At 39.3% G+C, this 230,686-nt stretch carries 218 protein-coding genes, 4 tRNA genes and 5 rRNA genes (2 of these 227 only partly in view); 141 read left to right on the top strand and 86 right to left on the bottom strand.

The genetic code is table 11. The features are described 5' to 3' along the window. The 3 genes from NGC85_RS16690 to NGC85_RS16680 form a co-directional block, all read left to right on the top strand. Positions 1 to 957 (top strand): 23S ribosomal RNA (locus NGC85_RS16690) (it extends 1,937 nt beyond the left edge of the window). A 173-nt stretch (positions 958 to 1,130) separates the two neighbouring features. Then, a 5S ribosomal RNA gene (gene rrf / locus NGC85_RS16685) occupies positions 1,131 to 1,245 on the top strand. A 214-nt stretch (positions 1,246 to 1,459) separates the two neighbouring features. Further along, positions 1,460 to 2,293, top strand: coding sequence for a hypothetical protein (locus NGC85_RS16680; RefSeq protein ID WP_254804413.1), 834 nt, complete (start codon positions 1,460 to 1,462; stop codon positions 2,291 to 2,293). A 318-nt stretch (positions 2,294 to 2,611) separates the two neighbouring features. Here NGC85_RS16680 and NGC85_RS16675 read toward each other — a convergent pair whose 3' ends face one another. The 5 genes from NGC85_RS16675 to ribF form a co-directional block, all read right to left on the bottom strand. After that, positions 2,612 to 3,154 (bottom strand): NADPH-dependent FMN reductase, encoded by a 543-nt coding sequence (locus tag NGC85_RS16675; RefSeq protein WP_254804412.1) that lies wholly within the window; start codon positions 3,152 to 3,154, stop codon positions 2,612 to 2,614. A gap of 108 nt (positions 3,155 to 3,262) precedes the next feature. Then, complete coding sequence (locus tag NGC85_RS16670; RefSeq protein WP_005060524.1) at positions 3,263 to 3,745, bottom strand: peptidylprolyl isomerase; 483 nt, start codon at positions 3,743 to 3,745, stop codon at positions 3,263 to 3,265. Between the two features lies 1 nt (position 3,746). After that, complete coding sequence (lspA, locus tag NGC85_RS16665; protein WP_005060527.1) at positions 3,747 to 4,277, bottom strand: signal peptidase II; 531 nt, start codon at positions 4,275 to 4,277, stop codon at positions 3,747 to 3,749. Then, on the bottom strand, positions 4,270 to 7,107 hold the full coding sequence (gene ileS / locus NGC85_RS16660) for an isoleucine--tRNA ligase (RefSeq protein ID WP_254804411.1): 2,838 nt from the start codon (positions 7,105 to 7,107) through the stop codon (positions 4,270 to 4,272). The genes lspA and ileS overlap by 8 nt, the downstream gene beginning before the upstream one ends. 60 nt (positions 7,108 to 7,167) lie before the next feature. Then, the gene (ribF, locus tag NGC85_RS16655; protein WP_254804410.1) at positions 7,168 to 8,169 is read right to left on the bottom strand and encodes a riboflavin biosynthesis protein RibF; all 1,002 of its coding nucleotides are present in this window, start codon (positions 8,167 to 8,169) and stop codon (positions 7,168 to 7,170) included. Between the two features lie 207 nt (positions 8,170 to 8,376). On the opposite strand from ribF, the gene NGC85_RS16650 reads away from it, so the two are divergent. The 3 genes from NGC85_RS16650 to NGC85_RS16640 all read left to right on the top strand — a co-directional run bounded on the left by NGC85_RS16650 (position 8,377) and on the right by NGC85_RS16640 (position 11,254). Further along, positions 8,377 to 9,510, top strand: coding sequence for a TDT family transporter (locus NGC85_RS16650; RefSeq protein ID WP_254804409.1), 1,134 nt, complete (start codon positions 8,377 to 8,379; stop codon positions 9,508 to 9,510). 63 nt (positions 9,511 to 9,573) lie between these two features. Beyond that, positions 9,574 to 10,140, top strand: coding sequence for a 5'-nucleosidase (locus tag NGC85_RS16645; protein WP_254804408.1), 567 nt, complete (start codon positions 9,574 to 9,576; stop codon positions 10,138 to 10,140). 172 nt (positions 10,141 to 10,312) lie between these two features. Next, the gene (locus NGC85_RS16640) at positions 10,313 to 11,254 is read left to right on the top strand and encodes an ankyrin repeat domain-containing protein (RefSeq protein ID WP_254804407.1); all 942 of its coding nucleotides are present in this window, start codon (positions 10,313 to 10,315) and stop codon (positions 11,252 to 11,254) included. A gap of 169 nt (positions 11,255 to 11,423) precedes the next feature. Here the strand turns inward: NGC85_RS16640 and NGC85_RS16635 are convergent, their stop codons facing one another. The 11 genes from NGC85_RS16635 to ubiG form a co-directional block, all read right to left on the bottom strand. Further along, entirely contained in the window at positions 11,424 to 12,035 is a 612-nt protein-coding gene (locus tag NGC85_RS16635; protein WP_005055432.1) for a TetR/AcrR family transcriptional regulator, read from the bottom strand. Positions 12,036 to 12,275: 240 nt separating this feature from the next. Next, on the bottom strand, positions 12,276 to 13,076 hold the full coding sequence (locus NGC85_RS16630; protein WP_254804406.1) for an ABC transporter ATP-binding protein: 801 nt from the start codon (positions 13,074 to 13,076) through the stop codon (positions 12,276 to 12,278). Between the two features lie 15 nt (positions 13,077 to 13,091). Then, complete coding sequence (ssuC, locus tag NGC85_RS16625; RefSeq protein WP_254804405.1) at positions 13,092 to 13,895, bottom strand: aliphatic sulfonate ABC transporter permease SsuC; 804 nt, start codon at positions 13,893 to 13,895, stop codon at positions 13,092 to 13,094. Beyond that, positions 13,892 to 15,067, bottom strand: coding sequence for an FMNH2-dependent alkanesulfonate monooxygenase (ssuD, locus tag NGC85_RS16620; protein ID WP_254804404.1), 1,176 nt, complete (start codon positions 15,065 to 15,067; stop codon positions 13,892 to 13,894). The genes ssuC and ssuD overlap by 4 nt, the downstream gene beginning before the upstream one ends. Before the next feature lie 17 nt (positions 15,068 to 15,084). Then, positions 15,085 to 16,065 carry a sulfonate ABC transporter substrate-binding protein gene (locus NGC85_RS16615; RefSeq protein ID WP_254804403.1) on the bottom strand — a complete coding sequence of 327 codons (981 nt, stop codon included), beginning with the start codon at positions 16,063 to 16,065 and terminating at the stop codon, positions 15,085 to 15,087. Between the two features lie 66 nt (positions 16,066 to 16,131). After that, complete coding sequence (locus NGC85_RS16610) at positions 16,132 to 17,130, bottom strand: sulfonate ABC transporter substrate-binding protein (protein WP_254804402.1); 999 nt, start codon at positions 17,128 to 17,130, stop codon at positions 16,132 to 16,134. A gap of 313 nt (positions 17,131 to 17,443) precedes the next feature. Further along, the gene (gene argA, locus NGC85_RS16605; protein ID WP_254804401.1) at positions 17,444 to 18,799 is read right to left on the bottom strand and encodes an amino-acid N-acetyltransferase; all 1,356 of its coding nucleotides are present in this window, start codon (positions 18,797 to 18,799) and stop codon (positions 17,444 to 17,446) included. 109 nt (positions 18,800 to 18,908) lie between these two features. After that, on the bottom strand, positions 18,909 to 19,289 hold the full coding sequence (locus NGC85_RS16600; RefSeq protein WP_254804400.1) for an RcnB family protein: 381 nt from the start codon (positions 19,287 to 19,289) through the stop codon (positions 18,909 to 18,911). 180 nt (positions 19,290 to 19,469) lie between these two features. Then, a complete protein-coding gene (locus NGC85_RS16595) occupies positions 19,470 to 20,216 on the bottom strand; it encodes a YciK family oxidoreductase (protein ID WP_005055446.1) in 747 nt (248 codons plus the stop codon). A gap of 30 nt (positions 20,217 to 20,246) precedes the next feature. Beyond that, positions 20,247 to 20,945 carry an HAD family hydrolase gene (locus NGC85_RS16590; RefSeq protein WP_254804399.1) on the bottom strand — a complete coding sequence of 233 codons (699 nt, stop codon included), beginning with the start codon at positions 20,943 to 20,945 and terminating at the stop codon, positions 20,247 to 20,249. After that, positions 20,945 to 21,658 (bottom strand): bifunctional 2-polyprenyl-6-hydroxyphenol methylase/3-demethylubiquinol 3-O-methyltransferase UbiG, encoded by a 714-nt coding sequence (gene ubiG, locus NGC85_RS16585; protein WP_254804398.1) that lies wholly within the window; start codon positions 21,656 to 21,658, stop codon positions 20,945 to 20,947. The genes NGC85_RS16590 and ubiG overlap by 1 nt, the downstream gene beginning before the upstream one ends. Before the next feature lie 177 nt (positions 21,659 to 21,835). Between ubiG and NGC85_RS16580 the strand changes: the two genes are divergently transcribed. Further along, complete coding sequence (locus NGC85_RS16580; protein WP_005060563.1) at positions 21,836 to 22,456, top strand: thiol:disulfide interchange protein DsbA/DsbL; 621 nt, start codon at positions 21,836 to 21,838, stop codon at positions 22,454 to 22,456. A gap of 50 nt (positions 22,457 to 22,506) precedes the next feature. Here NGC85_RS16580 and NGC85_RS16575 read toward each other — a convergent pair whose 3' ends face one another. Further along, positions 22,507 to 23,142 (bottom strand): TetR/AcrR family transcriptional regulator, encoded by a 636-nt coding sequence (locus tag NGC85_RS16575; protein WP_169108792.1) that lies wholly within the window; start codon positions 23,140 to 23,142, stop codon positions 22,507 to 22,509. 107 nt (positions 23,143 to 23,249) lie between these two features. Further along, on the bottom strand, positions 23,250 to 23,900 hold the full coding sequence (locus tag NGC85_RS16570) for a TetR family transcriptional regulator (protein ID WP_005060567.1): 651 nt from the start codon (positions 23,898 to 23,900) through the stop codon (positions 23,250 to 23,252). A gap of 312 nt (positions 23,901 to 24,212) precedes the next feature. Between NGC85_RS16570 and NGC85_RS16565 the strand changes: the two genes are divergently transcribed. The 5 genes from NGC85_RS16565 (at position 24,213) to NGC85_RS16545 (ending at position 30,467) form a co-directional block, all read left to right on the top strand. Then, entirely contained in the window at positions 24,213 to 25,253 is a 1,041-nt protein-coding gene (locus tag NGC85_RS16565) for a ferredoxin reductase (protein ID WP_005060569.1), read from the top strand. Positions 25,254 to 25,282: 29 nt separating this feature from the next. Continuing rightward, positions 25,283 to 26,473 (top strand): acyl-CoA desaturase, encoded by a 1,191-nt coding sequence (locus NGC85_RS16560; RefSeq protein WP_254804397.1) that lies wholly within the window; start codon positions 25,283 to 25,285, stop codon positions 26,471 to 26,473. A gap of 124 nt (positions 26,474 to 26,597) precedes the next feature. After that, complete coding sequence (rph, locus tag NGC85_RS16555; RefSeq protein WP_005060574.1) at positions 26,598 to 27,314, top strand: ribonuclease PH; 717 nt, start codon at positions 26,598 to 26,600, stop codon at positions 27,312 to 27,314. A 315-nt stretch (positions 27,315 to 27,629) separates the two neighbouring features. Continuing rightward, the gene (locus NGC85_RS16550; protein WP_254804396.1) at positions 27,630 to 29,813 is read left to right on the top strand and encodes a phosphocholine-specific phospholipase C; all 2,184 of its coding nucleotides are present in this window, start codon (positions 27,630 to 27,632) and stop codon (positions 29,811 to 29,813) included. 486 nt (positions 29,814 to 30,299) lie between these two features. Then, entirely contained in the window at positions 30,300 to 30,467 is a 168-nt protein-coding gene (locus NGC85_RS16545; RefSeq protein WP_005060578.1) for a hypothetical protein, read from the top strand. Here the strand turns inward: NGC85_RS16545 and nadC are convergent. Then, positions 30,464 to 31,309 carry a carboxylating nicotinate-nucleotide diphosphorylase gene (nadC, locus tag NGC85_RS16540; protein ID WP_254804395.1) on the bottom strand — a complete coding sequence of 282 codons (846 nt, stop codon included), beginning with the start codon at positions 31,307 to 31,309 and terminating at the stop codon, positions 30,464 to 30,466. The two genes, NGC85_RS16545 and nadC, sit on opposite strands and share 4 nt — an antisense overlap. A gap of 145 nt (positions 31,310 to 31,454) precedes the next feature. On the opposite strand from nadC, the gene ampD reads away from it, so the two are divergent. Continuing rightward, the gene (gene ampD, locus NGC85_RS16535; RefSeq protein WP_254804394.1) at positions 31,455 to 32,033 is read left to right on the top strand and encodes a 1,6-anhydro-N-acetylmuramyl-L-alanine amidase AmpD; all 579 of its coding nucleotides are present in this window, start codon (positions 31,455 to 31,457) and stop codon (positions 32,031 to 32,033) included. Positions 32,034 to 32,094: 61 nt separating this feature from the next. Further along, complete coding sequence (murJ, locus tag NGC85_RS16530) at positions 32,095 to 33,645, top strand: murein biosynthesis integral membrane protein MurJ (RefSeq protein WP_254804393.1); 1,551 nt, start codon at positions 32,095 to 32,097, stop codon at positions 33,643 to 33,645. Between the two features lie 34 nt (positions 33,646 to 33,679). Here the strand turns inward: murJ and NGC85_RS16525 are convergent, their stop codons facing one another. The 5 genes from NGC85_RS16525 to NGC85_RS16505 form a co-directional block, all read right to left on the bottom strand. Beyond that, complete coding sequence (locus tag NGC85_RS16525) at positions 33,680 to 34,363, bottom strand: FKBP-type peptidyl-prolyl cis-trans isomerase (RefSeq protein WP_254804392.1); 684 nt, start codon at positions 34,361 to 34,363, stop codon at positions 33,680 to 33,682. Between the two features lie 50 nt (positions 34,364 to 34,413). Continuing rightward, positions 34,414 to 35,121, bottom strand: coding sequence for an FKBP-type peptidyl-prolyl cis-trans isomerase (locus tag NGC85_RS16520; protein WP_254804391.1), 708 nt, complete (start codon positions 35,119 to 35,121; stop codon positions 34,414 to 34,416). 174 nt (positions 35,122 to 35,295) lie between these two features. Continuing rightward, positions 35,296 to 37,479 (bottom strand): polysaccharide biosynthesis tyrosine autokinase, encoded by a 2,184-nt coding sequence (locus tag NGC85_RS16515; protein ID WP_254804390.1) that lies wholly within the window; start codon positions 37,477 to 37,479, stop codon positions 35,296 to 35,298. Positions 37,480 to 37,497: 18 nt separating this feature from the next. Then, a complete protein-coding gene (locus NGC85_RS16510) occupies positions 37,498 to 37,926 on the bottom strand; it encodes a low molecular weight protein-tyrosine-phosphatase (RefSeq protein ID WP_169108781.1) in 429 nt (142 codons plus the stop codon). A 5-nt stretch (positions 37,927 to 37,931) separates the two neighbouring features. Further along, positions 37,932 to 39,032, bottom strand: a complete 1,101-nt coding sequence (locus NGC85_RS16505; protein ID WP_254804389.1) for a polysaccharide biosynthesis/export family protein — start codon at positions 39,030 to 39,032, stop codon at positions 37,932 to 37,934. 464 nt (positions 39,033 to 39,496) lie between these two features. Between NGC85_RS16505 and NGC85_RS16500 the strand changes: the two genes are divergently transcribed. The 20 genes from NGC85_RS16500 to galE all read left to right on the top strand — a co-directional run bounded on the left by NGC85_RS16500 (position 39,497) and on the right by galE (position 60,637). Beyond that, on the top strand, positions 39,497 to 40,696 hold the full coding sequence (locus NGC85_RS16500) for a UDP-N-acetylglucosamine 4,6-dehydratase (RefSeq protein WP_254804388.1): 1,200 nt from the start codon (positions 39,497 to 39,499) through the stop codon (positions 40,694 to 40,696). Then, positions 40,696 to 41,844 carry a LegC family aminotransferase gene (locus NGC85_RS16495; RefSeq protein WP_254804387.1) on the top strand — a complete coding sequence of 383 codons (1,149 nt, stop codon included), beginning with the start codon at positions 40,696 to 40,698 and terminating at the stop codon, positions 41,842 to 41,844. The genes NGC85_RS16500 and NGC85_RS16495 overlap by 1 nt, the downstream gene beginning before the upstream one ends. A gap of 5 nt (positions 41,845 to 41,849) precedes the next feature. Beyond that, positions 41,850 to 42,986, top strand: coding sequence for a UDP-N-acetylglucosamine 2-epimerase (gene neuC / locus NGC85_RS16490; protein WP_254804386.1), 1,137 nt, complete (start codon positions 41,850 to 41,852; stop codon positions 42,984 to 42,986). Further along, positions 42,976 to 44,070 (top strand): N-acetylneuraminate synthase family protein, encoded by a 1,095-nt coding sequence (locus tag NGC85_RS16485; protein WP_254804385.1) that lies wholly within the window; start codon positions 42,976 to 42,978, stop codon positions 44,068 to 44,070. Before neuC ends, NGC85_RS16485 begins: the two co-directional genes overlap by 11 nt. Beyond that, positions 44,071 to 44,712 carry a sugar O-acyltransferase gene (locus tag NGC85_RS16480; RefSeq protein WP_254804384.1) on the top strand — a complete coding sequence of 214 codons (642 nt, stop codon included), beginning with the start codon at positions 44,071 to 44,073 and terminating at the stop codon, positions 44,710 to 44,712. Further along, positions 44,705 to 45,766, top strand: coding sequence for a nucleotidyltransferase family protein (locus NGC85_RS16475; protein ID WP_254804383.1), 1,062 nt, complete (start codon positions 44,705 to 44,707; stop codon positions 45,764 to 45,766). The genes NGC85_RS16480 and NGC85_RS16475 overlap by 8 nt, the downstream gene beginning before the upstream one ends. After that, entirely contained in the window at positions 45,766 to 46,473 is a 708-nt protein-coding gene (locus NGC85_RS16470; RefSeq protein ID WP_254732426.1) for an acylneuraminate cytidylyltransferase family protein, read from the top strand. Before NGC85_RS16475 ends, NGC85_RS16470 begins: the two co-directional genes overlap by 1 nt. Then, a complete protein-coding gene (locus NGC85_RS16465; protein ID WP_254732424.1) occupies positions 46,470 to 47,669 on the top strand; it encodes an oligosaccharide flippase family protein in 1,200 nt (399 codons plus the stop codon). The genes NGC85_RS16470 and NGC85_RS16465 overlap by 4 nt, the downstream gene beginning before the upstream one ends. Beyond that, positions 47,659 to 48,648: a glycosyltransferase family 52 gene (locus NGC85_RS16460; RefSeq protein ID WP_254732422.1), complete on the top strand. Its 990-nt coding sequence runs from the start codon at positions 47,659 to 47,661 to the stop codon at positions 48,646 to 48,648. Before NGC85_RS16465 ends, NGC85_RS16460 begins: the two co-directional genes overlap by 11 nt. Positions 48,649 to 48,658: 10 nt before the next feature. Continuing rightward, positions 48,659 to 49,738 carry a hypothetical protein gene (locus NGC85_RS16455; protein WP_254732420.1) on the top strand — a complete coding sequence of 360 codons (1,080 nt, stop codon included), beginning with the start codon at positions 48,659 to 48,661 and terminating at the stop codon, positions 49,736 to 49,738. Positions 49,739 to 49,745: 7 nt separating this feature from the next. After that, entirely contained in the window at positions 49,746 to 50,516 is a 771-nt protein-coding gene (locus tag NGC85_RS16450) for a glycosyltransferase family 25 protein (protein ID WP_254732418.1), read from the top strand. A 5-nt stretch (positions 50,517 to 50,521) separates the two neighbouring features. After that, on the top strand, positions 50,522 to 51,280 hold the full coding sequence (locus NGC85_RS16445; protein ID WP_254732416.1) for a glycosyltransferase family 2 protein: 759 nt from the start codon (positions 50,522 to 50,524) through the stop codon (positions 51,278 to 51,280). Between the two features lie 3 nt (positions 51,281 to 51,283). Continuing rightward, positions 51,284 to 52,240, top strand: a complete 957-nt coding sequence (locus NGC85_RS16440) for an NAD-dependent epimerase/dehydratase family protein (RefSeq protein WP_254732414.1) — start codon at positions 51,284 to 51,286, stop codon at positions 52,238 to 52,240. Positions 52,241 to 52,243: 3 nt separating this feature from the next. Further along, positions 52,244 to 53,257: a glycosyltransferase family 4 protein gene (locus tag NGC85_RS16435; protein ID WP_254732412.1), complete on the top strand. Its 1,014-nt coding sequence runs from the start codon at positions 52,244 to 52,246 to the stop codon at positions 53,255 to 53,257. Beyond that, on the top strand, positions 53,250 to 53,777 hold the full coding sequence (locus NGC85_RS16430) for an acetyltransferase (protein WP_254732411.1): 528 nt from the start codon (positions 53,250 to 53,252) through the stop codon (positions 53,775 to 53,777). The genes NGC85_RS16435 and NGC85_RS16430 overlap by 8 nt, the downstream gene beginning before the upstream one ends. 135 nt (positions 53,778 to 53,912) lie before the next feature. Further along, the gene (locus NGC85_RS16425; RefSeq protein ID WP_254732409.1) at positions 53,913 to 55,787 is read left to right on the top strand and encodes a nucleoside-diphosphate sugar epimerase/dehydratase; all 1,875 of its coding nucleotides are present in this window, start codon (positions 53,913 to 53,915) and stop codon (positions 55,785 to 55,787) included. 13 nt (positions 55,788 to 55,800) lie between these two features. Continuing rightward, positions 55,801 to 56,676 carry a UTP--glucose-1-phosphate uridylyltransferase GalU gene (galU, locus tag NGC85_RS16420; protein ID WP_254732407.1) on the top strand — a complete coding sequence of 292 codons (876 nt, stop codon included), beginning with the start codon at positions 55,801 to 55,803 and terminating at the stop codon, positions 56,674 to 56,676. A 16-nt stretch (positions 56,677 to 56,692) separates the two neighbouring features. Next, the gene (locus tag NGC85_RS16415; RefSeq protein WP_254732405.1) at positions 56,693 to 57,952 is read left to right on the top strand and encodes a nucleotide sugar dehydrogenase; all 1,260 of its coding nucleotides are present in this window, start codon (positions 56,693 to 56,695) and stop codon (positions 57,950 to 57,952) included. Positions 57,953 to 57,954: 2 nt separating this feature from the next. Continuing rightward, positions 57,955 to 59,628 (top strand): glucose-6-phosphate isomerase, encoded by a 1,674-nt coding sequence (pgi, locus tag NGC85_RS16410; RefSeq protein ID WP_254732403.1) that lies wholly within the window; start codon positions 57,955 to 57,957, stop codon positions 59,626 to 59,628. After that, positions 59,621 to 60,637, top strand: a complete 1,017-nt coding sequence (galE, locus tag NGC85_RS16405; protein WP_254732401.1) for a UDP-glucose 4-epimerase GalE — start codon at positions 59,621 to 59,623, stop codon at positions 60,635 to 60,637. The genes pgi and galE overlap by 8 nt, the downstream gene beginning before the upstream one ends. Positions 60,638 to 60,691: 54 nt before the next feature. Here the strand turns inward: galE and NGC85_RS16400 are convergent, their stop codons facing one another. Together NGC85_RS16400 and NGC85_RS16395 are read right to left on the bottom strand one after the other, a co-directional pair. Next, complete coding sequence (locus NGC85_RS16400; protein WP_254732399.1) at positions 60,692 to 62,062, bottom strand: phosphomannomutase CpsG; 1,371 nt, start codon at positions 62,060 to 62,062, stop codon at positions 60,692 to 60,694. A 228-nt stretch (positions 62,063 to 62,290) separates the two neighbouring features. Next, positions 62,291 to 63,496, bottom strand: a complete 1,206-nt coding sequence (locus NGC85_RS16395; RefSeq protein WP_254732397.1) for an amino acid aminotransferase — start codon at positions 63,494 to 63,496, stop codon at positions 62,291 to 62,293. Positions 63,497 to 63,939: 443 nt separating this feature from the next. On the opposite strand from NGC85_RS16395, the gene NGC85_RS16390 reads away from it, so the two are divergent. From NGC85_RS16390 to NGC85_RS16355, 8 genes are all read left to right on the top strand, one after another. After that, a complete protein-coding gene (locus tag NGC85_RS16390; protein WP_254732395.1) occupies positions 63,940 to 64,650 on the top strand; it encodes a GntR family transcriptional regulator in 711 nt (236 codons plus the stop codon). Then, a complete protein-coding gene (prpB, locus tag NGC85_RS16385; RefSeq protein WP_254732393.1) occupies positions 64,643 to 65,524 on the top strand; it encodes a methylisocitrate lyase in 882 nt (293 codons plus the stop codon). Before NGC85_RS16390 ends, prpB begins: the two co-directional genes overlap by 8 nt. A gap of 172 nt (positions 65,525 to 65,696) precedes the next feature. Continuing rightward, complete coding sequence (gene prpC, locus NGC85_RS16380; RefSeq protein ID WP_254732391.1) at positions 65,697 to 66,854, top strand: 2-methylcitrate synthase; 1,158 nt, start codon at positions 65,697 to 65,699, stop codon at positions 66,852 to 66,854. Continuing rightward, entirely contained in the window at positions 66,854 to 69,472 is a 2,619-nt protein-coding gene (gene acnD / locus NGC85_RS16375; protein WP_254732389.1) for a Fe/S-dependent 2-methylisocitrate dehydratase AcnD, read from the top strand. Before prpC ends, acnD begins: the two co-directional genes overlap by 1 nt. Before the next feature lie 98 nt (positions 69,473 to 69,570). Next, complete coding sequence (locus NGC85_RS16370; protein ID WP_254732387.1) at positions 69,571 to 70,206, top strand: hypothetical protein; 636 nt, start codon at positions 69,571 to 69,573, stop codon at positions 70,204 to 70,206. 15 nt (positions 70,207 to 70,221) lie between these two features. Next, on the top strand, positions 70,222 to 71,313 hold the full coding sequence (locus tag NGC85_RS16365) for a DUF262 domain-containing protein (RefSeq protein ID WP_254732384.1): 1,092 nt from the start codon (positions 70,222 to 70,224) through the stop codon (positions 71,311 to 71,313). Between the two features lie 132 nt (positions 71,314 to 71,445). Then, complete coding sequence (locus NGC85_RS16360; RefSeq protein ID WP_004637424.1) at positions 71,446 to 71,589, top strand: zinc ribbon-containing protein; 144 nt, start codon at positions 71,446 to 71,448, stop codon at positions 71,587 to 71,589. 125 nt (positions 71,590 to 71,714) lie between these two features. Continuing rightward, positions 71,715 to 72,293, top strand: coding sequence for a DUF4126 domain-containing protein (locus NGC85_RS16355; protein ID WP_254732381.1), 579 nt, complete (start codon positions 71,715 to 71,717; stop codon positions 72,291 to 72,293). A gap of 65 nt (positions 72,294 to 72,358) precedes the next feature. On the opposite strand, the gene NGC85_RS16350 is transcribed toward NGC85_RS16355, so the two are convergent. Further along, positions 72,359 to 72,718, bottom strand: a complete 360-nt coding sequence (locus NGC85_RS16350) for a DUF962 domain-containing protein (RefSeq protein WP_126132519.1) — start codon at positions 72,716 to 72,718, stop codon at positions 72,359 to 72,361. A 68-nt stretch (positions 72,719 to 72,786) separates the two neighbouring features. Here NGC85_RS16350 and NGC85_RS16345 point away from each other — a divergent pair, with 68 nt between their 5' ends. From NGC85_RS16345 to NGC85_RS16330, 4 genes are all read left to right on the top strand, one after another. After that, positions 72,787 to 73,602, top strand: coding sequence for a helix-turn-helix domain-containing protein (locus NGC85_RS16345; RefSeq protein ID WP_254732379.1), 816 nt, complete (start codon positions 72,787 to 72,789; stop codon positions 73,600 to 73,602). An 82-nt stretch (positions 73,603 to 73,684) separates the two neighbouring features. Beyond that, on the top strand, positions 73,685 to 74,650 hold the full coding sequence (locus NGC85_RS16340) for a carbon-nitrogen hydrolase family protein (protein ID WP_254732377.1): 966 nt from the start codon (positions 73,685 to 73,687) through the stop codon (positions 74,648 to 74,650). 155 nt (positions 74,651 to 74,805) lie between these two features. Beyond that, a complete protein-coding gene (locus tag NGC85_RS16335) occupies positions 74,806 to 75,693 on the top strand; it encodes a DMT family transporter (RefSeq protein ID WP_254805630.1) in 888 nt (295 codons plus the stop codon). A gap of 496 nt (positions 75,694 to 76,189) precedes the next feature. Then, on the top strand, positions 76,190 to 76,936 hold the full coding sequence (locus NGC85_RS16330; RefSeq protein ID WP_254730381.1) for an IS5 family transposase: 747 nt from the start codon (positions 76,190 to 76,192) through the stop codon (positions 76,934 to 76,936). A gap of 183 nt (positions 76,937 to 77,119) precedes the next feature. Here the strand turns inward: NGC85_RS16330 and NGC85_RS16325 are convergent, their stop codons facing one another. After that, on the bottom strand, positions 77,120 to 78,052 hold the full coding sequence (locus NGC85_RS16325) for an IS5 family transposase (RefSeq protein ID WP_254732375.1): 933 nt from the start codon (positions 78,050 to 78,052) through the stop codon (positions 77,120 to 77,122). A 106-nt stretch (positions 78,053 to 78,158) separates the two neighbouring features. On the opposite strand from NGC85_RS16325, the gene NGC85_RS16320 reads away from it, so the two are divergent. The 4 genes from NGC85_RS16320 (at position 78,159) to NGC85_RS16305 (ending at position 80,681) form a co-directional block, all read left to right on the top strand. Beyond that, positions 78,159 to 78,611, top strand: a complete 453-nt coding sequence (locus NGC85_RS16320) for a hypothetical protein (protein WP_254732373.1) — start codon at positions 78,159 to 78,161, stop codon at positions 78,609 to 78,611. Positions 78,612 to 78,730: 119 nt separating this feature from the next. Then, positions 78,731 to 79,396, top strand: a complete 666-nt coding sequence (locus NGC85_RS16315) for an RluA family pseudouridine synthase (RefSeq protein WP_254732371.1) — start codon at positions 78,731 to 78,733, stop codon at positions 79,394 to 79,396. A gap of 79 nt (positions 79,397 to 79,475) precedes the next feature. After that, a complete protein-coding gene (locus NGC85_RS16310) occupies positions 79,476 to 80,225 on the top strand; it encodes a hypothetical protein (protein WP_254732369.1) in 750 nt (249 codons plus the stop codon). A gap of 87 nt (positions 80,226 to 80,312) precedes the next feature. Then, a complete protein-coding gene (locus NGC85_RS16305; RefSeq protein ID WP_005060671.1) occupies positions 80,313 to 80,681 on the top strand; it encodes a ribonuclease E inhibitor RraB in 369 nt (122 codons plus the stop codon). Positions 80,682 to 80,722: 41 nt separating this feature from the next. Here the strand turns inward: NGC85_RS16305 and NGC85_RS16300 are convergent, their stop codons facing one another. Continuing rightward, the gene (locus NGC85_RS16300) at positions 80,723 to 82,813 is read right to left on the bottom strand and encodes a TonB-dependent siderophore receptor (RefSeq protein WP_254732367.1); all 2,091 of its coding nucleotides are present in this window, start codon (positions 82,811 to 82,813) and stop codon (positions 80,723 to 80,725) included. Between the two features lie 76 nt (positions 82,814 to 82,889). Here NGC85_RS16300 and NGC85_RS16295 point away from each other — a divergent pair, with 76 nt between their 5' ends. Continuing rightward, positions 82,890 to 84,038 (top strand): DUF1624 domain-containing protein, encoded by a 1,149-nt coding sequence (locus tag NGC85_RS16295; RefSeq protein ID WP_254732365.1) that lies wholly within the window; start codon positions 82,890 to 82,892, stop codon positions 84,036 to 84,038. A gap of 49 nt (positions 84,039 to 84,087) precedes the next feature. Here NGC85_RS16295 and NGC85_RS16290 read toward each other — a convergent pair whose 3' ends face one another. Continuing rightward, positions 84,088 to 84,555 (bottom strand): Lrp/AsnC ligand binding domain-containing protein, encoded by a 468-nt coding sequence (locus NGC85_RS16290; protein ID WP_005055512.1) that lies wholly within the window; start codon positions 84,553 to 84,555, stop codon positions 84,088 to 84,090. A gap of 137 nt (positions 84,556 to 84,692) precedes the next feature. Between NGC85_RS16290 and NGC85_RS16285 the strand changes: the two genes are divergently transcribed. The 4 genes from NGC85_RS16285 to NGC85_RS16270 all read left to right on the top strand — a co-directional run bounded on the left by NGC85_RS16285 (position 84,693) and on the right by NGC85_RS16270 (position 89,072). Beyond that, positions 84,693 to 85,949, top strand: coding sequence for a D-amino acid dehydrogenase (locus NGC85_RS16285; protein ID WP_254732363.1), 1,257 nt, complete (start codon positions 84,693 to 84,695; stop codon positions 85,947 to 85,949). Between the two features lie 24 nt (positions 85,950 to 85,973). After that, positions 85,974 to 87,077: an alanine racemase gene (gene alr / locus NGC85_RS16280; protein WP_254732361.1), complete on the top strand. Its 1,104-nt coding sequence runs from the start codon at positions 85,974 to 85,976 to the stop codon at positions 87,075 to 87,077. 10 nt (positions 87,078 to 87,087) lie between these two features. Next, positions 87,088 to 87,447 carry a RidA family protein gene (locus tag NGC85_RS16275; RefSeq protein WP_254732359.1) on the top strand — a complete coding sequence of 120 codons (360 nt, stop codon included), beginning with the start codon at positions 87,088 to 87,090 and terminating at the stop codon, positions 87,445 to 87,447. Between the two features lie 191 nt (positions 87,448 to 87,638). Continuing rightward, on the top strand, positions 87,639 to 89,072 hold the full coding sequence (locus tag NGC85_RS16270) for an amino acid permease (protein ID WP_254732357.1): 1,434 nt from the start codon (positions 87,639 to 87,641) through the stop codon (positions 89,070 to 89,072). 75 nt (positions 89,073 to 89,147) lie between these two features. Here NGC85_RS16270 and NGC85_RS16265 read toward each other — a convergent pair whose 3' ends face one another. Continuing rightward, positions 89,148 to 90,029: a LysR family transcriptional regulator gene (locus NGC85_RS16265; protein WP_168154725.1), complete on the bottom strand. Its 882-nt coding sequence runs from the start codon at positions 90,027 to 90,029 to the stop codon at positions 89,148 to 89,150. Positions 90,030 to 90,194: 165 nt separating this feature from the next. Here NGC85_RS16265 and NGC85_RS16260 point away from each other — a divergent pair, with 165 nt between their 5' ends. The 7 genes from NGC85_RS16260 (at position 90,195) to NGC85_RS16230 (ending at position 98,802) form a co-directional block, all read left to right on the top strand. Further along, positions 90,195 to 91,712: a CoA-acylating methylmalonate-semialdehyde dehydrogenase gene (locus NGC85_RS16260; RefSeq protein ID WP_254732355.1), complete on the top strand. Its 1,518-nt coding sequence runs from the start codon at positions 90,195 to 90,197 to the stop codon at positions 91,710 to 91,712. A gap of 13 nt (positions 91,713 to 91,725) precedes the next feature. Next, on the top strand, positions 91,726 to 92,616 hold the full coding sequence (gene mmsB, locus NGC85_RS16255) for a 3-hydroxyisobutyrate dehydrogenase (RefSeq protein ID WP_254732353.1): 891 nt from the start codon (positions 91,726 to 91,728) through the stop codon (positions 92,614 to 92,616). Positions 92,617 to 92,706: 90 nt separating this feature from the next. Next, a complete protein-coding gene (locus NGC85_RS16250; RefSeq protein ID WP_254732351.1) occupies positions 92,707 to 94,356 on the top strand; it encodes an AMP-binding protein in 1,650 nt (549 codons plus the stop codon). 11 nt (positions 94,357 to 94,367) lie between these two features. Beyond that, positions 94,368 to 95,495: an acyl-CoA dehydrogenase family protein gene (locus tag NGC85_RS16245; protein WP_254732349.1), complete on the top strand. Its 1,128-nt coding sequence runs from the start codon at positions 94,368 to 94,370 to the stop codon at positions 95,493 to 95,495. A 21-nt stretch (positions 95,496 to 95,516) separates the two neighbouring features. Continuing rightward, positions 95,517 to 96,290 (top strand): enoyl-CoA hydratase, encoded by a 774-nt coding sequence (locus NGC85_RS16240; RefSeq protein WP_254732347.1) that lies wholly within the window; start codon positions 95,517 to 95,519, stop codon positions 96,288 to 96,290. Positions 96,291 to 96,302: 12 nt separating this feature from the next. Further along, on the top strand, positions 96,303 to 97,328 hold the full coding sequence (locus tag NGC85_RS16235; protein WP_254732345.1) for an enoyl-CoA hydratase/isomerase family protein: 1,026 nt from the start codon (positions 96,303 to 96,305) through the stop codon (positions 97,326 to 97,328). 121 nt (positions 97,329 to 97,449) lie between these two features. Continuing rightward, on the top strand, positions 97,450 to 98,802 hold the full coding sequence (locus NGC85_RS16230; RefSeq protein WP_254732343.1) for an MFS transporter: 1,353 nt from the start codon (positions 97,450 to 97,452) through the stop codon (positions 98,800 to 98,802). Positions 98,803 to 98,862: 60 nt separating this feature from the next. Here the strand turns inward: NGC85_RS16230 and NGC85_RS16225 are convergent. Continuing rightward, a tRNA-Gly gene (locus tag NGC85_RS16225) sits at positions 98,863 to 98,938 on the bottom strand. Positions 98,939 to 98,979: 41 nt separating this feature from the next. After that, positions 98,980 to 99,052 (bottom strand) — tRNA-Gly (locus tag NGC85_RS16220). 188 nt (positions 99,053 to 99,240) lie between these two features. Between NGC85_RS16220 and NGC85_RS16215 the strand changes: the two genes are divergently transcribed. The 5 genes from NGC85_RS16215 (at position 99,241) to NGC85_RS16195 (ending at position 102,073) form a co-directional block, all read left to right on the top strand. Next, on the top strand, positions 99,241 to 99,549 hold the full coding sequence (locus NGC85_RS16215) for a BolA family transcriptional regulator (RefSeq protein ID WP_254732341.1): 309 nt from the start codon (positions 99,241 to 99,243) through the stop codon (positions 99,547 to 99,549). Positions 99,550 to 99,558: 9 nt separating this feature from the next. Beyond that, positions 99,559 to 99,951 (top strand): SirB2 family protein, encoded by a 393-nt coding sequence (locus NGC85_RS16210; RefSeq protein WP_169108737.1) that lies wholly within the window; start codon positions 99,559 to 99,561, stop codon positions 99,949 to 99,951. A gap of 81 nt (positions 99,952 to 100,032) precedes the next feature. Next, positions 100,033 to 100,875 carry a ParA family protein gene (locus NGC85_RS16205; RefSeq protein WP_254732339.1) on the top strand — a complete coding sequence of 281 codons (843 nt, stop codon included), beginning with the start codon at positions 100,033 to 100,035 and terminating at the stop codon, positions 100,873 to 100,875. Positions 100,876 to 100,884: 9 nt separating this feature from the next. Then, positions 100,885 to 101,274, top strand: a complete 390-nt coding sequence (locus NGC85_RS16200; RefSeq protein ID WP_169108735.1) for a hypothetical protein — start codon at positions 100,885 to 100,887, stop codon at positions 101,272 to 101,274. Between the two features lie 208 nt (positions 101,275 to 101,482). Beyond that, a complete protein-coding gene (locus NGC85_RS16195; RefSeq protein WP_039909556.1) occupies positions 101,483 to 102,073 on the top strand; it encodes a LysE family translocator in 591 nt (196 codons plus the stop codon). A 19-nt stretch (positions 102,074 to 102,092) separates the two neighbouring features. Here the strand turns inward: NGC85_RS16195 and NGC85_RS16190 are convergent, their stop codons facing one another. Then, on the bottom strand, positions 102,093 to 102,728 hold the full coding sequence (locus tag NGC85_RS16190) for a DedA family protein (protein WP_005055536.1): 636 nt from the start codon (positions 102,726 to 102,728) through the stop codon (positions 102,093 to 102,095). 235 nt (positions 102,729 to 102,963) lie between these two features. Between NGC85_RS16190 and NGC85_RS16185 the strand changes: the two genes are divergently transcribed. After that, the gene (locus NGC85_RS16185) at positions 102,964 to 103,386 is read left to right on the top strand and encodes a DoxX family protein (RefSeq protein ID WP_005060717.1); all 423 of its coding nucleotides are present in this window, start codon (positions 102,964 to 102,966) and stop codon (positions 103,384 to 103,386) included. A gap of 144 nt (positions 103,387 to 103,530) precedes the next feature. Continuing rightward, a complete protein-coding gene (locus NGC85_RS16180; RefSeq protein WP_254732337.1) occupies positions 103,531 to 103,899 on the top strand; it encodes a NirD/YgiW/YdeI family stress tolerance protein in 369 nt (122 codons plus the stop codon). 47 nt (positions 103,900 to 103,946) lie between these two features. On the opposite strand, the gene NGC85_RS16175 is transcribed toward NGC85_RS16180, so the two are convergent. Further along, entirely contained in the window at positions 103,947 to 105,173 is a 1,227-nt protein-coding gene (locus NGC85_RS16175; RefSeq protein WP_188003215.1) for a DUF445 family protein, read from the bottom strand. A gap of 443 nt (positions 105,174 to 105,616) precedes the next feature. On the opposite strand from NGC85_RS16175, the gene guaA reads away from it, so the two are divergent. Continuing rightward, positions 105,617 to 107,185 carry a glutamine-hydrolyzing GMP synthase gene (gene guaA / locus NGC85_RS16170; RefSeq protein ID WP_005055541.1) on the top strand — a complete coding sequence of 523 codons (1,569 nt, stop codon included), beginning with the start codon at positions 105,617 to 105,619 and terminating at the stop codon, positions 107,183 to 107,185. 524 nt (positions 107,186 to 107,709) lie between these two features. On the opposite strand, the gene NGC85_RS16165 is transcribed toward guaA, so the two are convergent. Both NGC85_RS16165 and NGC85_RS16160 read right to left on the bottom strand, forming a co-directional pair. Next, the gene (locus NGC85_RS16165) at positions 107,710 to 108,423 is read right to left on the bottom strand and encodes a DUF4882 family protein (protein WP_254732335.1); all 714 of its coding nucleotides are present in this window, start codon (positions 108,421 to 108,423) and stop codon (positions 107,710 to 107,712) included. Between the two features lie 119 nt (positions 108,424 to 108,542). Then, the gene (locus NGC85_RS16160; RefSeq protein WP_254732333.1) at positions 108,543 to 109,211 is read right to left on the bottom strand and encodes an IS1595 family transposase; all 669 of its coding nucleotides are present in this window, start codon (positions 109,209 to 109,211) and stop codon (positions 108,543 to 108,545) included. Positions 109,212 to 110,011: 800 nt separating this feature from the next. On the opposite strand from NGC85_RS16160, the gene NGC85_RS16155 reads away from it, so the two are divergent. From NGC85_RS16155 to NGC85_RS16110, 10 genes are all read left to right on the top strand, one after another. After that, the gene (locus NGC85_RS16155; RefSeq protein WP_254732331.1) at positions 110,012 to 111,013 is read left to right on the top strand and encodes a DUF1852 domain-containing protein; all 1,002 of its coding nucleotides are present in this window, start codon (positions 110,012 to 110,014) and stop codon (positions 111,011 to 111,013) included. A gap of 27 nt (positions 111,014 to 111,040) precedes the next feature. After that, on the top strand, positions 111,041 to 112,069 hold the full coding sequence (locus NGC85_RS16150; RefSeq protein ID WP_169108731.1) for a methionine synthase: 1,029 nt from the start codon (positions 111,041 to 111,043) through the stop codon (positions 112,067 to 112,069). Positions 112,070 to 112,249: 180 nt separating this feature from the next. Next, entirely contained in the window at positions 112,250 to 112,741 is a 492-nt protein-coding gene (locus NGC85_RS16145; RefSeq protein ID WP_254805629.1) for a flavin reductase, read from the top strand. 300 nt (positions 112,742 to 113,041) lie between these two features. After that, on the top strand, positions 113,042 to 113,557 hold the full coding sequence (locus tag NGC85_RS16140; RefSeq protein ID WP_254732330.1) for a PadR family transcriptional regulator: 516 nt from the start codon (positions 113,042 to 113,044) through the stop codon (positions 113,555 to 113,557). Positions 113,558 to 113,570: 13 nt separating this feature from the next. After that, on the top strand, positions 113,571 to 113,960 hold the full coding sequence (locus NGC85_RS16135; protein ID WP_254732329.1) for a Fur family transcriptional regulator: 390 nt from the start codon (positions 113,571 to 113,573) through the stop codon (positions 113,958 to 113,960). Positions 113,961 to 113,980: 20 nt separating this feature from the next. Then, positions 113,981 to 114,277: a DUF3861 domain-containing protein gene (locus NGC85_RS16130; RefSeq protein WP_005055551.1), complete on the top strand. Its 297-nt coding sequence runs from the start codon at positions 113,981 to 113,983 to the stop codon at positions 114,275 to 114,277. 17 nt (positions 114,278 to 114,294) lie between these two features. Next, positions 114,295 to 114,564, top strand: coding sequence for a DUF2798 domain-containing protein (locus tag NGC85_RS16125; RefSeq protein WP_254805628.1), 270 nt, complete (start codon positions 114,295 to 114,297; stop codon positions 114,562 to 114,564). A gap of 168 nt (positions 114,565 to 114,732) precedes the next feature. Further along, positions 114,733 to 115,680, top strand: a complete 948-nt coding sequence (locus NGC85_RS16120; RefSeq protein WP_254732328.1) for a pirin family protein — start codon at positions 114,733 to 114,735, stop codon at positions 115,678 to 115,680. After that, entirely contained in the window at positions 115,677 to 116,075 is a 399-nt protein-coding gene (locus tag NGC85_RS16115) for an OsmC family protein (RefSeq protein ID WP_254732327.1), read from the top strand. Before NGC85_RS16120 ends, NGC85_RS16115 begins: the two co-directional genes overlap by 4 nt. A gap of 96 nt (positions 116,076 to 116,171) precedes the next feature. Next, positions 116,172 to 116,825 (top strand): glutathione S-transferase family protein, encoded by a 654-nt coding sequence (locus NGC85_RS16110; RefSeq protein ID WP_034710699.1) that lies wholly within the window; start codon positions 116,172 to 116,174, stop codon positions 116,823 to 116,825. 61 nt (positions 116,826 to 116,886) lie between these two features. Here the strand turns inward: NGC85_RS16110 and NGC85_RS16105 are convergent, their stop codons facing one another. Together NGC85_RS16105 and argS are read right to left on the bottom strand one after the other, a co-directional pair. Next, positions 116,887 to 117,492 carry an SPOR domain-containing protein gene (locus NGC85_RS16105; protein WP_005055557.1) on the bottom strand — a complete coding sequence of 202 codons (606 nt, stop codon included), beginning with the start codon at positions 117,490 to 117,492 and terminating at the stop codon, positions 116,887 to 116,889. A 182-nt stretch (positions 117,493 to 117,674) separates the two neighbouring features. Then, entirely contained in the window at positions 117,675 to 119,474 is a 1,800-nt protein-coding gene (argS, locus tag NGC85_RS16100; RefSeq protein ID WP_254732326.1) for an arginine--tRNA ligase, read from the bottom strand. A 515-nt stretch (positions 119,475 to 119,989) separates the two neighbouring features. On the opposite strand from argS, the gene NGC85_RS16095 reads away from it, so the two are divergent. Next, positions 119,990 to 121,687 carry an NAD-dependent malic enzyme gene (locus NGC85_RS16095; protein ID WP_254732325.1) on the top strand — a complete coding sequence of 566 codons (1,698 nt, stop codon included), beginning with the start codon at positions 119,990 to 119,992 and terminating at the stop codon, positions 121,685 to 121,687. 32 nt (positions 121,688 to 121,719) lie between these two features. Here the strand turns inward: NGC85_RS16095 and NGC85_RS16090 are convergent, their stop codons facing one another. Further along, positions 121,720 to 122,640: a Dyp-type peroxidase gene (locus tag NGC85_RS16090; RefSeq protein WP_254732324.1), complete on the bottom strand. Its 921-nt coding sequence runs from the start codon at positions 122,638 to 122,640 to the stop codon at positions 121,720 to 121,722. Positions 122,641 to 122,798: 158 nt separating this feature from the next. Here NGC85_RS16090 and NGC85_RS16085 point away from each other — a divergent pair, with 158 nt between their 5' ends. Continuing rightward, complete coding sequence (locus NGC85_RS16085; protein WP_254732323.1) at positions 122,799 to 123,425, top strand: LysE family transporter; 627 nt, start codon at positions 122,799 to 122,801, stop codon at positions 123,423 to 123,425. Here NGC85_RS16085 and znuB read toward each other — a convergent pair. The 3 genes from znuB to NGC85_RS16070 are packed head-to-tail and all read right to left on the bottom strand — an operon-like array spanning position 123,422 to position 125,493. After that, positions 123,422 to 124,231: a zinc ABC transporter permease subunit ZnuB gene (gene znuB / locus NGC85_RS16080; RefSeq protein ID WP_254732322.1), complete on the bottom strand. Its 810-nt coding sequence runs from the start codon at positions 124,229 to 124,231 to the stop codon at positions 123,422 to 123,424. The genes NGC85_RS16085 and znuB overlap by 4 nt on opposite strands. A 3-nt stretch (positions 124,232 to 124,234) precedes the next feature. Then, positions 124,235 to 125,023, bottom strand: a complete 789-nt coding sequence (gene znuC, locus NGC85_RS16075) for a zinc ABC transporter ATP-binding protein ZnuC (protein WP_254732321.1) — start codon at positions 125,021 to 125,023, stop codon at positions 124,235 to 124,237. Further along, the gene (locus NGC85_RS16070) at positions 124,996 to 125,493 is read right to left on the bottom strand and encodes a transcriptional repressor (protein ID WP_005055565.1); all 498 of its coding nucleotides are present in this window, start codon (positions 125,491 to 125,493) and stop codon (positions 124,996 to 124,998) included. The genes znuC and NGC85_RS16070 overlap by 28 nt, the downstream gene beginning before the upstream one ends. 311 nt (positions 125,494 to 125,804) lie before the next feature. Here NGC85_RS16070 and NGC85_RS16065 point away from each other — a divergent pair, with 311 nt between their 5' ends. The 11 genes from NGC85_RS16065 to NGC85_RS16015 all read left to right on the top strand — a co-directional run bounded on the left by NGC85_RS16065 (position 125,805) and on the right by NGC85_RS16015 (position 134,581). Continuing rightward, on the top strand, positions 125,805 to 126,644 hold the full coding sequence (locus tag NGC85_RS16065) for a metal ABC transporter substrate-binding protein (RefSeq protein WP_254732320.1): 840 nt from the start codon (positions 125,805 to 125,807) through the stop codon (positions 126,642 to 126,644). Positions 126,645 to 126,814: 170 nt separating this feature from the next. Beyond that, on the top strand, positions 126,815 to 127,213 hold the full coding sequence (locus NGC85_RS16060; protein ID WP_005060761.1) for an ATP synthase subunit I: 399 nt from the start codon (positions 126,815 to 126,817) through the stop codon (positions 127,211 to 127,213). Positions 127,214 to 127,312: 99 nt separating this feature from the next. After that, complete coding sequence (gene atpB / locus NGC85_RS16055) at positions 127,313 to 128,188, top strand: F0F1 ATP synthase subunit A (RefSeq protein WP_005055569.1); 876 nt, start codon at positions 127,313 to 127,315, stop codon at positions 128,186 to 128,188. A gap of 82 nt (positions 128,189 to 128,270) precedes the next feature. Further along, positions 128,271 to 128,516, top strand: a complete 246-nt coding sequence (atpE, locus tag NGC85_RS16050; protein ID WP_000424060.1) for a F0F1 ATP synthase subunit C — start codon at positions 128,271 to 128,273, stop codon at positions 128,514 to 128,516. A 39-nt stretch (positions 128,517 to 128,555) separates the two neighbouring features. Next, positions 128,556 to 129,026 carry a F0F1 ATP synthase subunit B gene (locus tag NGC85_RS16045; RefSeq protein WP_005055570.1) on the top strand — a complete coding sequence of 157 codons (471 nt, stop codon included), beginning with the start codon at positions 128,556 to 128,558 and terminating at the stop codon, positions 129,024 to 129,026. An 11-nt stretch (positions 129,027 to 129,037) separates the two neighbouring features. After that, positions 129,038 to 129,574 carry a F0F1 ATP synthase subunit delta gene (locus NGC85_RS16040; RefSeq protein ID WP_005055571.1) on the top strand — a complete coding sequence of 179 codons (537 nt, stop codon included), beginning with the start codon at positions 129,038 to 129,040 and terminating at the stop codon, positions 129,572 to 129,574. Positions 129,575 to 129,616: 42 nt separating this feature from the next. Then, the gene (gene atpA / locus NGC85_RS16035; RefSeq protein WP_004656522.1) at positions 129,617 to 131,161 is read left to right on the top strand and encodes a F0F1 ATP synthase subunit alpha; all 1,545 of its coding nucleotides are present in this window, start codon (positions 129,617 to 129,619) and stop codon (positions 131,159 to 131,161) included. A 77-nt stretch (positions 131,162 to 131,238) separates the two neighbouring features. Further along, positions 131,239 to 132,108 (top strand): F0F1 ATP synthase subunit gamma, encoded by an 870-nt coding sequence (atpG, locus tag NGC85_RS16030; RefSeq protein WP_005055572.1) that lies wholly within the window; start codon positions 131,239 to 131,241, stop codon positions 132,106 to 132,108. Between the two features lie 27 nt (positions 132,109 to 132,135). After that, complete coding sequence (gene atpD, locus NGC85_RS16025) at positions 132,136 to 133,530, top strand: F0F1 ATP synthase subunit beta (protein ID WP_004801985.1); 1,395 nt, start codon at positions 132,136 to 132,138, stop codon at positions 133,528 to 133,530. A 17-nt stretch (positions 133,531 to 133,547) separates the two neighbouring features. Further along, positions 133,548 to 133,967 (top strand): F0F1 ATP synthase subunit epsilon, encoded by a 420-nt coding sequence (locus tag NGC85_RS16020; RefSeq protein ID WP_005055573.1) that lies wholly within the window; start codon positions 133,548 to 133,550, stop codon positions 133,965 to 133,967. A 128-nt stretch (positions 133,968 to 134,095) separates the two neighbouring features. Further along, positions 134,096 to 134,581 (top strand): DUF2846 domain-containing protein, encoded by a 486-nt coding sequence (locus tag NGC85_RS16015; protein WP_005060766.1) that lies wholly within the window; start codon positions 134,096 to 134,098, stop codon positions 134,579 to 134,581. A gap of 74 nt (positions 134,582 to 134,655) precedes the next feature. On the opposite strand, the gene NGC85_RS16010 is transcribed toward NGC85_RS16015, so the two are convergent. The 5 genes from NGC85_RS16010 to NGC85_RS15990 all read right to left on the bottom strand — a co-directional run bounded on the left by NGC85_RS16010 (position 134,656) and on the right by NGC85_RS15990 (position 138,870). After that, complete coding sequence (locus NGC85_RS16010) at positions 134,656 to 135,243, bottom strand: hypothetical protein (RefSeq protein ID WP_254732319.1); 588 nt, start codon at positions 135,241 to 135,243, stop codon at positions 134,656 to 134,658. Between the two features lie 158 nt (positions 135,244 to 135,401). Further along, positions 135,402 to 136,097 (bottom strand): phospholipase D family protein, encoded by a 696-nt coding sequence (locus NGC85_RS16005; protein ID WP_254732318.1) that lies wholly within the window; start codon positions 136,095 to 136,097, stop codon positions 135,402 to 135,404. A gap of 101 nt (positions 136,098 to 136,198) precedes the next feature. Next, positions 136,199 to 136,744: a glutathione peroxidase gene (locus NGC85_RS16000; protein ID WP_254732317.1), complete on the bottom strand. Its 546-nt coding sequence runs from the start codon at positions 136,742 to 136,744 to the stop codon at positions 136,199 to 136,201. 118 nt (positions 136,745 to 136,862) lie between these two features. Further along, entirely contained in the window at positions 136,863 to 137,636 is a 774-nt protein-coding gene (locus NGC85_RS15995; RefSeq protein WP_254732316.1) for a helix-turn-helix transcriptional regulator, read from the bottom strand. Positions 137,637 to 137,649: 13 nt separating this feature from the next. After that, positions 137,650 to 138,870, bottom strand: a complete 1,221-nt coding sequence (locus tag NGC85_RS15990) for an MFS transporter (RefSeq protein ID WP_254732315.1) — start codon at positions 138,868 to 138,870, stop codon at positions 137,650 to 137,652. Between the two features lie 147 nt (positions 138,871 to 139,017). On the opposite strand from NGC85_RS15990, the gene NGC85_RS15985 reads away from it, so the two are divergent. Further along, on the top strand, positions 139,018 to 139,686 hold the full coding sequence (locus NGC85_RS15985; protein WP_254732314.1) for a TetR/AcrR family transcriptional regulator: 669 nt from the start codon (positions 139,018 to 139,020) through the stop codon (positions 139,684 to 139,686). Positions 139,687 to 139,764: 78 nt separating this feature from the next. Then, positions 139,765 to 140,685, top strand: coding sequence for a DMT family transporter (locus tag NGC85_RS15980; RefSeq protein ID WP_254732313.1), 921 nt, complete (start codon positions 139,765 to 139,767; stop codon positions 140,683 to 140,685). 394 nt (positions 140,686 to 141,079) lie between these two features. On the opposite strand, the gene NGC85_RS15975 is transcribed toward NGC85_RS15980, so the two are convergent. From NGC85_RS15975 to NGC85_RS15960, 4 genes are all read right to left on the bottom strand, one after another. After that, a complete protein-coding gene (locus NGC85_RS15975; RefSeq protein WP_254732312.1) occupies positions 141,080 to 141,649 on the bottom strand; it encodes an L-threonylcarbamoyladenylate synthase in 570 nt (189 codons plus the stop codon). A 106-nt stretch (positions 141,650 to 141,755) separates the two neighbouring features. Continuing rightward, positions 141,756 to 142,118, bottom strand: coding sequence for a hypothetical protein (locus tag NGC85_RS15970; RefSeq protein ID WP_254732311.1), 363 nt, complete (start codon positions 142,116 to 142,118; stop codon positions 141,756 to 141,758). Between the two features lie 71 nt (positions 142,119 to 142,189). After that, on the bottom strand, positions 142,190 to 143,320 hold the full coding sequence (dprA, locus tag NGC85_RS15965; RefSeq protein WP_254732310.1) for a DNA-processing protein DprA: 1,131 nt from the start codon (positions 143,318 to 143,320) through the stop codon (positions 142,190 to 142,192). A gap of 11 nt (positions 143,321 to 143,331) precedes the next feature. After that, complete coding sequence (locus NGC85_RS15960; protein ID WP_254732309.1) at positions 143,332 to 144,486, bottom strand: LysM peptidoglycan-binding domain-containing protein; 1,155 nt, start codon at positions 144,484 to 144,486, stop codon at positions 143,332 to 143,334. Positions 144,487 to 144,606: 120 nt separating this feature from the next. Between NGC85_RS15960 and def the strand changes: the two genes are divergently transcribed. From def to NGC85_RS15945, 3 genes are all read left to right on the top strand, one after another. Beyond that, the gene (def, locus tag NGC85_RS15955; RefSeq protein WP_005055584.1) at positions 144,607 to 145,137 is read left to right on the top strand and encodes a peptide deformylase; all 531 of its coding nucleotides are present in this window, start codon (positions 144,607 to 144,609) and stop codon (positions 145,135 to 145,137) included. Between the two features lie 20 nt (positions 145,138 to 145,157). Then, the gene (locus NGC85_RS15950) at positions 145,158 to 145,595 is read left to right on the top strand and encodes a DUF2946 family protein (protein ID WP_005060787.1); all 438 of its coding nucleotides are present in this window, start codon (positions 145,158 to 145,160) and stop codon (positions 145,593 to 145,595) included. Positions 145,596 to 145,667: 72 nt separating this feature from the next. Further along, positions 145,668 to 147,779, top strand: a complete 2,112-nt coding sequence (locus NGC85_RS15945; protein ID WP_254732308.1) for a TonB-dependent copper receptor — start codon at positions 145,668 to 145,670, stop codon at positions 147,777 to 147,779. A gap of 46 nt (positions 147,780 to 147,825) precedes the next feature. Here NGC85_RS15945 and NGC85_RS15940 read toward each other — a convergent pair whose 3' ends face one another. Together NGC85_RS15940 and NGC85_RS15935 are read right to left on the bottom strand one after the other, a co-directional pair. After that, positions 147,826 to 148,587 (bottom strand): hypothetical protein, encoded by a 762-nt coding sequence (locus NGC85_RS15940; protein ID WP_254732307.1) that lies wholly within the window; start codon positions 148,585 to 148,587, stop codon positions 147,826 to 147,828. 323 nt (positions 148,588 to 148,910) lie between these two features. Further along, on the bottom strand, positions 148,911 to 152,405 hold the full coding sequence (locus NGC85_RS15935) for a PAS domain-containing hybrid sensor histidine kinase/response regulator (protein WP_254805627.1): 3,495 nt from the start codon (positions 152,403 to 152,405) through the stop codon (positions 148,911 to 148,913). 183 nt (positions 152,406 to 152,588) lie between these two features. Here NGC85_RS15935 and NGC85_RS15930 point away from each other — a divergent pair, with 183 nt between their 5' ends. Then, positions 152,589 to 152,921, top strand: a complete 333-nt coding sequence (locus tag NGC85_RS15930) for a DUF485 domain-containing protein (RefSeq protein WP_004680029.1) — start codon at positions 152,589 to 152,591, stop codon at positions 152,919 to 152,921. A 1-nt stretch (position 152,922) separates the two neighbouring features. After that, positions 152,923 to 154,638, top strand: coding sequence for a cation acetate symporter (locus NGC85_RS15925; RefSeq protein WP_039909572.1), 1,716 nt, complete (start codon positions 152,923 to 152,925; stop codon positions 154,636 to 154,638). Positions 154,639 to 154,697: 59 nt separating this feature from the next. Here the strand turns inward: NGC85_RS15925 and NGC85_RS15920 are convergent, their stop codons facing one another. Then, positions 154,698 to 155,906: an oxygenase MpaB family protein gene (locus NGC85_RS15920; protein WP_254732306.1), complete on the bottom strand. Its 1,209-nt coding sequence runs from the start codon at positions 155,904 to 155,906 to the stop codon at positions 154,698 to 154,700. An 85-nt stretch (positions 155,907 to 155,991) separates the two neighbouring features. Between NGC85_RS15920 and NGC85_RS15915 the strand changes: the two genes are divergently transcribed. From NGC85_RS15915 to cysK, 10 genes are all read left to right on the top strand, one after another. Beyond that, positions 155,992 to 156,588 carry a TetR/AcrR family transcriptional regulator gene (locus NGC85_RS15915; protein ID WP_254732305.1) on the top strand — a complete coding sequence of 199 codons (597 nt, stop codon included), beginning with the start codon at positions 155,992 to 155,994 and terminating at the stop codon, positions 156,586 to 156,588. Between the two features lie 45 nt (positions 156,589 to 156,633). Continuing rightward, positions 156,634 to 157,329 carry an ion channel gene (locus NGC85_RS15910; RefSeq protein WP_254732304.1) on the top strand — a complete coding sequence of 232 codons (696 nt, stop codon included), beginning with the start codon at positions 156,634 to 156,636 and terminating at the stop codon, positions 157,327 to 157,329. A 150-nt stretch (positions 157,330 to 157,479) separates the two neighbouring features. Further along, positions 157,480 to 159,456: a choline BCCT transporter BetT gene (locus tag NGC85_RS15905; protein WP_254732303.1), complete on the top strand. Its 1,977-nt coding sequence runs from the start codon at positions 157,480 to 157,482 to the stop codon at positions 159,454 to 159,456. 706 nt (positions 159,457 to 160,162) lie between these two features. Further along, positions 160,163 to 161,700: ribosomal RNA gene (locus tag NGC85_RS15900) — 16S ribosomal RNA — on the top strand. A gap of 59 nt (positions 161,701 to 161,759) precedes the next feature. Then, positions 161,760 to 161,836: transfer RNA gene (locus tag NGC85_RS15895), tRNA-Ile, on the top strand. 70 nt (positions 161,837 to 161,906) lie between these two features. Next, positions 161,907 to 161,982 (top strand) — tRNA-Ala (locus tag NGC85_RS15890). A gap of 414 nt (positions 161,983 to 162,396) precedes the next feature. After that, positions 162,397 to 165,290: ribosomal RNA gene (locus tag NGC85_RS15885) — 23S ribosomal RNA — on the top strand. Between the two features lie 173 nt (positions 165,291 to 165,463). Continuing rightward, a 5S ribosomal RNA gene (gene rrf, locus NGC85_RS15880) occupies positions 165,464 to 165,578 on the top strand. Together the 16S, 23S and 5S rRNA genes with 2 tRNA genes alongside form the textbook arrangement of a ribosomal RNA operon. 94 nt (positions 165,579 to 165,672) lie before the next feature. After that, complete coding sequence (locus NGC85_RS15875) at positions 165,673 to 166,257, top strand: hypothetical protein (RefSeq protein ID WP_254732302.1); 585 nt, start codon at positions 165,673 to 165,675, stop codon at positions 166,255 to 166,257. 121 nt (positions 166,258 to 166,378) lie between these two features. Further along, positions 166,379 to 167,380 (top strand): cysteine synthase A, encoded by a 1,002-nt coding sequence (gene cysK / locus NGC85_RS15870; RefSeq protein ID WP_254732301.1) that lies wholly within the window; start codon positions 166,379 to 166,381, stop codon positions 167,378 to 167,380. A gap of 59 nt (positions 167,381 to 167,439) precedes the next feature. Here the strand turns inward: cysK and NGC85_RS15865 are convergent, their stop codons facing one another. The 6 genes from NGC85_RS15865 to NGC85_RS15840 all read right to left on the bottom strand — a co-directional run bounded on the left by NGC85_RS15865 (position 167,440) and on the right by NGC85_RS15840 (position 170,511). Next, positions 167,440 to 167,958 carry a lytic transglycosylase domain-containing protein gene (locus NGC85_RS15865; RefSeq protein ID WP_254805626.1) on the bottom strand — a complete coding sequence of 173 codons (519 nt, stop codon included), beginning with the start codon at positions 167,956 to 167,958 and terminating at the stop codon, positions 167,440 to 167,442. Between the two features lie 221 nt (positions 167,959 to 168,179). Beyond that, complete coding sequence (locus NGC85_RS15860; RefSeq protein ID WP_155758105.1) at positions 168,180 to 168,323, bottom strand: hypothetical protein; 144 nt, start codon at positions 168,321 to 168,323, stop codon at positions 168,180 to 168,182. Further along, entirely contained in the window at positions 168,320 to 168,883 is a 564-nt protein-coding gene (locus tag NGC85_RS15855; protein WP_254732300.1) for a lytic transglycosylase domain-containing protein, read from the bottom strand. Before NGC85_RS15855 ends, NGC85_RS15860 begins: the two co-directional genes overlap by 4 nt. Before the next feature lie 326 nt (positions 168,884 to 169,209). After that, positions 169,210 to 169,440 carry a DUF2798 domain-containing protein gene (locus NGC85_RS15850; protein ID WP_254732299.1) on the bottom strand — a complete coding sequence of 77 codons (231 nt, stop codon included), beginning with the start codon at positions 169,438 to 169,440 and terminating at the stop codon, positions 169,210 to 169,212. A 4-nt stretch (positions 169,441 to 169,444) separates the two neighbouring features. Then, the gene (locus NGC85_RS15845; RefSeq protein ID WP_254732298.1) at positions 169,445 to 170,008 is read right to left on the bottom strand and encodes a flavodoxin family protein; all 564 of its coding nucleotides are present in this window, start codon (positions 170,006 to 170,008) and stop codon (positions 169,445 to 169,447) included. Positions 170,009 to 170,022: 14 nt separating this feature from the next. Continuing rightward, positions 170,023 to 170,511: a DUF2938 domain-containing protein gene (locus NGC85_RS15840; RefSeq protein WP_254805625.1), complete on the bottom strand. Its 489-nt coding sequence runs from the start codon at positions 170,509 to 170,511 to the stop codon at positions 170,023 to 170,025. Between the two features lie 81 nt (positions 170,512 to 170,592). On the opposite strand from NGC85_RS15840, the gene NGC85_RS15835 reads away from it, so the two are divergent. The 6 genes from NGC85_RS15835 to NGC85_RS15810 all read left to right on the top strand — a co-directional run bounded on the left by NGC85_RS15835 (position 170,593) and on the right by NGC85_RS15810 (position 177,668). Continuing rightward, positions 170,593 to 170,997 carry a helix-turn-helix domain-containing protein gene (locus NGC85_RS15835; RefSeq protein WP_254732297.1) on the top strand — a complete coding sequence of 135 codons (405 nt, stop codon included), beginning with the start codon at positions 170,593 to 170,595 and terminating at the stop codon, positions 170,995 to 170,997. Between the two features lie 120 nt (positions 170,998 to 171,117). Beyond that, positions 171,118 to 172,365 carry an esterase-like activity of phytase family protein gene (locus NGC85_RS15830; protein WP_254732296.1) on the top strand — a complete coding sequence of 416 codons (1,248 nt, stop codon included), beginning with the start codon at positions 171,118 to 171,120 and terminating at the stop codon, positions 172,363 to 172,365. A gap of 78 nt (positions 172,366 to 172,443) precedes the next feature. Then, on the top strand, positions 172,444 to 173,694 hold the full coding sequence (locus NGC85_RS15825) for an MFS transporter (protein WP_254732295.1): 1,251 nt from the start codon (positions 172,444 to 172,446) through the stop codon (positions 173,692 to 173,694). A 63-nt stretch (positions 173,695 to 173,757) separates the two neighbouring features. Next, positions 173,758 to 174,267: a hypothetical protein gene (locus NGC85_RS15820; protein ID WP_254732294.1), complete on the top strand. Its 510-nt coding sequence runs from the start codon at positions 173,758 to 173,760 to the stop codon at positions 174,265 to 174,267. A gap of 167 nt (positions 174,268 to 174,434) precedes the next feature. Further along, on the top strand, positions 174,435 to 176,816 hold the full coding sequence (locus NGC85_RS15815) for a YgiQ family radical SAM protein (RefSeq protein WP_254732293.1): 2,382 nt from the start codon (positions 174,435 to 174,437) through the stop codon (positions 176,814 to 176,816). Between the two features lie 315 nt (positions 176,817 to 177,131). Further along, the gene (locus NGC85_RS15810; RefSeq protein WP_254732292.1) at positions 177,132 to 177,668 is read left to right on the top strand and encodes a DUF2726 domain-containing protein; all 537 of its coding nucleotides are present in this window, start codon (positions 177,132 to 177,134) and stop codon (positions 177,666 to 177,668) included. Here the strand turns inward: NGC85_RS15810 and NGC85_RS15805 are convergent. The 4 genes from NGC85_RS15805 to creC form a co-directional block, all read right to left on the bottom strand. Next, positions 177,665 to 178,021, bottom strand: coding sequence for a RidA family protein (locus NGC85_RS15805; protein ID WP_254732291.1), 357 nt, complete (start codon positions 178,019 to 178,021; stop codon positions 177,665 to 177,667). The two genes, NGC85_RS15810 and NGC85_RS15805, sit on opposite strands and share 4 nt — an antisense overlap. A gap of 73 nt (positions 178,022 to 178,094) precedes the next feature. Then, positions 178,095 to 178,301, bottom strand: a complete 207-nt coding sequence (locus tag NGC85_RS15800) for a hypothetical protein (protein ID WP_254732290.1) — start codon at positions 178,299 to 178,301, stop codon at positions 178,095 to 178,097. A 59-nt stretch (positions 178,302 to 178,360) separates the two neighbouring features. Next, positions 178,361 to 179,764 carry a cell envelope integrity protein CreD gene (creD, locus tag NGC85_RS15795; RefSeq protein ID WP_254732289.1) on the bottom strand — a complete coding sequence of 468 codons (1,404 nt, stop codon included), beginning with the start codon at positions 179,762 to 179,764 and terminating at the stop codon, positions 178,361 to 178,363. A gap of 75 nt (positions 179,765 to 179,839) precedes the next feature. Beyond that, positions 179,840 to 181,306, bottom strand: coding sequence for a two-component system sensor histidine kinase CreC (gene creC / locus NGC85_RS15790; RefSeq protein WP_302885509.1), 1,467 nt, complete (start codon positions 181,304 to 181,306; stop codon positions 179,840 to 179,842). 139 nt (positions 181,307 to 181,445) lie between these two features. Between creC and NGC85_RS15785 the strand changes: the two genes are divergently transcribed. Further along, positions 181,446 to 182,243: a hypothetical protein gene (locus NGC85_RS15785; protein ID WP_199956231.1), complete on the top strand. Its 798-nt coding sequence runs from the start codon at positions 181,446 to 181,448 to the stop codon at positions 182,241 to 182,243. Here the strand turns inward: NGC85_RS15785 and creB are convergent, their stop codons facing one another. The 6 genes from creB to NGC85_RS15755 all read right to left on the bottom strand — a co-directional run bounded on the left by creB (position 182,244) and on the right by NGC85_RS15755 (position 187,715). Further along, positions 182,244 to 182,960 carry a two-component system response regulator CreB gene (creB, locus tag NGC85_RS15780; RefSeq protein WP_254732288.1) on the bottom strand — a complete coding sequence of 239 codons (717 nt, stop codon included), beginning with the start codon at positions 182,958 to 182,960 and terminating at the stop codon, positions 182,244 to 182,246. Positions 182,961 to 183,258: 298 nt separating this feature from the next. After that, positions 183,259 to 184,326 (bottom strand): DNA polymerase IV, encoded by a 1,068-nt coding sequence (gene dinB / locus NGC85_RS15775; protein ID WP_254732287.1) that lies wholly within the window; start codon positions 184,324 to 184,326, stop codon positions 183,259 to 183,261. Beyond that, complete coding sequence (locus NGC85_RS15770) at positions 184,316 to 185,077, bottom strand: glycoside hydrolase family 25 protein (RefSeq protein WP_254732286.1); 762 nt, start codon at positions 185,075 to 185,077, stop codon at positions 184,316 to 184,318. The genes dinB and NGC85_RS15770 overlap by 11 nt, the downstream gene beginning before the upstream one ends. 11 nt (positions 185,078 to 185,088) lie before the next feature. After that, positions 185,089 to 186,057 carry a hypothetical protein gene (locus tag NGC85_RS15765; RefSeq protein WP_254732285.1) on the bottom strand — a complete coding sequence of 323 codons (969 nt, stop codon included), beginning with the start codon at positions 186,055 to 186,057 and terminating at the stop codon, positions 185,089 to 185,091. Between the two features lie 39 nt (positions 186,058 to 186,096). After that, positions 186,097 to 187,485 carry a multidrug transporter subunit MdtD gene (gene mdtD / locus NGC85_RS15760; protein WP_254732284.1) on the bottom strand — a complete coding sequence of 463 codons (1,389 nt, stop codon included), beginning with the start codon at positions 187,483 to 187,485 and terminating at the stop codon, positions 186,097 to 186,099. Beyond that, complete coding sequence (locus NGC85_RS15755; RefSeq protein WP_254732283.1) at positions 187,482 to 187,715, bottom strand: hypothetical protein; 234 nt, start codon at positions 187,713 to 187,715, stop codon at positions 187,482 to 187,484. The genes mdtD and NGC85_RS15755 overlap by 4 nt, the downstream gene beginning before the upstream one ends. Positions 187,716 to 187,888: 173 nt before the next feature. Between NGC85_RS15755 and NGC85_RS15750 the strand changes: the two genes are divergently transcribed. Next, a complete protein-coding gene (locus NGC85_RS15750; RefSeq protein ID WP_254732282.1) occupies positions 187,889 to 189,670 on the top strand; it encodes a choice-of-anchor I family protein in 1,782 nt (593 codons plus the stop codon). A gap of 53 nt (positions 189,671 to 189,723) precedes the next feature. On the opposite strand, the gene NGC85_RS15745 is transcribed toward NGC85_RS15750, so the two are convergent. Beyond that, a complete protein-coding gene (locus NGC85_RS15745) occupies positions 189,724 to 190,344 on the bottom strand; it encodes a TIGR00730 family Rossman fold protein (RefSeq protein WP_254732281.1) in 621 nt (206 codons plus the stop codon). Between the two features lie 327 nt (positions 190,345 to 190,671). Here NGC85_RS15745 and NGC85_RS15740 point away from each other — a divergent pair, with 327 nt between their 5' ends. The 6 genes from NGC85_RS15740 to NGC85_RS15715 all read left to right on the top strand — a co-directional run bounded on the left by NGC85_RS15740 (position 190,672) and on the right by NGC85_RS15715 (position 198,297). After that, positions 190,672 to 192,261, top strand: coding sequence for a TerC family protein (locus NGC85_RS15740; RefSeq protein WP_005060861.1), 1,590 nt, complete (start codon positions 190,672 to 190,674; stop codon positions 192,259 to 192,261). A gap of 94 nt (positions 192,262 to 192,355) precedes the next feature. Further along, positions 192,356 to 192,838 (top strand): YchJ family protein, encoded by a 483-nt coding sequence (locus NGC85_RS15735; RefSeq protein WP_254732280.1) that lies wholly within the window; start codon positions 192,356 to 192,358, stop codon positions 192,836 to 192,838. A gap of 52 nt (positions 192,839 to 192,890) precedes the next feature. Further along, on the top strand, positions 192,891 to 193,535 hold the full coding sequence (locus tag NGC85_RS15730; RefSeq protein WP_005050789.1) for a trimeric intracellular cation channel family protein: 645 nt from the start codon (positions 192,891 to 192,893) through the stop codon (positions 193,533 to 193,535). A gap of 30 nt (positions 193,536 to 193,565) precedes the next feature. After that, positions 193,566 to 194,081, top strand: coding sequence for a hypothetical protein (locus tag NGC85_RS15725; RefSeq protein WP_254732279.1), 516 nt, complete (start codon positions 193,566 to 193,568; stop codon positions 194,079 to 194,081). A gap of 160 nt (positions 194,082 to 194,241) precedes the next feature. Further along, positions 194,242 to 196,461 (top strand): DNA topoisomerase IV subunit A, encoded by a 2,220-nt coding sequence (gene parC, locus NGC85_RS15720; RefSeq protein ID WP_254732278.1) that lies wholly within the window; start codon positions 194,242 to 194,244, stop codon positions 196,459 to 196,461. A gap of 156 nt (positions 196,462 to 196,617) precedes the next feature. Further along, entirely contained in the window at positions 196,618 to 198,297 is a 1,680-nt protein-coding gene (locus NGC85_RS15715) for a long-chain-fatty-acid--CoA ligase (protein WP_005060873.1), read from the top strand. A 70-nt stretch (positions 198,298 to 198,367) separates the two neighbouring features. Here NGC85_RS15715 and NGC85_RS15710 read toward each other — a convergent pair whose 3' ends face one another. Then, positions 198,368 to 198,760: a hypothetical protein gene (locus NGC85_RS15710; protein WP_254732277.1), complete on the bottom strand. Its 393-nt coding sequence runs from the start codon at positions 198,758 to 198,760 to the stop codon at positions 198,368 to 198,370. A gap of 148 nt (positions 198,761 to 198,908) precedes the next feature. Here NGC85_RS15710 and NGC85_RS15705 point away from each other — a divergent pair, with 148 nt between their 5' ends. Both NGC85_RS15705 and ppa read left to right on the top strand, forming a co-directional pair. Further along, positions 198,909 to 199,307, top strand: coding sequence for an MAPEG family protein (locus NGC85_RS15705; protein ID WP_005050796.1), 399 nt, complete (start codon positions 198,909 to 198,911; stop codon positions 199,305 to 199,307). 114 nt (positions 199,308 to 199,421) lie between these two features. After that, entirely contained in the window at positions 199,422 to 199,949 is a 528-nt protein-coding gene (ppa, locus tag NGC85_RS15700) for an inorganic diphosphatase (RefSeq protein WP_005060879.1), read from the top strand. A gap of 104 nt (positions 199,950 to 200,053) precedes the next feature. On the opposite strand, the gene NGC85_RS15695 is transcribed toward ppa, so the two are convergent. Then, positions 200,054 to 201,379 (bottom strand): OprD family outer membrane porin, encoded by a 1,326-nt coding sequence (locus NGC85_RS15695; RefSeq protein WP_254732276.1) that lies wholly within the window; start codon positions 201,377 to 201,379, stop codon positions 200,054 to 200,056. A gap of 741 nt (positions 201,380 to 202,120) precedes the next feature. On the opposite strand from NGC85_RS15695, the gene NGC85_RS15690 reads away from it, so the two are divergent. Together NGC85_RS15690 and NGC85_RS15685 are read left to right on the top strand one after the other, a co-directional pair. Continuing rightward, complete coding sequence (locus tag NGC85_RS15690) at positions 202,121 to 202,903, top strand: TorF family putative porin (protein ID WP_254732275.1); 783 nt, start codon at positions 202,121 to 202,123, stop codon at positions 202,901 to 202,903. Positions 202,904 to 203,232: 329 nt separating this feature from the next. Next, a complete protein-coding gene (locus NGC85_RS15685) occupies positions 203,233 to 204,021 on the top strand; it encodes a TorF family putative porin (RefSeq protein ID WP_254732274.1) in 789 nt (262 codons plus the stop codon). 41 nt (positions 204,022 to 204,062) lie between these two features. On the opposite strand, the gene NGC85_RS15680 is transcribed toward NGC85_RS15685, so the two are convergent. Next, the gene (locus tag NGC85_RS15680) at positions 204,063 to 205,550 is read right to left on the bottom strand and encodes a YifB family Mg chelatase-like AAA ATPase (protein WP_254732273.1); all 1,488 of its coding nucleotides are present in this window, start codon (positions 205,548 to 205,550) and stop codon (positions 204,063 to 204,065) included. Between the two features lie 69 nt (positions 205,551 to 205,619). Continuing rightward, positions 205,620 to 205,847 (bottom strand): accessory factor UbiK family protein, encoded by a 228-nt coding sequence (locus NGC85_RS15675; RefSeq protein WP_005050807.1) that lies wholly within the window; start codon positions 205,845 to 205,847, stop codon positions 205,620 to 205,622. Positions 205,848 to 206,122: 275 nt separating this feature from the next. Between NGC85_RS15675 and glnK the strand changes: the two genes are divergently transcribed. The 7 genes from glnK to NGC85_RS15640 all read left to right on the top strand — a co-directional run bounded on the left by glnK (position 206,123) and on the right by NGC85_RS15640 (position 212,940). Beyond that, on the top strand, positions 206,123 to 206,461 hold the full coding sequence (gene glnK, locus NGC85_RS15670; protein ID WP_000780326.1) for a P-II family nitrogen regulator: 339 nt from the start codon (positions 206,123 to 206,125) through the stop codon (positions 206,459 to 206,461). A 67-nt stretch (positions 206,462 to 206,528) separates the two neighbouring features. After that, the gene (locus tag NGC85_RS15665; RefSeq protein WP_005060905.1) at positions 206,529 to 207,941 is read left to right on the top strand and encodes an ammonium transporter; all 1,413 of its coding nucleotides are present in this window, start codon (positions 206,529 to 206,531) and stop codon (positions 207,939 to 207,941) included. 125 nt (positions 207,942 to 208,066) lie between these two features. Continuing rightward, on the top strand, positions 208,067 to 208,531 hold the full coding sequence (gene nrdR / locus NGC85_RS15660; protein WP_005050809.1) for a transcriptional regulator NrdR: 465 nt from the start codon (positions 208,067 to 208,069) through the stop codon (positions 208,529 to 208,531). A gap of 12 nt (positions 208,532 to 208,543) precedes the next feature. Next, entirely contained in the window at positions 208,544 to 209,644 is a 1,101-nt protein-coding gene (gene ribD / locus NGC85_RS15655; protein WP_254732272.1) for a bifunctional diaminohydroxyphosphoribosylaminopyrimidine deaminase/5-amino-6-(5-phosphoribosylamino)uracil reductase RibD, read from the top strand. Continuing rightward, positions 209,641 to 210,933: a DNA adenine methylase gene (locus tag NGC85_RS15650; protein ID WP_254732271.1), complete on the top strand. Its 1,293-nt coding sequence runs from the start codon at positions 209,641 to 209,643 to the stop codon at positions 210,931 to 210,933. The genes ribD and NGC85_RS15650 overlap by 4 nt, the downstream gene beginning before the upstream one ends. Before the next feature lie 357 nt (positions 210,934 to 211,290). Further along, positions 211,291 to 212,130, top strand: coding sequence for an MIP/aquaporin family protein (locus tag NGC85_RS15645; protein WP_254732270.1), 840 nt, complete (start codon positions 211,291 to 211,293; stop codon positions 212,128 to 212,130). Positions 212,131 to 212,280: 150 nt separating this feature from the next. After that, on the top strand, positions 212,281 to 212,940 hold the full coding sequence (locus tag NGC85_RS15640) for a riboflavin synthase (RefSeq protein ID WP_004656373.1): 660 nt from the start codon (positions 212,281 to 212,283) through the stop codon (positions 212,938 to 212,940). A 42-nt stretch (positions 212,941 to 212,982) separates the two neighbouring features. Here the strand turns inward: NGC85_RS15640 and NGC85_RS15635 are convergent, their stop codons facing one another. Genes NGC85_RS15635 through NGC85_RS15625 form a run of 3 tightly spaced genes read right to left on the bottom strand, consistent with a single transcriptional unit; the run spans position 212,983 to position 215,504 of the window. After that, a complete protein-coding gene (locus NGC85_RS15635) occupies positions 212,983 to 213,609 on the bottom strand; it encodes a hypothetical protein (RefSeq protein WP_254732269.1) in 627 nt (208 codons plus the stop codon). Between the two features lie 35 nt (positions 213,610 to 213,644). Then, positions 213,645 to 214,052 (bottom strand): DNA polymerase III subunit chi, encoded by a 408-nt coding sequence (locus tag NGC85_RS15630; protein ID WP_005050819.1) that lies wholly within the window; start codon positions 214,050 to 214,052, stop codon positions 213,645 to 213,647. Between the two features lie 15 nt (positions 214,053 to 214,067). Beyond that, positions 214,068 to 215,504 carry a leucyl aminopeptidase gene (locus NGC85_RS15625; protein WP_254732268.1) on the bottom strand — a complete coding sequence of 479 codons (1,437 nt, stop codon included), beginning with the start codon at positions 215,502 to 215,504 and terminating at the stop codon, positions 214,068 to 214,070. A 156-nt stretch (positions 215,505 to 215,660) separates the two neighbouring features. Here NGC85_RS15625 and lptF point away from each other — a divergent pair, with 156 nt between their 5' ends. The 4 genes from lptF to NGC85_RS15605 all read left to right on the top strand — a co-directional run bounded on the left by lptF (position 215,661) and on the right by NGC85_RS15605 (position 220,723). Then, positions 215,661 to 216,761: an LPS export ABC transporter permease LptF gene (lptF, locus tag NGC85_RS15620; protein WP_254732267.1), complete on the top strand. Its 1,101-nt coding sequence runs from the start codon at positions 215,661 to 215,663 to the stop codon at positions 216,759 to 216,761. Continuing rightward, a complete protein-coding gene (gene lptG / locus NGC85_RS15615; protein WP_254732266.1) occupies positions 216,761 to 217,831 on the top strand; it encodes an LPS export ABC transporter permease LptG in 1,071 nt (356 codons plus the stop codon). Before lptF ends, lptG begins: the two co-directional genes overlap by 1 nt. 117 nt (positions 217,832 to 217,948) lie before the next feature. Continuing rightward, on the top strand, positions 217,949 to 219,493 hold the full coding sequence (gene gpmI / locus NGC85_RS15610; protein ID WP_254732265.1) for a 2,3-bisphosphoglycerate-independent phosphoglycerate mutase: 1,545 nt from the start codon (positions 217,949 to 217,951) through the stop codon (positions 219,491 to 219,493). Positions 219,494 to 219,592: 99 nt separating this feature from the next. Next, positions 219,593 to 220,723, top strand: coding sequence for a S41 family peptidase (locus tag NGC85_RS15605; RefSeq protein WP_254805623.1), 1,131 nt, complete (start codon positions 219,593 to 219,595; stop codon positions 220,721 to 220,723). A gap of 39 nt (positions 220,724 to 220,762) precedes the next feature. Here NGC85_RS15605 and NGC85_RS15600 read toward each other — a convergent pair whose 3' ends face one another. From NGC85_RS15600 to NGC85_RS15590, 3 genes are read right to left on the bottom strand one after another with little or no spacing between them, the layout of a single operon-like run. Next, positions 220,763 to 222,196 (bottom strand): sigma-54 dependent transcriptional regulator, encoded by a 1,434-nt coding sequence (locus tag NGC85_RS15600; RefSeq protein WP_005050831.1) that lies wholly within the window; start codon positions 222,194 to 222,196, stop codon positions 220,763 to 220,765. Positions 222,197 to 222,217: 21 nt separating this feature from the next. Then, positions 222,218 to 223,783: a PAS domain-containing sensor histidine kinase gene (locus tag NGC85_RS15595; RefSeq protein ID WP_254732264.1), complete on the bottom strand. Its 1,566-nt coding sequence runs from the start codon at positions 223,781 to 223,783 to the stop codon at positions 222,218 to 222,220. A 17-nt stretch (positions 223,784 to 223,800) separates the two neighbouring features. Then, on the bottom strand, positions 223,801 to 224,436 hold the full coding sequence (locus NGC85_RS15590; protein ID WP_005050835.1) for a response regulator: 636 nt from the start codon (positions 224,434 to 224,436) through the stop codon (positions 223,801 to 223,803). A 211-nt stretch (positions 224,437 to 224,647) separates the two neighbouring features. Here NGC85_RS15590 and pbpG point away from each other — a divergent pair, with 211 nt between their 5' ends. Together pbpG and NGC85_RS15580 are read left to right on the top strand one after the other, a co-directional pair. Continuing rightward, positions 224,648 to 225,715: a D-alanyl-D-alanine endopeptidase PBP7/8 gene (gene pbpG / locus NGC85_RS15585; RefSeq protein ID WP_155757857.1), complete on the top strand. Its 1,068-nt coding sequence runs from the start codon at positions 224,648 to 224,650 to the stop codon at positions 225,713 to 225,715. Between the two features lie 177 nt (positions 225,716 to 225,892). Continuing rightward, positions 225,893 to 226,666, top strand: coding sequence for a hypothetical protein (locus tag NGC85_RS15580; RefSeq protein WP_254732263.1), 774 nt, complete (start codon positions 225,893 to 225,895; stop codon positions 226,664 to 226,666). Positions 226,667 to 226,743: 77 nt separating this feature from the next. On the opposite strand, the gene thrC is transcribed toward NGC85_RS15580, so the two are convergent. From thrC to xerD, 4 genes are all read right to left on the bottom strand, one after another. Next, entirely contained in the window at positions 226,744 to 227,883 is a 1,140-nt protein-coding gene (gene thrC, locus NGC85_RS15575; protein WP_254732262.1) for a threonine synthase, read from the bottom strand. A gap of 57 nt (positions 227,884 to 227,940) precedes the next feature. After that, a complete protein-coding gene (locus NGC85_RS15570) occupies positions 227,941 to 229,242 on the bottom strand; it encodes a homoserine dehydrogenase (protein ID WP_005050842.1) in 1,302 nt (433 codons plus the stop codon). Between the two features lie 128 nt (positions 229,243 to 229,370). Next, positions 229,371 to 230,186, bottom strand: a complete 816-nt coding sequence (locus NGC85_RS15565) for a DsbC family protein (RefSeq protein WP_254732261.1) — start codon at positions 230,184 to 230,186, stop codon at positions 229,371 to 229,373. A 130-nt stretch (positions 230,187 to 230,316) separates the two neighbouring features. After that, a protein-coding gene (gene xerD / locus NGC85_RS15560) for a site-specific tyrosine recombinase XerD (RefSeq protein WP_039909213.1) crosses the window boundary here: on the bottom strand, positions 230,317 to 230,686 show its final stretch. Its footprint extends 551 nt past the window's final position; 370 of the gene's 921 nt are visible here — the last part of the coding sequence; the start codon falls outside the window, past its right edge; its stop codon occupies positions 230,317 to 230,319.

Genomic DNA, 230,686 nt, shown 5'->3' with positions numbered 1-230,686 from the left:
GGGTAAGTTCCGACCTGCACGAATGGCATAATGATGGCGGCGCTGTCTCCAGCAGAGGCTCAGTGAAATCGAAATCGCTGTGAAGATGCAGTGTACCCGCGGCTAGACGGAAAGACCCCGTGAACCTTTACTGCAGCTTGACATTGAACTTTGACCTTACTTGTGTAGGATAGGTGGGAGGCTTTGAAGTTGGAACGCTAGTTCCAATGGAGCCGTCCTTGAAATACCACCCTGGTAATGTTGAGGTTCTAACTCTGCCCCGTAATCCGGGGCGAGGACCATGTCTGGTGGGTAGTTTGACTGGGGCGGTCTCCTCCTAAAGAGTAACGGAGGAGTACGAAGGTGCGCTCAGCGTGGTCGGAAATCACGCGTAGAGTATAAAGGCAAAAGCGCGCTTAACTGCGAGACCCACAAGTCGAGCAGGTACGAAAGTAGGTCTTAGTGATCCGGTGGTTCTGTATGGAAGGGCCATCGCTCAACGGATAAAAGGTACTCTGGGGATAACAGGCTGATACCGCCCAAGAGTTCATATCGACGGCGGTGTTTGGCACCTCGATGTCGGCTCATCTCATCCTGGGGCTGAAGCAGGTCCCAAGGGTATGGCTGTTCGCCATTTAAAGAGGTACGCGAGCTGGGTTTAGAACGTCGTGAGACAGTTCGGTCCCTATCTACCGTGGGCGCTGGAAATTTGAGAGGATCTGCTCCTAGTACGAGAGGACCAGAGTGGACGAACCTCTGGTGTACCGGTTGTCACGCCAGTGGCATCGCCGGGTAGCTATGTTCGGAAGGGATAACCGCTGAAAGCATCTAAGCGGGAAGCCTACCTCAAGATAAGATTTCCCTAGGACTTTATGTCCTCTAAAGAGCCGTTCGAGACTAGGACGTTGATAGGTTGGGTGTGGAAGCACGGTGACGTGTGAAGCTGACCAATACTAATTGCTCGTGAGGCTTGACTATACAACACCCAAACAGTTGTTGTATTCAAGATAAATTCAATACTTAACTTGATTTAGTGTACAAACTAGTTACAATACAGACCAATTATCTAATCCGTTAATAACTCTTTGGACCGTAAGTAAGGCATACGATGATTACATCGTGAATAAGACCCGAAAACACCACAACAGTTTGCTGGCGACAATAGCAAGAGTGAACCACCTGATCCCTTCCCGAACTCAGAAGTGAAACCTCTTCGCGCTGATGGTAGTGTGGCACTTGCCATGTGAGAGTAAGTCATCGCCAGCTTTTAAATCTAAAACACCCCCTGATCGAAAGATGAGGGGGTGTTTTTATTGTTTAATGAAAAGGTAAAGTAGTAATATTTAAACCTACCACCTTGAGTAATAATGAGTAAGAGATCATAAAAATGAATTGAACTTTATATAGTATGGCTTGATCTTGATGCATCTATTGTTCTTTATATGTTGAATATAGTCTAGTTGAAGATAGGATAATATTAATGACGCTTGTAGTAGCCTGGGTTAGGCATTATAAAAAAAGCAAAGAATTATATATTGCAAGTGACTCTCGATTGAATGGAGGACGAGCATGGGATATTGGTACTAAAGTACTAGATTTGGGCCGAGGTGATGCTGTTATTGCATTTGCAGGATCGACTGCTAATGCTTATCCTTTGATGCTACAACTTCAAACGGCTGTTCGAATGCATCCTAAAATTCGATCTAGAGCTTATGAATTAACAGAGTTAAAAGGACATGTATTACGAATTTTTAATGCTATGTGGAAAAGTATTACCAATTTACCAAGAGGGCAAATAATTCCTGATCCAGCAGAAGTCAGCTTTATTTTGGCTGGATACTCATGTAAAACTCAGTCATTTAAAATTTGGACAGTTTATTTTCATAGTCTATCTAATGAATTTCGATTTCGCAGTGCTTCAAAACATCGGAAAAAAGGTGGAGGCAATAAGTATTTTACATTTATAGGGGATGATGCAAATTTGGCACAAAATAAAGTCTATGAATTGTTAAATACTCGAAATAGAATAGAAATAGAAGGGCTGATAATGGAGCCATTTGAAGTATTGATTGAATTTATTAGAGATGTGAATCGACCTTATATTGGTGGATCTCCACAAATTTATAAAGTTTATTCACATCTAAATACAATGCCTTATAATGTTTATTGGCCAAGTCGCGAATCTAATCAATTAGCTTTTGGAGGGAGAGTTTTGTTATCTTATGAAAGGAATGAATATTTAGCTATTGATCCTGATACATTTGAAGTTGCACTTCCAGAATGGCCAATTATGAATACGGCGTTAGATGATTAAATATTTTCTTATATGTATTATAAAGCTGAGTATTACAGCACTTGAGCTTGTATAAATAGCTTAAAGCGTAGATATTACTGTCTATTAAAAAGTTTATAACTTGAAATGTTTTTTAGATATAAAAAAAGAAGCCCCATCATCCTGACGGTGCTTCTTCATATTCAGTTTATGTCGTTGATATCCTATTAACGACCACGTCCTGTGTGTTTTATTATTCTCAATGAGACTTCATGTCTTTCTATAATTGATATATTAGCGGTCAACTCGGAAATGGAACAGACGTCAATCTCCCTGATCAATGTACGCTTAGACCTACAATTAGGCGATATTATATTTCTGTAGTTTGCTAATCAGCGCTGTTAATCCTTTAACTTCAAATTCATTGGCATCAAAGTCCTCGTCTTTATTACGTTTAAAGATGTCGCGAATTTCAATAACGGCATTCGGATCAACAAGCCCTAAACTAGAGGTCACTTGGCGAATTTGACTGATTGAACGTGAGCCATTGGTTGAACCATAGCCGATAAAAGCTACAGGTTTGCCTTGCCATTCTTTACCTACATAATCCAATGCATTTTTGAGCGCTGGGCTATAGCCATGGTTGTATTCAGGGCTAATAAATATAAATCCTTGTGCTTGCGCAATTTTATCTGCCCATTGCTGTTGTTTCGGCTGATCATAGATGCCTGTCGCAGGTGGGTGAGAACCTGCAAATAGTGGTAAGTCCCATTCCTTAAGATCAACGATTTCTGTTTGAATATCTTTTAATGCGAGTTCAGTTGTCGCTTGCTGTACCCAATTGGCGACTTTGATCGCTGTGCGACCTTCCCGAACACTACCAACAATAATATAAATCAGCATGTTTGAATTCCTATGCGTTATTGCTTTGATTTTTAAAAATGAATGCTTTTAATTGATCTTATACTTTTCTTTAGCGTAAAAAAAAGCTCTCATTTGAGAGCTTTTATGTTACATCAATTTGATACCTTGCTGACCTGCAGGGGTGACTTTAAAGATTTCCACTTCAAAGGTAATATTTTTACCGGCCAATGGATGATTAAAGTCGATTTCAGTGATGTCTTCATTGACTGATTTTACGATGCCAAACAAGGTTGCTTTGGCTTTATCTTCGAATTCAATCATATGCCCAACAATCGGACGTTGTTCAAATTTTACAGTATCAAAAGTTTGGATATTTTCAGGATTCCAAGGACCAAATGCATCTTCAGGTGGCAAGTGAACGGTACGACGATCGCCAGCGCGTAAGCCAAAAAGTGCTTTTTCGAAGTGAGGAAGTAAATTACCATCACCGATCACTAAAGTGACAGGCTCATCACGCCCACGAGTATTGTCGATTTCAACACCATTTTCGATGGATACTGAAAAATGTAATGCGACTTTTGAGCCATCTTGAATGCGAATTTCTTCGTTTGGTTGAATAATTTCAGTCATCTTATGCATCCGCGTTTTGGCTGCGTTTCTTCTCAAGGAAGAAAGTATCGATTAGCAGCAAAATTGTACCCAATGTAATCGCACTATCTGCAAGGTTAAAAGCAGGGAAGTGACTATTTTGATAGTAAAAATGGATAAAATCGACCACATAGCCCAAGCTGACACGATCAATTAAATTCCCTATAGCACCACCTAAGATCAGCGCAATCGCCATTGGTAGAATAACCAGTGTCTTTGGCATCCGCATCAACCAAAATACGAAAATGATTGAAACGAAGCCAGCCAATGAGGTGAAAAAGTAACGTTGCCAACCACCAGCATCAGATAAAAAGCTAAATGCTGCACCATAATTATGAAGTAGAGTCCAATTTAAAAAAGGCAATACAGGTACAGGGTCTGCATAGTTTAAATGCGAGCTTGCAATCCATTTGGTCCATTGATCCAACACAATGGCAAGAACTGAAAGTCCAAGCCAAAGTAAGTTGTGCGGGTAAAATTGGAACAAGCCCTTTTTTGCTTGTGTATTAGGCATACTTTCTCACTTCGCCACTACCAGTGACATTGACGATACAACGAGCGCATAAACCAGCATGACCAACGTGTGTATTCACATCTGGCAATACATGCCAACAACGTACACATTTCTCACCATCTGCAGCTGAAATTTTCACACGTAATCCTGAAAGATCAGTGCTTTCACCTTGTTCAGCATATGGGTGAACGATGACTTGAGATGTGATTAACACGAAACGTAATTCATCAGCCAATTGGTTTAACAGTTTTTGTAATGCTTCATCTGCCCAAAGTTCGACTTTTGCAGATAAGTTACTGCCGATGAGTTTAGCGTTACGTGCGGCTTCAATCTGTTTATTTACTGCTGATTTTACGCTAATCAATGTTTGCCAATCTGCTTCAGACAGTAAGTTTGCTGTTGATGCAGTTGGAATATCATACCATTCAGCCGTGAACACATATTTACCTGTTTGCTCAGGAATCAGTGGCCAAGCTTCTTGTGCGGTGAAGCTCAAGATTGGTGACATCCAACGAACAAAAGCTTGCACGATATGATATAGCGCAGTTTGTGCAGAACGACGTGCTTGTGAATCTGCTTTAGTGGTGTACTGACGATCTTTGATGATGTCGAGATAGAAGCCACCTAAATCATTGATACAGAAATTGGTCAATGCGTTGGTCACAATGTGGAAATTCATCTCTTCATAGGCTTGCTGAATGGTTTTTTGTACATCAGCAGCACGTTGTAAGATGTATTGATCCAATGCAATCAACTCATTTACAGGTAGAGCATCAGTTGATGGTTTGAAGCCATTCAAGTTTGCCAACAAGAAACGTAAGGTATTACGAATACGACGATAACCATCTGATGCGCGGCTAAAGATTTCTTTACCTGCGGTCATTTCATAGCGATAGTCAGCAGATGCAATCCAGAAACGTAAACCATCAGCACCCATATCTTTGATAATGTCTTGTGGGGTGATGATGTTGCCTAATGACTTAGACATTTTACGACCTTTCTCATCCACCACGAAACCGTGAGTGAGTAAGCCTTTATATGGCGCACGTTGATTAATCGCAATTGAAGTTAACAATGACGATTGGAACCAACCACGATGCTGATCTGAACCTTCTAGATATAGATCAGCAGGATCTTGTAATTCTTTACGTTCACGCAATACTGCGTAATGTGTAGTACCAGAGTCAAACCAAACGTCTAGCGTATCGCGTACGGCATTGTATTGTTCAGCATCAGCACCAATAAATTCACTTGCTTCGCGATTGTACCAACCGTCAATCCCTTCCTGTTCGATCAGCTGAGCCACTTCTTCGATCAATTCAGGCGTACGCGGGTGTAAGGCATTAGTATCTTTGTGTACAAAGAATGGGATTGGTACGCCCCAAGTACGTTGACGTGAGATACACCAGTCAGGACGACCTTCGATCATCGATTGAATACGATTTTTACCCCAATCTGGCACAAATTCGATGTCATTTTCAATCGCATTTAGTGCAGTTTGACGCAAACCTTGGGCATCCATGCTGATGAACCACTGTGGTGTCGCACGGAAGATAATTGGGGTTTTATGACGCCAGCAATGTGGGTAGCTATGTTTAATCGGTTGATGTGCCCATAAACGACCCACAGCACCTAATGCTTCGATAATTTTTGGATTGGCTTTATAAATGTGCTCGCCCGCAAAAATCGGTGCAGTCGGTAAATACACACCATTGCCACCGACTGGATTATCGACTTTTAGATTGTACTGTAAGCCAACTTTATAGTCGTCCACACCGTGTCCAGGCGCAGTATGTACTGCACCCGTACCACTGGTTGCAATCACGTGCTCACCGACAATCACTGGGACTTGACGATCAGTAATTAAAGGATGTTGCAATAATAGGTTTTCAATCACAGCACCTTTAAAATCAGCCAGTATGACTGGATTTTCGAGCTTATAACGTTCGATTGCTGATTCAACTAAATCTTTGGCAAGAATAAAGTTTTGCAAGGAGTGGTCAGTTGTAACTTGAACAAGTTGATAATCAATGTCGGCATGTACAGCAACGGCTTGGTTCGCAGGAAGTGTCCAAGGCGTTGTTGTCCAAATCACGATGTCTGTTACATCTTGCACGTCGATATTTAAACGTGCACTTAAATCTTTAAGATCAACAACCGTAAAGCCAACATCAATCGCATCTGATTTTTTATCTTCGTATTCAACTTCTGCTTCTGCGAGCGCAGAACCACAATCCAAACACCAGTTCACAGGTTTTAAGCCCGGTTCGATATGACCGGCTTTGGCAATCGCACCAAGCGAACGAACAATATCCGCTTCTTGCTTGAAGTTCATGGTGAGGTATGGATTATCCCAGTCACCAAATACGCCCATACGCACAAAGTCTTTTTTCTGTAATTCGACTTGCGTCAATGCATATTCACGACACGCTTTACGGAAAGTTGATGCATCGACTTTGACACCCACTTTACCGACTTTTTCTTCAACTTTAAGTTCGATTGGTAGACCGTGGCAATCCCAACCTGGTACATAAGGCGCATCGAAGCCATCCATGATACGGCTTTTAATAATGATATCTTTTAAGACTTTATTGACTGCATGACCTAAATGGATTTGACCATTGGCATAAGGAGGGCCGTCATGAAGAACATATTTTTTCTTACCAATACGCGATGTGCGAATCTGCTGATAAATGTTGTCGGCATACCACTCTTCTAACCATTTGGCTTCACGCACAGCCAAATTTGCTTTCATGGCAAATTCAGTATCAGGCAAATTGAGTGTGGCTTTATAATCCACTGCATTTTCAGGAGTTTGCTTATCGCTCATGCAAGTTTTCTTCCAGTTTTATCAGTCTAAACTGACATGTATTACAAATGAAATTTAAATTTAAAAAGGAAATTCAGGTGTGCGTTCACGATAGTCTCGTAATTTTTGCACATCATCATCGATTCCAGCTTTGAGTGCTTCAAGCGAAGGGTAATTCAGTTCACCATGTAGATAGTGAAGGAAAGTTACCCGCATCAATAAGCCATACAGATTAGCAGAAACATCAGGAAAATGTACTTCTAATCGCCACTCTGGATGTTCTTGTTTGATGGCTGGACGTGTTCCGACATGACCTGCGCCAAATAAACTGTCGGCTTGATAGCCTGCAATCCCGTTTAAAGCAGGATCAGTGTGTTTTGCTTTTGCTGTGAGTGAGGCATTTTCACAGACGACATCCACTGCATAAATTCCGTTTAAACACGGTTTATGACGGTTTAAACGAACATTGATGGTTGGAAAATCTAGGGTACGTCCAATTTGATCGCCATATTGCACTCGCCCTGTAATGCTATAAGGGCGACCCAATAATTTTGCCGCTAATGCCAGATCACCTTCTTGTAGAACCTGACGAATACGGGTTGAACTGACGCGTTCATCATTTAAAGCCACGGTATTTAAATTAGTGACATCAAAGCCGTAATCACGCAAGAATTCACTATTGCCTTGGCGGTCTTTACCAAAATGGAAGTCATCACCCAGTACTAAACTTTGTGCATTGAGTTTTAATTTGAGTAAGTCAGCAAATTCGGTGGCATTTAAACTTCTAAAATATTGATCAAACCTTGCGACAGCAATGTAATCTACACCGAGCTCTGTTAAATATTCTACTTTTTCTCTAAGCGAGCTAATACGTGGTGGAGCATCATAACCTTTAAAAAATTCAAGCGGTTGTGGCTCGAAAATCATCACTAATGTTTTTAAGCCTTTGGCATCTGCCAATGTTTTGAGCTGGCTAATCATCGCTTGATGACCAAGATGGACACCATCAAAATTGCCAATCGTTACCGCAGTTGGTGGTAACTGAAAATCTGGCGATAATGCGTTGAGACGAAGCAACTTCATGGGCGTTAAATTCAGCGAATTTTGCAAAGGCTATATATTGCCATATTCTCAGCGTTTCGTCTTGTTGTTGTGTTTTTACACAGGGAAATTTCAATATTTAAAGTTTTATTATCAATAAAATTTATTCATTAAATAAAAATAAATCAATTTTTCTTATTTATGGATTGAATTAAAATAACTACATAGTCGCTTGATATTGAGAAAGAGATGAAAAAGCCGTTTTATCAGCTAGAACAGAGCACCGATGTGATTCGCCATTTTACCCCAAACTGGTTTACTGCAACTATGGGTACGGGTGTAGTGGCGATGATTTTAGCACAGCTACCTTTTGCTTCATCTCTGTTATTTATGCTTGCGACTAAATTATGGCAGTTGAATATTCTGTTATTTAGCACATTCACTATTCTTTATGGCTTACGCTGGATTCTATTTCCAACTGAAGCAAAACAGATTTTTAGCCATCCAAATATGAGTCTGTTTTTGGGCGCAATACCAATGGGCTTAGCCACGATTGCCAATGGTTTTCTCAGTTTCGGTACCCATTTATATGGTGATATAGCTGTTCAGATTGCGACTTATCTTTGGTATATCGATGTTGTTCTTGCAGTCCTGATTGCGTGGGTAGTGCCTTTTTGTATGTTTAGCTGCCAAGATCATCAATTAAAACGGATGACTGCGGTATGGTTACTCCCGATCGTAGCGTGTGAAGTCGCTGCTAGCTCTGCGGGGCTGCTATTACAGCATTTAGCAGCAGATCAGCATGCGTTAACCATTTTGATCACAGGCTATGTGTTGTGGGGTATTTCAGTATTACCTGCTTTTGCAATCTTAACCATTTTGATGCTACGCCTTGCCTTGCATCAATTACCAGAGAAAGAAGTCGCGATTTCAAGCTGGTTGTGTCTAGGCCCGATTGGTACAGGTGCGTTGGCGTTATTATTATTGGGTGAACAAGCCCCACGCATTATGCAGGCGATGGATTTCGAAGGCTTAGCGACATTACTTCCAGCCTTGGGTATTGTGGCAAGTTTGGTGCTATTAGGTTTTGGTTTATGGTGGTTTGGGATTGCGATTTTGACCACACTGCGGCATATGCGTACTGGCATTCCATTTAACTTAGGTTGGTGGGGACTGACTTTCCCCTTCGGTGTGTTTATCTTGGCGATCTTTAACTTGGCGCATCAATTACATATCGATTTCTTACAGTACGCGGCTGTGGTTTTAAGTCTGTTGTTGGTTGGCTTGTGGGCATTGGTAATGAAGAAAACACTGGCAGGAGCATATAGTGGTCAATTATTTTTCTCTCCCTGTTTGGTCGCCTTACAGCAGAAGATGCAATAATATCGTGGTGTGCTGAAGCACACCTTTTTTGTGTCTCTATTTTGATTTGAACGAGTCTTTTTTATGAATGCTGATGTTGCTCTGATTATGGCTTTGCCTAATGAATCCAAAGGGTTGTTTGAACAAGCAGGCATTGACGTTCATTACAGTGGCATCGGCAAAATTAATGCAGCATTCAAGGCATTTGAGGTGATTCAAAAGACAGGCTGTAAAACGCTGATCAATCTAGGCAGTGCAGGTAGTTCACATTTCGACGCGCACAGTCTGGTTGAGGTGGTCACTTTCGTACAACGCGATATGGATGTATCGCCACTCGGTTTCGCCGTAGGCGTGACACCGATGGATGATGAGATTCCTGCGGAGATTTATACCCAAGCCCATTTTGAGCTTTTGCCTAAAGGGATCTGTGGTACGGGTGATTCTTTTGAAACAGGTTTGCCAAAAGTGAGCTGTAATTTGGTGGATATGGAGGCCTATGCTTTGGCCAAAGTGTGCCAAAAGCTCGGAGTACGTTTGATTTCAGTCAAATATATTACTGATGGTGCCAATGATACGGCTCATTTAGATTGGGAAGAAAATCTGTTGCTCGGTGCACAAAAATTATTGGCGCTGTATCAGGCGCATTTTTAAATGTAAAGGTTTAATACAGTAGTATCTATGGGTAAATTTTTATCTTTTTAAGTTGTTGATAGTTAATAATTTTATTGGTTTATTGTCGTGGTACTTATAATGTTAAATGATCTCAATATTTGATAAATTTTCTTTTATACTAATTTAAAATTTATGATATTTAGTTCAGCCCATGAATCTAACAATAGATACAATTTTAAGAAAAGTAGATAGCCTAAAGATTAGCTCAGCTTTTTTCTTTGTGATGAATAAAACGGATCATTTAAGGTATGCGGTTGTTTATGAAATAGATAATAAAGAATTCAAACATCTAGAAAATTCTAATGATATTTTCCTAGAGATACATGATCTTATGAATAGTGCTGAGTTAGATAATGGAATTTATAGTTATTCTTCGATTGATAAAAAAATAATCCATCATACTGACTACAATCCTGAATTATTTTGGGACGATGCAATGGAATTGATCTTATATCAAACCTATGATGTGACTCCATCTAGTCAAGAAAGAAAAATTCAATTAGAAGAAAGCCTTCAACAAGAAAAAATAAAGAAAACACTTGTATATGCTTGCTATCTTGATTTAGTAGATGAAATAGATTTATTACTCTCCCAAAAAGTTAGTAAAAGTGAATTAAATAGGAATCTTAAAGGAGTAGGAACTCCGTTAGGATTAAGTATTCAGAAAAATAATACTGATTTAGCTAAGAAACTACTAGAACTCGGGGCAGACCCTAATAAAAAATCATTTGTATACACACCACTTGAATTGGCATTTAGATATTGTGATGAAATAGTATTTTATTTTTATAATCACTATAAAGACTATTTTATAAAGATAATAACGCAAAAAGGATTAGCGATTGCTGGACTTAATCAGAATTCTGAAATTTATAAATTATTGATAGACTTAGGTTGTGATCCATTAGGTAAAGATCCAGTTTTTCAAATGCCACATGTTTTTGTAGATTATAATAATTTATACGGATTACAGTTTTTAGCTGAATATGGAATAGATATGAAGCATAAAAATAAATATAAAGAAACAGCATTTGAGAGGGCACAAAAACAAGGGAAAGATGAGCTAATAAAATACTTAAAGGCTTTTAATTAGTTTTCCTACAATTAACATAATACACCTTACACGAAATACTTTAAGCCACTCTTGTATTTAGCGCACATAAGTATTTTTTCATTACGCCCTGAATAAAAAAAGCGACTCACAACGTCGCTTTTTAGTGTATTTCAATCGTTAAAATTAAGGCTTTTAATGAAAGAAAAATTTAACGTGGAATCACACCATATAGCATCAAGTGAACGGTGTGCTCGATAGTACGTTGGTACATACTACGGTTACGCAAAGTTTTACCTGTGACCATTTCCATTTGTGTTGAAAAATCAGCATAGTTTTGTGTAATCGCCCAAATATTAATAATGAGTAATTCAGGATCAATGTCTTGAGATAATTTTCCTTGTTCTTGCCACGTTTGAATGACTTTAGTTTTGCGTTTAAATAACTTCTTCAAAGGCCCTTTTAAGATCGGCAAAATATGCGGTGCGCCCTGAATAATTTCCAATGCAAACAAACGCGAAGCCTTTGGCTGATCACGCGAGCTTTCAAGCTTTTGAGTTAGATAATTGGTAATTGCTTCGGTAGGTTCAAGTTCAGATTCTAAATTTTGCAACGGTGCTAACCATTTCTGTAAAACGGTTGTAAGCACTTCAACATAAAGGGACTCTTTATTTTCATAATAATAGAAAATATTAGACTTATGCATATTAGCAAGCTGTGCAATCTCGTCCAAACTGGCACCGCTAAACCCATAGACGGAAAAAACATCTAGGGCAGCATTCAGCAGTTGATTGCGCTTTTGTGTACTTTTTTTCTGTTCCATCTGCGAGCTTGATTCAAAAAATGTCATTGACATTGTAAGATAATTTGTCGGATTTGTGCACAATGGCAACGTTTTTTTGTCGAAAAAAACACAGTTCCAAGATGAATTGTTGCGATGTGTTTGATAATTCTTGAAATCTAAAAATACATTTACATATTTTGTTAATAATTCGCTCTATTCTCGTAGATCAAAAAATCATTTTTGCTTTTTTATGGTGCGGATTGTGAGGGCAGATGCGGTTTAAGTTGCCAAAACCGCATCGAGAACTTGTTGTTCTAATTGTGAAAAAGCAATACTTTTCTTACGAGGTCGGGGTAAATTCACTTGAAAGCTCTGCGCAATATGCCCTTGGTCAAGCAAAATGATGCGATCAGCCAACTGTACGGCTTCACTCACATCATGCGTTACCAAGATTGCGGTAAAACCTTGTTCTTTCCAAAGACGTTCAATCAGCGTTTGCATTTCTAAGCGTGTTAGTGCATCCAAAGCCCCTAATGGTTCATCGAGCAATAAAATTCTTGGCGAATGTGATAAAGCACGCGCTAAAGCCGCTCTTTGACGCTGACCACCTGAAAGTTGAGTCGGCCACTGGTTTGCCTTTTCTTTTAATCCCACTTTTTCTAATAGTGTTTCTGCTAGTTGATATTTATCTTTTGATAAACCTAATTGTGCATTTTGTAATATATTTTTCCAAGGTAATAAACGTGGGTCTTGAAACATCACACGAATATCATCACTGGTAATGCCTTCACGGAAATGACGAACAGATTGGAATTTAATTTCGCCGTAACTGGCTTTTTCTAGTTGGGCAATTAATCGAAGTAAGGTACTTTTACCACAACCACTCTGTCCTACTATGGCAACAAATTCACCTGCCTGAATATTCAAGTCTAAATCTTCTAAGACTTTCACATCACCATAAAATTTATAGAGTTGTTCAATCAGAATCGTTGCACCATTCACTGGGGTTGCAGTTGTTTCTGCTTCTGTGACAGGTTGAAGCCGATGATCTTCATAAAAGTTTAAATTTAAGTTACTCATTTTGATTTCTCCCTTTTACTTTTGATAGCCTGCATGCCAGCGCAATAAATAACGCTCTAGGGCTTGAGCCAGTACATCCGCGAGTTTTCCAAGCAGGGCATAGAGCAAAATGCCAACCAAAACGATATCTGTCTGTAAAAACTCACGTGCGTTCATGGTCATATAGCCAATGCCTGCTTGAGCTGAAATGGTTTCGGCAACAATTAAAAGCACCCAAACTAAACCCAAAGAAAAACGTAAGCCCACCAAAATCGATGGCATCGCTCCCGGTAAAATGATTTCTTTATAGAGCTGCCATCGGTTAAGCCCATAACTTTTACCCATTTCGATCAATTGAGGGTCAACCGAACGGATGCCATGATAGGTATTGATATAAATAGGGAAAAATACACCGACGGCGACTAAAAAAAGTTTGGCGGTTTCATCAATACCAAACCATAGAATCACCAGGGGAATTAGTGCTAGTGCAGGGAGGTTGCGCACCATTTGTAAGGTGGTATCCAGTAGCGTGGATGCGATACGCGAAGAACCATTCAATAGCCCTAAAATCAGTCCTAAACCACCGCCAATCAACAAACCGAGTAAAGCACGGCCTGCGCTGACTTTGACATGATGCCAAAGTTCACCACTGATTAGTAAGTGCCAAAAAGCACTGACCACAGCGGTTGGTGCAGGTAAAATCCGACTTTGCAATAAACCACTACTCGATGCGATTTGCCAAATAAGCACCAGTAAAATTGGAAATAACCAAGGGAGTAGACCTTTACCAATACCTAATGTTCCACGTGAAACATGATCTAAAAGCAGCTTTGCACTCATGCTGTCTCCTTAGTCAAGGTTTTTGGCTCTTTCACATCTGGAACATAGTTATTGGCAATGATTTCACCAAAAGGTCCTGTTAAATGTGGTTGTGCCAATTTTTCTCTTGTTTTGAGTGGTAATAATGGAAATACCAATTCGGCAAAACGAATCGACTCTTCTAAATGCGGATAACCTGAGAAGATAAAAGTATCAATGCCTAAATCGGCATACTCTTGAATACGTGCCGCAACTGTTTCAGGATCACCGACTAAGGCTGTACCTGCGCCGCCACGGACTAAACCAATACCTGCCCATAAGTTGGGTGAGACTTCAAGTTGGTCTTTACGCCCGCCGTGTAGAGCTGCCATGCGTTGCTGACCGACAGAATCCATTTGTGCAAACTTTTTCTGAGCTGCGGCAATAGTGTCATCATCTAAATATTGAATCAGCTCATCTGCCGCTGCCCAAGCTTGTGCATCAGTTTCACGAACGATGACATGTAAACGAATTCCATAATTGAGGGTACGGCCTTTGGCTGCTGCTTTTGCTTTTAAGTGTTCGATTTTTTCTTTTACTGCAGCAGGAGGTTCGCCCCATGTTAAGTAAGTATCCACTTGTTCTGCTGCAAGTTCAGTTGCATCTGCTGAAGAGCCACCAAACCACAACGGAGGATAAGGTTGCTGTATGGGTGGATAAAGTAATTTAGCATCATCAACGCTCAAGCGCTCACCATGAAAAGTAAACGACTTGCCTGTATGTGATCGAGTGAGAATTTCACGCCATATTTTTACGTATTCTGATGCAGTTTTATAACGGGTACTGTGATCTTCATACAGACCATCACTTTTCAGTTCTTGTTCATCACCGCCAGTAACAAGGTTCAGTAAAATACGGCCATTAGAGAGACGATCGAACGTGGCTGCCATGCGAGCAGCGAGTGCAGGAGTGGTAATCCCAGGACGGAGCGCCACGAGAAATTTAAGATGCTTGGTGGCATCAATTAAACTCGCGGCGGTAATCCAAGGATCTTCACAAGAGCGTCCAGTTGGAATCAACACACCTGCATATCCAAGATTATCTACAGCCACAGCAATCTGTTTCATATAAGCATGATCGACCTGACGTGCACCCTTACTGGTGCCTAAATAGCGACTGTCACCGTGAGTGGGGATAAACCAAAAAATATTCATGTCGATGTTCCTATATATTATTGAGCGGGCCAAACTGCCTGTTTGATATTGATTGATTTGGGAATAAGACCTTGCTGGGTGAAAATGTCTGCCAATTGTTGTTGCTCGGCGATCACTTTACTGTTGAGTGGAGCCGCAGTAGAAGGGCGAGGGCGACGTTGAATAAAGAGTTCACTGGTGGAAGTATTTAAACCTGTACTCTGTCCAATGTTCTTTGCCGTTTCGATCTGATGTGATTGCACCCATTTATCTGCGAGATTGATTTGCTTAATTAAATCTAATGTTGCTTTTGGATGTTGTTGTAAGAAGCTCGGTGCAGCGAGGTAAAAAGTATAATTTGGGCTCAAACCCTTACCTGTTGTGAGTATCCGAGCTTGATCTTCCAATTGGGCTGAAGCATAGTAAGGATCCCAAATGGCCCAAGCATCTACTGCCCCTTTTTGAAAGGCAGCTCGTGCGTCAGCAGGTGTTAACCAAATTGGCGTAATATCGCTCCATTTCAATCCAGCCTTACGAACAGCCTGCACCAGTAAATAATGTGAGCTTGAGCCTTTTTGTAGAGCAATCCGTTTGCCTTTCAAATCTTTCAGTTGCTTGAGCGTTGAATTCTTCGGTACTAGAATCGCTGAGGAAAGTGGCTTCGCTGCCTCATAAGCAAAGTAATATAAAGGTTTGCCTGCTGCCTGTGCATAGACGGGTGGTGTATCACCTGTTACCCCAATATCCAAAGAGCCTATCGCTAGAGCCTCCAAAATTTGTGGTCCTGCTGGAAATTCATTCCAGCTAATTTTGGCGTTTGGAAATTCTTGCTCAAATAACTTTTGCTGCTTGGCGATTGCAAAGTTAATCGAACTTTTTTGAAAACCAATGCGTAGTTCTTTCACGCTAGGATCAATTGCCCAAACTGAGCTGCTAAATGCTGTACTCAAGCTCGTCATCACCAACAGATATTTTAAAGGTTTAAACCAGCTGTTCTTGTTCGATTGAGCATAGTGCATTATGGATTCCTTATATTTTTTTGATGAGCTATTCAATGCGGTTGTAGATGCATTGTCTAGCTGCTTTTATTTCACATGATTTTTAAGGACTGCATCTTGAATCACAAGTTGCTTCGGAATGAGTTTCTGAGCAAAGAAGGCATCGGCAACATATTGTTGTTCTTTAGCGACTTTTTCAGAGATCGGTTGAACACCAAAGCCCATACGTGAGATTGACGTTTTCAAAATATCGAATTCAAGTGCTGTTGGTTTTTCTAATAGTTTTGCAGCGTCATCAGGATGCGTTTTAACCCAATCTGTGGTTTGGTTTAGAGTATTAACCAAAGTATTCAGTACTTCAGGATGCGTTTCAGCAAACTTCCGATCAGCCAAATAGAATTGATGGTTACTCACCAAGTGCTCACCATTTGCAATCACACGTGCTTGGATTTGATGTTCTGCTGCGGCGAAAAACGGGTCCCAAATTACCCAAGCATCGACTGCTCCTTTTTCAAAAGCAGCACGGGCATCTGATGGGGGAAGATAAATCGGTTGAATATCATTTAAAGTAAGATTATTTGCTTCCAAAAGTTTGAGTAATAGATAGTGAACATTCGAGCCTTTATTCAGGGCGACACGTTTGCCTTTCAGGTCTTGAATGGATTGAATCGGAGAGTCTTTTTGCACAATCAAGGCTTCCGCGGTTGGTGCAGCGGGTTGATTGGCTACATAAACCAAATTAGGATTCGCTGCCTGCGCAAAAATGGGTGGTGCTTCACCTGCTTCACCAAAAACTACGCTTCCAACATTCAATCCCTCCAATAATTGTGGTCCTGCTGGAAACTCGACCCATTTTAGATTCACACCTTGAGCTGCTAGATTTTTTTCTAATTCACCTTTTGCTTTCACGATTGGCAAGATGCCGTACTTCTGGAAGCCAATATTTAAAGTTGTGGTTTCTTGTTTTGTGGATGAGGTCTGTTGTTGTTCAGGTTTTTTTGTACAACCTGCAACGCCCATTAAACTCGCCAGACTTGCTGCAATAATGGTGTATGTTGCCCATGAACGATTGATAGAAATAGCCATGTTGGTTGTGCTCCCCGACAAATCAAACGATTTAAATAAGATGAGCGACTAAGCTAAAACTTTTTTTTATTGCGGAAAAAATAAATAATCGGGCTTTGCTTATGAAGAAAACTGCAAAACAGAAAAATGCATAATCATATCTATGGGGGGAATAATGGGTGCTGGCTTAATAAATGTTAAGTTTATGATTTTATATGGTTTTCAAATAATAATAATTAAAACAGTGTTTTTTTTAAAAGTTATATAAGCAGAAAAGATGAGCTTACATAGATATCATTATCAGAAATAACGATATCTATGCATCGTAGTATTACTAAATTAAAGCCTTTTTAAATACCAAAGAATTGCGTTGATAGTTATACAAGGCTTGGCGTGCATTCGGTAAATCATCCACACTTGCAGGAACAAAGCCATGCTCTAAGAACCAATGCGCCGTTCGGGTGGTGAGTACGAATAACTGTTGAATGCCTTGTTGTTTAGCTTTGCTTTCTAAAAACTGTAAAATTTGGCTACCACGATTAGACTTCCGATAGCTTGCATCTACGGCCACACATGCAATTTCGGCTGAATGAATTTCACCTGATCCAACCGGAATTGGATAAAGTGCTGCGCAAGCTAAAATCATCCCATCTCGTTCAATCACCGCAAATTGTTCAATTTCACTTTCCAGCAATTCACGTGAGCGATAGACCAAAATACCTTCCTGCTCAAGTGGACGTAGTAGGTTTATTAGACCGCCGACATCATGAATATTGGCAATTCGTACTTCTTCATAATGCGCATCCGTGATCATGGTACCAATACCATCACGTGTGAATAGTTCTTCAATCAATGCACCATCATAGGCATAGGAAATCAGATGCACACGATGTACACCAGATAAAGACGCCTGTTGTGCTTGTTTGAGATGCAAAGCGAATTCTGGATACTGAGTTTGATATTGTTGAATATACGGCTCGAGTTGGTACGAGCTTAACTCTCGTAACAATTGTGTTTTTTCATTCAGTAAACCTTGCTTTTCGCCCAAGAAAATCAACTTATCAGCTTTTAACGCAGTCGCTGTTTTGGTTGCGACTTCTTCGGCAAGTAAATTAAAAACCTCGCCTGTGGTTGAATAGCCTGTGGGTCCCAGTAGCACAATATTATGATTATCTAAGTGGCGTTGGATCGCATCCGTATCTATAGAACGTACTTCACCTGTTAATTGAAAATCAACGCCGTCACGGATTCCATAAGGTTTGGCGGTGACAAAATTGCCTGAAACCACATCGATACGTGCACCATACATGGGTGAATTTGCTAATCCCATCGACAGTAAAGCTTCAATTTCTAGACGTATTGAACCGACAGCATTCATCACACCACGTAAAGACTCGCGTGTGGTAATGCGACGGCTTTGGTGAAATGGTGTCTCAATGCCTCGTTCAGATAAATTTTGATTAATTTGAGGACGTGCGCCATGAACCAAAATTAATCGGATGCCTAATGAATGCAGTAAGGCAATATCATGAATAATATGTTGGAAATTTTCATGCTGAACGGCTTCACCGCCAAACATCAATACAAAAGTTTTATGGCGGTGTGCGTTGATATACGGTGCAGAGTGGCGAAACCAATGTACATAATCTTGCGCTGTACTTTGTAAAGTTTCAGAAATTTGGTTCGCCATGTGGATCTCGAATTTACATCATTGGTTTGATTCTATCGAAAAAAATGAAAAGATAAATCAATTCCTAGAACAACAATTCAAGTATATGGCGTTATTGCTTCAAAATGGCTTAAAAACCCATAATTTTAACAATGCTATTATCATCAGAGTTCACCAAGATATAGTCATTATTAATTTTATACCATTGCTCGTTGCGTCCAGGTCGAGGTAGATTATTGTCTTTATAATCAACCTTATAGCCATTTCCGCGATAATGCTGCGGCATCACATAACCTGCTTGCCAACGATGTTGTTTTAGACGCTCTACACCACGTTCTTCACGCATGCGACGTTCACGCATACGATTTTCATCATTTGGACGATCAACGTTACGACCTTGCCAACCACCACGAGGATTTTCCTCATGGTCGAAGTGTGGACCTGCGAAACTACCCATACTCGTGAACAGGGTGGTTGAACCTAAAACCAAGATAATGAAAAAATTTTTCATGATGCACCTTAATGGACTTCGGATGTCTCTCATGTGAAAACTGTACCTTAAAAATGCAGAGAAACTGTGAAGATCAATTCATTCTTCCATTAAAAAGATGAAGATTTTCGAGCAATTTCTATGCATCAACAGATTTAAGGTTAGTGCTTAATATTGTTTAAAATTATTATAATCAATGAATTAACTTTGTGCATCAATACTTTGACCATTCATATCTAAGCTATCATCACCCATCAGGTACAGATAAGCGGGCATGATGCTATCGGCAGTAGGTAATGTTTTAGGGTCTTCATCAGGATAAGCTTTTGCGCGCATCGCTGTGCGAGTACCTCCTGGATTAATGCAATTGAAACGAATATTTGGGTAGCTATTTTCAGCAGCAAAAATCTTACTCATGGCTTCAGTTGCCACTTTAGATACCGAATATGCTCCCCAAAGCGCGCGTGCTTCACGACCGACACTTGAACTGGTAAACACCACAGAAGCATGTTCTGATTTTTCAAGTAAGGGTAGTAACGCTTGTGTTAATGCAAAGGGTGCGCGTAAATTCACTGCTAAAACATCATCCCAGACATCGACAGGATAATGCGCTAATTCAACACGATCACCGAGCATGCCAGCATTATGCAAAATACCATCTAAGCGACCAAATTGTTGCTCTAAAGTGCTGACCAAAAGCTCATAGTCATGGCTAGAAGCAGTTGAAAGCTGTAGTGGCAAAATGGCAGGTTGAGGCGCACCTAAGCCCTCAATCTCATCATAAATAACTTCCAGCTTATTCAGTGTACGACCATGTAAAACAACAGTTGCACCATGAAGAGCATAACTAAGAGCGGCAGCTCGACCAATTCCATCACCTGCGCCAGTGATGAGAATAATGCGATCTTTGAGTAGATCTGGGCGAGGTTGATATTCTGAGTATTTCATTGTTATGCCTCCTATAGTTATCTTCAATGTTTAATTCATCATACCCTGATTTTCTGACAATACAGTGATTTTCTGTTTAAGCAGTTGATGTAATTCAGGGATGGTATAAATAATCGAATCCGCTTGCCATGCATCAAGATCATTACGTGATTCAACAGGTAAATAGCCGTAAGCCGCTAAAATGGTATACATCGATGCATTTCGACCCGCATCAATATCACGCGGATGATCACCCACATAAATAATATCTTTAGCATCAATCCCGAGCTTTTGAGCTGCTAAATACATGGGTTCTGGATCAGGTTTGGTATGCGTGACATCTTCAGGGCATACCAAAACTGCACAGCGCTGAGTCAGATTTAATTCAGCCAATAATGATTCACTTAAACCACGTGGTTTATTGGTGACAATGCCCCACGGAATTTGTTTGGCCTCAAGCGCTTCGAGCAAAGGATACATGCCTAAAAATAGGTCGGTATCTACTACAATATTGTCACCGTATAGATCTAAAAAACGCTGACGATGGGCGAGAAAAATTGGATCAGTGACTTCTAGTTCAGGATAAACCAGCTTCACCATGGCGCGTGCGCCTTCAGATACTTGAGTACGAATGGTTTCAGCATCTACAACTGGACGTTGTTCATCGCGGCACATTTGTTGAATGATACGAATAAAATCCGCCGCAGTGTCAATCAACGTTCCATCAAGATCAAATAATACCGCTTTCATTAGGCACCCGTATTCATGGTATGAACCATATAATTCACATCAACATTTGGTGCTAACCAGTAATATTTAGTGATTGGGTTGTAATGTAATCCCGTCATTTCTTTTAGTGTCAGACCGGCATTACGAATGTCATGTGCCATTTCTGATGGGCGAATGAATTTATGATAATCGTGCGTACCTTTGGGTAATAATCGCAATACGTACTCAGCACCAATAATCGCAAATAAATAAGATTTTGGATTGCGGTTAATGGTTGAGAAGAACACATGACCACCTGGTTTAACCAAGCTTTGGCATGCTTTAACAATAGATGCAGGATCTGGTACGTGTTCCATCATTTCCATACAGGTCACGACATCGTATTGACCAGCTTGCTCTTGAGCGAGTTGTTCAACTGGAATCTGACGATATTCAATATTTTGTACATTGTCTTGTTGAGCATGCAAACGACCCACCGCAAGCGGTGCTTCACCCATATCAATACCCAAAACATCAGCACCTCGACGTGCCATGCTTTCCGCCAAAATACCGCCGCCACAGCCGACATCGAGCACTTTTTTTCCAGCCAAGCCACCGACACGTTCATCAATCCAATTTAGACGTAAGGGATTGATCTGATGTAGAGGTCGGAACTCAGAATGTTGATCCCACCATTTGGCAGCCAATGCTTCAAATTTTGCGATTTCTTGTGGGTCAACATTCAATTGCGACATGACTTACCTCTGTATTAGGATGATTATTTCGGTTTAATCTGTTGGTAGTGTAGCGCTTCTTGAAAAAAAAGCGATAAATCCAATAAAAAACTTCACACAAGCAAAACGAATTGCTCGTGTTTGTTTTATATTTAGCATATAAACTTACGAAAAATGCTTAGAGGAAAAGCAAAGTCAATGAAAAATTTAGTATTAAGTGGTTTAACAGCAGCTGTAATGGCATTTTCTGCAAATGCAATGGCTGCAGATTTTGTTGCTGGTAAAGACTATACGGTTGTTGCCAATCCAGGTAAAACAGCAGCACCAGCAGGAAAAATTGAAGTACGTGAATTTTTTTGGTACGGATGTCCACACTGCTTTAAACTTGAACCACACATGCAGACGTGGTTAAAGAAAGCACCGAGTGATGTATATTTCCTTCGTACCCCAGCAGCGATGAATAAAGTATGGGAACAAGGCGCTCGTGGCTACTATGTTTCTGAAGCACTTGGTGTACGTAAGAAAACCCATATTCCATTATTCCATGCCATTCATGAAGGTGGTCAGCAAATTTTTGACCAAGCATCACAAGCAAAATTCTTTGCGCGTTATGGTGTACCTGAGCAGAAATTTAACAGCATGTTTAACTCTTTCCCAATCACTGCAAAAGTGGCTGAGTCAAACAAATTGGCGCAACAGTATCAATTGACAGGTGTGCCAGCGGTTGTGGTAGCTGGTAAGTATGTGGTGCAAGGTGAAGATGGAAAAGTAACTCAAGTGGTAGATTACTTGTTGGAAAAAGAGCGTAAAGGAAAATAAACCTCACGCTTTTTGATATAAAAAAGGACTGTAAAAACAGTCCTTTTTATTTATGGTTGATCCATTTGAAAGTCTTTCAGATCAATTTGAACTTTTTGTGTTGGCAACGATAAGGCCTGATTCACATATAGATTAATCAATTTCTCACGTGAACCAATCGAACGTTGATAATAGCTTGAATTTAATAATAAAGCCGCGCCGTAAGTGAGTGACCAAATATAAGAAAGATAATCACGAATCGACATATCATAATTCTGTGATTTTAAATATTTCTCAGTCATTTCTTTCAGTGAAACAATACGTTGTTGACGAATAGCATATAACTCATCGAACAAATGTTTTAACTTCGATTCCGTCATCGTTAAATGTTCTTCTAACTGATGCAGCAGAATCGTGCGACTCGGTGAAGTTAAATGATAGAGCATATAACGCGGTGCATATTCTTTGACATCAGTGTTGTAGTTTTCTGAAATTTTTAAAATTTCTTTTTCGTTTTGAATGATCAGTTCTAGCAATAATTCATTTTTACTACGGAAATGTTTGTATAGCGTACCTTTAGCAATATCTAGCTCGGCAACCAGTTCATCTAAGGTCATTTCTTGGTTGTTTTCTAATAATAGCTTTTCCGCAACCTGCAAAATTTTTTCTTTACGGATTAAGAACTGAGTATGACGATCAGGATTCATGATGCTTGTAAGCTCCTCATAGTGTTCTAAACGGTATTTGCATTAGTGTTTAATGAATACTAACGCTAAGCAATGCTTTTATATATCAAACTTTCGCTTGGATAGGATCAGGCGTTTTGTGGTTCCCAATTTGAGATGCCACGGAATAACAAGCGCACTTGAGTCGCTGCATTATCAATAAACAAATTTTGCTGTTCTAACAGGTGATCAATGGTGAATTGTTTCGGTAAGTTGATCCATGTCATTGCCCAAGTAAAAGACATATTAATTAAGATCGTGGATAACACTTGCAAATCTTTGGCTTCTTGAATGTGTTTAAACGTATCCAATTTGCAAAGGTCGATAGCAAGATCTTCAATCAAAAATTCGATTTCGCGTGCAATCGCAATTCGTACGGTTTCAGAACCACCCCAACGTTCAGAAATCATAAATTGCCATTGTTGTGGGCTATGATTCACAGCTTGTACAAACAATTCAATACTGGTACGAGTTTTAGCAGATCCGCTGTGCTTTAAATAGCTTTGTCCTAACTGATGAATCAGACTTTTTAAATGCAAAGAAACTTGATCAACCAGTTCTTGACCTAAAGTGTCCATATCTTGGAAATGACGATAAAACGCCGTTGGTACTAAACCAACTTCTCGCGCAACTTCACGCAAACTAATACTACTAAATGAGCGCCCAGATGTACTGAGATGAAGTGCTGCATCAAGTAAAGCCTGTCGACTCTGTTGTTTTCGTTCATCTCTAATCGACATGAATAAGATCCATTAAAACCGTACGCTAGAGTCTAGCAAAAAAAACATGATTTTTTTAGCTTTTATCCATTGCTAAATCATATGCATTTGTGGTTTTAGCAAAATAAATCGTTTTTTTAAAAAATAATAAATGCTAGATCGTGATCAATTTTCAAGAAAATTGAAATGTTTATAGGAAAGAACAAAAAATATTCAAAAAAATAAGTGTACAAGTGTTGACTCAGTGAACACAAATAAATATAGTGTACACATGTTCACTACATGAACATTTGTTCACTCAAAATAAATAGCCAGATACAAAACGAGGAACGTATGAGCGCACAGTTAAGTTATCAGCCACATTGGATTCGAGAAGATTTTGTTGATTTTATCCTTGCAAAGGTTAACCCGATGTGGACTTTGCGTCGCATTATGGCAAAAATCGAAGCGATTGAGCCTATTGCCGATGAAATGATCAAGGTCACTTTAAGCAGTAACAATAAATTTACAACCTATCAGCCTGGTCAATTTGTGATGGTGACGGTTCGTATTGATGGTGTGCAGCATCAACGAGCGTATAGCTTGGTGAGTTCACCAAGTCACGACAAATTGGTATTAGGTATCAAAAAACAAGGTCGAGTATCTAATTATTTAGCCAACAGCGCACGTGCTGGTGATGTGATTGAAATTACTCAGGCGATGGGCGAATTTACGCTAAAAGACTTTGATACAGAAGAAGGTAAACAACCGATTCTTTTGGTATCTGCGGGTAGTGGTATTACGCCGATTATTCCGATTGCGAAACAGGCATTAGCACGTTCGAATCAACCTGTGACATTGATTTATTACTCACGTGATCCAGCGTTCCGTACTGAATTGGAAACACTGGCAGCAGAATATGCGCACTTTGACCTACACATTATTGTCGATAGTGCTGAAAAACCTGCTTATTTTGATGAAGAAACTTTGGACCGTTTGTGTGCCGATGCTGTTCAACGTCAAACCTATGTGTGTGCTGCTCCAGGATTGATGAAAGCGACACGTCAAATTTGGGCGAAACGTGGTTGGTTAGACCGTTTAACGCAAGAAAGCTTCTTGCCAGTGACGATGGATGTGGATGCTCAAATCCAACCGGTCAATTTCCGTCGCAGCATGCAAGAGTTTGAAGGCCGTGGCAACCTATTGGCCAGTGCTGAAGCTGCGGGTTTGAAACCATCTTTTGGTTGCCGTATGGGAATTTGTAATACCTGTGTTTGTACCAAGATCAGTGGTGCAGTGAAAAATCAACTTACAGGTGAAATCGATAACCAAAACAATGTGCAAATTAAGTTGTGTGTGAGTGAAGCAGTCAGTCCTGTTGAGATTGATCTTTAATTCATATTGACCAGATAGAGAATAATATTATGAACATGATGACAGCAAATCCGACAAAAACAATTCCTCCAATCAAATTTGGCGGTAACACAAGCCGTGCATTAACACCAGAAGAAGTACAAGAGTTTGGCCGTAAGATTGATGCCATCCGTACTGAAACCATGGCTAAAATTGGCAAAGAAGATTCTGATTATATTTATAAAGTACGTAACTTTGTACGCTACACCGAAATTGCATCACGTGGCATGTTGATGTTTGGTGGTTGGATTCCACCTGTATGGTTATTGGGTACCGTTATGCTAGGCGTATCTAAAATCGTTGAAAATATGGAACTCGGTCACAACGTGATGCACGGTCAGTTTGACTGGTTAAACGATCCAACCTTGAACGGTGCAACCTATGATTGGGATACCGTGTGTACTGGTGAGGACTGGAAATATACCCATAACTATAAGCACCATACCTATACCAATGTGGTTGGCATGGATCATGACATTAGCGGTTATGGTGTGATGCGTATGAGCCGTGAGCAAAAGTGGGAACCCCGCTTTTTATTTAACGTACCAACGGGTTTCGTATTATCTACGGGTTTTGAATGGCTACTTGCTTTACAACGTCTAGAGATGGAAAAAGTATTGTTTGATGGCACCAAGACTTGGAAAGAAGTGTATGTAGAATCAAAAAATCTACGTAAAAAGATGGTACGTCAGTTTGGTAAAGATTATGTATTGTTCCCATTGATCGCGGGCCCAATGTTCTTGCCAGTATTAGCAGGTAACTTTGTTGCCAATCTGATCCGTAACTATTGGGCATCGACCGTGATTTATTGTGGTCACTTTACAGAAGATTCTGAAATTATCACTGACAATATTGATAATGAAACCAAAGCAGAATGGTACTTACGTCAGATTCGTGGTTCAGCAAACTTTACTGGCGGTAAAATCATGCACTTCTTGAGTGGTAACTTGAGTCATCAAATCGAACATCACTTGTTCCCTGATGTACCTGCCAACCGCTATCAAGAGATGGCACCTAAAGTACGTGCAGTCTGTGCAGAGTTTGGTCAACAGTACAATACAGCGCCGTTTGGATCTCAAATTGTGAGTGTATATAAACGTTTGGCGATTCATTCTTTACCTGACAATATGGTTGACCGTTTAGTAGCGATCAAGCATAGCTTTGTCGACGCAGTGAAAAGTATGTTTAGTAAAGCTGCTTAATCAATTTAGAGCATTGTTTGAGTCATCAAGCGATGCTCTTTACCAACAAGTAAAAGGGAAAGTACGAGTAATTGAGATATACTATGGTGCAATTATATTTGTGCCATCGTTTTAAGGAATCATTATGCGTATTGACCAAAGAGAGTTAGACCAGTTACGTGAAGTAAAAATCACCCGTAACTATACCCGTTACGCAGAAGGTTCAGTTCTGGTTGAATTTGGTCATACCAAAGTATTGTGTACGGCAAGTATTGATAATTCGGTTCCACGATTTTTAAAAGGAAAAGGACAAGGCTGGGTCACTGCTGAATATGGCATGTTACCGCGCTCAACCCATACCCGTAGTGACCGTGAAGCGGCGCGTGGTAAACAGTCGGGTCGGACACAGGAAATCCAACGTTTGATTGGTCGTAGCTTACGTGCCATGGTGGATTTGAAAAAACTGGGTGAGAACACGATTACGATTGACTGTGATGTGATTCAAGCTGATGGCGGTACGCGTACTGCGGCGATTACTGGCGCAGCTGTGGCTTTAGTCGATGCAATGAATGTATTGCTGAGCAATAAAAAGATTAAACAAGACCCTTTAAAAGGTCTCGTGGCAGCCATCTCAGTCGGGATGTACCAAGATGAAGTGCTCCTCGATTTATGTTACGAAGAAGATTCAAATTGCCAAACGGATTTGAATGTGGTGATGACACAAGCGGGCGAATTTATTGAAATTCAAGGAACGGCCGAAGAGAAACCGTTTACTCGTCAGCAATCAAATGCCATGTTAGAGCTTGCAGAAAAAGGAATCGCAGAATTGATTCAGAAACAACAGCAGGCACTCGGTTGGTAATCTCCAGTTGATAGTGCGGGCGGTCTGGTATGTTTAGACCGCCTTTTTTTTTGTCTTATATTTTCTGTCATCAAATTGCGATCTAATCATCATCGAATTGTCATTTACATCGTATTGACTATCTGCACGAATATTTAACGGATAGTAAAATGCGCAATTTCCTTTTAATACTGCTTTGTAGTAGCTGCTTATTGTTAAGTGCCTGTAACGACAGTGATGGCGATAATAATAATTCTACGCCAACACCAAAACCGCCTACATCAAACTGTAAAATTCATTGTGCGCCATAAACTACAATAATAAGGAAATTAAAAAATGAATCGTCGCGACTTTTTATTAAATTCAACCAAAGCCCTGTTTGGTACTGCTGCACTCACTAGCTTTCCGATGAGCATTCAAAAAGCACTTGCGATTGACGCCAAAGTTGAGACGGGCACGATTAAAGACGTAAAACATGTGGTGATTTTGACCCAAGAAAATCGTTCTTTTGATAATTATTTTGGCACTTTGAAAGGTGTAAGAGGGTTTGGAGATCGTTTCACCATTCCATTAACTCAAGGACGCAAGGTCTGGGAACAATATGATGCCAATAAAAATAAAGTTTATCCTTATCATTTAGACAGTAAACGAGGTAATGCGCAGCGAGTCAGTGGAACAAATCATTCTTGGACAGATGGTCAGTATGCATGGAATCATGGTCGTATGGGAAACTGGGTGCAATATAAACAACCGCAATCAATGGGCTATTACAAACAACAAGAACTTGAGTTTCAATTTGCTTTAGCCAATGCATTTACCATTTGTGATGCCTATCACTGTGCCATGCATACAGGAACCAATTCAAATCGTATGTTTATTTGGACGGGCACCAATGGTCCAACGGCTGCTAATGTGGCTAGCGTCGTCAATGATTTAGATTCGATAGGTCCTTCAACGATCGGTTATGACTGGATCACCTATCCTGAACGTTTACAACAAGCTGGTGTGAGCTGGAAGGTTTATCAAAACATGCCAGATAACTTTACCGATAATCCTTTAGCAGGTTTTAAACAGTACCGCCGTGCCAATGAGCTTTCTGGAAAACCTGTGAATAATAATTCAGTTTGTCCTGCTTATGATGCTGCAATTGATGCGGCTCAACCGTTGTATAAAGGGATCGCCAATACCATGCCTGATGGTGGTTTTCTCGGTTCTTTTAAAGAGGATATTGCTCAAAATAAGCTTCCACAAGTCAGTTGGTTAGTTGCGCCTGCAATCTATAGTGAACATCCTGGACCATCTAGCCCAGTGCAAGGCGCATGGTATACCCAAGAAGTTTTAAATGCGCTTACTGAACGTCCAGAACTTTGGAGTCAGACGGTTTTCATCATTAATTTTGATGAAAATGATGGCTTCTTTGATCATGTCCCATCTCCAAGTGCACCTTCAATTGATGATGCATCAGGCGTAGTGTGCGGTAAATCAACCTTGACCAAAGAACAAATGTCTTATGAGTATGCGACACATACCAAAGCATCAACAGGTCAACCCAATTTTACTGATAAAGATGTAAGTAATGGTGTTGGGGTTTATGGACCTGGTGTTCGTGTCCCTTTTTATGTGATTTCTCCGTGGAGTCGAGGCGGTTGGGTTAACTCTCAAACCTTTGATCATTCTTCGGTGATTCGTTTCCTTGAACAATGCTTTGGCGTACAAGAACCGAATATTAGTCCATATCGTCGAGCAGTGTGCGGCGATTTAACCTCAGCATTTAATTTTAAAACCCCAAATCTTTTACCTTTACCCAATCTTTCAGGTCAAACCACCAAAGCCGAAGCAGATGCAATTCGTAAAGCGCAAGAAGGCATGCCACAAGTCAGCCGTCCACTCAATCAAGCCTATCCAGCTCAGGAAACTGGTATTCGACCATCTCGTGCATTGCCTTATATTTTGCATACCAGTGCCAAAGTAGATGCTACAAAGAAAACGGTAAAATTGATGTTCTCTAATACAGGAACACATGCTGCTGTCTTTCATGTTTATGATAAGTTGAATTTAGATGCTATCCCACGCCGTTATATGGTTGAAGCAGGGAAGCAACTGGATGATCTGTGGCAAACAAAAGAGAATCGATATGATTTATGGATTTTGGGGCCCAATGGCTTCCATCGTAGCTTTACGGGTAATGTTGCTCAAGTAAGTCAGTTTGAAGCATTGCCAGAAATCCGTGTGTGTATGGAAGAATGTGATCCGAAACTGTTCTTGAAAGTACGCAATGATGGAACACAAACAGCAAAATTGCTTGTAAAAGCGAATGCTTATTTACCGAATAAGACATGGGTGATTGAAACTTCTACGACTGAAAAAGAACTGAGTTGGGATATGTCTGAATTTGGGGGATGGTACGATTTCACGGTGACGATAGAAAATGAACCAAGTTATAGTCGTCGTTTTGCAGGTCGTATCGAGACCAAAGAGGATTCGATTTCTGATCCATATATGGGCTTTGTTGGATCATAAGTGACTTTTCTATAAGCGGAAAAGCAGTCTACATTTAATTTTAGGCTGCTTTTTCATTTTCAAATCAGCGAAAAAAAACCAATAAACGCTTAGAGCAATAATCACGGCCCATGTAATAAAGCCAGCGATAAAAACTTCTGTGCTCTCAATATCAATCCGATGGCTCACTCGATAAGTAGATACAACAGAATATCCAGTGCCACGAATCTAACTCTCGATAATGACTTCAAAAATGATGTGTAGAGAAAAGAGAATGATTTGAAAAAATCAAAGAAAACAAGGCTTCAAAAATAGATTCCATTTTTTATTCTTTAAGATCGGTTCTTGGACAATCTATCTCTACGCAGCAAAAAATAAACATGACAAATCAATATTTTTATCTACAGAGACGCATTACAAATTTTCAAACTGTAACAATGCTCGCTTATTCAGCCCATTTTAGTTTGATAGAGTGACTTAAATCGAAAATAACAAGGAGCGGAAATCATGGTTCAAGTATTTCTCGTATTTTTAACGGCAGTGACTTTTGTTTTAATGGCTGCTGATCCAAGACCAACAGATTTAACACAAGCTAAGTCAGCATGGAGTGAAAAAGCCGAAGCATCTATCGATACTTCGACTCAAAAGCATTCAACTGAGATGGATGATGTCTAAGCATTAAAACGCATAGATAAATCCACAGCTCTCACATCCTTAGTGAGTACACCCATTGAAATGTAATCTACGCCAGTTGTTGCAACTTCGCGTAAATTTTCAATGGTGATATTGCCTGAGGCTTCTAATTTGCAACGCCCTGCGACATGTTTAACCGCATCAATCATCTGTTGTTGGCTGAAATTATCCAACATCACAATATCAGCACCTGCTTCAAGCGCTTGATTCAGTTCGTCCCAAGTTTCAACTTCTACTTCAACGGGTTTACCTGGTGCAATGTCATGTGCTTTGCTAATCGCTTGGGCAATACCACCCGCAGCCATAATGTGATTTTCTTTAATTAAGAAAGCATCAAATAGACCTAGACGATGATTTTGACCACCACCGACTGCGACTGCATATTTTTGAGCGATGCGTAAGCCTGGTAAGGTTTTGCGTGTATCAAGTAGTTTGGTATGTAAGCCGTCTAGCTGTTTGACATAATTTGCCGTTTTGGTCGCCACAGCCGAAAGGGTTTGTACAAAATTCAAAGCAGGGCGCTCAACGGTCAGTAAACTACGCGCAGAACCTGCAAGCTTTAAAAACGCCTCATTTGCCGCTACAAGTTCACCCTCTTGCTTTAGCCATGTAATTTGAACATTACTATCATATGCTTGAATGAGTGCATTCACCCAAGGTTGACCCGCCAATACCATATCTTCACGGGTGATAATCGTTGCGGTAGCTTGCTCTTGTTCTGGAGTAAGTAAGGCAGTGATATCGCCGTCACCAATATCTTCCTGTAATGCTTGTTGAATATTGATTTGAATAGATTGTTCAAGCAAAGATTGAGGAATACTCATACCTGTTCCAGTATATTTTGACCAAAAAACTTGGCGCTTATATTAGCACCCTCAACATAAAAAATAAGTATTCCATCTCGATTATTCCTGATAAAGCATGTCAAAATGGAACGATATAAATATTAAATTGCCGATTCGAGTCTTCATGCCACAGTCTAGATTTACTCAGGTCCAAGATGGGAAATTGTTGGGTGCGACGCAAATTTCTTCACCAAATTTTAACGCACGTCCTAACAATACTGATATTCAACTTATTGTAATTCATAACATTAGTTTGCCTCCTTCTCAGTTTGGTGGCGGCTATATTCAGCAATTTTTTCAAAATAAACTAGATTGGTCTTTACATCCTTATTTCCAAACTATTGAAGGTATGCAAGTCTCCGCCCATCTTTTAATTTTACGTACGGGAGAGGTGATTCAATTTGTAAATTTCAATGACCGATCGTGGCATGCAGGACGTTCAAGTTATTTGGCACAACAAGAATGTAATGATTATTCAATAGGTATCGAGCTGGAAGGAAGTGATGATCTCCCTTTCGAGATTGAACAATATCAAGCATTGGTTGAAGTGGTTGTAACCTTACGTCAAAGCTATGAAAAAATTCAAAATCATATTGCAGGTCACTCAGATATTGCCCCTAAACGTAAAACTGACCCAGGTTTACATTTTGATTGGCAACTATTTCGTCAAATGCTAGCTAAAAAAACTTCATCGAATTTATGATTTCACAACGAAATCTGGTTTGAGTTTCATTACAATAACGCTTTTTAAAGATAAGCCGTAGGTGAATACGATGGCATTGTGGCGATCGACTATTATTGTCAGTGCAATGACGATGTTATCTCGAGTTTTGGGATTAGTACGCGATATCGTGCTATTGAATGTATTTGGTGCGGGTAAAGATTTCGATACTTTCGTCGTTGCCTTTCGTATTCCTAACTTTTTTCGGCGCTTATTTGCTGAAGGGGCATTTTCTCAAGCTTTTATTCCTGTTCTAACAGAATATAAGACCAGTCGAACTCATGCTGAAGTTCAAATTTTGATTAGTCGTGTTTTTGGCTGTTTGCTGACGGCGATGTCATTACTGACCTTTGTGGCGATGGTTGCTGCACCTGCGATTATTTATTTATACGCGCCTGGATTCCACAGCGATTCAGAAAAATTCCATTTAGCCGTGGATATGTTTCGTCTCACGATTCCATATTTGATGTTTATGTCATTAACTGCTTTTTCGAGCAGTATCTTAAATAGTTATGGCTCTTTTGCTTCACCTGCTTTTTCTCCAGTACTGCTGAATATTGCAATGATTGCAGGTGCGTTGTGGCTAACCCCGTATATGGCTGAACCTATTATGGCATTAGGTTGGGCTGTGGTTGTTGCGGGTATTTTACAGTTGGCGATTCAGATTCCTGAGTTATGGAAAAAGAATTTACTGATCCCACCAAAAGTTGATTTTAAACATGAAGGTGTAGATCGCATTTTAAAATTGATGTTACCTGCATTATTTGGTGTTTCTGTTACGCAAATTAATTTATTGCTGAATACGATTTGGGCATCATTCATGCAAGATGGTTCGGTGTCATGGTTATATAGTGCCGAACGTATGACTGAGTTGCCTTTAGGTCTGATTGGTGTCGCGATTGGAACGGTGATCTTACCTTCGCTCTCTGCGCGTCACGCAGAACAAGATCAAGAGAAATTTAAAAGCATGATTGATTGGGCAGCTAAGATTATTATGCTGGTCGGTATTCCTGCAAGTATTGCACTGTTTATGCTGTCGACACCGATTATTCAAGCCTTATTTCAACGTGGTGAATTTACCGTGGAAGATACGCGAATGACCGCGCTAGCACTACAATGTATGAGTGCTGGGGTGATTTCATTCATGCTGATTAAAGTATTTGCACCCGGTTTTTATGCACAACAAGATACCAAAACACCTGTCCGTGTTGGTTTGATGGCTGTCGCTGCAAATGCCATTTTAAATGTGATCTTTATCGGCTTCTTCAAATTGATTGACTGGCATGCTGAGCATATGGCTTTAGCCTTGGCATCATCAGGTTCAGCTTTGGTGAATGCGGGTATGCTTTATTTCTATTTACACAAACGTAATATTTACCGTTTTGGCTCGCATTGGAAGAAGTTAGCTTTCCAATACGCGATCGCGAATTTAACCATGATTGCGGCACTTTGGTATGGTTTAACTTGGTATCAAGGTGATATCTCGCAGTGGTTACGTATTGCTGAGGTTGCTGGTTTATGTGTGCTTGGGGTTTTCGCTTATGCGATTGCCTTATTTGCAACAGGTTTCCGCCCTCGACATTTAAAACATTAATAAATAAAAAACCCTCCGTTTTGGAGGGTTTCTACTATTTAACTTCAAGTAATTCAATATCGAAAATCAATGTACTATTAGGACCAATTGCATCACCAGCACCGACCTCACCATAAGCGAGTGTTGACGGAATAAAGAAACGACTTTTGCCGCCTTCTTTCATGGTTTGAACACCCTCTGTCCAACCTGCGATGACTTGATTGAGCTTAAAGTCAACAGGATGATTACGAGCAATTGAACTATCAAACACAGTTCCATCTAAAAGACGGCCTTCATAATTGACTTTGATTGTAGACGTTACTTTAGGTGATTTACCCGTACCTTGTTGTAAAACCTGATACTGTAAACCTGACTTCGTGGTTGTAATATCTGATTTTTTTGCATTTTCAGCTAGGAAGCTTTTACCTACTTGATCATTCTTTTGAGCCAGTTCTTGAAACTCAACCAATTGTTTTGCTTCTAAACGCTTTTTATATTGGTTTAGTACTTTTGCCATTTCCTCATCGGTTAAAGAGGGCGCTTTACCATTAACCGCTTCTTGTAAACCTTGTATAAAGGTTTCGATATTTAAATCTTTGAGTGTTTCGGCACTTCCTTTGCCCATTAAATAACCGTAACTATATCCCAATTGATCTTTTTGTGGGCTTTTTAAGCTAATCGGTGCAGCGTGTGCTGTACCTATGATTGATGCTATTGCTATTAAAGTGAGTTTTTTCATTATTTCATTTCTTCCAAAATAAAGGAGAGCCTATGCTCTCCTTATATCATTTATTTAACCGCGATTAATTCAACATCGAAAATCAATGTACTGTTTGGTGGAATAGATCCTGGTACACCTTGTTCACCATAACCAAGATTTGATGGAATATATAATACAGCTTTGCCGCCTTCCTTCATTAATTGTAGACCTTCAGTCCAGCCTGGAATTACTTGGTTAAGCGGGAACTCGATTGGTTCACCACGGTCATACGAACTGTCGAATACTTTACCATCGGCAAGTTGACCTTTGTAATGCACTTTGACGATTGAAGTTGAAGCAGGTTGTTTTCCTGTGCCTTCATTAATGATTTTATATTGTAAGCCTGAAGCCGTTGTTTTAACGCCTTCTTTTTTGGCATTTTCAGTTAAGAAAGTATTGTTTGTGGTTTCAGTTTTTTTAGTTTCATCAATCTGTTTTTGCTGTAATTCTTTTTGGAATTCCATATACGCAGCTTGTAATTCTTCTTCAGTATACGCGGCTGGTTTTTGGGCATGCCCATCACGGAAACCTGTGATAAACGCATTCGTCTCTAGCTCAGGCGGTGTTTGTTTTGCAACCTCATAGCCTAATGCATAACTGATTTTTGCAACAGGCGCTGCATTTTTATCAGCTTTCGCACCAAGTTCAGTAGTTGGATGCTTAGTAGCATAATAAACAGGAACAAGGGCAGCACTCGCTAAAACAGCTGCAACAATGACAGGTAAAGCTTTACTCATGAGACGTCCAAAAGTGAGATTTTGATAAAAAATATGGCAATGATCTTAGCATGTCTAAGCTTAAGCAATGAATAACTCATATAAAAAATACGTGTATTTTTTATATGGATTATGTTTTCAATACATAAAAGCCAGATACTGGGATCTGGCTTTTATCATACTGATCAATAAAGCTTAATCTTCTTTATTTGCTTTGTAAGCATAAGCATAGTTGTAACCATAGCCGTATCCTGCACTTGCACGCTGAATATCGTTGAGGATAAAGCCATTCACTTTTACACCAGCCTGATCAAAACGATTTAAACTCAGCTCAAGCTCTTTAATTTGTGATTTAGCATAACGAGCGACAAGTAAATTTACACCTGCATATTGGGAAATAATAATACCATCGGTCACAGCCAGTACAGGTGGTGTATCAATAATAATATGGTCGTATTGTTGATCTAAATTTTCCAATAAAAGCTTAAACTGTTGTGATGAAAGCATTTCAGAAGGATTGGTCGGATTCTTACCACGTGTAATTATGCTTAATCCAGCAACATCGGTTTGGTGAATCACTTGCGATAAATCAGCTTGATTACTCAGTAATTCAGATAAGCCAGGTTTCACATCGAGATTAAAGTATTTATGCATATAGCCGCGACGCATATCAGCATCAATTAGTAGAACTTTTTTATTACTTTGCGCAAAAATAGTCGCTAGATTGGTTGAAATAAATGATTTACCCACTTCAGGTGCTGGACCGGCAATCATAATGATGTTGTTCTTTGCGTTTGCTAAAGCAAAGTGAATTGCGGTACGAATACTTCTCAAACTTTCGACAGCAATATCATCATTATGTTTAACCGCAAGAATAGGAATATTTTTCTTTTTCTTCAAAATACTCATACGAGTTTCTTGAATTGGTGAGCGAGGTACAGTGGCATATACAGGAAGGTCGAACTCTCTTTCGATTTGAGTCGAGTCTTTGACACCTGTACGTAACATATTACGTAATAATGCAAGTAGAGTTCCTAAGAAACCACCCAAAAAAATAGCAATAATGAGGATTAATACTTTCTTTGGTTTGATTGGTTCTACAGGTTCAACCGCGGTATCTACAATTCGTACATTGCCAATTTCACCCGCCTTGGCAATGCGAAGTTGTTGGTATGAGTTTAATAGAGCGGTATACAGTTGAGTTTTAACTTCAACTTCACGATAAAGTTGTAAATATCGTCTTTGCAAATCAGGTAGCTGTTTAAGCGTGCCGTTCAACTCAGTAATTTGTTTATTCAAAGCAGTAATCTGAGCATTGATTTCACGCATTGCTGGATGTTCAGTTGTGTATTTAGCGGCCATATCAGCGAGTTGCTGTTCTAACTCAATTTTCTTGGTTTCTAAAGTCATACTTTGAGTCAGATATAACTCTGATTCTTTGGTCACATCGACCGTATTATAATTTTGACGGAATTTATTAAATTCCCTTTCTGCATCGTCGAGTTGTTTTTTTAGATCAGGAAGTTGTTCGTCTAAGAACTTGAGTGTTTGTGCTGTTTCAGCTGAGCGACGTTCCACATTTTGGGCACTGTAGGCTGCCAAAATCGCATTTAATACTTTAGTGATATGTTCTTTATCTTGACCTTGATAATTTAATCCTAAAATTCCTGTTAATTTACCGCGTTCAGCAACAGAATAGTTCGAGCTAATGGCTTCAACTGCGGCAGGTAAAGATTTTCTGACGATTGTATAGCTTGTTTCTAACTGATGCTTAGAGAATACGCCAATATTCCAGCTACCATATCGATTAGTCATTTGAGTGAGTTGATTTAAAGGTGCTGTTAAAATTAATTCATCAGTCTTACTATCTATAAGATTTATTTTATTACTGTCAAACTTTAATAAAATTGATTTATCTAAATAACTGCTAGGTACATCAAATTTTTGAATTTCAAATGACTGTTCATCATCGTTGAAAATCACTGCTTTCGGCGTATATTCGGTGCTGTAGTTTTGTTTGTTAATTAAACGATGACTCAACGTGTCTTCAGTGCTTGAGATATTAATATCAAGATGAAGTGCCTGAATCACCGAACCAAGAACCAAGCGCGACTTTAAAATTTCAATTTCAGATTGTGCTGGTGACTTTTGTTCGATCATCTGTGATAGATCACCTAAAAGAGCCGCCGAAGCTCCTTTACTATCTTCTACCTGAACTAGTGCATCTACTGAATAAGTGTCTGGAGTAACACGAAGGTAAAGTAGTGCACAGACCAAACTCAAAATAATACATAAAGCAATAAGCTTCCATTGTGCTATTAAAGCAAAGAATAGCTCTTTCAGGTCAATCGTATCTTCAGTATTGGTATTTTGGTTCATAATCTAAAATCTAAAAAGTTAAATATATTTTTTCCAGTCAGTAACACACTGTTGAATCAGCTGACAAGTTTCATCAAAAAAAGCTTGATCGTGTTGATAAGGATCTGGCACGTTTTTACTTTGCCAATGCCCTAAACGGAATATTTTCCCTTTAGCAAAAGGCCATGTTTGTTCAATATGTTTTTGTTGATTATTACTCATCACTAATACAAGGTCAGCTTTTTTAAGCTGCTCGGCATTCAGTTTTTTTGCAATGTGTCCAACCATATCTATAGATAGTCGTTGCATACATAATTGCGCTTTTGCGTCCGCTGGATGTCCAGTAAGACCTGAGATACCCGCAGATTCAATGTGCAAAAGCGGATGTTGTTGTTTTAAAAGATATTCAGCCATAGGGCTACGGCATATATTACCAACGCAAACAACCAAGATATTTTGTATATTCATTAAGACTATTGTCCTAAGCGATCAAAATTATAGAGCGCGCTTGAGAATGGTATAACCTGATTGATCACACGCTGCCAACGGGTTAGGCCAGTTGCATCAACATATACAATGTCATTGCTTCTGAGTTTAAATTGATTGGCAAGACCAAAATCACCTAAGCTCATCAGATTCATATGATAAAGTGCAGTACTACGATCATTAGGATTGGTTCGAAGTACATAAATACGGCTTGCACTTGCAGAAAGAGGATTTAAACCTAAGCTTTCTCCCAAAGCATCGCTCAATGTCATTCCTTGATCACGCATCGGTAAAGCTTGGTTTTTACCTGACTCACCCATGATATAGATTTTTTGATTTTCTTTAGTACTCACGTAAATCGTATCATTCGGTTGAACAAGGAGTTTGTGTAAAGAATAACCTGCTTTTTCAAGTTCAATCGTATTAAGGTCGTATGTGGTGCCGTTCCGAATCAATTGAATATATGTGCTATCACCTTTATCTGTTACGCCGCCAGCCATACCTAAAGCTGTATAGATACTAATAGGTTGATCACTGAGGAAGAATTGTCCACCCTTAAGCACACTGCCTTGCACTGAATAGCGCTGCCCTTGATAAGAAAGTACCCTAACAATCACATCAGGGTTTTTTAAGTATTGTGAAAATTGTCTGCGCAAATCTGTATTCAGTTCTGCTAAAGTTTTTCCTGAAGCTTTGTAACGCCCTACCAATGGAATCTGTACAAAACCGTTGTAATCAATAGGATATCCATTTGCTTGTATAGATTGATCGTTGGTTAAGTTGTTGACAGGTGGAGTGATTTCGGGATATGCCCATAATTGGATAGACAATACGTCACCGGCACTTAATCTATACGATTGCTGCTGTTTCTTAAAAAGAGAAAAATAGTTGTTTTGATAATTTATTTGAGCAGGTTGAAACGCAGGTAAACTTTCCTGTGTGATTTTTATAACATTTACATTTGATCCGAGATCAGTTGTATATACACCTTCATTCGGAATGTCATAGGTTTGAAAGCCAGAAGTAACAGCACAACTCGCAGCACTAATACTAATCGCAAGAATGGAAAAAAGTTGATAATGCTTCACACTTGACCCTTGAATATTTATATCTAATTAATATCAGTTGTCTCACAACAACATGTCTTTAGACTTAGAATTTCGCTAATTCTAGCTTAAAAAAATCAAAAAAGCATTGAAGAATCATTTCGGTTTGTATTTGAAGTTTATCTAAGCTGGATTGAAAAAATTTTGTAAAGGAAAAAGATGATGTAAGGTTAAACGGAGTAAACCGATTTTCAACCTCTAGTATTTACGCTTTTGGTATTGTATGTAGTCATACAATTTCAATATGGCGCTTAAAAAAAATCTGATATAGTGTGGACCAATTAAAATCTGTGATTTAGCCGGCTATTTTTAAAGCTAACTTTACAACTCATTTTATAGTTGATGTCATGAATGCAACTTTTCTTAGGTAAGGTTTTGATTTTTATAATTTTGGCTAAAATACTACTGATATTTGTGTGAAACAAGTTTTTTGAATAGGGTTGAAAATGTCTATAGATAACCATCAATTAGAATTAATCGGTCGGAAACAAGAGCTTTTTATAGATGATATTCTGTATTGGAATGATAAGCTAATTGAAATTGTTTCTGCATCGAAGTTCTTGGTTTTAGGTGGTGCAGGTTCAATTGGGCAGGCTGTCGTCAAAGAAATTTTCAAACGCAACCCTAAAAAACTACATGTTGTCGATATTTCTGAAAATAACCTAACAGAGGTAGTTCGTGATATTCGTAGCTCGTTTGGCTATATTGATGGTGATTTTCAAACATTTGCACTAGATATTGGTTCTGCTGAATATGATGCATATATTCAGAATGACGGTGATTTTGACTATGTTTTAAATCTTTCAGCTTTGAAGCATGTACGTAGTGAAAAAGATCCATTTACATTAATGCGAATGATTCATGTTAATATTTTAAATACTGAAAAAACGATTCAGCAGTCTATTGAAAAAGGCGTAAAAAAGTATTTCTGCGTTTCAACTGATAAAGCTGCAAACCCAGTAAATATGATGGGTGGCTCAAAACGTATTATGGAAATGTTCCTTATGCGTCAGAGTCAGTATATTAGTATCTCAACTGCTCGTTTTGCGAATGTTGCATTTTCTGATGGTTCTTTACTACATGGTTTTAATCAACGCATACAGAAAAATCAGCCAATTGCTGCGCCAAATGATATTCGCCGTTATTTCGTTACTCCAAAAGAGTCAGGTGAGCTGTGTCTCATGTCTTGTTTACTAGGTGAGAATAGAGATATTTTTTTCCCTAAACTTAGCGAGCACTTACACCTTATTACTTTTGCAGATATTGCAGTGAAATATCTTAATAACCTTGGATATGAGCCGTATTTGTGTGAGTCTGAGGATGAAGCGCGTAGCTTAATTCAGACTTTGCCAAAACAAGGAAAATGGCCTTGTTTATTTGCTGGAAGCACAACTACGGGTGAGAAAGATTTTGAAGAGTTCTTTACCGATAATGAAACTTTAGATATGCAACGTTTTCATAATTTAGGTGTTATTAAAAACGAACTAAATGTTGAAGAAGACAAGTTGCATGTATTTGAAGAAAAAATTCATGCAATGCTTTCAAATAAGCAGTGGAATAAAGAAGAAATTGTTGATCTATTTAACTATATGATGCCTAACTTTGGACACAAAGAAACAGGTTTATATTTAGATGGGAAAATGTAATGGATACTTCTAAATTTAATCAGTTTGTACGAGACATTTATCGTACCAATAATTTTATTCCATTACATGAACCTCGTTTTCTTGGTAATGAAAAAAAATATGTATTAGATACGATTGATAGTACTTTTGTCTCTAGTGTTGGTGCATATGTAAACGACTTTGAAGCCAAAGTTCAACAGTTTACGGGCTGTGCTAAAGCTATTGCGACTGTTAATGGAACAGCTGCATTACATATTGCTCTTTTACTAGCTGGTGTAAAGCGCGACGATATCGTAATTACGCAAGCTTTGACTTTTGTCGCAACTTGTAATGCCTTGTCTTATATTGGCGCGGAACCATTATTTATTGATGTTTCATTAAAGACACTCGGTTTGTGCCCAAAGGCATTAGACGCTTATTTGCAAGAAAATGCTTTTATTGATGACCAAGGTGTATGTAAACACAAAGCAACTAATAAACGTATTTCTGCAATCGTTCCAATGCATACATTTGGCCATCCAGTTGAAATTGATGAGCTTCAACAGGTCGTAACCAAGTGGAATATTGCATTAGTTGAAGACGCTGCTGAAAGTTTAGGTTCTTACTACAAAGGTAAACATACCGGAACTTTTGGTCTAGTTTCAGCACTTAGCTTTAACGGAAATAAAGTCATCACTACAGGCGGCGGTGGTATGATCTTGTGTCAAGGTGAAGAACTTGGAATAAGAGCGAAGCACATTACGACAACTGCAAAAATACCGCATCCTTATGAGTTTTATCATGATGAAAATGGTTTTAACTACCGTTTACCAAATTTGAATGCTGCTTTAGGTTGTGCACAAATGGAAGGCTTGGAAGGTTTCCTTGCTAAAAAGCGTGATTTAGCTCAGCAATATCAAGATTTCTTTAAAGATAGTGATATTTCATTTGTTGTGGAACCTGAAGACTGCCGATCTAACTATTGGTTAAATGCCATTGTTTGCAAAGATAAAGCACAACGAGATTTGATTTTGGATGAAACCAATTCAAATAAGGTGATGACTCGCCCAATCTGGACTTTAATGACCAGATTGCCAATGTACCAAACTGCATTACAAGGCGATTTAACTAACTCATTATGGTTGGAAGAAAGAGTTGTAAATATTCCAAGTTCAGTTCCTCTGGAGTAATAAAAATGAAAAAAATAGCCGTTTTTACAGGAACTCGAGCTGAATATGGTTTGCTGTATTGGTTAATGCGAGATATTCAGCAAGATCCAGAGCTAGAGTTACAAATTCTAGCTACGGCTATGCATTATTCACCTGAGCATGGCGAAACTTGGAAAACTATTGTTCAAGATGGTTTCGAAATTACCGAATCGGTAGAAATGCTATTGTCATCTGATACGTCGTCCGCTGTTGTGAAATCGATGGGTGTTGGCTTACTTGGATTTGCAGATGCATTGAAACGTATGCAACCTGATTTATTAGTTGTTTTGGGTGATCGTTTCGAGGCTTTGGCAGTGACTCAAGCTGCTTTAATCATGCATGTACCTGTTGCACATTTGCATGGTGGTGAAATCACTGAAGGTGCATATGACGAATCAATTCGTCATGCGATTACTAAAATGTCTAATATTCATTTTGCCGCGGCAGAGGAATATAAGAAACGAATTATTCAATTAGGCGAGCAACCAGATAAGGTATTTAATGTTGGCGCGCTAGGGTTAGATCATATCCAGCGTACAACATTTAAAAATATTACAGAATTAAGCGAATTATATGATTTTGATTTTTCAAAACCATATTTTCTCATTACTTATCATCCCGAAACTAATTTACTAGAAGAAAATGTTGCGCCTTTATTTGATGCACTTAAGCAAATAAAAGATGTCAATTTTGTCTTTAGTTATCCAAATGCCGACAATGGTAATACTAATATTGTGAAAGCAATGCTTGATTTAAAAGCACAGTTGCCAGATCGCGTATTGCTTGTAAAGAGTTTTGGTATTCAAAATTATTTAAGTGTTTTGAAAAATGCTTTAGCTATGGTGGGTAACTCATCGAGTGGCTTATCAGAAGCTCCAGCATTACAGGTACCAACAGTAAATATTGGTAATCGTCAAAAAGGACGCTTACGTTGTGAGTCTATACTTGATGTTAGATTAGACGAAAATGAAATTTTAGAAGCATTGCAAAAAGCAATTAATTTCCCAGATGATGAATTGAGTCAAGTTGTTCCACCTTTAGGGCTTGGCAACACTTCTCAGAAAATAATTGAACTTATTAAAACGACGGATTTTAAAAAGAAGGCGCCATTTTATGATCTTTAATCAAGACGAAATTTATGTTATTGCAGAAATTGGTGTAAATCATAATGGCTCTGTAGAGTTAGCAAAAGAGCTTATTTTAAAAGCCAAAGATTGTGGTGCGAACGCTGTTAAATTTCAAACCTTTAAAGCAGATAGTTTGTTATCTGATCAAACTGAAATGGCTGCATATCAAAAGGAAAATACAGGTTCTAGCCAAAGCCAATTAGAGCTTGTAAAAAGTTTAGAGCTCACTTATGAGCAGACAGAAGAAATACAGAAGTTTTGTGATGAACATCAAATTACTTTTATTTCAACACCGTTTGACTCTGACAGTTTGAAGTTCTTAGTAAATGATATCGATGTACCTTACTTAAAAGTATCATCTGCTGATATTTCGAATTTACCGTTTCTTTATGAAATTGCATGTTCAAAAAAACATGTCATTTTATCTACAGGAACAGCGAGTTTAGGTGATATTGAACAAGCCTTATCAGTATTTGCTTTTGTTATCGATAAGGGAACAGATGTTCGACCGTCTCAGCAGTTATTTAGAGAAGCTTATTCTAAAATTTCAGTACGTAAACAGTTGAAGGAACAGGTTTCTATTTTACACTGTGTAACTCAATATCCGGCACTATTTGAAGAAAGTAATCTTAATGCCATTTCAACTTTAAAAAACGTATTTGATTTGGCAACAGGATTTTCTGACCATACGCTTGATGAATATGCAGCGGTTATTGGTGTAAGTCTTGGTGCTCGCATTTTTGAGAAGCATATTACATTAGATAAAACGATGGCTGGCCCAGACCACGCAGCATCAATGGAGCCAGATGAATTTAAGCATTATGTCGAAATTTTGCATAAAACATATGCAGCTTTGGGCGATGGTATTAAATTTATGCTAGAGCAAGAGAGCGATAACTATTACCTAGTACGTCGTAGTATTGTGGCTAAAACAGATATTGCGGAAGGGGAGCTTTTAACCTCTGACAATGTCACAGCAAAACGAGCAGGTCGCGTTTGTTTAGAACCAAATAAGTATTGGGATGTTGTTGGTACAAAAGCAAAACGTAGCTTTAAAAAGAACGATTTTATTGAAATTTAAATGAAAAAACTGGCGATTTTTGGTTCAGGTGGCTTTGCAAAAGAGCTAGTAGATTTAGCAATAGATCAAGGCTACCGCCATATATTTTTTTTAGAAAGAAATGCCAAAGATGGTGACACCTTACTTGGTTTTTCCATTTTGCCTGAATCAGCAATATCGACATTAACGGATACGGTATATGCGATAGGTGTTGCTGATCCGAAGATTCGTAAAAGAATATATGAAGCTTATCCCGATTTACCTTATCCCAATTTGATTCATTCTCAATCATCACTTGGCTATGGCATTCGAGAATTGCTAGAACATAGTAAAGGTGTGGTAATTGCGGCTGGAGCGAGAATTACAAATTCATGTCGTTTTGGTCATTTTATTATAGTAAGTTTTAACAGCACAATTGGGCATGACTGTATTCTAGAAAACTACGTTTCTGTCATGCCAGGTGTTAATGTGTCTGGTTGTATTCATTTGAAGCAAGGCACTTACATTGGAACAAATGCTGCTATTTTGCCGGGCAAAAGCCCAGAGCAATTGAAATATTTAGGTGAAAACTCCGTTATAGGCGCGGGTGCTGTGGTTGTGAAACATACGGAACCGAATAAGGTCTATATTGGATCACCTGCTAAGGAATTAAGTCGTGACTAGAGATGTTAATAATATAATTTTGCATAAAAATGATTCAATTTTGAAAGCTTTAGAACTACTTGATTTATATGCTTTAAGAATTGTTCTGGTCGTTGATGATCACAATCAATTGATCGGAAGTATTACAGACGGTGATATTCGTAGAGGTCTCTTAAAAGGCCAAGATGTGCATGCGGCTGTTGAAACAATCATGCATACTAATCCTTATAGTATTGAAGAAGGTAGCTTAAATAACCACCAGATTTTTGAGATCATGCGTGAAAAAAGTTATCTCGCATTACCTGTAATTAAAAATAATAAGCTGGTTAATATTATTACGCTTGGTGACTTGATTCGTAAAAAACGTAAAGAAAACCCAGTTTTTATTATGGCCGGTGGCTTTGGTACGCGTTTGCGCCCACTCACAGATACATGCCCGAAACCGATGTTACCAGTTGGTGGAAAGCCTTTACTAGAAACCATTATTTCAAGCTTTAAAAATCAAGGCTTTTACAAATTTTATATTTCTACCCACTATTTACCAGAAGTGATTAATGAGCATTTTGGTAATGGTGAGAAGTTTGACGTACAGATTGAATATGTACATGAAACTGATCCGCTGGGGACTGGTGGTGCATTAAGTTTATTGCCAGTATTAGATATTACGTTGCCGTTCATTGTGATTAATGGTGATGTATTAACAAACATGAATTTTGAAAAATTATTGGACTTTCACGAAAAGCGTGAAGCTATTGCAACGATGTGCGTGCGAGAGTTTCAATATCAAATTCCTTATGGCGTAGTTAACTCAGAAGATAATGTAATACAAAGCATGACTGAAAAACCAAGTTATTTCTTTGATATTAATACAGGTATTTATGTCATTTCACCTGAATTGTTGACTCAAGTTAATGCGCAATTTATTGGTATGCCGACTATTTTAGAACAGCAAATGGAAAAGAGAAATAAAGTCTTAAGCTATCCTTTACATGAATATTGGCTCGACATCGGTCACATGGAAGACTATAACCGTGCTCAGAGAGATATTGTTAATTTAGATTTTGGTAAGTTCTAATGATTGGGCAATATCGAGTTACAGCTTTGATTCCTGCTCGTGGTGGCAGTAAACGATTACCGCGTAAAAATGTAAAATTATTAGGTGATAAACCCTTAATTGCATGGTCAATAAAGCCAGCAATTACGTCTAAGTATATAGATCGGGTAGTTGTATCAACTGATGATGAAGAGATTAAGCAAGTTTCTGAACAATATGGTGCAGAGGTTCCATTTTTGCGGCCAGAACATTTATCAAATGATCACGCTTCAAGCTTTGATGTTATAAAGCATGCTATTGGTTTCTTAAAGTTGGATCAACCAAATGAACTCATTGTTTTACTTCAGCCCACATCTCCTTTACGTCTAGTGTTGGAGCTAAATACGGCTTTAGAGTCTTTTATTGCGAAAAATGCTAAAGGAGTTGTTTCGGTTTCTGAAACTGAGCACAGTCCAATGTGGTCAAATACATTGCCCGAAAATGGTTGTATGTCTGATTTCATTCGTCCAGAAGTGCTGGGCAAACGAAGTCAGGATCTACCTAAGTTTTTCCGGTTAAATGGTTCAATATATATATACGAAACACTAGCTTTATTAGAGAAAGGAAGTGTCTTTTTTGATGAAAATGTTTACGGTTTTGAAACATCGTTAGAAACATCGGTTGATATAGATACAGCATTAGATTTTTTAACGGCTGAAATGCTTATTAAGCATAGGGCCATTGAATGAGGATTATAAAAGATAGCTTTATTTACTTGATTGGGGAGCTTTTTGCGAAAAGCCTCCCTTTTTTGATGCTACCATATTTAACACGAAAACTTGGTCCAGAAGGATTTGGTGAGTTATCTTATTATCTAACTATATTATCTTTATTAACTATTTTTATTAGCTTAAGTCAAGATGGTGCCGTTACTCGGTATTTCTATTTTTATGGTAAGAGAGCTCTAAATACAGTTGTTAAAGCAGGCTATTTATTTAATATATCTGTTTCTTTTATACTATTACTTATTTGCTGGTGGTTCAAAGCTGAAATTATGGCATACGTTGTGTTGGCAACAATGTTTCAGTCTTTTGTAAATGTTCAACTTTCTTTGCGACAGTGCCAAAAGCAACCACTTAAATATATTATAATTCAAATTATATTATCTTTTACCAATGTTCTATTTACGATATTTGCTCTTGAATATTTTAATCAGGAGTTGGTGGCTTATCGTATATTAGCAATAGTATTTGCAAATTTAATAACCTTTTTGATTGCAAGTTTAGTATTGGGAGATTTATTTAAAGATATTTATAGATTTACATGGTTACGATTACGGTTGTCTTTACTTTATATAATTTCATTTGGGGGGGGGCTTATCCTTCATCAGTCCAGCTTTTTTATTAAAGGTCAGTTGGATAGAATTATTATTTATCAAAAATATTCTAATGCAGATTTAGGTTTATACTCTGCAGGTGTGCAGATAGCAGCCATACTACCAATTATTCTTATGGCCTTAAATAAGGCAATTATTCCTTATTATTATCAAGGTTTGAAAGAAGGTAGTTTGAATATTGAGAAAATTAAGAAATATACCTTATATACTGTGCCTGTTTGTGTTGTTCCTGCAATAATTGGTTTTATGTTGCCTGAAAGCTTTTATCTTTGGTTTTTGGGTGAAGAATATAATGGTTCGAAGTATTATGCAGTCTTATATTTGATTGGGTATGGAGCTAATCTGCCCTATCTTATTTTAGTTAATTATTTCTTCTATAATGGTAAGAATCTAATAATTTCAAATATGAATTTTATTTCTGCAATTGTGTACCTGATGTTTCTATATATTTTTTCATTATGGGGGGTTGAATATATACCTTATTCACTTATATTGAGTAATATGGTTTTAATTTTTTTAATGTGGAGGGTGGTGAAAGATGGAAAGTAAAAATAATGACGTATTAATGATTTGTCAAACACCATTTCATTTGTGGCTGGTTAGTAAAATTATAAAAGTAAATGAATATAAGAATATTGATATTCTTGTTTTAGTGAATTCAAATAATGCTAAAATTAAATATTATATAGAGTTGATAGAGAGTGAGTACTCTGGAGTGGAGGTTAAATATTTTTTTATTAAAAACAATAGTAATCTTGATATATTATTTTCTCTTTTAAAACTTAATTTTTTTCTATCTAAATTAGGTTCATACACAAAGATATTTGCAGCAGGTATTAATAGCTTATATGTACACAAAATAATTTCAAAAATTAAATTCGATATTTTAGAGACTTATGATGATGGAGTTGCAAACGTTTTTTATGATGGGATTTTTTATGAAGATAACATTGATATAAAAAGAAGTTTTTTAAGGTTATTTTTTAATATTAGAGTCGATGTTGGGTGGATTCGAAATAATACCAATTTACATTATACTATATATAAGAAATTGAGAAATATTTCTAAGGCTATCAGATATGTAGGTAGTATAGGTAGTATAGGTAGTATAGGTAGTGTAGGTAGTGTAGGTAGTGTAGGTAGTGTTGGTAGTGTAAGAACTTTTCTTCTGGGCCAGCCTTATAAAGAATTTGGAGATCATCTAGAGCATAAAATTAAGAAAATATGTTCTAATTTTAAGGTAGACTTTTATTATCCACATCCAAGAGAGATAGTTTATAATGTTCCTTGTGAAATTATCAGTAGTCAAATGATCATAGAGGATTACATTGAAAATTTTTCTAAAGAAAATCCTGATATTAGTATCATAGTAATAGGGTTTATCAGTTCTGCTTTACTTAGTATAAATACCCCGAATTTAAAAAAAATAGCATTGTATGATGATTTCTTATATAGCAAATATAGTGGAATTTATAGTTTGTTTAAAGAATCAAAAATCGAAACAATGGATATTAATTCTTTTACATAGGAGTAGATAAATGATTATTTCAAAACAAAATTTGGGCGACTTTTTTTTTGTTGCAGCAAACTTGTTTTTATTCCTATATTTGGTTTTTGGTGGATTTCTATTTCTTGGTGTATATTATTTAACAATTATCTTTGGTGCAATTTTTTTTGGTCGACTTAATGTAGTTATTCTTTGTGGTATTTTAATTAACGTATGTTGTATGTTGTTTTTTGGGTTTCTTAGTGTAAATTTTGAGTTTGATAAACTGCTATTATACATATTGGGTTTCTTATCTTCTTTTTCTTATGCGCTATATCTTGTCTCCTTAAATAACAAGGTTTTTCTGTCCAAATTTGTTTATCTTTTATTCGCGAGTTATGTTTTATATTTTGTTGTCAGAAATGGTTTTTCAAATATAGAGCTATTTAATGAGATATTTTTTGGGTCTAGTAGAAATCTTGTAAGTGGTGTTTTAAACCTTCTCCTTGTTAATGTGATGGTTTCTTCTTATTTTGATAATAAAAAATTAAACTTAACTTATTATATTTTAAATATAATTTTGTGTTTTATTTTGTTTGGTCGCACGGGAATTTTTATTTCATTTTTTTTATTTGTTCTAGGGTTGTATTTTTCAGGGAGAAATAAATTTTTAATAGGCTTTATTTCAGTTGTATCTACTCTTATATATTCTTTTCAAGAAAAGTTATTTTTGTTTTTGGATGAAAATACTAATTTTTCTCAAGGTTTATCTAGTCCAAGAGAGATTATTAAAGATGAGTATATAAGTTCAGTTCAAACAAGTTCAGATTTTTTTTGGGGTAGTAATGTTTACAATTGCTGCTCCTATTTAGCAACTTTGGAGTATAATCTTCATAACAGCTTTATTTTTATGCATTCCAGATTTGGTTTTTATGTTTTCATATTTAATTTTATTATTTTTATTTTTTTGGCATTAAGAGCTAAGTGGTTTTTTATTTTTATTTATTTTGTGGTGGTTTTTAGATACTTTTATGATCAAGTTGGTTTGTTTAGTATCCTCGATCTCACATTATTTTACATTTTAATTGCTGCTTATTTTTATCAGGTTGATAAACGTAATTTTGTTTTGTAGGTGAGTTATGGGTTTTTCTAAAGTTTCAAAATTTGTGGTATCAATAGATAATCCAAATGGGTGTCGTATAACTTCATTTTTTTCAACTAATGGATTGAATAAATTGGAATTTACCAGAGTGGGAGTGGATGGGCGAGAATTAAATAGTATTGATTATTATAATTTAGGTGTTAAAAAATCATTTCCACCATTATCACCATCTGAGCTCGGATGTACTTTATCGCATTTAGAAATACTCGCTAGGTTTATGGAATCAGACGATGAGTATGCACTAATTCTAGAAGACGATGTTATTTTTAAAAATGATATAAATTTTGAAAATATGGATCTTACTATATTAAGCTCAAACTTTATTTTTTTGTTGGGAGGAATTAATTTAACTTTGTGTAAAAATTTAAGGGGTAATAATTTTTTACTAAATGGGATTAATGTTTTAAAAGTAAATAAAAATTTTAGAAGATTCTTGTATTATACAATGGGTTATATTGTTGATAGAAAAGCAGCCGAAAAAATATTGTCTTATCATAAAGGCAGTTGTAAAAAAGCAGACGATTGGGCAGGCCTTGCAGAAGAGTATCCAGAAATACAGTTTTACATAACAGATATGTTGGAACACCCGGATATCGACCAGATTACTAATGGTAATAGCAGCATTGGTAATGAAAGATTACATCATTTCTTTTATGTGAAATTAGGGCTTAAATTATTTGCGAAAATCATCACTCGTAGGTTGGATGGTTATGTGAATATGGTTTTTTTTAAAAAATTTAGGGGTTAGTTTATATGTCTAGCGATTTGGTTTCAATTATTATGCCTGCATATAATGCTTCTGCTACTATTTCTGATTCAATAGAAAGTGTTCTGTCTCAGTCATATAAACAATTTGAACTAATTGTTATTGATGATTGCTCTTTGGATAATACTAAGGAGATTGTCGAAAGATATGTTGCATTAGACCAAAGAATAAAACTTATTAGTAAAGATAAAAATGAAGGTGTTGCCTATGCTAGAAACAATGGAATAGATCATGCAACAGGTAATTATGTTGCTTTTTTAGATTCAGATGATATGTGGGATACAGTTAAACTTGAAAAACAAATTAATGTTTTTTTAGAAAATAAAGAAATTTCTGTGGTATTTAGCTCATATTATCGCTTTAATACTAATGGTATTAATAAGTTGGTTAATGCTCCTGTGTTTGTTAATTATAAAAAATTATTAAAGGGGAATTGTATTGGTAATTTAACAGGGATTTATAAACTAGATAAAGCTACATTGATTCGACAAAAAAAAATTGGGCATGAAGATTATTTATTTTGGTTGGAGGTGCTTTCTAACTGTCCGAATGCAGTTGGAATAGGATTGCAAGAGCCATTAGCATTTTATAGAGTCGTAGAGGATGGTCGTAATTTATCAGGTAATAAAGTTAGAGCAGCTTTCTGGACATGGAAAATTTACAGAAGATATTTAAAAATAGGTTTAGGTATGTCTATTTTTTACTTTTTTTGTTATATCATTAATGCTACGGCAAAGAGAGTGTGAGATATGAAAATTCTTCTCACAGGATCATCTGGCTTTGTCGGTAAGTCTTTAATCCGCTCACTCATTCAGAGTAATAAATATCAAAACATATATGCTTTAAACAGACGACATTTGCATACACTACCTGACATGGTTGAGCAGTTAGTAACGATTTCTGAAGAAAATGTTTTTTCGACGCCTATCCCTACTGACATTGATGTGATCATACATTTAGCAGGAAGAGCACACGTACTCAATGATAATCTACAAAACCCTCTAGAGCAGTTTAGAGCGATAAATGTTGAGGGTACATTACAACTTGCTCGACAAGCATTAGAAAATAAAGTTAAGCGGTTTATTTTTATCAGCTCTATTGGTGTGAATGGTGCTGTAACTGTGAGCACACCTTTTGACGAGTCAGATATACCTCAACCACATGCAGATTATGCGATTTCAAAACTTGAAGCTGAACAAGCTTTGAAAACATTATTTGCAAATACGGTCACAGAATTAGTAATTATCCGTCCTCCATTAGTTTATGCAGCTGACGCACCGGGTAATTTTGCTAGGTTACTCAAATTGTCCTCAACTAAACTACCATTGCCATTTGCTAACTTAAACAATAGGCGTTCTTTTGTTGCTTTAGAAAATTTAGTTTCATTTATTGAGACCTGTATAGATCATCCTCAAGCGAAAAACGAACTATTTTTAATCGCAGATAGTGAAGTATTTTCAACTGAGCAACTTGCTCAATTATTAAGAGAAGGTATGGGGAAGAGGCCAAATTTAGTTTATATTCCTCGATTGTTTATGAAAATTGGAGCTGTTTGTCTTGGCAAATCTAAACTGTTTGAGCAGTTGTTTTCATCTTTAGAGGTCAATACGACAAAAGCACAAAATTTACTGGCCTGGAAACCCGTCGTAAGAGGAAGTGATGCTTTGAAAAGAGCAGGAAAAATATATCTTGAGAAAAGTGAGTAATATATGTCAATAATTTGGATGTTATTAGCCAGTTTCTTAATATCATTCTTGCTAACCGGCTATATGCGTCATTATGCGCTAAAGAAAAATATTATCGATAATCCAAATGAGCGAAGCTCGCATACGATACCGACGCCTCGTGGTGGTGGTGTATCGATTGTGATTACTTTCTTATCCTTTATAGTTTTATTAATGTTTACTCAGCACCTTGCAATTTCTACAGGTTTGATTTTACTTTGTTCTGGGTTTGGGATTGCAGTTTTAGGATTTTTAGATGACCATGGTCATATCAATTCTATGCTGCGTCTTGCGATACATTTCATTATTGCAATAGCCGTTGTTTTTGCTCTAGGTGGTTTTTCGGAAGTAGCATTATTTAATGGAACCCTTCATTTAGGTTGGTTTGCAAATATCATTGCCGTACTTTTTCTTGTATGGTTATTGAATTTATACAACTTCATGGATGGTATTAATGGAATTGCAAGCGTCGAAGCGATTACTACAATAATCAGCCTTGCAACAATCTATCTGTTATTTTCCTCATCACTATCTATTGAACTATTACTTATTTTAGCTGCCAGTGTATTCGGCTTTCTGCTTTGGAATTTTCCGAAAGCTCGTATATTCATGGGGGATGCAGGGAGTGGTTTTTTAGGAATGACTTTAGGCGTTTTAGCTTTGATGGCACTTAAAGTTGATGCTGCATTATTTTGTTCATGGATTATTTGTTTAGGCGTGTTTGTTGTCGATGCAACATTTACTTTAATTCGTAGAGTTACGAATGGACATAAGATGTATGATGCGCACAGATCCCATGCTTATCAATATGCTTCACGTCTATATAGCCATACTACTGTGACGATCTCAGTATTACTTATTAACTTATGTTGGCTTGCACCAGTGGCTTATTTGGCTTCACAGCGTGTTTTAATTCCAGAAGTATTGTTGTTAATTGCCTATCTTCCACTTATCTTGCTTGCACTATTTTTTAGTGCTGGGAAAACTGAGAATGCCTAAACGGGATGCTCTATTAATCTTAGGTGCAGGTGGGCATGGCAAATCTGTTGCAGAAGCCGCACTTCTATCTGGAAAGTGGAAATCAATTGTATTTGTAGATGATTGTTGGCCTCATAAAAAAGAAATTGCAGGCTTTCCGATAATTGCAAATATGGAAACAATTTCAAATATTATTAATGAAGTATCAGCAGCAATTCCCGCTGTAGGCAACAATAAACTTAGACAAGTTTGGTTTCAGCAGCTAAAAGAATTATCAATTCCTATTGCTAGTGTAGTCCATCCTTCAGCAGTGGTTAGTTCAACCGCTTTAATCGGTGAGGGTGTGGCTATCATGGCTGGATGTGTGATAGGCGTGGATGTGAATATTGATGATGGTGTTATCGTGAATATGGGCTCTTCAGTTGATCATGATTGTCATATTGGGATGTTTGCACATCTTAGTGTAGGCGTTAAAATCACGGGAAATAAAACTGTGGATTCTTTAAATTTTTTAGAGGCTGGTTCAGTTATTACTCACTAAATCAGTTATTCTAATGTTTTTAATTCATGACATTTTGCTAAAAAGATTATGTAATGAAGATGTAAAAGTCATTTCTAGTTGATAAAGAAATGTTTATAAAGTCCAAACTGTAAATGAGCTGCTTAGAAGATTACTGTGAAAAAAATTATTCATCAATTTGCTTCAGCACCTAGATTGTTCAAACAATTTTTTCTTGTTGCTCTAGATGCCTTTGTTTTTCCTGTGATTTTATGGCTTTGTTATGTCATTCGCTTATTTGATTTAGGCGCTGATGTGATACCAGGTATTAAACATGGTATTTTTCTAGTCACATTGATTGCGGTAACTAGTCTGGCATTTACAGGTGTTTATCGATTCATTGTTCGAACGTTTAATGAGTTTTTTATCATAAAATTAGCATTAGCTGTTTTTATAACCATGGCTAGTTTATATGTTCTAAATTTTGCAACACATGCATATATTCCTATGTCTATCCCATTCATGTTTGGTTTTATGATGTTTGCATGGGTATGGATTAGTCGAGCGAGTATTCGGTTTATTGTAAAAGCGTCTTTCTATTCTGAGTTCGGTCGAAAAAGAATTGCAATTTATGGTGCAGGAGATGCAGGGCAGCAGATTGCAGAGGCCTTAAATCGTTCAGATGATCATTTTCCAATATTCTTTATTGATGATTTTGCTTCATTACAAGGACAAATTGTTGGTGGATTAAAGGTTTTTCCAGTTGAAAAAGCTTTACGGCGGTTTAAAAAAGATCGAATAGATGAAATTTTATTAGCACTTCCATCAGTTGGGCGTGTCAGAAAGACAGAGATAATTCAACAATTTGAATCTGCTCATTTGAAAATTACCGAGTTACCAGGTTTAACTCAACTTGTTGATGGTGAGATCCGCATTTCTGATATTCAAGAAGTTGATATTATTGACTTATTAGGACGAGATCCTGTCCCGCCCGTTGCTCATTTATTGGCTAAAAATATAAATAACAAGATTGTAATGGTGACAGGGGCTGGTGGTTCTATCGGTTCTGAATTGTGTAGGCAAATTATTAAGAATAAGCCAAAAATGTTAGTGCTTTATGAACTCACAGAGTTTGCTTTATATGATATTGATAAAGAGTTAAGACAAACAGCAAGTTGTGAAATTGTACCAATTTTAGGAACCGTGCAAGATCAACAAAAGCTTGAAAGAATTATTGAACAATATGAAATTCAAACGGTTTATCATGCCGCTGCTTATAAGCATGTGCCCTTGGTAGAATGCAACCCCATTGCTGGATTAAAAAATAATGCGATAGGCACAGCGAATAGTTTGAATGCAGCTGTAAAAAAAGGTGTAGAAACATTTGTTTTGATTTCTACTGATAAAGCAGTGAGACCCACTAATGTCATGGGCGCATCCAAACGTATGGCTGAACTTTATTGTCAGGCTGTAGCAGAAACTCAACCGAATACACAAATTAGTATTGTGCGGTTTGGTAATGTTTTAGGTTCTTCTGGTTCAGTTGTGCCTTTATTTAAGCAACAAATTGCATTAGGCGGTCCAATCACGGTTACTCATCCAGACGTTACTCGCTATTTTATGACGATTCCTGAAGCATCACAGTTGGTGATTCAAGCAGGAGCATTGGGTTCAGGTGGCGATGTATTCTTACTTGATATGGGAGAGCCTGTGCGTATCCAAGATCTTGCTCGTCAAATGATTAAGCTGAGTGGTTTGAAAGTTCGTGAAGCAGGTACTTTAAGTGGTGATATTGAAATTGCTTATAGTGGGTTAAGACCTGGTGAAAAGCTCTATGAAGAGTTGCTAATTGATCAAGACAATACTGAATATACAGAACATACGCGTATTCTACGGTCCTTTGAAAAGCATTATCCATTACAAGAAATACAAGCTGTATTTAGTAAAATTAATCAAATGACGGCTGTGGATCATGATGTAGACTGGGCATTAACTCAGTTGGAGCATTATGTTGATGGATATAAGCGTAGTGGCGAAGTGAGAGTCAATTAAATTGAGAGTAAATATGATTAAGAAAGCTATTTTACCTGTTGCAGGTTTAGGTACACGTTTTTTACCAGCAAGTAAGGCGATTCCTAAAGAAATGGTCACCGTCGTTGATCGTCCTGCGATTGAATATGTTGTACGTGAAGCTGTCGCTGCAGGGATTGAACAGATTATATTGGTCACACACTCTTCAAAAGCATCAATTGAGAATTATTTTGATCGTAATTTTGAACTTGAAACGACATTAGAGCAAAAAAGGAAATTTAATTTACTCCAAGAAATTACTGATATTTTGCCGAGTAATGTCAGTGTTGTAAGTGTGCGTCAGCCACAGCCACTCGGATTAGGTCATGCTGTTCTTTGTGCAAAAGATATTGTTGGTGATGAGGCGTTTGCAGTTTTATTACCAGATGTTTTGGTTAAAGATAATGAAACAGAAAATGATTTATCCTTAATGATTCAACGCTTTGAACAGTCGCAGGCAGCGCAAATTATGGTGGAAGCGGTGCCTGATCATTTGGTTGATCAGTATGGTATCGTAGATGTAGCAAACTCTCCGAATGAAGGTGAGAGTATTGTTATGCAAGGCATTGTTGAGAAACCAGCCGTGGGAACAGCCCCTTCGAATTTATCAGTTGTGGGTCGTTATATTCTCCCTGCCAAAATTATGGCAATGTTGGAAAATACACCTCGTGGTGCGGGTAATGAGATTCAATTAACAGACGCCATTGCAAGCCTACAAAAAACAGAATCTGTTGAAGCATATCGAATGAAAGGGCAAACCTTTGATTGTGGTAGTAAGATTGGTTATCTTAAAGCTGTATTACATTATGGTATTGAACATCCAAAACTGGGTGAAGATTTTAAGGGCTTAATTCGTGAGTTAGCCCTATAGTTTAGGGTGAGCAATTATGAAAATCGCAGTTTTTGGCAATACTTTATATGCTGGGGTGATGTCTGCCCTTCTATCTGAATCTGGGCACTTTGTTTATTGGTGTTCAGATATTCAGAAACAAGAAAATGATTTGCAATATGCATTTCACGATGAGAACGTGAGTCAATTATTAACAAAACAACTTCAAAGTGGATTTCTTAATTATTGTGATAATCAGGATATTCCTCTAGATACCGATACTTATTTCTTTAGTTTTAATCAAACTCAAGAGGCTCAAGTTTTTCAGTTATTAAATGATCTGAAACAACGCCCGATTATTCATCCTAAACTCATGATTAACGCTTCTACCTTTGGGTTACAAGCCACAGAGCGCTTTAAAAAAATTCTATCAGAAGATGACTGGGTTTATTTACCAGATACAATTCAGGAAGGGAATGCTCTACACAGCTTGACTCAATCGAAGCAGTTGTTTGTTGGCTGTACGCAAATTGAAGTTCAGATCAAAGTTAGAGAGTTGCTCAGACCTTTTTTCCCTCTAGAACAACAATATTTATTTATGCCGATTTTGGATGCTGAGTTTACCAAACTTAGTATCTCAGGCATGTTGGCGACACGGATTAGCTATATTAATGATTTGGCAGTCGTGGCAGAGAAGTTAGGCATAGATATAGCCTCAGTTCGTCAGGGAATGGCTGCTGATAATCGTATTGGGTCAGCTTATTTAGCACCTGGTGCTGGCTTTGGTGGTGAAAATTTTTCACATGATATTTTGACACTCTCAAATACAGTTACAAACACAGGGGTTAAAAGTCAATTGCTTGCCCAAGTTTGGGATATTAACGAACAACAAAAAGAAATTTTGTTCCGTAAATTATGGAATTATTATCATGGTGATTTACATGGTAAGTCAGTTGCGATTTGGGGGGCTTCTTTTAAAGAGAACACATCGAGTATTCAACAATCTCCGATTCATCAAATGTTGGCGGCTCTTTGGGCGCAAGGTGTTACCGTCTATTTACATGATCCTCAAGCCTTAGAGGAAATTCAGATGATGTATGGACAGCGCGAAGATTTGATCCTTTGTGATGATCAATATAATGCAGTTAAACATGTTGATGCCTTATGCGTTTTGACGGCATGGAAGCAATATTGGAGTCCTGACTTCAGACGTTTGCAGCGACTGATGCAACATCCTTTAATTTTGGATGGTCGCAATATTTATGATCCACACTATGTTAAATCTCAAGGTTTTGCGTATATGGGCGTGGGGCGTTAAGTATGACTAATCAGATTTATTCTGTTCCTGATAAAGATCAAACTTTAGCATTTGATAAACTGTCAATTTTAAAAAAGAAGATCAAAGATACCCATCTCAATGATTTATTTGCCAAAGCTCCGAGTCGGTTTAAAGATTTCTCTGTTGAATATGATCAAGTTGTCTTTGATTTTAGTAAACAGCGTATTGATTTAGATACATTTAAAAATTTGATTGACTTTGCGCACGAGCAAAATCTAAATCCGTGGATAAAAAAATTATTCTCTACTGAGCAGATTAATTATACTGAACATAGAGCTGCAATGCATTGGGCCTTACGGTTGCCTAAATCGAGTTCTGAGTTTTCTGAAATCAACCCATCTGTACAGACACAGTTAGAGCGAATGTACGCTTTAGTTGAGAAGATTCATGCTGGGCAATTCCGTGGTGCAACAGGTGAGGTCATACGAGATGTCGTTAACATTGGTGTTGGTGGCTCTGATTTAGGTCCACTGATGGTGACGCATGCACTCTCTGACTTTAAAGTGAAAACTGCAAAACCTTTGGACGTTCATTTTGTTTCGACCATGGATGGTAGCCAGTTGTCTGAATTATTACATCGGCTCAGACCTGAAACAACGTTGTTTATCATTTCATCGAAGTCGTTTGGCACCATCGATACACTTTCTAATGCGCAAACTGTGCGACAGTGGTTAGAGAAAGCATTAGGTCATAATGAGAAAATTTTACAGAACCATTTTATTGGTGTATCAACCAAACCTGAAAAAATGACGGAATGGGGTATTGCTGTAGATAAGCAGCTTTTACTTTGGGATTGGGTGGGTGGTCGTTACTCACTTTGGTCATGCATTGGATTACCAATTGCGCTAATGGTTGGCGTAGAAGGCTTTAAACAATTACTAGCTGGTGCTTATGCAGTAGACCAACATTTTCAATCTGCACCTTTTCATCAAAACATTCCTGTTCTAATGGGGCTGTTAGGTGCATGGAATAATAATTTTCTGGATATTCAGACCCATGCGGTATTGCCTTATGATGGTCGATTAAAATATTTCGCTGCTTATTTACAACAGTTGGAAATGGAATCGAATGGAAAATCGATTCAAAGAAACGGTGAAAAAGTAAGCTTTTCTACATGTCCAATTGTTTGGGGAGAGGTTGGACCCAATGCACAGCATGCTTTTTATCAGCTTTTGCATCAGGGTACGCATTCGGTGAGTTGTGATTTTATTGCACCTGTAAGACGTTATAACGCGAATCAATTTACCTATGTTGAAAGTGCGGATGCATTGGTTGAACAGCATCATTTGGCGTTATCTAACTGTTTAGCACAATCTCGTTTACTGGCTTTTGGTAATCAAGCATTGGCAGCAGATGAACTGGAAGACTTACCCGCTTATAAACAATATGAAGGTAATCAACCGAGCTCAACTATTTTACTTAAAGAGCTGAACCCCTACAGCTTAGGTATGCTGATTGCGATGTATGAGCACAAGGTTTTTGTGCAGTCGGTGTTGTGGAATATTAATCCTTTTGATCAGTGGGGCGTTGAAAAAGGCAAAGAGATTGCTAATCAACTTTTACCGATCCTAAATCGTGAGCAAGAGGATTTATCTGCATTTGATACATCGACGCAAGGTTTGTTGAAAATATTATTAGGAAAAACTGATGGCTAAAGTTTTAGTAACTGGCGGTGCGGGCTATATTGGCTCACACACTTGTTTAGAGTTATTGAACGCAGATCATGATGTCATTGTTTTTGACAATTTATCAAATAGCAGTGAAGAGTCTCTACATAGAATACAGCAACTCGCAAATAGAAGTTTAGTATTTGTGCAAGGAGACATCCGAAATCAGCATGAGTTGGATCAGGTCTTTCAGGATCATAAAATCGATGCGGTGATTCATTTTGCTGGTTTAAAAGCAGTGGGTGAAAGTCAGGAGAAGCCTTTAATCTATTTCGATAATAATATTTCGGGTAGTATCCAACTTGTGAAGGCGATGGAGAAAGCGGGTGTCTTTACTCTAGTCTTTAGTTCTTCGGCGACGGTGTATGGTGAATTAAATCCATCTCCTTATCAGGAAGATATGCCATTAAGTCTACCTAATAATAATTATGGTTATACAAAATTGGTCATTGAACAAATGCTTGAGAAACTAGCTTTAGCTGATAATAGATGGTCAATCGCTTTATTAAGATATTTTAATCCTGTTGGAGCGCATAAAAGCGGGCTAATTGGTGAAGATCCACAAGGGATTCCAAATAATTTAATGCCTTACGTTACTCAAGTTGCAGTAGGACGACGTGAAAAACTGTCTATTTTTGGTCAAGACTATTCAACTCAAGATGGTACTTGTGAAAGAGACTTTATTCATGTGGTTGATTTAGCTAAAGCACATGTTCTCGCGATTAATAATCGCCTCGCAAATCAAGGTTGCCGAGCTTGGAATATTGGTACAGGCAAGCCAATTTCAGTTTTACAAATTAAAGAGACATTTGAAGAAGTCAACGGTGTAACGATTGCAACAGAATTCGTCGAACGTAGAGCAGGCGATTTACCAGCTTTTTATGCAGATGCCTCTCGCGCTAAGAAAGAATTGGGTTGGAAACCTCAATTTACCTTGGAAGATATGCTTGCTGACAGTTGGAACTGGCAAAAACAAAATCCAAATGGATATCAATAATTATTGTTTCATATAAACAGGGAGTGACGGCTCCCTGTTTTTTTAATTCTTAGATTATCCTTGAATTAAAGCAGTTAACTCATCTACATAATGCTGCATCGGTTGAGGATTTTGGTCTGCACGGCTTTCGATGTTTAAGCGTAATAATGGTTCGGTATTCGAGGCACGAACATTTAAACGCCAATTACCAAAATCTAAACTCACACCATCAGTACGATCAACCTGTGGATTTTGGTCAGCATAATTATCAAAAATCTTTTGCACCGTTGCTTGTGTATCCGCCACTTTAAAATTGATTTCGCCACTACATGGGAATTTGGCAATCATGTTCTCAACGAGTGTCGAGAGTGATTGCCCTGTTTCAGAGAGTAGAGCTATGGTGAGTAACCAAGGAATCATACCGCTATCACAATAAGCGAAGTCACGGAAATAGTGATGCGCACTCATTTCACCACCGTAAACCGCATTGTGTTCACGCATCACATCTTTGATAAAAGCATGCCCAGACTTTGATTGCACCGCGATACCTTGATATTGCTCTACAATATCAAAGGTATTCCAAACTAGACGTGGGTCATGCACAATTTTCTCGCCTGATTGTTTGATCAAGAATGCTTGTGCCAATAAGCCAACAATGTAATAGCCTTCGATGAATTGACCTTTCTCATCAAATAGGAAGCAGCGGTCAAAGTCACCGTCCCATGCAATCCCCATATCAGCTTGGTGTTCAAGTACCGCATTACGTGTACTGTCACGGTTTTCAATGAGGATTGGGTTTGGGATACCATTTGGGAAAGTACCATCTGCTTCATGATGGATTTTGATAAATTCCACTGGAATATTGAGTTGCTGGAATTTCTGTTCAATGGCATCAATCACATGACCCGCTGCACCATTACCTGCATTCATCACCAGCTTGAGTGGTTTAATTTTTTGTGGGTCTATATATGTTAATAAATGATCGATAAACTCAGGCAAAATATTATAGTTTTCAGTTGTACCTTTTTGCTCAACTTCTATAAAAGCACCTGATTCAGCGAGAGCTTGGATGTCTTTTAAGCCTGTATCAGCACTGATTGGACGTGCATTTTCACGAACCAATTTCATGCCATTGTAGTCCATCGGGTTGTGGCTCGCCGTCACTTCAATGCCACCCTGAACATCAAGATGAAAAGCGCCGAAGTAGACTTCTTCTGTACCTGTCATGCCTAAATCTAGAACATTGACACCTGCATCATTAAGACCACGAATCGTTGCTTGTTTTAAAGCTTCACTACTCAGTCGGATGTCACAACCAATCACCACTTTTTTAGGTTGATAGATTTGTCCGTATGCACGACCAATTTTATAGGCGATTTCTTCGTTCAGTTCTGTACCTAATTTTCCGCGAATATCATACGCTTTGAAGCAAGTTAGTTGAGTCATTTAAAAGAGCTGTTTGTAGTTTATCAATATGTTGAAGTATACAAAGACTAAGTGGAATTGAACATTGAATGATACAGAATTAAGCAAAGAGAAAATTTAATTTTTAGGTGGTTGACTTTTTCTCATTTCAATCACTCTTAGCTTAGAAAGTAAAAAAGGTTGTTTCACGTGAAACAACCTTTTTTGATCCACAAAGTCTACCTTTTCAAAGGGAGATTTAGTGGGATTTTAAGCTGATTTTGCTAGAACTTCAGCCATCGCTTTTGCAACTTTATAAATATTATTCATATTTAAACCTGCAACGCAGATACGACCACTGCGAACAAGGTAAATTGCATATTCTTCACGTAAGGTGTCGACTTGTTCACCTGTCAAACCTGTGTAGCTGAACATACCTTTTTGGTTTACAAGGTAGCTAAAGTCTCGGTCAGGAAGTGCTTTCGTCAACTCATCTTTTAAGATGCTACGCATTTTGATAATACGCTCGCGCATCTCTTTAACTTCGTTTTGCCATTGTTGATTTAGATCAGCGTCATTTAACACTTGATCAACCAACCATGCACCAGTTGTTGGTGGGCTAGAGTAGATACGACGTACCGTTGCTTTTAACTGACCGAATGTGCATTTTGCTGCTTCAGCATCATCACACACGAAAGTTAAACCACCAACACGCTCACCATAAAGTGAGAAGATTTTAGAGAACGAATTGCTCACGATGAAGTTCAAACCAGCTTGGTCTAAAGCACGAATCGCATAAGCATCTTGTTCCATGCTATCGCCAAAGCCTTGATAAGCGATATCAAGGAATGGAATCAAGTTACGCTCTTTTAATACAGCAATAACTTGATCCCACTGTGCTGGATTTAGATCCGCACCTGTTGGGTTATGGCAGCAAGGATGTAACAACACAATGCTTTGCTCTGGCAAAGTTTTTAATGTCGACAACATGCCATCAAAATCAACGCCACGTGTTTCTGCATCGAAATATGGGTAGTAGTTGCTCTTGATACCAGCACCGTTGAAGATCGCAACATGGTTATCCCATGTTGGCTGGCTCACCCAAACCTCTGAATTTGGGAAATAAGTTTTTAAGAAATCTGCACCAACTTTTAATGCACCTGAACCACCCAGCGTTTGAATGGTTGCAACACGACCTTGTTGAATTGCAGGGCTGTTTGCACCAAACAATAAAGCTTGGATTGCGTCACGGTAAGGCTTAAAGCCTTCCATTGGAAGATAAAGTTTGGTCTTATTATTTTTAGGTGCAATACGTTTTTGCGCTTCGATAATGGTATCAAGCTGAGGAACGATACTGTCTTCGTTGTAGTACAAACCAATACTTAAATTAACCTTTTCAGCGCGTGGATCAGCGTTGAACTGTTCCATTAAAGAGAGAATTGGGTCGCCTGCATAAGGTGGGATATGTTGAAACATTAACAATGTCCTTTTATTCAACAAGGTGCATGGATGTGTCTTGTGGAGCGCTGCTCCAGATGCCCAATAATGTACCAATAAAGCGATGATGAAGCACGCTGTTATTTACATTTCTAGTGCAGTATTTACTTACAAAAATTTGTAGCAAAGTACTCGATTATAAAGATTGTCTACAATCAAGCTGTCATACCATAGTCGTAGCATAAGCAATATCAATGCGTCAGAAGATATACAAAATTCAGTGTAGACTAATTGCAATAAAATTATAAGCATATGTTTTATTTGTAATTATTATGATTTTGATGATGATTTGGAGTGGATCTAATCAAAATGGATAGTCAGTCTAACTGACTACACGGGTCTATTTTATTGTCGACAATCCTATTGCATTATTTCTGTTATGCCGTTATAAAATCATCAAAACTGTAGAGATTGTCGACAATATGCAAGATACCCTTGTTCCTCAAGCCATCAGCACGAGTCAGAGTATTACTCTGACGGAACACGTATTTAAGCAAATTCAATCGGCGATTGTATTAGGACAAATTCCTGCGGGCAGTAAAATTTCTGAGCCTGAGTTAGCGCGTATTTACGGGATTAGTCGTGGTCCATTGCGCGAGGCGATTCATCGTCTCGAAGGCCAAAAACTGGTTGAGCGTACAGCCCATGTCGGTGCGCGGGTGGTGTCACTGTCGCTACAACAGTTTAAAGAACTCTATCAGATTCGCGCTTCGCTTGAGGGTTTAGCCTGTAAATTAGCAGCTCATCATATTGATAAAAAACAAATTTTAGCATTGCGTGATGTGTTGCGGATGCATGCTGAAGATGAAAATTTTAAAGCAGGTAAGGGTTATTACCTACAAGAAGGTCAAGACGATTTCCATTACTGCATTATCAAAAGCAGTGGCAATAAAACCTTAGAAAAAATGTTATGTGATGAGCTGTATCACCTCATCCGTATGTACCGAATTCAGTTTTCAAACACCCCAAATCGACCGAGCAAAGCTTGGGACGAACATATCCGCATTTTAGATGCGATCGCAGAAGGTGACGGTGAACTTGCCGAAATGCTAATGCATCGTCACATCAATGCATCTTACAAAATTGTTGAGCAAACATTGCTGCAAACCCAAGGAGAACATCAACATGGCTAAATCTGCTGGTCAGCTATTCCGCGACGCGGTCGCAAATGAAAAACCATTACAAGTGGTCGGTGCGATTAACGCCAACCATGCATTGTTAGCAAAACGTGCAGGCTATAAAGCAATTTATTTGTCAGGTGGTGGTGTTGCCGCAGGTTCGTTAGGTTTACCTGATTTAGGGATTAGTAACCTTGATGATGTATTGACGGATGTACGCCGTATTACTGATGTCTGTGATCTACCATTATTGGTTGATGTGGATACAGGTTTTGGTGCTTCAGCGTTTAATATTGCACGTACCACCAAGTCGATGATCAAGTTCGGTGCAGCAGCAATGCACATCGAAGACCAAGTGGGTGCTAAGCGTTGTGGACACCGTCCTAACAAAGCGATTGTTACGCAACAAGAAATGGTGGATCGTATCAAAGCGGCAGTGGATGCGCGTACTGATGAAAACTTTGTGATCATGGCACGTACCGATGCTTTAGCGGTTGAAGGTTTACAAGCAGCAATTGATCGTGCAGGTGCGTATATTGAAGCTGGTGCGGATATGTTATTCCCTGAAGCAATCACTGAATTGGCGATGTACAAGCAATTTGCTGACCTGACTAAAGTTCCAGTATTAGCAAACATTACTGAATTTGGTTCTACACCTTTATTTACCACTGAAGAATTGGCTTCTGCCGATGTCAGCATTGCGTTGTACCCACTTTCAGCATTCCGTGCGATGAACAAAGCAGCGGAAAATGTTTATGAGACTCTGCGTAAAGAAGGTACACAAAAGAGCGTTGTTGACACTATGCAAACCCGTCAAGAATTGTATGAACGCATTAACTACCATGCGTTTGAACAATACCTAGATGGAACTTTTGCGAAGAATAAATAAGTTTAAAAATCTCCCCGCTTGCGAAACCATGTTCCTCATCTTTAAAAAAGAGGGGAATTGCCTAAATCTTGGATGATTTAGGATGAGTGGAAAGTCCCTCTTTAGAAAGAGGGATTTAAGGAGATTAAGAACTTGGTAAGTTTTAACCTAAGAATATAAAAAGGACAATCTTATGAGCAGTAATGAAACACCAGTCGGCTTCAAGCCAAAAAAATCAGTTGCTTTAAGTGGTCAAGTTGCAGGTAACACTGCACTTTGTACCGTAGGTCGTAGTGGTAATGACTTGCACTATCGTGGTTACGACATTCTTGATCTTGCTGTGGGGAGCCAATTTGAAGAAGTTGCTCACTTATTAGTACATGGCAAACTGCCAAACAAAGCTGAGTTGAAAGCCTATAAAGCAAAACTTAAAGCACTTCGAGGCTTACCAGCAGCATTGAAAACCGCACTTGAGCAGTTGCCGCCATCTGCACACCCAATGGATGTAATGCGTACAGGTGTGTCAGTTTTAGGTTGTTTAACGCCTGAACATGAAGACCACAATGAAGCAGGTGCAAAAGACATCGCTGACAAATTGATGGCAAGCTTGGGTTCAATGTTGTTGTATTGGTACCATTTCAGCAACAACGGTCGTCGTATCGAAGTTGAAACCAATGACGATTCAATTGCTGCGCATTTCCTCCATTTACTTCATGGCGAAGCGCCATCTGAAGAATGGATTCAAGCAATGCATACATCTTTGATTCTGTATGCAGAGCATGAATTCAACGCTTCTACGTTTACTTCACGTGTTGTTGCAGGTACAGGTTCAGACATGTACTCAGCAATTACTGGTGGTATCGGTGCGTTGCGTGGTCCAAAACACGGTGGTGCCAACGAAGTTGCTTTCGTGATTCAACAACGTTATGACAACGCTGACGAAGCAGAAGCAGACATCCGTAGCCGTGTAGAGAAAAAAGAAGTGATCATCGGCTTTGGTCATCCTGTTTATACCATCTCTGATCCACGTAACGAAGTGATCAAGCAAGTGGCGCGTGACCTTGCTGAAGCGCAAGAGAACAACAAGATGTACCTCATCGCTGAACGTTTAGAGTCAGTAATGAAAGAAGTGAAGAACATGTTCCCGAACCTCGATTGGTTCAGCGCGGTGAGCTATCACTTGATGGGTGTGCCTACAGCAATGTTCACCCCATTATTTGTGATCGCACGTACAGCGGGTTGGTCAGCACACGTGATTGAACAACGTCAAGACGGTAAGATCATTCGCCCAAGCGCGAACTACACTGGCCCTGAAAACTTAGAATTCAAACCATTGGCGGAGCGTGGTTAATGTCAAATCAATACCGTAAACCGCTGGCAGGTACCCAGCTCGAATACTATGACGTGCGTCAAGCCGTTGAAGACATTCAGCCAGGCGCATATGAAACTTTGCCATACACTTCGAAAGTGTTGGCAGAACAGCTTGTGCGTAAAGCTGATGCAGAAAATTTAACTGATTATTTAACGCAATTGATCGAACGCCGTCAGGACTTGGATTTCCCTTGGTATCCTGCGCGTGTGGTGTGTCATGACATCTTAGGTCAAACCGCGCTCGTTGACCTTGCGGGCTTGCGTGATGCGATTGCTGAAAAAGGTGGTGATCCATCTAAAGTCAATCCAGTGGTGCCAACTCAGTTGATCGTCGATCACTCTTTGGCGGTGGAATTCGGTGGCTTTGATCCTGACGCGTTTGAAAAAAACCGTGCGATTGAAGATCGTCGCAACGAAGACCGTTTCCATTTTATTGAATGGACGAAGACTGCATTTAAAAATGTTGACGTGATCCCTGCGGGCAACGGCATCATGCATCAAATCAACTTGGAGAAAATGTCTCCAGTGATTCAAAACCGTGATGGCTTAGCATTCCCTGATACCTGTGTTGGTACAGATTCTCACACACCACATACCGATGCGCTTGGCGTAATTTCAATTGGCGTGGGTGGATTGGAAGCTGAAAATGTCATGCTCGGTCGTGCATCATGGATGCGCCTACCAGACATTATCGGTGTTGAATTTGTCGGTCAGCGTCAAGCAGGTATTACCGCAACGGATATCGTACTCGCTTTAACTGAGTTCTTGCGTAAAGAGCGTGTTGTTGGTGCCTATTTAGAGTTCTTCGGTGAAGGTGCTGACAGCATGTCTGTGGGCGACCGTGCTACGATTTCGAACATGACACCTGAATACGGTGCAACTGCTGCGATGTTCTACATCGACCAAAATACCATTGATTATTTACGCCTGACGGGTCGTGAAGATGCGCAAGTGGCACTGGTTGAGCAATATGCAAAAGAAATCGGTCTTTGGGCATCTGATATGACCAAAGCGCAGTACCCACGTGTACTTCGTTTCGATCTTTCAACAGTAACTCGTAACATTGCAGGTCCATCAAACCCACATGCACGTGTGTCTACTGCTGACTTGAAAGCGAAAGGTATTGCAGGGAATTTGGATGTTACGAAAGCACAAGAAGCAGAAGGTTTAATTCCTGATGGTGCAGTGATTATTGCGGCAATTACCTCATGTACCAATACCTCTAACCCACGTAATACCGTGGCGGCGGGTCTATTGGCGCGTAAAGCCAATGAACTGGGCTTAGTGCGTAAACCTTGGGTGAAATCATCATTTGCACCAGGCTCTAAAGCAGCGGCTTTATACCTAGAAGAAGCAGGCGTATTGGGTGATTTAGAAAAACTTGGCTTTGGTATCGTAGCGTATGCATGTACTACTTGTAATGGTATGTCAGGCGCACTTGATCCAGTGATTCAACAAGAAATCATTGACCGTGATTTGTATGCGACAGCGGTACTTTCGGGGAACCGTAACTTCGATGGTCGTATCCATCCTTATGCAAAACAAGCGTTCTTGGCATCGCCTCCACTTGTGGTCGCGTATGCGATTGCAGGGACAATTCGTTTTGACATCGAAACCGATTCTCTTGGAAATGACAAAGATGGTAATCCAATTTACCTGAAAGACATTTGGCCATCGGATGCTGAAATTGATGCTTTAGTTAAAGAATCAGTAAAGCCTGAGCAGTTCCGTAAAATCTATATTCCAATGTTTGATTTGGGTGTGAATGAAGAAGCAGCAAGCCCATTGTATGACTGGCGTCCAATGAGTACTTATATTCGTCGTCCACCGTATTGGGAAGGCGCATTGGCTGCACCACGTACTTTAAGCAATATGCGTCCGCTTGCGATCTTAGGGGATAACATCACCACAGATCACTTGTCTCCATCGAATGCGATTGTGTTAGACAGTGCTTCAGGCGAATATTTGGCGAAAATGGGCGTGCCTGAGGAAGACTTTAACTCCTATGCAACTCACCGTGGTGACCATCTCACTACGCAACGTGCAACATTTGCCAACCCGAAATTGTTTAATGAAATGGTGGTTCGTTCAGATGGCACCATTAAGCAGGGTTCAAAAGCGCGTGTCGAGCCTGAAGGCGAAGTAATGCGTATGTGGGAAGCGATTGAAACTTACATGAACCGTAAGCAACCGTTGATCATTGTGGCGGGTGCGGATTATGGTCAAGGTTCAAGCCGTGACTGGGCAGCGAAAGGTGTTCGTCTTGCAGGTGTTGAAGCAATCGTGGCTGAAGGTTTTGAGCGTATTCACCGTACTAACTTAGTCGGTATGGGTGTTTTACCGCTTGAGTTTAAAGCTGGTGTAAACCGTAAAACGTTAAAGTTAGATGGTACTGAGCTGTATAGCGTGATTGGTAATATTGCACCGCGTTCGACTTTAACTTTAGTCATTGAGCGTGCCACAGCGGATGGTAAAGAAGAGATTGTTGAAGTGCCTGTAACTTGCCGTTTAGATACAGAAGAAGAAGTTTCTGTATATGAAGCAGGTGGTGTACTTCAGCGTTTTGCACAAGACTTTTTAGAAGGTCAAGTGGCTTAATACTTTAGCTAAAAGTAATTGATATTGTTTAAAAAAAGCCCTACATTTATGTGGGGTTTTTTATAGTGATCATCTTTAAATCTTAAGAGAGATTAATCTTGAGTAGAATTGAAGTTAAGGAATTAGTTGAGTTTAAACACGCATGTTTACAAAACTCTGAAGAAATAATAGCTCAAAAGTATTTAATAGAGGGTGGGAGTTATTTTTTCTCTTTATATCATACCGAGGATGAAGAGTATTTATTTAAGAAGAATCTTGCAAAAAGTCTTGATGTTCATCTAAGAGATATATGTATTGTTGGATCAGCTAAGCTTGGTTTCAGTATTAAGCCTGATGTGGCTCAACCTGGCTTTTATCCATTCAAGTATTTTGATGAGGACTTTGATAAAGGAATAAAAAATAAAAAATCAGATATTGATGTTGCCGTAATTTCTAACGAATTATTTGATAGGCAAATGCTTAATATATATAAGCATACAAGTTGCTATGAAAATTTTATAAATAGAAAAGAAATAAATAGCCTAGGGTTTTATATGCTGAAAGGCTGGGTGTATCCTAAAGTTTTACCTAAAAGTTATCAATTAGATGGTGAGTATTTGAAGATAAAAAGTGGTTATGAGTTCATATATGGTCGAGAAATAAATATTGGTATTTATAAGTCGTGGTATTATTTTGAAAATTATCATCAAAATAATATTAAAAATTTATGTTTAAATTTAATTGCAACTCTTTAGGTTAGGGGGATTTTTATGGAAAATGTTTTAGCGAGTATTCCGTCTACTAATGTGAAAATTATTGAACTTTATAATAAAATTACTTCTAATTCTTTGGATACATCTCCAACTGATTTTCAACGGAAGTTAGTTTGGAAAAAACAGCATAAATATTATTTTATAGAGACTATTTTAGCTAACTACCCTTTTCCAGAAGTATATATTGCAAGTAAAGAAATTGATGTTAGTAATATAACGGCTACAGAAGTTGTTGTTGATGGACAACAACGGTTGACTACTATTGTTGATTATATTAAAGGTGAAGGAGATTTCGTTGATCAAAATAAAATTCCTTCTTTTGATAGTTTGGATTTAGAAAAAAAGAAAAATTTTCTTAATTATTTGGTTTCAGTAAGAGACTTAAAAAATATAAAAGAAGATGTCATGAAAGAAATTTTTCAAAGAATTAACAATACAGAATATTCATTAAATGCGATTGAAAAAATAAATGCACAATATGGTGATAGCGAATTTATTGTTTTCTGTAAGCAATTAATTGATTCTGATTTTGTAGTAAGTCCTAAGTTTACAGATATTATTTTTGATAGTGGTAATAGGGAAAAGTTTATGATATTTATTCAAGATAATGAAATTTTCTCTGAAAATGATCGTAAGCGTATGGCTGATTTACAGTTTATGATGACATTGGTTGCTACTTTAATAGAAGGTAGTTATTTTTCAAGAAATACAAAAACGCAAAAGTATATTGAAGAATACAATAATGAGTTCATAAGTTTTAAAGATATGGAGAGGCTTATGATGAAAACTCTTGATTGCATAATGGGGTTAAGTTTAACTAAAGGAAGTTATTGGTATAATAAGTCCAACTTCTTTACACTTTTTGTTGAAATTTCAAAATGCGTTCAGACATCTCAGTTAAAAATTACGGAAATTTCTAATAATTTAAATAATATTGAAGAGAAAAGTAGGAATTATTTTAGAAGAGAAATTGAAGGTTTAACTAATGATGAAATCACTTATTTTGAATATGCGAAAGAAGCCGTAAATGAAAAAAATGTAAGAGAGTTTCGTGGTGATTTTTTAAGGAAAATATTAGATTATAATTGACATGAATGGTTAATATCTTTTATTGAGTAAATTAACCTTTCCGCCACCACTATTCGTCAGAAAGGTCAATAAATAATCAAAACTATCACGCTATAGTATATAAACCATTTCTAAAATCTATGGAGAACAAAGATGGTTACTGCTGGTGAAAAACCTGGAACAGGTTTCTATTTTTGTGTTCAATGCGGACACCGCACCTATTTAGAAATTGGTACTGATCGTTTACCTCCGTGTACCAAATGCCTTGGCAATCAATTCAACAGTAAGAATGCCTAAGCCGCAAACACCAAACAGTTACCCACTGTTTTGATGAAAGCCCTGTCACTCGATAGGGCTTTTTTGTTACTGTAAAATATGAAATAACAAGATATCGATATCTGACAAAAATAAGGAAAACCCAGATGGAAACAATTTTAGGACTTTGTATCGGCGTAGGATTAAGCGCAGCCTGTGGTTTTCGTGTCTTTGTTCCTTTATTGGTGATGAGCATTGCAACTTTGTTGGGTTGGTATGAACCTGCCAAAGGCTTTGAATGGTTAGCGATCCCTGCCGTGTCTGCTGCACTTGGATTTGCAACCATCTGTGAAATCGCAGCTTACTATGTGCCGTGGGTCGATAATCTCTTGGATACCATTGCCACGCCTGCTGCTGTAGTGGCAGGCACACTCAGTACCATGGCAGTCAGTAGTGGAGAAATGTCACAGTTTGCAACGTGGGCAGCCGCGCTGATCGTGGGTGGAGGAACGGCAGGTGTGGTGCAAATGAGTACGGTAGCTGCACGAGGTGTCTCAACAGCAACCACTGGTGGACTGGGTAATTTTGTGGTGGCAACAGGTGAGTTGCTTGGCTCAATTGTCTTGTCGATTTTGGCATTTGTGATGCCTATGGTGATTACGGTATTTGTGATTATTCTCGTGATTGTGGTTGCACGTTGGGTGAGCCAAAAAAAACAAGAAAAGATCAGTCATTCAACATCGTGAGTTTTTAAATTCAGTACAATCAGGAAACTTAGACCTAATTTTATAACCTAAGTTTCCTTTGTGTATTACCATTTCACACGTTTTAATAGGATGTCTTTATACATAATAAAATCGCAGGCGAGGCTAAAGAATGGCTGCTTAAAGGTTGCAGGTTTATTATGCTCATAAAAGAAATGACCCACCCAAGCAAAGCCATATCCCACTACAGGCAAAGCCCAAAGTAATTTGGCATTTCCAGTTGCAGCAGATGCAGCAGCGATACCAATCACACAGCTTGTCCCCACGAAATGCAGACGACGACAAGTCGCATTTTCATGTTGCGAAAGATAAAAAGGATAAAATTCAGCAAGGGTTTTATAACGAACTTCACTGGCTTCCATCTGCACAGTATTGTTTTTCATCAGTTCTTGAGTATTGTGAGACATACGACTATTCCTTTCGTTTAAAGTCGTCTTCATTTTGAACACTCCACCTGAAATGGTCTTGAACGAATATGCTATCTCCTCACACGGAATTAGACTCAACCACATCACAAAAAAGCTTGGTCTATGCGTGGGATGGCGTGATTGTTTATGTGACTCAAGATCATTTGAATAAAGCACACGCGCATTTTCCAGCACTATTACAAATCGGTTTGGGCACTGCTTTTGCATTGGCTGTTGAGGATCAACCTGCCCGTTATTATGAAATTGTAGTGATGGCACCCAATATTAGTCACAGTACCGATTCACAGAATCAACCTTATATTGCAATTTTGATCGATCCTGATCATGTGCTTTATGCTTATCTGCATCCTTTATTGAATGGACAGACATTTAATTCATTATCTGCTGATCGACTTCAATCTTTTCAAAAACAGTTTCAGCAATTGATGAGTGCTCGACTCAGTTTAGAACAAGTAAAGCAATTGCTGATGAATGTGTTATTGGCACTCAATCCTCAGCCATTGGAGGCTTTACCGTGGGATCAACGAATTCAACTGGCATGTGAATACATCAAACGCTGTGTACCCCATCAAATTCCAACTATCGCAGATGTTGCGCTACAGGTTGGGATATCAGAGTCATGTTTGATGCATCTGTTTAGTCAGCAACTCGGACTTTCCATGCGGCAATATATCTTGTGGTGGCGTATCCGCTATGCCATCAAGCTGTGGATGGAGGGCAAAACTTTGATTGAGATAGCAGTTGAATCAGGCTTTTCAGATCAAGCTCATTTCACCCGAACATTACGCCGTATGGTGGATTTTGCGCCGTCGATGCTGAAAGCCAATACGATTTTTATCATCGATGAAGCTACCGAAAAATAAACTAAGCATTGAAAGAGTTCGGTCAAAGTATTTTTAAGATTCGATGCTAAGATTTTCATGAGCACTCAAAAGAATGATAGATATGAAAATCGTCGCCATTCAGCCTGCATTGCAATTAGGACAGGTTGAAGCAAATTTAAAAAAACTCGAACAATTGATTTTAGCGGCATATCAAGAGCATTCGCCTGATGTGATCGTACTTCCTGAGTCGATGACTTCTCCGAATGTCTATTCACCACAAGCTTTGCTGACACCACAACCATTACAGGGTCAGCCCTTACAGCTTTTAATTCGCTTAGCCAAGCAATTGAATGTGGTGATCACAGGTGGCTTCGTAGCAATTCGTGACGGGCATACCTATGGCACTTATATCATGGTGGAGCGGAATGGCGATTATCATCTGCATGACAAAGATATTCCAACCGCATGGGAACAAAATTTCTATCGTGGTGGTTCGGATGATGGAATTGTGGATTCAAGTAGCTTGAACTGTAAGGTTGCATTACTCTCAGGTTGGGAGTGGGCAAGGTTCCGTACCGCCAAACGTGTTCGAGAACAACATGCACAGTTGATTTTAGGTGGAATGTGTTGGTATTCGATGCCGATCAATTGGTATGGATTGTTGGGTACATGGATGCGTCGTGAACATGAAATTTACAAACAACAAAGTGAAGCGCTACCTGCACAAATGGCCCGTTTAACGGGTATTCCAGTGGTACACGCTGCCCATGTCGGAGAAATTTTGAGTGATATGCCGTTGTTACCTTATGTCAAATGGTTAACGGAAATGGTGGGCGAAACGCAAATTTGTGATGCTGCTGGAAATGTATTGGCGCGGATGAGTTTAGCCGATGGTGAGGGCTATATCGCCGCAGAAATTGAATTGGCTGAACCTAAACCTGTCGAACCTTTAGCATCTAGTTATTGGATTCCTGACATGACGCTGACATCAAAATTAGCATGGCATGTCGGCAATCTTCATGGCGGACTGATGTATCGTGTGAGACATCGCCTAAAAAAGTTTCCTTGGCAAAAACAGTTGAAGTAAACCAAAGCTAGTTTCTCATTCAACAAATAGCGATGGCATGGTGATCTTAACCATCGCTTCTGAGTTGCAAACACAGTATTTTTCTCAATCAAAGCTCGAAAAATCATCTTCATGCGAGTAAATTACACCCACATTTTGAGTGTGCATGGTTGATGATGGCGTTTACTTGGATTTTATTTACCTTGATGGCTGCTTTTATGCAGGCGTGGCGCAATGCATTTCAAAAACAACTCAGCACCACAGTCGATGTCTATGGCACGACATTGGCACGCTTTCTATTTGCACCGATCTTTGCTTTTAGTTATATCGTCATTCTTTATGCTCAGCAGCCTGTCAGTGTTGAAGTCAGTTTTTCTAATAAATTTTGGTTTTATGTGGTGATCGCAGGGATTAGCCAAATCTATGCAACGGCTTTAATGGTCAAATTATTTCAACAAAAGAATTATGCCATCGGGGTCGGACTCGCCAAAAGTGAAGCTATTTTAGCGGCATTGGTCGGTGTGCTGTTTTTACAAGAGCATTTAACAGCATGGGGCTGGGTCGGTGTTTCGATTGGTGCAGTCGCGGTATTTTTACTAAGTAAAGGAAGACAACATACTGAACTTTCAATGAAAACATTGATGATTGGTTTAGGCAGTGGATTATGTTTTGCCATCACCTCATTGTTGGTACGTGAAGCAAGTTTAGAGTTGGGCATGTTGCCATTTCTACATCGTGCCGCATGGGTGCTGTGTAGCTTGATTAGCTTCCAGTGCATTATATTGTTGCTATATCTTGGTCTGTTTAGTCGTCAGACTTTATACAAAATGTGGCAACGTCTTGGACTGACTTTCAAAGTGAGTGTCTGTAGTTTTCTTGCTTCATTGGGTTGGTTTAGTGCGATGAGTATGCAAACCGTGGCAATCGTGAAAACACTGGGTCAAGTTGAGATTTTATTTAGTTTACTGATCTCTGCATTTTTCTTTAAGGAAAAATTGGCGAGAACTGATCATTTGGGTTTGTGGTTGGTGATTGTTGCTGCGATTATGGTGATTTGGGCTTAAATTTTATAGGCTCATGAAAAAATACACATGTAAATTTGAATTTATCGGAATTTAAATCAGTTATTTTTTATTGAAATGGGAAATAATTCTAATTTTAAAGTTTAGTATGCGAAATTATTTCATTCATGGCGAAAAATACCATTTTTTAGGAAAACAATCCCATCCCGATCTGCCTAAACTATGTCTCAAGGGTGTGAAAGGGATCGAAAAGAGTAGCATGCACCGAAGCTTATAAAGCAAGTGTGTACGAACCCAAAAGGTCTCGATTCGGCTTAGGACGCTATAGATCAAAAGTTTATAGGCAAAGGTTATGGCTTACAAAGTCATAAGTGTTGAAGTAAACAAACACAGTTTTCCCTGGACACCCTAAAAAATTCAAATATAAACAGAATATGACCAATCAGAATAAAATAATATTAGGGTCTGTTGACATTTGCTGTGCAAAAAAATAGCGAGAAGGTAAAATTCAATCGCCAAACCAAATTTACTCCTCGCTATGACTCGTACAATGCTGAATGATCAACACTGGTTAAAGCTGAAATCTATTGTCCACAATTTGGGGATCTACCTCAAACATAATCTTCGAAATTTTATTGAAGCCATTCTCTATAGAATTAGAACAGGTTGTCCTTGGCGAGATTTACCTGAATCTTTTGGTAAGTCCAACACCATATTTAAACGATTCACCAGGTGGTCTAAAGATAATAAGCTACTAAAAATATTTAAATTATTATCAAAACATGCTGATCTAGAATGGGTGTTTATTGATGCTAGCCATATTCGAGCACATCAACATGCTACAGGACTCAAGGATCAAGCTATTTCAAGAAGCATCGGTGGAAACAGTACTAAAATCCATTTAGCTGTGGATTCAAATGGGAACCCAATCCAATTTCTCATTCATGATGGCACCACCCATGATGTGAGTGTTGCACCTGCATTAGTCGATAGCATTGATTTAAAAGATACCGATGTGCTTTGTGCAGATAAAGGATATGACTCAGAATTATTGAGAGAGCAGATAGAAAAAACAGCGACTAAAGCAAATATTCCAAAGAAATCCAATACACGATCGAACAATGATTATATGGACTGGCACTTATATAAAATCAGGCACTTAGTGGAGAATACCTTTGCTAGACTCAAGCAATTTAGGGGAATTGCAACACGTTATGACAAGCTAAAGCGGAACTACGAAAATTCAGTTGCTTTAGCCTGTATATTTATTTGGCTACCGCTATGAAATGTCAACACACCCTAACTACCTCAATAAAATTAAAAATGAATGTGAGAGAAATCTTAAATTAGAGTGAATTTGAATATAAATCGACATTTTTATATTAAAAAACAAAATGATATAATTTAGAACAAAAGGGCTTTGTTGCACAAAGGTTTGAAAGACAATACTACCCTAATTGAGCTAAATTTAAGTGACAACTTGGGTATGAGGTCGACCTAATTCTGTGAATTTATTCAAAACTGCTACACGTGCATGAATCTCATTCACCTGACTAGGAAAACTCCTTGCTGTTAATTTATCGCCTAATAATTTGATGCAATGCATTTTGGTTTCCACTAAACTTCGACGATGATAACCAGACCATTTTTTCCAAAGTGACCTACCTAGCCGTTTGACTGTTTTTAATAATTCATTCCTCTCTAAAGATCTCAATTTCTTATCTTTCCAAAGCTTTGCATTCTTCCTAGGTGGAATGACTGCATGTGCATCTCGATCTAAAATGACTTGTCGGCAGTGCTTTGTGTCATAAGCACCATCTGTATAGACTGAATCAATTCGTTCATCCAACGGAATTTGATCAAGCAAATCACCAAGTACCTGTGAATCACTCACATTGTTTGTTGTGAGCTGAACTGCTCGTATTTGAAGGGTCTTAGCATCTATACTAATATGAAGTTTGCGCCATTGGCGACGATATTCAGGCTGATGTTTCTTACGCTTCCATTCGCCTTCACCTAAAAATTTTAACCCTGTAGAATCGACGAGTAGGTGTAACCCATCACGACTTTTCTGATAGCTTATCGCAATATCAATATGCTTTTGTCGTCTACAGAGGGTGGAATAATCTGGTGCTGTCCAATTCAAGCCACACAGTTTAATGAGACTTTGAACAAAGCCTGTGACCATACGTAAAGAAAGATGGAATAGAGATTTGATCATTAAACAGCATTGAATTGCTGTATCGGAATAAGTTTGATTTCGTCCATGCTTGCCTTGTGGCTGTGCATACCATTCGGTTTTGGGATCAAACCAGATTGAAATATTTCCTCGCTTGATTAAAGCTTGGTTATACGAGGACCAATTGGTTGTACGGTAGATTTTAGGGGCAGGCTTCTTCATCTGGAAATTATATTGCTGAAGAAACCTTCAAGAATAGCTTTGTGCAACAAAGCCGAACAAAAGTTAAAATCAAAAGATGATCATACTGGAATAGGTCAGAAAAATAATGAATGCATTCGATCTTAAAATCCGCTATCCGCATCAAATAAATCGAAATGATGCAGATCATATCGGTATATTTAATGCAGAACAGATTATGAATAAATTTGATGAAATCGGTTGGAGACAACTAATGGTTCGTCAGCTACAGCTAGACGGTGCAAGCACCTGCTTCATTGTGCGGGACGAATATACTGAGCAGACTTTAAGGATTAGTATTGATGCTTTTGCCGAAGCTAAACAACTTGAATTTAAAATCGACAGTGATATTCCTGTTCTCATACCGAAGAAAGATTTATTTGGATTGGTGACACGTAAAACAAAAGAAACCATTACATTTAAACAACTGGCTTTAAGTCGAGCGAAAGAATATTTAGTGCTATTCCTAAATCGTGATTCGATTGTTTTAGAAGAGTTATATAAGAAAAGCTTAAATAAAAGTATTCAAACTGCATCTTAATTCGTGGAATCATTATTTTAATTCGCAGTGCTTAGGCATCGATAAATGATGCCTGAGAAATTCGATTTTATGGATGAAATCGCTATAATCGAGGCGCAATTTTTACTGTTTTGATCTCCATGCCTTTAAATGACAATTTTATTTACGCTCCCCCACAGCAAGCTTTAGAAATTATCTATGAAGATGATGATTTAGTGGTGGTGAATAAACCTGCGGGATTGTTGTCAGTCATGGGACGTTTGCCAGAACATCAAGATAGTGCCTATTTACGGATATTAGACAAACATCCGAATGCCAAAGTAACGCATCGTCTAGATATGGCGACCTCAGGTTTACTGATGTTCGCAAAGCATCGTGATGCAGAAGTCGCAGTCAGTAAAATGTTTCAAGCACGTACAGTAAAAAAATATTATGTGGCATTGTTGCAAGGAAAAATTGAAGCTGAAGGTAGTGTAGAGGTTCCTTTAATTACAGATTGGGAAAATCGTCCACGTCAGATGGTGCATTTTGAGTTAGGTAAGCAAGCCAAAACCCTGTTTCAGTTAATGGAATATGATGCGGAAATGGATCAAAGTCGGGTGCGTTTAGAGCCTGTGACAGGACGTTCGCATCAATTGCGTGTCCACATGATGCATATTGGACACCCGATTATGGGAGATAAGCTTTATCATCCTGAGCCTAGCAAATTCCCTTTAAAAAGAATGGCATTACATGCAGCCTATCTTGCTTTCCAACATCCATTACAACACAAAGATTTAATATTACAGTCAGATATTCCTTTTTAAAATTTTAATCAGACTAAACTATTTTTTATTGCTTGAACTGCTTAAAATATCTGCTAAATGATGAAAATAAGAGATAAAGATGCGTCTGTTGCAAACAATATTGATTGGATTGTTGAGTAGTTTTTCTTTATCTGCATGGGCATGTTCAGATTTGCCCAATATTTGCGAAATGCATGCCCAGCATCATCAACAAATGCAAGACTATGGTCGCCAAGCGGCTGAAAATTATTATTGGCAACAACAAGAACAATATGAAGAACAAGAATCGCGCACCTACTATTCTAGCTACGATCCAATGCAATCCAGAATAGAAATTGCAACAGATTTACTGAATTCTGATTTACAAAAAAAATCACAAGAACAAAAGCTTAAACAAGATCCGCGCTATGAACGTTATATCAATGGGGGATGGGAGTTTTTTCAAGATAGCGCAAATCCGAAAAAGGGAGAATATTGCACTGCGTTCTTTTGGAAGAAACAAAGTTTAATTAAAGTGTCGGGACCGGGAGGTGATTACGCAGGGGCGATGCTAACCTTTTGGGGTGAAGACATCCCACAACCTAAGAAAACCGAAATGATTCAGGTCACGCTGAAACAGAGTACAGGTGATGCGCAAAGCGTTCGCGTGTTTAATTATAAATTACCAAACTACCCCTATGCCGCAATTAGTTTTGCAGTGCCAAGTGCTCAAGCATTATTTGATAATATGCTAGAAAATGAACATTTTATCATTGAGCAAAACGGTAAAAAAATTGTAGAAGCGGAATGGACTGATGGTTTAAAAGCGCGTGATCAATTAAAAAATTGTGTTACAGGAAATAAAATTTAATCTCAACACCAGGTCTAAAAACTGACATAAAAATAGGTTAATCTATAGCCAAATAATTAAATTGAAACCAAAACAAAGGATACTCAAATGACACGTGATTACGACCAATTTCCAGAAAACGATAATGGTAATGTGCTGTGGCAGATGGTTGAAGATGGTAATGATTTGACCGAGCCGCATGAGGTTGAATTTTCAATTGTTTTCGAGAAACAGGAGCAAGTTGAAAAGTGTGCCTTGCATCTGTTGCATCAAGAACAAAAAATTTCACTGTTTCAAGAAGAGCTACATTCTGATGGTTCAGATATGTGGGTGTTAAATATCCATATCAATATGATGCTGGAATACGAAGATATTGCAGATTTAGAAGAATGGATGACGCGAATTGCGCAAGAGTTCGATGGTGAATACGACGGATGGGGTTGTATGAGCTATATTTATGATGATGAAGACGAATAATGATACAGATTCAGCCTGCGTTTGCAGGCTGAATAGTATGATTAAAATTTAAATTGTGCTGACAGTGAGGCGTTGATTGGTTCGCCTGGCTGAATCCAAAGGTCGCTATAACTAGACAAGTAATAGGTTTTATCGAATAGATTGTTGAGATTGAACTGATAACGCAAGCGATCTGATGGAGAATAATAGGCATTCAGATTGACCAGTGTATAACTTGGTAAATTAAAACCATTATCTAAATTATGCCCACTACGTTCACCGACATAACTGATATTGCCTCCGATTCCTGCTTTTACCGCACCTTGTTGTAAAAACTCAAAATTGCTCGAAACGGCAGCCTGATGTTTAGGAATATTACTTAAACGTGAACCTTTGGCTATATCTTGGTCTTTTTCAATTTGTGCATTGGTATAACTATAATTTGCGTTGACTGACCAACGATCATTCAGTTGGCTATTTAAATCTAACTCGATTCCTTGGCTACTGACTTCACCCGCAGCCGTTTGAAAATTAGGATCGATTCGATCTGTAGTGAGCACATTTTGTTTCTGCATTTTAAACAAGGCGAGACTGAGCAGGCTACGATCATTAAGCTGATATTTGCTTCCAATTTCATAGCTTTGACCCTTTTCAGGCGCAAAGTTTTCACCAACACGATTCATACCACTGTTCATGGCAAATGAGCGACCATAGTTACTATAAAATGCCCAATGATCTGAAGCTTTGAAGTTCACACCTAAGCGTGGGCTGGCTTGATGAAGGGTTTGCTGATGTTGTTTGTGGGTCAGTTGGTTTTCAAATTTTTGTTCGACTTGATCAAAACGAGTACCGACTAAGACACTCCATTGATCATTCAAAAACATTTGATCTTGTAGATTGAGGGCGAAGTAACGTTGACGTTCATCAGTGTCAGTAAATGGCGCTAAACTTGGCGAATACTGGCCGTATTGTGGCTGATAAATGTTAATGATATTCGGATTGCTGGCACTATGATTACGACGTAGTTGGTACTGACGATAATCGAGTTGCCCTATTTCAGTTGAAACTAAAAGTTCATGTTTTGCCCATGATTGCTCAAATTTACCCAATAATTCTGCCTGAAATAACAGATCTTCACTTTGATAATCTCGATAGCGGCGTTGACGCTCTAAGGTTTGTCCATCGGGTTGCATACGGCGAGGTTCAGTGGATAAACCAGTAAGTTGAGCATCTTTATAGCTTAACGCGCTGTTGAGTTTCCATTCATCATTGAACGCATGGCTCAAACGCAATTGATAGAAGTGATCTTTGACTCGCATATCACCATCATTCGGTTCACCTGTGAAAGTTTTAGGATTCATCACAAACTTTTTTTGCACGGTGCTAATGCCACGATCAAATGTACCAAGTTGCTGGGTAAATTCACTATCAAAATCGAGCTGGGTTTGATCTGAGATTTTCCAAGTGAGTTGCGGTGAGAAGAACCAACGTTTGCTGCTGACATGATCTCGGAAACTTTGATTATCTTCATGAGCGACGGCAAAACGATAAGCAAGTTCATCACTTAGTGGTGCAGTATTTTCGATACTTATCCGATATTGTTCATAGCTGTTGGCTCTTAAGTTTATTTCACTCGCATTTTGCCATTCAGGTTTCTTACTATTCAAATTCAATAAACCACCTGTTTCTCCTCGACCGTACAAGGCTGCCATGGGACCTTTGAGGAAATCGAGAGATTCAATATTGACCATATCTTTGGGTGCGCTGATGCCTCGATTAACACTTAAACCATTGCGAATCATTGCCGCACCCCAGTTCGGATCCGTGCTAAAACCACGAATCGAATAGTTATCCCAAAAGCCACCGCCCAAAGTACTTTGATGAAAAACTCCACTGACCAGTGTCAATGCATCATCTATTCGTTGAACATCTTGTTGTTCAAGTTGTTGTTTCGAAATAAAGGCTCGATTAAAAGGCACATCCAATACATCATGTGAAAATTTTGTGCTTGCAGTGCTTTGAGTGTCACTTTCTAGCGTGCTATTTGCTTGAATCCGAATGGTCTCAAGAGTCGCAGTTGGATCGCCTGCCCATGAAAAAGTTGAGAAAAAACCAAGCCCCAAACAAGACCAAATCCCGAGTTTGTATTGCATAAATGAATCAGCCAAAGAAAGACAAAAGAAAGTAAATGTAATACTATAACATTACATTAATTAATCTAGCTTTACTATGACGTTAAAAGACAATATTCAACGTTTGCAATCGATCGATGCTCTACGTGGTTTAGTGATTTTGATCATGTTACTTGATCATGTCAGAGAAACATTTTATCTACACAAACAAGTCCCTGATCCTATGGATGTTGCAGTTACTGAACCTGCTTTGTTTGGTAGTCGTGTGTTGGCACATTTGTGCGCGCCAATTTTTGTATTCTTAACGGGTATTTCAGCATTTTTATTTTATTCCAAAACACAAAGTGTGCAGCAAACACGTGCATTTTTATTGAAACGTGGTTTATTCCTGATTGTACTTGAACTCACGTTGGTTAATTTTGCTTGGACTGCGACCTTTCCACCTGATGTGATTTATTTACAAGTGATTTGGGCCATTGGGATTAGCATGGTGGTGCTCGCCGCATGTATCAGTTTACCTTTGCCTGTGATTATACTCAGTGCATTTGCCATTATCTTTGGGCACAATCTTTTAGACTCCATTCATTTTACTGACGGATCTTTCATTCAAACCCTTTGGTTGATCTTACATGAGCGAGGTTGGATTGAGATCGCAGGAGTGAAGCTACGGACGTCTTATCCTGTGCTGCCGTGGATAGGGGTGATTTTATTGGGATATGCCTTAGGACATTTATTTAGTCAAAAATATACAACTCAGCAGAGGAATAACTATTTATTCGGTATCGGTTTGATCAGTATCGGCTTGTTTGTGTTGTTGCGCTTCGTCAATGCTTATGGTGATCAACCGTGGCTACATTTTGATTCCTTTAAACTGACGCTGATGAGTTTCTTTAATTTGACCAAATATCCGCCATCTTTACTGTTCATTTTATGGAATGTAGGTGTGGGCTTGATTTTGTTGGTGGCATTTGATCGCTGGCAACAGCAACGATGGTTTAAACCTTTAGTGGTATTTGGTTCAGTGCCGATGTTCTTTTATTTATTGCATTTATATGTATTGAAGTTGGTCTATGTGATTGCAGTCAGTATTTGGGGCGTAAATCAGGGAGACTATCTTTCAGTCAATCATGTGTGCATGCTATGGCTCATCACGATAGCAATGTCTTTTGCGCTTTATCCAGTGGTGCAATGGTTTTCACGCTTTAAGCATCAAAATAAACAGATTACGATTTTGAAATATTTCTAAGCAACGGATCGAATGACAAACTAAAAACCACCTTAATATTGGGTGGTTTTTATTTGCTCACATCTAAGTAAAGACTTTCTTTGACTTCTTCCATCACCACATAACTATGGGATGATGCCGAAGCAGGCAGTTTTTTCAGTAAATCACCCAATAAGCGTCGATAAGCACTCATTTCTTTGAGTCGAGCTTTGACTAAATAATCAAACTCACCTGAGATCAGATGACATTCCAAAACCTCAGGGATATCGACTAAATCGCGTGCCACTTGATCAAACACATCGCCTGATTTTGCAGATAGTTTGATTTCTAAAAACACCAACAGACTGCGATCTACATGTACAGGATTAAGCCGAGCGTAATAGCCCATAATAATACCTTCACGTTCCAATCGTTTGACGCGTTCTGAACAAGGCGTGGTAGATAAATTCACACGTGAAGCCAACTCACTAATCGCGATACGTCCTTCACGTTGCAGAATGTCTAAAATCAAGCGATCAATACGGTCTAATTTACGCATAAAACATTCCCTTTTATTTTAATTTTTTCATGATAAAAACATTAAATTACCTAGATTATAGCCATAAAAACAGTCAAAAAAACTATTGAAGCAAAAATATACTAGTTAAATAAACTAGTGGGCGAGAGGGACCTATTATGCGCGTCATCGTTTTAGGAAGTGGTGTTATTGGTGTAGCAAGTGCTTACTATCTTGCGCAACAAGGTGCCCAAGTGACTGTACTTGATCGTCAGTCTGGTCCAGCAAAAGAAACCAGTTTTGGTAATGCTGGGCAAATCTCGCCAGGATATTCAACACCGTGGGCTGCACCGGGGATCCCATTCAAAGCTGTGAAATGGATGTTTCAACATCATGCACCGCTTGCCATCAATGTCGATGGCAGTATGTGGCAGCTCCAGTGGATGGCTCAAATGCTGAAAAACTGTAATCCTCAAAGTTATGCAGTCAATAAAGAGCGCATGATGCGTGTGGCTGAATACAGTCGAGATTGTTTGCGTCAACTGAGAAGTGAAACAGGCATCCATTACGAAAATCGTTCTAAAGGTACCTTACAAGTGTTTCGTAATGAAGCACAACTCGAGGCAGTGCAACGAGACATCCAAGTACTGAAAGAGTGTGGTGTTGATTTTAATTTACTCAATGCTCAAGAACTGGGCAGTGTAGAACCAGCATTGGCACACACCGATAAATTAGTAGGTGGTTTACATTTGCCGAACGATGAGACAGGTGATTGTTATTTATTCACCAATGCCTTGGCGAAAGTGGCGCAAGACTTAGGTGTCGAATTTAAATTCGATCAAAACGTGGAGCATCTGATCGTTGAAGGTGACGAAATTAAAGGTGTGATGGTCAACGGTGCGATTTTAACGGCTGATCGTTTCGTACTTGCCTTTGGTAGTTATTCACGCGATTTCTTAAAGCCTTTGCAATTGAATCTGCCTGTTTATCCTGTGAAAGGCTATTCATTGACAATTCCAATTGTTGAACCAAAATTTGCTCCGCAATCAACTGTTTTAGATGAGACCTATAAAGTTGCGATCACACGTTTCGACCAACGTATCCGTGTGGGTGGTATGGCGGAATTAAGTGGCTTTAACTTAGGTTTGAATGATGATCGTCGTGCAACTTTGGAAATGGTCACCCAAGACTTATTCCCAGGTGGTGACTTACAACAAGCATCATTCTGGACAGGTTTACGTCCAATGACACCGGACAGTACACCGATTATTGGTGCAACCAAATATAAAAATTTGTTCTTAAATACGGGTCACGGCACTTTAGGTTGGACCATGGCATGTGGTTCAGGCAAATTGATTAGTGATTTGGTGATGAATCATCGTACCGAGATTAGTACGGATGGTTTATCAATCCAGCGTTATTCACACGCGGCATAATTTGATTATACAAGGACGTTGATTATGCCTCGCCCAATTACTGCGGTCATTCATACTCAGGCTTTGCGCCAAAATCTTGAGGTCGTGAGAACTTCTGTTCCAAACAGCAAGGTGTTTGCAGTGGTCAAAGCCAATGCCTATGGACATGGAATCGAACGAGTTTACGATGCTTTAAAAACTGCGGACGGTTTTGCCTTACTTGATATAGACGAGGCGAAACGTTTGCGTGCATTAGGTTGGACAGGTCCAATCCTATTGCTGGAAGGGATTTTTTCGCCACAGGATTTATTTGACTGTGCTCAATATCAGTTGAGTTTCACTGTACATAGTGAGCATCAAGTTGAATGGATACAGCAGCATATCTATCCAGCTCAGTTTGATATTTTCTTAAAAATGAACAGTGGCATGAACCGTCTAGGTTTCAAGCCTCTACAATACCGTAAAATTTGGCAGCATCTGCAACGCCTCAATAATGTTTCCAACATCACCCATATGACGCATTTCTCTGATGCCGATGGGGAGCGTTTCGGTCAAGCTGGCGTGGACTATCAACTCGCAGAATTTGAAAGCGCGATTCAGGATTTACCTGGCGAAAGATCAGTGAGTAATAGTGCTGCCATCCTCAGATATCCCTCTCAACTACACTCCGATTATGTCCGTGGCGGCATCATGCTGTACGGAAGTTCTCCTGATTTTCCTCAGCATAGTATCCAAGATTGGGGACTTACACCGACCATGAGTCTGCGTAGTGAACTGATCGCAATCCAACAGTTAAATGCCAATGAAAGTGTCGGTTATGGCTCGAATTTTGTTACTGCGCATGCAATGACCATTGGCATTGTTGCGTGTGGCTACGCTGATGGTTATCAGCGTATTTCTCCTACAGGCACGCCAGTGTTAGTCAATGGAATCCGTACCCGAACCATTGGGCGAGTCAGCATGGATATGTTGGCAGTCTATCTAACGCCAGTTCCGAATGCTGAAATTGGCAGTGAAGTTGTGCTTTGGGGGACATCCAAAACAGGTCAAATTCTATCCATTGATGATGTTGCCGCGGCTTCAGGCACAGTGGGCTATGAGCTTATGTGCGGCGTAACTGCACGCGTACCATTTATTATTCAAGATTAAGGAATTCATCATGTCACATTCAGATATCCAGAAAATAAACACGAGCGAAGTCATGAGTGCCGTCACCGTTTTTAATAAGGTGGTGTATCTCTCAGGACAAGTGCCTAAAAATCCAGACCTCGATATTGAAGGACAGACTCGAGATATTCTGGCGACGATTGAGCAGCTCTTGGCTTCGGCAAATAGCGATAAATCACGCTTATTGTCGGTTCAATTGTTTTTAAAAGATCTCTCAGATTTTCCGACAGTCAATGCGATCTATGTCGATTGGTTAAAAGACTGTGTAGCGCCATCACGCGCTACGATTCAAGCTGATTTGGTCAATCCAAATTGGTTGATTGAAATTGCAGTGATTGCAGCACAAAAATAAAGCGAATCGCTTTATTTTTGTTTAAATGAGATTAAAAAAGAAGAAAAGTAACGTATTTGTTATAGATAAAAGCAAGGCAAATACGTATTTTCTTGCAGTCAAAATGAATGGGTCATTTATAAAGGACAGCTGGTTAAGCTCATAAATTAGCGACCGATTCATTTTAGGAAATAGTAAAAAGGAACTTTTTTATGACGGTGATAGATAATCAGTCTTCAGGTGATGATGCACCTCAAGACTTACAACGAAAACTTTCCAATCGCCATTTGCAATTGATTGCCATTGGTGGCGCGATTGGGACTGGACTGTTCATGGGTTCAGGAAAAACCATCTCCCTTGCTGGCCCATCAATCTTGTTTATTTACATGATTATTGGTGGCATGTTCTTCTTTTTGATGCGAGCACTCGGTGAATTGTTGCTTGCCAATTTACAATACAAATCTTTCGTTGATATGGCACACGATCTGATTGGACCGTGGGCAGGATATTATTTGGGTTGGACCTATTGGTTAGGTTGGGTTTTGGTCGGTATTGCGGACTTAGCCGCCGTGATTAATTATCTCGGTTTTTGGCTGCCCGATGGAACGATGTTTACTCCAATGGGACAGGCACTGATTAGTGCAGGCTGCGTATTATTCGTTTTGGCATTGAATTTACTTACCGTCAAATTGTTTGGTGAAGTCGAGTTCTGGTTCGCACTGATTAAAATCTTGGCGATTATTGGCTTGATTGGGGTTGGGGGCTATATGATTTTTAGTCATTTTACCGCACCTCATGGCACAGTGGCTTCACTCAATAATATTTGGTCGCATGGTGGTATGTTTCCGAAAGGTGTTGATGGCTTCTTGGCTGGTTTCCAAATTGCCGTTTTTGCCTTTGTCGGTGTGGAGTTGATTGGAACCACTGCGGCGGAAACCAAAGATCCTCATAAGAATCTTCCTAAAGCGATTAATGCGATTCCGATTCGTATTATTTTGTTCTATGTCCTAGCTTTATTAGTGGTGATGGCTGTGACACCGTGGGATCAAATTCGCGCAGATAAAAGCCCATTCGTTGAGTTATTCCTGAATGCGGGGATCGTAACCTCAGCGATCATCATGAATTTAGTGGTGTTGTCTTCGGTGATGTCGTCGATGAACAGTGGTGTTTTCTCTACCAGTCGTATGTTGTTCGGTTTATCTAAAGATGGTCAGGCACCGAATTCATTTGGTCGCTTATCCAAAAGTGCGGTGCCTGCAAATGGTCTGATCTTCTCATGCGTATTTATCATGGGTGGAGCTGTACTTCAGTATTTTGTTCCGAACACAATGGAAGCATTCACTTTGGCAAGTTCGCTGTGTGTAATTCTGTTTATTAGTGTATGGAGCTTGATTATGGTCTGCTACATCCGTTATCGCAAATTACGCCCAGAGTTGCATGAACAGTCAAAATTTAAAATGCCGGGTGGTGTGTTCATGTCTTATGTCGTGATCGCATTCTTGTTATTCGCTTTGGTGATTTTGGCACTTGAACCTGACACTCTGAAAGCACTCTATGTGAGTCCGTTGTGGGTGGTGATTTTAGCGGTAACGTATCGAGTATTATACAAACCACGTATGCGTAAACTTGGACGTGAATTAGCTTAATCGATTCATTTGCATCTCCCATAAAAAGAGCTGATCTAACTAGATCGGCTCTTTTTATATCTACGCTGAGAAGTATTAATCAACCAATAAATGCTGATATTTATCAGCCTGTTTACGTAAATAATCCCAGACCAGTTTTATCCGTGGCTCATGCTGTAAATCTACAAAGGTAAGCATCCAGAAAGTATGATTAAAACGTACTTGTTCAGCTAAAACATCCTGAAGTTCAGGTTTATCATGGGCTAAAAATTTCGGCAAAATTGCCAATCCAGCACCTGCACTTACTGCGATTTGCTGTGCCAAAATACTGCTACTGCGAAAATTTGCGGTGAGTTTTAAGGGTAAGCGTTCTAGACAATACAGCTCAGGGCTATAGACCAAATCATCAATATAATTAACAAAACGATGTTGGGTTAAATCCTCTAATCCACGAATTGGTGGATGTTGAGACAGATAGTTTTGACTGCCATAAATCTTTAATGAGTAATCTGACAGTCGCGTGATGATATAAGGTCCAGACGTTGGTCGATCAATAGACACCACAATATCCGCTTCACGATGCGAGAGCTTAATCATCTTTGGCACAGGAATCAGGTCAATCGTGAGTTGAGGATAGTGAATCGAAAACTCTGCCAATAGTCGTGCAAGAAATGCGGTACCAAATCCTTCAGGTGTGCCAATTCGCACACGACCTTGCAAAGGTTGATGCGGTTTCTCAATCTGAAGAAAAGCCTGCTCCATTTGCTCAACCTGCGGAACAAGGGCTAATCCTTCCATCGTTAGTTCATAACCTGATGCTTCACGCTTGAACAAAGTCATGCCTAAAGCCAGCTCCAATGCTTGAATCCGTCGAGCTACGGTACTGTGTTCCACGCCAATAATGCGTGCTGCATTGGTCAAGGTTTTGGTTCTTGCTAAAACCAGAAAAAACTGTAGATGATCCCAATCCACTTTCATTGTTATTGTCATCCCTGTGCATATTTGCACATCAATCGTGCATGAATTTGCGTTGGTGGTCAAAGCATTCTTTGCTAGTCTCAAACAAATGTTAAAAAAAGAAAATACGACGAATCGCTATTTTCGAACATCTGAACACAATAAAAATAGGCCTATGGAGAGGTTATGAATACAATCCAGAAAATCGAGCTGGACACAGCTAAGCTACTCATTAATGGACAGTTGATCGAGTCTGAAACCCAACAATGGCAAGATATCGTCAATCCTGCGACACAGGAAGTCATCGGTCGTGTGCCTTTTGCGACGACTCAGGAAGTGGATGCAGCGATTCAAGCTGCACAAGATGCTTTTGCCACTTGGCGTCAAACACCGATTCAAGCACGTATGCGTATTATGCTGAAGCTACAAGACTTGATTCGTGCCAACATGAAAGAGATCGCGAAAGTACTGACTGCTGAGCAAGGCAAAACCTTAGCAGATGCAGAAGGTGATATCCAACGTGGTTTAGAAGTGGTTGAACACGCTTGTTCTGTCGGTACTTTGCAAATGGGCGAGTACATCGAAGGCGTAGCACGTGGTGTAGATACCTATACTTTGCAACAACCATTGGGTGTTTGTGCGGGGATCACTCCTTTTAATTTCCCAGCCATGATTCCATTGTGGATGTTCCCAATGGCGATTGTTTGTGGCAATACCTTTGTACTTAAACCCTCTGAACAAGACCCATTAACCACGATGATGTTGGTCGAACTTGCGATTCAAGCAGGTGTACCTGCTGGTGTGTTAAATGTGGTTCATGGCGGCAAAGAAGTAGTCGATCGTCTCTGTACACATCCACACATTAAAGCGATTTCCTTTGTCGGTTCAACTGCGGTGGGTACGCATGTGTATAACCTCGCAGGGCAACATGGCAAACGTGTGCAATCGATGATGGGGGCGAAAAACCATGTGGTGGTGATGCCTGATGCCAACAAAGAACAAACCCTTAATGCTTTGGTCGGTGCGGCTTTTGGTGCAGCAGGACAGCGTTGCATGGCACTTTCAGTTGCTGTGATGGTAGGTGAAAGTAAGCAATGGGTTCAAGAGCTGGTTGAAAAAGCCAAAACATTAAAAGTTAATGCAGGACATGAGCCGAATACAGATATCGGACCTGTCATTTCTCAACGTGCCAAAGCGCGTGTGATTGATTTGATCAATAGTGGTGTCGAGCAAGGCGCAGAGCTGTTACTCGATGGTCGTGATGTGCAAGTTAAAGGTTATGAGTCAGGTAATTTTGTTGGAGCGACCATTTTTAATGGCGTGACCACAGACATGCGCATCTATAAAGAAGAAATCTTTGGCCCTGTATTGGCAATTATTTCTGTTGATACCTTGGAAGAAGCGATTGAGCTGATCAATGCCAATCCATTTGGTAATGGTGTTGGACTCTTTACTCAAAGTGGTGCGACAGCACGTAACTTCCAAAACTTAATTGATATTGGTCAAGTGGGGATCAATATTCCAATTCCTGTGCCAGTGCCATTCTTTAGTTTTACAGGTTCGCGTGGTTCAAAACTAGGTGATTTAGGTCCTTATGGTAAGCAAGCGGTACAGTTCTATACACAAACCAAAACCATTACTAGTCGTTGGTTTGAAGATAGCCATGAAGTTGGCGGTGTAAATACCACCATTAGTTTACGTTAAGGGGGAATCAGGGATGAATATCGCCTTTATCGGTCTTGGAAATATGGGCGGCAGAATGGCCCATAACCTGCTCAAAGCGGGACTCACAGTCTATGGTTATGACCTCAGCGACGTAGCGAATCAACACTTTGCTGAAGCAGGTGGTGTGGTCTGCGACAGTCCACAAGCAGCAGCCCAACAAGCAGATGTGGTGATCACCATGTTACCAGCAGCCAAGCATGTCAAAGAGGTTTACCTCGGTGAGGAGGGCGTGCTGGAAGTCTTGAAGGCAGGGGCATTGTGTATTGATAGCAGTACCATTGACCCACAGACCATCAAAGACATCGCTGCGCTTGCGCAAACTAAAAATGTTCACATCTGTGATGCGCCTGTGTCAGGTGGCACTATTGGCGCGCAAGCAGGCACTCTCACTTTTATGGTGGGTGCCAATGATCAGACCTTTGAGGAAGTCAAACCTGTGCTCAGCCACATGGGTAAAAATGTCATCCATTGTGGCGAGGTCGGTGCGGGGCAAATTGCCAAGATTTGCAATAACTTAATTCTTGGAATCTCGATGGCTGCTGTGGCAGAGGGCATGGCATTGGGTGCGAAACTGGGGATTGATCCGCAAGCATTGGCAGGTGTGGTGAACACCTCAAGTGGGCGTTGTTGGAGTTCAGAGATCTGTAACCCGTGGCCACATATCAATGAAAATGCACCTGCTTCTCGTGGCTACCAAGATGGTTTTGCGACACAACTGATGCTCAAAGATTTAGGTCTGGCAGTTGAAGCGGCAGGTCAGGTCAAACAGCCTATTTTGTTAGGTGGTATGGTGCAGCAGATGTATCAGCAGATGTGTATGCGTGGAAATGCGCATTTGGATTTCTCCAGCATTATCCAGCAGTACCTTCCAGAAGAAGTCTAAGTACCAAGCTATAAGCACGAAGCCATAGGATGGCTTTGAATCATGAAACTCTGTCGTGAATAACTACAAATCCAGACTGAGGGAATAGAGATGTTGAATTATAAAGATGTGGCACAAGCATTTGATTTTGAAAATACGGCTCAACACATGTTGTCAGGTTCGGTGGATGCACTCAATGCGTGCTTTGAGTGTTGTGACCGACATGTAGACGGTGAAAAAATCGCCTTGTATTGGCAAGGCAAAGATGGACGCAAGGAGCAATATAGCTTTGCTCAACTAAAACAGTGGTCCAGTCAATTTGCTAATTTTCTAAAATCACAAGGTGTGCAAGCAGGTGACCGTATTTCGGGCTTATTACCGAGAACGCCTGAACTGATCGTGACGATCTTTGCTGCTTGGCGAATTGGAGCCGTATATCAACCGCTGTTTACGGCTTTTGGACCGAAAGCGATTGAGCATCGCATTCAACTTGCACAAAGCAAGTTAGTCGTCACAGATGTGGGCAATCGCAGCAAGCTCGATGAAGTTGAACAATGTCCTGCCATCGTGACTGTTGCTGATACAGAGGGTTCAGCGCTCAAATCCAGCGATTTTAATTTTTGGCAGGAGCTGAATCAGCAGTCTGATCAATGCGAATTAGTCATGCGTAATTTGCATGATCCGTTCTTATTGATGTTTACCTCAGGTACTACTGGACCTGCAAAACCGCTCGAAGTTCCACTAAAAGCCTTGATTGCATTTGGTCGCTATATGCAAGATGCGATTGGCTTAACTGAAGATGATGTCTTTTGGAATATTGCTGATCCGGGTTGGGCCTATGGTTTGTACTATGCGATTACTGGGCCGTTATTCTTGGGACATGCGACGTTGTTCTATGAAGGTGGATTCAGTACAGATAGTTTGTGTCAAATCGTCAAGGATTATCAAATCACCAACTTGGCAGGTGCACCAACGGCTTATCGTATGATGATGGCTGCTGATCCAGCACAAATGGCGCCGTTAAAAGGTCAGTTCCGTGTGGTCAGTAGTGCAGGTGAGCCACTGAATCCAGAAGTGATTCGCTGGTTCAAACAAGTTTTAGATGCGCCGATTTACGATCATTACGGACAAACTGAAGTGGGTATGGTGGTCTGTAACCATCACGGTTTAAGCCATGAAATACGTGCAGGTGCGGCAGGTTTTCCAAGTCCGGGTTATCGGGTTGCTGTGGTCAATGAACAAGGCGAAGAGCTTCCGCCAGACACTGCCGGAATTTTAGCGGTGGATATCAGCCAGTCGCCAATGATGTGGTTTGGTGGTTATAAAGAAAGCCGTAAATCACCTTTTGTTGGCAATTATTACTTAACAGGCGATACCGCTGAGTTACATAGTGATGGCAGTATGAGTTTTGTGGGACGTAGCGATGATGTGATCACCACATCTGGTTATCGCATCGGTCCATTTGATGTTGAAAGTGCTTTGCTTGAACATGATGCGGTAATTGAAGCCGCGGTGATTGGTGTGCCTGATCCAGATCGTACCGAACTGGTTAAAGCCTTTGTGATTTTAGCGGCAGGTGTACAGTCTACAGTTGCTTTGGCAGAAGAATTAAGCCAATTTGTGAAAAAACGTCTTTCTGCACATGCATATCCACGTCTAGTGGAGTTTGTCACCGAGTTGCCGAAGACGCCGAGTGGTAAAATCCAACGTTTTTTATTGCGCAATCAGGAAATTGATAAGCAACAAGCAAAAGCAGGGTAAGGGAAACAACAATGCAATTTACCGAAGAACAATTGTTAATTCGTGATATGGCGAAAAGCTTCGCCCAAGAACAAATTAAACCGAATGCCAGTGATTGGGACCGAAATGGTACTTTTCCCAAAGCTGCCTTGGCGCAGATGGGGCAACTTGGTTTTATGGGAATGCTAGTCCCAGAGCAATGGGGTGGGTCAGATACGGGCAATTTGGCCTATGTACTAGCACTTGAAGAAGTTGCAGCAGCAGATGGTGCGACCTCGACCATTATGAGCGTGCATAACTCGGTGGGCTGTGTACCTATTTTAAAATTTGGTAATGACGAGCAAAAAGAACGCTTTTTAAAGCCCTTAGCACAAGGTGAAATGATCGGCGCATTTGCATTAACCGAACCGCACACAGGTTCAGATGCCGCAGCCATCAAAACCCGCGCAGTTAAAGATGGTGATGATTATATTCTGAATGGTGCAAAGCAGTTTATTACTTCCGGTCATAATGCAGGGGTGATTATCGTCTTCGCCGTGACTGACCCAAGCGCAGGTAAAAAGGGTATGAGTGCTTTTCTCGTGCCACGTGATACACCGGGGTACGAGGTCATTCGTGTCGAAGAAAAGTTAGGTTTACATGCTTCGGATACCTGTCAGATTGCTTTGACCGATGTACGTGTGCATAAAAGTTTGATGTTGGGTAAAGAAGGTGAGGGTCTGAAAATTGCACTTGCCAATTTGGAAGGTGGTCGTATCGGGATTGCAGCACAAGCAGTGGGTTTGGCGCGTGCAGCTTTAGAAGAAGCCACGCACTATGCCAAAGAACGTCTGACATTTGGTAAACCAATTTTCGAGCATCAAGCAATCGCCTTCCGTCTTGCTAGTATGGCAACAGAGATCGAAGCTGCACGACAACTGGTTCATTATGCTGCACGTCTCAAAGAAGCGGGTCAGCCTTGTTTGAATGAAGCATCGATGGCCAAATTATTTGCTTCTGAAATGTCAGAGCGTGTTTGTTCAAGTGCCTTACAGGTCTTTGGTGGTTATGGCTATCTGAAAGATTTTCCAATCGAGCGAATTTATCGTGATGCACGAATTTGTCAGATTTATGAAGGTACTAGCGATATTCAACGTTTAGTGATCGCACGTAGTCTATAAAACTCAAACAAGGATTGAATGATGCAGTGGCAAACTATTTTATTGGAAAAGCGTAATGGTGTAGGGTTAATTACCCTCAATCGTCCTAAAGCTTTAAATGCGCTAAACAGTGAATTGATCAGTGAAGTGAATCAAGCCCTCGACCAACTGGAAAAGGATCGTGAGATTGGTTGTATCGTATTAGCAGGTTCAGAAAAAGCTTTTGCAGCAGGCGCGGATATTAAGGAAATGGCACAGCTGAATTTTCCTGATATTTATTTTGATGATTTTTTCCATCTTGCTGATCGTATTGCCCAACGCCGTAAACCTTTGATTGCTGCGGTGAGTGGTTATGCTTTGGGTGGTGGTTGTGAATTGGCACTGATGTGTGACTTTATCTACTGCGCTGAGAATGCCAAGTTCGGCCTACCAGAAGTGACTTTGGGCGTAATTCCGGGAATTGGAGGAACACAACGTTTAACTCATGCCATTGGTAAAGCCAAAGCCATGGAAATGTGCTTCACCGCTCGACAAATGGGTGCAGTAGAAGCTGAGTTAAGTGGTTTGGTTGCACGTGTATTCAACAAAGAAGACCTACTCGAACAAACCCTACAAGTTGCGGAACAAATTGCGACACGTTCGCTGACCGCAAACATGATGCTGAAAGAAACTATTAATCGTGCTTTTGAAGTCAATTTGACCGAAGGATTACGATTTGAACGACGCATGTTCCATTCTATTTTTGCCACTGCGGACCAAAAAGAAGGCATGCAGGCGTTTGTAGAAAAGCGGCAGGCAAATTTTAAAAATCAATAAGAGATCAATAAAATGAACAAAGAAAATCACTTAATGATTGAGCAACAAGGTGGTCTAGGCATGATCACCTTAGATCGAGTGACACATCTGAATGCATTATCACTAGAGATGATTGAGGGGATTCGAGCCCAACTTGAGCTTTGGCGAGATGATGCTGCTATCCAAGCGATTTTAATCAAATCGAACAGCCCGAAAGCCTTTTGTGCAGGAGGCGATATTCGCTATCTGTATGACAGTTATAAACTGGGCACGACAGATCATCAGGGGTATTTTAGTGCCGAATATAAGATGCTCACCAGCATACGGGAGTACCATAAACCTGTCATCGTTCTGCTCGATGGTTATGTGCTTGGTGGTGGTTTTGGCTTAGCGCAAGCCTGCCACATCATTGTGAGTAGTGAAAAATCACGCTTTGCCATGCCTGAAACAGCGATTGGTTTTTTCCCAGATGTCGGCGCTACTCATTTCTTATCGCGCTTGGATGACATTGGCATGTATATGGCGATTACAGGTGAGCAAATCAGTAGTAGTGATGCCCTTTATTTGGACTTGATTGACTATCATGTACCGAGCGAAAAACTGCAAGCCTTGCAAGATGCATTGATTGCAGAAACTGATTTAAACCAACAAAACATTGAACACATTGTCAGTTGCTTTATCACCCGCCCAGCAGAAAGTGAACTAAAACAGCATGCTGAAGCGATTCGTAAACATTTCGGTTTTCAACATTTGGATGAGATTGAGCAAAGTCTTGCAAATGAACAAGATGAGCAGTTACACGCATGGGCAAGCAAATTACTGCATCTACTGCAACAACGCTCTTTTGTGGCAAAACAAACCAGCTTGAAACTACAACATCTTGGACGCGGACTTTCTTTGCAACAATGCATGCAACTTGAGCGTGATTTGCAGGATATTTGGTTTGAGCATGGTGACTTTATTGAAGGCGTGCGTGCACTGATTGTCGATAAAGATAAACAACCGCAATGGAAACAAGCCAATCCAGAACTAGAGCAAATATTAGAAAAGCTGAGCTAAAAGTACGGCTCATCCGATTGTTATCACAAAGGAGAAATACAAACAGGACGTAGACTTTTGATCAAGCATGATCATCAGCATAAAAATTCAGAATAAAAATTTCCAAGAAAGGAAAATGAAGATGCAAACATTACATGGAAACGGTTCACATCCTAAAAAGTCATCACATCGTTTGGCAGGTATCTCCAGTATGGTGGGTACCACCATCGAGTGGTATGACTTTTTTATCTATGGTGCAGCGGCGGCACTGATTTTCAATAAATTATTTTTCCCAAATCTTGACCCACTGACAGGCGTACTCGCAGCATTTGGTACCTATGCAGTAGGCTTTATAGGACGACCCTTAGGTGGTTTAGTGTTTGGACATTTTGGTGACAAGATTGGTCGTAAGTCCATGTTGTTACTGACTTTGATGCTGATGGGTATTCCAACTGTATTGATTGGACTGTTGCCTACCTATGAATCAATTGGCTATTGGGCTGCGATTTGCTTGGTCATCTTGCGTTTTATCCAAGGTATGGCTATGGGTGGAGAGTGGGGCGGTGCTGTGCTGATGGCAGTTGAACATGCACCTGAGGGCAAAAAAGGATTTTGGGGCAGTTTACCTCAAGCCAGTACAGGTGGTGGTTTAATGCTGGCTTCAATTGCGCTCGGTTTAGTATCCTTACTGCCTGAACAAGCACTGTTTAGTTGGGGCTGGCGCATTCCATTCATCGCAAGTATCGTATTACTGGCTGTAGGCTGGTATATCCGCGTCAAAGTACCTGAGTCACCTGACTTTGAGAAAGTCAAAGAGCAAGCTGAGAATATTAAAGTTCCTGCGTTACAGGTGTTCAAACAACATCCAAAACAGTTGATTACGATTATTGTGGCACGTGCTGCTGAAAATGCGTGGTTTTATATTGCATCAACATTTACTTTGGCTTATACCACGACTCAACTTGGAATCCCTCGACAAGAGATTTTATTTGCCACCATTTGTGGTGCAGCAGTCATTCTATTTATGACCCCATTGTGTGGACATCTGTCCGATAAGGTAGGTCAACGCAATATGTTTATGTTTGGCTTGTGTGTGCTGGCAGTATTTAGCTATCCATTCTTTAGTATGTTAAACACCAAAGACCCTGTACTGGTGTGGACTGCGATTGTTTTGGCCATTGGTGTGGTGTTCCCAATTATGTATGCACCACAAGCACAATTGTTCGCACGGCAGTTCCCTGCTGAAATTCGATATAGTGGCATCTCAATTTCAGTGCAGTTAGCAGGTGTATTGGGTGGTGGTGTTGCACCTTTGATTGCAACCAAGTTATTGAGCGTCGGTAGTGGCAATCCATATTTGATTATGATTTATATCGGTTCGATGGCAGTGGTTGCAATTATTGCGACAACCTTTATGCCGCGTGACCGAATTGCGCAAACTTATCAGCAATCAAATGAACTAGATTTAAAAACGAAGATTACCGAACAGCCTTAGCTGCTAAATGTATAGATAAGAAAAAAGCCCTAATCTTTCGATGAGGGCTTTTTTTGAATCTGGAGCGGGAAAGGAGACTCGAACTCCCGACCCCAACCTTGGCAAGGTTATGCTCTACCAACTGAGCTATTCCCGCTTATTGAGCAGTTTTTACGAAAACTTACACTAAAAAATTTGAGCGGGAAAGGAGACTCGAACTCCCGACCCCAACCTTGGCAAGGTTATGCTCTACCAACTGAGCTATTCCCGCATGCCGTGTATAATACATTAAGCAAAAATAGGGTCAATAATTTTATGCAAAGAAAATGATTAATTGCATAAAATAAAAGCACTTCTAGCAGAAAAAATCTAAAAAAGTGAAATTTTGTATAAGCATTTTACTGAAACGGTGCTCATGTATACTAGTAAGCTATCGCAATCTGACCTACCGAGTGACTGATGACTTTAGAACAACAATTGATTGAACGTATAAATAGCCTCACTCCAACTCACCTTGAAGTGATCAACGAGTCAGCAGGACACGGTGGTTATTTTCCGGGTAAAGAATCTCATTTTAAAGTTATTGTAGTGAGCGAAGCATTTCAAGGCTTACGTTTAGTACAACGCCATCAAAAAATTTATGCGGTTGCGGCTGAGCTGATGAGTCCAGGCAAAATCCATGCGCTAGCAATTCATGCCTATATTCCGACTGAGTGGCAAGGACAAGCACCAGCAAGCCCAGATTGTGCACATGCACCAAAAAACTAAAGGTTGATTATGGACGCTCACTTAATTACTAAAATCATTCATATGTCAGCAGTAAGTTTGTTGATACTAGTCTTTGTTGCACGCGCTGCGACTTTATTTATTGATGTTAAAAATCAGCAACCTAATGCAAATGCACGCAAAAGCTTAGTTGGAATGCAGCATCTCTCTTTAACATTGATTATCGTTACAGGTGCAACGCTCTTATTTATGAATAATTTTGATGTAAAACCTTGGTTTTATGCCAAAGTCATTCTGTTTTTTGTACTGTGGTCATCATTGATCAAAACCTATAAAAATGACGACACTATTCTTTTGGTGCAACGTCGCGCTGGTTTATTGATCGGATCGGTCGCATTAATTGGTATTCTTGGCTTGGTGATGATTAAACCTGTTTTTGCTTAATTGTTTGACATTGTTTTAGTAATTGTTTTGGCTCTAGGTTAAACTGCGTGCAGTTTACAAAAAATATTGTAGAGGGAAATCATGTTAACGCGTGTGGTATTTAACCAAAAAGGTGGTGTGGGGAAGTCGAGCATTACAGTCAATTTGGCGGCGATTAGCGCTAAACAAGGTTTAAGAACGTTGGTGATTGATCTCGATCCACAAGCAAATTCAAGCCAGTACCTTTTAGGTGAAGATGCGACATATTCTGCTGATAAAGCAGCGTTAGAGCCTAATATTGAAAATTTCTTCGAAGACACTTTAGCTGCAACTCAGCAAAAAGGATTGATTGGAAATGCAATTGGATCAATTCTGAAAGCACCACGTAGTAAAGGTTTAGATAGTTACGTTCACCGTACTGCATTTGATAACTTAGATGTTATTCCTGCGAGTCCAAGCCTAGGTGCGCTTGAACATGCTTTAGAAACCAAGCATAAAATTTATAAATTGCGCGATTCAATTCAGTCGCTGAGTGCGCGTTATGATCGTATTTTCATTGATACGCCACCTGCATTTAACTTCTTTACTTTGTCTGCTTTAATTTCTTCTGATCGCGTGTTGATCCCTTTTGATTGTGATGTGTTTTCTAAACGTGCGTTACAAACTTTGATTGAAAACGTACTCGAAACGCAAGATGATCATAATGATCGCTTAGAGATTGAGGGAATCGTTGTGAACCAGTTCCAATCTCAAGCAAAATTGCCACGTGAAGTGGTTCAGCAATTAAAAGATGAAGGCTTACCAGTGCTAGAAAGCATGTTGCCACCTTCTGTCTTAATGAAAGAATCACATCAAAAGAATTTACCTTTGATTCATTTAGCATCTGAACATAAATTGACGCAAGCTTATGTCACCTTGTTTGGCGAGATTGAATCAAATAAATAAGAGAATCTTATGAAACGATTATATTGGATGCCTGTGTTGGCAGCGTCGATGTTATTAGGTGCATGTGCATCTACGGTTAAACCAAGCTATGTTTCTCCAACACAATACCAAGCATTGAACTGCCAACAATTACAAGCTGAATATAATCGTATCCAGCTTTATATCGAAAATGGGGTTCAAACACCGAAACGCACAGGTGTAGGTGTTGGTCTAGGACTCGGTGGTGGATGGGGTAGAGGTGGATGGGGCTTTGGTCCTTCGATTTCAGTGAATATGGGACAATCGATGAATACCAAAAACACTGAACTTGCCAATGTACTCGGTCAGCAAGATGCAATTGTACAAGCTGCTCAATTCAAGGGCTGTCCAATTATCGTCAAGCAACGTCCTAAATCATAACTTTCAGACTGCTTGTCATCACAATGCTGTGGTGGCAGGCAATTAAATTTTAGCAAAATGTTTCAATAAAATATTATAAAAAACATAATATTATAATTTTCTCTCCTTAATTTCTTCATCTTTTAAAGTTTAGCCTTAATTATAAAACTTGTTTGTCTACACTAAATTCGTTTAAGGTGGCGACCATGTAAGGTTAATGGGTATATCTATGATTGAGAGTTGGTTTTTTGTTTTGGCGATGATCGCAGTGTTACTTATTCCAGGGCCTACAAATGCTTTATTAGCCAGTTCAACACATCAACAAGGTGTTTTAAAAACAATCTCATTCATTCCTGTTGAATGGTTGGGTTATGCCTATGGCATAGGTTTATGGGCACTGTTCATTCATTTATTTGACCCGATTTGGCCAGCTTTAAATATTATTTTGCATGTGTGTAGTGTGGCATATGTATTGTGGTTAGCCTTTCACTTATGGAAAAGCTCGCACTTACAGAAACATTATCAACACCATCAGCAAATTAGTCGGGCTAAGCTGTTTATCTCGACCTTAAAAAATCCAAAAACGCTACTGTTGGCTGCGGGTATTTTTCCCGTAGAAACATGGAATTCTGCCGAAAATTCAATACTTGTATTTGCTGTCTTTACCGTTGTGCTTATTCCAGTTTCAATATTTTGGATGATCTTTGGACGTGCGTTGCTAGCAGGAAATCTGATAGGAATTAATGCCGATCATTTATATAAAGGATCGGCAATGTTGCTGATGATTTGTATGCTACCAATGATTTTTCGATTCTTTTAAAACAACTACTTAAAGCTTTTTAAGCTTTATTGCTTTTGATTTTCTGGCGAATAAAGCCAATAATTCCCGGTAGAATACTGATGATAATAATACCGAAAATTAAGTGGGTGAAATTATCTTTCACAATGGGCATGTTTCCAAACAAATAACCTAATGTAATAAATGATGCAATCCAACAGAACGCACCGACGACATTATAGGTTAAAAAATACTTATAATTCATGCTGCCAGCACCCGCAACAAAAGGTGCAAAGGTTCGTGCAAAAGGAACAAAGCGAGCAAAAATAATGGTTTTACCACCATGGCGCTCAAAAAATTGCTGTGTTTGAAGTAGATGTTTTTTATTGATGAAGCGAGAATTGGTTTCAAAAACACGTGGGCCGATATAACGACCAATATGATAATTTAAGGTATCGCCCAATACCGCCGCAATAAATAGCAGTATACCCAATAACCATGGGTCCATCGCTCCAGTTGAAGCAGCCAAAGCACCCGCAGCGAAAAGCAAACTGTCGCCTGGCAAAAATGGCATGACGACCAGACCTGTTTCAACAAAGATAATTAAAAACAAAATGGCATATATCCATACACCATAGTTTTTGATAAATTCTAAAAGATGTTCGTCAACGTGCAGAATAAAATCAATCAGTTCCATGAAACTTTTAACAGTATAAATTTGAGCTAAATCCTAGCAGTGCGGTTATAGAATGTCAGTATAAAAAGCAAATTAATTAGTAACAGCGATCGAAGCGTGATAAGTAAAAAAATAAACAGAAATTCATGGTTTTTGTTGCAAATATAGAACAATGCATTCACTAATTTGATGTTTATTGCAATATAAAAGATACATACACTGTTCTTATGTTAAAAACAAACAGAGTAAAACAATCATGTTAAATCCAAATGTTGTTGTAAAAAATATCGTCACTCAGTCAGGTGTAGAGAATACGGTGACACTGATCGCTCGTATCCTAATGGCTTATATTTTCATTATTGCAGGCTGGGGTAAGCTGACGGCTTATGGAGCAACGGCAGGCTATATGGAGTCAATGGGTGTCCCTGCTGCACTTTTACCGCTGACTATTTTAGTTGAATTTGGTGGTGGTTTGGCATTGTTATTTGGTTTCCAAGCACGCTTTGCAGCATTTGGCTTGGGCGTTTTTAGTATTATCACGGCGTTTATTTTTCATGGCGCAGATGATCAATCTCAACAAATTAACTTTATGAAAAATTTAGCAATGTCGGGTGGATTATTTTATTTGATGTTACATGGCGCGGGTCGTCTCAGCCTTGATCACGCAATCGAAAAATAACACGCATACCATGTACACCCCGTAACCAACGGGGTGATGCTATTTAAGATAGTATAGAAAGAAATCGTTTGATTACAAATAGAAGCCGACATCGCTTTGAATTTCTGTTTAGATCTTCATAAATGCATAATTTAGGAGATGACAATGAAGAAAACGATTTTAAGCTGTGGTTTTGCCATATTAGCGGGTTTATCGACATTCACATGGGCTGGTAAAGACGACCATGTTATTGTACAAGAAGCAGCGAAAAATATTGTGAGTGTTGCTCAGGCTACGAAATTGGCAGATGAAACAGGCGTGACACTCACTGGTCAAATTACAAAGCATTTAAAAAGTGATCACTACGAGTTTAAAGATAAAAGTAGTGTGATTGGCGTTGAGATTGATGATGATATTTGGCGTAAAGCTGCTTTAAAGGTCGGCGACCATGTTCGTTTAGTGGGTGAGGTTGACACGCATCGCTATAAACCAACAGATATTGAAGTAATTAGCATTGAAAAAATTGTCCATTAAGCAAATAAAAAAGGAAGCTGAAGCTTCCTTTTTTATGGCCTATATAGTTAAAGCATGAAGTGAATTTGCATTTCCCCTACGAGGAAACCTAGCACTGCACCGACAATAATCAATGACCATTCATCTTCTTTAAATGCAGGGCGAAGCATTCCTTCAAATTCTTCAGGGCTCAGCTTTTGCATACGCTCTACTAAGGTGTTGCGTACATTCATCGCATCTTCTGCATAAGATTCGACATAACGCATAGTATCTGGCAGTTGTTTTAAAATACGTTCAGCTACTTCTGCTTTTAGGTTTTGATATTTTTCACCACCAATGGCATAGACCACCAATGGACGAACAATACCAGCTTGTAAATCAATTTCTTGTTTAACTTGACGGCTGACCAATTCAATGACTTTATCTGAATGCGTGCCAGAAAAAAGCTCTTCCATCATATTGCGAGAGGTGAGTAATTGTTTTGAGATTAATGCAGCGTAATCTGCGGCAACTTCATTTTGACGTTTAATGAAAAGACCTTGCCACGTATAACCCATAATCTTTTTTGGGTACAAGGGTCTGAACATCATTTGTAAAGCCATCCAGTCACTGAAGAAGCCCACAAATCCACCAAACATTGGCAGCATCCATGGGTATTTGCCTTGGGTCACGATCCAACATAGCATTTGTACAACGCCGATTGCAAAACCAAAGACGAAACCCACATTACTGAAAAATTTAAACTCTTGTTTGCCCACTTTTTTAAAGATTTCGTTCAGAAGACGTTTATCTTTAAGTAAATTGTTGACCACCATATGCTTAATATCGAAGTACTTGGTCACATCTTTTTGTACTTCACTCATAATATGTTCAACAATTTCAGGCGCTTTAGTCTGAACTCGTTTAATTAATTTTTGACGGGCAAATTCAGGCATTCCTTCCCATAAACCCGGTTGATATTGTTGCGCAACTTCACGGGTAATATCTTCGGCAGCAGCCATGAGAGGTTTTTCAATTTCTTTGGCAATACGTTTGGGGTCGAGTCGTGCAAAAATTTCTTCAGGTTTGATCAGCTTTGAGGTCATCAGCTCAACAGCTGTCGTTGCCATTTTTTCCGCTTTACGTGGAACAATCCCTTGCCAACCGAGTGGTAATCCAAATAATCGTAAGCCTTTAAATTCAAGTGGGGCAAACATCATTTGAATGGCAATCACTTTGGTAATATAACCAATAAAACCACTAATAAACGGGATTGAAATATATAACCAGAAATTCTGTTGAAAATCCGCAATCATTTCTTGAAACATTATTTTATTGGTCCTTCAAGTCCTAATTGTTGCTCGTAATACGGCAAGCCATAGATGATAGTGAAAATTTTTTAGGATATCGGCAATTTGCCAATATCTTTAGGCTTTAATAAATTTTTAGTTACCCTTTTTTTAAGGATATCGCGATCGCATAAAACGCAAGCGATGATGCTGATTGAATACCTTTCCATGGTAAAGCAAAATTTCGCTTTATCATCTTAGCACCAATTTTTGCTTTGTGTTGAGCAGAATCGGCAAGAATTGTTGATTTAACTCTCTCTATTGGCAATGACTTTATGAAATTTTAGTTTAAATATCAGTGTCAATTTACAAGCACATCTAAAAAATAAGATAGATGATGAATTGCGATGCGTCAAAGCGTGAAAAATGTTAGAATGTGGCGCTTAATTCTCTTGCCATTCTGATTAGCCATGACGACCAATACTCAAATTACTGAAGATCGCATCCTTATTTTGGATTTCGGCTCTCAATATAGCCAGCTCATTGCACGTCGTGTGCGTGAAGCAGGTGTCTACTCTGAAATGTATGCATTCGATATGTCTGAAGAAGATATTCGAGCGTTTAATCCTAACGGGATTATTTTATCAGGTGGCCCTGAGAGCGTACATGAAGAGGGGAGTCCACGTGCACCTCAGATCGTATTTGAATTAGGTGTACCTGTTTTAGGTATCTGTTATGGTTTACAAACCATGTCTGAGCAACTTGGCGGTAAGGTTGAGCCGGGTACAGTACATGAGTTTGGCTATGCAGAAGTTGATATTTTAGTTCGTGATAAATTAATTGGTAACTTACAAGACCGTGAAAACCAACTGCATGTTTGGATGAGTCATGGCGATAAAGTCAGCGCGATTCCTGAAGGTTTCAAAGTAACTGCAAGTACACCAAGCTGTCCGTTTGCTGCGGTAAGTGATGAAACCCGCCGTTTCTATGGTGTTCAGTTCCATCCTGAAGTAACGCATACGGCGAAAGGTGCAGAACTTCTTTCTAACTTTGTACATCAAATTTGTGGTTGTCGTGGTCTTTGGACACCTGAACACATTATTGATTTACGTGTAGAACAATTGCGTCAACAAATCGGTGATCAAAAAGTTCTTTTAGGCTTATCAGGTGGTGTTGATTCATCTGTTGTTGCTGCGCTTTTACATAAAGCGATCGGTGACCAACTGACATGTGTATTTGTAGATAATGGTTTACTTCGTTTAAACGAAGGTGATCAAGTGATGCAAATGTTTGCAGATAACATGGGTATCCGTGTGATTCGTGCAGATGCAGAACAACGTTTCTTAACTGCGTTGGCAGGTGAAGTTGATCCTGAGAAAAAACGTAAAATTATTGGTCGTGAGTTTATTGAAGTATTTGCAGAAGAAGCACGTAAATTAGATGGTGTTAACTTCCTTGCACAAGGTACGATTTACCCAGACGTGATCGAATCTGCTGCAAGCAAACAAGGTAAAGCGCACGTAATCAAATCACACCACAATGTGGGTGGTTTACCTGATGATTTAGAGTTTGAATTGGTAGAGCCATTACGTGATTTGTTCAAAGATGAAGTACGTAAATTGGGTACAACTTTAGGTTTACCGCATAGCATGATTTACCGTCATCCATTCCCAGGTCCGGGTTTGGGCGTGCGTATTTTGGGTGAAGTGAAAAAAGAATATGCCGATATTCTTCGTCTTGCGGATGACATCTTTATGCAAGAGCTTCGTGCAAGCGGTTGGTATGACAAAACAGCTCAAGCATTTGCTGTATTCCAACCTGTAAAATCAGTGGGTGTAGTTGGTGATGGTCGTCGTTATGCATGGGTGATTGCACTTCGTGCGGTTGAAACCGTTGACTTCATGACAGCGCGTTTTGCTCACTTGCCATACGAGTTAGTAGATAAAATCTCAACCCGTATCATGAACGAAATCAAAGATGTTTCACGTGTTGTGTACGACGTGTCATCTAAGCCACCAGCAACGATTGAATGGGAGTAATTCAGGAATTTCAAGAAGCGAACTTCTTGCCTGAATTGCGCCAAGAGCTGTGCTCGAGGCATTAAAGATTTTTAAAAATCAAGAAAAGCCGACTTGGAAAAGTCGGTTTTTTTACTTTAGAATTTAATAAATTTTTTAAAACACTACGTATAAGAATTATTAATCATTTTTAATTGAACTAAAGCACCAAGTTCAAGATAATCCATGTCAAATAGGCTTATTTTATAGTATGCATTACATCTGATTTACTTGGTCAATACACTAATCATATATTTGATTTTTAAATTTAAAAATTTTGTAAGCGGGTTTGTGTATTTTATTAAAATATTTACTTAGATTTTTATTGTAATAAATATTATTAAGAAATATTTTTGAAATTAAGAAATGAGATTTATATAAATCTAATTATAAGTAAATGAGACGTCATAAATTATTTATTTTATTAAAATTATATAAACTTGAATATTCAGAGAGCTAATAAATCTGCCTTATTAGCACAATAAGGCAGTGTATAATTAATTTTATTAAATAGTTGTTCCGCAAATATCTGTTGTTCCTGCTGGATAGATAAATTGTAGTTTTGAATGATCGGATATTATTTCAAATGATATTTCTTTACCAAGAGCGCTAGAGTTGGTATTGTAAAATCCTTGTTCAATTGATATTCCAAACGTCATTTTGCTTAAAGGGGTTGTGTAGTTCCACGTGTATCCTTTATTTACTCCATTTACAATATATCCAATTTTTTTACTGAGTTGATTATAATAAATCCCAACTCTCACAGTTTCATTTGCAATGACTTCATTTTGTGACTGGTTCGGGGATATATTTCCAGAAATAAAGCTTGAAAATAAATTTTGTTGTGAACCATAAGCAGTTCCAAAACTTGGTGCCGCAAAAATAATACCATCAAGATTACTTGTTCCTGTTATAAAGCCTGAAGCCAGTTCATTTGAGTTTAGATTTATTGGTTTCTTAAAAACATACTCAAAAGCAATTATGTTGGAATTACTAATGTTGATATCAAGTTTAGTTTTTATTAGTGTTCCTATATTGATATTTGCAATAGCCTTGGTTAACACCTTTTGACCAGTAATTGTTACATAGTTGCTTGGATTTGGTGTTCCTTCGGGTGTCTGAGATATATTTGGATCAACTTCTAGATCGCCAATTTTACATTCACTCCAACTATTTGCACTAATAATTAATAAGCTAAGAAACAATATATTTTTTTTCATTACTTCACCCTAATTTTATTAAAAAGTGAAATTATATGATAAAAATTTTATGTGTAGAGTTTTTTCAGATAAAGAGGTTGTCTAAAAAGGTAATTATTTTAGGGGCTGTAGTAGATAAGTTAAATATCAGTCCAATTTAATAGTGTTTTCAACTTTTGCTTTGGGCTGCCATAATTAAATCGAAACCTTGCGAAGCAATGCTTCTCATCTTTAATAAACATTGAAAAGGCATTTCGGTCAATATCATTGTATTTTCGAAGTACTCTTTTTGCCTGATTCCAAAAGTTTTCAATTCCATTTATATGATTCGAACCATCAGCAAAATGGCTTGAATGATTGATTCTATAGTGACTAAATCCCGCAACATCTAAAGCATTATAACTATGCCAGTAATCTGTATAAACAACACTATCAGGAGTGATTTTATTTGATATTACAGGCATTAGGGTACTCGATTTAGTATCAGGTACAATGACCGTATAGACTTTACCATTACGCTTGAGTAAACCAAAAACAATCACTTTACCAGCAGCACCTCTACCACACTTACCTTTACGTGCACCACCAAAATAGCTTTCATCTAATTCAATCTGTCCTTGAAACACTTCAATGGCATCTTGGTCAAGGTGAAACATAATGATTTGACGAATTTTCCTATAGAACAATGCTGCGGAATTAGGTTGTATTCCCAATAAATCAGCAGAAGTTCTATCGGTAACTTCAGCAATGAAAAACTCTAACAACCTTATCTGAATTTTTCTATTTAATTTACATCTAGTTATCTTCATAAAAGTAGATTATCACAGGGCTAATCTACTACAGCCCCTTATTTTATATAATGAAGTCAATATTTTGGTATTTCATTGATTTATTGGGAGTAAATTTTGGTCTTTATTGGGTTCGTTTAACTAATCGGATTGTTTTTATATTCAAATTTTTGTGTCATAAACTAATTTTTTCTTTTCTGAAATTGCATAAGGTTATATGATTTTCTTAAAGTAAATGGTGTTGTGAATCAGTCTCTTTAATAAATGTTAGAGTGTATGTGTATCTAGCTTAGTTTTATTAAGGTTTTGAATTAAACTTGAATGAAAATCTGTAATAGCTCTCTTTTATCTTATATTTCTTACTTTAAATGTTATTAGTGTAGTCATTAGTTTACTTGGTTGTGGGCCTAGAACATAATTTTTAAAATTGCTTATGATTTTTTTCTGATTGAGTAATACTATTTTTTGCAAAAACTCATTAATTCCAATAATAGGGGGATTCCTATAATTTGCAAAGATTTTAAAAACCTATATAAGTAAGAAATGTAAAGATTAAGGTTAGAACTTTGTTTCAATTAAAAGCTAGATAAACTTGTAGATTAAGTAATGACAAATCATATAAATTCCTAAAGGCATATTTTCAACTACTGATTAAAAAACTATTTATACATATAAGTTGTTGTTAATAAATAATAAATCTAAAAAGATGAATTTCACTCACTTTTTTATGAAACTAAATCATTTTTATTCATGTTGATGATCAGGTATAAATCACATCATAAAGAAATTAGATTTATCACGGAAATTAGGGTGTAAGATCAATGAGTAAAGAATTTAAATTTACGCTTAAGAGTATTCGTTTCGATGAAGACTATCGCCCTTCAGACAATACTCGTATTACCACCAACTTTGCGAACTTGGCTCGTGGCGAAAGTCGTCAACAGAACTTACGCAATACCTTAAAAATGATCGACAATCGTTTTAATACTTTGGCATATTGGGATAACCCAAATAGCGATCGCTATTCTGTCGAACTTGAAATTATTTCCGTTGAAATGAAAATTGGTGCTGAAAGCAATACAAATGCATTACCTTTAATTGAAATATTAAAAACCAATATTGTTGATAAAAAAACCAATCAACGCATTGAAGGCATTGTTGGGAATAATTTTTCTTCTTACGTGCGTGACTATGATTTTAGTGTGTTATTGCTTGATCATAATAAAAATCAGTCTGAATTTAAAACACCAGAAAACTTTGGTGATCTGCACGGCAATTTGTTCAAGAGCTTTATTAACTCAGATACATACAAAGCTAACTTTAAAAAACAGCCTGTGATTTGCCTCAGTGTTTCGAGCAGTAAGATCTATCAACGTAGTGATAATCAACATCCAGTTCTAGGTGTCGAATACCTGCAAGATGAATACTCGTTAACTGATGAATATTTCCAAAAAATGGGCTTAAAAGTTCGCTACTTTATGCCTCCAAATAGTGTTGCGCCATTGGCTTTCTATTTCTCAGGTGATTTGTTAAGTGATTACACCAATCTTGAGTTGATCAGTACGATCAGTACGATGGAAAGCTTCCAAAAGATTTATCGTCCTGAGATATACAACGCAAACTCTGCGGCAGGAACGTCTTATCAACCGAGTTTAAAGAACCAAGATTATTCACTTACTCGTATTGTGTATGACCGAGAAGAGCGTAGCCGATTGGCGATTGAGCAAGGCAAATTCGTTGAAGAGCAGTTTATCAAACCATACCAAAAGACGCTTGAGCAGTGGGCTAAGGGCTACGCTGATCAAAACTGTGCTGCTGTTTAACTATTCATATTGAGAAGATGATTGACAATGAAACTATTATTACCGACTTCAACAGCTGGCAGTTTACCTAAACCTTCTTGGCTTGCCGAACCAGAAAAGCTTTGGTCACCTTGGAAATTGCAAGATGAAGAGCTGATTCACGGCAAACAAGATGCGTTACGTTTGTCATTGCAAGAGCAGCAGCACGCAGGTATTGACATCGTTAGTGATGGGGAACAAACCCGTCAGCATTTCGTGACGACATTTATTGAACATCTTGATGGTGTTGATTTTGAAAAACGTGAAACTGTTCGAATTCGTGATCGTTATGATGCGAGTGTACCGTCAGTTGTTGGTGCAGTGAGTCGTCAAAAACCTGTTTTTGTTGAAGATGCTAAGTTTTTGCGTCAACAAACCAAGCAACCGATTAAATGGGCGTTACCAGGTCCAATGACCATGATTGATACGCTTTATGATGGTCACTACAAAAGCCGTGAAAAACTCGCTTGGGAATTTGCCAAAATTCTTAATCAAGAAGCGAGAGAGCTAGAAGCTGCGGGTGTAGATATTATTCAGTTCGATGAACCAGCATTTAATGTTTTCTTTGATGAAGTGAATGATTGGGGTGTTGCGACTTTAGAGCGTGCACTTGAAGGTCTTAAATGTGAAACTGCTGTTCATATTTGCTATGGTTATGGGATCAAAGCCAATACCGATTGGAAAAAGACTTTGGGTTCAGAATGGCGTCAATATGAAGAAGCATTTCCTAAGCTGCAAAAATCGAAAATCGATATTGTTTCATTAGAGTGCCAAAACTCACGAGTGCCAATGGATCTGATTGAATTGATTCGAGGTAAAAAAGTAATGGTGGGGGCGATCGATGTGGCAACCAATCAAGTTGAAACCCCTGAACAAGTTGCAGATACCTTACGTAAAGCGCTTCAGTTTGTCGATGCAGATAAGCTTTATCCATCAACCAACTGTGGTATGGCACCTTTAGCGCGTGAAGTTGCGCGAGGTAAGTTGAATGCTCTAAGTGCTGGTGCAGCCATTGTGCGTAGCGAGCTTTCTGCTTAATATGCATCGAAATCTTAATATGTAATAGATTGCCGATTTTATTTGATTGAATCGGCAATTTTGGACTTGATTAAAAGCACATATCACTTCACTCAGTATTTATTTAAATCAAATATTTATCTGTACAAATCGAATGGTCTAGCTCAGTTAAAAGCACGGCTCAATTGCAGGAACTCAATGATGATTGAATCAACAGACTTTAAAAATGCGATGTCTTTTTTGACCAGTGCCGTGAGTGTTGTGACGACTACAGGTTTATCAGGTCGTTATGGATTTACTGCATCCGCAGTATGTAGTGTGACGGATTCACCGCCAACATTATTGGTTTGTATGAATAAAGCATCGAGTTCACATGCACATTTTGTCGAAAATCAAATTTTAACTGTGAATGTTTTAGGCGCACATCATGAACATATTTCGAAAGTATTTTCGTCTCAATTAGCGCCAGAAGAACGTTTTAAACATGGAATTTGGACAGAGTTGGAAACAGGTGCTCCTGTTTTGGATGATGCTTTGGTGAGTTTTGATTGCGAGATTGAACAAATTCAGGAAGTTGGAACACATACTATTTTTATTTGTCCTATTGTGGCGATCCAACGCAGTCAGCATGACCAAAGCTTGGTTTATTTTAATCGTGCTTATCATCAGGTGGGACAAACAGAAACGGCCTAAAGCTTTTTCATTACAGAAATAAGTTCTGAACAGCTTATGCCATTTGATCAATATGGTTAAGAATCATTAAATCAATAATTTTATAAAAATATAACTTTCAATCATTTATACATTTTTAGATCAACATAATATGATGAGCTTTTTAGCTCATTTTTTTATTTAATATTTTAAGATATATCTTTTTAATAAATAATCCATTGAATATCAATTGAATAAAACAAAAAAAATATCTTAACTTGATTAAAGATTCATTAAGATATATCTTTGTATGCATAAATTAAGCAATTGCGAAAAATAAAAATGAGACATCATTCCAATCATCATGAAAATGAACGTGACACTCACCAGCGAACAGGTCGTCGTGGGCGGTTGTTTGAATCTGGACGGATGAAACTGTTGGTTTTGCATTTAATCCAGCAAAGTCCAAAGCATGGTTATGAAATTATTAAAGAAATTAGTGATCTTGTTGGTGATGGCTATACCCCAAGTGCAGGGACGATCTATCCAACACTCACCAGTTTAGAAGAAATGAACTGTATTGCTCTTATTAATACTGAACGTAAGCAATATCAAATCACGGAATATGGTGAGGCTTATTTGCTTGAGCAAAAAGAGATGCTAAGCGCTTTATTGGAAAAGCTGCGAGTGAAAAGAGAAATTCATAATAATGACGATTTGATTGATATTCATCGTGCGATGGAAAATCTCAAAACAGCATTGCGTTTAAAGTTGAATGTCTCGGATTTATCGCAACATCAGATTCACCAAATCGCTGAAAAGATTGATCAAGCTGCGATAGCAATAGGTCGGTTATGAATTGGGAGTAAGTATGTTAGAGCTCAAACAAAAAATTAAACAGGCTGGTTTGCGTGTGACGCATCCTCGCATTGCGGTTTTATCTTTGCTCACTCAACAGAAAGCAGATCTTACCGTTAAGCAAATTTACCAACGCTTAAATTTACAAAAGCAGCAATTAAGTTTGCCGACAGTGTATCGAGTTGTGAGTGATTTGGTTCTAGCAGGATTATTGGTGAGTTATCAATTTCATCGTGCTGAAACCAAATTTAATCTCCCCAATATGAGCAAGAATCAATTGCTACAAATTTACTGTGCAGATTTGACGAAGGCAAAGCAGGGGCGACTCTTACAGTCCTTAGAAGCGGTGTTTAATCAGTTTCAGATTGATCTTATGCAGATTGAAATCAAAGAAAGTACTTAAAACGTTTTTGGAGTAACTAGATGAAACAACATCAATATCATGTCACCTTGCAGCATTTAAAAGATGCGCAAGGGCAAGTGTCTAATTACAGCGAGCGATTAGAATTTTATACAGGTAATCATGATGATATTTTTGAGATCGTTGAACGGTTGAAGAAAGCAGCTTTATTTGATGATCAAACCACTAAATCATTTGCGGTTGGACTTAAATTATTTAGTGAGGTCATGCTGGAAAATCGAGATCATCCTTTATTTGAGGAATTTCTACCGCAGTTTGGTCAATTTATGAAACATTTAAAGCAACAGGTAAAGAAATAGTGCCGAATTTAAACGATATGAATTTAATGGACAAAAAACGATTTATAAAGAAACTACCTGCAAAATATGCAGCTTGGATATTGCCTTTAATTCTGTCCTTTATTATGAGTGGCGCTTTGTCATTGATTAATATGTGGATGAGTATTGGCTTCATTCCAGCATTTTTAAGTAAATGGTCAGCAGCATGGATGTTCTCTTGGCTGATTGCTTATCCATTGGTTTTGTTTTTATTGCCAATTGTAAGACGTTTAACTGGATGTATTGTTGATATGCAAACTCATTCATGACAATGTGGTGCCCTTCTATGGGCAGGAGGTCAGAAAGATAAGTTTGAATAAAGATTGTCTCATTGATAACACTCTGCGTATTACTAAAAGACTATATTGATTCATATTTCTGTTGATAAGATCAATAAAACAACTCATTGCAATAGCATAGGTAAAGAGAGCGACATCATGAGCAATAATAACGATTACGATATTTCTGATTCAAAAGACTGTGAAACTTATATTAATCAGTTTATTCAAGATTTTACGATCCGTTCAGCAGAGATTGGAAAAGGGACAACGATTAAACGTGCATTGCCAAGCCGTCAAAAACGCCTAGTGGGTGCGTGGTGCTTTCTAGATCATGCAGGTCCAGTCAGCTTTCCAGCAGGAGATGGTTTAGATGTTGGACCACATCCTCATATTGGTTTGCAAACATTTACATGGATGATTGAAGGCACCATGATGCATACCGATAGCCTAGGTTCAAAACAACTAATTCGACCAAAACAAGTGAATTTAATGACTGCGGGTCATGGTATTTCGCATACTGAAGTTGCGCCTGATACTGAAACCAAAATGCATGCTGCACAACTTTGGATTGCTTTGCCTGATGACAAGCGCGATATGCAGCCTAATTTTCAGCATTATCCAGAGCTGCCAACTGTGGTCAAAGATCAGGTTGAATTCACCGTGCTCGTGGGTGATTTCTTAGATACAGTTTCTCCAGTTCAAGTGCATACTCCGTTATTAGGCGTAGACCTCACAGCTCAAGCTGATACCAAAACTCGTATTCCACTCAATCCAAAATTTGAATATGCATTTATGGCGCTTGAAGGCACAGCACGTGTAAACGGTCATGAATTAAATGCCGATAATATGGTGGTGCTAGAAACTGGATTGACTGAGATTGAGGTTGAAATCAATTCTGCTAATAGAGTACTTCTGATCGGTGGAGAACCGTTTGAATCACCTATTTTACTTTGGTGGAATTTTGTTGGAAGAACGCGTGAAGATTTAGAGCAAGCACGTGAAGATTGGATCAATCATTCAACTCGTTTTGGTGAAATTCCAGATTATCAAGGCAAGCGCTTAGAAGCACCAGTATTACCAGAGCAGATGAGGGCGTCGAAATGAGTATTATTGCAAGTGCGAAAGTTGTGACTTTGGCTGAATCTTGGAAAGGTGAAGTTACCAGTGGAACACACCAATTTTTGACAGATAAACCAGAATCTTTTGGTGGTCATGATACGGGACCAGCGCCTTATGATTTTCTGACAAGCAGTTTGGCCTCATGCACCATGATTACCTTACGAATGTATGCACAGCATAAAGAAATTGATTTGGGTGAGTTTACTGTTGAAGTCGATTTTCATACCAATCGAGAACAACAAGAACGAATAGAGCGTCGGGTAATATTTGTACAACCGATTTCACAAGACTTAAAAGAAAAACTTCTTAATGTCTGTAGCAAAACACCAGTTACTAAAACTTTGTTACGCAGTTTAGACATTCAGACAATGATTCTTTAAGGTGATAATGCTATTGTGCTTGGGCAAAACATAATTCTAAACGCAACTGTTAGAGGGATTGAAACAGCAGTTGCGTAGCACAAAGCAGGCACACAAATGATTACCTTACATTATCTGCAATGCTCACGTTCGTTTCGAATACTGTGGGCATTAGAGGAGCTTGGTATGGACTACCAAGTTGAGTATTATCAAAGGTCGCCCAGTTATGCAGCTCCTGAAAGTCTCAAACAAATCCATCCATTAGGCAAAGCGCCAATATTAGTGGATGAGGATGATGTGATCGCCGAGTCCGCTGTGATCTTGGATTATCTGCAACAGCAGTATGATGCGCTTCAGCAATTTAAACCTCAGCAAGCTAAAGATCAAAGACAATATGCTTACTGGATGCATTATGCAGAAGGGTCTTTAATGCCGTTATTGGTGATGACTCTAGTCATCAACAATGTAAGTAAACATGTGCCTTGGGTAATTCGTCCGATTGCTGAAAAGATTACTGATGGCATAAAAGGTGGATTTATTCGTCCTCGTGTTAAAGAGCATATCCTCTATTTAGAGCAGTTTTTATCTGAAAATGATTATTTTGCAGGTGATTTTTCATTTGCCGATATTCAAATGGCATTCCCATTGATTGCCTTGCAAAAGCGCTTACATGGTAAATATCCGAATATACAAGCTTTTGTACAACGTGTTCAGGAGCGAGCAGCTTTTCAGCGTGCGGAACAAAAAAGTTTGGATTCTGAGTGTTCTTAATATCCAAGCAAAAATAAAAAAGGAACGATTTATCGTTCCTTTTTTATTATCAATACAATTTTTAACGCTTAATCACGATGGAATCAATACCGCTATGTTGTAAGGTTTGCTGCGCTGCAAGAGCAGCATCTTGGCTATCATACGGTCCAGAGAAAACACGATACCAAGTTTGTCCATTTTCAACACTTTTCACCACATCGGCAGATAATCCATTCAAAATAATTTCTGCACGACGTGCATCGGCACTATCAGGGTCAGGATAACTACGGACTTGTAAAATATACGTTGCTGGCGCAGGAGCTGTTTGTTCAGAAGAACCGATAACAGCTGGATCTTCTGTTGTCGTTTCTGGTTTTGGCGATTCGATAATGACCACATTGCCCTGTTGTTTGGTTTCAGGAACAGCTTGTTCAGGAATTGGGGTCACTTGCTGTTGAGGCAATAAATCATAGAAGCGATAATCTTTGTTGGTATCTTCTTCTTGATAATGTTCCGATGGAACTTGATTCTTAGCAGGAACAGGCTGCCAAGGTTGCCAAAGCATGAGCATCACGCCTACACACAGGATCGCTAGAATTGCGACAAGCATGCCTAGCCACTTTGGAATAAGCGGTTTTTGCGGCTTGTTTGGTCGTTCAGATACACCACGTTGCGTTTTTCCAAACACCTGAAATTCCTCTTGATCCTATTATGTTATTTGTAACTTGAATCTTCTAAGAAACAAAGCATTATGTGTAAAATAATGCTTTGTTTACGATATAAAATGTAGCAATCTTGAGTGGCTTCAAACCTATCTTTGCATCTGAGCTGCTATAAAGCCAAATATGACACAACGGTCTAGGTGATGTATTACATTGACTCAGGCGCTGATACACCCAGTAAGTCTAAACCATTACGTAAAACTTGCTGTACGTTAATTGAAAGTAATAAACGTGCTTGAGATAAAGGGATATTAGCTTCATCAACAAATTTAACGCCATCTTGTGCATACCATCCATGAAATAACGCAGCAAGATCTTTCAAGTAGTTACCAATTTGATGCGGTTCACAGACATTTGCAGCACGAATTACAATTTCAGGATAAGCTGCTAATTTAGCTAGAATTTCTGTTTCAGTATCCAATGCTAACAGGTTAGCTACTTGGCGTGCAGATGCGACGTCAAATGCAATACCTTTCTCTTTGGCACGGTTCACAATACTGTTGACACGGGCATGCGCATATTGAATGTAATACACAGCATTATCTTTACTTTGCGAAACTGCAAGGTCTAAATCAAAGTCGATGTGTTGTTCAGATTTACGCATCACATAATAGAAACGTGCTGCGTCATTACCGACTTCTTTACGTAGGTCACGTAAAGTCACGAACTGACCTGAACGAGATGACATTTGTACCATTTCACCGCCACGCCACAAGCTCACGAACTGAACTAAAAGTACAGTCAGTTTCTTCGAGTCATAACCCATTGCGTCGATTGCCGCTTTCACACGCGAAATATAACCGTGGTGATCTGAACCCCATATATCAATCAGGTCAGTATAACCACGTTGTAGTTTATTCAAGTGGTAGGCAATGTCTGATGCAAAATAAGTGGTTTGACCGTTACGACGTTTTACAACACGGTCTTTTTCATCACCAAATTCAGTCGATTTAAACCAGATATTGCCGTCTTTTTCGTAAAGGAAGCCGCGTTGATCTAAAGTCGTAAGCGCTTCATCAATTTTCTCAGCGAGAGATGCTTCACTAAACCATTTGTCAAAGGTTACACCAAAGTCAGCAAGGTCATCTTTAATATCATCTAAAATCGCATGTAATGCGGCTTGATGGAAAACGCGATAGCCTTCGGCTAAATGCTGTTGTGAATTGGCAATTAAGCCATCGATATGTTTTTCTTTATCCCCAGAAAGTACGACTTTGTTGCCATCAGCATCGAGTTCTTCTGCGTATTGAACATCTTCGGGTACATCTTTGTAGATGTAAGCGACTGGACGAACCAGTGTTTCACCATGTTTATCTATAATGCTTTGTGCAATTTCTTTAACGTAGTCGCCTTGATACGCATTTTTAGGGAAAACTAATGTTTGTCCTGTGAGTTCTAAGTAGCGCAAATAGGTTGAGGTTGCCAAAATGTCCATTTGACGACCAGCATCGTTTACATAGTATTCACGATCAACTTTTGCGCCTGTTGCTTCAAGTAAGTTCGCAACAGTCATACCGTAGGCTGCACCACGACCATGTCCAACATGTAAGCTAGACGTTGGATTGGCAGATACAAATTCAACTTGGATTTTCTTTGCTGCATTTGCTTGGCTACGACCGTATTGATCTTTTTGTGCTTGAATTTGATCAAGAACGACGAAGCGCTGATCTGCATTTAAAAAGAAGTTAATAAAACCAGGACCTGCAATTTCAGCTTTGCTGATATCAATCACTTCTGGCAGCGCAGCTAAGATTTTCTCAGCAAGATCACGAGGTTTCATGCCAGCAGCTTTAGAGCCGATCATGGCAATATTTGAAGCAAAGTCTCCGTGACTTCGGTCTTTAGTACGGGTTAAATGGCTCGTATTGGTAAAATCTGAAGGAAGGATCCCTTGTTGTTGAAGGGATTGCACCGCATGATCAAGAGCTGCTTGTATTGCCGTATTCATAGTTACCGAAATAAATGTCGCGGAAAAACGTTAAATATAGCAAATTTCACCCAGTTTAGGGGAGTGATTTGTACATGAGGATATATAAATTTAGTTAGATGTCATCTGTAGCTTTTTCCGATGACTAAGAGCGATATTATGATTTTGGGCTAATGTTATGAATCAATCAAAGGGCGATCGAATAAGACTAAAGTAAGGTAAATGGTATTGATAGCAGTATTTCACAAAACAGTTCGATCATTTATTTAAAAAATGGCTTGAGTGCGGCAGAATTAATCTAAATCAGCTTCTATTTTCTGGGTGTAAAATATAATTTTATTGATATGAATATGAAAAATATATTAATTTTGTAAATTATCAACAGTGTATATATTTATTAAATACTGTTGTAGATTGGCATCACTTTTTAAAATATCATTTTTATAGAAAATAGTATTAAGCTAATAGGCACACTGAGTTCTAGGAGAGTTCGCAATGAATTTCCTTCGACTCTTAGCTGGAAAATGAGATAGGCAATGACATCAGGAAATCATAGTAAACACCCTCTTTACATCCCTTATGCTGGTTACACGTTATTAGAATTACCACTATTAAATAAAGGTTCTGCTTTTACGGAAGAAGAGCGAACTAATTTTAATTTACACGGTTTACTTCCTCATATTATCGAAACGATAGAAGAACAAAGTCAGCGTTCGTATCAACAATTCCGTGCTTTTAATGATGATATTAATAAGCATATCTATCTTCGAAATATTCAAGATACCAATGAAACCTTGTTTTATCATTTAATCGAAGATCATTTAGAAGAAATGATGCCTGTGATTTATACACCGACGGTAGGTGAGGCATGTCAGCGTTTCTCTGATATTTATCGTCGTCATCGTGGTATTTTTATTTCTTATCCAGATCAAGATTTTATTGATGATATTTTACAAAATGTGAATAAAAATAATGTAAAAGTAATCGTGATCACCGATGGTGAACGTATTTTAGGTTTAGGTGATCAAGGCATCGGTGGGATGGGAATCCCGATTGGCAAGCTGTCTTTATATACGGCTTGTGGTGGTATTAGTCCCGCTTACACGCTGCCAATTACCATTGATGTTGGTACCAATAATCAACAATTATTAAATGATCCAATTTATATGGGGTGGCGTCAGCCACGTATCAATGGTGATGAATATTATGCTTTTGTTGATAAGGTTATTGAGGCAATTAAACGCCGTTGGCCAAAAGCATTAATTCAATTTGAAGACTTTGCACAAAAAAATGCAATGCCGCTTTTAGAGAAGTATCGCGATAAAATTTGCTGTTTTAATGATGATATTCAAGGTACTGCTGCGGTTTCCGTAGGCAGTTTGATTGCGGCAAGTAAAGCAGCAGGCAAACAATTAAAAGATCAAACCGTCGCATTTTTAGGTGCCGGTTCAGCAGGCTGTGGTATTGCTGAACAGATTGTTGCGCAAATGGTGGCAGAAGGTCTGACTGATCCTGAAGCACGTGCTCGTGTCTATATGGTCGATCGTTTTGGATTAATTACGGAAAATCAGCCGAATTTACTCGACTTTCAACGTAAGCTTGCTCAAAAAGCAGAATTTGTTGATCCTTGGGCGAGTATCGACAATATCATTTCATTATTAGATGTTGTGAAAAATGCCAAGCCAACGGTTTTAATTGGTGTTTCAGGACAGCCGGGTTTATTTACTGAAGAAATTATCAAGACCATGGCTGCACATTGTGAGCGTCCAATCGTGATGCCACTTTCAAATCCAACATCTCGTGTAGAAGCTGTGCCAGCAGATATCATTGAGTGGACAGAGGGGCGTGCTTTAATTGCAACAGGTAGTCCATTTGCTCCAGTGAATTATCAAGCGAAACTTTATAATATCGCTCAATGCAATAACTCTTATATTTTCCCTGGGATTGGTTTGGGCGTTGTGGCAAGTGGAGCAACCCGCATTACTGAAAATATGTTGATGGCTTCGAGTCGGGCATTGGCAGATTGCTCACCTTTATTGCAAGATCCTGAAGCAGATTTGCTTCCGTCTTTGGGTGAGATTCAACAAGTATCCAAAATTATTGCATTAGCAGTTGCTCAGGCAGCAATATTGGATGGTGTTGCTGTCAATATCAGTGATGATTTATTGCAACGAAAGATTGAAGAATCATTCTGGCAGCCTGCTTATAGAAAATATAAACGTATTCCATTCTAGTGAAATGAAAAAAGGAGCTTAAAGCTCCTTTTTTATGCATCCAAAATTTCTTCTAATAGTTCATCACTTGGTGCAAAGTAATAAGCGCCATCAATTGCGGTGGTGAAATGTAATAGGCGATCATGGATACCATCCCCCGATGTACCAAACATGCGTTGTAGCATGGCATCAATAATACTTAGGTTGTTGGTATAAGCGACAAAAAATAATCCTTGTTCTCCTTTGCCATCACCATAAGGCAAGCTGTGGCGCAAAATTTCCATCTCTTCACCATCTTCATCTTCGATGACTGTACGAGCAATATGTGCATTTTGGGGTTTAATATCATCATCTAACTCAATGGATTCAAGTTTAGTTCGACCAAAAACTTGTTCTTGAGCATCGACTTTCAGTTGTTGCCATTTTGCTAAATCATGAATATAGCGCTGAGCAAAAATGAAGCTTCCATCGGCAAAAGCTTCTGCATCTTCAGGCAGTAAGGCGGTTTCAGCACGATCATCTGGAAACTGTGGGTTTTCAGTGCCATCAATAAATCCTGTCATATCGCGACCGTCAAAAAATCTAAAACATGGGCGCTCATCCAGTACCTCAACTTTAGTTTGGATTCCTGCAAAGAAAGCTTGGCTCATCGCGAAACAAATATCAGCCCGAGCACTGGCGATGTGAATAAAAATATCTGCTGGTTCGACAGGCATATTGAATGCACCTTGCTCTGGATTCAGTTGTTTAAAACCTGTGGGCGTTTCAGTGTAGAGTTGCGACCAAAGTTCAGGACCAAAAGCAATCGCAGTTTTAATTTGGTCATTGGGGTGTTGGGTGATTAAGCGATCACGCGTGGAGAGTAATGCTGCAATTTGTTGCTTTAATTCTGAAATGGTTAGATCTTTTAAACGAAGAACAATAAAACGTGCATGATCAGAGGGTAATGGAAGAATGACAGATTGCGCAGTCATTAAAATCTCCTGAGTTATTTTTTAAAAATTTAAAAAGAAATGATTGTGCCTGATGTAAGCATGGCTTAACAGTTCATTTGCTCATTTTATTGAATGAAAAATTTACGATTAGGTTTAAATAAAACGGTATAATTCAACTTTTATTGTGCTTGTTTATTATGTCTTTTCAGGTTTGGTTTGCTTTTATGTTGGCATGCTGGGCGATTAGTGTTTCGCCTGGTGCAGGTGCTATTGCCTCGATGTCCAGTGGCTTAAACTATGGTTTTAGGCATGGTTATTGGAATGCGTTAGGATTACAAATTGCACTTTTGATTCAAATTTTGATTGTGGCAGCAGGAGTGGGAGTGCTTTTTGCGACAACACCACTCGCTTTTCAAATCGTGAAGTGGTTCGGGGTGGCTTATCTTATGTATTTAGCTTATCAACAATGGACTGCGCCTATTAAAACTATTCAAATTGAACATGAACAGAAGAATAAATCAGCGCTCACTTTAGTGTTTCATGGCTTTGTGGTGAACATGAGTAATCCCAAAGCTATTGTTTTTTTATTGGCGGTGTTGCCGCAATTTTTAGATTTATCTCGACCTCAAGCACCACAATATTCGATCATGGCGATAACGATGGTGACGATTGATCTGATTGTGATGGCTGCTTATACCGGCTTGGCTTCAAAAGTATTGCGATTATTACGCTCACCTCGGCAGCAAAAGTATTTAAATCGAGGCTTTGCGGTAATGTTTAGTTGTGCTGCGTTATTGCTGAGTGCAATACAGCAATCAAGCTAAACAGATTGCGATCGACTTTTTAATTTTTGCGCCATGAAGATGATTGCGAAACAAAGAGACATGCACAAAACGATACTCAAACCTGTGGCAATATCGAGAGCAGCGCTAGACCATAAGCCAACTGTTACTCCAATTTGAGCGAGAATAAAGGCCCAAATCACCATTTGCTTAGGTGAGTTAGCAAGCAAGCGTGCACTCAATGCAGGAATAACCAATAATGCACCCATCAGTAATGAGCCAACTGCACGTAGAGCAAGGACTGTAAAGAGTGCCAATAACAACATGAAAATCAAACGCTGCCAATGAGCATTTACACCTTCACTCATCGCAATATCCGGATCAATCGCGATCTGAATTTGGGCAGACCATGAGCGATAAAGCACGACTAATGCTGCTGCGATAACAACTGCAAATAGCGGTAAATCAGCCCACTCAATACTGAGTAAGTCTCCAAAAAGATAACTTAATAATTCGGGTCTTAAACTCGGAAGCTGTTGAATGAGGAGCAAGCCACTACAAAGCAGAGTTGCTGAACATAACGCTAATAAAGCATCATTTGGCAATCGAGAATCATGCAAAATCCATAAGATTGCAACCAATAGTGCAGCCAAACAACCGACACCTAGCCAAAGCGGTAAATGCAAAATACCTGCAATTGCGACGCCCAGTAACGTACCATGTGCCATCGTGTCAGCAAAAAAAGACATACGACGCCACAGCATTAAACAGCCCAGTGGAGCGGTGAGAAAAACTAACAATGTTCCCATCATCCAAGCAGGCAATAGTAGTTGTAACCATTCCATCATGGCTTAGACCTTTGGTTCTGGATGAATATGAGGGCGAGGATCATGTGTGCATGGTTCAGCATGATCACTATGACCGCAGTGATTATGGTGATGTTGATAGAACATGCGTTGAGTACCAAAGATTGCTTGATACTCTGGATGTTGTTGGATGCTTTCAGGTAAGCCACTGCAACAAATATGTTTGTTTAGACAGACTACGCGATGTGTGCCTTGCATCACCCATTGTAAGTCATGCGAGACCATGAGGACTGCACATCCATAACGTTCAGGCAAACTGCGTACATATTCATACAGTTCAGCTTCGGATTGAATATCTAAGCCTTGCATCGGCTCATCCAGTACCAAAATATCTGGTTGACGTAGCAAAGCACGTGCTAATAGCACCCGTTGCCGTTCACCACCTGATAGCTGTTGTACTTTTGATGATTGCAGCTTTTGAATGCCAGTATCTCGAATAATTTCTTCGCGTAGCGTGGCTGTGCAAATTTCTAAATCTAGTAAATCTTGCACACGCAAAGGTAAGCTGGCAGAAGGATTAAATTTCTGTGGAACATATGCCATTTTTAATTTCTTAGAAAAATGGACGGTTCCTTTATTGGGCGACATGATGCCTAATAAGATTTTTATTAATGTCGATTTACCTGCACCATTAGGACCAATCAGCGTGACGATTTCTTTTGCGTCTAAAGCAAAATCAACATTTCTTAAAATATCTCTTTCGTCACGCTGGACTGAAATATTTTCGAGTCGAATAAGCGCGGAACTCATTGGCGTGCGTTGCACTGGTGACATTTTCCAGAAATTTCAATAATACTGTGTTGCGCTAAGAACTGATCAGACGCAGCCAACTGATCAAGTTGTTGAATGAGTCCTTGTGCAGAAGCTTCTTTTACTGAGTGGCATTCTGTACAAATCAAAAATGCAGCCTGATGACCTTCACGTGGGTGACAACAGGGAATATAGGCATTAATTGAAGTTAATCGATGGATTAAGCCCTTTTCTAATAAAAAATCTAAGGTTCGATAAACCGTAGGTGGTGCAGCAGGGCGATCAGCTTGACCTTTGATTTTAGCCAATAAGTCATAAGCACCCATTGGTGCGGATGCATTCAAAATGAGTTCAAGTACTTCTTTGCGTAAAGGAGTCAGACGAGCGCCAACCGCAGTACATAATATCTCTGCTTCTGCGAGTCGCGTTTTAATATCGTGATGACCGTGAACGCCATGTAAAGCATTATCATGTTCATGTGAACAAGAACTCATAAGTTGACCTCATTGTTTTTGTAGGATCTATTGATGCTTCTACTCAGTTTAAGTCGCTTAATCGAATATTTGATGTTTGTTTTTTCAGAAGATCTGAATCGAGCAAGCCACACTGATACTCACTAAGATACTTTCAACGAACAGTGATTTCTCACAATCAATAGACTGCCTATAATAACATGCAATTAAACGATAACTATCTATATATAGTTGCTGTAGAAGTACATCGGTACATGCAGCAAAAATAGGCATAGGTATTTTTTAACTTTTGTTATATTATAACATGCTTAATTCTGCTGAGTAATATTGAAATGTTGCGCCTTTTTATCTTTGTTTTCTTTTCGATGTTCAGTACATGGGGGTGGACTCAAAGTTTAGTGGTGTCAACACATCCAATTTACTTAATTGCTAAAGAAGTTACCGCTGGCGTTGAAGAGCCAGTCCTTTTGTTGAATGATCAAACAGGACACGATGTACAACTTACACCTGCACACCGTAAGCTAATTCAAGATGCCAGTTTAGTGATCTGGTTAGGAAAGGCGCACGAAGCACCTTTAGATAAATTATTACACCAAAACCGAAAAGCGATTGCTTTGTTGGATTCAGGAATACTAACCGTATTGCCACAAAGAAGTTTGCGCGGTGCAGCATTAGCAAATACTATAGATAGCCATGTTTGGTTAGATCCGAATAATGCTGTGCGTATTGCATTTTTCATTGCGACTCTACGTTCTCAGCAGTATCCTGAAAACAAAACTAAATACTTGGTCAATGCAAAAAACTTCTCTCAGCAGATGTTGCAAGCTTCGCAGCAGTATGACAGTTCCAATAAAAGTAAGCCGTATTGGTCTTTTCATGATGCCTACCAATATTTAGAGCGAGCGCTGAATTTAAAATTTGCGGGGGCTTTAACAAATGATCCACATATTCCACCAACAGCCGCTCAAATTAAATACTTAAATGATAATCGTCCTAAAACAGAAATGTGTTTATTGGCTGAAACTTCAGCAAGTAAAAGTCAATATCAAAAGTTGAACCCTGTCATCTTTGAATCGGTAGATGAAAGTATGCGTGGAGAAGATAGTTTTATCTCAGCTTGGAGAAAATTGGCTTCAAAAACCGATAAATGCGTATTAAGTGCTCAAAAATGATGAAAAAAATAAAAATCAATTGACTCTATCGTCAGTAAATATGCTAGTGAAAAAAGCAGACTTAAGTCGAGAAAAGATTGCATGTTCAGGGGTGTAACTCTATAATGCGATCGATTCGAAACGATCATCAATAAAACTTGTCAAGCAGTTACGCTGTAAGTGGATAAAAAATGAGCCAAACTAGTCGCTTGATTGACCGACGATTAGCAAAAGCTTTGGTCTTCTTACAAGCAAGTATGATTCCTGTTGCAACATTGATTGCATGGGGTCTTAAAGATACGACTGCTGCTTTGAGTGCCGCGCTTGGGGCTTTGGTATGTTGGTTAGCACATTGTTATTTTGCTTGGCAGTCGTTTAGAACGGCAGGCGCAAGAGCATCAAAACAAGTCATGCTAAATATGTATCGGGGTATGCTCGGTAAGTTTGCGATAGTAATCGTAGGATTTATATTAATTTTGAGCAATGTTAAACCGCTGTCACCGGTTGCGTTGTTTGGTGGATTTATCCTCGTTCAAGCGATGTCGTGGGTCGCGCCATTTTGGGTGTCACGTCTACAAAAACGAGTATAAAAACACATTTTAGATTTTTGGGAGTAGGGGCGAGATTATTGCAGTACGCATGATTCGTTTTACTTCTTTTTAATGATTGACATTGACCAGGTGTGATTTATGGCTGCTGAAGAACATGCCCTGACTTCGACCGAGTACATCAAGCATCACTTAACTAATATGACCTATGGCAAAATGCCAGATGGAACATGGAAGTTGGCTGAGACTGCTGAAGAAGCTCAATCGATGGGGTTCACTGCAATTCACTTGGATTCAATGGGTTGGTCTATCGGACTTGGTGTAATTTTCTGTTTGTTGTTTTGGACAGTTGCGAAAGCTGCAAATGCAGGTGTTCCAACTAAATTCCAATCAGCGATTGAAATGATCATCGAATTTGTAGACTCAAGTGTACGTGATACTTTCCATGGCAAATCACGCTTAATTGCGCCATTGGCATTAACCATTTTCGTGTGGATTTTCCTCATGAACGCAATGGACTTAATACCTGTTGACTGGATTCCATATCTAGCTCAACAAATTGGTGCAAGCGTGTTTGGTATGGATCCTCACCACGTTTACTTCAAGGTTGTACCATCTACTGATCCAAACATTACCTTAGGTATGTCTTTGTCAGTATTTGCACTGATCTTGTTCTATAGTATTCGTGAGAAAGGCATCGGCGGTTTCGTTGGTGAATTGGCACTTAACCCATTTAACCCAAGTAACAAATTTGCAAAAGCGTTATTGATTCCAGTGAACTTAATTTTGGAATTAGTAACTTTTCTTGCTCGTCCAGTTTCGTTGGCTCTACGACTGTTCGGTAACATGTATGCGGGTGAGTTAATCTTCATCTTGATCGCGTTATTACCGTTCTGGATCCAGTGGGCGTTATCTGTGCCTTGGGCTATCTTCCACATTCTTGTAATCACGCTGCAAGCATTTATCTTTATGATGCTGACCATCGTTTACTTGAGCATGGCAAGCGAAAAGCATTAATGGTATTGCCTGACTGTCACCTGATGGTTGGGCTTAAATTTTAGTTTAATTTGGTAATAACCTAACCTCTGAGGAATTTTTCATGGAACTCACTTTAGGTCTAGTTGCAATTGCATCTGCTATCTTGATCGCTTTCGGTGCTTTAGGTACTGCGATTGGCTTCGGTCTTTTAGGTGGCCGCTTCTTAGAAGCTGTTGCTCGTCAACCAGAATTGGCTCCACAACTTCAAACTCGTATGTTCTTAATTGCGGGTCTTCTTGATGCTGTGCCTATGATCGGTGTTGGTATTGGCTTGTTCTTCATCTTCGCTAATCCATTTGTAGGTTAATAGCTTAATTCCTAAATCCACATATTGAGGAATAGCGAAATGAATATCAACCTCACATTGTTCGGTCAAGCGATTGCATTTGCGATTTTTGTCGCATTCTGCATGAAGTTTGTTTGGCCACCACTAATCAATGCGATTAGTGAGCGTCAGCGTAAAATCGCTGATGGCTTAAATGCTGCTGAAAAAGCAAAAGCTGACCTTGCTGATGCGCAAGCACAAGTTAAGGCAGAATTAGATGCAGCAAAAGCACAAGCGGCTCAATTGATCGAACAAGCGAATCGTCGTGCAGCGCAATTGGTAGAAGAAGCGCGTACCCAAGCTTCGGCTGAAGGTGAGCGTATCCGTCAACAGGCGAAAGAAACTGTTGATCAAGATATCAATGCTGCTCGCGAAGAATTACGTCAACAAGTTGCTGCTTTGGCAGTTGCTGGCGCAGAGAAAATTCTGAACCAACAAGTTGATGCAGAAGCTCATAATGCCATGCTGAATCAGCTGGCTGCTAAACTTTAAGCGAGGCGAATATGGCTGAACTCTTGACGTTAGCACGCCCGTACGCCAAAGCAGCATTTGCTTACGCTTCTGAGCAAGGTGCAACTGACAATTGGTCGAATGCGTTACAAGTGCTCAGTGCTGCGGTGCAAGACGAAGCATTTTCCGCTTATTTAAATCGCCCTGAGCTGACTCCTGCGGAACAAGTAGGTCTTTTTGCAAAGGTTTTAGGTGAAGATCAAACTCAATCAGTGTCTAATTTTTTGACATTGCTTGCAGATAATGATCGCTTGGTTTTATTGCCTGAAATCGCAGCAGAATATGAATTACTTAAATCGCAGAACAACAACACATTGGAAGTTCAGATCGAATCTGCTTTTCCAATTGATGCGAAACAAGAGCATATTTTAGCTCATGCGCTTGAAAAACGTTTTAACAGAACTGTTCATGTGACTGTTAGCGTTAATCCAGCGTTAATCGCGGGTGTTGTGATTCATGCAGGCGACCAAGTGATAGATGACTCTGCGCTTAACAAGCTTGAAAAAATGCGGACTCGTCTTCTTGCGTAATAGCAATAAGACTGAACTTAAAAAAGATTGAGGAATAGCGCAATGCAACAACTGAATCCATCCGAGATCAGTGCGCTCATTAAACAGCGTATCGGCGATCTGGACACCAGCGCGACCGCGAAGAATGAAGGTACTATCGTCATGGTATCTGACGGTATCGTGCGTATTCACGGTCTTGCAGATGCAATGTACGGTGAAATGATCGAATTCGACGGCGGCTTATTTGGTATGGCACTGAACCTAGAACAGGATTCAGTGGGTGCCGTTGTTTTAGGTAACTACCTAAGCCTTCAAGAAGGTCAAAAAGCTCGTTGTACAGGTCGTGTATTAGAAGTTCCGGTTGGTCCTGAACTTCTTGGCCGTGTGGTAGATGCTTTGGGTAATCCAATTGATGGTAAAGGCCCAATTGATGCGAAATTAACTGATGCTGTTGAAAAAGTAGCACCAGGTGTAATTTGGCGTCAATCGGTCGACGAACCTGTTCAAACTGGTTATAAATCAGTTGATACCATGATCCCTGTAGGTCGTGGCCAGCGTGAGTTGATTATTGGTGACCGTCAAACTGGTAAAACAGCAATGGCGATTGATGCGATCATCGCTCAGAAAAACTCTGGCATTAAATGTGTATACGTTGCGATTGGTCAAAAACAATCAACAATTGCAAACGTTGTACGTAAGCTAGAAGAAACTGGCGCTATGGCTTATACAACTGTTGTCGCAGCTGCGGCAGCTGATCCTGCAGCAATGCAGTATTTAGCTCCGTATTCTGGTTGTACAATGGGCGAATACTTCCGTGATCGTGGTGAAGACGCGTTAATTATTTATGATGATTTGTCTAAGCAAGCTGTTGCTTACCGTCAAATTTCATTGTTATTACGTCGTCCACCAGGTCGTGAAGCGTATCCAGGTGACGTATTCTATCTTCATTCGCGTCTTCTTGAACGTGCTTCTCGCGTTTCAGCAGATTATGTTGAGAAATTCACGAACGGTGCAGTAACTGGTCAAACTGGTTCTTTAACTGCATTACCGATCATTGAAACTCAAGCGGGTGACGTATCTGCATTCGTACCAACCAACGTAATTTCGATTACTGACGGTCAGATCTTCTTAGAAACATCATTATTCAACGCAGGTATTCGTCCTGCGGTGAACGCGGGTATCTCTGTATCGCGTGTTGGTGGTTCTGCTCAAACTAAGATCATCAAAAAATTGTCTGGTGGTATCCGTACTGCTTTAGCACAATACCGTGAATTGGCTGCGTTTGCTCAGTTTGCTTCTGATCTTGATGAAGCAACTCGTAAGCAACTTGAGCATGGTCAACGTGTAACTGAGTTAATGAAGCAGAAACAATATGCTCCATACTCAATTGCTGACCAAGCTGTTTCTGTATATGCATCTAACGAAGGCTACATGGCTGACGTAGAAGTGAAGAAAATCGTAGACTTTGATGCTGCGTTAATCTCTTACTTCCGTTCAGAACATGCTGCGTTAATGCAACAGATCGATGAAACTGGTGATTACAACAAAGACATCGAAGCAGCATTCAAAGCAGGTATTGAGAGCTTCAAAGCGACTCAAACTTACTAAGTTTAGATTTAGTTAAGTTTGGTTCACGGATCAACCTTCGGAAGCTCGAAAGGGCTTTCGAATACTAGGTTAAGCGTATGGCAAATTTAAAAGAAATTCGCGCCAAAGTAGCTAGTATCAAGAGCACGCAAAAGATTACTCGCGCGATGCAAATGGTAGCTGCTTCTAAAATGCGTCGTGCGCAAGAGCGCATGGCTCAGGGCCGTCCGTATGCCGATAATATGCGCCGTGTAATTGCTCACTTGGTACAAGCGAATCCTGAATACAAACATCGTTATATGGTTGATCGCCCTGTTAAGCGCATCGGTTATATCGTGGTGTCTTCAGATCGTGGTTTGGCAGGTGGATTGAACATTAACTTGTTCAAGAAAGTTGTGCAGCATGTCAAAGCACAACGTGAGCAGTCAATTGAAGTTGAATTTGCTTTGATTGGTCAAAAAGCGGTTTCGTTTTTTAAGAATTACGGCGGTAAAGTGCTTGGTGCAACCACTCAGCTTGGCGATGCGCCAAGTCTGGAACAGTTGACGGGTTCAGTACAGGTCATGCTTGATGCATTTGATAAAGGCGAACTAGATCGTATCTATCTCGTATCAAATGGCTTCATCAATGCGATGACCCAGCAGCCTAAAGTAGAACAACTTGTTCCTTTAGCACCAGCAGAAGAAGGCGATGACCTCAACCGTACTTATGGTTGGGACTATATCTACGAACCAGAAGCAGAAGTATTGTTAAATGGTTTGTTGGTTCGCTATATCGAGTCTATGGTTTATCAAGGTGTGATTGAGAACGTTGCATGTGAGCAGTCAGCTCGTATGGTCGCTATGAAAGCAGCGACTGACAATGCAGGCGATCTCATCAAGAGCCTACAACTCATTTATAACAAGCTGCGTCAAGCCGCGATTACTCAGGAAATTTCCGAGATCGTTGGTGGTGCCGCTGCCGTTTAACATTATTTTTGAATTGAGGAGACAGCAATGAGTAGCGGTCGTATCATTCAGATCATCGGCGCGGTTATCGACGTCGAGTTTGAACGTAATAGCGTTCCTAAGATCTATGAAGCTCTCCAAGTTGATGGTACTGAAACGACTTTGGAAGTTCAGCAACAGCTTGGTGATGGTGTAGTTCGTACTATCGCAATGGGTTCTACTGAAGGACTTAAACGCGGTCTTAACGTGACTAGCACAGGCGCACCGATTTCTGTTCCAGTTGGCCCAGCTACGCTTGGTCGTATTATGGACGTTTTGGGTCGCCCAATTGATGAAGCAGGTCCTGTAGCGACTGAAGAGCGTTTGCCAATTCACCGTCAAGCACCTTCTTATGCTGAACAAGCAGCTTCTACTGATCTTTTAGAAACTGGTATTAAAGTCATCGACTTACTTTGCCCGTTTGCGAAAGGTGGTAAAGTTGGTTTATTCGGTGGTGCTGGTGTTGGTAAAACCGTTAACATGATGGAGTTGATCAACAACATCGCTAAAGCTCACTCAGGTTTATCTGTGTTTGCTGGTGTTGGTGAGCGTACTCGTGAAGGTAACGATTTCTATCACGAAATGAAAGATTCTAACGTACTTGACAAAGTAGCAATGGTCTACGGTCAGATGAACGAGCCACCAGGTAACCGTTTACGCGTTGCGTTAACTGGTTTGACCATGGCTGAATATTTCCGTGATCAAAAAGACGAAAATGGTAAAGGTCGTGACGTATTATTATTCGTTGACAACATCTACCGTTATACACTTGCAGGTACTGAAGTATCAGCATTGTTAGGCCGTATGCCATCTGCAGTAGGTTATCAACCGACACTTGCAGAGGAAATGGGTGTTCTTCAAGAGCGTATTACGTCTACTAAATCTGGTTCGATCACATCGATCCAAGCAGTATACGTACCTGCCGATGACTTAACAGATCCATCGCCTGCAACAACGTTTGCTCACTTAGATGCTACAGTTGTATTGAGCCGTGATATCGCATCTTCTGGTATTTATCCAGCGATCGATCCACTTGACTCAACTTCACGTCAGTTAGATCCATTGGTTGTTGGTGCTGAGCATTATGAAATTGCACGTTCTGTACAGAACGTATTGCAACGTTATAAAGAGCTTAAAGACATCATCGCAATCTTGGGTATGGACGAGTTAGCTGAAGAAGATAAATTGGTTGTTTACCGTGCGCGTAAAATCCAACGTTTCTTCTCTCAACCGTTCCACGTAGCTGAAGTATTTACTGGCGCGCCTGGTAAATTAGTACCACTTAAAGAAACGATTCGTGGCTTTAAAGGTCTATTAGCTGGTGAATACGATCACATCCCAGAACAAGCGTTCTATATGGTTGGTGGTATTGACGAAGTGATTGCTAAAGCTGAGAAACTCTAATTCGAGGAGATCATCTCATGGCGACTATGCAATGTGACGTCGTAAGTGTTAAAGAGTCAATTTACTCTGGTACAGTGACGATGTTAATCGCTAAAGGTGCGGGTGGTGAGCTTGGTATTTTACCAGGACATGCTCCACTTGTTACTTTACTCCAACCAGGACCGATTCGTGTTCAGTTGGAAAATGGTACAGAAGAAATTGTCTATGTATCAGGCGGTGTGTTAGAAGTTCAACCTCACGTTGTGACTGTGCTTGCAGATACTGCAATTCGCGCTGACAACTTGGATGAAGCGGCAATTATGGAAGCTCGTAAACAAGCTGAACAATTGTTAGCAAATCAAAAAAGTGATTTGGACTCTGCTGCTGCTCTTGCTGCGCTTGCAGAAACTGCTGCTCAGCTTGAAACGATACGTAAAATCAAGAATCGTGCAATGTAATTGTAGATTCAAGATTGAGAAAGCCACCGTAAGGTGGCTTTTTTATTTTTAGGCATCTTGAATAATTATAAATTTGCTATAAATTACAAATCTTAATTTAGAATTATTAGTCCAAAGAGAAAATCATCATGAAAATGATAAAAAGTCTTCCATTCTTTATCGCTATGGCTTTTGTAGGGTGTGCATCAGTACCAACAGCAAATAACCAACTGAATGAGCAAGCCAAGAACTTAACAGCACCTTCTGAAGGCCAAGCAGCAGTTTATGTATATCGTTCAAATAGTGTGGTTGGCGCTGCACTTAAAAAAGATGTATGGATTGATGGTGATTGCCTCGGAGAAACGGCTCGTGGAACATTCTTTTTAAAAGAAGTTTCCGGCAATCAGAAGCATACAGTTTCTACAGAGTCTGAATTTTCTCCAAATCATTTAGAACTTATGACTGAAGCCGGTAAACAATATTTTATCCAACAATACATTAAACCTGGTGTATTAGCGGGTGGAGCAAATCTAAAACAAGTCGATGAGCAGACTGGTAGAAAAGCTATAGCTCAATATCAACTTGCACAGTCTGGTAAATGCAGTAAGCAAACAATCACACTTGATAAAAAATAATAAAAAACCATCCTTAGATATTTTTTGATTATTTAGTACGAAGATTAACACTTAGCATGAAAAGGAAGATTGTGCTAAGTGTTTGAATCTGAATTATTTCCCAATAATAATGTCGCAAGCTTTACCATGTCCATTTGGATGGTATTAAGTTGTTTTTCAACTTGGGCAAAATCAATTTTTGAAAGATCAACTTGTCCTTGTAATAATGGCATATTTAACAGCTGCTGATTCGCAGTTAACAAGCTTTGGCGAATTTGATCTACTTCACCACTTTTCAAATTTAGTGATAACAAAACATCTCGAAGTCCATTCAATTCTTGCTTTAAATTATTAGTCGCGCTTTCTAAACTTTGAATATTTTTGTCTTGAATGGCTTGTTGAAGATTGAGCTGTGATTGTTTAAGTGTAGTTATATAGTCGTCAGTTTCGATTTGTAGTTTTGCAATATCATAGGCAATATTGAGCATATTGCCATCACTTAAGTTTTGAACTTTTTCAGAAATTGTTTGAGTGTTTTCAGAATCTGTAATTGTCTTTTCAATCTCGGTCTTCTGTTGGTTTTGTTCATTCTCTTGAGGGGTTTGCTCACAACCCACAAATGTAAAGACTGTAGCAAATGTAAATGCCGTTAGAATAACCTTAGTAGATAGTTTTGCCATCATTATTAACAGCACCGAATTACAAGAAGATCGTCACTATAATAGGAAAATATGAATAAAATAATGATTTTTGCAATTCAGCAACAGTTTTGTTAACTAGAAAATTAAATGGTATTTTTTCAGTCAAGCCCAAAATCTATTTTTGAGCTTGGCAGTTTTACTCAGATACTCATATCTGCAAGCCAAAGGAAATAACCGCCATAACTATTGAATTTGAACTCACCACCTATAGCTTTTCCTTGTTCGGTTAGTTGATGTTTACCTTTCTCATTTATAGTTAAGATGCCTTTTTCAACGAATTGTTCTAATAACTCATTAGTTTTAATTTTATGTTTTGCCGCAAGTTTTGATGTCGTCAATTTGCTTAAGTCTTCCTGCTCATTATTTTCTTGAATGACCTCAGCCCCTTTGACTTCATCAAGTGAAATACGAACCTCATCACTTATACGAATTATTCTTTGGGCTTCTTCATATGCATCTTTGAAAACTAATTCATCTTGATCTTTCTGAATCAAAATCCCCATTTCATTATTATTAACTTGGCTAAATTCATAGAGATTTAAACTGGAAATAATACATGTCGATTCATTGATATAACATTTTGCATGTAGATTTTTACAGAAGCTGACTCTGACATAATCTAGCTTTTGCATCCACTTAATCTCATCAGGATGTAAGTCACTTTTACCATAAATGATACGAATATCAATTTTTAAACGGTTTTTATCTTCTAAAAGCTCCTTAATACGATCATTAAGCTTTAGGAATGGACTAATTAAAACTAATCGTTCTTTTGCATTTTTAATTAATTCTTCTAAATAAAAATTAGTTGCACTTGTATTAAGAAACTTTGCCATAAAACCCCAGTTTTATTTTAATAAAATGAATTAAATAAAATTATAATAGTTATTTAAAAGAAAAGAACAGATTAACTGCTCTTTTCTATCATTGTAAGTGCTTATTTTGCTAATTCAGCTTCAATCGCAGTGATGATACGCTCATCATCCGCTGTAATATCTGGTGCAAAGCGTGCCACAATTTCACCATTTTTATTCACTAAGAATTTTTCAAAATTCCACAATACTTCAGGTGGATTATTTGGAGTTAAACCATAATCAACCAGATCTTTCCACCAAGGACCTTCACCAATCCGTTCAGGAATTGCCTGTGTTAGTGTTTGATATAGCGGATGTTTGTCATCACCTGCGACTGAGATTTTTGCAAATAAAGGGAAATGTACATCGTAGTTGAGTGAACAAAATTGTTCGATTTCATCATTTGTGCCTGGCTCTTGCTCTAAGAAATTATTCGCAGGGAAGCCTAAAATTTCTAAACCTTGATCTTTTTTCGCTTGGTAAAGTTTTTCTAAACCTTCGTACTGTGGCGTTAAGCCACACTTAGATGCAACGTTAACAATCAGCACAACCTTACCTTGGTATTGATCAAGATCAACCTCTTGACCTTTAATATCTTTCACTGGAATGTGATAAACCGATTGACTCATTGGCTACGTCCTAATTTGTTGTTGTGAAAATACTTGTTTGTTTTAACTGCTAATTTCGTGGAGTGCAATGCTCTTGAGATGAATCCATACAAATTATGCGTAAAAGTAGGAGTGAACTCTATATTGAGGCATTTTTAAGTTGGATTGGAGTTTGTCCAGTATAACGTTTAAAGAATTCAATAAAGCTAGAGCTATGGTGATAACCTAAGCGATATGCCAATTGTTTAATGGTCATGCCTTGACGTATTTGATTGATGGCAAAAATGATTTTGGCTCGATTCCGCCATTCTGATAGTGAAAGTTGTAATTCTTGTTGGCTTAATCTCAATACGTGGCGCTCGCTTACAGCAACGTTATACAACACTTGTTGTAGGCTCAAGTTGAATAAATCAGGATCAGCAAGTTGCTCTAAGATTGGCGCGAGGATGGGATGGGCGCTTTGAGGTAAATAATGAGAGTGTGCTGGTGCTTGTTTTAATTGATCAAATAAGACTTGCAATAGGTGCTCAAGGTACGCAGGTGATGAGTTCTTTTTTTGCTGCTCTAAAATTTGAATGACTAATGCACGAAAAAACGGTTCAATGCTAAAACAACGACAAACATCTCCTAATACATTGCCAAATTGAGGATGTAATCGGATACAGATGTAATGAATTTCATGTGCTACGGGTAATGATTGATGTTCAGTGCGTGGTGGTAGCCATAGCCCATAACTTGGTGGTGATAAATAGTATTTTCCTTCTATATCAAATTCTAAAGTACCGTTTAAACTGAAATTAAAATCGCCCCAAAGTGAAGTATGAGGACTGACAATATCATCTTTTTGGTAAAGAAATTCATGGACTTCAATACCTGTTAAAAAGGGGAATTGTTCAGCTTCAGCATACTTCATTTGGCGTTCTCATTTAATTTTCGCAAGTCATTTTAGGGTTGTTTAAGCCTTTAGCTAATGTGAAAATACTGATGAGTGCTAATGCAACAAAGCTAATCACACCATAAATTAAGATATTTTCATTGAAGTGGTCAACCACGTAGCCTCCTAACAATGAACCCACAGCGATCATGACTTGGAACATTCCCACAAATAAGGGCATCCCTTTTTCGACTGCATGTGGCGCATGAACAAACATCCAAATATTAGCTGAAGTTGGGAATGCTCCAAAAGCAAAACCCCAAAGCGCAGTCAGTACGATGGCACCAAATTCATGGATTGCAAAGATTGGAAAGCCAAAAAATACCACAGCGAAACAGACACTCACAAAAGCCAGCGTATAGCGAACATTTAAGTTGCCGCTATAGCCTGCAAAGGCATTTCCAAAAATACCTGCAATACCGTAAAGCAAGAGTAGGGAGCTGATGGTGGTGCCATCAAATCCTGCAATATTTTTAAAGAAAGGTGCTAAATAGCTATAGGCACAAAAATGGGCAAGACCTATTAACAATACAATCAACATACCACTACGCGCTTTGGGAATTCTGAGTAATGCAGGCAGATCACGTAAATGAATGGCAGATTCTGGAATTAACTTGGGTAAAAAGACGATTTGTAATAACAACACAATCAAGCCAATTGCAGCTGTTATTCCGAAGGCACTGCGCCAACCATAAAATTCGCTCAGCCATGTACCGATAGGAACACCTAAGACCGTTGCAAATGTGACACCTGCCATCACGACCGCTGTTGCTTTAGCGATAGGAAGGTGAGCAGGAGCGAGTTTACCGCTTAGAGCAATTGCTGTTGCCCAGAATCCACCTATGGCAATTCCGAGCACTAAGCGACTCAGCAGCAGAACATTAAAACTCTCTGCAAATGCAGTAATGGTATTGGCGATGACCATAATTGCGGTGAGTAAGATTAAAACGTAGCGTCGATCAAGTTGTTTAACATAAATGGGCAGTAAGGGAGCGGCAAATGCTGCCATGACGCCAGGTAAGGTGATGATTAAACCAGCTGTACCCACAGAAATATTCAGATCTGTCGCAACACTATTAAGCACACCAACAGGAAGAAATTCACTGGTGACTAACGCAAAAGCGCCAATCGCAACAGCTAAAATTGCATACCAACTCCCTTGAGTTTTCGATGACTCGGTCGGTGGCATTTCGGGAGAATGAGAGTTTTCCATAAAAATTCCTTTATTATTAAGGGCATAACAATAAAATTCTGAACAAAGTTTGTTTTTTATAACGATCGTTAGGAAATAAAATAGTTGATAAAAAACGATGCGTCAATTAATTTAATAATGATCGTTATGAAAATATCTGTGACCTTTATGACAAATGTACATGAGACTCTGCCGACACCTTGCGATGACAGCTTGAAAAAAAAGCGTGGTCGTCCGAAGTGTTTTAATGAGCAACAGGCTTTAGAAAAAGCAATGTTGTTATTTTGGGAGCATGGTTATGAAGCGACTTCAATTAGTGATTTAACCCAAGCTTTAGAACTCACAGCACCAAGTTTGTATAGTAGCTTTGGCGATAAAGCTGGGCTGTTTTATAAATGTATTGATTATTATTTGGCACATGAAGCTTGTCCAATTGTTCCTATTTTTTTAGAAGCCAAAACCGCTAAAGTTGCATTTGAGCTTTATTTATATGACAACGTTAAGCGTTTGGCCCAACCCAATAAACCAGCAGGTTGTATGTTGGTTGTTGCGACTATGAGCTGTTCCGATAATGCACAGGCGGTGCAACACAATATTCTGGAAAAACGTTTGCAGACCAAGCAAAAACTGTTTGAGCGTTTAGAGCAGGGAGTTGCTAACGGTGATTTGTCAGCAACAGCGCCTTTACAGGAAATGACAGATTTCTATGCAACAGTTGTGCAGGGTCTGACTATCCAAGCACGAGATGGGGCGACTGTTGAACAACTTCATAAGGTGGTTGAACATGCGATGCGTGGGTGGGATTTATTCAATCTTAATGTCCATACAGCGATATAAATGTCTGAAATACGATATTTCAATTATTTTAGACATCTTTCAGAATACTCTTGTTGTTGAGATTTTGTGAGAGCGCGGATGAGTCAGTTAAATAAATACCAAAAATGGGCATTTGTATTACCCTTAATTGCAGTCTTAATTTGGTCACTCAATATTGCGGTGACACGCTATGTTGCAGACTTTATTTCTCCAGTAAGTATTAGTTTTTATCGTTGGTTTGTCGCATTTTTAATTTTGACACCTTTCATGCTACCGAAAGTATGGAAACAGCGTGATTTGATTGGTCCTTATATACCGAAGCTAGCTGTTTTAAGTGCTTTTGGCATGGTGCTCTACCAAGGTCTTTCGTATACAGCAGCCCATTATACAACTGCGACTAATATGGGGATTGTTAACGCATTTGTGCCTATTTTCACGATTTTTATTTCATATCTTATTTTGAAAGATAGACCTAACCGTTTTGCAATCTTTGGTAGCGTATTGTCATTCGCTGGTTTAATTTATGTGATGAGCCAAGGTCATTTATCGAGTTTATTTGCTCAAGGTGGGCATTGGGGCGATGCGGTGATGGTACTCGCAGTTGGCTTTTATGCTTTTTACGGCGTGTTCTTAAAAAAATGGCAACTACAACTGCCACTCATGACGAGTTTATATATACAAATTTCGTTTGCATTGTTGTATCACCTCCCATTTTTGTTATGGCTTGGATTAGATGGCATTAATGCGGAAAATGCAGGAAGTGTACTGTATGCAGGCGTGTTTCCATCGCTGATTGCACCTTTATTATGGATGGTTGCTGTTCAATCTATTGGTCCAAATAGAACTAGTATTTTTATGAACTTGATGCCTGTTTTTACCGCACTGATTGCTAGTTTTTGGTTATCTGAGCATTGGACAATTTACCATACGGTCGGAGGCATCATGATTCTGATTGGTATTATCTTGGCACAGAAGAAAACAATCAAAATGCCAATTCAGATGGCTAAATCCAGCACATAAATACTAAAATATGAGATGCGTTTGCTTAAAATACAAACAAACGCATCAAAATATTGATCTAATGATTATTCTTTCTATATGATTTACAAATATATTTTTAACAGATGCGAAATTTACGAATAAAAAAAAGCTGAATAAAAATATAAATATAATTTTATTTCACTTTTAAAACTGACAAAAATAGTACGCTTTTCACTTTTTTTGTTAGATAAATAATATATTTGTATAAGTTGAACGATTGATCCATAATACTTCACACAGCGAACTGATTCGTCATTAGAATGAATGAGTTGCTCACCAAATTTACGAACCCTCTGGATGTGATTATACACATCCTTTTTATGCTCAGTTATCCCTATATAACTGAGCTTTTTTTTGTCTTTTATTCACCTAACTAAGCGCGAATGATTTCGCCTGTGAGAGCATTCAAAATTCGGCTTGGTTCTTGGCTTAGCCCGAGTTTGCCTTCTAAATAGTTTAACGAATGGCCAAAATAATTTTGGGCTTGCTGTAATGTATGGGCAGGACTTAATCCAGCAGGATTTGCACTGGTCGAGACAATAAATCCGCCAAAAGAATCGCAAAGCTGTACACATAAAGGATGTGTGGTGACACGAACAGCAACTAAAGGATGCTGTCCTTTAATCCAAGTCGGAATGTGTTGGTCAGCAGGAAGTAACCATGTTGTCGCACGTTCAGTTGCTTGCCGATTTGACCAACTAGCAATAATTTGTTTACGAAGATCAGAACTAAGATTCTCAAGTAAATGCTCGACCTGTTGTATATGTCCAGCCAATAAAATCACCCCTTTTTCTACGGGACGATGTTTTAGTTCAAGAATGGTTTGAAAAGCTTGCTCGTTGTATGGATCACACCCTAGGCCCCATACAGCCTCAGTTGGATAAGCAAGAACTTGCCCTTGTGTTAAAAGTTGGGCGGCTTCAAGAGGTGAGGTGGTGATCATGGAGTTTTAGAGTAGGTTACAAGAAGAGATCTTAATTAGTTTACCGAATTAAATCACGTGGTAAAGCCTATTTACTTTTACGAAGACAGCTTTTCTCGTTTATTTATTAATAACATGGAAATCTCATACCGTTCTTGGATTGTAGTGTGAGTAAAATTTCTCTGCGCAAACGCATAAAATCTTGATATGCAATCTCATATTCTAGATTGGCGGATGCTAAAGCAAATCGTTCAAATTGGTGTTCAAGCATATTGCAAAAAGCAAGATGAGCAGTTTTCTCATCAGACGCATTTTCTAATTCTAAAAAGAATACTTTTTCTTCTTGTTTGATTGTATGTACGGTTTGTCGATAATTTTCTTCAGATAATGATTCAATGCGCGCTTGAGGATTAAAAACACTATATGGAAGAATAGCTTGAGCTGAATTTGCCATTATTAAAGTGAATATTGTAATGCTGATTTTAGACATGTATCGCACCAACTGATTAAGTGATTTAGCTTCTAAAGTTTTATGTATTTGTTTTATCTATAATTAGTACTCTAAACGATTGGACGACAACGCAAATAGCGACCGCCTTGTTGCATACATAAACCGAGTAATTCAAGTTCCATTAATTGAGAAGTCAGCTCCGCAATTGAAGTTTGATAACGTTGAGCCAATTGATCAAGATCCTGTCCAACCCAATCCAGTATTTGATAAAGTGCAATCAAATGAGCAGGAAGATTCACGGGTTCAACAGCGGGGTTCTCAGATGGTTTATGTTGCGTCTGCCAATGGGTTGGCAAGGCTAAATCTTCAATAATCTGCTCAGGATGATCAACTAAAGTTGCTCCTTCACGAATGAGTTGGTGGCAACCTTGATGATGTTCACTATAAATATGCCCAGGTATTGCGAAAACCATTTTCCCTTGATTGGCTGCTTCATTTGCTGTGATCAAAGAACCACTTTTTAACGCGGCTTCAACCACCAATACCCCTAAACTTAAACCACTGACAATGCGATTACGTCGTGGGAAATGTTGCTGTAATGGCATGGTGGTTGGAAGGAACTCGGTGATAATCGCACCTGTCTGAGTAATTTCTTGTGCTAGTTGTTTGTGTTGAGCGGGATAGACGCTATCTAAACCGGTTCCAGTCACGGCAATGGTTCGATGATGTGCTAAGCCACCTTGATGAGCAGCATGATCAATGCCATGCGCTAGACCGCTGGTGATATAAAAACCTTTTTCACTTAAATAATAGGCAAAATCATAAGCGACCTGCCGTCCATGTGGACTGGGCTTACGGCTACCAACCATTGCGATTTGAGGTTGTAACAGTGCTTGCGCTTGACCTTGCCCAAATATAATCGGTGGATGATCTGAGTAGGGCAGTAATTGTGTTGGATAACCGATATCTTCAGTAGTTAAAATAAAATCCGTATGCTTGCAAATGAGTTCTATGAGTTGTTGGAATTGTTGTTGACCTTGCGCTGTTTGGAATTCTTCTAAACGTTTCAAATGATTAGCATGTAAGCCTAGTTTTTGCCATTCAGCCCAACGGTGAGGTTGAGTTGCTTGTTCACAATCACCAAAATGACGCAGAATTTTTTGAAAGCTAGTTAGGGAATGTTGAACCAGATACCACACCATTACAGTGTGGTAGTGGTGTGGTTGTAATTGCTTTAGCATAGAGTTAGCAATTAGTCGTCAAGGCGCGGTGGCTTAATGTCTGAACCAATTTTAATTGGTAATTCACTTTCTAAGACATAAGCGTAGCTGATACGATCAAAGCTCTTAAAGATCATTACACTACCTAAATACTGCCCAGGTAATTTCACTTTTTCTTTCGTTTTTGGATCCTTAACCACTTCGCCATCTTGATAGATGCTGAAGACTTGTCCAGTTTCAACGCCATCCGCCGTACCGCGATCTACGGTAACTACACCATTTTTAGCTGCAGTACCAATTGATCCCATAACTCGAATGATTTTACCGCCATCTTTCACTTGATTCGCATCAATCGGATAGAACAGTGTCGGTAACATAGCATCTTGTTCAGCCATGATACGATCGCCACGACGGACTTCACCATTGTAGCTATCGGTCAGTTCTAAAGTAGTGATGTCATTTTCATTACGAATAGTCACACCAGAGGCAACTTGAGTCAGTTCAACACCAAGATTCTGCTTTTTACCATTTTGATCAATCGCAAAATAAGGTTCGCCTTCGCGGAATACGCCGTAACGTTGTCCATTTTCAAGACCTTTACCGCGCACATAAACGCTTTGACCTTTACCTGCTAAGACACGATTATCAGCAGTACCTAAAATATAAGGTGTATTGGTAATCGCATCAGCCGGAAGAATAGTCGTACGCTCTAACCATTGTTGAATATGCGCCAATGGAATGACAGGGACACTATTGTTTAATGCTTCGATACGAACACGTGGACGTAAAGTTGTAGAAGAATTTCCAGAATAGCGACGAATAATTCCTTCACAACCATCACCTTCGTCTTTTCCAACTAATGGCTTACCATTCAATGTACAGAGTAATAAGCGGTCACCTGGATAAATCCAATGTGGATTTTTAACGTGTTTGTTGCTTGCCCAAATTTCAGGCCAACGCCAAGGTTTACTTAAAAACTTGCCTGAAATATCCCAAAGCGTATCGCCTTTTTTAACTACATAGACATGAGGTGCGCCCACTTTTACCGAAGGTGGGTTCACATTTGGACTCGCAGCATGGGCAATATTCACGCTCATGCCTAAACCCGCACAAATTGCGGCAGCAATCAGTTGTTTTTTTAACCCCAAGGCATGAAATGAGTGTATGCCGTTTAAAACCTTTTTCATTATCATAATTCCTAAAAATTATGTGTGTAGTTGCGTTATAATAACGACCTTACACACAATTTTTTGATCAAGCATTCCCTTCAGTTGGTTTTCTGATCAATGGCATAAATGAGGAACAGTATGGCCTTATTACCTATTTTAAGTTTCCCTGATCCCCGTCTTCGAACCATTGCTAAGCCAGTCGAAGAAGTCACTGATGATATTCGTCAGCTTGCAGCAGATATGTTTGAAACCATGTATGAGGCACCGGGTATAGGTTTAGCGGCATCTCAGGTTGATCATCATATTCAGCTTATTGTTATGGACATCTCTGAAGAGAAAAACCAACCGATGGTGTTCATTAACCCCAAAGTCACTCCACTGACCGAAGATACTCAGCCTTATGAAGAAGGCTGTCTCTCTGTGCCTCAAATATACGACAAAGTTGAGCGTCCGTCACGCGTAAAAATCGAAGCAATTAACCTTGAAGGTCAAGCATTTGAGTTAGAAGCTGACGAACTTCTCGCTGTTTGCATCCAACATGAAATGGATCACTTAAATGGCAAACTTTTTGTTGACTATTTATCACCATTAAAACGTCAACGTGCACGTGAAAAAGTAGAAAAAGTGGTGCGTCAACGTGAGAAAGAGAAAGTAGCAGTTAAACGCTAACGACATTTAGGTTCATTGAGATGCCTTTATTGTTTCGTGCTGGTTTGTTACTTGCATTTACCGCAATCTGTTTACAGGTTGCGGTTTTCTTGCAGCCACTACTACCGAAGCAATATCAAATTGCACCAGTCTGTGAAACGATTACTCAGGCATTATTTATAAGTAAGATAAGCACTGATGCCCAAAGCTCAGCGCATTCTTCTCATCATCATTCGCATCAGTTTGAGCAAGATCAAGTATCGATGCCCAAACATGATCATCATGATCCGAATCATCAATGTCAGTACTGTACGGTATATGCCAATTTAGTCTTGCCACCTGATTTAGGTATCAAAGAAGTGTTGGTTCGTATTCAAATTCGTCTGATTGCCTATCAGCACGCTTTTAAGCATGTTTATTTTGCACTTCAACGTCTTTTCTTATTGCCACAAGGTCGGGCGCCGCCGCTCTTTGCATAAATTAAAACTTTATTGTCGTTAGGGTTTTAAAACCCTGACCCCGTTTTATCTATGTTTTAAGAGAGACCGATAATGGCTCAACCTAAATTTTTATTACAACCGCTGACGGTTGCGATTCTTGCTGCTTCAAATACCGCAATGGCGTGGGCAGAACCTGTTCAGCATGAGCAGACACATATCTCAATGGCACCGATTGTGGTCACGGCACAACAACCGAATGAGCGCAATGGTTTGGTGGTACAAGCTGATCCGAAGAAACCGATTCAACCCATCCCTGCGACAGATGGTGCCGACTATCTACAAAGTATTATGGGTTTTAACTCAATACAAAGCGGTGGCACCAATGGAGATGTGACCTTCCGTGGTATGTTTGGTTCCCGCATCAAGATTTTAACCGATGGTACGGAGAACCTTGGTGCATGTCCTGCGCGTATGGATGCACCGACCTCTTATATCTCTCCTGAAAGCTATGATCGTATTTCAGTGATTAAAGGACCACAAACTGTTCAATATGCCAATACTGGTTCAGCAGCAACGGTGATCTTTGAGCGTGAACCTGAAAAGCTCACCCAAGACAAACCCTATCGTGGACAGGCCAGTGTATTGTGGGGTTCATTTGGGCGTTTAGACCAGAATGTTGAAGCGGCGATTGGTGACGAGAAAAAATATATCCGTTTAAATGCCAATCGTTCTGAATCAAATAGTTATCAAGATGGCGATGGCAAAACTATCCCATCGTCATGGGAACGTTGGAATGCTGATGTTGCATTGGGTTGGACACCAGATGAAAACACTTGGCTTGAGTTGACAGGTGGCAAGGCTGATGGTGAGGCTGAATATGCGGGTCGTGGTATGGATGGCGCTCAATTCGCCCGTGAAAGTTTAGGTCTGCGTTTTGAGAAGAAAAATGTCACTGATGTAATCAAGAAAATTGAAGCTCAGGTGAACTACAGCTATAACGACCATATTATGGATAATTATAGTCTACGTACACCGCCTTTGGTTGAAATGAGCCATGGCGGCATGACCATGTTGATGCCAAACCCGATGGCGATGCAAGTGACACGCCGTACCTTGAACTCACGTTTAGCGATGACGTCTGAATGGGATCAGTGGAGCTTAATCACTGGGGTCGATTCTCAGTTTAATAAACATGGTGGCAGTATGTCTTCGCCGACCATGTCATCGATGAATGTACCCTTCCGTCAGGATATGCGCTTCCAGTCTTATGGTGCTTTTGGTGAGTTGACTTATCAATTGAACCCGCAGAATAAAATCGTGACAGGTGCTCGTGTAGACCAAGTCACTGTTGATGATGAGCGTGCTGATTCTAAAGCAAAAGGTTTCAATACCCAGCTTGAAAAAACCTTACCCAGTGCTTTTATCCGTTTGGAAAATCAAAATGCCGAGCATGGTGTGAACAGTTATGTGGGCTTGGGTTATGTTGAACGTATGCCAGATTATTGGGAGTTATTCAGTCCTGAACATGGTAATGCAGGTTCGAGCAATACCTTTAATGGAGTACGTCCAGAGAAAACCTTGCAGTTAGATCTTGGTTTTACTCAGCAGCAGGCGGCATTTAACTCATGGGTGTCGGCATACGCAGGGTTGATTGATGACTATATTCTGATGAATTATCACGATCATAGCCATATGCATGCAGGTGGACATGGCGGGCATGGCAGCAGTGGCATTACTGCTGGCGCGAAGAATGTGGATGCAACCATTGCGGGTGCTGAGGTAGGCATCGGTTATCAGTTTACCGATCACATTCAAGCAGATGTGAGTGCGATGTATGCGTGGGGGAAAAATACCACGGACAATACACCCTTACCACAAATCGCACCTTTAGAAGGGCGTGTGAATCTACGTTATGTCGCTGATAAATATACACTGGGTATGTTGTGGCGTGTGGTTGATCAGCAAAATCGTATCAGCTTGCATCAAGGTAACATCGTGGGTTATGACTTGAAACCAAGTGCAGGTTTCTCAACGGTTTCATTGAATGGTAGTTATAGTCTCAATAAAGATGTCGATCTTTCGGTAGGGGTAGATAACGTCTTGGATAAGACTTATACCGAGCACCTGAATAAAGCGGGTAGTTCGGGTTTTGGTTTTGCCAGTGAAGAGCAATTTAATAGTACCGGTCGAAACTACTGGATGCGTATGAGCATGAAGTTCTAATTAACAAAAAAACAAGGTGGCTCAGCCACCTTGTTTTATTTTTAAGTTAAGCCAAACAGTCTTGTTTAGGCATTAAGCTATCGCAGTACAACGGATTAAGTGCGCATTGCAAATCATCAATTTGTTCTTGAGTGACATAGCCTTTGGTGGTGAGATATTCAGCCACGCGATCATCCCGCAAGCTTAAAAATGCCGCATCATAAACGCCTAAATCTACAAATAAAGCTGCTGTTTCCAAGCTATTGAAATGATCTAAAAATACATCGTTTTCATGCATCAAAAAAATGTGTGTTAATTCTGCATTAGCATCTACGTTTAAACGTTGTGCTAATTGCTCTGGGCGAGTTTTAATAAATAATAAATCGGAAAGCTCATCAAATTGGCTTTTATCTAATTGGTTTTCACCATCTTTCACATGCCCCAACCATGCTTTGAACACTAATACTGCACCGCCACGTAGTAACATGCTCCACATCTGATGACGTGTTTCATGGTCGAGATGGGAGGATTCTGCCTCTAGGCTATCTAAAAATTTTTCTTCTTGTTGTGCCAGTTTTTCAAATAAGCCTAAACCTTGAGGTTGATAAGCGGTCGGTGCAAACACATCGAAATTAAGTTCATTAAATACATTTAATGCTAATGGCACAGCTGATTGATAAAGTGTATCTAAAGCACGTAAATGTATTTCATCAAGATTGCTTTGGGTGAAAATATTCTTCCAAGCGAGTTCTGGTAATAAAGCATTGGCGCTGTATTGGCGATAGAATTGTAACGCATTATGTTCTGAAGTGGCTTGATTGCTATTCATGATCATTGTCCTTTATGACGTTTGTGTTAGAAACCCAAAAGGAAAGACATAGGTTTCTATCAATTCGATCAATTTATGCGTGATTCAGAAAACAAGTAGAATACGACTAAAGTTGTATGTGTGGTTTTTTGTGTTAAATATTCCAATAAAAACAGAATATTAACTAATTGTAAGTAAGTGTACAAACGTTCACTAATGTAAGTGAACGTTTTTGCCATAGTCAAAAATTATTTGAGCATATTGGTCAATTTTTTATCAACCCATCTCTAGGTTTATGAAGTATTTTGCCTATGTTGCAAAATATTATGCTAATTCAGCCGAATTTAAGGCAGTGGCATAATTTTTAAACCAGATAACCATGCTCTCAAGCCTGCGGGTTTGAGTGGCTTTCTGAGTAAAACAATATTTTGTTGTTTTAAACGTTGTGGTAATTCTGGATCAGAGTCCGCCGTAATCAATGCGACAGGAATATGAGCAGGACGATACTGCTCTATAAAATCTAAGCCACGTTGATCATTATTCAAATGCTGATCAATCAACCAAACTTGAATGTCTTCACTTTCAATTAGCTTGCGTGCTTCTGATGGTTCAGTGGCGGTAAAGATTTGATAGCCCCATTTACTGAGCAATGTACGCATGCCTTCAAGAATCGTCTCATCATTGTCTAAACATAAGACTTTATAAGCGGTGTGTTGAAGTGCGGTTACTTGTGTTACAGATATAGGAATGACAGGAGCTTCGACCAAGGGTACTTCAATCAAGAAGCAAGAGCCTTTTCCGAGTTCAGAATAAACATGTACAGGAAAATCGAGCAAGCTCGTCATGCGTTGTACAATTGCAAGTCCTAATCCAAGACCTTGTTCACCCCAAGGAGATGTATGCCCACAGCGCTCAAATTCTTGAAATAATTTAACGCGTTGTTGCTCATTAATCCCTGGACCTGTATCCCAAACGCCAATGCGAATATGGTTTGGACGTTGTGCAGAGCGCAGTACGCCTACCACAACACGACCTTGTGCAGTATAACGTAATGCATTGCTGACAAAATTTTGAATAATGCGTCGCATCCATTGTGGATCAGTATCAATCCAAAAGTTAGTGTCATGAACGTTGAATTGAATATTACGTTGTGCAGCAATCGATTTGAATTGCAGTTCTAAATCATTCAATAAGTCATGTAGTGAATATGCTTGACGTTTAGGTTGAATGGTTCCACCTTCTAAACGAGCAATATCCAAGAGGGCAGAAAGCATGCTTTCTGCGCCGTATAAAGCACGATCTAACTGTTGTAAAGTCTGTTGATCCTCGGAAGAATGTACACTTTGTTCGAGTGCAGTACTAAATAAACGCGCAGCATGCATGGGTTGTAATAAATCATGACTAGCTGCTGCAATAAATCGACTTTTTGATTGATTGGCTTTATCTGCTTGCTCTCTAGCAAGCTGTTGTTCAGTCAGTGCATCTGCAAGTTGTTGGGTTCGGTCACTGACTCTTTCTTCTAACACCGCTTCATTTTCACGGAAAGCGGTAATATCAGCAAAAGTCGTAACAAAACCACCGCCTTCAATCGGATTTCCACGCATTTGAATCACTAAGCCATCTTTACGAATGCGCTCAAATTCATGTGCACTACCGACTTTCATCCAATGAATACGTTTGCGAACATGTTCTTCCACAGGGCCAGGTCCGCATTCGCCACGTTCAGCGTTATAACGAATTAAATCTGCAATTGGACAGCCGACATAAACCAAATCTTTAGGATAATCAAAAAGTTTTAAATATTGATTATTCCATGCAACTAAGCACATATTCTTATCAACCACACTCACACCTTGCGTCATGTGATCAATCATGGTCATTAGTAAATTTTGATTAAAACGTTGCCATTGTGATGCCTGATCGAGGATGTTGGCGACTTGCCCTAGCGCTAAGCCATTATTAATCATTGCGGTTGTGAGCAGGGTACGAGCAGAGGCTGCACCAATAATTCCTGCTAAGTACTGTTCGGTAAAGCGCCACCACATACCATTGGCAACATGGTTTTCATTGAGTATGAGGTGATTTTGTTCACAGAATTGTTGAAATGCTTGAATGGTGGGTTTGTCACCAGTAATTCGTTTGGCTAAAGCGAATAAATCGCCAACTTTTAGGCGCGCCGCATTTTGTGGTAAATCATTGAGATCAATTGATGATGGTGTGGATGGCAGTGGTTTACTTTCATAGTAAAAAAAGCTTTCGGCCTGAATTTGTTCCGCGACACTTGGGCGATAAAGTCGAGAAATCCAAATATAAAAAACAATATTAAGTCCTAATGCCCACATCACCCCGTGTGTCAGAGGAGCAAATGATTCAAATCCCAGAATCGCTTCAGGACGTAAAGCATTGATATCCCAAGGACCAAATAATAATAAATGCTGTGAAAATTGTTGATATTGCTCAGGGAGGCTACGCAATACCGTTGGAAATAACAGCGTGTAGCTCCACATGATGAAGCCCACAATTAAACCGGCATAGACACCTTGTCGACTTGCGCCACGCCAGTACAAACCACCAATCAGGGCAGGAGAGAATTGTGCTACGGCACTAAATGCCAGTAAGCCGAAAACGGATAATTGATTAATATCATTAAAGAAATGGAAAAATAAAAAACCTAATAGCATGACACTAACAATGCTAATTCGACGAGTTAGCTTCAAGACTTTAGGTAATTGCTGATCATGCCTAGAGATCACATTAAAACGCCATAATGCTGGCATAATTAAGTCATTGCTGAGCATAATTGAGAGTGCAACAGAGGCAACCAATAACATGCCAGTTGAAGCAGAAAAACCGCCTAAAAAAGCCAATAATGTCAGCCAATCTTGTTGGTAGCTAAGCGGCAGTGCCAAAACCGCGACATCAGGCGTTCCCAATGATTCAGGCAGTGAATGCAATGCCCAGCTGGCAATTGGGATAATCGCCATGATGGTCAAAATCAAATAGGCTGCGAACCAACGACGCGCCCCTCGGATGTGTTTTTCATCACGTAATTCGACCACCGCGACATGGAACTGGCGGGGTAAACAGATCATGGCGAGAGCAGCGAGTAGCGTTTGAATCCAGAATGTTTCAGGAACGCCAAGTTGCTGTAAGTCATGGAAGTGCTGACTAACATCTGAACTAACTTGTTTAATATTATCGGGTGACTGTAATAAGAAAAAACCCGCAACACACAGCAGTGCGAATAATTTTACAAAAGATTCAAATGCAACTGCCAACATCAGACCACCATGTTGTTCTGTATGGGCAATATGACGTGTTCCAAAAATCATCGCCAATATTGCTAGTACAGCAGTCAACATCAGTACCCCATTGGTGGTGGTATCAACATGAGCATTTTGTTCAAGAATAACTGAAGCACTTAATGCAATTGCACGTAATTGCAAAGCCAGATACGGCACAATTGCAATCACAGCTAAAATTGTAACCAGTGCGGCTAGGCTGCCGCTCTTACCATATCGTGCTGCAACAAAATCGGCGATCGAGGAAATAGCATGATTCTGACGGATTCGACCTAAGCGCTTCCAAATATCATAACCAAACCAAATGAACAGCAGTGGTCCTAAATAAATGGGTAGAAAAATAATCCCTTCACGAACGGCTGCGCCGGTTGCGCCATAAAAAGTCCACGAAGAGCAATAAACGCCTAAGGTTAAGCTGAACATGAGCATACGACCACGAGGGCTTAATCGGCTTGCATGTTTTTCGCCGAAGAAAGCACAGCCGAATAACAACACAATATACAGGGCCAGAACCCCAATAATCAGCCAACTGTTCATATTGCCTACATGATCAAATTCCATTTTTTATCATACCCGATACGATGACGCTGGTAAGCAGAGTGCGTGCATTTAGAGACCAAAGTCTAAGTTACGAGTCAAGCATAATCTTGTTACTTTGGATAATGAAAAATCCCATGCGAAATGGGGTCCACGGCTGGACACAAAAATAAGGAGTTAATTATGGATGACTCACAGGTAGAACGTATTCTACAAAATCCAAAGTTTCAAGAAATGGTTAGCAGAAAACGCACTTTAAGTTGGACATTAACAGCAATTATGTTGTTTATCTACGTCGGATTTATGCTTTTAGTTGGCTATAACAAAGAGTTTCTAGCAAGTTCATTTAGTGGTGGCATTACAACCTGGGGCATGCCCCTCGGTTTAGGCATCATCGTGTTGTCATTTTTATTATGTGGTGTGTATTCATATATCGCCAATACGAAACTTGATCAACTCAATGAAGAAGCACTCAAGGAAGTTGAGGCAATCACACATGAAAAAGGGATGCACTGAGATGAAAGGGACGTCTATTAAAGCGATCATTTTCGCACTCGCAACGTTGTGTAGCTCAGGTATTGCATTTGCTGGTCCTGATTTAGGAGCAGCAGAGCAGCAAGCCACCAACTGGCATGCGATCATTATGTTTATGATCTTTGTTGGTTTCACGCTTTTTATTACCAAATGGGCAGCTAAGCAAACACAATCTACCCAAGATTTCTATACTGCGGGTGGTGGAATCAGTGGTTTCCAAAACGGTTTAGCGATTGCGGGTGACTATATGTCAGCAGCATCGTTCTTGGGTATTTCAGCATTGGTGTTTAGTTCAGGCTTTGATGGCTTGCTCTATTCACTTGGTTTCATGGTCGGTTGGCCGATTGTTTTATTCCTTGTTGCTGAGCGCTTACGTAACTTAGGAAAATATAACCTTTCTGATGTGGTGTCATTCCGTTTGGAAGAGAAGCCAGTTCGTACTTTAGCGGCAGTGAGTTCATTGGTTGTTGTTGCTTTCTATTTGATTGCTCAAATGGTGGGTGCAGGTCAGTTAATCAAACTATTATTCGGTTTGAACTATAATATCGCGGTTGTGATTGTCGGTTTATTGATGATGGCATACGTGATGTTTGGTGGTATGTTGGCAACAACTTGGGTTCAAATCATCAAAGCGGTGATGCTACTCAGTGGTGCAACATTCATGGCATTCATGGTGATGAAAGCTGTGGGCTTTAGCTTTAGCAATATGTTTAACCAAGCGATTGGTGTATATAGCCAAGCGCATAATATGAGCTGGGATGAAGCTGCAAAAATCATGGGGCCGGGCAAGCTTGCTGCGAATCCAATTGATGCACTTTCTCTTGGTTTAGCATTGATGTTTGGTACAGCAGGTTTACCACACATCTTAATGCGTTTCTTCACAGTAAAAGATGCGAAAGAAGCACGTAAATCAGTTGTTGTTGCAACAGGCTTTATTGGTTATTTCTATCTTTTAACTTTCATTATTGGTTTCGGTGCAATCTTATTCGTTGCAAACAACCCTCAGTTCCTTGATGTTGCGAAAGCGGCTATGACAGGAAAATTAGAATTGGTTGGTGGTAACAATATGGCGGCAGTTCACCTCAGTGATGCGGTTGGTGGTGACCTATTCATGGGCTTCATCTCAGCAGTTGCTTTTGCCACAATCCTTGCGGTTGTAGCAGGCTTAACGCTTTCAGGTGCATCTGCAATTTCACATGACCTTTATGCAAACGTATTCAAAAAGGGGAAAACCACTCCTGCATCTGAATTGAGAATGTCAAAAATTGCAACTTTAGGTTTAGCAATCTTTGCCATGATCTTAGGTATTTTGTTTGAAAAACAAAACGTTGCATTCATGGTCGGTTTGGCATTCTCGGTTGCATGTTGTGCAAACTTCCCAGTACTGGTGTTATCTATGTTCTGGAAAGGCTTAACCACGCGCGGTGCGGTGATTGGTGGTGTGGTTGGTTTGGTTGGTGCGGTAAGTTTAATTATCTTATCAAAAGCAGTTTGGGTTGATACCTTGGGTATTTCTGAAACGGCACCGAATCCATTTAATGGACCTGCATTATTTGCAATGCCATTATCATTCCTTTGCTGTTGGTTCTTCTCTGTAACAGATAAAACTGCTCGTGCAGAGAAAGAGCGTAAAGCTTTCGATGCTCAGTTTGTTCGTTCGCAAACAGGTATTGGTATCTCTGGTGCATCAGATCACTAATTAAATTCGATATCTAAATCAAAGCCCTCAATATTGAGGGCTTTTTTGTTGCTTAAATTTTATTGATGCATGCTCGCCAGTTGTTGTGATTGATTGCGATATAAAGACAAGCCCATTTTCTGTAAATGTCGTCCTTTATTTTCCAGAAAATGATTTAAGGATGGGAGATATTTAGCGCCTGTATACAGCGTTAAGTTTCGTCCAATCAGATAATAGGCAAACCATGCGGCAGATTGAGGTTTTAAACCTAGTTTCTGCATTTTATTGCGACCAATGAAAAATTGGGTAATTTCTAAATGTTGTTTATACGCTAACTTCTGTTGGAAAGAGCGAAGATAACGATATTTACGTTCAAATGGCTCTTTCGATAGGCTAGAGCCGAGTGAAATACTACTTGCATCAGATTCGGGATGTACAAATTGCATCCAATAAATCAATTTCCACCCTTCTGATTCTTTATTGACGAGCCATTTTTCTTCAATACCCATCAGCCAGCCAGCGTATTTCCAGAAATGTAAAAAGCTGTCGACTTCATTCGCACTAGGAAAAATTCCTAAAGCACGAATACCAATTAATACCACTCCGCTAAACGCGATATTGGTCATGGCTTGATCATATTGATTAATCGGTAAGCCCCATGTTTCTGCATCCCATTTCTCAGATTTATTTAGTTGTAGACGAACAAGCGAGTGAATGAACCGAACAAAAATCGTCGAGGTAAACCCCTTGCTAAAACGTTCAAAACCGTTTTGTTCAGTGATATCTACCCACCATTTTGTTGTCTCAGCCAGTCGTGTTCCTGCCTGTTTTTTTAATGCACCGGTAAGCACCAAAGGTTGATTAAAACCTGGATACATATAGCCCGTCATTAAAGATAGATCACGAAGAATTAATCCATTATTGATGCCTAATCGATAAGTAAATTTCAAGGCTGCATCAATTTTAGTTTGGTCATACCAAATTGGTTTTTGTTCGATTAGATTAAAGAATGCTGTAAGTTCAGGAATCTGCTGCGGTAGTTTATCTAAACCCTCATACAGCGCTGTTTCAAAATACTTACGATGTTGTTTTGGATTTTGTAAAACCCATTTCATAAGCTGATCCATGGCTTCGTCACCACTCTGCAAAGCAGTATTGAGCGCAAGATACTCTTCATAGCTGGGTTGAATCTCTTGTTGAGTCATATAACCGAGAATTTTGGTTTTGATATTGGACTGAATCATGTCCTCAAACGAGGCGAGACGTTTTGGTTTGACGATGCTTTGCATGACTTAAAGCCTTTGATTGTTATTTAATCAAAGCTTAATATGAATAAATATTCGTATTCAATTCGCATTTTTATTGAGGCCTTGTATGAGAAAAAGACCACAGCAGCAACGTGCCAAAATGATTGTCGATAGCATATTAGAAGGAACACAAAAGTGTATTTCTGAATATGGGGTGTTACATGTGACTACACCTAAAATTTCAGAAAAATCAGGGGTGAGTGTTGGATCGATTTATCAGTATTTTGAAAATAAAGAACAAATTGTGGCAGAGCTTTTATTGCGCAAAAGTGAACATTTGGGACAAGCATTAAAACAACTGGTGATCTTACAACAACAAAGTTCTATTCAAGACATCATCACATTAAGTATCGCCTTTGGCTTTGAAACTTTGAAATCCGATCAAGGTTTTTTTATTGAAATTTTAAAAAATTGGCATGCATATAGTGATTCTGAAGCAGCACAAATATTGGAAAGACATTTTCTAGAAATCGGGATGTATTTATTTGGACGTTATTACCCGCATTGGGATTTTGAGACTTTAAAGCATAAATCTTTTGTGATTATTAATAGTACTTTATTCACGATGATGCGCTATGCAAGTAAAAATACTTTCTTGATCGAAGAACAGCGATTACAACAAGAATTATCTAAAATGATTGTTTCATTTCTCGATACAGTATGATGCTATGAGCAAAATGACAAAGATAACAAGCGCTAGGAAAACAACATGCAAACGCTAAAGCTTTTTTGGAAAAATTTTCGTGTATTACCCTCGGCATGGTTGTTATTGGTCCAACTCGCGCTTTTGATTTTAGCTGTATTTACCTATTCAGATAGTGAATATCGCGCTTTAACGTGGTCACTTGGTGTATTAGCACTATTGATTATTGCGAAGGTGATCCGCCAAACGCCAGTATTTACATTTTGGGGATTGTTTTTTGTCGTTGGTGCTTTTGCTTTTTCGATTTTAATTTATGTAGGCTATGACAATAAAACAATTCAAATTACTGCTTATAGCTTTGAAGCCCTTGCATATTTTTATGCAGCTTATGGTTTATTACGTTATATGTTTGCAGATCGTTATTTGACTAAGGATGAATTGTTTGCAGCAGGTGCAGTTTTTACCTTAATTGCTTGGGCATTTGCATTTTTATATAGCATTTGTCAGCTTCTACTGCCGAATAGTTTTCAAAATCCGAATAATCCACAAGAATTACAGCGTTGGTTGGATCTTTTGTTTCTTAGCTTTAGCCTTCAATCTGCTACAGGTTTGTCTGATCTTTTACCGATTCGTCCTGCTGCGCGAGTATTGGCAATGTTACAGATGTTCTGTGGCGTAATGTATTTAGCAGTAATCGTGTCTAGATTAATTGCATTGCAATATATTCCATACTCAAATGCTCAATCTACAGATAAAGAATAGTATGTTACAGCTTTACAACTGCGTTAATTTTCACGTTTCTTATAATAAATATCGAGTTTTACATTTTCTAAACTCGCTTTTATTCACATTGTGAATGTCTTATTTGACCAATAGGTCTATCCATTATCATTACAATAACGTGGGGGAATTATGCCTTCCAAGCCATCTTCGCAGTTTGCGAATGTGAATCCAAACGTGTTTTTAAGCACGGTCATTATCATTGCAATTTTTCTTGCAATCGTGGTGATCGCACCAAGTTCATTTGAAATTTTGACTCAACAGTTAAAGCAATGGATTACAGATTCATTTAGCTGGTTTTACGTTCTATCTGTTGCAGTCTTCTTGATCATGCTGATTTATATTGCATGTTCTGCCAGTGGAAAAATCAAATTAGGTCCTGACCACAGTCAACCTGAATACAGTAATGGTTCTTGGTTTGCCATGTTGTTTACCGCAGGTATGGGTATCGGTTTGATGTTCTTCGGGGTAGCTGAACCGGTTATGCACTATGTGAGCCCACCCAGTGGTGATCCTGAAAGTGTAGCCTCGGCTCAACAAGCTTTGCGGATCACTTTTTTCCACTGGGGTTTACATGCTTGGGCAATTTACGCCGTGGTTGGTTTGGCTTTAGCTTATTTTGCCTATCGTCATAACTTACCGCTCAAAACACGTTCAGCCTTATATCCACTTATTGGTAAAAAAATCTATGGTCCATTAGGCGACAGCATTGATACATTCGCAACTATAGGAACTGTATTTGGTGTTGCGACCTCTTTAGGTTTTGGCGTAACTCAAATCAATTCTGGGCTACATTACTTATTTGGCGTAGAGCAAAATAGCTATGTACAAGTTGGTCTCATTATTTTTGTCAGTATTCTGGCTTCGATGTCGGTATTTCTCGGTTTGGACAAAGGCGTAAAACGCCTATCAGAGTTGAACCTCATCTTAGCTTTAACCTTATTGGCATTTGTGTTTATTGCTGGGCCAAGTATTTATCTATTACAAACCACAATCCAAAACACAGGTTCATATATCTCTAATTTATTTAGTATGACCTTTAACCTATATGCTTATCAGCCGAGTGGATGGATAGGTGGATGGACCATTCTCTATTGGGCTTGGTGGATTTCATGGTCACCATTTGTAGGAATGTTTATTGCGCGCGTATCACGTGGAAGAACCATTCGTGAATTTATCATTGGTGTACTTCTGATCCCAACAGGTTTTACCATCATTTGGATGGGTTTTTTAGGCAATGCTGCATTGTTCAGCATCATGCAAGAGCATAATTCTCTTTTGTTAGGAGCTGTCCAAAAAGATTCATCGGTAGCATTATTTGAATTCTTAAACCATTTACCTTTTTCTGGTGTAATGAGTTTACTTGCCACAGTTTTAGTCATGCTGTTCTTTGTCACTTCGGCAGATTCAGGTGCACTAGTAACAGACTATTTGACCTCGAAAACTGAAAATTCGCCGACATGGCAAAGATTGTTTTGGACTATGTTAATGGCAGTTTTAGCCATTATTCTCTTACTTGTCGGCGGTTTGGCTGCGCTACAATCCTCCATCATTATGAGTGCATTGCCTTTTACAATTGTGATGTTGCTAATGAGCTGGGGATTGCTCAAAGCTTTGAAGATTGATGTCACCAAAATGAAAGCGATTCAAGAAGCACGTATTACGCCTCGAGCAATCAACAATCCACGCAGTTGGCAACAGCGTTTAGGATTAATCATGCATTATCCACATACGCAGGCTGAAGTGCAGCAGTACATTGATACTGATGTGCGTAAAGCGTTTGAAAGTATTCAACGTGAATTTAAACGTCGTCATTTAGAAGTGGATATTCGAGAAATTGAAGATGGGCTGCAATTACATGTAGATCATCATCATGAAATTAACTTCACCTATAAGGTGATCAATCATGCGACTGTGCCGCCAAGTTTTATGCTTGGTAGAGCTGAAGCAGATGACACTAAGTACTTTCAAGCGGAAGTGTTTTTGCGGGAAGGTGGTCAAAATTATGATGTGATGGAATGGACGCAGGAAGATTTAATTCAAGATATTATTGATCAGTACGAGCGTCATCTTTACTTCTTAAATATTGTGAGGGGTAGCGCTTCTTAATAAAAAAGATGTGTAGGGCAGTATTGAAAACAACGGTTTTGAGTGATCAAAACCGTTGTTTTTATTTTATGTGATCAAATTTCAATCATAGTCTTAATGCAATGAAAACTTTTCACGTTGATTGACTTACTTAAAATGACGGAAAAATATAAAAATGACATTTTCTTGCTGATAAATACAACAGATTTAATGATAAAGTTATTGAATAACAGTAACTTAATTTGCTTTTATTCATTTTTTAGATAATGAATAAATTTTAAATTATATAAATCAGTGAATTAGATAAGCTAAAGTTTAAAAATAAAACAACCGAATTATTAAATTTTTAAAAGTGCTTGCACCTGTTTGGAAATACTGTAGAATGCACATCCATCGGCGGTGATGCAGATAAAAACTTGTTGAGAAACAAGGATTTGGCTAGATTGGTTAGATTCTTGAGTTGGTTGATAAGTTTGCTAAATATCTAAATTACCTGTTGACTTTGAAGAAATTCAGAGTAATATAGCCGACCTAGCTTGATGATGACGAATCATCGAGAAGATCATTAAGAGAATAGAAGAACAACTTGTGTGGATTTTTACTGGTTAATCGATCGAAAATATTTCATTGATTGAATGGTAGAAATTACTCGAAGTTTATTTGAGAAATTAAAGTCAGAAAATTGATGAGCCAGATTTGGTGCTTAGAATAAAGCACAAATGATATTAAACTGAAGAGTTTGATCATGGCTCAGATTGAACGCTGGCGGCAGGCTTAACACATGCAAGTCGAGCGGGGAAATGTAGCTTGCTACATTACCTAGCGGCGGACGGGTGAGTAATGCTTAGGAATCTGCCTATTAGTGGGGGACAACATTCCGAAAGGAATGCTAATACCGCATACGTCCTACGGGAGAAAGCAGGGGACCTTCGGGCCTTGCGCTAATAGATGAGCCTAAGTCGGATTAGCTAGTTGGTGGGGTAAAGGCCTACCAAGGCGACGATCTGTAGCGGGTCTGAGAGGATGATCCGCCACACTGGGACTGAGACACGGCCCAGACTCCTACGGGAGGCAGCAGTGGGGAATATTGGACAATGGGGGGAACCCTGATCCAGCCATGCCGCGTGTGTGAAGAAGGCCTTTTGGTTGTAAAGCACTTTAAGCGAGGAGGAGGCTACTAGTATTAATACTACTGGATAGTGGACGTTACTCGCAGAATAAGCACCGGCTAACTCTGTGCCAGCAGCCGCGGTAATACAGAGGGTGCGAGCGTTAATCGGATTTACTGGGCGTAAAGCGTGCGTAGGCGGCTGATTAAGTCGGATGTGAAATCCCTGAGCTTAACTTAGGAATTGCATTCGATACTGGTCAGCTAGAGTATGGGAGAGGATGGTAGAATTCCAGGTGTAGCGGTGAAATGCGTAGAGATCTGGAGGAATACCGATGGCGAAGGCAGCCATCTGGCCTAATACTGACGCTGAGGTACGAAAGCATGGGGAGCAAACAGGATTAGATACCCTGGTAGTCCATGCCGTAAACGATGTCTACTAGCCGTTGGGGCCTTTGAGGCTTTAGTGGCGCAGCTAACGCGATAAGTAGACCGCCTGGGGAGTACGGTCGCAAGACTAAAACTCAAATGAATTGACGGGGGCCCGCACAAGCGGTGGAGCATGTGGTTTAATTCGATGCAACGCGAAGAACCTTACCTGGTCTTGACATAGTAAGAACTTTCCAGAGATGGATTGGTGCCTTCGGGAACTTACATACAGGTGCTGCATGGCTGTCGTCAGCTCGTGTCGTGAGATGTTGGGTTAAGTCCCGCAACGAGCGCAACCCTTTTCCTTATTTGCCAGCGGGTTAAGCCGGGAACTTTAAGGATACTGCCAGTGACAAACTGGAGGAAGGCGGGGACGACGTCAAGTCATCATGGCCCTTACGACCAGGGCTACACACGTGCTACAATGGTCGGTACAAAGGGTTGCTACCTAGCGATAGGATGCTAATCTCAAAAAGCCGATCGTAGTCCGGATTGGAGTCTGCAACTCGACTCCATGAAGTCGGAATCGCTAGTAATCGCGGATCAGAATGCCGCGGTGAATACGTTCCCGGGCCTTGTACACACCGCCCGTCACACCATGGGAGTTTGTTGCACCAGAAGTAGGTAGTCTAACCGCAAGGAGGACGCTTACCACGGTGTGGCCGATGACTGGGGTGAAGTCGTAACAAGGTAGCCGTAGGGGAACCTGCGGCTGGATCACCTCCTTAACGAAAGATTGATGGCCGGTAAGAATCCACAACAAGTTGTTCTTCGAAGATGTATCTGAGGGTCTGTAGCTCAGTTGGTTAGAGCACACGCTTGATAAGCGTGGGGTCACAAGTTCAAGTCTTGTCAGACCCACCACTACTGACGAAGTGATGAATAATCACAAGCTGCTAGATTGAAAGATATGTCGTTCATTATGATTTAAGCTGGGGACTTAGCTTAGTTGGTAGAGCGCCTGCTTTGCACGCAGGAGGTCAGGAGTTCGACTCTCCTAGTCTCCACCATGAATTAAAAAGAGTTTGTAAGAACGAAATTAATTCAAAGCTAAAGTAAATTATAGAAATTAATAAATACCTAAATAAGTCAAAAGAGATTTTGATTTGAGTTTATTAACTTCTGTGATTTATCACAGTTTACTACGCACCGACGAGGTGGTAGTTAATCATTAACAGATTAGAAAATTGAGTCTGAAATAAATTGTTCAAACTCGATTAATTCAACACTAACAGTAATACGTAAGTATTTCAGTTGGATGAAGAGTTAATCTGAGAACTAGCAAAAACACTGAATCAAGCGTTTTGGTAATGAATTTAGATTGAAGCTGTATGGTGATTAAGTTCACAGACAACGAATAGTAGCAATTAAGTTTGCAACGCTAACACTCACTTGTATGTGTTAACGACTGTTTGGGGTTGTATAGTCAAGTAATTAAGTGCATGTGGTGGATGCCTTGGCAGTCAGAGGCGATGAAAGACGTGATAGCCTGCGAAAAGCTCCGGGGAGGCGGCAAATATCCTTTGATCCGGAGATTTCTGAATGGGGGAACCCACCCGCTATAAGGCGGGTATCATAAACTGAATACATAGGTTTATGAAGCGAACGAGGGGAAGTGAAACATCTCAGTACCCTTAGGAAAAGAAATCAATTGAGATTCCCTTAGTAGCGGCGAGCGAACGGGGAGCAGCCCATTAAGTTGTGTGTGTTCTAGTGGAACGCTCTGGGAAGTGCGAACGTAGAGGGTGATATTCCCGTACACGAAAGGGCACACACAATGATGACGAGTAGGGCGAGGCACGTGAAACCTTGTCTGAATATGGGGGGACCATCCTCCAAGGCTAAATACTCCTGACTGACCGATAGTGAACCAGTACCGTGAGGGAAAGGCGAAAAGAACCCCTGTGAGGGGAGTGAAATAGATCCTGAAACCGCATGCATACAAGCAGTGGGAGCCGACTTGTTCGGTGACTGCGTACCTTTTGTATAATGGGTCAGCGACTTACATTCAGTAGCAAGGTTAACCGAATAGGGGAGCCGTAGAGAAATCGAGTCTTAATAGGGCGTTTAGTTGCTGGGTGTAGACCCGAAACCAGGCGATCTATCCATGAGCAGGTTGAAGGTTGGGTAACACTAACTGGAGGACCGAACCCACTGTCGTTGAAAAGCCAGGGGATGACTTGTGGATAGGGGTGAAAGGCTAATCAAGCCTGGTGATAGCTGGTTCTCCCCGAAAGCTATTTAGGTAGCGCCTCGGACGAATACCATTGGGGGTAGAGCACTGTTTCGGCTAGGGGGTCATCCCGACTTACCAAACCGATGCAAACTCCGAATACCAATGAGTACTATCCGGGAGACAGACTGCGGGTGCTAACGTCCGTAGTCAAGAGGAAAACAATCCAGACCGCCAGCTAAGGCCCCAAAATCATAGTTAAGTGGGAAACGATGTGGGAAGGCATAGACAGCTAGGAGGTTGGCTTAGAAGCAGCCACCCTTTAAAGAAAGCGTAATAGCTCACTAGTCGAGTCGGCCTGCGCGGAAGATGTAACGGGGCTAAAACTATGTGCCGAAGCTGCGGATTTACGCATTAGCGTAAGTGGTAGGGGAGCGTTCTGTAAGCCGATGAAGGTGTATTGAGAAGTATGCTGGAGGTATCAGAAGTGCGAATGCTGACGTGAGTAACGACAAAACGGGTGAAAAACCCGTTCGCTGAAAGACCAAGGGTTCCAGTCCAACGTTAATCGGGGCTGGGTGAGTCGACCCCTAAGGCGAGGCCGAGAGGCGTAGTCGATGGGAAATTGGTTAATATTCCAATACTTCTGTGTAATGCGATGAGAGGACGGAGAAGGTTAAGTCAGCCTGGCGTTGGTTGTCCAGGTGGAAGGCTGTAGGCATGCATCTTAGGCAAATCCGGGGTGCTCTATGCTGAGAGCTGATAGCAAGCTGTACTTGTACAGTGAAGTGGCTGATACCATGCTTCCAGGAAAAGTCTCTAAGCTTCAGTTACACAGGAATCGTACCCGAAACCGACACAGGTGGTCAGGTCGAGTAGACCAAAGCGCTTGAGAGAACTCTGCTGAAGGAACTAGGCAAAATGGTACCGTAACTTCGGGAGAAGGTACGCTGCTGACGGTGATGGGACTTGCTCCCTGAGCTATTGGCAGCCACAGAAACCAGGCCGCTGCAACTGTTTATTAAAAACATAGCACTCTGCAAACACGAAAGTGGACGTATAGGGTGTGATGCCTGCCCGGTGCTGGAAGGTTAATTGATGGGGTTAGCGTAAGCGAAGCTCTTGATCGAAGCCCCAGTAAACGGCGGCCGTAACTATAACGGTCCTAAGGTAGCGAAATTCCTTGTCGGGTAAGTTCCGACCTGCACGAATGGCATAATGATGGCGGCGCTGTCTCCAGCAGAGGCTCAGTGAAATCGAAATCGCTGTGAAGATGCAGTGTACCCGCGGCTAGACGGAAAGACCCCGTGAACCTTTACTGCAGCTTGACATTGAACTTTGACCTTACTTGTGTAGGATAGGTGGGAGGCTTTGAAGTTGGAACGCTAGTTCCAATGGAGCCGTCCTTGAAATACCACCCTGGTAATGTTGAGGTTCTAACTCTGCCCCGTAATCCGGGGCGAGGACCATGTCTGGTGGGTAGTTTGACTGGGGCGGTCTCCTCCTAAAGAGTAACGGAGGAGTACGAAGGTGCGCTCAGCGTGGTCGGAAATCACGCGTAGAGTATAAAGGCAAAAGCGCGCTTAACTGCGAGACCCACAAGTCGAGCAGGTACGAAAGTAGGTCTTAGTGATCCGGTGGTTCTGTATGGAAGGGCCATCGCTCAACGGATAAAAGGTACTCTGGGGATAACAGGCTGATACCGCCCAAGAGTTCATATCGACGGCGGTGTTTGGCACCTCGATGTCGGCTCATCTCATCCTGGGGCTGAAGCAGGTCCCAAGGGTATGGCTGTTCGCCATTTAAAGAGGTACGCGAGCTGGGTTTAGAACGTCGTGAGACAGTTCGGTCCCTATCTACCGTGGGCGCTGGAAATTTGAGAGGATCTGCTCCTAGTACGAGAGGACCAGAGTGGACGAACCTCTGGTGTACCGGTTGTCACGCCAGTGGCATCGCCGGGTAGCTATGTTCGGAAGGGATAACCGCTGAAAGCATCTAAGCGGGAAGCCTACCTCAAGATAAGATTTCCCTAGGACTTTATGTCCTCTAAAGAGCCGTTCGAGACTAGGACGTTGATAGGTTGGGTGTGGAAGCACGGTGACGTGTGAAGCTGACCAATACTAATTGCTCGTGAGGCTTGACTATACAACACCCAAACAGTTGTTGTATTCAAGATAAATTCAATACTTAACTTGATTTAGTGTACAAACTAGTTACAATACAGACCAATTATCTAATCCGTTAATAACTCTTTGGACCGTAAGTAAGGCATACGATGATTACATCGTGAATAAGACCCGAAAACACCACAACAGTTTGCTGGCGACAATAGCAAGAGTGAACCACCTGATCCCTTCCCGAACTCAGAAGTGAAACCTCTTCGCGCTGATGGTAGTGTGGCACTTGCCATGTGAGAGTAAGTCATCGCCAGCTTTTAAATCTAAAACACCCCTAACCTAACGGTTAGGGGTGTTTTTTATTTGATATTTATTCTAATTATATAATTGTGATTGATTAAGAAGATGTTATGGATGAAATCTCATTAGAAAAAATTAAACCAAATCTTAAACAAGTAGAAAATACACTATCGAATGCTACTCGCGTAGACATTGATCGAATTGAATATAGGACTTTCGATGAAGGGATGTGTGATGTTGTCTATTTTATTTGTAAAAAATCACAAGGTTTGAATTCATTAGAAGCATTTATAACACTGATTATTCATGAACTTCATTTTTATGAAGAATGGGATATTCTTGAAACAACTACAACAGATTTAAAAAATATTTTTGATATTTGGTTGTTACCTATATTAGAGAAAGCTAATTTCAAAAAATTGACTGAATTAGAAGTCCAAAAACAAACACAATGGATAATGTATTCTATTCAAAAATTAATAAAGGAAAGTCAGAATGCAAAAAATCTAAAATATTTTGATCGTTGGGGGATTTATCATAATGGTGGTAGGGTTCTTCCAGTTGAAAGTTTTACTTTGCCTATTTCTTCAGATCTAAAATTAGCATTAGAATTAACAGCAGAGTGGAATGAGGTAGAAATATTTTATGAAACGTTCGATGAGTATGTGTTGTTCTCATGGTTTACGGGTGCATAATCAGTGAATAAAGCTATAAATATGGGGAGAGCTTTTCATAAATCCTACGTTTTCTACTTTCCTACTCAGCTGACAAGCCTATAATGATTGAGAATCATTCCAAATCTAATAAGGAAATAACATGTCGACCGATCAACAATTTCCAACGCCTGCAAACTTAGGGATCGCAGTATATTCAAATAATGCTGAAGCGATTGGTAATACACCATTGGTTCGTATCAATCGTCTGATTAAAACTGGTGCAACGGTATTGGCAAAAGTTGAAAGCCGTAATCCTGCATTCTCTGTAAAATGTCGTATTGGAGCAGCCTTGATTGCGGATGCGGAAAAGCGTGGTGTGTTGAAAGCGGGTATGCATATTGTTGAACCAACCAGTGGCAATACAGGAATTGCATTAGCATTCGTTGCAGCGGCAAAAGGTTATCCAATCACTTTGACGATGCCAGCCAGTATGAGTTTAGAACGCAGAAAAGTATTAAAAGCTTTAGGCGCGAATCTTGTTTTAACTGAACCGGCTAAAGGTATGAAAGGTGCAGTAGATGAAGCGGTTCGTTTAGCAACGGAAAATCCTGAGCTTTATTTTCTACCACAACAATTTGAAAATCCAGCCAATCCACAGATTCATGTCGACACTACAGGTCCAGAAATCTGGCAGGCAACCAATGGGCAAGTTGATATTTTAGTTGCAGGTGTTGGCACTGGCGGGACAATTACAGGTATTTCTCGTTATTTTGAGCAAGTACAGAATAAGCCAATTTATTCTGTAGCCGTTGAACCTGCTGAATCTCCAATCATTACTCAAACGAAAAATGGTGAAACTATTACGCCTGCACCGCATAAGATTCAAGGTATTGGAGCGAACTTCATCCCGAAGAACTTAGATTTGGATTTGGTGGATGAAGTTGTACCTGTGAATAGTGCTGAAGCGATTGAGTGGGCAAGAAAGTGTGCAACTCAAGAAGGTATTTTGGTTGGTATCTCAAGCGGTGCAGCTTTAGCAGCGGCAGCACAGATTGCAGAACGTCCTGAAAATGTAGGTAAAACCATTGTGGTGATCTTGCCTGATAGTGGTGAGCGTTATTTATCTTCTGTTTTATTTGAAGGTTTATTTGACGGAGCTTGATTGTATTGTTCAGTGAGTAAAAACCATGCCTAAGTGCATGGTTTTTTTATTACTTCATATTATAAAGCTTTCTTTAAGGTCTTTTCATGGCGTTTAACTGAGCGTGCATATTTCTTCGCTTTATGGCGAGTCCAAAAACTACGTTCATAGCCAGTCGGTCCAACATTGTAATACGCTACAGCTTTAGACCAACTTCCAGCAGATTTGTAATAGCTGGAAAGAATATAAGCACCACAGTTGATATTAGTGTTTTCATCATACAAATTGCCAGGGCAAGATGTACTCCAATAACTGGAAATAATTTGGCTTAAACCAATCGCACCGGTAGGAGAGCGCGCTGAGCTATTATAATTTGACTCTTGGCGAATCAGTGCAGCAAGTAAAGTCGGTGAAACATCATAACGCTCGGCACTTTGTACAATCATGGGTGATAAACGATTGGCAGTATTTGGAGCAACAGAATAGGCATTTTGCAAACCTGAAGACAATTGACTAGATCGATTGGCAAATGATCCACTTAAACTACTGCATGCTGTCATACTGATCGCTATCATGATCAAACTAATTTTTAAAATCATTCCATTGAATTTATTGATACGACTATATTGATCAGTATGATTGAATAAGAATTGCAAAATAATAAACCAAAAGTACAAAGATGAATTGATGGTATTAACACCCTGTAAATGAGTCAATAATAGTTATTTTATGATCATGTGAATATCGTCTTCATCTATAAAAAAAGCCCCGACATCCTGTCGAGGCTTTTTCATATTTGGTTTCTTGCCGCTAACTCCTGTCAACGACCACGTCCTGTGCTTCTTGTTGTTCTGAATGAGACTTCCTGTCTCTCTATAATTGCTATGATAGAGCTTAATACTTTAGTCGTATATTCGCCAATCACCACAACTGATGTACGCTTATGCGTACATGATGTAATCATAACGCTTCTTTTAAAGTTTGCTCATGACGTTTTACCGAGTTGGCATAGCGATGTGCTTGATTGCGCATGTAGAGACTTCTTTTATAACCCGTTGGACCGACATTGTAATAACCGAGTGCTTTGAACCAATCACCAGTCGCTTGATAGTATTTTGCAAGAATGTATGCTCCACAATTAATATTAATCTGTTCATCATAAAGATTTCCAGAACAGGTCTGTTGCCAAAATTTGGGACGTACTTGGGTCAAACCCACAGCATCTGCTGATGATCTGGCATTGGCGATATAGCTAGATTCTTGTCGAATCAGTGCAGCTAGTAAATGTGGAGAAATGTTATAAGATTCAGCGCTTTGCAGGATCATCGGTGCGACACGATTTGCAGTCGTTGGATGAACAGAAAAAGCGGTTTGAATGCCTTGTGAAAATTGTTGTGAATGGCTGATTGTTGGTGATTTTGTTGTTGTACATGCAACGATGAAGTAGGTACTAACAACAATAAAGCTGAGTTTAAGACATTTGTTTTGAAACCGATTAAAAGAAAATCTGTAGCGCGTTATCATCTTGAAAAAAGTATATCCATCATATAAAAGCACGCGGATAGTAAAAAGTGGACTAGTTCGGGTCAATGATGGTTCATAGGCAAAATCGTTGGTTTTTATATTTTGAGCTTGACTTAATTTAGAAAAAAGAAGCCTCGACTTCCTGTCGAGGCTTCTTCGTATTTGGTGCTATCATCAACTCCTGTCGATGACCACGTCCTGTGCTTTTTGTTGTTCTGAATGAGACTTCCTGTCTCTATGTCTTGCATTCTAGATAAGTATTGGCATGCTGTATATGCGTCAATCACCTGATTTCGTGTAGGCCGTGGCTTACATAGTTGAATATCTCAGTGCTTCAAATTTGCCGTCTTTATTATCCATGCCACTAGCTTTTGAGCAATCGGTGCACAGACTAATACACTTGGAAACGCAAACATCCACGCCACAATCCAAGCTGACATCCACATTGAAAAGAAGTTATCAATTAAACCTACCGCTTTAAAGGTGGTAATTCCTGAGATGAGAAATGACATCATGCAAGATAATATCAATGGAAATAAAAGACTTGCTGCCTTCACGTAATCACCTCTGAATTGCATTTAAATTTAATGCAAAATTTTGCCCGAATAATTGAGCGGTTTTAATATCACCAAAATCAAACGCATTGGCTGCACTTTGATGTTCAGCTTGCGCCATTAAACCTGACCAAGAACCAAGACGATTGAGTGCCTGAGTATAAGGTACACCTTGATGTTGTTCAGGTAGAACAGGATTACCAATCCATATCATACCGTGTTGCATACAAAAGGTGAAAAGTGAAATGAGTGTAGACTGTTTATCTCCAGCAGGAAGTGATGAAACCGTAAATCCTGCCGCGAGTTTTCCTTTTAGGCTTTGCATTTTCCATAATGGTCCTGTGAGATCCATTAGTTGCTTTAATGTACCTGAGACACCGCCTAAATAAGTTGGGCTACCCCAAATGAGTCCATCATATTGGGTGATGAGGTCTGGATGAGCCATCAATGATTCCGCTGTTAATAAATCAATTTGAATATTCTCTACTTGTGCAGCACCTGTTTGTATTTGCTCTGCAATAAATTGAGTATGACCTTGGCGGCTATGATAAATAATTGCGATAGATTTCATGGTTTTGTCCTCGATTAGAAAAAATTAAATAATTCAGCGGTGAGAAATAAACCACACCCAAAAATACTGTGATTGATCAAACTTTTGATGCGGTTAATAAAAGGCTGAGGTGTCTTTGAGGCAGCGATACCTAATCCCATCGCGGGTTGCATGATCAGGAAAGGTATCAAAACAGTGATGACACCAAAGGAAAGCGCAGAAGGAAATTGAGGTTGAGCCAACCAATTTTGGCCTACCATTAAAATAAAGCTGAAAGAGAAAATGACACCCACACTGTAATGAGCAATCCAGCCAAGTAGATATTCATGTCGAATTTCTGGACTTTGAGCAATGGATTGATGCTGGATTTTTCCACACAAAATCCAGCCAACCCAACGTCCAAGTAAAGCAAAATTTAACGTTGGGATATTGAATCTTTTTAATATCAACAACCAAATATCCATGATGATGGTTGCACAAATACCAAGTCCAAAAATGTAGATCAATCGTTCCAACACATTCATTTCATCACCTTGAGCCTTTGCCAATAAAATCTGATAAATTGATTGTGCAAGTTCAAGTCAACTTGAAGTCAAGGGGTATGTATGGATATTGGTGAAGTCGCAAAAAAAGCAAAGCTCACGACATCGACATTGCGCTTTTATGAAGAGAAAGGGTTAATCAAATCGATTGGTCGTCATGGCTTACGTCGTCAGTACGGTAAACAAGTTTTGGATCAACTGGCTCTCATTGCATTAGGGCGAGCAGCAGGCTTTTCATTGGATGAAATTGCAAGCATGTTTGGGCAAGATGGAAAGCCTGAATTGAATCGGAAAATGCTGAATGATAAGGCAGAACAATTAGAACAAATGACACGACGTTTACATTTCATTAGCGAAGGATTGAGACATGCTGCGGAATGTCCCGCAGAAAATCATATGCAATGTCCGACTTTTCAGAATTTTTTAAAAGCTGCGATTGCAGGTGAATATCAGCCCACAAAACTCTAAATAAAAATGATTTTTAGAGAGTACTGGATTGTATCGCCATAAAGATTTCATTTTATTGAAGTCAAAGCTTCATAAAAACTTGTTCTAATTTTTCTTAATTTTTACCAAATGTATAAAATCATGAACAAGAAAACTTTATTGGCTTTATTGTGCTGTAGTGCTTTGGCTTTAACGGCATGTAATGATGATCAAGATCAAAAAACATCGGTAGATCAAGTGACTGAGCCAACCTTGATGTCTTTTGCTAAGCTGCCTGTAGAAACCTATGCGATTGGACCAGATTCAGGCAACGCTGTCAGTGGCGCTAATGGTATTTATCCACCATTTAAAGGGCAACCTGTACAAGGTTTCTCGGCTGCTTTGAAGAATGAAGATGGTAGTTATATGGCGATGTCTGATAATGGTTTTGGTACGCAAGACAATTCAGCGGATTATTTATTGCGTATTTATAAAATCAAGGCTGATTTCAGAACAAAAAATAAAGGCACAGGGCAAGTGTCCGTCCAAAGCTTTATTCAATTACGTGATCCCAATAAGCGTATTCCTTTTGAAATTGTGAATGGAAATACTTCAGAACGTTTATTAACGGGTGCCGATTTTGATCCTGAGTCGATGCAACGTGCAGCAGATGGGAGCTATTGGATCGGTGATGAGTTTGGTCCTTACTTATTACATTTCTCAGCAGAAGGAATTTTATTGGATGCACCAATTGGATTGCCTAATCCTTTAAATCCAGCCCAAGAACTACGTTCTCCTCAAAACCAATTTAACAAAGCTAGCATCAATTTTGTTGAGCCTTTGGTACAGCGCAGTGGCGGCTTTGAGGGAATGGCGATTTCTCCAGATGGCAAATATCTATATCCTTTACTGGAAAAGCCATTGCTGAATGATGCTACAGGTCAACTTCTGATTTCTCAATTTGATATTCAGAAGAAAAGTTATACGGGGCAATATTATTGGTTCGCTTTAAATAGCAAGGCAACCAATATTGGTGATTTCCAATTGTTTAGTGGTAAAGAAGGCATCATCATCGAACGTGATGCGAGCCAAAATAATTTAGGCGGGTATAAGAAGCTGATACGGGTCACTTTGTCCGAGCCTAAACAAATGGTAGTACGTGAAGATTTGGTGGATTTAATCAAAATTGCCAATCCAAATTTACTCTATGGCACAGCGCGTGACGGGGATATTGGAACAGGTCAGGTCTTTGCTTTCCCATTTGAAACGATTGAAGATGTAATTATTGAAAATGGAACGACATTAACTGTATTGAATGACAATAATTTCCCAGGTTCATCGGGACGTAATGCCAAACTTGCTGACGATAACGAAATTATTCAAATTCGTTTGCCGAAAGCATTATTTTAAACGTCGGGTAAAATTAGCCGAAATGGTCATTCCTCATTTCGGCTGAAAGCGTATACTGATCAGGCAGAAGGAGTCCTCATGTCTGAATCAGTTACACGCCCAACCCATATTGAATATGGTTCAAAATCGTTTACTGCGATTTTATGGTCTTTGTTCTTTGCTGGTTTTGCTTCCTTTTCATCCTTGTACTGTGTACAGCCGATGATGCCGATCTTTGCAAAATTCTTTCAGGTCACACCGACTCACAGTAGTTTCCCTTTATCTTTTTCAACCATTGCACTCGCGATTGGTTTGTTGTTCACAGGATTCATTTCTGATCGTTACGGACGCAAAAGTATTATGGTGTTTGCCTTATTTTTTGTTTCCGTATTATTGCTGATTAGTGCTTCATTTCCGATTTGGGAAATCTTTCTGACTACTCGTATTTTTATTGGCTTAGCAGTGAGTGGTGTAGCAGCGGTTGCAATGACGTATATTGGAGAGGAGATCGCACAAAAAGATATCGGTTTTGCCATGGGGCTGTATATTTCAGGTACGGCAATTGGTGGAATGGGAGGGCGTTTAATCGCGGGGGTTTTAGTTGATTTTATTTCTTGGCAATCTGCTACTTATATTATTGGTTTTCTAAACCTCATTATCGCTTGTTTGTTCTATTTTTTATTACCTAAATCGCAGCATTTTAAGCCTTTTCCCTTTCGATTTTCTCGCTTTAAGGCAGCATTTGAGCAGAACTTAAAAGATCCAAAACTAAGGATTTTATTTGCCCAAGGTTTTATCTTAATGGGCTGTTTAGTGACCGTGTTTAACTACATTAGCTATCATTTATTAGAAGCACCATTTCACTTATCACAAGCATGGATTGGCGTGATTTCGATTGCTTATCTCGCAGGCATTTATAGTTCGCCTAAAGCCGCGCAGTGGGGTTTTAAGTATGGGCGTGATAAAGTCTTGCCTGTATTGCTAATGATGATGATGGTCGGATTATTGATTACCTTAATTCCATCACTTTGGATGATTTTGTTAGGTTTAACGATTTTTACCTTTTCATTCTTCGCGGCGCATTCGACCGCAAGTAGTTGGGTTTCTGTACAAGCGGTTCAATATCGTGCAGTGGCTTCCTCGCTGTATTTATTTTGCTATTACATGGGTTCAAGTTTGCTTGGGAGTAGTGGTGGTTTAATTTGGGAAAAATTTGGTTGGATAGGAATTAATTTGGGTGTAGGGATAATTTTAATAATTGGTTTTACACTTGCTTTATATTTGACCCATCTAGAAAAGAACAAAATAACACGACAACTAGAGTCGCAGAAACTTGATCAAAGTCAGTGAAATTGAGTAAGTTAATCAAGTGCCTTGTTGGGCATGAATATCATATTAAAATTGGGGGGAAATATGGAATTACATAGTCGAGTTTATTATAAACATCCTGATGCAAAGGTAATGGGGCAACTCGAAACGCTATTCAAAGATCATGATGGAAGTTCTGAGAGATTTTTAGAAGTCGCATTAAAGATTAATCCAGAAAGTATTGAATTGGCACAAGATTTATTGGATCAAGTCGATTCGATTCAATATGATTTAGGACCAGAAACTTTAAATTATATTGCTGGCTATGCCGTTTTAGATTTTACCCATGGCTCAAATGGTGATGAAAACATTGAAAATATTTTATTATTTTTAAAAGGATTATTACCTGATATTCATGCACAAGCTTGGGGCTGTGGTGATGACGATCCATGGGAGTTTTGGTTCAAATTTGATGGGGATGAACTTATTCGTGAAGATGATGAGCCATTCAATGATCCTGACGAAGATGAAGAGATTAAAGCTTCTATTTATGCATGGTGGCATCAAGATCTACCTTCAGAGATTAAAGAAGGTTTCTTGAACGAAGAACAATAATTATCAATAAGTTATGCCTATATTCCCTCAAGTGGTTACAAATACCTGCTGAGGGAATATCTTTGTTTGTTTTTTAACCTATAAAAATGAATCAAATTCATGTTAAAATGATCGGCTTTCATCTTTGATGCTATCCCAGCATTTCAGCTAGCCGAGATTCGCAAGCCATGTCTACTGCCTATACCATGCAGACCGCGCCAAAAGCGTTGTTTGATTACGACAAATATTGGGCGTCGTGTTTTGAACCCGCACCATTTTTGCCGATGTCACGAGAAGAAATGGATCTGCTTGGCTGGGATGCGTGTGACTTTATCCTCGTTTGCGGTGATGCTTATATTGATCATCCTTCCTTTGTTTCAGGTGTAATTGGACGTGTATTAGAGGCGCAAGGCTTTCGTGTTGGTATTATTGCGCAACCTGATTGGACCAATGCAGAAAGTTTCCGTGTATTAGGAAAACCAACGATTGCTTGGGGCGTGACCGCAGGTAATATGGACTCAATGATCAACCGTTATACGGCAGATCGTAAAATCCGTTCGGATGATGCCTATTCTCCAAATAATGAAGCGAATAAGCGTCCAGATCGTGCTGCAACGGTATATTGCCAACGTTGTCGTGAAGCTTACCCAGATGTGCCTGTATTGCTGGGTGGGATTGAAGGTAGTCTACGTCGTATCGCACATTATGATTATTGGTCAGACAAAGTTCGCCGTTCAATCTTGATGGATTCTAAAGCTGATTTATTGATGTATGGTAATGGTGAGCGTGCCATTATTGATGTGATGCATCGTTTAGCCAAAGGTGAAAAAGTTCACGAGATCACAGATGTTCGCGGTACAGCATTTATTATCAATAAACATAATAAAAAATCGAAAGCAAAATTCGTTGAAATCGCCAGTAACGATGTCGATACCATCGGACGTGTTGATCAAATCATCAATCCTTATGTGATGACTGAAGATATTGATGGCTGTGAAGTTGAAAAAGAAAAAGGCAACTCACTGGCGCAGTATCAAAACTTCCAAAAAGAATTTGTGGCAAACCCAATTGTACGTGAAGGCGACAATCTAGATCCAGATACGCAGATCGTACAGCTGAAACCTGCACCATCAAAAGCAATTAAACATAAATTACCGCCACGTGAATTGGCGGTAATTCGGTTACCTTCTTATGAAGAAGTGGCTGAGGATCAGGTACTCTATGCACATGCCAACCGTATTTTGCATCTAGAAACCAACCCAGGTAATGCTCGTGCATTGGTACAACGTCATGGTGAGCGTGATGTTTGGATTAATCCACCACCGATTCCGTTAACCACGGAAGAAATGGATTATGTATTTGATTTACCTTATGCACGTTTACCGCATCCGTCTTATGAGAATGCGCGTTTCCCTGCTTTTGATATGATCAAATTCTCGGTCAATATCATGCGTGGTTGTTTTGGTGGTTGTACTTTCTGTTCGATTACAGAACATGAAGGTCGTATTATTCAAAACCGTTCTGAAGAATCAATTCTTCGTGAAATTGAAAAGATCCGTGATACTGCACCTCAATTTACAGGCATTATCTCAGACTTAGGTGGTCCAACAGCAAACATGTATCGTTTGCATTGTAACGATCCTGAGATTGAAAAGAATTGCCGTAAACCATCTTGTGTCTATCCGGGCGTTTGTCAAAACTTACACACCGATCATGCACCATTGGTTCAGCTTTATCGTAAAGCACGTGAAATCAAAGGTGTGAAGAAGATTTTGATTGGTTCAGGTCTCCGTTATGATCTTGCAGTATTAAATCCTGAATATGTCAAAGAATTAGTCCAGCACCATGTCGGTGGCTATCTGAAAATTGCACCTGAACATACCGAAAACGGTCCATTATCCAAGATGATGAAACCAGGAATCGGTACCTATGATCGTTTCAAACAAATGTTTGAGCGTTTTAGTAAGGAAGCAGGTAAAGAACAATATTTGATTCCATACTTCATTGCGGCGCATCCGGGAACGACCGATTACGACATGATGAACTTGGCGATTTGGTTGAAAAAGAATGGTTTCCGTGCTGATCAGGTACAGACTTTCTATCCTTCACCAATGGCGACAGCGACCACGATGTATTACACAGGCAAAAACCCATTGTCTAAAGTGGCGCGTTACACTGAAAATGTTGATATTGTAAAAGGTGAAAAACGCCGTCGTTTGCACAAAGCATTCTTGCGTTATCATGATCCAAACAATTGGCCATTATTACGTGAAGCGTTAAAGGAAATGGGACGAGTTGATCTGATTGGTAATTCAAAACAGCATTTGATTCCGACCTACCAACCACATGGTACGGCTGAGGGTGAGTATAAGTCTGCGCGTAAAAAGAATTCGACTGTTGCTGGAGACTCGGTAAAACGTGGACAACCACAAACTCGTTCACAATCGGGTCAGAAGCATCCGCAAAAGGGACAAGTATTAACTCAGCATACAGGTTTACCACCGCGTGAGACTGGTGAGAAAAGACCATTTTCTGGAAAGCCAAAGTCCAAAGCGAAAACCAATCGTTAACTTTAAACAAAAAAGAAGGCATTAAAAAATGCCTTCTTTTTCATGTAAATTTGAGGTCGATCACAATTTACTCATAAAACTATAAGTTATAGAAACATATACTGACAATAACGACTTGAATCTTGAGCCTGTAATGATTATAAATAAAGGGCAGAGGGCTTTTATGACTTTGGTCTACTTGTTAAATACCATTAAAAAATTTAAGTTTGAACTGCTAAAATTACTTTGCTATCGCTCGTTGTTGATTAGAAGTGTTGATTAAAAAAATGGCTTGAAGCCAAACGATTATAAAAAATCTAAAGGGATTCGTTAGAAATGTATTATTTTATAACAATAGTAGGACTACTGCTGATTGCAGCGCTTGCATTACGGCGTTTACATCAAAACCAACGTCAAGACAGTCCATTAAAACGCCGAGGTATTCTCAATATCTCTGAGCAAATTACCTTGATGCGTTTACAGGCTGTGTTACCACGCCACACAATTTTGGCACATGTTTCTTTTGACGCGTTGTTGACTACTAAATTTGTTCATACCCGCAAAAAGTACCAAGGTTTAGTTGCTGATTTTGTTGTACTTGATCAGCAACATCAAGTGCTCGCGATTATTGAAATTGCAGATGAATCGTATGTGAATCGTCTGCATCAAAAACATTATCAAGATAGCTTATTGGAGTTGGCAGGTTATCGCGTGTTGAGATATAGCAGCATTCCAACTGAACATGAGTTAAGAGTGGATTTAGTTCCTGATTTATTTGAACCGAATATCGCTACTGCTGCGTCTCACACGACCATGCCACAGACAGATCGTATGATGAAATACAATAATATTCTTGCGGTGAAGTCTACTTAATCTGGGCGAACTGCGGTAACGGTCATTTCGACTAAAACATCAGGTGTATAAAGTTTAGATTCTACGCAGGTACGTGCTGGGGGATGACCTTCAGCAATCCAAGCATCCCATACCGCATTCATTGCTGCATAATCTTTCTCGATATCTTTCAAAAAAATAAGTACAGATAATATATGGGTTTTATCTGTACCTGCTTCTGCAAGTAAACGATCAATATTATCTAATGTTTGCTGTGTCTGAGCGGTCACATCTACACTGGTATCATCTGCTAATTGACCTGCTAAATGAACCAAATTTCCAGAAATTGAGACTTCGCAGTAACGTGAGGTGACATGCAAACGCTGCACAGACATAAGCTTTTACCTGATTTAAAAAACGATAGAAAAGATTGTACTTGATACGATTCTGATGCAGTGTAAATTTGTTTTAATTAGGCTGAAAAGTTTCTATTTCCATTAATTTACGTTGTTTGAAAATCAAAATAGAGCGGGATTGTGGGCAAATAATAATATTGCCTAGATTCAGAAATTGAATTTTGGCTTGTCGAAGTTGATTTAAGCAAACTGCAATTGAACTTTGGTTCGGACACAGTTGTTTGAGTTGGCTCAAAGCTGAAGTAGTCGTGTGATACATGGTGTTATTCCTTATCATCATCGTTAAAACTGGGCAAGATATGACCTTGCCCGATTCGTTTATATGTTTTGTTGTTCGGATTGATACCAATTGACATGGCGTGTGATGTACATGACGCATGCGATTAGAATAAAAGACAAAATGGAGCCAAATAAGAAAGTTTTTCCGCTAGATTGTAGTAATAGATACATCATGCCGTATAAAGCACTGAGTAAAACACCGAAGAGTATGGCGGCTTTAAAACCTTGAACGACAAAGTATAAATACCACGTAATCAAGCCAATACATGCAACTGCCGCAATCAGATAGGCGAGGGAAAAAGCGTAATATTCACTGATGGATAGGAGTAAAACAAAGAACACGCCTTGTGCCATCGCAACTAGAGCATACTGAACAGGATGAATTTTAAGATTCTTCAAAACCTCAAATAAAAAGAAGCAACCAAAGATAATAATGATTACCATAATGCCATATTTGATAGCACGATCAGTTTGGGTATAAATATTGACGGGTTCTAAAAATTGAGTCGAAATACCAGAAATGTTGTTTGAGGATGCGTTTGAAACAGCATAAGTCGCTTCAACATCACTGATCAGATTGCTTTGAGTATTTAAAGCTTGGTAAAAACATTGACTATTTTCACAGGTTGAGAGTCGATCAAGGTTACGTTTACCTAAAGCAATATTTTTCCAGTCTGCTTCAAAAAGTTGTCTTTTGCTGAGTTTCTTAAACGGTAAACTTTGACCATCGTATTTCACATCACCCCAATTGCCTTTAGCTTGGTAGGTCATTTCGTAACTGGTTGGGATAAAGGCAAATTCGCTTAAACCTTCTAGATCAAATTGTAGGCTAAAGCTAAAACCTTGTTGGAATTTTTGGATCAGTTCAGGATATTGTTTTGCTGTGATATGCATCAAATCAAAGCTATGCTGTCCTTGGCTTTGCTCAGAAAAGTCAAATTTATAATTTTTTCCATCAATATTAAAGGTTGGCTTGGCGTTTAGACCGCGAGCATCTTGGATAGGAAAAATGATTTCAGCTTGATCCCAAAGATAGTTGTGTTGTGGTTCAATCGTAGCGCCTTTAAATACGCCTTTTCCTTGCATGTGATTTTGATAACTAATCGCTTTATACATACTACGTTTGTAGGTATTGTCTGAAACTTTAAATTGAGCTGTCCAGTCTGTTGTTTCTGCACCTAAGCTAATAAATGCCGTTTGCGTGCAATCGTAAGTTTTCTTTTTTTCATCGGTACATGTAGTTTGAATTTGATAGGGAAGTTTTAAATACGGTGCAATCACTTGTTGTGGGCGAATTTGTTCTTTTGCGATGTCCTGAATCACTTGTTGTTGATAGCTTTGGCGTTCATCTACTAAGTTTGAGATGAAAAAAAGACCAATATAAAAAATCAAAATCAGGAACAAAATCGCTCCTATTTTTAGATTAATAAAGTTTCTGCGCATGGTGGATTCCATTGTCATTGTGTTATGACAAGTATCTCGAATCGATATGCGTTCTAAATGAGTTGCAATTGAAGCTTATGTGAAGTTTCGATGAAGTATAATTTTTACCAGTACCCCTGATTTGTGTTGCTCTAAAAAATCTAAATCATTTTCAGGGATATTTTGAATGCTGACGTGACCTTGATGCTGTTGGATAATCTGCTGCACGATACTCAGACCAATACCTGTACTTCGTTGCTGATTATGCGGGCGAGGTAATGAAAAATAGGTTTCAAAGACACGATTTAAAGCGTATTCAGGAATGGCTTCCCCCTCATTGAATAATAGAATTTCAATACCATGAGTGACGGTATTTTCCCTGAGTTGAATGGCGAGTACACCTTGTTCAGGGCAAAAGTCTCTTGCGTTATCTAAGACATTATTGATTGCTTGTTTAAGCCAAAAGGGATCAGCATAAATTGAGCAATCTTCAGGAAGATTTAGCTCTATTTGAATCTGTTTAATTTGGAGAGCACTCTGTTGTTGTATCACGCAATCCCGAATCAATTTTGATAAATCAATATTTTGAAACTCTAAAGTATGCTGATTCTTCTCTAGGCGTGTGAGCAATAGCATGCGTTCGATTAAAGATTGTAAGCGATTACTTTGCTCAACAATATGCGCTGCAAATTGTTGTTGATCTGCTAATGGCAGATCATCTTGTAATAGTTCTGCACTGGCTTGAATTGCCGTGAGTGGGCTTTTTAACTCGTGGGTTAAAGTGTTTACATAATTCTCGACATAAGCACGGTCTTCCAGTTTTTCCCGCATGTCGCTGAGTGCTTGAGTTACTTGGTTGAGCTCTTTGGCGGAATAGAAAAATGGAGCTTGATTGACGGGTGCTAGCGCTTGAGCATAACGACGTACTTTATCAATACTGTGTCTTAACCAATATGCCACCATGCTTGCAAGTAATAAACTTAATGCAGCAATCCATAGCGCCTGGTGAATTAGTTGACGTTCTGCGCGAGTGATATAAGGCTGTACGGATTGATTTGGTTTACCGATACTGACTACACCAAGTAATTGTTGTTTGTAGATAATGGGTGCGGCAATATGCATCACGCTACTGTTTCGATCATAAGGATTAGTTGCAGTAGAACGTGCGCCGTATTTGCCTTGCAGCGTCAAATAAACATCATTCCATTTGGAATAATCTTGCCCCACGGCTTGTCCTTCTGAATCGTAGATGACGATGCCGTGTTGATTTGTAATATACAGTTGTTGGTTAATTTCATCTTTTTGATGCTGCCAAATTGTGGCATTGAGTTGGCGTGATAATGCTGCTTGAATTTTTTGATCAAATTCAGGTGTACTGACTTTTTGTTGTGCCACATCTTCTGCAATCAGTTGGGCAATAATATTGGCATTCTCGGCGAGAGTATCTTCGACCACTTGACGTACATTTGGTTTAACCTGTTGATTCAACGTGTAGGCAATAAAGCTCAGGCTCAGCACAACCACTAAGCTAAAGAAAAACCAAATGCGGATAAAGATGGACATATCAAAAATTTTTTTAATTGTTGTGCTTGAGTTTAATACTAATCGAAATAAATAGTTCAGGTAAATTGAAAAATGAGCTAGAGAATATTAACATTCAACATAGTACCTTTTAAAAAATGATAAATTTAAGGAATTAACTTTGAATAAAATAATTTTAATTTTTAGTTTGTTTTGCGCGTCAAGCTGTTTTGCGATTCATCCAGACCAAGAATATATGGAATTCTTAAAAAGGTATGAAGAACTTGCTAATTTGAATGATGCTAAAGAAATGGACATGTATGCCGATGATGCAAAGATTACCATTAAGGGAATTTCATCTGATGGTATCGAACGTTCGATGAGTATGTCAGGTAAGAAAGCAAAAGAATTCTATTTAGAAAATATGGAAATAATTAAAAAAATAGGGTCTCAAATAAAATTTAGTAATGTAAAAGTAGTTAGAGGTCATAACTCGACAAAAATAAATGCATCAAGGTATAGTAATGAAAAATGCTATACTGATAATGACTATAATATGGTAGTAACTAAAAAGGCAGATAAAAAGCTTTATATCACAGAAGAATATTTGACAATACCACAAGAAAACTTATGTAGAGAAGGGATCAAAGATGATTTGGCTCTTCAATTATCTTTATATGCGAATGTCATGCAGAAAAATCTTCCAATGCAGGTTGATAGAGAAACGAATTTAGAAAAAATTACTGCTCAAGATAAAGAGCTGATGTTTGTTTTTCGATTTATTCATTTTACAGCAAATGATTTTTCCAAAGAGCAATGGGAAATTAGTGGGGTACCGCAACTTATTCAAAATGTTTGTAAAGATATACCAATGAAAGAAAGACTAGATAAAGGTGCACAGTTTAATTTTAAAGTTTATTATTCAGATTATACCCCTATTACTGATATTAAAATGACGAAGCAGGATTGTAGTATTTAATTAACCTTGAATTAAACTATACCCAAACCCTCGATGAGTCCGAATTGGATCATCAGGGGTAATTTGTTTAAGCTTTTGTCTTAAACTTTTAATATGTGTATCGACTGTACGTTCTAGGCTATGCTCAGGATGTTCCCAAATATGATCCATCAGTTGTTGTCTGCTAAAGACTTGTTCAGGATGCTGAATAAGTAAAAATAACAAACGATATTCATAGCGTGTCAGTTGCAGTATTTGCCCATGATATTGAATCTGTAGCGATTGTGGATTGCACGTCCATGTTGCAGATTGTAGGGGTATTTCTACTTTGCTAATTGATGTTTGTGATGAGATATTTTGCGCCTGTATTTCCATTCTGCGCCAAATGGCTTTGATTCGTGCCACAATTTCTCGAGCGCTAAAAGGTTTTGTACAATAATCATCAGCGCCGATTTCTAAACCAACAACCCGATCAATTTCATCATCACGTGCGGTGAGGAATAATAAAGGTGTTTGATATTTTTGGCGTAGCTGTTTGCAGACTTCAAAACCATTTAGATCAGGTAAACCGACATCTAAAATAATAAAATCAAAAGCTTGTTCCGAAAGAAATTGTAATGCCTGAGCACCTGTATTTGCCCAGCTTACACTCCAGCCTTCGCGCTCAAGCGCATAACGTAGCGGAAGAATAATCGCAGCTTCATCTTCAACACAGAGAATTTGTTTTTGATTCATCATGATTAACTAATCAATATTTTCTAATTTTATTGAAGTAGTTTAGCGGAAGATACGGTACAGAAAAGTAGGAATACTCATTTTTATAATTATTTAATAAAACAAAGGACACTTGAAGTGCCCTGTAATATTCGGATTTGATCGTCACGCCAACCACAGGAGCAAATGCTAAAAGCGAGGATTTCTTTAGCAAGAGCAAGTAACATGGATAATGTCACTGCGTTGCTTAGAGTACTGAAAACTGCATAAAAAGCAAACATAAATTTGAACAAGGATTGTGCTTTTGCCTAAAAAAGCAACGTTACCATAAGGAAAGTTGTGATTCTTCTTGTTTGCTCTGTAATTGATAGACGCCAACACCCACCAAGCGAAATTGAAAACTCGAATCAATATGCATTTCTGCGAGCAACCGCAAAACTACTTGCTCTAAATCTTGCTGAGAGCCAAGAGGGAGTTTAAAACTTTTACTATGTTGTAGCGTTTGAAAATTTTTGAGTTTGAGTTTGATGTTAACCCCACGAGCAGTCAGTTGCTTTCGTTCTAAGCTGCGCCAAACCTGTTCGGCTAAAGGTTGCCAAGCATGATTACATTGGATCAAGGTGTAGTCATCATCAAAGGTAATTTCCTTCGAGATTTGTTGTCGCTCACGCTCTGCTTTTACTGGACGATGATCAATGCCTTGCGCATACAAATACAGTTGTTTGCCGTATTTGCCGAAATGGTGGATGAGTATATTTTCTTCGATTTTTTGCAGATCGCCCAGAGTATGCAGATTTAATTGAATTAATTTTTCATGCGTGACTTTGCCCACACCAGGAATTTTATTCAATGCTAAGTCTTGAATAAAATGTTGGATGTGATGGGGTTTGATTACAAACAATCCATTCGGTTTATTCCAATCAGATGCGATCTTAGCCAAAAACTTATTAGGTGCAACACCAGCTGAAGCGGTCAGTCCTGTAACGGCAAAAATATCTGCGCGAATTTGTGCCGCCACCTCAGTTGCACTCGGAATATTTTTCAGATTTTCAGTTACATCTAAATAGGCTTCATCCAAAGACAATGGTTCGATGAGGGGAGTATATTGCTGAAAAATTTGATGAATTTGTGCTGAAACTTCGCGATATTTTTCAAAATGAGGTTCAATCACCACCACTTGTGGACAAAGCTTTTTTGCTTGTCCCATCGACATCGCAGAACGTAAGCCAAAAACGCGGGCTGGGTAGGAGGCTGCTGCAATGACTGCACGCGGATGATGCGAGGAAATGACCACAGGTAAATCTTTAAGTTCAGGTCGCTCACGCAGCTCAACTGAGGCATAAAAAGCATCCATATCGATATGAATGATTTTGCGTTGCTCAATCGGCATTGCTGATGCCTTGTTCTTTTAGAAAGATGCGCCATTGCTTCGGTGAATCTGCATACACATTTAAATCCACAGGTTTTGAAATACCTGCTATTTTTCCAGTTTGGGTGTGCTGCCAAAATAGCCACTTACGTCCATCTTTTAGCTCAGGTTTAGCCTCGTAATCCCGTACCCAAAGTGGTGTGTCGGTAAAATTTCCCATCAAGACGATGTGATAAAAGCTCTTAGAAATATAAAAAATCGGTTGTTTACCATAATGTTGTTGTAATTGATCATGCATGACCTGAATTTCTTTGAGTAACTGCTCTTTGGTATAGGTATTAATACAATTACTGTCGTATTCCAAGTCAATCACGGGTGGCAACGCATCTGCTTTTTTGGGCACGGTTGCAATAAAATTCTCAGCTTGGACTTTACCGTCACGACATAGACGATAGAAATGATATGCACCGACATGCAACCCCTGTTCGCGAGCTTTTAGCCAGTTGTCCTGAAATTTACGATCTTTAAAATCTCCGCCTTCAGTGGCTTTGAGGTAGACAAACTGATATTGCATCGGAGAGATTTTTTTCCAGTTAATCTCACCTTGATGATGTGAAACATCAAAACCACGAATGGAATAATCTTGTGCAGAAGCTTTCTGTTGATAGAACAAGCCGAAATAACTGACGAGACCTAGCATGAGCGCTAAGCCAATGCTGGTAAAGGTTGGATAATATTGAGAAAGTAAGTATTTTGTCGATTTTTTTGCCATGTTGTCAGAGATTACGCGATATCTAAATGAGAGTCGGATTTACAATACTGATCATGGATAGATTGTACTCGTTTTGCTTTGGGATGAACCATCTGACTACCAAATTGTTCCACAAATCTACACGATGCATAATCTTCAGCCTGTCGCTGATATTCACGAACCCAATTTTCTCTGAGAGCTATGCGCTCGTTTGGTACGGGCCATATACCTTGTCTTAAACGCTCTACACCTATTCGCCAAGGTTTAGGGCTGATTCGGGCACGAAAGCAATTTTGATTTTGGCACATCAGGTCATAATAAGGATCAGCATAAATCGCTTTAAAAAATAATTGAACTTGCTCACCTCGAGGTTCAAAGATTTGATGCATAACCAAAATCCTATAACCATTCGGAGTGCGATAAACACGTAAATGCCATGTTGGATAATGGATTGAGAATGTTCTAATTTTCTCTAAAGCGAGTTGTTCAGGTGTGCCTTTACGTTTCTGTTGGAATTTAAATATCCGTTTTGCAATCGTGCTTGTGAGCAAAAGCGAAAGGACAAATCCAATGCCAAAGATAAACCAAGAAGAAAAATAGAATGCGCCAAAACCGCTGCAAGCCAGCAATACAAAGAAAGCGATTAGATATAAGTTGGAATGAGGTTGCGTCACAAAATCAATATCAGCAAATAATACATCAGGTGTGTTTAGACATAAGGCACCATAGCTATTACGTGTAATAATCATATCATCGTATCGGCTAATGATTTCCTCTCGAATGGGTAAACCCTCTGCGCCGTTATAAGCAACTTTATGGTCGATACGTCGAATGTTTTGATCAATTTTAAGTTGTTCGATCGCTTCAAGGACACGTTGCTCAGCATGCTGTTGAGCAGCTTCTAGACTTATATCAGACCAACCAAAGCGTTTAATCGTATATTGACGAGCTTCAAATTTAGTTTTGGTTTTGGCTTCAGCCCAATATTTTGGGATTATCATCTCGAAATCCTTATTCTTATTTAATAGCTTAGTCTTAAATTAATCGATCGTTTCTTTGGGTATTTGCCAAAAAACCGCAGCAGTAATGATATTAATACAGCCTAAAGTAATTAATGTGGCATGAAATGCAGTGGTGATGGATGCGGTTGAAAAATGCTGACCATATAGATTGATCAGTGTGCCTGCCAAAGCAACCCCGATACTCATTGAAAGCATCATAATCATTGATAAGAAACTATTACCACTACTCGCATCATGCTGTGGTAAATCTTTAAGGGTGAGGGTATTCATGCCAACAAATTGCAATGAGTTGAGCGTTCCAAATATAAATAAATGCAGTACTTTTAACCATAATGGCGTAGCCACGGTCATTAATGAGAAACTGGCAATACACAAACCGACTAAGATTGTGTTCGTCAGGAGAAAGCGTCGATAGCCGACGCGTTGAATCAGCGGACGAATCATTGGTTTAGAGAATAATGAACCAAGAACCATTGGGATCATCATTAAACCTGTAATGAACGGCTCGAATCCAAAAGCCACTTGCAGCATCAGCGGTAGGATAAAAGGAATTGCATTGCTGCCAAGTCGAGCAAAGAAATTTCCTAATACCCCAATCGAAAAAATCTTATAGCGAAATAAACGTCCATGAAACAAAGCATTTTGATGGGTATGCGCATGATAAGCATACGCAATTGTAGCAATCGCTCCAGCAATCAATAAAACGATACTGACAAAACCTGAATATTGGGATGCTGCAATATTTTCAATCCCTAAAGAAAGCCCAATCATCGCAATCATGAGCAGAACAAAACCACTCAAGTCAAAGGTTTTGACGGTTGGTTCTTTTTGATTTGGCATGACTTTGAAAGTCATGATCATGCCTAAGATTCCCATCGGAATGTTAATCAGAAAAATCCAATGCCATGTGGTGACTTCTACAAGCCAACCACCCAATGTCGGACCCATGAGTGGACCAATCAAACCAGCTAAGCTCATCAAACTCATGGCAGAGAGGAACTGAGAGCGGGGAATGAGTTTGAGTAATGCCAAACGTCCAACAGGCATGAGCAGCGCACCACCAATCCCTTGAATGACGCGGAAAAATAATAACTGTTCTAAATTTTGAGATAAGCCACAGCCCAATGAAGCTAAACTGAAAATGACCATCGAACTGAGATAAATATTGCGAATACCAAAACGATCAGCAAGCCAACCACTTAATGGAATACAGGCTGCAACAGATAATACATAAGCGACAATAACGCCATGCATTTGCAGCGGATTTTCATTAAGTTGAACCGCCATCGCTGGAATCGCAGTATTGACGATAGTGGTATCTAAGGCTTGCATAAAAAAGCCAATCGAAACCAAAAGCACCAACAAGCGATATTCAGGTTGTACAGTTTGGTGGGTGGTGGTGGTCATATATTATCTTTATTTATTAATTTTATTTCCTTTGGAAGATGAGGATAGTGAATTAATCCAGCTTGATCTGATAAAACTAATATTCCACACTCTAAATAACCCCATTCTTCTTTTGGGTGCGATTTTGAATATTTAGAGTCTTCTATAATTACAACAATAACTCCAGTCATATTACCACTTAATTCAACATGGTCACTCAGTTCTACCAACTCTCCAGTATTATATTTCATTGTTAAATTCACTATTTAAGTTGTTATAGCTCCATTTAAGTTTAATGCAACTGTGTTTGAAATAAAGACAAAAATTGTCAAAGAGACGTCATCGAACTGACATCAAAGTGTCATCGAATTTGAATCTCAAAATACTAGATTAGCCTTACAAAATAAATGTATGGAATTTGATCATGAAATTTAAGATTTCTGTTTTATTGACAGCGTTACTGTCGGTGGGGCTTGTTGCTTGTAATGATGATAATAATACACAAGCTAATCCAGTCGAAGTGGTTGAACCTACACCTGAAAGTATTAAGTTAAGTTTATTGGGACGTTACGAAACAAATATTTTTGCCCAAAGCGCAGCAGAGATTCCTGCTTATGATGCGGCAAGCAAACGTTTATTTGTTGTGAATGCACAAAAAGGCTTAGTTGATGTTTTAGATGCGAGTAAGCCTGAGAAACCTGTACATATTGCTGAGTTATCAGCACGGACATATTTAGCTAATTCTGAAGTAAATAGTGTCGCGGTAAAAAATGGCATTGTTGCACTTGCAGTTCAAGCACAAAATAAGACAGACACAGGTATTGTTGTTTTGTTTAATGCCAAGGACTTAAGCTTTATTAGTCAAGTGAAGGTTGGTTCGTTACCCGATATGTTGAGCTTTAGTCCTGATGGGAAAAATATTTTAGTAGCCAATGAAGCTGAACCGAATGATGACTATTCAATTGATCCTGAAGGTTCAATCAGCATTATTGATATTAGTAATATTCAACAGCCGAAAGTAAGCACGGCTGACTTTAAAGCATGGAATGCTCAAAAAGCAGATTTAATTGCAAAAGGTGTACGTATTTTTGGACCAAATGCTACGGTTGCTCAAGACTTAGAACCCGAATACATCACTATTTCAGGAGACAGCAAAACGGCATGGGTGACACTGCAAGAAAATAATGCAATTGCAAGAATTGATATTGCTCAGCAGAAAGTCACTGATATTTATCCATTAGGTTATAAAGATCATGGCTTAATCGGTAATGAGCTGGATGTGAGTGATCGAGATAGCAAAATAGACATCAAAAACTGGGCTGGTTTGGTCGGCATGTATCAACCCGATTCGATTGCTAATTACCAGTCCAATGGTCAAACCTATTTAGTGACTGCCAATGAGGGTGATAGTCGTGAATGGTTAAAAGATGAAGATGCTTATTTTGCTGGGGATATAAGTAAAGGTTATGTCGAAAATATTCGTATGAAGCATTTATTTAATAACAAAGGCTTCAATACGGATGGGGATTATCCTGCTCATTTACAAAAGATTGCAAACGGCGTGAAAGGTGCGAAGCTTAATCCAGTTACATTTGCATATTGTGGGGCGACCACAACAGAAGCAGGTGATTGCCGTAAAGATGCAAATCTAGGTCGTTTAAATATCGCTTGGAATATGGGATATCAAACCAATGCAGATGGTTCAGCAAAACTCGATGCAAATGGACGTTTAACTTACGATAAATTGTATGCCTATGGCGCACGTTCATTTAGTATTTGGAATACGCAAGGTCAACTGGTTTGGGACTCTGGCAGCGAGTTCGAAAAGAAAATTGCTGAATTATTTCCAAACTATTTTAATAGTGACCACGAAGGTATTGCTCTAGATGATCGCAGTGATAATAAAGGTCCTGAACCTGAAGGGATCATTGTTGGAACAATCGGCAAGAAAACCTTTGTATTTATTGGTTTAGAGCGTATGAGCGGTATCATGGTTTATGACATAACAACCGCGAATAAACCAAAGTTTATTGAATATTTCACAACGCGTAATTTTGTTGAAACAGATCCGAAAAAACAGGGCGATTTAGGGCCTGAAGGTTTAACCTTTATCTCAGCAAAAGATTCACCTAATGCGAAGCCACTACTCGTGGTGGGTAATGAAGTCAGTGGTTCTACAGCAGTTTATCAAATAAACGTGCAATAACAGAGCAAGAAAAAGCGGATCAACTTGATCCGCTTTTTTTCTAATCTAAATTTTTAAATTTCAATATGTACAGGAGCATTGAGGTTTTTGATGACATTAGAAATTTGTTCAGGATTTTCACAAACGATCACTTTGGCACGATGCTGTGGCGGTATAAAACCCTCCTCCACTGCATGATCCAATTGCGCAATCAATGCATCATAAAAATGATTGACGTTGTAAATGATCATCGGTTTTTGATGCTGATTAAGCTGTCCCCATGTCGCAATTTCCAAAATTTCTTCAAAAGTACCGAGACCACCAGGTAGCGCGATAAATGCGCTAGCACGTTCAGCCATTAATGCTTTACGCTCATGCATAGTTTGGACGACATGCAACTCCGTTAATTTATTGTGCGCAATTTCATAATCCAACATAAATTCAGGAATCACACCGACAACTTCACCGCTATGTTCCAATACGGTATCTGCAACTTGTCCCATTAAACCAATACTGGCACCGCCATAGACGATTCCGAAACCTTGATTGGCAATATGTTGTGCTAACTCAATGGCTTTCTCACGATAAATGGGTTTATTACCCGTACGAGAACCGCAATATAAAGCAATAAGAGATTGAGTTGTTTTCGGGAGAGAAGAGGTCTTGTTTTCAGTCATTCTTAATACACTATTCATTTCGTTTATTTTTCACCTTATCATTTTCATTGTGCTTGTCTAGGCTAAATGACTTTTATGACAGTTTAATGCACACTTTACATACAATGTGCTTTTACAAACTTTAGAAAAAATTTGAAAACATCATCCACATAAAATAGATGAATTTCGATGAAATCTTGCCTATACTGAAAATCCTTTTATTAATTTATGTCCCTCTATGAGTAGTGGTTGTTGTCGCTCCGCTTTGATCTTATTTTCTAAAAAAAATGTTTTGGCTGTTTGTGCCGATCTTTTAAATGTTCAATTTAATAACCATATTGCTGATTTTGCAGAGGAGTCATTTTAATGATGTTCGAATGGATGTCTGACCCTTCTGCATGGGTAGGTTTAGCAACGTTAGTGGTACTAGAAATTGTACTGGGTATTGATAACCTTGTTTTTATTGCAATTTTAGCTGAAAAACTCCCTCCAGAACAACGTGATACTGCTCGTAGAGTCGGCTTGATTCTCGCTTTATTAATGCGTTTGGGATTACTCGCTGCCATCGCATGGGTGGTAACACTGACTGAACCATTATTTTATGTGTTCGATCATGCTTTCTCTGGACGAGACCTGATTCTATTATTCGGTGGTGTGTTCTTATTATTTAAGGGAACCATGGAGCTTCATGAGCGAATCGAGGGTCATCAAACGCATAAAGAAGAAAATCCTGTACATGCGACTTTCTGGATGGTTATTGTTCAGATTGTCGTTTTGGATGCAGTCTTCTCTTTAGATAGTGTGATTACTGCGGTTGGTATGGTGAAGCACCAAAGCGTAATGATGCTCGCAATGATTATTGCTGTAGGTATTATGCTGTTGGCAGCAAAACCTCTCATGGACTTCGTCAATAAGCATCCAACAGTGGTCATTCTCTGTCTTGGCTTCTTGATGATGATTGGTTTCTCATTGGTGGTTGAAGGTTTTGGTTTCCATATTCCGAAAGGCTACTTATACGCTGCGATTGGTTTCTCTGTATTAGTCGAAATGGTCAACCAAACCATGCGTCGTAATCAAGAGAAATTAGTCACGACGACAGATCTGCGTTACCGCACCGCATCAGCAGTATTACGTATGCTTGGAAACAAAGGTAATGGCAATTCAGAAGGGCAAAATAAAGAAGCGGGAGATGTTCTCGCAACTCAAGCCTATGCCAAAGAAGTCTTTGATGAAGACAATGGTGTTTACCACAGTGTACTCGTACAAGGGGTTTTAGGATTATCTGAACGACCTGTAAAGTCGGTGATGACTCCACGTCCAGAATTGGAATGGCTTGATTTAGATGCTAATCCAGCTGAGTTAAAACAACGCTTAATGGCAATGACTCATTCGCGTTTGATTATTGCTCGTGGTGAGTTAGATAACATTGAAGGTATTGTATTAACTCATAAAGTACTCAATGAATACATTGAAACTGGGTCAATTGATTTCAGCAAACACCTACGTGAGCCAGTCATTGTGCATGAAAATGCGCAAGTCTTGATGGTGATGGAACAATTGCGTCAAGCACCATTACAGATGGCAATTGTACTGAATGAATATGGTTCAATTGAAGGTATTGCGACACCGATTGATGTTCTTGAAGCGATCGCGGGTGAGTTCCCAGATGAAGATGAGCTTGAAGCTGCGGCAGCGAGTCTAGAAGATGGCTCTATGCTGTTAGATGGCTCAACTGACATTCGTCATGTCTCATTACTTTTGGGTAAAGACTTGGTAGATGAAAGTGAAGAGTATTCAACTTTATCAGGTTATATCTTATTCCATTTAGGTCGTTTACCTGAAAATGGTGAAATGGTTGAAGCAGATGGTTACGACTTTGAAGTGGTGACAATGGATGGTCATAAAATTGAAAAAGTCCGTATCATTCACAAAGATCAGCCTGAAAAAAGTAATTAAGCCTCGCTAAATTATTTATCCCTGAGTAGAGTCTAAAGTGTAAGAGTAATCTGCAATTTAGCTTTTCTCAGGGATTTTCATTTGAGATTTTGAAATGTCATTACTACAAGATTGCCCATGTGGGCAAGGGCAATATGCTAACTGTTGCCAGCCTTTACATTTAAGACTAAAAATTGCCAATACGGCTGAACAACTGATGCGTTCTCGCTATAGTGCTTTTGCGTTGCAGCAAATAGATTATATTTTGCAAACCACAGCTTTGGGGCAGCAAACAGCTTTAGATCGAGAGGCGATTTTGGATTGGAGTCAGTCAAATGATTGGCTTAAATTAGAAGTGATACAACACCAACCAAAGGTGGATAAAACCCATGCTTTAGTGGAGTTTAAAGCCCATTACTGTGATAAAAATCAGGATGGAAAACAACAGCATATTCATCATGAAATTTCACATTTTGTCTTGCATCAACAGCAGTGGTATTTTCTTGATCCGACTTTAAATATGCAAGTTACGATGAAACAGCCCTGTATTTGTGGTTCGGGGAAAAAATTTAAGCAATGTTGTGCACAATTCATCTAAGTTTGTCTTAAAATAGCGCACACTTTTATGCCTGATTGAAGGATGTAGGCAGATGTTGCTCACCGTTATTTATATTATTGCCATTACTGCGGAAGCAATGACCGGCGCTCTTTCAGCAGGTCGTCGCAGTATGGATTGGTTCGGTGTGACACTGATTGCCTGTGTAACCGCATTGGGCGGTGGTTCAGTTCGAGATGTTTTATTAGGACATTATCCTTTAACTTGGGTGAAGCATCCTGAGTATTTGGTTCTGACGTGTTGTGCTGCATTTGTCACGATTATTATTGCCAAATGGATGCAACATCTTCGTAATATCTTTCTTGTACTTGATGCCTTAGGTTTAATTGGCTTTACCATTATTGGTTGCCAAATTGCCTTATCGATGGGACATGGTTTTGTTGTGTCGGCTGTTGCAGGGGTTTTGACAGGTGTATCAGGTGGTATTCTGCGTGATATTCTGTGTAATGACGTGCCTTTGGTATTCCGCCGTGAGCTATATGCCAGTATCTCTTTTGTTGCAGTAATCTGTTATTGGGTCTGCTTAGAGGTTGGTTTACCGCATGATCTGACCGTTATTTTTACGTTGGTCTTTGGTTTTACTTTACGTTTGATCGCGATTTATTTTGGCTTAGAAATGCCGAAATTTATTTATAAAGAAGATGATGCCGAATCTGCTTCGTCTACGGATGAGCATTGATTAAGAATTACCTTAATTGAAGGTGATCATATGTTAAAGAGAATTAATATAAGTACCTATCACTATCATTCGGTCGCAATAGATGGTTACGTACCCTTTGATATTTATTTCAATAAAAAATCCCCAGATTTATATTGGAGAGGGGGTAATGGCTCTACGTCTTTGATTGAAATAGGGCTTTTAAAAACAGGTGAATTATCAACAATTACGTTAGTTAGCTTTAGCTGCCATAAGCTGATTCAAACAGGAAAGAATTTGTTTTCTAGTGATTTAGCACAAGTATATTTACCAATTTTTGATGTGTCATCTTGGGCAGATGATTCGAATGATTTTTCTAGCAGATTTAAGGATGCATTTGATACAGAGTTCCAATTATTCATGGGTAAAAATTATATTGAACTCGTATTTTTACCTTTAGAAAATACAATTGAATATGTGCGTGATTGTAATTTCAGTTTTGGTTTTAACGTTAATAATGAATTGACCTCCTTGCAAATCTTGAATATTGATGAAGTTAAAATGAAATTATTCAGAGAAAGTCTCTGATTTGATATCTGAAAAGTTGGTTCAGTACCTTATTCATTACAAATTCTCCAAACAAGACACCATTTGACGTTTAAACAACAACAAGGGCTTGTCACAATGCCTTCATCCACATAGCATACAAAATATTGACGATAACAATGATTTTGGATGACTCGCTGAAATGACCAGCCTTGCACATCAAGCAACAGAAAACCGATCCGTAGCTGAATTCACAGAACAAGCTTATTTAAATTATGCCATGTACGTGATTATGGATCGTGCATTGCCGCATATCAGCGATGGTCTAAAACCTGTACAGCGCCGTATCGTCTATGCGATGAGCGAGTTGGGCTTGAAATCGACAGGCAAGCCCAAGAAGTCAGCACGTACTGTAGGTGATGTATTGGGTAAATACCATCCACATGGTGACTCAGCCTGTTATGAAGCCATGGTGTTAATGGCACAGCCATTCAGTTATCGTTATCCATTGATTGAAGGTCAAGGTAACTGGGGTTCACCAGATGATCCGAAATCATTTGCTGCAATGCGTTATACCGAAGCCAAATTGTCTGCTTATAGCGAATTATTACTGAGCGAACTTGGGCAAGGAACCAGTGAATGGCAAGATAACTTTGATGGTTCGATGAAAGAGCCGATTACTTTACCTGCACGTATTCCAAATATTTTGCTCAACGGTACAACGGGTATTGCCGTTGGTATGGCAACGGATATCCCACCGCATAACTTACGTGAAGTGATTAAAGGAACGATTGCTTTAATTCGAAATCCTGAAACTACAGATGAAAAATTAGCAGAGTATATTCCAGCCCCTGATTTACCGACCAAAGCTGAAATTATTACGCCACCCGAAGAATTATTAAAAATTCAAACGACTGGACGTGGAAGTTATCGCGCACGCGCAGTGTACACGGTAGAAAAAAATGAAATTGTGATTACTGAACTGCCTTATCAAGTTTCAGGATCAAAAGTCGTCACTCAAATTGCAGATCAAATGATTGCGAAAAAGCTACCTTTGGTGGCAGATATTCGTGATGAATCCGATCATAAAAATCCAACACGCTTAGTTATCGTACTGCGTTCTAATCGTGTGGATGCAGAAACGGTGATGAGTCATTTATTTGCGACGACTGATTTAGAATCGAGTTATCGCGTCAATCTGAATATGATCGGGGCAGATGGTCGCCCACAAGTCAAATCGATTCGCCGTATTTTGTTGGAATGGATTGAGATTCGTAAGCAAACCGTGACGCGTCGTTTGCAATACCATTTAACTAAGATCGAAAAGCGCTTACATATTTTGGCAGGTCTCTTGATTGCCTACTTAGATATAGACACCGTGATTCGAATTATTCGCGAGGAAGATCAACCAAAACCTGTGTTGATGCAGCATTTTGGGATTGATGATATTCAGGCTGAAGCAATTTTAGAGCTCAAGCTTCGTCATTTGGCTAAGCTTGAAGAAATGGAAATTCGCCGTGAGCAAGAGGAATTAGAAGCAAAAGCTGCGATTATTCGTGAACAATTGGCAAATCCTGAATCATTGAAAAACTTAATTATTGGTGAATTAAAAGAAGACGCGAAAAAGTTTGGTGATGATCGTCGTTCACCGATTGTTGCTCGTGCGGAAGCTGTGCAAATCAAAGAACAAGACTTAATGCCAGCAGAAACGGTAACGGTTGTTTTATCAGAAGCAGGTTGGGTGAGAGCTGCCAAAGGTGGTGATGTCGATGCTGCGAATTTAAATTATCGGGCAGGCGATCAGTACCTAAGTCATGCCGTTGGAAAGACCAATCAGCGTGTCTATTTCTTGGATGAAACAGGTCGAAGTTATGCCTTGCCGATTAGCAGTTTACCTTCTGCGCGAGGATTGGGTGAGCCTTTAAGCTCGAAACTTGCACCAGCCAGCGGCGTATCCTTTATTCAAGTATTTATTGAAGATGATACAACTGAGCTTCTTGCAGTCAGTTCAAAAGGCTATGGGTTTAAAACACAGGCAACGCAACTCGATACCAATGCTAAGGCAGGGAAAGCATTTCTAACAGTTGGTGATAAAGCGACAGCAATGCCATTAATCCCGATTCGACAAGCAACACATGTAGCGATCTTGAGCTCTGTGGGTCGATTACTGGTTGTGGATTTAAATGAGTTACCTGTATTAAATAAAGGTAAAGGTAACAAGTTGATACAACTTGATGAAAAAGAGCAAATTATATCCATGACAACCTTGAATTTAGATGAAATAATCCAAGTCGCTGCAGGACAACAGCATCTAAAACTGAAAGGGGATGATCTCCAAAAATATATAGGAAAAAGAGCAACAAAGGGGCAACTTTTACCACGGGGATATCAAAAAGCAAATAGACTCCTCATTCAGAGATAGAGCTAGTATTCTGTAAGATAAATACGTTATATATGTGAATGTATGCATATTGTTTGCATACATTGACAAGACAATTCAAATATTTAAAAAAAATGTGTTGTCATGGAAGTAACGTTGTTACATTTTTAAGGATTACCACTCGGAGATAATGGCATTATGGAAAAGATTTGGTTTGCTGAATACCAAAAGACAGGAATTCCAGAAACAGTTGCACTGCCTGCTGAAAACACCTCACTTGTTGATATTTTTGAACGCAATTTCCAAAAATTTGGTTCACGTGATGCCTTTATCTTCATGGATAAAGTTTTAACGTATAATGAATTAGAAGTCGCTAGTCGTAAGTTTGCTACATACTTACAAAGCTTAGGTTTGGCGAAAGGAACACGTGTAGCGGTGATGATGCCGAACGTATTCCAATACCCAGTGGTTGCTTTAGGGGTGTTTCGTGCAGGTTTAGTACTTGTAAACGTAAATCCACTCTATACAGCACGTGAACTTGAGCATCAATTGAATGACTCTGGTTCTGAAGCTCTAGTGATCATCGAAAACTTTGCAACCGTTTATCAAAGCATCATTGGTAAAACACCAGTGAAGCACGTTATTGTTGCAACTGTGGGTGATATGCTCGGTACTTTAAAAGGTACGATCGTAAACTTTGTACTACGCAAAGTACGTAAGCAGATTCCATCGTGGAATATCCCTGGACATGTTAAGTTTAATACTGCATTAAACAGCGCAAATCCAAGTAACTATAAGCGTCCAAGCTTAACTTTAAGTGATACTGCTGTGCTTCAATATACAGGTGGTACAACAGGTGTTTCTAAAGGTGCTGAATTAACGCATCGTAACCTAGTATCAAACTTATTGCAGTGTGATGGTATCTTCTCAAGTAAGTTCGGTACGGGTGATGGCGCTAAAGATGATCGTATTGTCTGCGCATTACCGCTTTATCATATCTTTGCATTCATGGTGTGTGCGCTTTACGGTATGTATAAAGGTCAAGCCAATATCTTGATTCCTAACCCTCGTGATCTACCAGCAGTTGTTGGCGAGTTGCGTAAATATAAACCATCATTCTTCCCAGCAGTAAATACATTATTTAATGCGTTAGTGAACAATGAAGAGTTTAAGCAACTTGACCATAGCAATCTTAAGATGGCAATGGGTGGTGGTATGGCAGTATTGCCTTCGACTGCAGCTGCTTGGAAAAAAGTAACGGGTACAATCATTATCGAAGGTTATGGTTTATCTGAGACTTCACCTGTTGCAACAGCAAATCCCCCAGCAACAACTGAGTTCAGCGGCACAATTGGTATCCCATTGCCATTAACTGAAGTTGTATTGCTTGATGATGATGGCAATGAAGTTGCTCAAGGCGAACAGGGTGAAATCTCAATCCGTGGTCCTCAAGTAATGAAAGGCTACTGGAATCGTGCTGATGAAACTGAAAAAGTGATGACTAAAGATGGTTTCTTCCGTACGGGTGACGTAGGTGTGATGGACACACGCGGTTACTTCAAAATTGTAGACCGTAAGAAAGATATGATCTTGGTATCTGGCTTTAACGTTTATCCAAGCGAAATCGAAGAAGTGGTTGCGAAACATCCAAAAGTATTGGAAGTGGCTGCGATTGGTGTTCCTGATGAAAAATCAGGTGAAGTGCCAAAACTATTCATCGTGAAAAAAGATCAGTCTTTAACAACTGAAGAAATCTTAGCGTATGCAAAACAAAACTTAACAGGTTATAAATGCCCACGTTATGTAGAGTTTATGGATGACTTACCAAAATCAAACGTAGGTAAAATCTTACGTAAAGATTTACGTAAACCTGCTTAAGAATCCCTCTTAGCCTCCTGAAAAAGGAGGTAATAAAAAGCGCCGCAATTGCGGCGCTTTTTATTTTTATTTATTTAGATTTATTGGATTTCATCAGCCAACGATCAATATACGGTCGACCGATCCCCACAATTCCTACAAATACCACCATGGTTGCAAGTTGAAATCTTAAACGTGTTGGATCGATGCCATTAAAACTAAAATAGTTATCTGCAACAGCATAAACAACAATAACGGTTAACCAATGCCAAAGTGTTAAACGTTTAATCCCAACAGCATAAAAGGCAATCGTTAAAATAACGAAAGTACCTAAGGTCGATTGCCAATTTAAATTGGCACAAATGACACTCAGTAGAAAAGCCATGATTGGCAATACAACTTTAAGTACACGATTGACAAGAAGCTGATGTTGCTGCTGTTGAGCAAGTACATCAAACATTTCTTTTTGATCTTGTTGAGACATAGCTAGGCCTAATGCTGTTTGGAAAACACAACTTCTACACAAAGATAGGGTGTAAAATAAACGCTTGTTGAACAAGCACTAATGAAACTTCAAAAAATTATAAGATATGATAGCATGATCAGAATAACTTCAAATGATGGATATCAACATGCAAGGTATTAGCGGCATTATATTGATTATTATCGTCGCATGTTTGTTGCCTTACGTATTTACTTTGATTGCAAAATCTAAAGGTGGTTTTCAAGCAAAAGATAATCAAAATCCACGCGAGTTTTTAGCTAAAACGACAGGCTTGGCAGCACGTGCAAATGCTGTACAACAAAATAGTTTTGAAAGCTTACCTTTATTTATCGCTGCACTTTTGATGGCGGAATATATGGTTGTTCCAGAGCGATTTATCCTTACGTTAGGTTGGGCTTATATTGTATTTCGAGTGATTTATGGCATTTGCTATTTAGCTAATTTGGCAACTTTGCGTTCAATTATTTGGTTTTTTGCCTTACTTTGTCCAATTTTCTTATTGGTGATCACGATTAAGATGGTTTAGCTTGTCTCTCAGTATAAAAATCATTGAGCCTCAGCATATCTAGCATCATTTTCATCGTATTCACGTTATAATCGTTCGGACTTAAATTTGACTTCACAATTTACGAGTGTTGATATGAGCTATAGCAATATTCCTGCGGGTAAAGACGCACCAAATGACATTTATGTGATCATTGAAATTCCTGCAAACGCTGCACCAATCAAATATGAAATCGATAAAGATTCTGATGCATTATTTGTAGATCGTTTCATGGGTACTGCAATGTTTTACCCAGCTAACTATGGTTATGTGCCAAACACATTATCTGAAGATGGTGATCCATTAGATGTACTTGTTGTAACGCCACACCCTGTTGCTGCTGGTTCAGTGATTCGCTGCCGTCCAGTAGGTAAGTTGAATATGGAAGATGATGGTGGTATCGATGCGAAACTCATCGCTGTTCCACATGAAAAATTATCACCATTGTATAAAGATGTTCAAGAATATACAGATCTTCCACCTTTGCTTATCAGCCAAGTTGAGCATTTCTTTGCACACTATAAAGATTTAGAGCCTGGTAAATGGGTAAAAATCAGTGGTTGGGAAAATGCTGCTGTTGCGAAAGAAGAAGTATTGAAAGCAATTGAAGCTGCTAAAAAGTAATTTAGTCAGAATTTAGCCAGCGTTTATATGATGTATAAATCGAGGCTAATAAAAAAAACCTCCATTCGATTGAATGGAGGTTTTTTTATGACTTGATCCGTGAATTAGAAGAATTTCACAGGAATATCAAGCCAGATACGCCATTCATTCGTATCACCGATATAACCTGATTGGTATTCATCGCTAGCACGGTAGTAAGAGTGACGTAAACGTAAGCTTGCATCTTTAGCAAAACCAGATTGAACTGTATATTTTACTTGGTTAAAGAATTCACGTTCAGTTGCATTGTCTGCTGTACGTACACGAGCTACAACAGTATTGCCAGATTTAACTGCAGCATTGGTATCAATATCCCAACCATATACAAATGCAGTGGTCCAACTTAAGCCAGGAACACCAAAGCTGCCGAAGTCTAGACTGTATTGTAGTTGAGCTGATTTTTCACCATTACCAATGAAGTCAGAAAGATATGAGTTTGGCATGTAAATCGTTTGATGACCATCACCAACACCTTTACCTAAACCATAGTCATAACCTGCATTACCGCTGTTCTGTTGGTAAGCAACCATTACGTTATGTGGGCCAGTATTATATGTGGTTGAAATCGCCCAAATTGAGTTTTGGTATTTATCATCTGCTGAACCAATGTACGAGTACAAGCTGTTATTAGCCTGACGATCCCAATCAGTGTGATAACCACTGAAATCGTAAGTCAAAGAGCTTTTATTCGCTAATGCTTGCTTGTAGTTCGCATTTACATAGTGGCGCTCTAAACGATCTTTAATATCTGTACCGTAGTATGCTGTATTTAATTGATCATTTACTTTGTATTTCGCACCCCAAACTACTGCACGGTCTAATTGATTACCGTCAGAATTAATTTGGTCAGAGTACTGGTTTTTGGTGAATTTACCGACAGTAACTTCTAAACCTTCAATTTCGCGGCTATTCGCTAAAAAACCTTCAAAATATTCTGGTACTAGACGTGCCGTGTTACTTGCAAGTACTGGTAAATCTAAGATTTGCGTACCGTAAGTTACAGTTGTATTCGATACACGTGCCTTAACAAAACCGCCACCACGTGCCCAATGGTCATATGCTGAGCCATCTGGGTGTTTTGGAATCATGCCGTTACCAGCATTATTGTTTGAACCAAGTTTAAAAGAGGCATCACCAATGATACCAGCACCAAAGCCAACAACACCTTGAGTAAAACCAGAATCTAATTTTACCATCGCCGTTTGTGCATATGAGCTAGTGTCTTCGACACCATTTTTCTTGTCACGACTTAAATAACCAGTACGGAATAAAACTGTTCCACTGGCATCTTCAACAAATCCTTTTGCTTCGCTTTGTTCGCTTGCATATGTTGAGGAGATCAATGCGGCATTAATCAAAACCGCTAATGTTAGTTTCTTTGCCTTTGGCATAGGTAGCCTCATAATAAATAAAATCAATTTCGGTCAGAATCGAAATTTTGACCAATTGTATAAGTTATACATAAAAAAGATAGATTTTTATTAAATTATTTTAATCATTTTTACACAATTTTTTGCTAACATTTTATGATTTATTTATCGTTTAAAATTGAATCTTATTTTAATTAAAACTATGATTTTATTTGATATATTGTTATATTTACAATGCAATATATATTGATTATTTTTTAGTTAAATTTCATAAAAATACGTGATTTGTTCTTGTTTTTTCTCTTTAATTTTAAGTATTTATTTTTTCTTTGGTTGAAAGATGAACATCTGATTTGCAAAAAATTACATCCCGACGAATGACACTAATTGGGGTACGGAAAACGAACCATCTATTAAGCAAAAATTAAGTTTCATTTTTGCACTTTTAAAGAGCATATGCAGCATGATTAGCTTATTTATTTGTTATTCAAAGAATTGATTATATTTTATAAAGTATTGATGCCTTATTTTTGTGCAAAAAATATCCATAAATACCATAGTGCATCTTATTGACTCGTAAAAATAATTGTATTGCTAAATTTCCTCTGTTAAGAGCACATCTATATGGCGTTAAGAGCACTCTTATTGAACATAGTCTATATTGGCTAAGGTTTTCTCATAGTTGGCACGGCATTTGCTTATTACAAAACGATGCAACTTAAAACATAAATCAGTCGAATATCCATCATGGGGGAGATCAATATGATGAAATTTGCATGTAAAGCGATCGCGTTGAGTATTTTTGCTGTGACTTCGACTTTTGCTATGGCCGAAGAAACAACTCCTTTATCTCAGTATGGCCTAAGCTTTTCTGGTAGTGCTGCGCTCACTTCAGATTATCGTTTCCGTGGTATGACACAAACTGAAAACGATGCAGCAATCCAAGGTGGTTTTGCTTTAACTCATTCATCTGGTTTATATGCAGGTGTGTGGGGTTCTAATGTTGAGTTTGGTGATATAAATCCAAAGGCGCATTTAGAGCTTGATCCATATATTGGTTATGCAACAGCATTGCCATTCGCTGGCAAGCCAACTCTAGATGTAGGTTTATGGTATTACGGTTATCCAAGTTCATCTGATTCAAATTGGCTTGAACTCTATGCCAAATTAGGCTTTAAAGATTTAGTGACATCAGGTGATAGTCTTTTAGCTGCTGTTAACTATACCAATGATTGGGGTGGTACTGATGAAAACGGCTGGTACTTGAACGCGACTTATAATATCCCATTTGCTGACACAGGTTTTGGTGGCGTAGCAAGTGTTGGTTATACCAAAGTAGATGATACTGATTTTAATAGTGATGCTACTGATGGTCTCGATGATAATTATGTAGACTGGAAAGTTGGCGTAACCTATAGTGTTAAATCAGTATCAGGTTTAACTGCTGAATTAGCGGCTATTGGTACTAATATTGATGCTAATGTTCAACCATTGAAACGTGGTGTAGAAACAGGTGCAGTATTTACGCTAACAAAAACATTTTAAGCATTTTCGATTAATCAAAAAGCCAGCGACTTCGCTGGCTTTTTTTATGTGTTTTTTCTTCTCATTTCATAATTTATTGAATTGCAATATTAAATTTTATAATGCTCCAGAATGAACGCTTTTGCGCTACTTTGGTTAGATAATCAGAGGTGGTTATTTTTAAAATGATAAATAAAAAATACAATCAAACTTATTAATATAAATATTTGTTTTTATTAAATAAAATAATTTATATTGATCGCTTAATTATGGCACAGCATTTGCTAAATACCTAATGACGCAATTTAAAGTTAAATCAATTGAATATCTAAATAATGGGGGAGATCAATATGATGAAATTTGCATGTCAAGCGGTTGCTTTAGGGGTTATGGTTTCAGCAACATCTTTAACAATGGCAGAAGATAATAAATTACCATTTCCAGGAACAATTACTGGCAATGTGAATGTTGTATCGAGTTATAACTTACGCGGTATGACAAATTCACCAGAAAGTGACACACCTGCTGTACAGGGTGGTCTTGATTACACACACGATAGTGGTTTCTATTTGGGTTATTGGTTTTCAACATTGACGGCTGCATATGCAGATTTTAATACTTCACCAACATATGAGAAAGAAGATAAGAAGTCATTTGAAAACGACTTTTATGCAGGTTATAAAGGGAAAATCACTGAAGATCTTGGTTATCAAGTCGGTGGAACAGTTTATTACTATTATCCAGGTTGGGAATCGACAGGCTATGAAACTATTTTAGGATTAAGTTATAAAGATTTTAGTATTACTGCGCAGACTTTATTAAATAATGTGACCTTCGGTAATAAAGGTGATACCTATTTCTTGGCAACTTATGCACCAAAATTAGCAGGTGGATTTACAGGTAAAGCACAAGTCGCAGCTTATTATTATGGCGATGATGATGAGTATTTAACTTATCAAGCAAAAGCAGGTGATATCACCAAAACTGATTTTGCATTTCGTCATGCTACTTTAGGTTTATCGCATCCTTTAGGTGAAACGGGAGCAACGTGGAGCCTAGATTATATTTTTGGCGGTTATACACGTGATGAAGCTAAACAGAAGAATAAAGTTGTTTTAGCTTTAGGTTATGCCTTCTGATTTTGACCATAATTAAAAGCGACCTAAATGGTCGCTTTTAATTAAGAATGCTGTCCTCGATAAGATAAGGCTTCGGTTAAATGGCTACTACTGATAAATTCACTTTCAGCTAAATCAGCAATCGTTCTAGATACTCGCAGTACCCGATGATAGGCACGAGCTGATAGATTTAGGCGCTGTTGCGCGAGTTCAATAATCTTGGTTGAGCTGTCATCTAAAAGTGCATATTGCTCTAATAATTTTGGCGATAGTGCCTGATTTAAACATTGTTGTCTTTGAATTTGACGCTCATATGCGTTGATAACACGTTGTCTTACCGTAGTTGAGTTTTCCGCAGGTGTCCGATCTTGTAATTCTTGCGCTTGTAAAGGTGGAACATCAATATGTAAATCAATACGATCTAGTAAGGGTCCTGAAATTCGATTTTGATAACGTTGAATGCTGTCTGGTGAACATTGGCAACGACTGTCTTGATTAAATGCATATCCGCAAGGGCAAGGATTCATCGCTGCGATAAATTGAAAGTTTGCAGGGAATGTCATTTGTCTAGCCGCACGTGAAATAATGATTTCTTTAGATTCAAGCGGCTGGCGGAGAACTTCTAAAACTTTTCGATCAAATTCAGGTAGTTCATCTAAAAATAAAACACCTAAATGTGCCAGAGTTATTTCACCTGGTTTGGGTTGCGAACCACCCCCAACCAGTGCAATTGCAGATGCTGTGTGATGGGGTGATCTAAACGGACGCTGTCCAAAGGTATGTTGTGCATTTGCGACGGAATAAATGCTGGCAACTTCTAGATTTTCCTGAGCATTGAGTGGCGGTAAAATTGATGGTAAACGAGAGGCAAGTAGGGTTTTGCCTGTTCCTGGTGGGCCTTTAAATAGTAAGGAATGTCCACCAGCCGCAGCGATTTCTAAAGCACGACGTGGACGAAGCTGCCCTTTGACATCTGCTAAATCAAATTGATATTTCGATGATGCGCAAATTGATCTTTGTGGTGCGGCTTCTAAATGTGAATTGCCCGAAAAGTGTGCGCAAACATCTTGTAGATGCATCGCACCATATACTTCAAAATTTGGAAGTTGATTAGCTTCTTCTAAATTTACATTAGGCAATAACAAACGGTGTTTAGCTTGCTGACAAGCCATCGCAATCGTGAGGGCACCAGACACAGAGCGTAAGTGCCCATCTAGTGCAAGTTCACCAATAAACTCAAATCCTTCCGTGCAATTCTCTGGCAATTGTCCAGAGGCGATTAAAATTCCCAAAGCAATCGGTAAATCTAAACGAGAACCATCTTTTGGTAGGTCGGCTGGGGCTAAATTGATGGTTAAGCGTTTGGTTGGAAACTGAAAACCACTATTTATAATTGCCGATCGAACACGATCTTTACTTTCGCGAACAGCTGCTTCAGCTAGACCGACTATGGTGAGTGAAGGTAAACCAGAACTGATATGGACTTCCACTTCGATTTGAGGGGCATGCAGCCCCAATAAACCCCTTGTATAAACTTTTGCAAACGACATTTTATTATTGTTCCATTATGGTGCTTTATTTTTAATCATTTTGATGTGCGAAGTGCACCGAGTTGGTGCTTATTTTTTGTTCTGCACCATTTCTTCAAGTATTTTCATTTGTTGCTGTAATTCAGTGAGACGTTGATTTGCAGTGTTTAGAGCTAATCTTTGTCGATCTAATTCTTGCTTGGACACCAGATCTAATTTTTCGATACTTTCATTGAGTAGCGCACGTAAATTTTTTTCTAAATCTTTTTTCGGCTGATCAACTTGTTGCAAAATGGCTTGTAAAAGAGTTTCAATCATAAAAAGCTCAATAGTTTATGTGTATTTGCTGCTCAGTGTATCATTGCTTAAAGCAATCCTCTAGCAATGTTGAAATGTACTCTATTGTGAAAACACGAATTTAGCTAAGCGTAGGCAAATGCAACTTATTTTCGTTTGAATATCTACATCTTCAAGCCTAAATAGGTTATAAAGAAAGCTCTTGTTCGATATTTAAAAATCCCCAACCTTTAAATATTGGCATGAAAATTGAACATAAAACCTTACTGGTGAAAATAAGCCGAAGGAAAACAAACATGAAGCTTGTAACTGCAATTGTAAAACCATTCAAATTAGATGATGTGCGTGAAGCATTATCTGATATTGGTGTTCAAGGGATTACCGTAACCGAAGTTAAAGGTTTTGGTCGTCAAAAAGGTCATACTGAATTGTATCGTGGTGCAGAGTATGTAGTTGATTTCTTGCCAAAAGTTAAGATTGAAATTGCAATTAGTGATGAAATGGTTGATGCAGTCATTGAATCGATTACTCGTGTCGCAAGCACAGGCAAAATTGGTGACGGGAAAATCTTTGTCACGAATTTAGAACAAGTCATCCGTATTCGTACTGGTGAAACAGGGCCAGATGCTGTCTAAATTGGCACAAAGTTTGCTGAGTTAGAAATTAGAGACATAGCTCACAAAATAAGGTTGGGGGACACGAATGAAAAAAATGCTTATGGCGCTCAGTCTGACTGGCGCACTCTTAGGTGGTTCAGCAGTGGTTTGGGCAGAAGAAGCTGCTTCAACACCAGTCGTTGCTGAACAAACTGTAGCAGCATCTGATACTGCAACTGATTCAACGACGTTAGTCGTAGCTGAGGCAGCACCTGTGGAAGCTGAAGTAGCTCCAGCAGCTGAAGCAACAGCAGATACAGGCGATACAGCTTGGATTCTTGTTTCAACAGCGCTAGTTCTGTTGATGACTATTCCTGGTTTAGCGCTGTTTTATGGTGGTATGGTTCGTAAGAAAAACGTACTTAGCACCATGATGTTTAGCCTTTCTGCAGCAATTTTGGTTAGCTTGATTTGGGTGATTGTTGGCTACTCATTAGCATTCTCTGGTACAGGCGCTTATGTTGGTGATTTAAGCAAAGCGATGTTAAATGGCGTTGCTTTTGATGCACTAAGCGGCACTATTCCTGAAAGCTTATTTGTTATTTTCCAAATGACTTTTGCGATTATCACTGTAGCGATTATCAGTGGTTCGATTGCAGATCGTATGAAATATTCTGCATTCATGGTATTTATCGCAGTTTGGGTGATCTTGGTTTATGCGCCAATTACTCACTGGGTATGGGCAGCAGATGGTTGGTTATTTAAAGCGGGTGCATTAGATTTTGCTGGTGGTACCGTTGTTCATATCAACGCTGGTGTTGCAGGCTTAGTTGCTGCATATATGCTTGGTAAACGTACTGGCTTGGGCCGTGAATCAATGGCTCCACATAACCTTACATTAACTGTCATTGGTGCGAGCTTAATCTGGGTAGGTTGGTTTGGTTTCAATGGTGGTAGTGCTCTAGGTGCAGGCGCACGTGCAAGTATGGCAATTTTAGTGACTCAAGTTGCTGCTGCCGCTGCAGCATTCTCTTGGTTGATCGCTGAACGTATTATTCGTGGTAAAGCATCTGTTCTTGGTGGAGCTTCTGGCGCTGTTGCAGGTTTGGTTGTAATTACTCCGGCAGCTGGTTTCGTTGGTGTGGGTGGCGCTCTTGTGATGGGTCTCATTGGCGGTGTTGTTTGCTTCTGGGGTATTACCGCACTTAAACGTTTACTTAAAGCTGATGATGCATTAGATGCCTTTGGTCTACACGCTGTCGGTGGTATTGTTGGTGCTGTGCTCACAGGTGTTTTCTATAGTGATGAAATCATCGAAGCTGCAGGCGTAGTGCTTGCTCCAACATTTGCTGGTCAATTATGGGTTCAAGTTGAAGGTGTATTAGCTACGATTGCATACAGTGCGATTGTGACTTTCATTATCCTTAAAGTGATTGATCTTGTGATTGGTATCCGTGTAAGTGCTGATGATGAGCGTATGGGTCTTGACCTTAGCCAACATGGCGAACGTATCGAATAACTGACTTAGTTTATAGAAAAAAAAACAGCCTATTAAGGCTGCTTTTTTATGCTTCTAGGATGCTAGTTTAGCAATCAGCGAAACTTTGCTACACTTAAGCAAAGTGAGTAAATAATTACACAACTATGCATTGTCCATTTTGTAACGCTGCTGATAGTAAAGTTATAGATTCCCGTTTGGCTGCCGAGGGTAGCCAAATTCGCCGTCGTCGAGAATGCGTCGTTTGTGGTGAACGATTTACCACTTTTGAAAGTTATGAGATGGTGATGCCACGGGTGATAAAATCTGATGGGAAGAGCGAACCTTTTGATGAGGCAAAGTTACGTCGATCATTAATGCATGCTTTGCAAAAACGTCCTGTTACCCAAGAGCAGATAGAAACCGTACTCAGTGATATACAATCTCAGATTCGTCGTTTAGGTGAGCGTGATGTGAAATCAAGAACAATAGGTGAAATTGTCATGCAAGCTTTGTTTGCTCTTGATCATGTTGCTTATGTCCGTTTCGCTTCTGTTTATCAAGATTTCCAAGATGTAGAGGCATTTCGCCGTCAAATTGAACAAATGCAACAACGTGAAAACGAAGCTTAAATTAGAGAAGTCATGTCTGAGCCTACCCAAGATCAATTATTTTCACATCAGTATTGGATGCAACGTGCGATTGAGTTAGCTCGCCTTGGGCAATACTCGACTAAACCAAATCCGAATGTCGGTTGTGTGATTGTCAAAGAAGGCAAATTGATTGGTCAGGGCTATCATCCCAAAGCAGGTCAGCCGCATGCTGAGGTTTTTGCATTACGTCAAGCAGGCGAAAATGCAAAGGATGCAACCGCTTATGTGACTTTGGAGCCTTGTGCTCATTATGGTCGTACACCACCTTGTGCAGAAGCCCTCGTAAAAGCACAAGTGAAAAAAGTGATCATTGCATGTTCTGATCCAAATCCCTTAGTGGCAGGTAAAGGTGTCCAAATTTTGCAAGCTGCGGGCATTGAAGTTGAAACTGGAATTTGTACAGAAACTGCGAGAAAGCTAAATTTTGGTTTTTTAAAAGTGATGTCTACAGGTTTGCCTTATGTGCGTTTAAAAGTTGCTTCAAGCTTAGATGGCCGTACTGCAATGGCCTCAGGTGAATCGAAATGGATTACTGGAGCTATCGCACGCCAGGATGTACAACATTGGCGTGCCATTTCAGGTGCCGTGATTACAGGGATCCAAACGGTTTTAGCCGATGATTGTGAGCTGAATGTTCGTGTCTTAGAAGGTGTCGAACTTGCAAATATTGTTCAACCCAAGCGAATTATTTTAGATCGTCAGGCGCAACTACCATTAACTGCCAAGATTTTACATAATCCTGAAACTGTGATGGTAATGACCCCATTTCGTCAAGAACTTGACGATTTAGGCGTGATACAATTAGCGCCGCAACCTTTGAATCAATTATTGCAGACCTTATCTCAACAATATCAAATTTATGATGTATTGGTTGAGGCTGGTGCAACGTTATCGACCGCCTTTTTACAGCAAGGTTTGGTTGATGAAATGATTAGTTATATTGCTCCAACTATACTCGGACAATCTGCTCGCGCTATGTTCAACGCTGAATTTAGTCAAATGGCAGAGCAGCGTCGTTTTGAATTGGTCGATGTAACCCAACTTGGGCAAGACATTCGCCTAAGATTGCTCCCTATCCAAGAGATGATATGAATCCAGAAGCATCGGTTTATCACAAACGTCGTCACGCCGCACGTACAACTGACGAATACCTTTTTCATCAGTTAGTTCCCTATCTTGGGAACAAGCGTCGACTTTTGCACTTGATTTTGGAAGCACTTGAAATTACAGGCACGCTGAATAGTAAAAAGAAAAATCCGCCAATTTTTGCAGATTTTTTTGCAGGGAGTGGTGTAGTTTCTCGATTGGCTCGTCAGAATGGTTACCGTGTCATCGCCAATGACTGGGAACCCTATAGTCATGCATTGAATCATGCCATTTTAGCCTGTGTCGATGCACCCGCATTCAAAGAGTTGGGTGGCTATCAAAAAGCCATTGATTATTTAAACCGTTTGCCAGAAGTCAAAGGTTGGGTGACACATAATTTATGCCCACGGAATGATGATATTTATGATCCAGCACGTGATCGTTTGTTCTTCAAACGCCGTAATGGGATGCGTATTGATGCGATTCGTCAGCAGATTGCAACTTGGCAGGCACAGGGTGCAATTAATGATGTAGAAATGAGTGCTCTTTTGGCTCCGCTACTGTATTCCGCAAGCTTTGTCAGTAATACCAGTGGTGTCTTTAAAAGCTTCCATCAAGGCTGGGGCGGACGTACTCAAACTGCTCTAGAACGGATTGAGTCATTACTTTGGCTGACACCGAGTCGCTTCTGTGAGATTGGCGATGTAAAGCGTCCTGCCGCTGAAGTGTGGTGTGTAGATTCACAACATTTGGCTAATCAAATGAGTGGATTTGAAGTTGATGTGGCTTATCTTGATCCACCTTATAATCAGCATGCGTATAGCAGCAATTACCACGTCTTAAATGCCTTAACGTTATGGGATCAAGTCGATTTACCTTCACCTGATACCAAAGGTTTCAAGAGCGGAATTGATCGCGCATGGCGTAAGGAACGTCCTAGTCCATATAATTCGTCAAAACATGCTAAAGATGCGTATGAAAAATTATTGGAAACCATCAATGCACGTTATATTTTGACCAGTTATTCGACTGATGGAAATATTGAGCCTAAAGATTTACTCACAGCAAATTTAAAACGCGGCAAAGTTACGCTCCTTACGCAAGATGTCCCACGTTATCGAGTGAGCAAACAGCGTCAATCTGAACGCGCACGCGTATTAGAATTTATTGTGATTACTGATACTTATGCTAAATCTGGTCCGCCGTTACGGCAGTTGCTTGGACAGCTGTATCATTTTGCTGAACTAGGTGGTGTGGATACCACAGGCAATAGCACTCAGCTTGCACTTTGGTAGATTCAAATAGACACTATTTTGCTTGACCAATTAGTGTCTAGATCTTTTGTCTAATTTTTATGCTAATGAGAATAAACATTTGTTTTTATATGAATTATAAAGAATATTGAACGTGTTTTTGTCACAATGCGAGTACACCAACTTTACCTCATTTATTTATTTTAAAGTTAATTTAATTTTTATAAACAATAACTTATTTAATTTATTCGATACTTTTTAAAAAATTCCATTTGATCATTATTTTACTATTTGGTTAAAAATTACCTTAAAAATGTTGATCATTTTCGAAAATGAATATATTTTGCCGAGCTTATTTTAGGTCATATCTACATGCAGTATTGACCAAGAGAGGTTGTGATGAGTCGCTCGGAACCCACTTTGATGGGACAATGTGTAGCTGAGTTTTTTGCTACTGCAATTTTTTTATCTTTTGGTATCGGTGTGGTTGCTGCACTTAAACTTGCTGGAGCAAGCTTGGGTTTGTGGGAAATCAGTATTGTTTGGGGCTTAGCTGTCGCTTTAGCCGTATATTTATCAGCTGGTATTTCTGGCGCACATCTCAACCCCGCTGTCACAATTGCATTGGCGTTATTTGCAGGTTTTGATAAGCGTAAAGTTCCTTTTTATATTATTTCACAAGTGGCTGGCGCAGCTGTAGGCGCGCTGTTGGTTTATAGTCTGTATAGTAATTTATTTGTGGATTATGAGCAGACGCATCATATGCTTCGCGGTAGTGTCGAAAGCTTAGAATTGGCAGGTATCTTTTCTACCTACCCTCATCATTTGTTGTCGATTGGACAAGCCTTCATGGTGGAAATGTTCATTACGATGTTGTTGCTGTGGTTGATCATGGCGATTGGTGATGACAGCAATGGTTTGCCACGTGGCGCTTTAGCCCCAATTCTAGTGGGTTTGTTGGTCGCGGTGATTGGTGCTTCTTTTGGTCTATTAACAGGATTCGCCATGAATCCAGCTCGTGATTTTGGTCCTAAAATCGTGGCTTATTTCAGTGGGTGGGGAGCTGTTGCTTTTACTGGTGGTCGTGATATTCCATACTTTATCGTTCCAATTATTGCCCCGATTGTGGGGGCTTGTTTGGGTGTATTAGGCTATAAATTATTCTTTAGTCATTTCTTGGTTAATCATAAAGTTGAACAGAATCAACAGACGAATCAGAAAGTTTCTGAAATACAGTAAACTGAACTGAAGCATTGAAAGGCAGCCAAAAGGCTGCCTTTTTTATTTGAGGAGATTTCAGCTCTCAGTGCCTTGTTATATCTAGGTCTTTGCTTTAAGGTATCCCATTCAAGATGGTACGTATTGCAATAAAGATAGGTTGAAACTCCCATGTTTACAGGCATTATTGAAAGTTTAGGTAAGGTTGAGAGCCTACAAAGTGTAGGCGGTGATGTTCGTCTACGTATTCAAACTGATTTGGATATGTCTGATGTACATTTGGGTGATTCGATTGCGACCAATGGCATCTGCCTCACTGTTATTGAGTGGGGCGAAAACTGGTATGCAGCAGATGTATCGCGTGAAAGCTTAAACCGTACTACGCTCGGTCAATGGAAAGTTGGTCAAGCGGTGAATGTTGAAAAGGCAATGCTACCAACTACACGTTTTGGTGGACATATTGTCAGCGGTCATGTTGATGGTTTGGGTGAAATTACACTAGTTCGTCATGATGCTCGCTCATTGTATTTTGAAGTTACCGCACCTGTGGAATTAGCGAAATATTTGGCAGAAAAGGGTTCAGTGACTGTTGATGGGATTAGCCTAACGATTAATCATCTGCGTGGTAATATTTTAAGTCTGAATCTAATTCCTCATACAGCTGAACGTACCAATATTGGAACGTGGCAGGTAGGAAGTAAAGTGAATTTAGAAGTCGATGTTTTAGCACGTTATATTGAGCGATTATTACTAGGCGATAAAGCTGCTGAGCAGAAAACTGAATCCAATATCAGTATGGCATTTTTGGCTGAGAATGGCTTTTTAAAATAAAAACGAAGCATAAAAAAACCCAGTTTTAACTGGGCTTTTTTATTATTTCTCATCTGAGAATTGACTATTTTTCAAAATATAGTCAATCTCATCTTGAGCTAATGCATGAAGCTTGGCGCGGAACACTGTGACAGCTTGATCAATTAAATTTTCTGCTTCTAACTCTAATCGAACGCGAACACTTTCAAGCTCAGAGAGTATTTGCTGATCCTCAATCACCATGCGTTGACCTTGAGCGTAGTCAATACTTGGTTGTTCAGGGTTTACTTGGTAACGCTCAGTTTGTTCGGCAATTTCTTGTTCGATATGACTGCGTAAGGCAACTAAATTTTCAGTTTGCTGTTCAAATTGATGAGCTTCATCGGCTAGTAATTCAGCGGCATAAGCGGCATCAGCAGCACGTTTCTCTGCTAAAGCTTTTTCCAAAGCCTGCTGTTTACGAATACGGGCTTGTTCGATGAGTTCAGCTTTTAGATCGGCATATGCTTGTTCAATTCGTTGTTGAGAACGTTGTTGAGCAGTTTGTTCATTATGTAGCCAAGTTTGAGTCTGAGTCTGTGGTAGCAGTAGATCACAAATACGAGCTAAATCTTCCTGATAGGTTTGACGGACTGTCTCAGGTGTATTTAACCAGCGTTTTTTAAAGTCTTGACCTACATTTAATGCCACACGACACTCCTCAAAATAATATTATTTCAACGCAGTTATAATTTAAACGTTCGAGGTTCGATACCTAAACGACGATACGCTTTAAATTTTTCTCGTCCAATTTGTTTGGCTGGTTCGTTATTCTCAATAATTTCGATAATGTGGCGAAAATTTTGAGTTTGTTCAAGTGCATGATTGTTAAAATTAAATAACACCCAATCATTCGATGGCGGTAATTCTGCTGAAATACACACAGGACTATTGGGTTGATCGATGCCATGTGGAATAAAGCTTTGAGCATCAAAACTCCAAAGCTTTTCATCTAGTTCAGTTTGCAACTCTGAATCAATACAATACCACCAGATATGTGCATGTTGATTCAGAATTTTACGACATAAACGACAAGCACTTTCGACTTGTCGTTCGGTACTATTTTCAAATAAATAAAAGCTGATTTGTGCCATCTCTTAGTAATTCGTTTATACGCGATTCGCTAAAAACTGCATTAGTAATGGTACTGGACGACCTGTTGCACCTTTGGCAGCACCAGAAATCCATGCTGTACCTGCAACATCTAAATGTGCCCAACGATAATCACGCGTAAATCGCTCAAGGAAGCATGCCGCGGTAATGGCACCACCATAAGGACCACCAATATTGGCAATATCAGCAAAAGGTGAGTCAAGTAACTCTTGGTATTCTTCCATCACTGGCATGCGCCATACACGGTCAAGGGATTGCTCACCAGCTTGTTGTAATTCATTGGCAAGCTCATCATCAGGCGTGAATAACCCACTTACAACCTTACCTAGCGCAACCACACATGCGCCTGTAAGGGTCGCAATATCAATCACCAACGCGGGATTGTAGCGTTTGATATAGGTCAAAGTATCACATAGTACTAAGCGACCTTCGGCATCGGTATTTAAGATTTCTACGGTTTGACCGCTCATGGTCGTCACGATGTCACCAGGACGCGTAGCATGACCGGAAGGCATATTTTCTGCCGCAGCAATTGCACCAACCACATGAATTGGGAGTTGTGCTTCACAAAGCGCTTGTATCGTACCCAATACTGAAGCTGCTCCACACATATCGAACTTCATTTCATCCATGCCTAAGCCGGGTTTTAATGAAATACCACCAGTATCAAAAGTTACGCCTTTACCGACTAAGACTACAGGCGCTTGATCAATTTTTGCATTATATTCAAGTGTAATAATTCGACCCGGTCGATCAGAGCCTTTGCTTACAGCAAGGAAGGCATTCATTCCTAGATCAGCCATTTGCTGTTCATTCAAAATGGTTACTTTTAATAACTCAGGATATTGAGCTGCAAGTGCAATTGCTTGGTCTGCAAGATATTCAGGAAAGCAAATATTTCCTGGACGATTGCCTAAGTCACGTGCATAGTTTTGCCCCGATTGTACGGCATGGATAAGATTCAGTTGAGCTTCATCTAAACTAGTTTGTTGTGCACCTAAATGAATTGTTTCGAGCTTGAATTCATTTTTCTTTGATTTGAATTCGTCATAACCATAAGCAGCTTGAGATAAGCTTTGAACAAATAAATAGTGTAATTCTGAAGGCAGAGCAGAAATATCCACCATAATTTGTTTGAATTTGGTTTGTGATGATTTGATAATGCTTTGTGCAAGTTTTGCTAATTTTATTGCTTTGAGTTCGTTACTTTTGCCTAGACCAAGAAGTTGAGCATGGAGATGCTCATTTATATTGGCAATAAGCGGCAAGTTCTCATTAAAACCCGCTTTGAATTGACTGGCTGTAAGAATATTTTCTAAGTGATTGATTTGATAGGCTTGTAAGTTTTGTTGTAATTGTTCTGAATCAACCAAAATCCACAAAGATTCACTAGACGCTGGCGTTGAAAATGCGGTATCAAGGGTAAATTTCATTGTTTGTATTATACCTAATAAGCAAAAAAGATAGATAAGTCCATTAAACACTTTCAGATATGAGGTTGCAATCCGCAACAAGCGATAGGTTTTATATTTTTAACATTCGGGTAAACTAGCATTACCCTTCGATTGGTCTATTTTGGAAGTATTACTTTGATTATTCGGCGTTATCTCGTCAAGCAAGTGGTCTCCACCTCTTTGGTTGTGACTGCCTTACTCACGTTAATTATTATGGGTGGACAGTTAATCAAGATCTTTGGACGAGCTGCACAGGGTCGTTTAGATGCGGGTGTGTTGCTGAGTATCATCGCGTATCGTTTGCCAGAGTTTCTGACCTTAATTTTGCCATTGGGCTTTTTTATTGGCTTGATGCTGGTTTTTGGTCGTCTCTATGTTGACCATGAGATGGCTGTGTTGAATGGCAGCGGCGTAAGTCGAAATCAGTTGGCAAAATTATTATTGCCAATGACTTTTGTTTACTTGATTGTGCAGTCGCTACTCATGGTTTGGGGTTCAGCTTCAGGTGTAAGAGCCTATGAAAGCTTAATGCAGACCCAAGCGGTACGTGCAGGCTTTGATTTAGTCCGACCTAAAGAGTTTATTTCCGCAGGTCCTTACACAATTTATGCGGGTTCACTTTCAGAAGATCGTAAAAATTTAAAAGATATTTTTTATTATCAAAAATCAGATCGAGAGGGTAAGCCAGATGTGATGATTTTGGCGAAAGAAGCCACACGTGTAGAAATGGCAAATGACACTGCCAACGTGGTTGACTTGGTTCAAGGTCGCCGTTATGAAATTTTCCCAAATCAACCTCGATATACTCAAGCTGAATTTCAGTCATATCGCTTACGACTAGAAAATGACAAAGATGTTAAGTTTGAAAGTGATGAAGTGAATGCGCTACCAATGTCAAAGCTTTGGCAGAAAAGAGATGATTCGGTGGTAAGAAGTGAATTGGGATGGCGTATTTTTGGTCCTTTTGTGATTATTGTAGCGTTATTACTCGCAGTTGCATTGTCTGAAGTAAATCCTCGCCAAGGACGTTATTATCGCTTGATTCCTGCGATTTTTATCTTTGCTAGTTTAATTGTATTAATGATTGCAATCAAAACTCGTATTAGTAAAGACGAGTTAGATATTTGGGCTTATCCTGCTGTGTTACTGATTTATGCGATTGCTGCCGCAATCTTTTCACGTAAACAAAAATTAGCACCTAAAATCAAGAAAAGTATTCAACGAGTGGGGTTGTGATGTTAGCACGTCGAATAGTCGCCAAACATGTGACAAAAACCACTGTTCTAGCCATGCTTGGAACAACGCTAGTCTTATCTTTCCTACAAGTATTGTTTACTTATTTAGGTGAATTAGGATCACTTAAGGCAAACTATAATGCGTGGCAAGCATTTCTGTATGTTATGTGGGGTGCACCACGATATTTATATGAAATCTTACCTGTAGCAGCACTGATAGGTTCTGTTTTGGGTCTAGGAGCTCTCGCTTCAAATAGTGAGTTGATCGTAATGCGCTCGGTGGGCATTAGTCTCTGGCGTATTGTTGGTTGGGTCATGCGCTCCGCTTTTCTGTTAATTATTCTATCTTTTGCCCTGAGTGAGTGGGTTATTCCACATACCAATGAGAAAGCACAAAGTATTAAGAAACAACGGACTGCTGCTACTTTGGGTGAAGTTAAAGGATATTGGTCTAGAGAAGGGCAGCGATTTACATACATTGATTACGCCAATTCGCAAGGGCAATTGCGTGATATTCAATCTATTGATTTTGATGATAATTATCGCCTTCAATCCTTTATAACTGCCGATAAAGGTCAATTTGTTAAAGATGGGCAATGGACTTTACAAGATTCACATCAAGTCGATTTACTTGCTCAAGGTAATGCAATTAAGACAGATCATGCTGAGCAAACATTAGGTTTAGCATTACAACCTAAATATGTGCATATGGTGACCTTAGATCCTGAAGATTTATCTCCAAGCCAGTTGGTGAGTTTTATGCAATATCTAGAAGAATATAGCCAAGTTCCAAAAACCTATGAGCTAGCATTTTGGCAGAAAGTGGCTTCACCCTTTGCCTTAATTGCACTGGTTTTAATTGCTTGCTCATTTATTTTCGGACCATTACGTCAACAATCAATGGGTTTTCGATTGGTGATTGCATTATTCACTGGACTTGGTTTCTTTTATCTACAAGATTTTTTAGGTTATGCAAGCTTGGTTTATGCACCTTCACCTGCATGGTTTGTACTTATGCCAATCTTTTTAATGTTTATGATTGGTAGCTATTTATTGTATCGCGCAAGATAACATCGAATTATTTTTAGGTTTTTGAAAGCGATCAGTGCTTTCTGTAATGCCATAGAGAATTAGCTCAAAATTCGGTAAAATATGCCGATCAAATGATAGACAAACAGAGAGTCCAATATGACGGATGCAAATGCTGGCAAAATTCCTCACGTTCTTGTAATCATGGATGGTGTGGGACATCGTGAAGCAGTTGAAGATAACGCGTATTTAGCAGCGAAAACGCCAAATTTAACCGCCATGAAAGCGAAGCATCCAAACAGTTTGATTTCAGGTTCAGGTGAAGATGTTGGATTACCTGATGGTCAAATGGGAAATTCTGAAGTTGGTCATATGAATCTGGGTGCAGGACGTGTGCTTTATCAAGATTTTACACGTATCACTAAAGATATTCGCACGGGTGATTTCTTCGAACACGAAGTGTTGATAGATGCAGTAGAAAAAGCCAAAGCAGTCAATGGTGTCGTTCACGTGATGGGTCTACTCTCTGAGGGTGGCGTACATTCACACGAAGATCATATCGTGGCGATGTGTGAGCTTGCATTAAAACGTGGTGCAACGGTTTATTTACATGCTTTCTTGGATGGTCGTGATACGCCACCACGCAGTGCCAAGCCTTCATTAGAAAAACTGGATGGCTTGTTCGTGCAATATCCAAATCAAGGTCGTATTGTTTCGATGATTGGTCGTTATTTTGCAATGGATCGTGATAATCGTTGGGACCGTGTTGAACAAGCCTATCGCTTAATCACTGAAGGCGAAGCTGTACGCGTTGTAAATTCGGCAGTTGAAGGTCTAGAGCAAGCTTATGCTGCTGAAGAAAATGATGAGTTTGTAAAAGCAACACGTATTGGTGATATTGCTAAAGTACAAGATGGCGATAGCATCGTGTTTATGAATTTCCGTGCCGATCGTGCGCGTGAAATTACCCGCGCTTTTGTTGAAAAAGACTTTGCTGGATTTACCCGTAAAGTAGTGCCTGCATTGTCTAAATTTGTCATGCTAACTCGTTATCAAGCGAGTATTGATGCACCCGTGGCATATATGCCAGAAGGTTTAAAAAATTCAATCGGTGAATATTTATCAAGTCTAGGTAAAACACAGTTACGTATTGCTGAAACAGAAAAATATGCACATGTGACTTTCTTCTTTAGTGGCGGACGTGAAGACGAATATGCAGGCGAAAAACGTATTTTGATTCCATCACCGAATGTTGCAACTTATGATTTGAAACCTGAAATGAGTGCCATTGAAGTCACTGATGAGCTTGTTAATGCGATCGATTCAGGTGAGTTTGATTTGTTGGTGGTGAACTATGCAAATGGCGATATGGTTGGGCATACTGGTGTTTTCGATGCGGCAGTGAAAGCAGTTGAAACTGTAGATGCTTGCTTAGGGCGAGTTTATGATGCTGTAATGGCAAACAAAGGTCATATGTTAATTACGGCCGATCATGGTAATGTAGAACAAATGCAAGACTATGTGAGTGGTCAGGTTCATACGCAGCATACAACTGAATTAGTCCCATTTATTTATGTTGGTCCAACGCAGGCTGTTATTGCGGAAGGTGGTGTCTTGGCTGATGTCGCACCAACTTTATTGAGCTTAATGAATCTCCCTGTACCACAAGAAATGCAAGGCAAAAATCTAATTACTTTAGAATAAATCCCCCTAACCCCTCTTTTTGAAAGAGGGGATTTTGTAGAAGGTGAAACAATGACGCCACACAACAACATCTATCGTGCTTTACTTGCCAGTTTGTTGATGTGTTGGGGGCATACCGTAATTGCTGCACCATTGAGCCCGCCTTCTGGCTGGTCAGATGAAAATCAACATTCTCGCAATGCCGAAGTTCCGCTGGAGTCTATTCAGCAATTTGTGCAGATTTATGGGATTGTGCGAGATAACTATGTTGACCCAAAGACAGATGATGCTTTATTTCAGCAGTCCATTAAAGGTTTAGTCAGCGGTTTAGATCGTTACTCTCGTTATTTATCTGCAGAAGAATATCGCCAACTCATTCAATATACGGAAGGAGATTTGGCATCTGTAGATTTTAATTTGAATTATGATAATCATACGCGCTCATGGCAAATACAGGATCTAAAAGCGGGGTCTGATTCAAATAAATTAGGCTTAAGGAATAGTCAAAGCATACTGAAAATTGATAACCAAGAGTTAAAAAGCTTAAATCAAGATCAAGTTCAAGGCTTACTTTATGGTTCGATTGGCACTACTGTTCAAATTCAGCCAGAAAATAATAATAGTACAGTGATTCTAGTTAGAAATAAGAAAGTAGAAACTGATATAGAGCCTGTTTTACTGCATAACCAAGTGCTTGTGCTTAAAATTAGAGTTTTTCAGCAAGATACTGCAAATGAAATTAAACGCTTAATTGAAGAATATAGCTCGACTAAATTAAAGGCTGTTGTTTTAGATCTACGAAATAATCCAGGAGGATTGCTTTCAGCCGCTGTGGAATCAGCTGATTTATTTTTGAATCAGGGATTGATTGTCACTACAAAAAGCCGTTCGGAAGGGGATCAGCAATTTCAGGCGTTGCCTTCAAATGATTTTCAAAATATTAAATTAGGTATATTGACTAATCGTCGTTCTGCTTCAGCAGCAGAGGTTTTTACAGCCGCGCTGAAAGAGCATAAACGGGCTTGGGTGATTGGTGAGAATAGTTATGGCAAAGGGGTCGTTCAGAAACTATTTCCTCTACCGAGTGGAGCCGCATTGCAAATGACGGTTTCCCATTATTACACCCCGAATGGAAATATGATTGAAGGTCAAGGGATACAACCGAATCAGATTTATCCATTATCTGCTGAAATGAAAGAAGATAGTTACTTGGAGCATGTCACTGAATTTGTTTTAAAAAGCAAAATTTAATAAGAAGAAGCCCCAATTATTGGGGCTTCTTTTTATTCGTTATTCATCGTCTTCTGTATCTAAACCAAACTTTTTCAAACGGTAGCGTAAAGATCGGAATGTCATTCCTAATTTTTTAGCAGCTAATGTTCTATTCCAATGGGTTAAGTTGAGTGCATTCAGAAGAATTTCTTTCTCAATATTCTCTAAATAGCGCTCTAAACCTTCTGGTGGAAGCTTCTTAGAACTCATGGCTGGACTAGCAGAGTGTTGCATTTGCTCAGTTTCATCTTGATTAGAAAATGAAATATTGGTTGGCGATGCAATCGGAGCTCGTAACGGCGCAGTTTGTAAATGTGCGAGATCAATATTGTCATCATCACTGAGAGTGATTGCACGTTCAATAATATTGCGTAATTCACGCACATTACCAGGGAAATACTGCTGCAATAAAAATTGTTCTGCACGTGAGGACAATGATTTGGCCGTTAAATCCCATTCTTGGCTAATTCTTTGAATAAAATGATTTGCCAACAAAAGAATATCTTGACCACGTTCGCGTAAAGGCGGTAACACAATATCCATCACATGAATACGGAAGAATAAATCTTGTCTGAAGCGACCTTGTTGAACCAATAACTCAAGATCTTGATGGCTGGCACTTATTACACGGAAATCAACATCAATTTCTTGATCCGAGCCTACAGGACGAATTTTCTTTTCTTGTACGGCACGAAGCAGTTTCACCTGCATACTTACAGGTAATTCTGCAATTTCATCTAAAAATAAACTGCCACCATGCGCGGAAAGAATTAAGCCTTGCTTGTCTTGAGTCGCACCTGTAAAGCTTCCTTTTTTATGTCCAAACAGTTCACTTTCCATCAATTCAGTTGGAATAGCACCACAGTTAATGGCAATAAAAGGACCTTCGCTACGATTACTTAAGCGATGCACTAGGTTGGCTACGACTTCTTTGCCTGTTCCTGATTCACCAGTAATAAAAACAGGTGCCTGAGAACGTGCAATTTTCTTTAATGCAATTCTTAATTGCTGAATCGGTGCTGAACGACCAATCAATAGTTTATTTTCTAAAGCTGTTTCAGCCGCCTCTTGTTCTGGCTGAGGTCGATTCAAGGCTTTTTGAATGAGTTGATCTAAATGAGTCTGATTAACAGGTTTGCTCACAAAATCAAATGCACCCGCTTTCAGTGCTGCAATTGCAATGTCCATATTGCCATATGCAGTGAGTACCGCGATTGGAGTATTAGGATAGTTCTGAGTCACATGTTTAACTAAATCTAGACCATTCCCATCAGGAAGATTTAAATCGGTTAAACAAGCATCGTATTGAAACTCAGTAAAGAATTTTTTTGCTTGCTCGACTCTATAGGCAAGGTGAGTTTTGATACCCATTCGTGCGAGCGTCATTTGCATTAAAAGACATAAGTCTTCTTCATCGTCTACGAGTAGAACGAGAGGTTGTTTAGTTGCCATTCCCCGAAAAACCTAATTTAATCAATGAATTTTTGAGCATTCAATCCTGAAACATGCCCCTTGTTGTCGCTCAACATACGTAAGCTTTGCATGATTTGCCTCACAAAATGTATGAGACAGATATAATCCTAAACCAGTTCCTTTAATTTCGGTACTAAAAAATGGTTTGAATAGCTGAGAAATATCTCGTTTTGCCACACCTGAACCAAAATCGACCACATCAATACAGGTTCGGCCTTCTTTTAAATCAACATTCACTTCGATGTATTCAGCCTCTGCTGAGTTATGCCGTAAAGCATTACGAATCAAATTGATTAAAACCTGTCTAAGTTGTTTTTCATCAAATAAAATATTAATTCGATCCGTGAGATTAAGTTTTATTTGTTGTTTTGCATCGATTAAATCTTCGTTTAACAAGCTTTCAAAAAATTCTACTAAGGAAATAATTTGTGGTTCAGAAGGTCTGTTACCTGCCATTCCCAGTGTATCTTGGATGATACTATCAATTCGTTTAGATTGCTTGCTAATCATACGTGATAGCATTTCTTGTTGATGTGCATCACTTTCTTTTAACAACTCATTGGCTTGAACAATGGCAGCTAAAGGGTTGCGAATTTCATGTGCGATACTTGCTGATAATTGTCCTAAGGCTGCCAGTTTAAGCTGTTGAACCTGCTGAGTTATTTTTTGTGCATCTTTAAGAATTAGTAAGACAAGTGCTTGTTCAGGAACAATTAGGTGTTTTACCTTAACGTTTACAGTGTAAAGGCTTTGTTGTGACTCAAAGCTAAACTCTTCACCATCTTCTAAATCACTAAAGCGAATGAGTTCAAAAAGATCGGGTTGAAGTTTGATCAGTGGTGTTTTTTCTAATGAAATAGGCAAATGAATACCCAATAAGGTATTTGCTGCTGGGTTGGTAAGAACAATATGATTACTTTCATCTAAGACTAAATAGCCATCTTCAATTTGTTCAAGAATATAGCGATTAATATTTTGAAGCTGATGAATTTCAATTGATTGGTGAAATGTGAGTGTTTCTAAAATTTTAAAACGTTGTACTGCAATTCGTCCAATCGCATAAACTACGAAAAACAAGAAAGCAAGTAAGACACTATTGCCTAGATGATTTAAATTATTGTAATCAAAAAAATTGCCTATAAAACGCTGATAAACCACCATAATGACTGCAAACAGTGTAACAATCAGTGAAAGATGAGCATTCAGTAAGATGGCAGAAGAGAAAATAATAATGACATAAAGCAGACTTAATTGTAGATTTGGTCCACCCGCTGAAAACGTAATTAAGCCCAAACAAATAACATCAATAATAAAGATAAAAATGAGTTGTTTGCTTACTTGAAGTGGGACAATTTTTAATAGGAATAACTGAAAAATATTAATGCTAATATAGCAAATCAGTGTATAGAAATATAAAAAAGGATACTGATAATTAGCACTGAGTTGTTCTGCGGTAAGTAAGTAAATCAGCAAAAGACTGATCGAAATAATCAGTCGATAGCCACTATACCAAACGCCAAGTCGATAAACGGTTTGAGACACTGAGGAAGCAATTTTTCCCAACATTGGCGATACTCGTATAACTAAGGTTTGATCAATCCATAACGAATCGCAAGATGGGTGAGTTTGACATCGCTATCAATCGCCAGTTTTTCAAAGATACGATAACGGTAGGTATTTACAGTTTTAACGCTCACAAATAATTTGTCTGCAATTTCTTGCGCGCTAATACAGTTCACCACCATCATGGCAACTTGCATTTCACGTTCAGAAAGCGCATCAAATGGAGATTGTTGGGTATCTGAAAGATATGAGCTTGCCAGTTGCTCTGCAATGTCTGCACTGAAATATTTGCCGCCTTGCATCACCTTGTTAATGGCACGAACCATTTCTGAAATGGGTGCACCTTTGGTGATGTAGCCTTTGGCGCCCGCTTTAAGAAGCAAGGAGGGATAAGGTTCTTCAGCTAAACCACTCACTGCGATTACCTTTGTTTCAGGTGCCGATTGCAATAAGCGGCGCGTTGTTTCAACACCCCCTATACCTGGCATATTGACATCTAACAAAACAACTTGTGGATGTTTCTGACGAACTAATCCAATTGCCTCTTCACCTGATTCGGCTTGACCAATAACCTCAACATCTGGGTGATCTTCTAGCATGCGGCAAATCCCTGTGCGTACGAGTTCATGATCATCAACAACGAGAACAGTGATCAAGAAGACCTCCTTTTATTTCAAAAAACTGGTTTTTTGTTACATAAAGCAAAATTAGCTTGCAATGAAACGACAAAATTAGCAATCCTATTATTCGTGTTTAGAGAATAGTTGTACACAATTGTGTCTATAAAAGCTTTACCCGATTTGTTCAAATGTAAGGCATAATGATAGTAAGCGCAAATGTGCAGCGTCCTGAGTTGAGTATTGTGTCGTGAGAAATTCTAAAAAATCTGTCATGCATGTTTTAAGCATGTCTATCTTGTTGGCGTGGAGTTCAACAAGTTTTGCTGAGTTGGTTGTAAATAACAACTCGGCTACTTCGAGTGCCAATGAATCTTCTGCTTCATTGAATTGGTCTGCAAATGACGTTAGCCAATTTATGGAAGATGATGATTCATTAGAGGTTAGTCCGCAAGGCTCAACCTCTGTGACGACGACCTTAAGAGGTGGTGGTACAGCAACAATTACTTCATCCGCAACGCCGCAGAAAAGCTTACAGATTCGTGATACATCAGGATACAGTAGTCAGCCTTCTGTGAATGCTCGTGCCGCTTTGGTGATGGATGCTCAAACCGGCGAAGTGCTTTACAGCAAAAATAGTAATATGTCAGTGCCAATTGCATCGATTACTAAAGTTATGACAGCTGTGGTCACTGCTGATGCGCGTTTGAATATGTCTGAAGAAGTTACTTTGCAAATGATTGATTTTGCAGGTGCTGGCGGCAAAAATTCAAGCTCAACTTTACGGGCTGGCGATACCATGAATCGCGCTGAATTACTGCTATTTGCTTTAATGAAATCTGAGAACCCTGCTGCTGCGGCATTAGCACGTACATATCCTGGTGGTCGTTCAGCTTTTATTGCTGCAATGAATGCTAAAGCCAAACAATTGGGTATGACATCTACTCACTATGCAGAGTCTACAGGCTTAGATCCGCATAATGTTTCTTCTGCACGTGATTTAGGTATTTTAGTTAGTGCTGCATCACAATATGGATTGATTCGTCAATTTTCAACCACACCGACCTATGATTTTAATCTCGGCTATCGTGTTTTAAAATCGAATAACACCAATGCTTTAGTACGTAATGGTGGTTGGAATATTAACTTGTCTAAAACGGGTTATATTAACGAGGCAGGGCGTTGTGTGGTAATGCATACGACTGTAAATTCTCGCCCAGCAGTCGTGGTACTCTTGGGTGCACCAAGTTCGCAATCTCGTACTAATGACGCGACTAATTTGCTCAATTGGCTGAGTTCATTACCAAAAAGAGTTTAATAATTTAAAGACTCAAAAGCTTCTCTTTATGAGAAGCTTTTTTTATATATCAAAACGACAGTTTAAGACGTAAAGTTCAGTTTAAGATCTTTTATTTTTAGTATATTTTGCTAAATTATGATCTCAGTATATTTAATAATTCATTTGAAATTAATAATTTAAAATTGGGGATCTAAGATGACAATGTATGTAATTCGTGAAAAATATTTTGGTTATAACGATGAAGTTTTTTATGCGTCGGGGAGTCGAATTTCCAGTGTTTTTGAGAGTAAAGAACAAGCTGAAACGATTTATAAACAACTTGAAATTAAAGCTGCACGTAACTTTTTTTTATATGAAGTTGAATCATTATTTGATGCAGATGAGTCATTATTAAAACAATTGGATGATTTTGTCTTTTCACGTTGTGGTGAACATATTTATCAGGATGGAGGAGTTTCACGAGAAACGCTGCCTGAAAGCTTAAATGATGAGGATACTTTTGAGTTTATTCAACTGGCCAATATGCAAAGTTATCAATTGATTCATTTTGATCAAGATATTAAGTTCTACGGCCTATGGTCAGTAAAAAAGCAGCAATGGGTGGAGGAGCATGATGAGTTTTTTGCAAGTTTGGTTTATTCGCAGCAACCTGAACAATTAAAAAGTAATGTCGTAACGATTTTTGCCGATTACGATTATGGTGATATTCAGATCAAAGGTTCATTTGAGGAGTTGTCTGATCAGCCAGCACTTTTACAGGCAATGATTCATTCTCAGTCAGGTTTAAAATATAATCAGAAAACACAGACTTTAATTATTATGCATGGTTGGGAAGAAGAGCCTTTGTATGCGGTTAATCCTTTGCTCAAACAGCCTTTATTTGAGATTAAACAGATAGCTTTAGAAGAGATTCAAGCAATTGAGAAAGAGCTGTCTAAGCAGTATAGTTATGAAGATGAATATGAGTGAAAAGAAAAATAATCTATCTTTTTGAGTAAAAAAACCAGTTGCAAGCAACTGGTTTTTTATTTCTTTAGAATTTATTCTTACATATTTGAAAGAATAGAATCTTTGACTTGATCCATTGTCGCATCAATTGACAACATCACAGCATCAGCACATTGCTTAATTGCTGTATCAGGATCTTTCAAACCATTACCAGTCACAGTACATACAATCACCGAACCTTCAGCAATTTTACCTGCTTTAATGTCACGAATTGCACCACCGATAGACGCTGCTGAAGCAGGTTCTACAAACACACCTTCATACATAGACAATAAGCGTTGAGCTTCTAAAATCTCACTATCTTGAAGTTCATCAAACCAGCCTTTAGAATCACGTACAACAGCTTTAGCATGGTTCCAGCTTTGTGGATTACCAATACGAATGGCTGTAGCAACAGTTTCAGGACTCTCAACTGGTGCACCACGTAAAAACGGTGCTGCGCCCGCAGCTTGATAACCTGCCATGATCGGTAAACCTTCAGGTTTAGGACCTGTGAATTGATCTGTTGCCGCATCATAGATGACTTGTTCGAATTGATCCGCAGGTTGGTTGGCAACGGCTTCGGTATAACCCATCCAGTGTGCCGTGATATTACCGGCATTACCTACTGGTAAGCAGTGATAATCAGGTGCACGACCTAAAGCTTCCACGATTTCGTAAGCAATGGTTTTTTGACCTTGCAAACGGTATGGATTAATCGAGTTTACAATCGTTACAGGCGCTTGATCAGCAACTTCTTTTACTAAACGCATACCATCATCGAAGTTACCACGAATTTGCATCGTGATTGCACCGTACATCATTGCTTGAGCCATTTTACCCATTGCAATTTTGCCTTCAGGGATCAAGACAAATGCTTTGATGTCTGCACGTGCTGCATATGCTGCCGCTGCTGCTGAAGTGTTGCCTGTAGATGCACAGATAATCGCTTTAGAGCCTTCTTCAACTGCTTTAGTCACTGCCATCGTCATGCCACGGTCTTTAAAAGAACCCGTTGGATTTAGACCTTCATACTTCACATAGATTTCAACATTCTTGCCAATAATACGTGGAATATTCTCTAATTTAATGAGCGGAGTATTACCTTCGCCTAAAGAAATAGCACGTGTAGTTGCAGACACAGGTAAACGGTCACGATAACGATCTACAAGACCAGTATAACGATTGGCATTCGACATGATGGTGTTCCAATATGAGGTAGAGCGGGGTGAGGGAGGTCATTTCCCTCAACCTGATTAACTATCGAGCGATTCTAAACGAATTCTTACGATTTCGCCACGAATTGCAGGTAATGCTTGAATTTGTGCTAAAGCTTCATCCATTTTTGACTCGATGATCGGATCGGTCAAGATTACGATTGGAATCAGATCTTTAAGGCGAGATTGCTGCATGATGGCATCAATACTGATACCAGCGCGACTCAAGATCGAGGTGACATCTGCCAACACACCTGTTTGATCTTCAGCATTTAAACGGATGTAATAACCCGTTGTCATTTCTTCACGGCTGAGAATCGGTACATTGGTCAATGCTTCAAAAGCAAGTTGCGGAATTGTACCTGCACCGTCTTCTGTGTAAGAAATATCACGGACAATGTCAATCACATCAGCAACAACAGCCGATGCTGTTGGACCTGCACCCGCGCCAGCACCGTAGTAAAGTGTTGGACCAACGGCGTGCGCTTGTACCAATACGGCATTTTTAACGCCATTTACATTAGCAATTAATTCTTCTGCAGGAATCAGTGTTGGATGTACACGTAACTCAATTCCTTTTTCTGCACGACGAGCAATACCTAAGTGTTTGATACGGAAACCAAGCTCTTCAGCATATTTCACATCTTGTGCTGTAATTTTGCTAATGCCTTCGGTATAGACTTTATTGAATTGAAGTGGGATACCAAACGCACACGACGCTAAAATTGTCAGCTTATGCGCGGCATCAATCCCTTCAACATCAAAAGTTGGATCAGCTTCAGCGTAACCGAGTTCTTGAGCTTCTTTAAGTACATCATCAAAAGCACGACCTTTTTCGCGCATTTCGGTCAAGATAAAGTTGCCTGTACCATTGATGATTCCTGCCAACCATTGAATATGGTTTGCAGCAAGACCTTCACGGATTACTTTAATAATTGGAATACCGCCAGCAACCGCTGCTTCATAGGCGATTTGCACAGCATTATCTTCGGCAGCCTTGAACAGCTCATTGCCATGTTCAGCAAGTAATGCTTTGTTCGCAGTGACAACTTGTTTGCCATGCTTAATGGCTTCCATGATGACTTCATAGGCAGGATGAATCCCACCCATCACTTCAACCACGACATCAACATCAGGTTGACGTACGATTTCCATGAGGTCTTCACTTTGCTTAATGCCATCAAGTTGTAAATCTGGACGTGGACGGCGGGTGCCTACGTGTGTAATTTGAATTTCTCGACCGGTACGGCGTTTAATTTCAGCAGCATTTTCTTGTAGTAATTTAAGGGCTCCACCACCTACAGTACCAAGACCGAGTATCGCCAGACGAACTGGTTTCACGTCACACTCCATTTTATTCAATCATTTTAATGAAGCTTGATCATAGCTAAAAAAGTGAGCAGACACTAGGGCTAAGATCATCTTTAATCTGTCGCCCGAGTCGTTTGATTTAGTCTTTTGAAAATATTTTATTTTTCGAGTCGTTTTGTGATTTCCTCAGGTGTCATATAGCCCCCTAAATACTCACCATCAACGTTGTAAATTGCAGGTGTTCCATTTACACCCATGTTTAAACCCAATTGATATTGATCACGAACAGGGTTTTTACATGCTGCTGCAGCAACAGGAAGGCCTTGTGTGGCTTGATCAAAAGCTGACTTACGATCTTCGCTACACCAAATGGCTTCCATAGTTGGCATAAATTGCTCGCCACGTGGCCATGCAATATAACGAACCTCAATGCCTTTGGCATTAATTTCAGCTAGATGTTCGTGTAGTTTATGGCAATAAGGACAGCTTGAATCGGTGAATACATAAATCACATGTTTTGCCTTGCCATCTTTAGCAGGGTAAACAATCAAATCTTCAGTTTTTAGAGCAGCTAAGTGTTTTTTATTTTCAGTTGCTTGTAATGATTCACTCACATTCTTCAGTTGCTTGTCGCCTAAACGAATTACATCACCTTGAATGATATATTGACCATCGCTGGTGGCATATACTGATCCCATGCCTTCTAAACTGACCCAGAATAAATTAGGTACTTCCGTTTTTTTAATCGCAACGATTTTGGCATTAATATTCGCGGTTTTAAAATGTTTTTCTAAGGTTGAGATGAGACGTTGTTGAGCATTACGTTCATTTAAGGTAGATGCTTCACCTGTCGCAGGTGCACTTGCTGTAAGAGCATCTTGTTTTTGTGCTGAATTTTCTTTTGAACATGCACTGACTAATAATGTTGATGCCAATGTACAAGCAAGTACGAGCTGAGAGCGAGTAAACGACATAAAGAACCTTTTGATAGTGTATTTATAAACTTGCTCAAGCATACCAAAAAATTAGATTTACTTCGTTAAATCTTGCTTGAGCTATGTGAACGAAATCTACTTTGCTGTATATCTTCGATAAAAGGCTGTTTTAACCCCTTGGATGGTATTTGCTGTGTAGTTCTTGCATCCGATGTTGCGCAACATGCGTATAAATTTGTGTGGTTGAAAGATCACTATGTCCGAGCAGCATTTGCACTACGCGTAAATCAGCGCCGTGATTGAGTAAGTGTGTCGCAAAGGCATGTCGTAGTGTATGCGGAGATAATTCAGCTTGAATATTGGCTTGCAGAGCATAACGTTTAATGGCGTACCAAAAATTTTGTCGACTCATGATCCCGCCGTGTTGAGTCAAAAATAAATAATCGGTACTACTTTTATAAAGCTGTGGACGTGATTCTGATAAATATTTTTCCACCCAATCGCATGCATACTGTCCGAGAGGTACGAGACGTTCTTTA

This window comes from Acinetobacter sp. Z1 (assembly GCF_024296945.1).
Taxonomy (GTDB): domain Bacteria; phylum Pseudomonadota; class Gammaproteobacteria; order Pseudomonadales; family Moraxellaceae; genus Acinetobacter; species Acinetobacter beijerinckii.
Note: the sequence above shows the minus strand (reverse complement) of the source record. Positions and strands in the feature narration are given on the sequence as shown.

Coding starts and splice junctions, on each gene's coding strand:
- NGC85_RS15815 (WP_254732293.1), top strand. CDS start 174,435: ATGTCTACTGCCTATACCATGCAGACCGCGCCAAAAGCGTTGTTTGAT.
- NGC85_RS16210 (WP_169108737.1), top strand. CDS start 99,559: ATGGACGCTCACTTAATTACTAAAATCATTCATATGTCAGCAGTAAGT.
- NGC85_RS16400 (WP_254732399.1), bottom strand. CDS start 62,062: ATGACTCAACTAACTTGCTTCAAAGCGTATGATATTCGCGGAAAATTA.
- NGC85_RS15645 (WP_254732270.1), top strand. CDS start 211,291: ATGAGTCGCTCGGAACCCACTTTGATGGGACAATGTGTAGCTGAGTTT.
- NGC85_RS15600 (WP_005050831.1), bottom strand. CDS start 222,196: ATGGCAACTAAACAACCTCTCGTTCTACTCGTAGACGATGAAGAAGAC.
- NGC85_RS16590 (WP_254804399.1), bottom strand. CDS start 20,945: ATGAAAGCGGTATTATTTGATCTTGATGGAACGTTGATTGACACTGCG.
- NGC85_RS16480 (WP_254804384.1), top strand. CDS start 44,071: ATGAAAAAACTGGCGATTTTTGGTTCAGGTGGCTTTGCAAAAGAGCTA.
- NGC85_RS16610 (WP_254804402.1), bottom strand. CDS start 17,130: ATGGCTATTTCTATCAATCGTTCATGGGCAACATACACCATTATTGCA.
- ssuD (WP_254804404.1), bottom strand. CDS start 15,067: ATGAATATTTTTTGGTTTATCCCCACTCACGGTGACAGTCGCTATTTA.
- atpG (WP_005055572.1), top strand. CDS start 131,239: ATGGCAAATTTAAAAGAAATTCGCGCCAAAGTAGCTAGTATCAAGAGC.
- argS (WP_254732326.1), bottom strand. CDS start 119,474: ATGAATACGGCAATACAAGCAGCTCTTGATCATGCGGTGCAATCCCTT.
- NGC85_RS16395 (WP_254732397.1), bottom strand. CDS start 63,496: ATGTTTCAACATATCCCACCTTATGCAGGCGACCCAATTCTCTCTTTA.
- NGC85_RS15830 (WP_254732296.1), top strand. CDS start 171,118: ATGAACAAGAAAACTTTATTGGCTTTATTGTGCTGTAGTGCTTTGGCT.
- NGC85_RS16095 (WP_254732325.1), top strand. CDS start 119,990: ATGACATCAGGAAATCATAGTAAACACCCTCTTTACATCCCTTATGCT.
- NGC85_RS15665 (WP_005060905.1), top strand. CDS start 206,529: ATGAAAAAAATGCTTATGGCGCTCAGTCTGACTGGCGCACTCTTAGGT.
- NGC85_RS16645 (WP_254804408.1), top strand. CDS start 9,574: ATGAATGCTGATGTTGCTCTGATTATGGCTTTGCCTAATGAATCCAAA.
- neuC (WP_254804386.1), top strand. CDS start 41,850: ATGAAAAAAATAGCCGTTTTTACAGGAACTCGAGCTGAATATGGTTTG.
- NGC85_RS16360 (WP_004637424.1), top strand. CDS start 71,446: ATGGTTACTGCTGGTGAAAAACCTGGAACAGGTTTCTATTTTTGTGTT.
- NGC85_RS15630 (WP_005050819.1), bottom strand. CDS start 214,052: ATGGCACAAATCAGCTTTTATTTATTTGAAAATAGTACCGAACGACAA.
- NGC85_RS15750 (WP_254732282.1), top strand. CDS start 187,889: ATGAAATTTAAGATTTCTGTTTTATTGACAGCGTTACTGTCGGTGGGG.
- ampD (WP_254804394.1), top strand. CDS start 31,455: ATGCCACAGTCTAGATTTACTCAGGTCCAAGATGGGAAATTGTTGGGT.
- NGC85_RS16350 (WP_126132519.1), bottom strand. CDS start 72,718: ATGTCTCACAATACTCAAGAACTGATGAAAAACAATACTGTGCAGATG.
- NGC85_RS16165 (WP_254732335.1), bottom strand. CDS start 108,423: ATGAAAAAAAATATATTGTTTCTTAGCTTATTAATTATTAGTGCAAAT.
- NGC85_RS15970 (WP_254732311.1), bottom strand. CDS start 142,118: ATGTCTAAAATCAGCATTACAATATTCACTTTAATAATGGCAAATTCA.
- pgi (WP_254732403.1), top strand. CDS start 57,955: ATGACTAATCAGATTTATTCTGTTCCTGATAAAGATCAAACTTTAGCA.
- NGC85_RS15755 (WP_254732283.1), bottom strand. CDS start 187,715: ATGAAATATAATACTGGAGAGTTGGTAGAACTGAGTGACCATGTTGAA.
- NGC85_RS15950 (WP_005060787.1), top strand. CDS start 145,158: ATGCCTTTATTGTTTCGTGCTGGTTTGTTACTTGCATTTACCGCAATC.
- galU (WP_254732407.1), top strand. CDS start 55,801: ATGATTAAGAAAGCTATTTTACCTGTTGCAGGTTTAGGTACACGTTTT.
- NGC85_RS16615 (WP_254804403.1), bottom strand. CDS start 16,065: ATGCACTATGCTCAATCGAACAAGAACAGCTGGTTTAAACCTTTAAAA.
- NGC85_RS16125 (WP_254805628.1), top strand. CDS start 114,295: ATGAATTTAATGGACAAAAAACGATTTATAAAGAAACTACCTGCAAAA.
- NGC85_RS16510 (WP_169108781.1), bottom strand. CDS start 37,926: ATGAATATACAAAATATCTTGGTTGTTTGCGTTGGTAATATATGCCGT.
- NGC85_RS16355 (WP_254732381.1), top strand. CDS start 71,715: ATGGAAACAATTTTAGGACTTTGTATCGGCGTAGGATTAAGCGCAGCC.
- NGC85_RS15650 (WP_254732271.1), top strand. CDS start 209,641: ATGAATCCAGAAGCATCGGTTTATCACAAACGTCGTCACGCCGCACGT.
- NGC85_RS15975 (WP_254732312.1), bottom strand. CDS start 141,649: ATGATCACCACCTCACCTCTTGAAGCCGCCCAACTTTTAACACAAGGG.
- NGC85_RS16445 (WP_254732416.1), top strand. CDS start 50,522: ATGTCTAGCGATTTGGTTTCAATTATTATGCCTGCATATAATGCTTCT.
- NGC85_RS16295 (WP_254732365.1), top strand. CDS start 82,890: ATGACGTTAAAAGACAATATTCAACGTTTGCAATCGATCGATGCTCTA.
- NGC85_RS16005 (WP_254732318.1), bottom strand. CDS start 136,097: ATGGCAAAGTTTCTTAATACAAGTGCAACTAATTTTTATTTAGAAGAA.
- NGC85_RS15715 (WP_005060873.1), top strand. CDS start 196,618: ATGGAAAAGATTTGGTTTGCTGAATACCAAAAGACAGGAATTCCAGAA.
- NGC85_RS15945 (WP_254732308.1), top strand. CDS start 145,668: ATGGCTCAACCTAAATTTTTATTACAACCGCTGACGGTTGCGATTCTT.
- NGC85_RS16230 (WP_254732343.1), top strand. CDS start 97,450: ATGCAAACATTACATGGAAACGGTTCACATCCTAAAAAGTCATCACAT.
- NGC85_RS16470 (WP_254732426.1), top strand. CDS start 45,766: ATGATTGGGCAATATCGAGTTACAGCTTTGATTCCTGCTCGTGGTGGC.
- NGC85_RS16040 (WP_005055571.1), top strand. CDS start 129,038: ATGGCTGAACTCTTGACGTTAGCACGCCCGTACGCCAAAGCAGCATTT.
- NGC85_RS15980 (WP_254732313.1), top strand. CDS start 139,765: ATGAGTCAGTTAAATAAATACCAAAAATGGGCATTTGTATTACCCTTA.
- NGC85_RS15865 (WP_254805626.1), bottom strand. CDS start 167,958: ATGATTTTAAAAATTAGTTTGATCATGATAGCGATCAGTATGACAGCA.
- NGC85_RS15835 (WP_254732297.1), top strand. CDS start 170,593: ATGGATATTGGTGAAGTCGCAAAAAAAGCAAAGCTCACGACATCGACA.
- NGC85_RS16565 (WP_005060569.1), top strand. CDS start 24,213: ATGAGCGCACAGTTAAGTTATCAGCCACATTGGATTCGAGAAGATTTT.
- dinB (WP_254732287.1), bottom strand. CDS start 184,326: ATGCCGATTGAGCAACGCAAAATCATTCATATCGATATGGATGCTTTT.
- parC (WP_254732278.1), top strand. CDS start 194,242: ATGACCAGCCTTGCACATCAAGCAACAGAAAACCGATCCGTAGCTGAA.
- NGC85_RS16190 (WP_005055536.1), bottom strand. CDS start 102,728: ATGGAACTGATTGATTTTATTCTGCACGTTGACGAACATCTTTTAGAA.
- NGC85_RS15685 (WP_254732274.1), top strand. CDS start 203,233: ATGATGAAATTTGCATGTCAAGCGGTTGCTTTAGGGGTTATGGTTTCA.
- NGC85_RS16670 (WP_005060524.1), bottom strand. CDS start 3,745: ATGACTGAAATTATTCAACCAAACGAAGAAATTCGCATTCAAGATGGC.
- NGC85_RS16580 (WP_005060563.1), top strand. CDS start 21,836: ATGAAAAATTTAGTATTAAGTGGTTTAACAGCAGCTGTAATGGCATTT.
- NGC85_RS16270 (WP_254732357.1), top strand. CDS start 87,639: ATGACGGTGATAGATAATCAGTCTTCAGGTGATGATGCACCTCAAGAC.
- NGC85_RS15595 (WP_254732264.1), bottom strand. CDS start 223,783: ATGTTGGGAAAAATTGCTTCCTCAGTGTCTCAAACCGTTTATCGACTT.
- NGC85_RS15810 (WP_254732292.1), top strand. CDS start 177,132: ATGTATTATTTTATAACAATAGTAGGACTACTGCTGATTGCAGCGCTT.
- NGC85_RS15915 (WP_254732305.1), top strand. CDS start 155,992: ATGAGAAAAAGACCACAGCAGCAACGTGCCAAAATGATTGTCGATAGC.
- NGC85_RS16290 (WP_005055512.1), bottom strand. CDS start 84,555: ATGCGTAAATTAGACCGTATTGATCGCTTGATTTTAGACATTCTGCAA.
- atpE (WP_000424060.1), top strand. CDS start 128,271: ATGGAACTCACTTTAGGTCTAGTTGCAATTGCATCTGCTATCTTGATC.
- NGC85_RS15925 (WP_039909572.1), top strand. CDS start 152,923: ATGAAAGGGACGTCTATTAAAGCGATCATTTTCGCACTCGCAACGTTG.
- NGC85_RS16460 (WP_254732422.1), top strand. CDS start 47,659: ATGGAAAGTAAAAATAATGACGTATTAATGATTTGTCAAACACCATTT.
- NGC85_RS16205 (WP_254732339.1), top strand. CDS start 100,033: ATGTTAACGCGTGTGGTATTTAACCAAAAAGGTGGTGTGGGGAAGTCG.
- NGC85_RS15905 (WP_254732303.1), top strand. CDS start 157,480: ATGCCTTCCAAGCCATCTTCGCAGTTTGCGAATGTGAATCCAAACGTG.
- lspA (WP_005060527.1), bottom strand. CDS start 4,277: ATGCCTAATACACAAGCAAAAAAGGGCTTGTTCCAATTTTACCCGCAC.
- argA (WP_254804401.1), bottom strand. CDS start 18,799: ATGGCGAACCAAATTTCTGAAACTTTACAAAGTACAGCGCAAGATTAT.
- NGC85_RS16065 (WP_254732320.1), top strand. CDS start 125,805: ATGTTGCGCCTTTTTATCTTTGTTTTCTTTTCGATGTTCAGTACATGG.
- NGC85_RS15690 (WP_254732275.1), top strand. CDS start 202,121: ATGATGAAATTTGCATGTAAAGCGATCGCGTTGAGTATTTTTGCTGTG.
- NGC85_RS16320 (WP_254732373.1), top strand. CDS start 78,159: ATGAATGCATTCGATCTTAAAATCCGCTATCCGCATCAAATAAATCGA.
- creD (WP_254732289.1), bottom strand. CDS start 179,764: ATGCGCAGAAACTTTATTAATCTAAAAATAGGAGCGATTTTGTTCCTG.
- creB (WP_254732288.1), bottom strand. CDS start 182,960: ATGATGAATCAAAAACAAATTCTCTGTGTTGAAGATGAAGCTGCGATT.
- NGC85_RS15705 (WP_005050796.1), top strand. CDS start 198,909: ATGCAAGGTATTAGCGGCATTATATTGATTATTATCGTCGCATGTTTG.
- NGC85_RS15940 (WP_254732307.1), bottom strand. CDS start 148,587: ATGAATAGCAATCAAGCCACTTCAGAACATAATGCGTTACAATTCTAT.
- NGC85_RS16330 (WP_254730381.1), top strand. CDS start 76,190: ATGACTCGTACAATGCTGAATGATCAACACTGGTTAAAGCTGAAATCT.
- NGC85_RS16195 (WP_039909556.1), top strand. CDS start 101,483: ATGATTGAGAGTTGGTTTTTTGTTTTGGCGATGATCGCAGTGTTACTT.
- NGC85_RS15920 (WP_254732306.1), bottom strand. CDS start 155,906: ATGCAAAGCATCGTCAAACCAAAACGTCTCGCCTCGTTTGAGGACATG.
- NGC85_RS16265 (WP_168154725.1), bottom strand. CDS start 90,029: ATGAAAGTGGATTGGGATCATCTACAGTTTTTTCTGGTTTTAGCAAGA.
- NGC85_RS16345 (WP_254732379.1), top strand. CDS start 72,787: ATGCTATCTCCTCACACGGAATTAGACTCAACCACATCACAAAAAAGC.
- NGC85_RS15935 (WP_254805627.1), bottom strand. CDS start 152,405: ATGAACAGTTGGCTGATTATTGGGGTTCTGGCCCTGTATATTGTGTTG.
- NGC85_RS16305 (WP_005060671.1), top strand. CDS start 80,313: ATGACACGTGATTACGACCAATTTCCAGAAAACGATAATGGTAATGTG.
- NGC85_RS16650 (WP_254804409.1), top strand. CDS start 8,377: ATGAAAAAGCCGTTTTATCAGCTAGAACAGAGCACCGATGTGATTCGC.
- NGC85_RS16600 (WP_254804400.1), bottom strand. CDS start 19,289: ATGAAAAATTTTTTCATTATCTTGGTTTTAGGTTCAACCACCCTGTTC.
- ileS (WP_254804411.1), bottom strand. CDS start 7,107: ATGAGCGATAAGCAAACTCCTGAAAATGCAGTGGATTATAAAGCCACA.
- ribD (WP_254732272.1), top strand. CDS start 208,544: ATGTCTGAGCCTACCCAAGATCAATTATTTTCACATCAGTATTGGATG.
- NGC85_RS15845 (WP_254732298.1), bottom strand. CDS start 170,008: ATGAAATCTATCGCAATTATTTATCATAGCCGCCAAGGTCATACTCAA.
- NGC85_RS16560 (WP_254804397.1), top strand. CDS start 25,283: ATGAACATGATGACAGCAAATCCGACAAAAACAATTCCTCCAATCAAA.
- NGC85_RS16000 (WP_254732317.1), bottom strand. CDS start 136,744: ATGAGTCAATCGGTTTATCACATTCCAGTGAAAGATATTAAAGGTCAA.
- NGC85_RS16145 (WP_254805629.1), top strand. CDS start 112,250: ATGATTGAATCAACAGACTTTAAAAATGCGATGTCTTTTTTGACCAGT.
- NGC85_RS16340 (WP_254732377.1), top strand. CDS start 73,685: ATGAAAATCGTCGCCATTCAGCCTGCATTGCAATTAGGACAGGTTGAA.
- NGC85_RS15860 (WP_155758105.1), bottom strand. CDS start 168,323: ATGATTACATCATGTACGCATAAGCGTACATCAGTTGTGGTGATTGGC.
- guaA (WP_005055541.1), top strand. CDS start 105,617: ATGACGACCAATACTCAAATTACTGAAGATCGCATCCTTATTTTGGAT.
- nadC (WP_254804395.1), bottom strand. CDS start 31,309: ATGAGTATTCCTCAATCTTTGCTTGAACAATCTATTCAAATCAATATT.
- NGC85_RS15800 (WP_254732290.1), bottom strand. CDS start 178,301: ATGTATCACACGACTACTTCAGCTTTGAGCCAACTCAAACAACTGTGT.
- mmsB (WP_254732353.1), top strand. CDS start 91,726: ATGAATATCGCCTTTATCGGTCTTGGAAATATGGGCGGCAGAATGGCC.
- NGC85_RS15825 (WP_254732295.1), top strand. CDS start 172,444: ATGTCTGAATCAGTTACACGCCCAACCCATATTGAATATGGTTCAAAA.
- NGC85_RS16495 (WP_254804387.1), top strand. CDS start 40,696: ATGGATACTTCTAAATTTAATCAGTTTGTACGAGACATTTATCGTACC.
- ubiG (WP_254804398.1), bottom strand. CDS start 21,658: ATGTCGCAATTGAATGTTGACCCACAAGAAATCGCAAAATTTGAAGCA.
- alr (WP_254732361.1), top strand. CDS start 85,974: ATGCCTCGCCCAATTACTGCGGTCATTCATACTCAGGCTTTGCGCCAA.
- ribF (WP_254804410.1), bottom strand. CDS start 8,169: ATGAAGTTGCTTCGTCTCAACGCATTATCGCCAGATTTTCAGTTACCA.
- NGC85_RS16315 (WP_254732371.1), top strand. CDS start 78,731: ATGCCTTTAAATGACAATTTTATTTACGCTCCCCCACAGCAAGCTTTA.
- NGC85_RS16215 (WP_254732341.1), top strand. CDS start 99,241: ATGACTTTAGAACAACAATTGATTGAACGTATAAATAGCCTCACTCCA.
- NGC85_RS16545 (WP_005060578.1), top strand. CDS start 30,300: ATGGTTCAAGTATTTCTCGTATTTTTAACGGCAGTGACTTTTGTTTTA.
- mdtD (WP_254732284.1), bottom strand. CDS start 187,485: ATGACCACCACCACCCACCAAACTGTACAACCTGAATATCGCTTGTTG.
- NGC85_RS16175 (WP_188003215.1), bottom strand. CDS start 105,173: ATGATTGCGGATTTTCAACAGAATTTCTGGTTATATATTTCAATCCCG.
- NGC85_RS15985 (WP_254732314.1), top strand. CDS start 139,018: ATGACAAATGTACATGAGACTCTGCCGACACCTTGCGATGACAGCTTG.
- NGC85_RS16285 (WP_254732363.1), top strand. CDS start 84,693: ATGCGCGTCATCGTTTTAGGAAGTGGTGTTATTGGTGTAGCAAGTGCT.
- atpD (WP_004801985.1), top strand. CDS start 132,136: ATGAGTAGCGGTCGTATCATTCAGATCATCGGCGCGGTTATCGACGTC.
- def (WP_005055584.1), top strand. CDS start 144,607: ATGGCCTTATTACCTATTTTAAGTTTCCCTGATCCCCGTCTTCGAACC.
- NGC85_RS15640 (WP_004656373.1), top strand. CDS start 212,281: ATGTTTACAGGCATTATTGAAAGTTTAGGTAAGGTTGAGAGCCTACAA.
- NGC85_RS16240 (WP_254732347.1), top strand. CDS start 95,517: ATGCAGTGGCAAACTATTTTATTGGAAAAGCGTAATGGTGTAGGGTTA.
- NGC85_RS16250 (WP_254732351.1), top strand. CDS start 92,707: ATGTTGAATTATAAAGATGTGGCACAAGCATTTGATTTTGAAAATACG.
- NGC85_RS15840 (WP_254805625.1), bottom strand. CDS start 170,511: ATGAATGTGTTGGAACGATTGATCTACATTTTTGGACTTGGTATTTGT.
- NGC85_RS15725 (WP_254732279.1), top strand. CDS start 193,566: ATGTTAAAGAGAATTAATATAAGTACCTATCACTATCATTCGGTCGCA.
- NGC85_RS16090 (WP_254732324.1), bottom strand. CDS start 122,640: ATGACTGCGCAATCTGTCATTCTTCCATTACCCTCTGATCATGCACGT.
- NGC85_RS16185 (WP_005060717.1), top strand. CDS start 102,964: ATGTTAAATCCAAATGTTGTTGTAAAAAATATCGTCACTCAGTCAGGT.
- NGC85_RS15910 (WP_254732304.1), top strand. CDS start 156,634: ATGCAAACGCTAAAGCTTTTTTGGAAAAATTTTCGTGTATTACCCTCG.
- NGC85_RS16115 (WP_254732327.1), top strand. CDS start 115,677: ATGAGTATTATTGCAAGTGCGAAAGTTGTGACTTTGGCTGAATCTTGG.
- NGC85_RS16680 (WP_254804413.1), top strand. CDS start 1,460: ATGACGCTTGTAGTAGCCTGGGTTAGGCATTATAAAAAAAGCAAAGAA.
- nrdR (WP_005050809.1), top strand. CDS start 208,067: ATGCATTGTCCATTTTGTAACGCTGCTGATAGTAAAGTTATAGATTCC.
- prpC (WP_254732391.1), top strand. CDS start 65,697: ATGAGCAGTAATGAAACACCAGTCGGCTTCAAGCCAAAAAAATCAGTT.
- NGC85_RS16325 (WP_254732375.1), bottom strand. CDS start 78,052: ATGAAGAAGCCTGCCCCTAAAATCTACCGTACAACCAATTGGTCCTCG.
- NGC85_RS16485 (WP_254804385.1), top strand. CDS start 42,976: ATGATCTTTAATCAAGACGAAATTTATGTTATTGCAGAAATTGGTGTA.
- thrC (WP_254732262.1), bottom strand. CDS start 227,883: ATGTCGAATGCCAATCGTTATACTGGTCTTGTAGATCGTTATCGTGAC.
- NGC85_RS15605 (WP_254805623.1), top strand. CDS start 219,593: ATGTGTTGGGGGCATACCGTAATTGCTGCACCATTGAGCCCGCCTTCT.
- rph (WP_005060574.1), top strand. CDS start 26,598: ATGCGTATTGACCAAAGAGAGTTAGACCAGTTACGTGAAGTAAAAATC.
- NGC85_RS16310 (WP_254732369.1), top strand. CDS start 79,476: ATGCGTCTGTTGCAAACAATATTGATTGGATTGTTGAGTAGTTTTTCT.
- NGC85_RS16245 (WP_254732349.1), top strand. CDS start 94,368: ATGCAATTTACCGAAGAACAATTGTTAATTCGTGATATGGCGAAAAGC.
- NGC85_RS15675 (WP_005050807.1), bottom strand. CDS start 205,847: ATGATTGAAACTCTTTTACAAGCCATTTTGCAACAAGTTGATCAGCCG.
- NGC85_RS16515 (WP_254804390.1), bottom strand. CDS start 37,479: ATGAACCAAAATACCAATACTGAAGATACGATTGACCTGAAAGAGCTA.
- glnK (WP_000780326.1), top strand. CDS start 206,123: ATGAAGCTTGTAACTGCAATTGTAAAACCATTCAAATTAGATGATGTG.
- NGC85_RS15625 (WP_254732268.1), bottom strand. CDS start 215,504: ATGAAATTTACCCTTGATACCGCATTTTCAACGCCAGCGTCTAGTGAA.
- ssuC (WP_254804405.1), bottom strand. CDS start 13,895: ATGAGTGCAAAGCTGCTTTTAGATCATGTTTCACGTGGAACATTAGGT.
- NGC85_RS16045 (WP_005055570.1), top strand. CDS start 128,556: ATGAATATCAACCTCACATTGTTCGGTCAAGCGATTGCATTTGCGATT.
- NGC85_RS15730 (WP_005050789.1), top strand. CDS start 192,891: ATGTTGCTCACCGTTATTTATATTATTGCCATTACTGCGGAAGCAATG.
- NGC85_RS16275 (WP_254732359.1), top strand. CDS start 87,088: ATGTCACATTCAGATATCCAGAAAATAAACACGAGCGAAGTCATGAGT.
- NGC85_RS16455 (WP_254732420.1), top strand. CDS start 48,659: ATGATTATTTCAAAACAAAATTTGGGCGACTTTTTTTTTGTTGCAGCA.
- cysK (WP_254732301.1), top strand. CDS start 166,379: ATGTCGACCGATCAACAATTTCCAACGCCTGCAAACTTAGGGATCGCA.
- NGC85_RS16430 (WP_254732411.1), top strand. CDS start 53,250: ATGCCTAAACGGGATGCTCTATTAATCTTAGGTGCAGGTGGGCATGGC.
- prpB (WP_254732393.1), top strand. CDS start 64,643: ATGGCTAAATCTGCTGGTCAGCTATTCCGCGACGCGGTCGCAAATGAA.
- NGC85_RS15745 (WP_254732281.1), bottom strand. CDS start 190,344: ATGAATAGTGTATTAAGAATGACTGAAAACAAGACCTCTTCTCTCCCG.
- NGC85_RS16200 (WP_169108735.1), top strand. CDS start 100,885: ATGAAACGATTATATTGGATGCCTGTGTTGGCAGCGTCGATGTTATTA.
- NGC85_RS15680 (WP_254732273.1), bottom strand. CDS start 205,550: ATGTCGTTTGCAAAAGTTTATACAAGGGGTTTATTGGGGCTGCATGCC.
- dprA (WP_254732310.1), bottom strand. CDS start 143,320: ATGCTAAAGCAATTACAACCACACCACTACCACACTGTAATGGTGTGG.
- NGC85_RS16550 (WP_254804396.1), top strand. CDS start 27,630: ATGAATCGTCGCGACTTTTTATTAAATTCAACCAAAGCCCTGTTTGGT.
- NGC85_RS15580 (WP_254732263.1), top strand. CDS start 225,893: ATGACAATGTATGTAATTCGTGAAAAATATTTTGGTTATAACGATGAA.
- NGC85_RS15740 (WP_005060861.1), top strand. CDS start 190,672: ATGATGTTCGAATGGATGTCTGACCCTTCTGCATGGGTAGGTTTAGCA.
- NGC85_RS16120 (WP_254732328.1), top strand. CDS start 114,733: ATGAGCAATAATAACGATTACGATATTTCTGATTCAAAAGACTGTGAA.
- NGC85_RS16060 (WP_005060761.1), top strand. CDS start 126,815: ATGAGCCAAACTAGTCGCTTGATTGACCGACGATTAGCAAAAGCTTTG.
- lptG (WP_254732266.1), top strand. CDS start 216,761: ATGTTAGCACGTCGAATAGTCGCCAAACATGTGACAAAAACCACTGTT.
- znuC (WP_254732321.1), bottom strand. CDS start 125,023: ATGTCACCAGTGCAACGCACGCCAATGAGTTCCGCGCTTATTCGACTC.
- NGC85_RS16130 (WP_005055551.1), top strand. CDS start 113,981: ATGAAACAACATCAATATCATGTCACCTTGCAGCATTTAAAAGATGCG.
- NGC85_RS16155 (WP_254732331.1), top strand. CDS start 110,012: ATGAGTAAAGAATTTAAATTTACGCTTAAGAGTATTCGTTTCGATGAA.
- NGC85_RS16070 (WP_005055565.1), bottom strand. CDS start 125,493: ATGAGTTCTTGTTCACATGAACATGATAATGCTTTACATGGCGTTCAC.
- NGC85_RS16180 (WP_254732337.1), top strand. CDS start 103,531: ATGAAGAAAACGATTTTAAGCTGTGGTTTTGCCATATTAGCGGGTTTA.
- NGC85_RS16435 (WP_254732412.1), top strand. CDS start 52,244: ATGTCAATAATTTGGATGTTATTAGCCAGTTTCTTAATATCATTCTTG.
- NGC85_RS15995 (WP_254732316.1), bottom strand. CDS start 137,636: ATGAAGTATGCTGAAGCTGAACAATTCCCCTTTTTAACAGGTATTGAA.
- atpA (WP_004656522.1), top strand. CDS start 129,617: ATGCAACAACTGAATCCATCCGAGATCAGTGCGCTCATTAAACAGCGT.
- NGC85_RS16595 (WP_005055446.1), bottom strand. CDS start 20,216: ATGAAATACTCAGAATATCAACCTCGCCCAGATCTACTCAAAGATCGC.
- NGC85_RS16635 (WP_005055432.1), bottom strand. CDS start 12,035: ATGGAACAGAAAAAAAGTACACAAAAGCGCAATCAACTGCTGAATGCT.
- NGC85_RS16365 (WP_254732384.1), top strand. CDS start 70,222: ATGGAAAATGTTTTAGCGAGTATTCCGTCTACTAATGTGAAAATTATT.
- NGC85_RS15710 (WP_254732277.1), bottom strand. CDS start 198,760: ATGTCTCAACAAGATCAAAAAGAAATGTTTGATGTACTTGCTCAACAG.
- acnD (WP_254732389.1), top strand. CDS start 66,854: ATGTCAAATCAATACCGTAAACCGCTGGCAGGTACCCAGCTCGAATAC.
- NGC85_RS16465 (WP_254732424.1), top strand. CDS start 46,470: ATGAGGATTATAAAAGATAGCTTTATTTACTTGATTGGGGAGCTTTTT.
- NGC85_RS16260 (WP_254732355.1), top strand. CDS start 90,195: ATGAATACAATCCAGAAAATCGAGCTGGACACAGCTAAGCTACTCATT.
- creC (WP_302885509.1), bottom strand. CDS start 181,306: ATGTCCATCTTTATCCGCATTTGGTTTTTCTTTAGCTTAGTGGTTGTG.
- NGC85_RS15820 (WP_254732294.1), top strand. CDS start 173,758: ATGGAATTACATAGTCGAGTTTATTATAAACATCCTGATGCAAAGGTA.
- NGC85_RS16415 (WP_254732405.1), top strand. CDS start 56,693: ATGAAAATCGCAGTTTTTGGCAATACTTTATATGCTGGGGTGATGTCT.
- NGC85_RS15805 (WP_254732291.1), bottom strand. CDS start 178,021: ATGTCTGTGCAGCGTTTGCATGTCACCTCACGTTACTGCGAAGTCTCA.
- NGC85_RS15765 (WP_254732285.1), bottom strand. CDS start 186,057: ATGATAATCCCAAAATATTGGGCTGAAGCCAAAACCAAAACTAAATTT.
- NGC85_RS16010 (WP_254732319.1), bottom strand. CDS start 135,243: ATGATGGCAAAACTATCTACTAAGGTTATTCTAACGGCATTTACATTT.
- NGC85_RS16110 (WP_034710699.1), top strand. CDS start 116,172: ATGATTACCTTACATTATCTGCAATGCTCACGTTCGTTTCGAATACTG.
- NGC85_RS16520 (WP_254804391.1), bottom strand. CDS start 35,121: ATGAGTAAAGCTTTACCTGTCATTGTTGCAGCTGTTTTAGCGAGTGCT.
- NGC85_RS15990 (WP_254732315.1), bottom strand. CDS start 138,870: ATGGAAAACTCTCATTCTCCCGAAATGCCACCGACCGAGTCATCGAAA.
- NGC85_RS16440 (WP_254732414.1), top strand. CDS start 51,284: ATGAAAATTCTTCTCACAGGATCATCTGGCTTTGTCGGTAAGTCTTTA.
- NGC85_RS16525 (WP_254804392.1), bottom strand. CDS start 34,363: ATGAAAAAACTCACTTTAATAGCAATAGCATCAATCATAGGTACAGCA.
- NGC85_RS16235 (WP_254732345.1), top strand. CDS start 96,303: ATGAACAAAGAAAATCACTTAATGATTGAGCAACAAGGTGGTCTAGGC.
- atpB (WP_005055569.1), top strand. CDS start 127,313: ATGGCTGCTGAAGAACATGCCCTGACTTCGACCGAGTACATCAAGCAT.
- galE (WP_254732401.1), top strand. CDS start 59,621: ATGGCTAAAGTTTTAGTAACTGGCGGTGCGGGCTATATTGGCTCACAC.
- NGC85_RS16160 (WP_254732333.1), bottom strand. CDS start 109,211: ATGAAGATAACTAGATGTAAATTAAATAGAAAAATTCAGATAAGGTTG.
- NGC85_RS16335 (WP_254805630.1), top strand. CDS start 74,806: ATGGCGTTTACTTGGATTTTATTTACCTTGATGGCTGCTTTTATGCAG.
- NGC85_RS16150 (WP_169108731.1), top strand. CDS start 111,041: ATGAAACTATTATTACCGACTTCAACAGCTGGCAGTTTACCTAAACCT.
- NGC85_RS15695 (WP_254732276.1), bottom strand. CDS start 201,379: ATGCCAAAGGCAAAGAAACTAACATTAGCGGTTTTGATTAATGCCGCA.
- NGC85_RS16085 (WP_254732323.1), top strand. CDS start 122,799: ATGTCTTTTCAGGTTTGGTTTGCTTTTATGTTGGCATGCTGGGCGATT.
- NGC85_RS15875 (WP_254732302.1), top strand. CDS start 165,673: ATGGATGAAATCTCATTAGAAAAAATTAAACCAAATCTTAAACAAGTA.
- NGC85_RS15930 (WP_004680029.1), top strand. CDS start 152,589: ATGGATGACTCACAGGTAGAACGTATTCTACAAAATCCAAAGTTTCAA.
- gpmI (WP_254732265.1), top strand. CDS start 217,949: ATGACGGATGCAAATGCTGGCAAAATTCCTCACGTTCTTGTAATCATG.
- NGC85_RS16570 (WP_005060567.1), bottom strand. CDS start 23,900: ATGTCGATTAGAGATGAACGAAAACAACAGAGTCGACAGGCTTTACTT.
- NGC85_RS15565 (WP_254732261.1), bottom strand. CDS start 230,186: ATGTCGTTTACTCGCTCTCAGCTCGTACTTGCTTGTACATTGGCATCA.
- NGC85_RS16140 (WP_254732330.1), top strand. CDS start 113,042: ATGAGACATCATTCCAATCATCATGAAAATGAACGTGACACTCACCAG.
- NGC85_RS16500 (WP_254804388.1), top strand. CDS start 39,497: ATGTCTATAGATAACCATCAATTAGAATTAATCGGTCGGAAACAAGAG.
- NGC85_RS16300 (WP_254732367.1), bottom strand. CDS start 82,813: ATGCAATACAAACTCGGGATTTGGTCTTGTTTGGGGCTTGGTTTTTTC.
- NGC85_RS16675 (WP_254804412.1), bottom strand. CDS start 3,154: ATGCTGATTTATATTATTGTTGGTAGTGTTCGGGAAGGTCGCACAGCG.
- NGC85_RS16020 (WP_005055573.1), top strand. CDS start 133,548: ATGGCGACTATGCAATGTGACGTCGTAAGTGTTAAAGAGTCAATTTAC.
- NGC85_RS16630 (WP_254804406.1), bottom strand. CDS start 13,076: ATGAGTAACTTAAATTTAAACTTTTATGAAGATCATCGGCTTCAACCT.
- NGC85_RS16135 (WP_254732329.1), top strand. CDS start 113,571: ATGTTAGAGCTCAAACAAAAAATTAAACAGGCTGGTTTGCGTGTGACG.
- NGC85_RS16015 (WP_005060766.1), top strand. CDS start 134,096: ATGAAAATGATAAAAAGTCTTCCATTCTTTATCGCTATGGCTTTTGTA.
- NGC85_RS15770 (WP_254732286.1), bottom strand. CDS start 185,077: ATGGCAAAAAAATCGACAAAATACTTACTTTCTCAATATTATCCAACC.
- znuB (WP_254732322.1), bottom strand. CDS start 124,231: ATGATGGAATGGTTACAACTACTATTGCCTGCTTGGATGATGGGAACA.
- NGC85_RS16575 (WP_169108792.1), bottom strand. CDS start 23,142: ATGAATCCTGATCGTCATACTCAGTTCTTAATCCGTAAAGAAAAAATT.
- NGC85_RS15855 (WP_254732300.1), bottom strand. CDS start 168,883: ATGATAACGCGCTACAGATTTTCTTTTAATCGGTTTCAAAACAAATGT.
- ppa (WP_005060879.1), top strand. CDS start 199,422: ATGAGCTATAGCAATATTCCTGCGGGTAAAGACGCACCAAATGACATT.
- NGC85_RS16640 (WP_254804407.1), top strand. CDS start 10,313: ATGAATCTAACAATAGATACAATTTTAAGAAAAGTAGATAGCCTAAAG.
- NGC85_RS15735 (WP_254732280.1), top strand. CDS start 192,356: ATGTCATTACTACAAGATTGCCCATGTGGGCAAGGGCAATATGCTAAC.
- NGC85_RS16390 (WP_254732395.1), top strand. CDS start 63,940: ATGCAAGATACCCTTGTTCCTCAAGCCATCAGCACGAGTCAGAGTATT.
- NGC85_RS15960 (WP_254732309.1), bottom strand. CDS start 144,486: ATGAAAAAGGTTTTAAACGGCATACACTCATTTCATGCCTTGGGGTTA.
- NGC85_RS16450 (WP_254732418.1), top strand. CDS start 49,746: ATGGGTTTTTCTAAAGTTTCAAAATTTGTGGTATCAATAGATAATCCA.